Origin of the sequence: Streptomyces parvus, assembly GCF_014648875.1 — a bacterium.
In the GTDB taxonomy this organism is placed as follows: domain Bacteria; phylum Actinomycetota; class Actinomycetes; order Streptomycetales; family Streptomycetaceae; genus Streptomyces; species Streptomyces parvus.
Genome location: NZ_BMRY01000003.1, coordinates 569,601 through 762,975 on the forward strand (window position 1 = coordinate 569,601; position 193,375 = coordinate 762,975).

Annotated in this window: 153 protein-coding genes and 2 tRNA genes (1 of these 155 running past the window's edge); 99 read left to right on the plus strand and 56 right to left on the minus strand. The window is 71.3% G+C overall.

Features of this window, described 5'->3' with window-relative positions; translation table 11 throughout:
* Positions 1 to 793: the 3' portion of an MFS transporter gene (locus IE140_RS12925; RefSeq protein WP_189460381.1), read on the plus strand. Its footprint begins 482 nt before the window's first position; 793 of the gene's 1,275 nt are visible here — the last part of the coding sequence; its start codon lies beyond the left edge, outside the window; its stop codon occupies positions 791 to 793.
* Here the strand turns inward: IE140_RS12925 and IE140_RS12930 are convergent.
* The 3 genes from IE140_RS12930 to IE140_RS12940 all read right to left on the minus strand — a co-directional run bounded on the left by IE140_RS12930 (position 775) and on the right by IE140_RS12940 (position 3,821).
* Positions 775 to 2,430: a serine/threonine-protein kinase gene (locus IE140_RS12930; RefSeq protein WP_189460382.1), complete on the minus strand. Its 1,656-nt coding sequence runs from the start codon at positions 2,428 to 2,430 to the stop codon at positions 775 to 777. The genes IE140_RS12925 and IE140_RS12930 overlap by 19 nt on opposite strands.
* A 259-nt stretch (positions 2,431 to 2,689) precedes the next feature.
* Positions 2,690 to 3,187 (minus strand): MarR family winged helix-turn-helix transcriptional regulator, encoded by a 498-nt coding sequence (locus IE140_RS12935; protein WP_150197068.1) that lies wholly within the window; start codon positions 3,185 to 3,187, stop codon positions 2,690 to 2,692.
* On the minus strand, positions 3,180 to 3,821 hold the full coding sequence (locus IE140_RS12940; protein WP_093435665.1) for a DJ-1/PfpI family protein: 642 nt from the start codon (positions 3,819 to 3,821) through the stop codon (positions 3,180 to 3,182). The genes IE140_RS12935 and IE140_RS12940 overlap by 8 nt, the downstream gene beginning before the upstream one ends.
* 171 nt (positions 3,822 to 3,992) lie before the next feature.
* Here IE140_RS12940 and IE140_RS12945 point away from each other — a divergent pair, with 171 nt between their 5' ends.
* The 3 genes from IE140_RS12945 (at position 3,993) to IE140_RS12955 (ending at position 7,057) form a co-directional block, all read left to right on the plus strand.
* Positions 3,993 to 5,375, plus strand: a complete 1,383-nt coding sequence (locus IE140_RS12945; protein WP_032776817.1) for an aspartate aminotransferase family protein — start codon at positions 3,993 to 3,995, stop codon at positions 5,373 to 5,375.
* Between the two features lie 185 nt (positions 5,376 to 5,560).
* The gene (locus IE140_RS12950) at positions 5,561 to 6,346 is read left to right on the plus strand and encodes a GntR family transcriptional regulator (RefSeq protein ID WP_150197067.1); all 786 of its coding nucleotides are present in this window, start codon (positions 5,561 to 5,563) and stop codon (positions 6,344 to 6,346) included.
* Positions 6,347 to 6,406: 60 nt separating this feature from the next.
* Positions 6,407 to 7,057, plus strand: coding sequence for a putative DNA-mimic protein (locus tag IE140_RS12955; protein ID WP_150197066.1), 651 nt, complete (start codon positions 6,407 to 6,409; stop codon positions 7,055 to 7,057).
* Between the two features lie 112 nt (positions 7,058 to 7,169).
* Here IE140_RS12955 and IE140_RS12960 read toward each other — a convergent pair whose 3' ends face one another.
* On the minus strand, positions 7,170 to 8,009 hold the full coding sequence (locus tag IE140_RS12960; protein WP_189460384.1) for an SLATT domain-containing protein: 840 nt from the start codon (positions 8,007 to 8,009) through the stop codon (positions 7,170 to 7,172).
* Between the two features lie 299 nt (positions 8,010 to 8,308).
* On the opposite strand from IE140_RS12960, the gene IE140_RS12965 reads away from it, so the two are divergent.
* The 9 genes from IE140_RS12965 (at position 8,309) to IE140_RS13005 (ending at position 18,101) form a co-directional block, all read left to right on the plus strand.
* The gene (locus IE140_RS12965; RefSeq protein ID WP_003967515.1) at positions 8,309 to 8,653 is read left to right on the plus strand and encodes a YbaB/EbfC family nucleoid-associated protein; all 345 of its coding nucleotides are present in this window, start codon (positions 8,309 to 8,311) and stop codon (positions 8,651 to 8,653) included.
* A gap of 122 nt (positions 8,654 to 8,775) precedes the next feature.
* Entirely contained in the window at positions 8,776 to 9,375 is a 600-nt protein-coding gene (gene recR / locus IE140_RS12970; RefSeq protein WP_150197783.1) for a recombination mediator RecR, read from the plus strand.
* A 155-nt stretch (positions 9,376 to 9,530) separates the two neighbouring features.
* Entirely contained in the window at positions 9,531 to 10,190 is a 660-nt protein-coding gene (locus IE140_RS12975) for a DUF5063 domain-containing protein (protein ID WP_032767000.1), read from the plus strand.
* 95 nt (positions 10,191 to 10,285) lie between these two features.
* Entirely contained in the window at positions 10,286 to 10,810 is a 525-nt protein-coding gene (locus tag IE140_RS12980) for an SgcJ/EcaC family oxidoreductase (RefSeq protein WP_150197785.1), read from the plus strand.
* Between the two features lie 98 nt (positions 10,811 to 10,908).
* On the plus strand, positions 10,909 to 13,047 hold the full coding sequence (locus IE140_RS12985; protein WP_229826765.1) for a LamG domain-containing protein: 2,139 nt from the start codon (positions 10,909 to 10,911) through the stop codon (positions 13,045 to 13,047).
* Positions 13,048 to 13,292: 245 nt separating this feature from the next.
* Complete coding sequence (locus IE140_RS12990) at positions 13,293 to 14,564, plus strand: aspartate kinase (protein ID WP_006126378.1); 1,272 nt, start codon at positions 13,293 to 13,295, stop codon at positions 14,562 to 14,564.
* On the plus strand, positions 14,561 to 15,634 hold the full coding sequence (locus tag IE140_RS12995; protein ID WP_032776826.1) for an aspartate-semialdehyde dehydrogenase: 1,074 nt from the start codon (positions 14,561 to 14,563) through the stop codon (positions 15,632 to 15,634). Before IE140_RS12990 ends, IE140_RS12995 begins: the two co-directional genes overlap by 4 nt.
* A 359-nt stretch (positions 15,635 to 15,993) precedes the next feature.
* Positions 15,994 to 16,569, plus strand: coding sequence for a SigE family RNA polymerase sigma factor (locus IE140_RS13000; protein ID WP_032766995.1), 576 nt, complete (start codon positions 15,994 to 15,996; stop codon positions 16,567 to 16,569).
* Entirely contained in the window at positions 16,566 to 18,101 is a 1,536-nt protein-coding gene (locus tag IE140_RS13005) for a hypothetical protein (RefSeq protein WP_308438373.1), read from the plus strand. Before IE140_RS13000 ends, IE140_RS13005 begins: the two co-directional genes overlap by 4 nt.
* Here IE140_RS13005 and IE140_RS13010 read toward each other — a convergent pair.
* Both IE140_RS13010 and IE140_RS13015 read right to left on the minus strand, forming a co-directional pair.
* A complete protein-coding gene (locus IE140_RS13010; RefSeq protein ID WP_150196726.1) occupies positions 18,071 to 18,967 on the minus strand; it encodes an SURF1 family protein in 897 nt (298 codons plus the stop codon). The genes IE140_RS13005 and IE140_RS13010 overlap by 31 nt on opposite strands.
* A 62-nt stretch (positions 18,968 to 19,029) precedes the next feature.
* Entirely contained in the window at positions 19,030 to 20,841 is a 1,812-nt protein-coding gene (locus IE140_RS13015; RefSeq protein ID WP_150196727.1) for a S9 family peptidase, read from the minus strand.
* Between the two features lie 341 nt (positions 20,842 to 21,182).
* Here IE140_RS13015 and IE140_RS13020 point away from each other — a divergent pair, with 341 nt between their 5' ends.
* The 5 genes from IE140_RS13020 (at position 21,183) to IE140_RS13040 (ending at position 25,207) form a co-directional block, all read left to right on the plus strand.
* Positions 21,183 to 22,472, plus strand: a complete 1,290-nt coding sequence (locus IE140_RS13020) for a DUF7224 domain-containing protein (protein ID WP_150196743.1) — start codon at positions 21,183 to 21,185, stop codon at positions 22,470 to 22,472.
* Entirely contained in the window at positions 22,469 to 23,056 is a 588-nt protein-coding gene (locus IE140_RS13025) for a hypothetical protein (protein WP_150196728.1), read from the plus strand. The genes IE140_RS13020 and IE140_RS13025 overlap by 4 nt, the downstream gene beginning before the upstream one ends.
* Entirely contained in the window at positions 23,053 to 23,802 is a 750-nt protein-coding gene (locus IE140_RS13030; RefSeq protein WP_093435686.1) for an ATP-binding cassette domain-containing protein, read from the plus strand. The genes IE140_RS13025 and IE140_RS13030 overlap by 4 nt, the downstream gene beginning before the upstream one ends.
* A gap of 52 nt (positions 23,803 to 23,854) precedes the next feature.
* Positions 23,855 to 24,688, plus strand: a complete 834-nt coding sequence (locus tag IE140_RS13035) for a class I SAM-dependent methyltransferase (protein WP_150196729.1) — start codon at positions 23,855 to 23,857, stop codon at positions 24,686 to 24,688.
* A gap of 108 nt (positions 24,689 to 24,796) precedes the next feature.
* On the plus strand, positions 24,797 to 25,207 hold the full coding sequence (locus IE140_RS13040; protein WP_176741628.1) for a nuclear transport factor 2 family protein: 411 nt from the start codon (positions 24,797 to 24,799) through the stop codon (positions 25,205 to 25,207).
* Positions 25,208 to 25,257: 50 nt separating this feature from the next.
* Here the strand turns inward: IE140_RS13040 and IE140_RS13045 are convergent, their stop codons facing one another.
* Positions 25,258 to 26,064: an SGNH/GDSL hydrolase family protein gene (locus IE140_RS13045; RefSeq protein WP_150196730.1), complete on the minus strand. Its 807-nt coding sequence runs from the start codon at positions 26,062 to 26,064 to the stop codon at positions 25,258 to 25,260.
* Between the two features lie 422 nt (positions 26,065 to 26,486).
* On the opposite strand from IE140_RS13045, the gene IE140_RS13050 reads away from it, so the two are divergent.
* The 3 genes from IE140_RS13050 to IE140_RS13060 all read left to right on the plus strand — a co-directional run bounded on the left by IE140_RS13050 (position 26,487) and on the right by IE140_RS13060 (position 28,742).
* On the plus strand, positions 26,487 to 27,254 hold the full coding sequence (locus IE140_RS13050) for a DUF899 family protein (RefSeq protein WP_150196731.1): 768 nt from the start codon (positions 26,487 to 26,489) through the stop codon (positions 27,252 to 27,254).
* A gap of 46 nt (positions 27,255 to 27,300) precedes the next feature.
* Positions 27,301 to 27,867 (plus strand): GNAT family N-acetyltransferase, encoded by a 567-nt coding sequence (locus IE140_RS13055; RefSeq protein ID WP_150196732.1) that lies wholly within the window; start codon positions 27,301 to 27,303, stop codon positions 27,865 to 27,867.
* A gap of 305 nt (positions 27,868 to 28,172) precedes the next feature.
* On the plus strand, positions 28,173 to 28,742 hold the full coding sequence (locus IE140_RS13060; protein WP_150196733.1) for a hypothetical protein: 570 nt from the start codon (positions 28,173 to 28,175) through the stop codon (positions 28,740 to 28,742).
* Positions 28,743 to 28,756: 14 nt separating this feature from the next.
* Here the strand turns inward: IE140_RS13060 and IE140_RS13065 are convergent, their stop codons facing one another.
* The 3 genes from IE140_RS13065 to IE140_RS13075 are packed head-to-tail and all read right to left on the minus strand — an operon-like array spanning position 28,757 to position 30,649.
* Positions 28,757 to 29,167 carry an arsenate reductase ArsC gene (locus tag IE140_RS13065; RefSeq protein ID WP_150196734.1) on the minus strand — a complete coding sequence of 137 codons (411 nt, stop codon included), beginning with the start codon at positions 29,165 to 29,167 and terminating at the stop codon, positions 28,757 to 28,759.
* The gene (gene arsB, locus IE140_RS13070) at positions 29,160 to 30,269 is read right to left on the minus strand and encodes an ACR3 family arsenite efflux transporter (RefSeq protein ID WP_150196735.1); all 1,110 of its coding nucleotides are present in this window, start codon (positions 30,267 to 30,269) and stop codon (positions 29,160 to 29,162) included. The genes IE140_RS13065 and arsB overlap by 8 nt, the downstream gene beginning before the upstream one ends.
* Positions 30,266 to 30,649 (minus strand): ArsR/SmtB family transcription factor, encoded by a 384-nt coding sequence (locus tag IE140_RS13075; protein WP_150196736.1) that lies wholly within the window; start codon positions 30,647 to 30,649, stop codon positions 30,266 to 30,268. The genes arsB and IE140_RS13075 overlap by 4 nt, the downstream gene beginning before the upstream one ends.
* Before the next feature lie 90 nt (positions 30,650 to 30,739).
* Here IE140_RS13075 and arsM point away from each other — a divergent pair, with 90 nt between their 5' ends.
* Positions 30,740 to 31,510: an arsenite methyltransferase gene (arsM, locus tag IE140_RS13080; RefSeq protein WP_150196737.1), complete on the plus strand. Its 771-nt coding sequence runs from the start codon at positions 30,740 to 30,742 to the stop codon at positions 31,508 to 31,510.
* On the opposite strand, the gene IE140_RS13085 is transcribed toward arsM, so the two are convergent.
* The 9 genes from IE140_RS13085 to IE140_RS13125 form a co-directional block, all read right to left on the minus strand.
* Positions 31,481 to 32,053 (minus strand): O-methyltransferase, encoded by a 573-nt coding sequence (locus tag IE140_RS13085; protein ID WP_109179488.1) that lies wholly within the window; start codon positions 32,051 to 32,053, stop codon positions 31,481 to 31,483. The two genes, arsM and IE140_RS13085, sit on opposite strands and share 30 nt — an antisense overlap.
* Before the next feature lie 27 nt (positions 32,054 to 32,080).
* A complete protein-coding gene (locus IE140_RS13090; protein WP_150196738.1) occupies positions 32,081 to 32,317 on the minus strand; it encodes a hypothetical protein in 237 nt (78 codons plus the stop codon).
* A gap of 213 nt (positions 32,318 to 32,530) precedes the next feature.
* Positions 32,531 to 32,956, minus strand: coding sequence for a PIN domain-containing protein (locus IE140_RS13095; RefSeq protein WP_150196739.1), 426 nt, complete (start codon positions 32,954 to 32,956; stop codon positions 32,531 to 32,533).
* On the minus strand, positions 32,953 to 33,231 hold the full coding sequence (locus IE140_RS13100) for a ribbon-helix-helix domain-containing protein (protein ID WP_109197217.1): 279 nt from the start codon (positions 33,229 to 33,231) through the stop codon (positions 32,953 to 32,955). Before IE140_RS13100 ends, IE140_RS13095 begins: the two co-directional genes overlap by 4 nt.
* Before the next feature lie 64 nt (positions 33,232 to 33,295).
* Positions 33,296 to 34,189: a phosphorothioated DNA-binding restriction endonuclease gene (locus IE140_RS13105; RefSeq protein ID WP_150196740.1), complete on the minus strand. Its 894-nt coding sequence runs from the start codon at positions 34,187 to 34,189 to the stop codon at positions 33,296 to 33,298.
* A gap of 124 nt (positions 34,190 to 34,313) precedes the next feature.
* A complete protein-coding gene (locus tag IE140_RS13110; protein WP_150196741.1) occupies positions 34,314 to 36,986 on the minus strand; it encodes an ATP/GTP-binding protein in 2,673 nt (890 codons plus the stop codon).
* A gap of 278 nt (positions 36,987 to 37,264) precedes the next feature.
* Positions 37,265 to 37,338: transfer RNA gene (locus IE140_RS13115), tRNA-Pro, on the minus strand.
* Between the two features lie 28 nt (positions 37,339 to 37,366).
* The gene (locus tag IE140_RS13120; RefSeq protein WP_189460386.1) at positions 37,367 to 38,113 is read right to left on the minus strand and encodes a Pr6Pr family membrane protein; all 747 of its coding nucleotides are present in this window, start codon (positions 38,111 to 38,113) and stop codon (positions 37,367 to 37,369) included.
* 280 nt (positions 38,114 to 38,393) lie between these two features.
* On the minus strand, positions 38,394 to 39,332 hold the full coding sequence (locus IE140_RS13125) for a metallophosphoesterase (RefSeq protein WP_093444252.1): 939 nt from the start codon (positions 39,330 to 39,332) through the stop codon (positions 38,394 to 38,396).
* Positions 39,333 to 39,488: 156 nt separating this feature from the next.
* Here IE140_RS13125 and IE140_RS13130 point away from each other — a divergent pair, with 156 nt between their 5' ends.
* The gene (locus IE140_RS13130) at positions 39,489 to 39,953 is read left to right on the plus strand and encodes a GatB/YqeY domain-containing protein (protein WP_006126395.1); all 465 of its coding nucleotides are present in this window, start codon (positions 39,489 to 39,491) and stop codon (positions 39,951 to 39,953) included.
* A 92-nt stretch (positions 39,954 to 40,045) separates the two neighbouring features.
* Here the strand turns inward: IE140_RS13130 and IE140_RS13135 are convergent, their stop codons facing one another.
* Complete coding sequence (locus tag IE140_RS13135; RefSeq protein WP_150195629.1) at positions 40,046 to 42,304, minus strand: transglycosylase domain-containing protein; 2,259 nt, start codon at positions 42,302 to 42,304, stop codon at positions 40,046 to 40,048.
* Positions 42,305 to 42,886: 582 nt separating this feature from the next.
* Here IE140_RS13135 and IE140_RS13140 point away from each other — a divergent pair.
* On the plus strand, positions 42,887 to 43,237 hold the full coding sequence (locus IE140_RS13140; protein WP_176725914.1) for a WhiB family transcriptional regulator: 351 nt from the start codon (positions 42,887 to 42,889) through the stop codon (positions 43,235 to 43,237).
* A 58-nt stretch (positions 43,238 to 43,295) separates the two neighbouring features.
* Here the strand turns inward: IE140_RS13140 and bagB are convergent, their stop codons facing one another.
* Together bagB and bagA are read right to left on the minus strand one after the other, a co-directional pair.
* On the minus strand, positions 43,296 to 44,834 hold the full coding sequence (gene bagB / locus IE140_RS13145) for an ATPase BagB (RefSeq protein WP_229826767.1): 1,539 nt from the start codon (positions 44,832 to 44,834) through the stop codon (positions 43,296 to 43,298).
* Entirely contained in the window at positions 44,831 to 45,805 is a 975-nt protein-coding gene (gene bagA / locus IE140_RS13150; RefSeq protein ID WP_069740843.1) for an ATPase BagA, read from the minus strand. Before bagA ends, bagB begins: the two co-directional genes overlap by 4 nt.
* A 72-nt stretch (positions 45,806 to 45,877) precedes the next feature.
* On the opposite strand from bagA, the gene sp36 reads away from it, so the two are divergent.
* The 4 genes from sp36 (at position 45,878) to IE140_RS13170 (ending at position 48,444) form a co-directional block, all read left to right on the plus strand.
* Positions 45,878 to 46,036, plus strand: coding sequence for a Sp36 family protein (gene sp36 / locus IE140_RS13155; protein WP_003967454.1), 159 nt, complete (start codon positions 45,878 to 45,880; stop codon positions 46,034 to 46,036).
* Positions 46,036 to 46,506, plus strand: a complete 471-nt coding sequence (locus tag IE140_RS13160; protein WP_006126400.1) for a RidA family protein — start codon at positions 46,036 to 46,038, stop codon at positions 46,504 to 46,506. The genes sp36 and IE140_RS13160 overlap by 1 nt, the downstream gene beginning before the upstream one ends.
* Before the next feature lie 208 nt (positions 46,507 to 46,714).
* Positions 46,715 to 47,611 carry an NUDIX hydrolase gene (locus tag IE140_RS13165; protein ID WP_150195631.1) on the plus strand — a complete coding sequence of 299 codons (897 nt, stop codon included), beginning with the start codon at positions 46,715 to 46,717 and terminating at the stop codon, positions 47,609 to 47,611.
* A complete protein-coding gene (locus tag IE140_RS13170; protein WP_150195633.1) occupies positions 47,608 to 48,444 on the plus strand; it encodes an MBL fold metallo-hydrolase in 837 nt (278 codons plus the stop codon). Before IE140_RS13165 ends, IE140_RS13170 begins: the two co-directional genes overlap by 4 nt.
* A 121-nt stretch (positions 48,445 to 48,565) precedes the next feature.
* Here IE140_RS13170 and IE140_RS13175 read toward each other — a convergent pair whose 3' ends face one another.
* Positions 48,566 to 49,240: a Crp/Fnr family transcriptional regulator gene (locus IE140_RS13175; protein WP_003967450.1), complete on the minus strand. Its 675-nt coding sequence runs from the start codon at positions 49,238 to 49,240 to the stop codon at positions 48,566 to 48,568.
* Between the two features lie 450 nt (positions 49,241 to 49,690).
* Between IE140_RS13175 and nth the strand changes: the two genes are divergently transcribed.
* The 3 genes from nth (at position 49,691) to IE140_RS13190 (ending at position 52,827) form a co-directional block, all read left to right on the plus strand.
* Complete coding sequence (gene nth, locus IE140_RS13180) at positions 49,691 to 50,653, plus strand: endonuclease III (protein ID WP_229826768.1); 963 nt, start codon at positions 49,691 to 49,693, stop codon at positions 50,651 to 50,653.
* 115 nt (positions 50,654 to 50,768) lie between these two features.
* Positions 50,769 to 51,530: an NUDIX hydrolase gene (locus IE140_RS13185; protein ID WP_088577220.1), complete on the plus strand. Its 762-nt coding sequence runs from the start codon at positions 50,769 to 50,771 to the stop codon at positions 51,528 to 51,530.
* A gap of 91 nt (positions 51,531 to 51,621) precedes the next feature.
* Positions 51,622 to 52,827 (plus strand): MarP family serine protease, encoded by a 1,206-nt coding sequence (locus tag IE140_RS13190; protein ID WP_150195635.1) that lies wholly within the window; start codon positions 51,622 to 51,624, stop codon positions 52,825 to 52,827.
* An 89-nt stretch (positions 52,828 to 52,916) separates the two neighbouring features.
* Here the strand turns inward: IE140_RS13190 and IE140_RS35945 are convergent, their stop codons facing one another.
* The 5 genes from IE140_RS35945 to acs all read right to left on the minus strand — a co-directional run bounded on the left by IE140_RS35945 (position 52,917) and on the right by acs (position 58,490).
* Positions 52,917 to 53,120, minus strand: coding sequence for a hypothetical protein (locus IE140_RS35945; protein ID WP_109179498.1), 204 nt, complete (start codon positions 53,118 to 53,120; stop codon positions 52,917 to 52,919).
* A gap of 115 nt (positions 53,121 to 53,235) precedes the next feature.
* Positions 53,236 to 54,258 carry an alpha/beta fold hydrolase gene (locus tag IE140_RS13195; protein ID WP_150195637.1) on the minus strand — a complete coding sequence of 341 codons (1,023 nt, stop codon included), beginning with the start codon at positions 54,256 to 54,258 and terminating at the stop codon, positions 53,236 to 53,238.
* The gene (locus tag IE140_RS13200; RefSeq protein WP_109179500.1) at positions 54,255 to 54,794 is read right to left on the minus strand and encodes a phage holin family protein; all 540 of its coding nucleotides are present in this window, start codon (positions 54,792 to 54,794) and stop codon (positions 54,255 to 54,257) included. Before IE140_RS13200 ends, IE140_RS13195 begins: the two co-directional genes overlap by 4 nt.
* Positions 54,795 to 54,834: 40 nt before the next feature.
* A complete protein-coding gene (gene nhaA, locus IE140_RS13205; protein ID WP_150195639.1) occupies positions 54,835 to 56,247 on the minus strand; it encodes a Na+/H+ antiporter NhaA in 1,413 nt (470 codons plus the stop codon).
* 242 nt (positions 56,248 to 56,489) lie between these two features.
* Positions 56,490 to 58,490, minus strand: coding sequence for an acetate--CoA ligase (gene acs, locus IE140_RS13210; protein WP_093444260.1), 2,001 nt, complete (start codon positions 58,488 to 58,490; stop codon positions 56,490 to 56,492).
* Positions 58,491 to 58,908: 418 nt separating this feature from the next.
* Between acs and IE140_RS13215 the strand changes: the two genes are divergently transcribed.
* On the plus strand, positions 58,909 to 60,267 hold the full coding sequence (locus IE140_RS13215) for a polysaccharide deacetylase family protein (RefSeq protein ID WP_150195641.1): 1,359 nt from the start codon (positions 58,909 to 58,911) through the stop codon (positions 60,265 to 60,267).
* A 236-nt stretch (positions 60,268 to 60,503) separates the two neighbouring features.
* On the opposite strand, the gene IE140_RS13220 is transcribed toward IE140_RS13215, so the two are convergent.
* Entirely contained in the window at positions 60,504 to 61,499 is a 996-nt protein-coding gene (locus tag IE140_RS13220; RefSeq protein WP_150195643.1) for an ATP-binding protein, read from the minus strand.
* 102 nt (positions 61,500 to 61,601) lie between these two features.
* Between IE140_RS13220 and IE140_RS13225 the strand changes: the two genes are divergently transcribed.
* Positions 61,602 to 62,426 carry a Fic family protein gene (locus tag IE140_RS13225; protein ID WP_093444262.1) on the plus strand — a complete coding sequence of 275 codons (825 nt, stop codon included), beginning with the start codon at positions 61,602 to 61,604 and terminating at the stop codon, positions 62,424 to 62,426.
* 539 nt (positions 62,427 to 62,965) lie between these two features.
* On the opposite strand, the gene IE140_RS13230 is transcribed toward IE140_RS13225, so the two are convergent.
* A complete protein-coding gene (locus IE140_RS13230) occupies positions 62,966 to 63,811 on the minus strand; it encodes an HAD family hydrolase (protein WP_150195645.1) in 846 nt (281 codons plus the stop codon).
* A gap of 499 nt (positions 63,812 to 64,310) precedes the next feature.
* Between IE140_RS13230 and ssd the strand changes: the two genes are divergently transcribed.
* From ssd to IE140_RS13265, 7 genes are all read left to right on the plus strand, one after another.
* Positions 64,311 to 65,447 (plus strand): septum site-determining protein Ssd, encoded by a 1,137-nt coding sequence (ssd, locus tag IE140_RS13235; protein WP_093444263.1) that lies wholly within the window; start codon positions 64,311 to 64,313, stop codon positions 65,445 to 65,447.
* Positions 65,444 to 66,592, plus strand: coding sequence for a TadA family conjugal transfer-associated ATPase (locus IE140_RS13240; protein ID WP_093444264.1), 1,149 nt, complete (start codon positions 65,444 to 65,446; stop codon positions 66,590 to 66,592). Before ssd ends, IE140_RS13240 begins: the two co-directional genes overlap by 4 nt.
* 5 nt (positions 66,593 to 66,597) lie before the next feature.
* Complete coding sequence (locus tag IE140_RS13245) at positions 66,598 to 67,557, plus strand: type II secretion system F family protein (RefSeq protein WP_189460388.1); 960 nt, start codon at positions 66,598 to 66,600, stop codon at positions 67,555 to 67,557.
* 35 nt (positions 67,558 to 67,592) lie between these two features.
* On the plus strand, positions 67,593 to 68,396 hold the full coding sequence (locus IE140_RS13250) for a type II secretion system F family protein (RefSeq protein WP_167533506.1): 804 nt from the start codon (positions 67,593 to 67,595) through the stop codon (positions 68,394 to 68,396).
* Between the two features lie 154 nt (positions 68,397 to 68,550).
* On the plus strand, positions 68,551 to 68,817 hold the full coding sequence (locus IE140_RS13255; protein WP_093444267.1) for a DUF4244 domain-containing protein: 267 nt from the start codon (positions 68,551 to 68,553) through the stop codon (positions 68,815 to 68,817).
* 103 nt (positions 68,818 to 68,920) lie between these two features.
* Complete coding sequence (locus IE140_RS13260; RefSeq protein ID WP_229826770.1) at positions 68,921 to 69,325, plus strand: TadE family type IV pilus minor pilin; 405 nt, start codon at positions 68,921 to 68,923, stop codon at positions 69,323 to 69,325.
* Positions 69,322 to 69,930, plus strand: a complete 609-nt coding sequence (locus IE140_RS13265) for an Rv3654c family TadE-like protein (RefSeq protein WP_189460391.1) — start codon at positions 69,322 to 69,324, stop codon at positions 69,928 to 69,930. Before IE140_RS13260 ends, IE140_RS13265 begins: the two co-directional genes overlap by 4 nt.
* A 49-nt stretch (positions 69,931 to 69,979) precedes the next feature.
* On the opposite strand, the gene sftH is transcribed toward IE140_RS13265, so the two are convergent.
* Positions 69,980 to 72,460 carry a DEAD/DEAH box helicase gene (sftH, locus tag IE140_RS13270; RefSeq protein ID WP_150192934.1) on the minus strand — a complete coding sequence of 827 codons (2,481 nt, stop codon included), beginning with the start codon at positions 72,458 to 72,460 and terminating at the stop codon, positions 69,980 to 69,982.
* 79 nt (positions 72,461 to 72,539) lie between these two features.
* Here sftH and IE140_RS13275 point away from each other — a divergent pair, with 79 nt between their 5' ends.
* The 11 genes from IE140_RS13275 (at position 72,540) to IE140_RS13325 (ending at position 89,797) form a co-directional block, all read left to right on the plus strand.
* Complete coding sequence (locus IE140_RS13275) at positions 72,540 to 72,893, plus strand: STAS domain-containing protein (protein WP_003967428.1); 354 nt, start codon at positions 72,540 to 72,542, stop codon at positions 72,891 to 72,893.
* A 199-nt stretch (positions 72,894 to 73,092) separates the two neighbouring features.
* Positions 73,093 to 73,554: an ATP-binding protein gene (locus tag IE140_RS13280; RefSeq protein WP_150192933.1), complete on the plus strand. Its 462-nt coding sequence runs from the start codon at positions 73,093 to 73,095 to the stop codon at positions 73,552 to 73,554.
* A gap of 535 nt (positions 73,555 to 74,089) precedes the next feature.
* Complete coding sequence (locus IE140_RS13285; protein WP_100559557.1) at positions 74,090 to 76,519, plus strand: sodium-translocating pyrophosphatase; 2,430 nt, start codon at positions 74,090 to 74,092, stop codon at positions 76,517 to 76,519.
* 435 nt (positions 76,520 to 76,954) lie between these two features.
* Complete coding sequence (locus IE140_RS13290; RefSeq protein WP_093444270.1) at positions 76,955 to 77,662, plus strand: small secreted protein; 708 nt, start codon at positions 76,955 to 76,957, stop codon at positions 77,660 to 77,662.
* Positions 77,663 to 77,746: 84 nt separating this feature from the next.
* A complete protein-coding gene (locus IE140_RS13295; protein ID WP_150192932.1) occupies positions 77,747 to 79,282 on the plus strand; it encodes a DUF7059 domain-containing protein in 1,536 nt (511 codons plus the stop codon).
* A gap of 537 nt (positions 79,283 to 79,819) precedes the next feature.
* Entirely contained in the window at positions 79,820 to 80,017 is a 198-nt protein-coding gene (locus tag IE140_RS13300; RefSeq protein WP_093444272.1) for a hypothetical protein, read from the plus strand.
* 282 nt (positions 80,018 to 80,299) lie between these two features.
* Positions 80,300 to 83,209, plus strand: a complete 2,910-nt coding sequence (gene topA, locus IE140_RS13305) for a type I DNA topoisomerase (RefSeq protein WP_150192931.1) — start codon at positions 80,300 to 80,302, stop codon at positions 83,207 to 83,209.
* A gap of 170 nt (positions 83,210 to 83,379) precedes the next feature.
* Positions 83,380 to 86,622, plus strand: a complete 3,243-nt coding sequence (tmk, locus tag IE140_RS13310; protein ID WP_150192930.1) for a dTMP kinase — start codon at positions 83,380 to 83,382, stop codon at positions 86,620 to 86,622.
* A gap of 166 nt (positions 86,623 to 86,788) precedes the next feature.
* Positions 86,789 to 87,994, plus strand: a complete 1,206-nt coding sequence (locus IE140_RS13315) for a DNA polymerase III subunit delta' (protein ID WP_088576654.1) — start codon at positions 86,789 to 86,791, stop codon at positions 87,992 to 87,994.
* 91 nt (positions 87,995 to 88,085) lie between these two features.
* Positions 88,086 to 89,615 (plus strand): alpha/beta hydrolase, encoded by a 1,530-nt coding sequence (locus IE140_RS13320; protein WP_150192929.1) that lies wholly within the window; start codon positions 88,086 to 88,088, stop codon positions 89,613 to 89,615.
* Between the two features lie 108 nt (positions 89,616 to 89,723).
* Positions 89,724 to 89,797: transfer RNA gene (locus IE140_RS13325), tRNA-Thr, on the plus strand.
* 94 nt (positions 89,798 to 89,891) lie between these two features.
* Here IE140_RS13325 and IE140_RS13330 read toward each other — a convergent pair.
* Entirely contained in the window at positions 89,892 to 91,094 is a 1,203-nt protein-coding gene (locus IE140_RS13330; protein ID WP_150192928.1) for a tyrosine-type recombinase/integrase, read from the minus strand.
* A complete protein-coding gene (locus IE140_RS13335; protein WP_167533406.1) occupies positions 91,075 to 91,626 on the minus strand; it encodes a helix-turn-helix domain-containing protein in 552 nt (183 codons plus the stop codon). The genes IE140_RS13330 and IE140_RS13335 overlap by 20 nt, the downstream gene beginning before the upstream one ends.
* 118 nt (positions 91,627 to 91,744) lie before the next feature.
* Here IE140_RS13335 and IE140_RS13340 point away from each other — a divergent pair, with 118 nt between their 5' ends.
* The 10 genes from IE140_RS13340 to IE140_RS13385 all read left to right on the plus strand — a co-directional run bounded on the left by IE140_RS13340 (position 91,745) and on the right by IE140_RS13385 (position 98,341).
* A complete protein-coding gene (locus IE140_RS13340) occupies positions 91,745 to 91,948 on the plus strand; it encodes a helix-turn-helix domain-containing protein (protein WP_150192926.1) in 204 nt (67 codons plus the stop codon).
* A complete protein-coding gene (locus tag IE140_RS13345; RefSeq protein WP_167533405.1) occupies positions 91,945 to 92,247 on the plus strand; it encodes a hypothetical protein in 303 nt (100 codons plus the stop codon). Before IE140_RS13340 ends, IE140_RS13345 begins: the two co-directional genes overlap by 4 nt.
* The gene (locus IE140_RS13350) at positions 92,244 to 93,089 is read left to right on the plus strand and encodes a bifunctional DNA primase/polymerase (RefSeq protein ID WP_167533404.1); all 846 of its coding nucleotides are present in this window, start codon (positions 92,244 to 92,246) and stop codon (positions 93,087 to 93,089) included. The genes IE140_RS13345 and IE140_RS13350 overlap by 4 nt, the downstream gene beginning before the upstream one ends.
* Positions 93,086 to 94,909 (plus strand): AICE element replication initiation protein, encoded by a 1,824-nt coding sequence (locus IE140_RS13355; protein ID WP_208836315.1) that lies wholly within the window; start codon positions 93,086 to 93,088, stop codon positions 94,907 to 94,909. The genes IE140_RS13350 and IE140_RS13355 overlap by 4 nt, the downstream gene beginning before the upstream one ends.
* 692 nt (positions 94,910 to 95,601) lie before the next feature.
* Complete coding sequence (locus IE140_RS13360; protein WP_150192924.1) at positions 95,602 to 95,862, plus strand: hypothetical protein; 261 nt, start codon at positions 95,602 to 95,604, stop codon at positions 95,860 to 95,862.
* Positions 95,863 to 96,201, plus strand: a complete 339-nt coding sequence (locus tag IE140_RS13365; RefSeq protein WP_150192923.1) for a hypothetical protein — start codon at positions 95,863 to 95,865, stop codon at positions 96,199 to 96,201. It begins immediately after the preceding gene.
* A gap of 163 nt (positions 96,202 to 96,364) precedes the next feature.
* Positions 96,365 to 96,568 (plus strand): hypothetical protein, encoded by a 204-nt coding sequence (locus tag IE140_RS13370; RefSeq protein WP_150192922.1) that lies wholly within the window; start codon positions 96,365 to 96,367, stop codon positions 96,566 to 96,568.
* 11 nt (positions 96,569 to 96,579) lie between these two features.
* Positions 96,580 to 97,104: a DUF6879 family protein gene (locus tag IE140_RS13375; protein WP_229826771.1), complete on the plus strand. Its 525-nt coding sequence runs from the start codon at positions 96,580 to 96,582 to the stop codon at positions 97,102 to 97,104.
* Positions 97,101 to 97,943, plus strand: coding sequence for a helix-turn-helix domain-containing protein (locus tag IE140_RS13380; protein WP_150192920.1), 843 nt, complete (start codon positions 97,101 to 97,103; stop codon positions 97,941 to 97,943). The genes IE140_RS13375 and IE140_RS13380 overlap by 4 nt, the downstream gene beginning before the upstream one ends.
* 86 nt (positions 97,944 to 98,029) lie before the next feature.
* Entirely contained in the window at positions 98,030 to 98,341 is a 312-nt protein-coding gene (locus IE140_RS13385; RefSeq protein ID WP_150192919.1) for a hypothetical protein, read from the plus strand.
* 210 nt (positions 98,342 to 98,551) lie between these two features.
* Here IE140_RS13385 and IE140_RS13390 read toward each other — a convergent pair whose 3' ends face one another.
* The 15 genes from IE140_RS13390 to IE140_RS13455 all read right to left on the minus strand — a co-directional run bounded on the left by IE140_RS13390 (position 98,552) and on the right by IE140_RS13455 (position 108,301).
* Positions 98,552 to 100,678: an FtsK/SpoIIIE domain-containing protein gene (locus IE140_RS13390; RefSeq protein ID WP_229826772.1), complete on the minus strand. Its 2,127-nt coding sequence runs from the start codon at positions 100,676 to 100,678 to the stop codon at positions 98,552 to 98,554.
* An 83-nt stretch (positions 100,679 to 100,761) separates the two neighbouring features.
* The gene (locus IE140_RS13395; RefSeq protein ID WP_150192918.1) at positions 100,762 to 101,280 is read right to left on the minus strand and encodes an HNH endonuclease signature motif containing protein; all 519 of its coding nucleotides are present in this window, start codon (positions 101,278 to 101,280) and stop codon (positions 100,762 to 100,764) included.
* Positions 101,281 to 101,282: 2 nt separating this feature from the next.
* Positions 101,283 to 101,606 carry a hypothetical protein gene (locus tag IE140_RS13400; RefSeq protein WP_150192917.1) on the minus strand — a complete coding sequence of 108 codons (324 nt, stop codon included), beginning with the start codon at positions 101,604 to 101,606 and terminating at the stop codon, positions 101,283 to 101,285.
* Positions 101,607 to 101,628: 22 nt separating this feature from the next.
* The gene (locus IE140_RS13405; RefSeq protein ID WP_150192916.1) at positions 101,629 to 102,021 is read right to left on the minus strand and encodes a DUF3307 domain-containing protein; all 393 of its coding nucleotides are present in this window, start codon (positions 102,019 to 102,021) and stop codon (positions 101,629 to 101,631) included.
* Positions 102,022 to 102,097: 76 nt separating this feature from the next.
* Positions 102,098 to 102,409, minus strand: coding sequence for a hypothetical protein (locus IE140_RS13410; protein WP_150192915.1), 312 nt, complete (start codon positions 102,407 to 102,409; stop codon positions 102,098 to 102,100).
* Positions 102,406 to 103,257: a DUF2637 domain-containing protein gene (locus IE140_RS13415; protein WP_150192914.1), complete on the minus strand. Its 852-nt coding sequence runs from the start codon at positions 103,255 to 103,257 to the stop codon at positions 102,406 to 102,408. Before IE140_RS13415 ends, IE140_RS13410 begins: the two co-directional genes overlap by 4 nt.
* Complete coding sequence (locus tag IE140_RS13420; RefSeq protein WP_150192913.1) at positions 103,254 to 103,622, minus strand: DUF6907 domain-containing protein; 369 nt, start codon at positions 103,620 to 103,622, stop codon at positions 103,254 to 103,256. Before IE140_RS13420 ends, IE140_RS13415 begins: the two co-directional genes overlap by 4 nt.
* Positions 103,619 to 103,891, minus strand: a complete 273-nt coding sequence (locus tag IE140_RS13425; RefSeq protein ID WP_150192912.1) for a hypothetical protein — start codon at positions 103,889 to 103,891, stop codon at positions 103,619 to 103,621. The genes IE140_RS13420 and IE140_RS13425 overlap by 4 nt, the downstream gene beginning before the upstream one ends.
* Entirely contained in the window at positions 103,888 to 104,499 is a 612-nt protein-coding gene (locus IE140_RS13430; RefSeq protein ID WP_150192911.1) for a DUF6907 domain-containing protein, read from the minus strand. Before IE140_RS13430 ends, IE140_RS13425 begins: the two co-directional genes overlap by 4 nt.
* A 438-nt stretch (positions 104,500 to 104,937) precedes the next feature.
* Positions 104,938 to 105,312, minus strand: a complete 375-nt coding sequence (locus tag IE140_RS13435) for a hypothetical protein (RefSeq protein WP_150192910.1) — start codon at positions 105,310 to 105,312, stop codon at positions 104,938 to 104,940.
* Between the two features lie 19 nt (positions 105,313 to 105,331).
* A complete protein-coding gene (locus tag IE140_RS13440; protein WP_150192909.1) occupies positions 105,332 to 105,919 on the minus strand; it encodes a class IV adenylate cyclase in 588 nt (195 codons plus the stop codon).
* A gap of 10 nt (positions 105,920 to 105,929) precedes the next feature.
* Positions 105,930 to 106,187, minus strand: coding sequence for a hypothetical protein (locus tag IE140_RS35950; RefSeq protein ID WP_225683230.1), 258 nt, complete (start codon positions 106,185 to 106,187; stop codon positions 105,930 to 105,932).
* 123 nt (positions 106,188 to 106,310) lie between these two features.
* Positions 106,311 to 106,592 carry a class I SAM-dependent methyltransferase gene (locus IE140_RS35955; RefSeq protein WP_229826773.1) on the minus strand — a complete coding sequence of 94 codons (282 nt, stop codon included), beginning with the start codon at positions 106,590 to 106,592 and terminating at the stop codon, positions 106,311 to 106,313.
* Between the two features lie 108 nt (positions 106,593 to 106,700).
* Entirely contained in the window at positions 106,701 to 107,453 is a 753-nt protein-coding gene (locus tag IE140_RS13450; protein WP_229826774.1) for a radical SAM protein, read from the minus strand.
* A gap of 17 nt (positions 107,454 to 107,470) precedes the next feature.
* Positions 107,471 to 108,301: a hypothetical protein gene (locus IE140_RS13455; RefSeq protein WP_150192935.1), complete on the minus strand. Its 831-nt coding sequence runs from the start codon at positions 108,299 to 108,301 to the stop codon at positions 107,471 to 107,473.
* Positions 108,302 to 108,963: 662 nt separating this feature from the next.
* Between IE140_RS13455 and IE140_RS13460 the strand changes: the two genes are divergently transcribed.
* Positions 108,964 to 110,013, plus strand: coding sequence for a polyprenyl synthetase family protein (locus IE140_RS13460; protein ID WP_225683228.1), 1,050 nt, complete (start codon positions 108,964 to 108,966; stop codon positions 110,011 to 110,013).
* A 126-nt stretch (positions 110,014 to 110,139) separates the two neighbouring features.
* Positions 110,140 to 112,218 (plus strand): ABC1 kinase family protein, encoded by a 2,079-nt coding sequence (locus IE140_RS13465; protein WP_150192908.1) that lies wholly within the window; start codon positions 110,140 to 110,142, stop codon positions 112,216 to 112,218.
* A 26-nt stretch (positions 112,219 to 112,244) separates the two neighbouring features.
* Here IE140_RS13465 and IE140_RS13470 read toward each other — a convergent pair whose 3' ends face one another.
* Positions 112,245 to 113,465, minus strand: a complete 1,221-nt coding sequence (locus IE140_RS13470; RefSeq protein ID WP_093444278.1) for a cytochrome P450 family protein — start codon at positions 113,463 to 113,465, stop codon at positions 112,245 to 112,247.
* A gap of 269 nt (positions 113,466 to 113,734) precedes the next feature.
* Here IE140_RS13470 and IE140_RS13475 point away from each other — a divergent pair, with 269 nt between their 5' ends.
* The 3 genes from IE140_RS13475 (at position 113,735) to IE140_RS13485 (ending at position 117,505) form a co-directional block, all read left to right on the plus strand.
* Positions 113,735 to 114,487, plus strand: a complete 753-nt coding sequence (locus IE140_RS13475; RefSeq protein WP_204163197.1) for an ABC transporter ATP-binding protein — start codon at positions 113,735 to 113,737, stop codon at positions 114,485 to 114,487.
* On the plus strand, positions 114,487 to 117,027 hold the full coding sequence (locus tag IE140_RS13480) for an ABC transporter permease (protein WP_093444280.1): 2,541 nt from the start codon (positions 114,487 to 114,489) through the stop codon (positions 117,025 to 117,027). The genes IE140_RS13475 and IE140_RS13480 overlap by 1 nt, the downstream gene beginning before the upstream one ends.
* 223 nt (positions 117,028 to 117,250) lie before the next feature.
* Positions 117,251 to 117,505, plus strand: a complete 255-nt coding sequence (locus IE140_RS13485; RefSeq protein ID WP_032791501.1) for a LysR family transcriptional regulator — start codon at positions 117,251 to 117,253, stop codon at positions 117,503 to 117,505.
* Positions 117,506 to 117,546: 41 nt separating this feature from the next.
* Here IE140_RS13485 and IE140_RS13490 read toward each other — a convergent pair whose 3' ends face one another.
* Entirely contained in the window at positions 117,547 to 118,197 is a 651-nt protein-coding gene (locus IE140_RS13490; RefSeq protein ID WP_093444281.1) for a response regulator, read from the minus strand.
* 163 nt (positions 118,198 to 118,360) lie between these two features.
* Between IE140_RS13490 and IE140_RS13495 the strand changes: the two genes are divergently transcribed.
* From IE140_RS13495 to IE140_RS13525, 7 genes are all read left to right on the plus strand, one after another.
* On the plus strand, positions 118,361 to 122,362 hold the full coding sequence (locus IE140_RS13495) for a PA14 domain-containing protein (RefSeq protein WP_150192907.1): 4,002 nt from the start codon (positions 118,361 to 118,363) through the stop codon (positions 122,360 to 122,362).
* Positions 122,359 to 123,327 (plus strand): TauD/TfdA family dioxygenase, encoded by a 969-nt coding sequence (locus IE140_RS13500; RefSeq protein ID WP_093444282.1) that lies wholly within the window; start codon positions 122,359 to 122,361, stop codon positions 123,325 to 123,327. The genes IE140_RS13495 and IE140_RS13500 overlap by 4 nt, the downstream gene beginning before the upstream one ends.
* Before the next feature lie 2 nt (positions 123,328 to 123,329).
* Complete coding sequence (locus IE140_RS13505; RefSeq protein WP_093444283.1) at positions 123,330 to 124,550, plus strand: cytochrome P450; 1,221 nt, start codon at positions 123,330 to 123,332, stop codon at positions 124,548 to 124,550.
* Between the two features lie 323 nt (positions 124,551 to 124,873).
* Positions 124,874 to 131,101 (plus strand): non-ribosomal peptide synthetase, encoded by a 6,228-nt coding sequence (locus IE140_RS13510; RefSeq protein WP_229826781.1) that lies wholly within the window; start codon positions 124,874 to 124,876, stop codon positions 131,099 to 131,101.
* Positions 131,101 to 146,646, plus strand: coding sequence for a non-ribosomal peptide synthetase (locus IE140_RS13515; protein ID WP_150192905.1), 15,546 nt, complete (start codon positions 131,101 to 131,103; stop codon positions 146,644 to 146,646). Before IE140_RS13510 ends, IE140_RS13515 begins: the two co-directional genes overlap by 1 nt.
* Before the next feature lie 17 nt (positions 146,647 to 146,663).
* Positions 146,664 to 161,465 (plus strand): non-ribosomal peptide synthetase, encoded by a 14,802-nt coding sequence (locus IE140_RS13520; RefSeq protein WP_229826775.1) that lies wholly within the window; start codon positions 146,664 to 146,666, stop codon positions 161,463 to 161,465.
* A 204-nt stretch (positions 161,466 to 161,669) separates the two neighbouring features.
* Positions 161,670 to 162,770 (plus strand): DUF1156 domain-containing protein, encoded by a 1,101-nt coding sequence (locus IE140_RS13525; RefSeq protein WP_225683221.1) that lies wholly within the window; start codon positions 161,670 to 161,672, stop codon positions 162,768 to 162,770.
* Positions 162,771 to 162,845: 75 nt separating this feature from the next.
* Here the strand turns inward: IE140_RS13525 and IE140_RS13530 are convergent, their stop codons facing one another.
* The 4 genes from IE140_RS13530 to IE140_RS13545 form a co-directional block, all read right to left on the minus strand.
* The gene (locus IE140_RS13530) at positions 162,846 to 163,694 is read right to left on the minus strand and encodes an ABC transporter permease (protein WP_176741841.1); all 849 of its coding nucleotides are present in this window, start codon (positions 163,692 to 163,694) and stop codon (positions 162,846 to 162,848) included.
* Positions 163,695 to 163,703: 9 nt separating this feature from the next.
* Positions 163,704 to 164,636 carry an ATP-binding cassette domain-containing protein gene (locus tag IE140_RS13535; RefSeq protein WP_093444287.1) on the minus strand — a complete coding sequence of 311 codons (933 nt, stop codon included), beginning with the start codon at positions 164,634 to 164,636 and terminating at the stop codon, positions 163,704 to 163,706.
* Between the two features lie 91 nt (positions 164,637 to 164,727).
* Entirely contained in the window at positions 164,728 to 165,933 is a 1,206-nt protein-coding gene (locus IE140_RS13540; protein WP_150192903.1) for an acyltransferase family protein, read from the minus strand.
* 66 nt (positions 165,934 to 165,999) lie between these two features.
* Positions 166,000 to 167,193: a cytochrome P450 family protein gene (locus IE140_RS13545; protein WP_150192902.1), complete on the minus strand. Its 1,194-nt coding sequence runs from the start codon at positions 167,191 to 167,193 to the stop codon at positions 166,000 to 166,002.
* Positions 167,194 to 167,472: 279 nt separating this feature from the next.
* Between IE140_RS13545 and IE140_RS13550 the strand changes: the two genes are divergently transcribed.
* Both IE140_RS13550 and IE140_RS13555 read left to right on the plus strand, forming a co-directional pair.
* Positions 167,473 to 168,471, plus strand: coding sequence for a methyltransferase (locus IE140_RS13550; protein WP_150192901.1), 999 nt, complete (start codon positions 167,473 to 167,475; stop codon positions 168,469 to 168,471).
* Complete coding sequence (locus tag IE140_RS13555) at positions 168,468 to 169,637, plus strand: tryptophan 2,3-dioxygenase (protein ID WP_093444291.1); 1,170 nt, start codon at positions 168,468 to 168,470, stop codon at positions 169,635 to 169,637. The genes IE140_RS13550 and IE140_RS13555 overlap by 4 nt, the downstream gene beginning before the upstream one ends.
* Before the next feature lie 65 nt (positions 169,638 to 169,702).
* On the opposite strand, the gene IE140_RS13560 is transcribed toward IE140_RS13555, so the two are convergent.
* Positions 169,703 to 170,941 carry a sensor histidine kinase gene (locus IE140_RS13560; protein WP_150192900.1) on the minus strand — a complete coding sequence of 413 codons (1,239 nt, stop codon included), beginning with the start codon at positions 170,939 to 170,941 and terminating at the stop codon, positions 169,703 to 169,705.
* Between the two features lie 68 nt (positions 170,942 to 171,009).
* Here IE140_RS13560 and IE140_RS13565 point away from each other — a divergent pair, with 68 nt between their 5' ends.
* Positions 171,010 to 171,546, plus strand: a complete 537-nt coding sequence (locus tag IE140_RS13565) for a hypothetical protein (protein WP_225683218.1) — start codon at positions 171,010 to 171,012, stop codon at positions 171,544 to 171,546.
* A 16-nt stretch (positions 171,547 to 171,562) separates the two neighbouring features.
* On the opposite strand, the gene IE140_RS13570 is transcribed toward IE140_RS13565, so the two are convergent.
* Entirely contained in the window at positions 171,563 to 172,318 is a 756-nt protein-coding gene (locus IE140_RS13570; protein WP_093444293.1) for a thioesterase II family protein, read from the minus strand.
* A 360-nt stretch (positions 172,319 to 172,678) separates the two neighbouring features.
* On the opposite strand from IE140_RS13570, the gene IE140_RS13575 reads away from it, so the two are divergent.
* From IE140_RS13575 to IE140_RS13680, 23 genes are all read left to right on the plus strand, one after another.
* A complete protein-coding gene (locus IE140_RS13575; protein ID WP_007450254.1) occupies positions 172,679 to 172,897 on the plus strand; it encodes an MbtH family protein in 219 nt (72 codons plus the stop codon).
* Between the two features lie 25 nt (positions 172,898 to 172,922).
* Entirely contained in the window at positions 172,923 to 173,174 is a 252-nt protein-coding gene (locus IE140_RS13580; protein ID WP_093444294.1) for an acyl carrier protein, read from the plus strand.
* A 36-nt stretch (positions 173,175 to 173,210) separates the two neighbouring features.
* Entirely contained in the window at positions 173,211 to 174,461 is a 1,251-nt protein-coding gene (locus tag IE140_RS13585) for a beta-ketoacyl-[acyl-carrier-protein] synthase family protein (RefSeq protein WP_093444295.1), read from the plus strand.
* On the plus strand, positions 174,458 to 175,588 hold the full coding sequence (locus IE140_RS13590; protein ID WP_150192899.1) for a beta-ketoacyl-[acyl-carrier-protein] synthase family protein: 1,131 nt from the start codon (positions 174,458 to 174,460) through the stop codon (positions 175,586 to 175,588). The genes IE140_RS13585 and IE140_RS13590 overlap by 4 nt, the downstream gene beginning before the upstream one ends.
* Positions 175,585 to 176,490, plus strand: coding sequence for a beta-ketoacyl synthase N-terminal-like domain-containing protein (locus tag IE140_RS13595; protein ID WP_150192898.1), 906 nt, complete (start codon positions 175,585 to 175,587; stop codon positions 176,488 to 176,490). Before IE140_RS13590 ends, IE140_RS13595 begins: the two co-directional genes overlap by 4 nt.
* Positions 176,487 to 177,239 (plus strand): alpha/beta fold hydrolase, encoded by a 753-nt coding sequence (locus IE140_RS13600; RefSeq protein WP_093444298.1) that lies wholly within the window; start codon positions 176,487 to 176,489, stop codon positions 177,237 to 177,239. Before IE140_RS13595 ends, IE140_RS13600 begins: the two co-directional genes overlap by 4 nt.
* Before the next feature lie 23 nt (positions 177,240 to 177,262).
* The gene (locus IE140_RS13605; protein ID WP_093444299.1) at positions 177,263 to 178,273 is read left to right on the plus strand and encodes a hotdog family protein; all 1,011 of its coding nucleotides are present in this window, start codon (positions 177,263 to 177,265) and stop codon (positions 178,271 to 178,273) included.
* Positions 178,270 to 179,376, plus strand: a complete 1,107-nt coding sequence (locus tag IE140_RS13610) for a beta-ketoacyl synthase N-terminal-like domain-containing protein (protein ID WP_150192897.1) — start codon at positions 178,270 to 178,272, stop codon at positions 179,374 to 179,376. Before IE140_RS13605 ends, IE140_RS13610 begins: the two co-directional genes overlap by 4 nt.
* Positions 179,373 to 179,780, plus strand: coding sequence for a 3-hydroxyacyl-ACP dehydratase FabZ family protein (locus IE140_RS13615; RefSeq protein ID WP_093444301.1), 408 nt, complete (start codon positions 179,373 to 179,375; stop codon positions 179,778 to 179,780). Before IE140_RS13610 ends, IE140_RS13615 begins: the two co-directional genes overlap by 4 nt.
* Positions 179,777 to 180,307 (plus strand): 3-hydroxyacyl-ACP dehydratase FabZ family protein, encoded by a 531-nt coding sequence (locus IE140_RS13620; protein WP_093444302.1) that lies wholly within the window; start codon positions 179,777 to 179,779, stop codon positions 180,305 to 180,307. Before IE140_RS13615 ends, IE140_RS13620 begins: the two co-directional genes overlap by 4 nt.
* The gene (gene fabG, locus IE140_RS13625) at positions 180,304 to 181,047 is read left to right on the plus strand and encodes a 3-oxoacyl-ACP reductase FabG (protein WP_093444303.1); all 744 of its coding nucleotides are present in this window, start codon (positions 180,304 to 180,306) and stop codon (positions 181,045 to 181,047) included. Before IE140_RS13620 ends, fabG begins: the two co-directional genes overlap by 4 nt.
* Positions 181,044 to 181,718 carry a 2-hydroxychromene-2-carboxylate isomerase gene (locus tag IE140_RS13630; RefSeq protein WP_109179541.1) on the plus strand — a complete coding sequence of 225 codons (675 nt, stop codon included), beginning with the start codon at positions 181,044 to 181,046 and terminating at the stop codon, positions 181,716 to 181,718. The genes fabG and IE140_RS13630 overlap by 4 nt, the downstream gene beginning before the upstream one ends.
* 11 nt (positions 181,719 to 181,729) lie before the next feature.
* A complete protein-coding gene (locus IE140_RS13635; RefSeq protein WP_150192896.1) occupies positions 181,730 to 184,144 on the plus strand; it encodes a non-ribosomal peptide synthetase in 2,415 nt (804 codons plus the stop codon).
* Positions 184,145 to 184,155: 11 nt separating this feature from the next.
* Positions 184,156 to 185,148 carry a TauD/TfdA family dioxygenase gene (locus IE140_RS35960; RefSeq protein ID WP_150192895.1) on the plus strand — a complete coding sequence of 331 codons (993 nt, stop codon included), beginning with the start codon at positions 184,156 to 184,158 and terminating at the stop codon, positions 185,146 to 185,148.
* Between the two features lie 60 nt (positions 185,149 to 185,208).
* The gene (sbnB, locus tag IE140_RS13640; protein WP_093444307.1) at positions 185,209 to 186,252 is read left to right on the plus strand and encodes a 2,3-diaminopropionate biosynthesis protein SbnB; all 1,044 of its coding nucleotides are present in this window, start codon (positions 185,209 to 185,211) and stop codon (positions 186,250 to 186,252) included.
* 30 nt (positions 186,253 to 186,282) lie between these two features.
* Complete coding sequence (sbnA, locus tag IE140_RS13645) at positions 186,283 to 187,302, plus strand: 2,3-diaminopropionate biosynthesis protein SbnA (protein WP_093444308.1); 1,020 nt, start codon at positions 186,283 to 186,285, stop codon at positions 187,300 to 187,302.
* 43 nt (positions 187,303 to 187,345) lie between these two features.
* Entirely contained in the window at positions 187,346 to 188,950 is a 1,605-nt protein-coding gene (gene serA / locus IE140_RS13650; protein ID WP_150192894.1) for a phosphoglycerate dehydrogenase, read from the plus strand.
* Positions 188,947 to 189,471 (plus strand): YbaK/EbsC family protein, encoded by a 525-nt coding sequence (locus IE140_RS13655; RefSeq protein ID WP_093444310.1) that lies wholly within the window; start codon positions 188,947 to 188,949, stop codon positions 189,469 to 189,471. The genes serA and IE140_RS13655 overlap by 4 nt, the downstream gene beginning before the upstream one ends.
* A 409-nt stretch (positions 189,472 to 189,880) precedes the next feature.
* Complete coding sequence (locus IE140_RS13660; RefSeq protein WP_141720357.1) at positions 189,881 to 190,591, plus strand: helix-turn-helix domain-containing protein; 711 nt, start codon at positions 189,881 to 189,883, stop codon at positions 190,589 to 190,591.
* Between the two features lie 69 nt (positions 190,592 to 190,660).
* Positions 190,661 to 191,482, plus strand: coding sequence for a TrmB family transcriptional regulator sugar-binding domain-containing protein (locus tag IE140_RS35965; protein ID WP_225683214.1), 822 nt, complete (start codon positions 190,661 to 190,663; stop codon positions 191,480 to 191,482).
* 160 nt (positions 191,483 to 191,642) lie between these two features.
* Positions 191,643 to 192,395, plus strand: a complete 753-nt coding sequence (locus IE140_RS13670; protein WP_150192893.1) for a thioesterase II family protein — start codon at positions 191,643 to 191,645, stop codon at positions 192,393 to 192,395.
* A 23-nt stretch (positions 192,396 to 192,418) separates the two neighbouring features.
* Entirely contained in the window at positions 192,419 to 193,129 is a 711-nt protein-coding gene (locus tag IE140_RS13675; protein ID WP_162600244.1) for an IclR family transcriptional regulator, read from the plus strand.
* A gap of 17 nt (positions 193,130 to 193,146) precedes the next feature.
* The coding region (locus IE140_RS13680) for a carboxyl transferase domain-containing protein (RefSeq protein WP_280118010.1) at positions 193,147 to 193,375 on the plus strand (229 nt) is incomplete at its 3' end.

Sequence of the window (193,375 nt, forward strand, 5' to 3'; positions counted from 1 at the left end):
GGGTTCGACGGCGGTCCGCTTCCCGGTGGGCTGGCACCTGGCGGCGGTCGCGCTCGCCGTCGCGGCGGCCGGGGTGTGGACCGTACGGGCGGTGCCGGCCGGGACGGGGCGGGAGGAGCGGGACGCGGAGGGCGCCGGGGGCGCGGAGTCCCGTGACGGGGAGCGGGCCGGGGGCGGTGGGTGGCGGGCTCAGGTGGCCGTCTGGCGGGACCGGCGGCTGGTGCTGATCGGCCTGATCGTGCTGGCCATGGCCTTCGCGGAGGGCTCCGCCAACGACTGGCTGCCGCTGCTGATGGTGGACGGCCACGGGACGGGGGCGACGGCCGGTTCGCTGACGTTCATGCTGTTCGCCGTCGCGATGACGACGGGCCGGTTCACGGGCGGGCCGCTGCTGGTGCGGTACGGCCCGGCGGCCGTGGTCCGGGTCAGCGCGGTCGTGGCGGCGGCGGGTGTGGCGCTGGTGGTCTTCTCCTCGAGCGCGCTGCTCGCCGGGGCGGCGGTGGTGCTGTGGGGGCTCGGAGCCTCGCTCGGCTTTCCCGTCACGATCTCGGCGGCGGGGGAGGGCGTACGGGACGCCTCGGCCCGGGTCGCGGCCGTCTCGACGGCGGGGTACGCGGCGTTCCTGGTCGGACCGCCCTCGCTGGGCTTCCTGGCCGACCACGTGGGGCTGCGGAACGCGATGGTGGTGGTGCTCGTGCTGCTGGGCGGGGCGGCCCTGATCACGGGGGCGCTGCGGCGGCGGCCGGGCGCTCAGGCGGCTGAAGTTCCTTCCTCTCAGCCCGACTTGGTGTAGATCAGGCTCTCGCCCGTGCCGGTCGTGGTGCGGCGGAGGGTGCCGTCCGGGAGCAGGGTCAGCTCGGTGGGCTTGCCGGGGGAGCAGGAGGAGGCCGGGCGGCCGGAGGAGACCGTCGAGGGGCCGATGCGGACCGGGCCGTCCCCGGTGGGGCCGTCGGCGAGCGGGGCGCTGAACTCGCAGTGGTACGTGGAGCCGGAGGCGAGGGGGCCCTCGGCGGTGAGGGCGAGGACCTGGTCGCCGACGTCGCCCTGCCGGATGGTCAACGTGCGGGTGGAGGAGCCCTGTTCGCCGGGTATGGAACCGGACCAGGTGCCGAGGAACCCTTCGGGGACGGCTCCTTCACCGCTGCCCTGCTGCCCCTTGCCGCCGCTGCCCGCGTCGGCGGAGCCCGAGGGGCCGGGGGAGGCGGTCGTGCCCGGCCCGTCGCCCTTCATGAACGCGTACACCGATCCGCCGGCCCCTATCGCCACGACCACGGCGACGGCGATGAGCGCGACGGTGGCCCCGGCGGAGCGGCGTTCCCGGACGGGCGGGGGAGGCGTGGGCGCGAAGTGGGCCGGGGGTATGGGGGCGAGGGGCTGGGCGGGCTGCATGGGCTGTGCGGGCGGCTGGGGCGGTGGGGGCCACGGGGTGCTGGTCAGGGTGCGAGGCTGGTCCGAGGTCGCTGGTCCCGGGTCCGCCTCCTGCCTCTGCGGCTCCTCCGGGTCTTCGGCGTCGAGCAACCCCACCGCCTGGCGGCCGAGTTGGGCGAGGAGGGTGGCGGGCAGCCAGGGTTCGTCCGCGTCCGCCGCGTCCAGGCGGGCCAGGATCTCGTCGGTACCGGGGCGGGCCACCGGGTCCTTCGCCAGGCAGTCCCGGACGACGCCGGCCAGCTCCTCCGGGACCCCGCTCAGGTCCGGGTCCTCCTGGGCGATCCGGAACATCAGGGAGTGGACCCCGCCGCTCTCCGCCGTACCGAACGGCAGCCGGCCCGACGCGGCGTACGCGAGGACGGACCCGAGGCAGAACACGTCGCACGCGGTGGTCACGCGCTCGCCGCGCACCTGCTCCGGGGCCATGAACCCGGGCGAGCCGACGAGGACCCCGGTGCGGGTCAGATCGCCGTCGGCCACGGACTCCAGGGCGCGGGCGATGCCGAAGTCGATGACCCGGGGCCCGTCGATGGTCATCAGGACGTTGGAGGGCTTCAGGTCCCGGTGGATGAGCCCGGCCCCGTGGATGTGCTGGAGGGCGTGGGCGAGCCCGGATCCCAGGAACCGTACGGAACGGGCCGGCAGGGGCCCGTACGCCCCCGAGGCCGTGACCGGGGCGCCGGGGCGGCCCGAGACGACGCGCTGGAGGGAGGGCCCGGCGACGTAACCGGTGGCGACCCAGGGGACGGGGGCCTCGGTGTCGGAGTCCAGCACCGGGGCGGTCCACGCACCGCCGACCCGGTGCGCGGCGTGCACCTCCTGGCGGAAGCGGGCGCGGAACTCGGGGCGTTCGGCGAGCTCGCGGCGGACGAGCTTGAGGGCGACGGTGCGGCCGCGGTCGGAGCGGGCGAGGAAGACCTGGCCCATGCCGCCTTCGCCGAGCCGGCCGAGGAGCCGGTACGCGCCGATGCGGTGCGGGTCGTCGGGCCCGAGCTTGTCCATGGTGCGCTTCCTCCCCCGTGCGGCCCGCACGAGGATAACGCCGCGCGCCGCGCCCGCTTAAGCCCGCCTTTCCAGCCCGTCCGGCGTTTGAGGACGGAACCGTCGAGGTGTCGGGCCTCGGCCTGGACGTCCCGGGTGCTCCGGGGTGCCGCCCCGGCATGCGCGCCGTCCTCGTGGGATCAAGGGTTCCGTCCTCAATCGCCGGACGGGCTTGGAGTGCCCCGGTCCGCGGCCTGAAGGCCGGACGGGCTTGGAGTGCCTAAGCGCCGGGCGGGCTCGAAGTGCCCCGGTCCGCAGCCGTCAGGGCCTCCAGCGCCTCCGACAGGCGGGCCAGCGCGTCCAGCGTTTCCGCCAGGTTCTCCACCCCCAGCTCGCCCGCCAGTCGCGCCGCGAACTCCGCGTGGGGCGGGCCGATCCGGGACACCGCGTCGCGTCCCGCCTCCGTCGCCCGCAGCAGCTTCGCGCGGCGGTGGGCCGGGTTCTCCGTGTACTCCGCGAGCCCCCGCTCGACCAGCAGGTCCGCGATCCGCTGCACGCTCTGCCTCGTGATCCCCATCGTCCGGGCGATCCCCGCCACCGGCAGCGGCTCCACCAGCACCGCCCCCAGCACCTGCCACCGCGCCGCCGTGAGCCCGCCCGGCCGCGCCAACTCGTCGGCCACCGACAGGAACTGCCCGTTGAGGCGGAACACCGTCACCGCGGCCCGGCTCAGGAACTCCTGCTCGGACGGGGCGCGCCCCGCACTCTCGCTACTCACCCTGCAACACCTCGTACGCGCTCGCGTCCGAGTCGTGGAACAGCCGGTACCACGCGTCCAGCTTCTTCTCGTCGTACACCCCGAGCAGTGCGAACACCTCCCGCGCGAACGCCACCGGCTCCGTCGGGCCGGCCGTGATCAGCCGGCCTCCGGCACCCTCGCGCCCGGTCCCGTCCGCCCCGGGGTCCGTGACCGCGTCCACCTCCACGTACCGCTCGCCGCCCGCGTACCCCGTCGCCCCGAGGTAGAAGGAGACCGCGCTCGTGTGCGCCCGGTCGTCCAGCAGCCCTTCCCGGGCCAGCCCGGCCGTCGCCCCGCAGATCGCCGCGACCGGCACCCCCGCGTCCAGGAAGGTCCGGGCCGCCCGCGCGAACGGGGCCAGTGTGTCGCCCGTGTCCCAGGCGGCCGCGCCGGTCAGGATCAGCAACGCGCTGTCCTGCGCCCGCAGTTCGTCCAGCGTCAGATCGGGCTGGACGCGCAGGCCGCCCATCGTCGTCACCGGCTCCCGGGAGAGCCCCACGGTCCGCACGGTGTAGCCGTTCTGCGTGAGATGGGCGGTCGCGTACCCCGTCTCCCAGTCGGCGAAGGTGTCGTAAACGGCGAGATGCACGGTTGTGGCGCTGCTGCTGGTCATGATGACCTCCTCGGCTCGATGACAGAAGACTGTCATTTCGACAGTGTGCTGTCAATAGGAGGGTGTGGGGGAGAGGAGTGCAAGGAAGGCGACACCTTGCCGAACCATCCGCCCCAGGCCGTACAAGGTGGCCATGGAGGTCACCCCCCACCAGCACTTACGCTCGGCCGCATGACCCCTCATGCCCCTCATGCCCCGTACGCCGACCCCGCGGCCGGTGCGGCCGTGAAGGCCGCGGACCGCGCGCACGTGTTCCACTCCTGGTCCGCCCAGGGCCTCATCGACCCGCTCGCCGTCGCCGGCGCCGAGGGGTCCTACTTCTGGGACTACGACGGCAACCGCTACCTCGACTTCACCAGCGGGCTCGTCTACACCAACATCGGCTACCAGCACCCCACCGTGATCGCCGCGATCCAGGAGCAGGCGGGCAAGCTCGCCACCTTCGCGCCCGCGTTCGCCGTCGAGTCGCGCTCCGAGGCCGCACGCCTCATCGCCGAGCGCACCCCCGGTGACCTGGACAAGATCTTCTTCACCAACGGCGGGGCCGAGGCCGTCGAGAACGCCATCCGCATGGCCCGGCTGCACACCGGCCGTCCGAAGGTGCTCTCCGCCTACCGCTCGTACCACGGCGCCACCTCCACCGCGATCAACCTCACCGGGGACCCGCGCCGCTGGCCCTCCGACAACGGCTCGGCGGGCGTCGTCCGGTTCTGGGCGCCCTTCCTCTACCGCTCGCCGTTCTACGCGCAGACCGAGGCCGAGGAGTGCGCCCGCGCCCTCCAGCACCTGGAAGACACGATCGCCTTCGAGGGGCCGGCCACCGTCGCCGCGATCATCCTGGAGACGATCCCGGGCACGGCCGGCATCATGACCCCGCCGCCCGGCTACCTCGCCGGCGTCCGCGAGATCTGCGACCGGTACGGGATCGTCTTCGTGCTCGACGAGGTCATGGCCGGATTCGGCCGTACCGGCGCATGGTTCGCCGCCGACCACTTCGACGTCGTGCCGGACCTGCTGACCTTCGCCAAGGGCGTCAACTCCGGTTACGTGCCGCTCGGCGGCGTCGCCATCAGCGCCGAGATCGCCGCCACCTTCGAGACCCGCCCCTACCCCGGCGGCCTCACCTACTCCGGCCACCCGCTGGCCTGCGCCGCCGCCGTCGCCACCATCGGCGTGATGGAGGACGAGAAGGTCGTCGAGCACGCCGCCCGGATCGGCGAGACGATTCTCGGACCCGGGCTGCGCGAGCTCGCCGAACGCCACCCCTCGGTGGGCGAGGTGCGCGGCCTCGGAGCGTTCTGGGCACTGGACCTGGTCCGCGACCGCGAGACCCGCGAGCCGCTCGTCCCGTACAACGCCTCGGGCGAGGCCAACGCCCCGATGGCGGCCTTCGGCGCGGCGGCGAAGAAGCAGGGGCTGTGGCCGTTCATCAACATGAACCGGACCCACGCCGTCCCCGCCTGCAACGTCTCCGAGGCCGAGGCCAAGGAAGGGCTCGCGGCCCTGGACGTGGCGCTCTCCGTGGCCGACACGTACACGGTTCAGGGCGCGTAGAGCAGCAGCTCCTGCCGGCTCCGGTCCGTACGCGGAGTAACCGGACGATCCGATTCCGTACGCGGTCGACCCCGTACGTCTCCCCGCCGTGCCCGGAATCGGGCACGGCGGCGGCCCTGGCTTAAGGTGACCCGAACCATGACGGGTGCGCCGGGTACGCACGGGGACGGACGGAAGGGGTCGGCATGAGTCCGAGCGCAGGCGTGACACGCAGTACCCTGCGCCAGCAGATCGCCGACGCGCTGCGCGACGAGGTGCTCGCGGGGCGTCTGCCGCCGGGCCGGGAGTTCACCGTCAAGCAGATCGCCGAGCAGTACGGGGTCTCCGCGACGCCCGTCCGCGAGGCGCTCTTCGACCTCTCCGCGCAGGGGCTCCTCGCCTCCGACCAGCACCGGGGCTTCCAAGTACGGGAGTTCACCGTCGCCGACTACCGCGCGATGGCCGAGGCCCGGGCCCTGGTCGTCGAGGGCCTCTTCCGCAACCCCGCCGAACGGGTCGCCGTCCGGCCCGAGGGACTGGCCTCGATCCGCCGCCGGGCCGCGGAGGCGGTCCGCGCGGCGAAGGGCGGCGACCTCGACGTCCTGATCGGGTACGACCTGCGGTTCTGGCGGGAGCTGGGGCAGTTCGTCCTCAACCTGTACATCGCCGATTTCCTCACCCGGCTCCGCGTCCAGGCCTGGGTGTTCGCCGTGCACCGGCTGCGCCGCGACGGCATGGACGAGAACGTGCTGTGGTTCGGCCACGAGGAGCTGGTCGAGGCCATCGCCCGCGGCGACCGCGAGCAGGTCCACGCCGAGATGTGCTCCTACTACGCGCACGCGCTCGCCTGGGCGGACCGATTGGAGGCGCGGGAGGCGGAGGGGGACGGGGAGCAGAACGCGGAGGGGAACGCCGACGGGCCGGCGGGGCCCGGTTCCGCCGTGCCCCCGCAGTCCCCCCAGCCGCCGGAGTCGCCGGGGCACTGTGCGTGAGGTTCGCACCGCATTACGCTGTCCCGACGATCGCCGGAACCCTCCTGAGAGCGAGACTTCGTGGCCTGTGACCTGTGGCTGGTCCCCCTCGTCGACGTGCTGTGCCACAGCGCCGACAACCCCTTCGCCGAAGAGATCGCCGTCTACGACAAGGCGCTGAACGACGCCGGGCTGCCGCCCGTCCCCGTCTACGCCTACATGCCGGGCCTCACCGGGGACGTCGCCCCCGTGGCCGGTTTCGACTACGACGCCCTGCACTTCCTGCGCCGCGCCTATCTGCTCCAGCTGAGCGGGCTGGCCGTCACCCCGGTCGCCGGTCTCGACGGCGAGTACGAGCAGCTCCTGGAGATGTTCGAGCAGGGCGCGCAGCAGTCGCATCTGGTCTGGCACTACGACCACGCCGGGGCCTACGTCCCGGTGGACTTCCCGGCCCCGCTCTCCGACGACGACCTCCTGGCGGGCGGCGGCCCCCTCGGCTCCGCGCACGGGCTGCTGCGGGAGCTGGAGTTCGTGGCCCCGGCCATCGACATCGACCCGGCCAACCCGCCGGCCGCCCCGCAGCCCCCGTCGGGCCCCACGGCCCTGGAGGAACCGGCGCACCCGATGCCCTACGACGACAGCCCCTTCGCCCGCGAACGCCACGTCTGGCTGGGCCTCCACGCGGCAGCGACCCGCAGCCTGGCCCAGGGCTCAATGATCATCTTCAGCTGACCCGAACCCCACGGACCGGGGCGCCCGAATCCAGCCCGTCCGGCGATTGAGGACCGGGGGTCCGGGGGCGGCGCCCCCGAAGCGTCACCCGGCGCAGGCCCCCGGGAACACCTCACCGCGGCGGCGACTCCGGCGGCCGCTGCCGGGGCATGTTCGGCCGCGCCGCGACCGACGGCATCGAGAACCGCCCCGGCACCGCCCCCGACTCCCCCCGGCCACCCGCGCTCCCCGTCGCCAGCGCCTGCATCCCCATCGGCGCGGGTCCCGCCCGGAACTCCACCATCCAGTCCGCCGTCTCCGACCGCACCAGCTCCGTGACGTCCTCGGAGAACCTCCGCAGCACCCCCAGGCACCGCTCGGTCGCCTCGCTGGCCGTGCCCTCGGTCGGCCCGAGCATCTCCCGTACGCACTCCGAGGCCCAGTCGAACTGGAGCACCTGGAGCCGCCGCTGCACGGCCTGGGCCGTGGCCAGGTTCCTTATCCACCCTGAGGTGAGGCCGAAGTACCGGTCGCAGGCCATGCAGGCGGCCCCCAGCAGCAGCGACAGATAGCCCCAGCCCGCCGACCCGCTCAGCGCACCGGTCAGGTCGAGCAGCGGCAGGGCGGCCCCGGCGACCACCCCGGCGGCCGTGCCCATCCGCAGGGCCCGCGCGGCCCGGCGCTTCCAGACCCGGTCGTGCAGATACCAGTCCGCGGTGTCCAGGGCGCCCGTCTCGACCCAGCGGTAGAGCTCGTCGAGCCGCTCGGCCGGCTCGCCCCAGTCACCGAGAGGGAACGGGCGCCCGGTCAGATCGCGCCCGCCGGCACGCCACCCGGCACGGCCGCCGGAGCGCCCACCGGCGTGCCCCTCCACCGGGGCTCCCGTAGCGGAATGCTCAGCTCCGTTCTCACCGGATCCCGCATCGGACTCCTTGCGGGGCGGCCCCTCGGGCTGCATCTCCGGCTGACTCACCGGGGCACTCCTCTGCACTCTGACGGACGGGACGGACGCGTAGGGAGTAACTCTGCGTCACCGTGCATGCACGCTCGTGTGCCGAGGTGCATGCCCTTCCTACCGCCGAATGGTGGGCCGTGGGGTCGAAATCGCGGGATTCCCGCCTGGGCAGGGCCCCTGGTCAGGTATAGGAGCCCTCACGCCGGTTCCGAGATCTCACTCGAAAGAGTTGGTCCCCGGCGGGTGGAGCGCGGTGACCGGGGAGCACGTAGGCTCGGCTTACCGAAACATTTGTCGTCGAAATGCCAGGAGTGACCGTGATTCCCGGTGGTGGCCAGCCCAACATGCAGCAGTTGCTCCAGCAGGCCCAGAAGATGCAGCAGGATCTCGCCGCGGCCCAGGAGGAACTGGCCAGGACCGAGGTCGACGGACAGGCGGGCGGCGGTCTCGTGAAGGCCACGGTGACCGGCTCCGGCGAGCTGCGCGCCCTGGTGATCGACCCGAAGGCGGTGGACCCGGAGGACACCGAGACGCTGGCCGATCTCGTCGTCGCGGCCGTCCAGGCGGCCAACGAGAACGCGCAGGCGCTCCAGCAGGAGAAGCTCGGCCCGCTGGCGCAGGGACTGGGCGGCGGGGGCGGCATCCCGGGTCTGCCGTTCTGACCCGACCGGCCGCGGGGCCGTGAGGTTCCGGCGGCCCGTAGGTTCCGCGGGTCCTCCGGGGCCTACTGGTACCGACCCGTACCCACTACGGTACGGAGCAGGAAGCGAAGAAAGGCGTTCCGTTGTACGAAGGCGTTGTTCAGGACCTCATCGACGAACTGGGCAGGCTGCCCGGCGTCGGTCCCAAGAGCGCGCAGCGGATCGCCTTCCACGTCCTGCAGGCCGAGCCCACCGACGTACGCCGGCTCGCCCACGCCCTCCTGGAGGTCAAGGACAAGGTCCGGTTCTGCGAGGTGTGCGGCAATGTCGCGCAGCAGGAGCGGTGCGGGATCTGCCGGGACACGCGCCGCGATCCGAGCGTCATCTGCGTGGTCGAGGAGCCCAAGGACGTCGTGGCGATCGAGCGGACGCGTGAGTTCCGGGGCCGCTACCACGTGCTGGGCGGGGCGATCAGCCCGATCGAGGGCGTCGGCCCGGACGACCTGCGCATCCGCGAGCTGCTGGCCCGGCTCGCGGACGGCTCGATCACGGAGCTGATCCTCGCGACCGACCCCAATCTGGAGGGCGAGGCCACCGCGACGTACCTGGCGCGGATGGTCAAGCCGATGGGCCTCAAGGTGACCCGGCTGGCCAGCGGTCTGCCGGTCGGCGGCGACCTGGAGTACGCCGACGAGGTCACCCTGGGCCGTGCCTTCGAGGGGAGGCGGCTGCTGGATGTCTGACACCGGGACCGACACCGAGACCGGCACCGGCATTGACACCTCTGCCGGGTCCGCCGCCGTACGCCCCCGGATCAGCCCCCGGCCCGGGCCCGGGCCCTTGCACGTACAGCCGTCCGCTCCACCGTCTGTGACCGCGCCCACGGGAGGTCCCCTCGATGTCTGACGCCACGCTGAACTCCGTCACGCAGGACCCGGGCGACTTCGCCGTCCAGATCGCGGACCAGATCAAGACGTTCATCGTCGCGGTCGCCGAGGTGTCCAAGGTCGACGAGCCGGAAGAGGCCGTCCCGGTCCTGCTCCTCCAGGTCTCGCAGCTCCTGCTGGCGGGCGGCCGCCTCGGCGCGTACGAGGACGTCCTGCCCGACGAGCGGTACGAGCCGGACCTCGGCGCGGAGCCGGACGCGGACGGCCTGCGCGAGCGGTTCGCGGCGCTGCTGGAGCCGATCGACGTCTACTCCGAGGTCTTCGACCCGTACGAGCCCCGCAAGGCCCCGGTCCCGCACCGGATCTCCGACGACCTGGCCGACCTGGTCACCGACCTCGGCCACGGCCTCGCGCACTACGAGGCGGACCGCACCGCCGAGGCGCTGTGGTGGTGGCAGTTCTCGTACTTCTCCAACTGGGGCTCCACCGCCTCCGCCACCCTCCGCGCCCTCCAGTCCCTGGTCGCCCACATCCGCCTCGGCCAGCCCCTGGAGGAGCTGGACGGCCTGGACACCGACCAGGACCCGGGCGAGGAGAACCTCGCCGAGGAGGCGGGCCGCGTGATGCTCCAGGAGATCGCGGGACCGCTGGGGCTGCGGCCGGTGAAGTAGCGGGGCGCGACTTCTTGACCTCAATCGTGGTTGAGGGAACAGGCTCCAGGGTGAACGGCCGATCCGACGGCCGCCGCCCCGCGAGGAGATCCCCCATGAGCGCCACGACCTCCGCCGCCTCCACGCCCACCGTCACCGGCGTCCCCGCCCCGCAGGAGGACGTCGACGCCATCGTCGCGTTCGTCGCCGGTGTGCAGCACGCCCAGCAGAACACGCTGACCGACGCCTTCCTCGGCGTCTTCCGTGAGGACGCCATCTGGACCACGGCCCACGGCAAGCGGCTGACCGGTCTGCCGGAGATCAGTGCCTTCACCCGCAAGGTGCTGCCCCCGCAGGCGGATTCGCCGGTGACCGCCACGTACACCGTCGACCTCATCCTCTTCATCCGCCCCGACGTGGCCGCCGTGAAGATTCGCCAGCGGCCGGTGAGCCGCGCCGAAGGTGCGTACCTGGACGAGATCTTCCACGGCCAGGAGGACCCCGCCGAGCTCATGGCCGCCCACCCCGAGGCGGTCCCGGGCACGCCGACCTACGTGCTCGCCAAGGACGACGGGGTCTGGCGCATCGCGGCCGCTCAGAACACCCAGGTCTTCGACGTGGAGACGCTGTCGGCGGGCTGATCCCCGGATATCCGGGGGCGGTTGTCGCCCTCGGTTGTTAACCTCCCTCAGCTCTTGATCTCCGATCGTCAAGGGCCTGACAGGGGAGGGGAACGCGCATGACAGGGCGTGCAGGACGTACAGGACAGAGACAGGCGAGACGCGCGAGACGGGCGGCCGCCGCAGCGGTCATCGCCGCCGGGACGGTGCTGGCGACGCCGGGCGCCGTACTGGCGGCGGCCGGTGACGGACTGCCGAAGCAGCCGCTGACCGCCGATCTGGAGACGGGCGGCGCGGCGTGCGTCGCCGGCGACCAGCGGCCGTACGTGGGGACCGTTCCGCAGGTGACCGCGCGGCTGTACGGGCCCGGGGGCGGGCAGCCGGGTGAAGCGAACCGGGTCCGGGGCGAGTTCGAGGCGTGGTGGCAGGGCGAGGACGGCGCCGAGGAGCGCGTGTCCATGACCACCTCCACGATGAACGACACCGCCCCCTTCCGATGGCAGTTGCCGGACACCGTCCCCGACGAGACCGTCGTCTCCTGGCGGGTGCGGGCCGTCAACGACGCGGGGGCCTCCGCCTGGAGCAGCGAAGGGGCGGGCGCGCCCTGCGAGTTCGTGTACGACCGCACGCTGCCCGACGCCCCGGTCGTCACCTCCTCCGACTATCCGGACGACAACACCTGGACGCCCGGCGCCGGGGTCCGCGGCACGTTCCGGTTCACCGCGCGGGCCGAGGACGTCGTCGCCTTCGCCTACGAGTTCACGGGTGAGCCGCCGCGCACGGCCGACGTCCGGCCCGACGGTTCGGCCGAGATCAGCTTCGTGCCGAAGAAGTCCGGCGTCCAGGTCCTCTCCGTCCAGGCGCAGGACCGGGCGGGCAACCGCGGCCCGCGCACCAGCTACACCTTCCGGGTCGGGGAGGGGCCCGCCCCGGTGGCCCGGTGGAAGCTCGCCGACGCGGCGGGCTCCCGTTCGGCCGCCGCCGAGAACGGCTCCGCGGCCCGGGCCGGTGCGGGGGTCGCGTTCGGCGCGCCCGCGCCCTCCGGCACCCCGCTCACCGCCACCGCCTCGCTCGACGGAACGGGCCACGGCTTCCTGACCCCGGGCGCCCCGGTCGTCGCCGACACCGCGAAGGACTTCGCCGTGGGCGGCTGGGTCCGGCCGGCGCGCGTGGACGGCACCCGTACGGTCCTCTCGCAGGACGCGGGTACGGGGCGTGCCTTCACCCTGGGGCTGACGCAGGCCGGTTCCGCACCCGCCTGGTCGTTCGCCGTCGGCGGGGCGCGGGTCACGGGAGGACTGCCCGGGACCGGCGACTGGGCGTACGTACTCGGCCAGTACGACGCGGGGACCGGCACGGCCCGGCTGTACGTGAACGGCCGCGCGGTCGGCGAGGAGACGGCCGCCGTCCCCGTGGCGGGCGAGGGCGACTTCCAGATCGGCCGGGCGCGCGGGGCGCAGGGCTACCGCGACCGCTGGCAGGGCGAGATCGGTGACGTACGGGCGTACGACCGGATCGTCGTGCCGGACGAGCTCACCGCCCTCGCCACGCGTGCCGCGCAGCGGGTCGGCCACTGGGCGCTCGACACCGCTCCGGACGGCCTCGCCCCGGAGTCGGACGGCGGAGCGCCGCTGAAGCTGGGCGCCGGGGCCTCGGTCTTCCGCCTCGACGAGGACCCCTGCGACCCCTTGGACCCGGATTGCGTCCAGGACTGGCCGCTGGAGGGTGACGGGCACCTGCGCCTCGACGGGGTCTCGGGCCACGCGGCCACGGACGCCCCGGTGGTCGACACCTCGGACAGCTTCACCGTCAGCGCCCGCGTCCGGCTCACCGACGACGCCCCGGCGGCGCCGATGACGGCGATCTCCCAGGGCGGCGAGCACGGCGACGCCTTCAAGGTGCGCTTCGACCCGGAGAACTCCAGCTGGGACCTGGTGCTGGCGCACGCCGACGAGCCGGGCGCGCCGGAGACCGTGCTCCGCCGGGTCGAGTGGCCGGACGGGGACTCCGGGGCGGGTCACCGGGTCACCCTCACGTACGACGCCTCGGCGAACCAGGTGTCCTTCTACGTCGACGGGTGGAAGGAGGCTGAGGGGGGTACGGCCGCCTTCGACGCCGCCTGGAAGAGCACCGGCGGGCTCCAGCTCGGCCGCGGCCGCACCGCCGACGGCTGGGGCGAGCACCTGAAGGGCGTGGTGGACAGCGTGTACGCCTACGCGGGTGTGCTGTCCGAGACGCAGATCCAGCAGCTGCCGTAACGAGATCCGGCAGCTGCCGCAACCGGACGTGTCCCGGCTCGCGCTTTCCCCGCGGATCGTGTGGGCTGGGACACAAACGGGAGTGTGTGCGGTCCGGCTGGGCAACAGCCTCGTACGAGCAGTTCGGAGCGACACGCCGTACCGGGTGATGAGCGGGACATCTCACCATCTGGTAATGGACGGGTCGATTCCGGACTGCTCGTTAAACTGAGCCGACCGCAGTAATGACTGAGCGAGGAGCGCACGTGGGCCTTGTCGTGCAGAAGTACGGAGGCTCCTCCGTAGCCGATGCCGAGGGCATCAAGCGGGTCGCCAAGCGAGTCGTCGACGCCAAGAGGAACGGCAACCAGGTGGTTGTCGTGGTGTCCGCGATGGGCGACACGACGGACGAGTTGATAGATCTCGCCGAGCAGGTGTCTCCGATGCCTACCGGTCGGGAGTTCGACATGCTGCTGACCGCGGGTGAGCGGATCTCCATGGCCCTGCTGGCGATGGCGATCAAAAACCTGGGCCACGAGGCCCAGTCGTTCACGGGCAGCCAGGCCGGTGTCATCACCGACTCGGTCCACAACAAAGCGCGCATCATCGACGTCACGCCGGGCCGCATCCGGACCTCGATCGACGAGGGCAACATCGCCATCGTCGCCGGGTTCCAGGGGGTGAGCCAGGAGGGCAAGAACATCACCACCCTCGGCCGCGGCGGGTCGGACACGACCGCCGTCGCGCTGGCCGCCGCGCTGGACGCCGAGGTCTGTGAGATCTACACCGACGTCGACGGCGTCTTCACCGCGGACCCCCGGGTCGTGAAGAAGGCGAAGAAGATCGACTGGATCTCCTTCGAGGACATGCTGGAGCTGGCCGCGTCCGGCTCCAAGGTGCTGCTGCACCGCTGCGTCGAGTACGCACGCCGTTACAACATCCCGATCCACGTCCGCTCGTCCTTCTCCGGACTGCGCGGCACCTGGGTCAGCAACGAACCGCAAGGGGACCAGAAGGTGGAGCACGCGATCATCTCCGGAGTCGCCCACGACGTCTCGGAGGCCAAGGTCACCGTCGTCGGTGTCCCGGACAAGCCGGGCGAGGCGGCCGCGATCTTCCGTGCCATCGCGGACGCCGAGGTCAACATCGACATGGTGGTGCAGAACGTCTCCGCCGCGTCGACCGGCCTGACGGACATCTCCTTCACCCTGCCCAAGGCCGAGGGCCGCAAGGCCATCGACGCCCTGGAGCGGACCAAGGCCTCGATCGGCTTCGACTCGCTGCGCTACGACGACCAGATCGCCAAGATCTCTCTGGTCGGCGCGGGCATGAAGACCAACCCGGGGGTCACCGCCGGCTTCTTCGAGGCGCTGTCCGACGCGGGCGTCAACATCGAGCTGATCTCGACATCCGAGATCCGCATCTCGGTGGTCACCCGCGCCGACGACGTCAACGAGGCCGTGCGCGCCGTGCACACCGCCTTCGGGCTCGACAGCGACTCCGACGAGGCCGTCGTCTACGGAGGCACCGGCCGATGACGGAACACCGCCCTTCGCTCGCGGTCGTCGGAGCGACCGGGGCGATCGGCGGTGTCATGCTCCGGATCCTCTCGCAGCACGCGGACGTCTGGGGCGAGGTCAGACTCGTCGCCTCGCCGCGCTCGGCCGGCCGGAAGCTGGTCGTGCGCGGTGAGGAGAGCGAGGTGCTGGCCCTCACCGAGGACGTCTTCGACGGCGTGGACGTCGCCCTCTTCCTCGTGCCGGACGAGGTGTCCGCCCACTGGGCCCCGATCGCCGCCGCCAAGGGCGTCGTCGTCATCGACGACTCGGCGGCCTTCCGGCTCGACGACGACGTTCCGCTCGTCGTCCCCGAGATCAACTCCCATGCCGCCCGGCTCCGGCCGCGCGGCATCATCGCATCCCCGAACTGCACGACGCTGTCGCTGATCGTCGCGGTCGGCGCCCTGCACGCCGAGTTCGGGCTGCGCGAGCTCATCGTCTCCTCCTACCAGGCCGTCAGCGGTGCGGGCCGGGACGGCGTCGCCGCCCTGCGCGAACAGCTCGCCCTCGTCGCCGGTACGGAACTGGGCACCCAGCCCGGAGACGTACGCCGGGCCCTGGGCGACGGGGCCGCCACGGCCGACAGCCCGTTCGCCGCGCCCGTCGCCCTGAACGTCGTGCCGTGGGCCGGTACGGACGCCGGGGACGGCTGGTCCTCCGAGGAGATCGCCCTCCGCGAGGAGTGCCGCAAGGTGCTGGGCATGCCGGCCCTGAAGACCACCGCGACCTGTGTGTACGTCCCCGTCGTCACCACCCATTCGATGTCCGTCCACGCCCGCTTCGAGAACGAGGTCGCGGTCGGCAAGGCGCACGAGATCCTGGCGACCGCCCCCGGCGTGGTCCTGTTCGACAGCCCGGCCTCCGGGGACTTCCCCACCCCGTCCGACGTCGTCGGCACCGATCCCACCTGGGTGGGCCGCGTCCGGCGGTCCATGGACGACCCGCATGCCCTGGAAATGTTCCTTTGCGGGGACAATCTCCGAAAAGGTGCCGCTTTGAACGTGGCGCAGATCGCCGAATCCGTCGCCGCCGAATTCCCTCGGCGATGATCGAACCAGTTTTGTAGGATCTGTGAACGCCCTATGAGGAATTCGCTGGTCTGAACCTCTTGAGCTGGGACGTTGTCGTGGCGGACGATGATCTCCCGGCCCTCTGCAACCGCACCTCGGCCGGGTTGCGTCTATGCCGTCACTTTGTGCGTGGCCGGACGCCGTAACGGGGCATTTGGGGAAGAGTAGATACGTATGAGGGCATGTCGCACAGCGTCGAACGTGGCGCGGTCCGCGTACAACCCTGACGGGGGGCAGCGTGTCCAACAGGCGTGGCAGAGGTTCTCGACATCACAGTGGTGGGCCCGTTGCGAGGCGCTTCGGTGCGCCCGCTCCGGCGGCCCCGCGCGCCCGGCGGCATGCCGGTGATCGCGCCCATGCCCGCTGCGCGCCCGGCTTCGCTGCCCGCACAGCGCGGGGGTGCTGACGAGACGGTGGCAGCAGGAACCACGGTCGACCATCTCACCGAGACCTATCGCGCCCACTACCGCTCCCTGCTCGGCCTCGCGGCCCTGCTGCTGGACGACACCGCGTCCTGCGAGGACGTGGTGCAGGAGGCGTTCATCCGGGTGCACTCCGCGCGCAACCGGGTCCGTGAGCCCGAGAAGACCCTGGCCTACCTCCGGCAGACCGTCGTCAACCTCTCGCGCTCCGCGCTGCGCCGCCGCATCCTCGGGCTGAAGCTGCTCTCCAAGCCGATGCCGGACATGGCGAGCGCGGAGGAGGGCGCCTACGACCAGCTGGAGCGGGACGCGCTGATCAAGGCCATGAAGGGGCTCCAGCGACGCCAGCGCGAGGTGCTGGTGCTGCGCTACTTCGCGGACATGACGGAGGCCCAGGTCGCCGAGACACTGGGGGTCTCGCTGGGCTCGGTGAAGGCGTACGGTTCTCGGGGCATCGCGGCGCTGCGCGTGGTGATGGAGGCCCAGACATGAGCGGGCCGGATCACCGCCCGGGGCAGGGCCCCGAGCAGCACCCCGATGTCCCTGAGCACAGGCACGAGAACGACCCGACGGGAAACGGAATTGTGAACCACGGGCCGGAGAAGACTCCGCACACCGATCCGGACCGACCGCAGGGCGAGAACGCGGGCCCGGGAGAGAGCGGACCCCAGGAACCGGCGCCGCCCGCGAGCGCGGACAGCGAGTCCACCGAGGACCCCGACGAGCGGGACCCGGCGGCCGAGGCCCCGGTGAACCCGGGAGCCGAGGCCCCGGTGGACGGCGACGCGGACGCGGGTACGGGCAGCGGCGTGGACGCGGTCACGGACACCGGCGCGGATGCGCGTACGGACATCGGCGCGGATGCGCGTACGGAGACCGCCCCCACCGCCCCCGGTGCTGGCAAAGCCCCCGGTGACGGCCCCGGCGGCGACGGCCCCGGCGCGTCGTCCGACGACGACTTCCTCGCCACGCTGACCGACCTCTTCGCCGACGACCGACGCGCCCCCGCCGCCGACCGGCCCCGCGAGCTGGACGAAGTGGCCCTGCGCCGCATGCTGCACGGTGCGGTCCGCGACATCTCCCCCTCCGAGGGAACCCTCGACCATCTCCACCGCGCCGTCCCCGCCCGCCGGGCCCGGCGGCGGCAGGCCGTCGTCGGGGCGGCCGCGGCGGCCCTGCTGATCGGCACCGCCGTCCCCGCCTTCGTCCACGTCGCGACCTCGGACGGTTCCTCCACCGCCCGGCCCGCCATCGCCGGACACGGCGAGCAGGCCCAGGGCGGCAACGGGGAGGAGCCCGGCCCCGAGGAGCCGGGCCGGCGGACCGTGCAGCCCACCGAGCGCGAGAGCGAGGGCGGCAAGGGCGAGGCCGCCCCGGACCCCAGCCCCTCCCGGGGCGAGGGGAGCGACCGCGACGGGGCGGTGGCGGGCGAGAAGTCCGACTCCCCGAGGGTGGACTACGCCTCCCTGCCCGTCTGCGACCCCGGCCAGCTCGGCGTCGCGTCCGCGGGCACCGACGCGCCGGGGGCCGACGGCACGGTCTACGGCAGCTTCAGGATCGCCAACGTGTCCGGCACGGACTGCACGGTCAGCAGCAACGGCACCGTGGGCTTCACCGCCCTCGGTGCCGCCGACTCGCAGAAGATCGTCGTGGTCCAGCACGCCGCGGGCGACGCGGCCCCCGGTCTGCCCGACCCGTCCCAGGAGCCGGGCACGGTGCTGTTGAAGCCGGCCATGGCGTACGAGGTGCGGTTCGCCTGGGTGCCGACCGACACGTGTCCGACCGTGGGCCCCTCACCGACCCCGACCCCGTCGGCGGACGGTGCGGGAGGCTCGGTCGGCGAGGGCTCCGAGAACCAGTCCGGCATGGACCCGCAGTCGCTGTACGAGGACGGCGGGACCACCGCCGAGGGCAGTGTCGCCGTGACGCACACCCCGGAGTCGGGAGCGCCCACCGCGCAGACGGAGATTCCCAACGCCTGCTCGGGCACGATCTACCGGACGGGCGTGCTCGCCACGTCGTAGTCCGGCGAGGACGGGTCCTCGGAGGCGCCCTTCGCGGCGCCCTCCGGGCCTTCCTGGGTGTTCTCCGGGCCTTCCGGGGCGTCCTGCGAACCCGGTCCGGGTTCCTCCGGTACGAGACCGAGCGCGATGTCCCGCTCGGCCTCGGCCTCACGCCGCACCAGCCGGAACCACATGAAGAGCACGAACGCGGCGAAGACGAACCACTCGCCCGTGTAGCCGAGGTTCTGGAAGGCCTTCAGGTCGAGGCCGCTGCCCTCCGGGGCAGCCGCCGGCACGGGCTTCATCGCGCCGCCCGCCTCGGCCTCGGGAAGCGTCACCCAGGCGTCGTACACGTCGTAGGGGACGAGGTTCACGAGGGTCGCCGCGCTGATCATGCCGACCTGGCCCGAGGGGAGCCCGCCCCGGGCGTTCACGCCGTCGCTGCGGGTGTTCTCGGAGGCCTGGAGGTCGCCGACCACCGTGACCTCGCCCTTCGGCGCGGCGGGGACCCGGGCGTCGGTCGCGGACCCGGGCAGCCAGCCCCGTACGACCGGCAGGGCCTTGCCGGTGTCCGTGCGCAGCAGGTCCAGGACGTAGAAGCCCTGCCGGTCGTCCAGCGTGCGGCCAGGCACCAGGAACTGGTCGGCGTACGTGCCGGTGGCGGTGGCCGGGCGGCCGGACGTCACCTTGTCGACGGGCAGCAGCTCGTCCAGGGGTTTCGCGGCCCGGGTGCTCGGATCGGGGGCCTTCTCCGCCTGTTCGTGCGACTGCACACGGTCCTCGAAGCGGCCGAGCTGCCAGGTGCCCATGAACACGCAGAACGGGATGGCCAGCACGACGAAGAGGTTGATCCCCCACCACCGTGGGGTCAGCAGGAACCGGTACACCCCTCAAAGGTACGGTTCCCCGCCCCGGGTACCCGGGGCGGGGTCCGTAATTTATCCGGCCCTTACGCCCCTTGGACGGGACCGCCGCCCAGGTGCTTCAGGGCGAACTCCAGCTCCAGCCGCACCTGCTTGATCCGCTCCTCCACCACGAGCGAGCCGTGCCCGGCGTCGTAGCGGTAGACCTCGTGGACCGCGCCGCGCGCCGCCAGCCGGTCCACGTAGTTCTCCACCTGACGGATGGGGCAGCGCGGATCGTTGACGCCCGCCGAGATGTACACGGGGGCGCGCACCGCGTCGACGTACGTCAGCGGGGACGAGGCCTCGAAGCGCTCGGGAACCTCCTCCGGCGTACCGCCCAGCAGCGTGCGGTCCATCGCCTTCAGGGCCTCCATCTCGTCGTGGTACGCCGTGACGTAGTCCGCGACGGGGACGGCGGCCAGGCCCAGCGCCCAGGCGTCGGGCTGGGTGCCGAGGCCGAGCAGGGTCAGATAGCCGCCCCAGGACCCGCCCGCGAGGACCAGGCGCTCCGGGTCCGCGAGCCCGGACTTCACGGACCACTCCCGTACGGCCGCGATGTCCTCCAGCTCGATCAGGCCGACCCGGTGCTTCAGCGCGTCCGTCCAGGCGCGGCCGTATCCGGTGGAGCCGCGGTAGTTGACCCGTACGACGGCGAAGCCGTGGTCGACCCAGGCGGCGGGGCCGGAGGCGAAGGCGTCGCTGTCGTGCCAGGTGGGCCCGCCGTGGATCTCGAAGACGGTGGGGAAGGGGCCCTCGCCGGTGGCGGGCTTCTGGACGAGGGCGTGGATCCGGCCGCCCGGCCCCTCCACCCACGCGTCCTCGACGGCCACCGACGGCGGGGCCTTCGCGCCCGGCGGGTCCAGGACCACGGCACCGCTCGTCGACCGCACCACGGGCGGCTGCGCGGCCGAGGACCACAGGTACTCCACCGTCCCGTCCGGCCGGGCCGTGGCGCCCGAGACCGTCCCGGCGGGGGTCTCCACGCGCACGGGCGCGTCCGCCCCCGGCTCGTACCGCCACAGCTCGCTGCGGGCCTCGAATTCGTGCTCGACGAGCAGCGCGGAGCCGTCCGGATACCACTCGGCGCCCACATCGCCCGGCAGGTCGATCGGCAGCGGGGTCTCCGTGCCCGCGACCGGGTCCCAGATCATCGGCTCCCAGCGGCCCCGCCGCTGGTGTCCGACGAGGAGCCGGGTGTCCCCGGCGACGGGCGCGAAGCCCAGCACGCTGAGCCCCAGCTCCTTCGTGCCGCCCTCGGTGTCGTCCAGCTCGGCCACGGTCGAACCGTCCGGGCGCACCACGCGCAGGGCGGAGTGCATCGCGTCGCCGTGCTCGGTGTGCTCCAGGGCGATCAGCGTCCCGTCGCGGGAGAGGTCCCCGACGCCCGCGGACTCCCGGTGCCGGTAGATCTCCACGGGCTCGGCGCCCGGCGCCCGCACCAGGTGGACCGTCGTGCCGTCCTCGTCGGTCGAGCGGCCGATCACCGCCGAACCGTCCCGTCCGATGGCCAGGCCCGCCGGGTAGGAGGGCGCGAGGCCCGGCGCGGCCGGCTCGTCCTCGCCGCCGCCGAACGGCTGGCGCATCCACACCCCGAACTCGTCGCCGTCGGTGTCGCTGAACCACCAGACGGCCTCGCCGTCCGGCGTCAGCACCCCGTCGGTGGTCCCGTTGGGCCGGTCGGTCACCTGGCGCTGCCGCCCGCTCGCCCGGTCCCACGCGTAGAGCTCGTAGGTCCCGGTGGCGTTGGAAACGAACAGCGAGCGGTCGGGGGCGTCCTCGGCCCAGTCGGGCAGCGAGACACGGGGCGCACGGAACCGCTTCTCCCAGTCGGGCGCGGCTGCTGCATCAGTCGTCATGTCCCCATCCAACCCGATCGCCCGGCCTGCCCCGAACGGGATACGGAACGGGTGCGGGACGGGATACGGAACGGATACGGAACGGATGCGGGAACGGAAAGGGATACGGAAAGGGATGCGGAACGGGATCGGAACGGCCGTCGCCGGGGCCCGGTTCCTCTCATTTCGCTGACGGCGTGATGGATCAGAGCAAGGGCGGATGAACCGGGCATCCGTTGTCTCCCGGGGCCTCCGAACCCCGCCGGCCAGTGCTAATGTTCGGCGACTTTTCGGGTTTTCCGTTCGAGGGGGTCTCGGTGACCGGGAAGCCGAGGGAGGGGATTCCCGTGGCGGGAAGCCATATACGACTTTTCACCTCCCTCCGCACCCACCCGGCTGTGCCGGCCACGCCCTTCATCGGGGCCTTCTTCTTCTACGTCTTCCTGACCAGCACCCGGCGCATCGAGCAGCTCATCGACCTGCCCTGGGCCGCACAGGCCGCGTCCTACGCGGCGCACGCCCTCGTGCCGATGGCGGCGGCCGCCGCGGCCGGGCTCACCGCTGTGGAGGCCACCCGGCTCAAGGCGCTGGGCGCCTGGCAGCTGGGCTCGGTCCGGCCCACCTGGCGCATCGCGCTGCAACCCGTCCTCACCACGGTGGCCTGCCTCTCGACGCTGACCGCCGGAGTCATGGCCGGCGGCCTGTGGGTGGTCGGTGTCCTTCCCGACCTGTACACGCTCCAGCTCCTGGCCATCGTGGTGGTCCTGATCACCGCCCACGCGGTCATCGGGTTCGTCGTCGGCCGGCACCTCCATGCGCTGTACTCCGCGCCGCTGGTGGCGGTGGTGGTGTTCGTCGGCATCACCTTCCCGCTCGGCACGGACAAGTACTGGGCGCACCACGTCACCGGGGCGATCGACTGGGTGGGGTTCGGTGAGGCGTACTCGCCCGCCATGACCGTGGCGGCGATCCTGCCCACGGTCGGTCTGGCGCTCGCCTGCGTCGCACTGGCGCCCCTGCGCCGCGACCCGGTCCGCCACATCGCGCTCTCCCTCGTCCTGGCCGTCGGCGGCCTGCTCGGCGCCTACGGCATCACCGCCGACTGGCGCTCGATGCCGCCGACCGCCAAGGGGCTGGCCCCGGTCGTCTGCGAAGGGGCCGCGCCCGAGGTCTGCCTGCCGGAGGCCGGAGCCGATCACATCGGTGAGGTCCAGGACGAACTCCGGCGGATGACCGACCGGCTGGAGGCCCGGGGCATCGTCGCGCGGAAGCCCGAGCGGATCACCGACCTCTCCGTGGCGGATGTCCGGCGGATCGACACCGACGGAGCGGGCTGGACCCTCGCCCTGGCACCGGGCACCAAGGACCAGGTCCTCCGGGAGAACATCGCCATCTCCGTGGTCGGCACGCCCTGCGCGGAACCGGACTGGAACGTCCTGCACTTCAACACCCTCTGGGCGGCCCGGACGCTCGGGGTGGAGAGCCACTACATGACGTGGCTCTCACGGGAGACCCAGAAGTTCAGCCAGGGCCAGACCAGGGAACAGCTGCTGTCCGAGACGGCCTCGGTGGCCGAGCTGCCCCTGCCGGAACAGAAGAAGTGGTACGACCGGAAGCTCACATCCGCCTGCCCGGCCGGTGGCCGGTCATGACCTGGTGGCTCCGCCAGCGGGGTGCTTTCGGACTGCTGCCCGGTGCGCTGCTCGCCTTCGTCGTGGGCATCGGTTCGACGAGCGGGGTGTCCGTCGTCTTCCCCTCGTTCCTGGGGAACTTCGCGATGATGACGGAGCTCAGCACCTTCGTCGCCGTCGTCCCCGGCATCGCGCTGATCGCCTGCCTGGAGCGGCGGATGCCCCCGGTGGAACGCTCCGCCGTCCGGCGCGTCGACGCACGGGACATCGTTCTGGTGTCCGGCTTCGCGCTCCTGGTGTCCGTGGTGGCCGCGGGGATGTCCTTCGTGGGGTCGGACGCCCTGCTGGTGGCCGCGCGCAACAACCTTCTCTTCTGCGGACTGGCCCTGGCCGCCTGGCCCCTGCTGGGGCACCGCGCTCCACTGGTCCCCGTCTTCTGGCTGATCCAGTCGATGTTCCTCGGCGGCCGGAGCCGTGACGATCCCTACCCCTGGGTGATCGTCACCGAGGCGGCCGACGTCACCCACGCCGCCGTGGGGGCTCTCGCCGTCTTCCTGGCCGGGATTCTCGTCTTCATCTGCCTCGCACCAAGGACCGACCGATGAGCCTGCAACTGGACCGCGTCACGTTTCGCCACCGCCGCTGGGAACGCCCGGTGCTCTCCGGCTTCAGCTACGACGTCCCCGACGAGGGCCTGACGATCCTGCTCGGCCCCAACGGGGCGGGCAAGTCGACCACGATGTCCCTCCTGGCCGGCACGGTGGCACCCGGGGCGGGCAAGGTCCGGCTCAAGGGCTCCGGCCTCACCTCCGCCGCACGTGAGTACCGCCGCAACGTGGCGTGGCTGCCGCAGAAGGTGCCGACGTCACGGCAGCTGACCGCCCGTGAGTACGTGGCGTACGTGGCCTGGCTGAAGGGCGAGGACCGTACCGGGGCGTGGGAACGCGCGGGCACGGCCCTCGGACAGGTGGGCCTCGCCGAGGAGAGCGGCCGGAAGACGGCCAGACTCTCCGGCGGCCAGCTCCGCCGGGTCGGCATCGCCTGCGCCCTCGCCCACGACGCGCGGGTGATCCTCCTCGACGAGCCCACCGCCGGCCTCGACCCGCACCAGCGGACCGTGTTCCGTGACGTCCTGCGGAAGGTCACCGAACGGATCCCGGTGCTGATGTCCACCCACGACATCGCCGACCTGGCGGACGAGGCGAACACCGTCTCCCTCATGAACGGCGGCCGCATACTCCACCACGGAGCGACCGCGACCTTCCTGGAGCACGCACGGACCGACGCCGCCCCCGGCCGGCAGGCCGAGTCCGCCTACTCCGTCCTCATGGGGCTCGAGGGCGCCGAGTAGCCCGCGAATAACCACTCGCGCCCCCGCCAGGACCGTCGGTAGCTTCCCGGGCATGTACTCCCCGACTCCGGACGACTGGCACGAGACCAACCGCGCGCGCTGGGACGAACGCGTGCCGATCCACGTGGCGAGCGACTTCTACGAGCTGGACGCGTTCCTGGCGGGCAAGGACGTGCTGCGCGCCTTCGAGCTGGCCGAGGTCGGTGACGTCACCGGCAAGACCCTGCTGCACCTCCAGTGCCACTTCGGCCAGGACACCCTGTCCTGGGCCCGGCACGGCGCCGCGCAGGTCGTGGGCCTCGACTTCTCCGAGCCCGCCGTCGAGACCGCCCGGAGCCTGGCCGGTTCGCTGGGTCTCGGCCCGGACCGGGCGGCGTTCGTCGTGGCCGACGTGTACGACGCCCCGGCCGCCGTCCCCGACTCCGCGTACGACATCGTCTACACGGGCATCGGCGCGCTCGGCTGGCTGCCCGACATCGACCGCTGGGCCGAGACCGCGGCGTCACTGGTCGCGCCCGGCGGGTTCCTCTACCTGGCGGAGTTCCACCCGCTGACCGACTCGATGGACACGACCGGTTCGGTGGTCACCGACGACTACTTCAGCCGGGACGCCTGGGTCGACGAGACGCCGGGCACGTACGCCGACCTCGACGCGGCGACCGTGCACAACCGCAGCGTCGAGTGGCAGCACCCGGTGGGCCGGGTGGTGACGGCGCTCGCCGCGGCGGGGCTCCGGATCGAGTTCCTCCACGAGCACGATGTCTCGCTCGTCCAACGGTTCGACACGCTGGAGCGCCACGCGGACGGCCACTACCGCTTCGCGGCGGGCCGCCCGAGGATCCCGCTGATGTACTCGATCAAGGCGTCGCGCCCGGCGGAGCGGTAGAGACAACCGCAGGTGGGAGCGGCACCGCGGGGCTTCTCCGGCCGATTGTCAGTGGTGGGGCCCACACTCTTCTCCATGACCGACAAGAGCGGAAACAGCGTTACGGGGATGACGACGACGGCAGCGCTGCGCGGGGCGGTGGAGACGTACTGGGCGGCGGCCGAGGCGCGCGACTGGGGCGCGTTCGGGGCGACCCTCGCCGAGGACGTGGTGTACGAACTGCCGCAGACGCGCGAGCGGATCCGCGGCAAGGAGCGGTATCTCCGGTTCAACGAGGAGTATCCGGGCGACTGGCACGTCCGGGTCGAGCGGATCGTCGCCGACGCCGAGGGCCGGCAGGCCGCGGCCCGGACCGGGTTCACGGTGACGGGGGAGCAGGAGGGCGAGCCGGACGAGGAGTTGGACGCCATCCACTTCTTCACGTTCGACGAGGCGGGTCTGATCACCGGGGTGACCGACTTCTGGCCCGAGTCGTACGAGCCTCCGGCCGGCCGGGAGCACCTGGTCGAGCGCTACTGAGAACGGCGGTCCACCGGTCGCCCGGTGAACCGCCGTTTCCCCCTGAGGTCCTACACCGCCGAGCGGAAGGCGGGCAGGTAGCCGCCCGACTGCCCTGCGGCCTTGGGGTGGTAGGAGTTGTAGACCGGGAGGGTGACGCTGTGGAGCCAGGCGTCGCCCGAGCACAGCTCGTGTCCGGTGAACTCGTCCACCACGCTGGAGAAGGTGAACCCGGCGTCGGCGGACCGCTTGGCGATGACGTCGTTCAGCACGTTCGACGCGTTGTTGATCGCGGCCCGTTCGGCCTCGCTGAGCCCGGCGATGCAGCTGCCGGACAGCTGGTAGAAGCGGGGGTAGCCGAGGACCACGACCTGGGCCTGCGGGGCGCGGGCCCGGATGCCGTCGTAGAGCGAATCCAGGCTGCCGGGAAGAGTGCTGTTCATCTGCCCGACGGCCGCGTCCACGCCGGCGAGACAGGTGGCCTCGCTGCCGAGGACGCAGTCCTGCATGACGTCGGCGAACCCGACGTCATTGCCTCCGGCGGTGACGCTGACCAGCGACGTGGACGCGCTGAGCACGCCGAGCTGGCTGCTCGCCACGGACGAGGTCGTCGCCCCCGAGCAGGCGACGAAGTCGAACGAGGCGGGGGAGTTGGCCGCCTGCCACAGGTAGGGGTAGGCGGCGGTGCTGCGCCGGCAGTCGCCGCTGTCGGAGATGTAGCTTCCGGCGCCGACGCCCGAGGAGTAGGAGTCGCCGAGCGCGACATAGCCGCCTGCGGCGGCCGAGTCGGCCGCGGAGGCCGGACCGGCGACACCGATGGCCGCCACGGCGGCGATCGCGAGAGTGGAGAGAGATGCCCAAATTCTTCGTACTGACATGGCTGCCAGCCCTTCGAAGCGTGGGGGGATGTGGGGATGGGCAGTTTCTAGCAGCTCTCGGTACCCGTCGGTAATGGCCGTGCGAGAAGTCGTCTGATATGCCCGAATGATCGTTCGGTGGGTCGTGCTCCGCGCGTAGATAAACCTCAACTCGGTGACGGGGTAGCTAAGTTCGGGGGAATCCCGTGTGCCCCGGCGAACCCTCGTGAGACCGGTGAGTTCATCCGGACGGCTCAACGCCGGGCGCGTACGGGGGTGCTGAGGTTCAGCCTCCGGAGTACGGTCGGTCTCCGGGTAACCCGGCTCGCCGGGCGGGGAGCTGGATCGGCCCGGGCGCTCCTGGGAAACTCGCGTGCCCGCGGACGGAGCCGACCTCCGGCCGGCGGGGGGCGCGCGACGACGTACGACGACGGGACACGACCGTGACCGAGCACGACAGCAGCACGCCGGACCCCGACCGCGCACCGGCCCGGCCGCCGGTGGCCGACCGTGCCGCCTTCGAGGCCGAACTGGGCGCCTTGCGGCTCCGCGAGAAGGCACACACCAGAGAGGGCGACGCGATCGCGGCGGCCCGCCGCCGACTGCCGATGGTCGAGGTGGACGCCGGCCTCGAACTCACCGGCCCGGACGGCCCGGTGACCCTGCTCGACGCGTTCGAAGGACGCCGGCAGCTGATCGCGTACTACTTCATGTGGCACGACGGCCACGAGTCGGCCGACCAGTGCGAGGGCTGCACCTGGGTCACCAACCAGGTGCGGGAGCTGGAGTTCCTGCACTCCCGCGACATCACCTACGCGGTCTTCTGCCAGGGCCCGTACGAGGAGAGCCGTCGCTACCGGGACTTCATGGGCTGGGAGATGCCCTGGTACTCCGCACTCCCGTCGAACGACGAGCTGCTGACCGGACGCCAGGTCGGCAGCATGCACATCGTCTGCTACCTGCGCGAGGGCGACCGGGTCTACGAGACGTACTGGACGACGCTGCGCGGGGTGGAGGTGATGGACTACGACTACGCCCTGATGGACCTGACCGTGTACGGCCGCCAGGAACTCTGGGAGGACTCGCCCTCCGGCTGGCCGCAGACCATGGACGCGCCCCCGGAGCACCCCATGCGCACCAACGGCCGCCCGATTCCGCAGTGGTCGCGCATCGAGGCGGGCCGCTCGGACGACCTGACGCCCGGCTCCTGAAGAGGCGGCCTGCTGACGCCGGCTCACCTCGCCGTAGTCTCGTGCCATGCCCCCGGCCGATGACACGACGTACGAGATCCGCACCGCCACCCCCGAGGACACCGGGCTGGTCGAAGCGCTGGACGGTTCTTTCACCACGGCCACGGTCTTCCGGGTGGAGATGGCCGAGAACGGCTTCACTCTGCGGGAGACCTCGGTGGACCCGCCGCTGACCAAGGTGTTCCCGGAGGACGAGGACGACGATGAGGCCGAGGAGGACGGGGCGAAGGAGGGGAACCCCACCTTCCTTGCCGTAGCCCCCGACGGCTCCCTGGCAGGCTTCGTCTCGGTCACGTACGCACGGTGGAACCGCCGCCTCACGATCGAGGACATCGAGGTCGCCCCCGGGCACCGGGGCCGAGGCGTCGGCAGGGCGCTGATGTCCCGGGCGGAGGAGTTCGCCCGGGAGCGCGGCGCGGGCCACATCTGGCTGGAGGTCACCAACATCAACGCCCCCGCGATCCACGCGTACCGCCGGATGGGCTTCTCGCTCTGCGGCCTGGACACCTCGCTCTACGAGTTCACGGCCTCGGCGGGCGAGTACGCGCTCTACCTGAGCAAGCCCTGCCGCTGAGGCGGCCCTGCGCGGCCGGATGCGGGGCCTGCCGGGGCCTCTGCCAGGGTGCCCCTCTCGCACGCGCAACTCCCCCATTGGTCAAAGTTCAAGCATGTGATGTTGGCAAACCGAACCTCTGTGCATAGGTTGCACGGGGCAAGAACCACTTGCCGATCAATCAGCCGGGGGTGGGGACGGTGACGTTCATCCTGGAGGAATCCTCGGGTCCGGTCAGTGCGGCCCTCGGTCGGCGGAGGTCGGCCCCTTCCGCGCGCGTCGACAGAGGCTGACCCGGTATGCCACGGCAGCAGAAGCATCCGGCGGTGGACGCGGCCCTCGGCCGTCGTCGGACGCGCCTCGGCACTGCCTGGATCGTCGGCCTCCTGGCTCTGCCCTTTGCCGGGCTCGCCGTGTCGACGGTGGTCGGACTGCATCCCGGAGTGCTGCTCGTCGGCACCGGGTTGGCCGCTCTCGTCGGGTTCGTGCTGATCAGCGAGATGCCCACGGGCCGGAATCGAGGTCAGACCAGCGGCAGTCTGCTGACGGCACGGACCCCCACGGGCCTTCGTACCGTCGACCTGGCGCAGATCGAGAGTGTCCTGCTGCTGACGAGCTTTTCCCGAGGCGGAGTCTCGGACCGGATCGTTCTGGTACGTGACGGCAACGGCGTGCTGCTCGGGCTGAGAGAGCAGACCGACGTTCGGCGCGTACGTCGCGCACTGGACCGGAGAGCGCCGCAGGGTGGTCCGCCGCGTGTCAGCGGCGCCGCGGCCGCCTACCTGGGCATGACCCGCGACGGAACAGCCCGTCACACGGTGCTGAGCTGGCTGGCCACGGTGCTCGGTATCTGCTGCTACCTCAGCGCTGTCGCGGTGTTGGCCCGCGCGGTGTAGCGAGCGATCCGGCTCTACCGCGGGGCGATCCCGGCCAGCAGGGCCTCGACGCGCCGCCGGATCTCGTCGCGGATCGGACGGACGGCGTCGACACCCTTGCCCGCCGGATCGTCGAGCTGCCAGTCGAGGTACGTCCTGCCGGGGAAGACCGGGCAGGCGTCACCGCACCCCATGGTGATCACGTAGTCGGAGGCCTGGACGGCCTCGGCGGTGAGGACCCTGGGTGCGGCGGAGGCGATATCGATGCCGACTTCGGCCATGGCGGCGACGGCGGCCGGGTTGACCTGGTCGGCAGGCAGGGACCCGGCGGATTGCACGAGGACACGGTCACCGGCGAGATGGGCGAGGAATCCGGCGGCCATCTGGGAGCGCCCGGCGTTGTGGACGCAGACGAACAGGACCGAGGGCTTGGCGGTGTCAGACATGGGCGGGGCCTTCCGGGGCGGCGGCGGGTGACGCGGCAGAGGCGCCGGGGTCGGGGAAGAAGCGGCGGGCGGCGAGCGCCACGTACACGAGGCCGATGAGGACGGGCACCTCGATGAGGGGGCCGACGACTCCGGCGAGGGCCTGTCCGCTGGTGGCGCCGAAGGTGGCGATGGAGACCGCGATGGCCAACTCGAAGTTGTTGCCCGCGGCCGTGAACGCGAGCGTCGTCGCCTTCGGGTAACCCAGCCCGACAGCCTTGCCCAGAGCCATGGACCCGGCCCACATGAGCGCGAAGTACACCAGGAGCGGCAGCGCGATCCGGACGACGTCGAAGGGCCGGGAAGTGATGGCGTCACCCTGGAGGGCGAAGAGCACGACGATGGTGAAGAGCAGTCCGTACAGGGCGAACGGCCCGATGCGCGGGAGCAGTTTCGTCTCGTACCAGATGCGGCCTTTCGCTCTCTCGCCGAGCAGGCGGGTCAGAAAGCCGACGGCCAGCGGGACGCCGAGAAAGATCAGAACGCTGCGGGCGATCTCCCACACCGACACGTCCAGCACGGTCTGCTCCAGGCCGAGCCACCCCGGCAGTACGGACAGGTAGAACCAGCCGAGCAGGCCGAAGGCGAGGACCTGGAAGACGGAGTTGAGGGCGACCAGGACGGCGGCGGCCTCGCGGTCACCGCAGGCGAGGTCGTTCCAGATGATGACCATGGCGATGCAGCGGGCGAGCCCGACGATGATCAGGCCGGTGCGGAACTCCGGCAGGCCCGGCAGGAAGATCCAGGCCAGGGCGAACATCAGCGCCGGTCCGAGCACCCAGTTCAGCACCAGCGAGGGAACGAGGAGCCGGCGGTCGCCGGTGACGGTGCCCAGGCGGTCGTAGCGGACCTTGGCCAGCACCGGGTACATCATCACGAGCAGCCCGAGAGCGATCGGCAGCGAGACGCCGGTGACGGTGACCTTCGCCAGGGCGTCGCCGAGCCCGGGAACGAGCCGCCCCAGACCGAGACCGGCGGCCATGGCCACCAGGATCCACACCGCCAGGTAACGGTCCACGAAGGACAGCCGAGCCGCGACGGGAGCGGCGACGTGCCCCCTCAAGGCGAGCCCTCCGAGGCGGCGGGCTGTCCGGGCCGGGTGAGAACCCCGGCGAGCTTGTCGACGGTCCCCGGCAGCAGCCAGTAGTACACCCACGTGCCGCGCCGCTCGCAGTCGATGAGCCCGGCCTGCCGCAGCAGCTTGAGGTGGTGGGAGATGGTCGGCTGGGACAGATCGAACGCCGGGGTGAGATCACAGACACAGATCTCGCCACCTTCACGCGAAGCGATCATCGACAGCAGCCGCAGCCGCACGGGGTCGCCGAGCGCCTTGAACACCTTGGCCAGCTCGACGGCCTGCTCCTCGTCGAGAGGCGCGGCCAGCAGGGGGGGGCAGCAGCCGCTCTCGTCCTGGCCGAGCACGACCAGCTCTTGTTTCGACATACGTCTATGTTGACGAACTTCGATACAGGAAGCAAGCTTGCATAGAGGAACGTCAAAACAGCCGGTCCCCATCGCCCCGGAGGCATTGCCATGAGTGACCACTCCACCGACCTGCGCGAGACCGTGCGCGAGCGCTACGCCGCCGCTGCCGTCCAGGTCACCGAAGGCGGCACGGCCTGTTGCGGCCCGCAGCCCATCGAGGCCGACGCCACCTTCGGCTCGACCCTCTACGCCGCCGACGAACGCGACGCCCTCCCCGCCGAGGCCGTCGCCGCCTCCCTCGGCTGCGGCAACCCCACCGCGGTCGCCGACCTCCACGAAGGCGATCGGGTCCTCGACCTCGGCTCCGGGGGCGGCATCGACGTACTCCTCTCCGCCCGCCGCGTCGGCCCCACCGGCAAGGCGTACGGCCTGGACATGACCGAGGAGATGCTGGCCCTGGCCCTGGCCAACCAGAAGAAGGCGGGCGCCACGAACGTCGAGTTCCTCAAGGGCACCATCGAGGCGATCCCCCTCCCGGCGAACACCATCGACGTCGTCATCTCGAACTGCGTCATCAACCTGTCCACCGACAAGCCCGCGGTCTTCGCCGAGATGTTCCGCGTACTGGCCCCCGGCGGCCGCATCGGCATCTCCGACGTCGTGGCCGACGACCGGCTCACCCCTGACCAGCGGGCGGAGCGCGGAGACCACATGGGCTGCATCGCCGGCGCGCTGTCCTTCACCGAGTACCGCGAGGGACTGGCGGCCGCCGGCTTCACGGACATCGAACTCATCCCCACCCACGCGGTGGCCGACGGCATGCACTCGGCCACAGTCCGCGCCACGAAGCTAAGTGCGGCGCGCCGCGACAACCACTGAACTGGTAGGCGTTGTCAGCACTTCGGTGGCGTCCAGGGCGGGATGGGTGAGGTAGAAGAGCCGGAGCTCATCCACTTCACCCTCGAACCGAGGCGGCCAATGAGGCGACGGGGTGAAGTCGTCCAGAAGGAGAAGCCCGCCGGGGGCAAGCAGCTCAACGACCTTCTCGGGGTCGTCCCGCTTGCCTCCGCCGTCGCAGAAGAAGACATCGAAGGGGGCATGCCGCTCCAGCAGCCGCCAGTCCCCGGTAAGGACGCTGACCCGGTCGTCGCCCACGAACACCCCAGCAGCGCGCCGGGCCAGCTCCTCGTCACGCTCCACGGTGACGAGCCGGGCACCCGCCCCGAGCCCACTGTGCAGCCAGGCGGTACCCACGCCGGAGCCCGTGCCGCTCTCCGCAACGACTCCGCAGGGCTTCGAGGCGGCGGCCAGCGCGAGCAGCCTGCCCACCTCGGGAACGCAGCTCTTCTTGAACCCCGCCTCGGAGGCGACCTGCTCGGCAGCCACCACACGAGGCGGGACGGCACGCTCTGTCATGATCACGAACCCCCCTTGGACGTGCGCATGACGTTACCCGTCGACCGAATCGCCGGTGTCGGAGATCTGTCGCGCAAACCTCTCGACGACCTGCGGCACGACGCGTTGGGCATCCTCGGCCTGCAGAGCTTCAACGAGAGCCTGATGCACTTCGGCGTACGGCCGTCCGCCGTATGAGGCGCGGGTGCGATCAACCGCCCGCTCGACCTTGGCGAGGTACGCAGCAACGGCCGGCATGGACTTGTCGTACTCGCTCGGATCGGTGGTCATGTGCCCAGCCGATCAGCGTGGAGCAGTTGGGTCAAGGCCAGAACGCCTATGTGCCGCACCTGGTGTTTCAGCTGTCGGGGCGGCGGAATTCGAACCCACGACCTCTTCGTCCCGAGTGAGGATCGGTCAACTACCTTTCCGGCGCCCACCGGTGCCAGGAAGTCGAGTCGGCCACTCTCTTTGCCGTCCGCGGCTGGAGGGGCGCGGGTCGGGTCAGACCTTCTTGACGACCATCGTGTCCGGGACCAGCTTCTCCAGGTCGTCGACGTCCGAGGCGAAGACGGTGACCTGCCCCCTCTGCTGTCGCGCGATGACGGCGAGCACGGCATCGATCGCGTACTTGTGGCCGTGCAACTTGGCGTCGGTCAGAAGTCGACGCGCCTGACGAGCCTCGTCCTTCCCGATGTCGACGACCTGGAGCCGGGACAGTACCCAGTCCCAGCGCTGCTCGGTCGTTCTGCCGTCGTACGCCTCGACCGGTGTCATCGGGGACGTCACCACTTCGGCCTCCCCGCGTGCCGCGAGGTCGAGCCAGGCGATCATCTTCCGGTCGCCGCGTACCGCAAGGGACAGGGCTTCGCAGTCCAGTACGAAGACGCGGCGGGGTCGCTGTCCGTGCTCGGCGGCTCGCTTCTTCACGCAGCCTCTCCAGCGTGGTGCTTTCCGGCGGTTCGACGCTGCTCGTGTTCGGCGTCGAGTTCGTCCAGCTCGACGAGCGCTGCCGCATGCTCGTCCTCGGTGATGGGGCCGTGCTCTTCCTGTAGCCAGTCGACCAGTTCCAGGAGCCGGTCCCGATCACGCTTGAAACGCAGTGCCTCGGCGACATACGCCGACAAGCCCCGCTCTGCCGCGTCCGCGCGGATCTCGTCCAGGAGGTCCTCGGGAATCGTCACGGTTACCTTCTTCGTCGCCATACAAGAGACCACACTCCCGGTATCACGCTCCATACCAGCGGGTCACGTGACAGGCGCTCGGCGATCAGGCGGCCGGGGCGGGGCGTGGGCTGCCGTGGAAGACCTGGCTGGTGTGCCAGGAGCGGTGGACCGCCGCAACGGGACTGGCACCCGGTTGAGGTCCGATGAGCGGGCGGCCGACGAGCGCTATGACGTGCTCGCGGGCGGCGGGGCTGTGGCCGACGAAGCGTTGCGAGACCAGGATGCGGTGACTGTCACCGATGCCGAGGACACCCTTGTCGAAGAGCTTGTGGTGCAGTGAGCACAGGCACAGGCCGTTGTCGACGTCGTCAGGGCCGTCCAACGCCCACCAGCGCACATGCGCGGCCTCCAGCCCGACCGGCACCGCGCCGATCCTGCCGTCGTAGCCGCAGAAGGCGCACCGGTACTCGTATGCCGTCAGGACCTGCTCCCGCATCCGGGGATCCCGCCGCCCGCGCACGGCCGAGAACTGTCCGCTCCCGGTCGGCTCCAGCTCCAGACCGACGGCTTCACAGAGATCGCCGTGGAGCGAGGGAGGGAAGTTCAGGTCGAGCAGGACCCGTGCCATCCGGCCGAGCAACGACGGCTCGCGCCGTAGCGCCGCCCGTAGTTCCGGCGTCAGCCGCCCTGCGGCTCCGATCTCCCGCAGCTCCCGCACGCCACTGCCGGGGGTGCCCGGTCCGCGATCCGTGCGCACCTCCCACACGCCATCGCTCACCAGATGGTGGAACGGGTAGGCGGGCGTCGTTCTCTTGGGCGGACCGTACTCGGCCAGCAGCCGTCCGAGGTCGTCCTCCACCGCGCTGTACCGCAGTTCACCGTCGGCGTCCCGCTGGAAACACCCGAGTGCGTACAGGAACAGCAGCGGCTTGTGCGGAGCGCGGGTCCCGCTTCTGCTCCACTGCCTCAGCTTCGCGGCACGCTCCAGCCAGTCCATGACCGGCGATCGTAGTGGCGTTGGGGTGCGGTGGTTTCGAGGGGGCATGGGGAGCGGATCGGCTTCCTGATGGCGCCCGGACATCGTGGGGTCACCGGCTTCGTACGACGTTGCCTGTTGCGGCCTAACACGTCGTGCCGAGGCGACTGCGACGGGTCTGAACCAGGTGCCGCCATCGTTCGCGCGTCTGTCGTTCTCCGTTGATCCACCGAGCTTGTGCGGTGTGCTCGGGGAACGGAAGGCCGGCCATGAAGTACGCGATCTCGACGTAGTAGGCGTAGTCGCCGCTCTGCGTGAGTTCTCGCAGGCGGGTGATCGTGTCGACGAGGACGTCCTGGGCGTCGAGAACGGCGTGGTGGAAGCACAGGGCCAGTTGCAGTTTCGCCGCGGCGTAGGAAATACCGGAGACACCGATCTCGGCGAGCAGCGCGGCCGCCCGGTCGGGCACGTCCGCGGAGAAACCGGCGTCGCGTACGAGCGCGGCGATGCGAACGGTCATCTCGCTGGAGCGCAGGCTGAGGCGCGACAGCAGCTGGTCCACCAGCTCGAGTTCATCGTCGGCGCGGAGCGGGTCGGCGAAGGAGACGGCGAAGGCGAGATGCGCCTGGACCATGGCGGTCTCACCGACCGCACCGTGTTCTTCGGCCTCGCTCCTGGCCGCCAGGTAGGCGGCGGTCGCCCGCTCCATGTCCCCCTGCACCCACCACACGTCTCCCAGCACCCGATGATGCCGCCCCTCCCAGCCCAGCCTCCCTGCGGCCTCCACCGCCGTCGGGAAATCTCCGGAGAGTCGGCTCAGGTGTGCCAGGCCGCGTCGAGCGGCGGAAGCGAGCCGACCGTCGGCGGCAGCGACGCGCTGCATACCGCGCCGCGAATCATCGGTCAGGCCGAGGTCCCGCTGGGCCTTCGCCAGGTAGTACGTGGCCAGTTCAACCAGGTCATCCGGGAGCAGCCGCGATGCAAGGACGGCAGATAGTCGAACGACTGTGCGTTCACGGTGTTCATGCTGGCGCCGGGCGATGGCGCTGAGTGTTTCCACCAGGGCGTCCGCCGCAGTCTGCAGGCCGTCCGACGACCTGGCATCGGCTGCGGGAAGTGCCAGCGGTTCCCAGATGGAGTCCCCTACGTACTGGAACGCGGCATCGGTGAGCCAGCCGAGATCGAGACGGAAGTCCCGTGCAAGGAGCAGCCCTTGCTGGAGACAGCCGACCAGCACGGCGCGGTCGCGTCGCAGGTCCTGGCGCCACTGGGATTCCAGGGCAGGGAAGGCGCGCTGGGCCGCGCGCTGCCAGTCCTGGTCCGACCAGCGGTCGTCACTGCCGTCGTCCGCGTTGCGCACGGCGGCGCGGATCAAGTCGTGGACATGGAAGGGCCACACACCGGAGGAGGACTCCCGGATGAAGGGGCGCTCGGTCAGCCGTAGGGCGGGCGCATCGTGGCTCATACCGGCGACCTCGGTGGCCAGAGGAACAGAGAACGCGTCGAGCAGGCTGACCGAGCGGAGTACGTCGCGTTCCTCGGCGGTCAGGTCGCTGAGGGTACGGGCGATCAGCGCGGGGAAGTCGTGGTCGAAGTCGGTGACCTGTGGCTGCCTGCCGCCGCGTCGAAGTTCCAGGTAACGCATGACCGACAGGTCCAGGTGCAGGGGCAGCCCGTGGGAACGCTCGGCGATGATCCGGCGGACCGGTTCGTCGATCAGCGGCTGCCCGTCGCGGCTGAGCCTGCGGGCCAGATAGTCCTCGCAGTCTTCACGGGAGAAGTCGCCGATCAGGGTCTGGCGGCCGGATACACCTGACCCGCTGTGTGCTGCGTCGGAGACGAGGCCGGGCCAAGTGTTCGGCCCGGTCCAGTCGAGTTGCCCTTCCAGGCATGTCTCCGCCCACTGAAGGCGGTTGCGTCCGGTGACGACGAAGAACACGTTGGGCATCAGCCACACGATGCGCTGGAGCAGGCGCTCGAAGTCGCGGTGGGTGCGGTCGCCGGTGTCCTCGAAGGTGTCCAGCAGGATCACGGGTAGCGCGCTGTTGCCGGCCGTGAGTCGGGCCAGGTCCCAGGCAAGCAGGTGCGGGTAGAAGCTGAGGGCTTCCAGGTCGGGCTCGGCTTCCAGGAGGTCGGCCAGACGGGAGCAGCCGGCGAGGGCGCGCACGGACTGGCGCCGCTCGCGTAACGCCTTGATGAGCGCTCCGGCCCCGTGCCCGAGCGCACCCCCGACGGTGCCGGGCAGGAGCAGTGCTTGCGCCACGTCGCTGAGGGCCGACTGAATCTGCTGAGGCAGGGCGGCAGCGGCGCTGAAGCGGCTCAGCAGTCCGCCCCGGCGCAGGTAGTCCTCGATCGGGTCGCCCGGGTGGTTGTGCTCCCAGTAGCGGCGCAAGGCGAGGTCGAAGGCGGGCATCGGCCGCCCGAGCGCGGCGACGGCAAGACGGATGGTGAGGATGACACGCTCGAAGTCCATGCCCGCGGCGCGCGCGAGGTCGATGCGGACCGGCAGCGTCCGCATCTCGGGGTGGGTCGGTGATTCCCACTGCACGGGGCGGTGCCCGCTGCTGGCGAGCGACGCCTCGATCTTGCGGGAGAGCGTGGACTTGCCGATCCCGCCCACACCATGGAACACCAGGATGTTGCGGCGGGGAGCCTCCAGGTCCGCCACATCGAAGTCCGCACGGGTCACGTGCCGTATGTGCTCAGCGAGGCCGACGGTCACCGCTTGCCACTGGGCCTGCCGGTTCGTGAACGCCTCACTGGCGGCGATGCTCCGGTCGTTCGAGCTGAACAGCGTTCGAAGATCCCGCCCTGCCACCGCTCCCCCTGACAATCAACTGGAGCCAATCTATGCTCCCTTGAAGTCAGCCTGGCAAGCTCGCGTTCAGGCAGCGTGTGCAGGTCGCATCCGGCACGTTGCACTTCGGGGATGGCCTTGCCGCCGCGCCAACGGGCACACCCTCTGTAACACCCACGTGATCCCCTCCCCGGGCGCCCGGAAACTCTGGGACCTGGCGCGGGACTAACGATCACCAGAGATGCGGCAGGGGCCTGACCCGCGATGCGGATCAGGCCCCTGACCTGGTGTTTCAGCTGTCGGGGTGGCGGGATTTGAACCCACGACCTCTTCGTCCCGAACGAAGCGCGCTGCCAAGCTGCGCTACACCCCGATGTCCACCGGACTCCCGGCGACATCGATTACTTTAGCCCACCGGCGGCCGGAGGCGAAATCCGGTTTCTTCGGTGCCGGATCCACCCCGCCACGTTCGGCCGGAGGTGGTCCGCGGCGGTGATCAGCGTGGCCAGGGCGGTGAAGAGGAGGCCGAGGGCAAGGGCCTGGGTGAGGGTGCCCGTGTAGCCGTACGTGTCGACGTCGAGGAACGGGTACGGGTAGCGGGCCGGGGAGCCGGGGGCGAGCAGGGCTCCGCGGGTCAGGGTCAGGGCCAGGTAGGCCGCGGGGGCCGTCAGCCAGAGCGGGATGTGGGCCAGGCGCAGGGTCCGCGGCGCGGTCAGCAGGAGCCAGTCCGCGGCGACCGCCAAGGGGGTCACCGTGTGGAGCAGGGCGGTTGCTGCCAGGGGCCAGGCGGAGGAGGGCGCCGGGGCCTCCGTGTAGTTCACCAGCACCAGGTGGTGCATCAGGCCGGTGAGCGCCGCGAGCAGGAGCACCCCTCCCGTCAGGTACGGCGGGAGCGGCGGCGCGCCTCGCCAGGAACGTACCGCCGACCAGCCGAAGGCCACCGCGACCAGCAGGTTCGCCAGGACCGTGAAGTGGACCAGGGGTGGTGGGGTGGACCCGGTCGCCAGTGTGATGGCCGGACCCGCCGTCGCCGCACCGCACGCCAGGGCGCGCAGGGCCGTGGTCCAGGGGCGGCGGGCAGCGGCGGGGGCCGGGAGCACCTCTGCCGCCCGGGGGCGGGGGAGCAGGGCGGTCCGGGGCGCGGTCATGATTCGTACCGTAAGGGGGTGGGAAGACCCCCGCGATTCGTCGGCCGCCGTCCGCAGACACGCCGCGTCCGCGGCCCCGTGACGTGCGCAGCCCTCGCGTACGCGGCCCGTGACGTACCCGGCCCGTGACCTGCAGGGCCCGCCCCGTCCGCAGCCCGTGACATACCCGGCCCGTGACTACAGGGCCCACCGCGTCCGCAGCCCGTGACGTGCGCGGCCCTTCGCGTCCGCGGCCCGTCGCGTCCCTCTATCCGCGCCGCCCAGGCACCCCCGCGCTCCCTCAGGCCTTCGGCGCCAGCGTCAGCAGCGTCGCCTCGGGCGGGCAGGCGAAGCGGACCGGGGTGTAGCGGTTGGTGCCGCAGCCCGCGGAGACGTGGAGGTAGGCGCGCTGGTCGCCGACCGTGTGGCTCGACAGGCCCTTGACCCGGTCCGTGTCCAGGTCGCAGTTGGTTACCAGCGCCCCGTAGAACGGGATGCACAGCTGGCCGCCGTGCGTGTGGCCCGCGAGGATCAGGGGGTAGCCGTCGGCCGTGAAGGCGTCCAGGGAGCGCAGGTACGGGGCGTGGACGACGCCGATCGAGAGGTCGGCGCCGGACTCCGGGCCGCCCTGGACCTCGGCGTAACGGTCCCGCTTGATGTGCGGGTCGTCCAGGCCGGTGAACGCCAGCTCCATGCCCTCCAGCTTGAGCCGGCCCCGGGTGTTCGACAGGTCCAGCCAGCCCGCCTCGTCGAAGGCGTCGCGCATGGGCTCCCACGGATTGTGGACGACGCCGACCGCGGGCGCGTTGCCGTTGAGGCCGTGCTTGCCCTGGACCTTCTCCAGGAGGTAGCGGGCCGGGTTGCGGAGCTTGGGGCCGTAGTAGTCGTTGGAGCCGAAGACGTACACGCCCGGGAACTCCATCAGCGGGCCCAGCGCGTCCAGCAGCTCGGGCACCGCGTCCGGGTCGGAGAGGTTGTCGCCGGTGTTCACCACGAAGTCGGGGCGCAGGCCCGCCAGCGACTGGAGCCAGGCGCGCTTCTTGCGCTGACCGCACACCATGTGGATGTCGGAGACCTGAAGCACGCGCAACGGCCGCGCCCCGTGCGGGAGTACGGGAACGGTGATCCGTCGCAGGCGGAACGAGCGGGCCTCGAATCCGGCGGCGTAGGCCAGTCCGGCAGCGCCGACCGCCGCGCCGACTGCCGTGACTTTCAGGGGTACTCCGTAACGTGCGCGCATGCGCCCATCGTCGCAGAAGCGGAACGCCCGGAGAAAAGGCGAGAGGGAGGCGAGAGGGAGGCGAGAGGGAGGGCGAGGAGGAGGCGAGAGGAAGGGCGAGGGGAGGGGAGGGAAATCGGTGGGCGGTTCCCGCCCCGCACCTGTCACAATCACGGCATGACCACGCTCAAGTCCAAGCTCAAGGAAGACCTCCACACGGCCATGAAGGCGCGTGACGAGCTGACCTCGTCCACCCTTCGGCTCACCCTCACCGCGATCACGAAGGAAGAGGTCAGCGGCACGTCGGCGCGCGAGCTCTCCGACGACGAGGTGCAGAAGGTGATCGCCAAGGAGGCGAAGAAGCGCCGTGAGGCGGCCGAGGCCTTCGCCCAGGGCGGCCGGACCGAGCAGGCCGAGCGCGAGAAGGCGGAGGGCGAGCTGCTGGAGGGCTACCTGCCCAAGCAGCTCACCGACGACGAGCTGAACGTCATCGTGGCGTCCGCCGTCGAGGAGGCCAAGGCCGCCGGAGCCGAGGGGCCGCGCGCGATGGGCGCGGTCATGAAGATCGTCAACCCGAAGGTCGCCGGGCTCGCCGAGGGCGGCCGGGTCGCCGCCGCGGTGAAGAAGCTCCTCGCCGGCTGAACTGACGCCGAGGGAGCAGCAGGGCAAGGAAAAGGGGTGGGCGCCCGGTTCTCGACCGGGCGCCCACCCCTTTCACCAACAGCCCTGTACGGTCAGGGGCCCTCGTTGCCGCCGCCTCGGCCGCCGCTGCCCGGTCCGCCGATCACGCCCTCCGGGAGCTCGATTCCGGGGAACCGGTTGCCGTCGTCGCCGGGCTTGTCGTCGTCGTCACCGCGGTCACGGTCGCGGCCGCGGCCCCGGTCACGGTCGCCCTTCTCCTTGTCCTTGTCCTCCTTCTCCTTGCCGCGAGGCACGGGGACGGTGTTGAACCCGGGAGTTTCGGACGCGTCCAGCGCTCCGGTCATCGCGATGCGCCAGATCGGGCCGGGCAGACAGCCACCGCAGACCTTGTCGTAGTACTGGCCGCCGATGGTGACGTTGAACATCGAGCTCTTCTCGCCGATGTCGTCACCGACCCACACAGCGGTGGACAGGTTCGGCGTGTACCCGACGAACCAGGCGTCCTTGCGGTCGTTGGTCGTACCGGTCTTGCCCGCGTTGTCCCGGTCGCTGAGCCCGGCCTGCGTACCGGTGCCGTCCTCGACGACGCCCTTGAGCATCTGGTTGATCGTGTCCGCGGTCCGCTCGCTCATCGCGCGCGAGCAGGACGTCTTCGGCACGTCGAGCGACTTGCCCTGCGGGTCCTTGATGGACTCGATGGCGATCGGCGTGCAGTACGTGCCGCGGTTGGCGAACGCGGCGTAGGCGCCGGCCATGGAGAGCGGCGTGCTCACCTCACTGCCGAGGGTGATCGACGGGTTCTCGACGATCTTCTTGCCGTCACCGCGCTCGTAGCCGACCTTCTTGGCCATCTCGACGGTCTCGCAGAGGCCGGCCTTCTGCTCCAGCATCGCGAAGTAGGTGTTGATGGACTTGCCGAGCGCGCTCGTCATGTCCCAGGTGCCCTTCTCGGACTCCAGCTCGTTCTGGAGCTGCCAGGGGGCGTAGCCGGCCGGGGAGCCGGAGCAGTTGCGGAAGTCCTGCTCCTGGAGCGTCATCTTCCAGTCCGAGGAGAACGTCGTCGCCGGGCTGATGCCCTTCTCCAGCGCCGCCGCCGCGGTGAACGGCTTGAACGTGGAGCCGACCTGGAAGCCGTAGGTGCTGCCGCCCATCTTGTTGCTGACGGCGAGGTTCAGGACGGTCTCGTTCTGCTTCTGGTCGAGGCCGTACGGGCGGGACTGGCCCATCGAGAGGATCTTGCCGCTGCCCGGCTGGACCTGCACCACGGAGGCCGCGAACTTGTCGTCCTTGTTGACCTTCGCGGTGGCGGCCTCGTTGGCGGCCTGCTGGGCGCGCGGGTCGAGCGTGGTCCGGATGGTCAGACCGCCGAGGTTCCAGAGCTTGGCCCGGTCCTCGTCGGTCTTGCCGAAGGCCGGGTCGGTGAGGATCGTCTTGCGTACGTAGTCGCAGAAGAAGCCGGAGCCGCTGACGGCGGTGATGCAGCCGTTCTTCGGCCGGGACACCTTCAGCTTGATGGGCGTCTCCATGGCCTTGTCGGCCTCGGCCTGCGAGATGGCCTTGACCGCGGCCATCCGCGCCAGCACGGTGTTGCGGCGCTTGGTCGCTTCCTCCGTGTCGTTGACCGGGTCGTAGCGGCTCGGGGACTGGACGATGCCGGCGAGCAGCGCGGCCTCCTCCAGCTTGAGGTCCTTGGCGTGCTTGGAGAAGTAGCGCTGGGACGCGGCCTCGATGCCGTACGCCTGCTGCCCGAAGAACGTGATGTTGAGGTAGTTCTCCAGGATCTTCTTCTTGCCGAGCTCCTCCTCGACCTGGATCGCGTACTTCAGCTCGCGGACCTTGCGGCCGAGCGTCTGCTGCGTGGCCTGGGCGACCTTCTCCGGGTCGTCGCCCGCCTCCTCGACGAAGACGTTCTTCACGTACTGCTGGGTGAGGGTCGACGCGCCCTGCGCGGTCCCGCCCGCCTGCACGTTGCGGTTCATCGCGCGCAGGATGCCCTTGAGGTCGACCGCGCCGTGCTCGTAGAAGCGGGAGTCCTCGATCGCGATGATCGCGTCCTGCATGTACGGCGAGATGTCCTTGAGCGGAACGACCGTGCGGTCGCGGGAGTACACCGTGGCGATGGTGCCGCCGTCGCGGTCCTGGATCGTGGTCCGCTGACTGAGCGGTGGCGTCTTGAGGTTGGAGGGGATCTCGTCGAACCCTTCGACCGTCCCCTTGGCGGCGAGCCCCAGCGCTCCGGCTGCGGGCAGCGCGATGCCTGCCAGGACAGCTCCGGAGAGCGCGGCGACACCGACGAACTTGGCGGCCTGCTGAGTCGTGGTGAGACCGCCGCCCGAGCGCTTCTTTGGCATAGGGGGCAGCCTAATCCGTAGTGATGAACGTGTCGCAGGAGCAGGGGGCTCTCGGAGCGTTCCCGTACCAGACCGTGACATCCGGGCGGAGAATCGGGCCGGGCGGAGACACGGCACACCGTCACGGCGCGGGCACGCGGACGCGGAGGGCCTACGTTCCCATTCGCCGGACAGACGGGCAGGCGTTGGCCTAAGCTGCTCTCAACTGTCACAGCAGTCCGGTTCCGTATCAAGCCCCCTGTCGCCCCATGCGCATCTTCTGGTCATTCTTCGTCCGGTCGATGTGCCACCGCACCGCCCTTCCCGCATCCATCGAGGCGCTCCCGAAATCGCCCCGTATGTCGCGAGAAGTCCGTTGCGACTTGAGTGCACTGTCCCCTTTTCATGGTGATGGTCGCGTATGTCCTCGGCTCACTCCCCTGGGTGATCTGCCGCATACGCATAGTCCGTTCGGACCATTCAAGATTGGGCCCGAAGGGGGTGTTGTGCTGTCCCCACCTTCCGTAACGTCCTCAACTGGCAGCGGTGAATATGCCGCTACCGCCGTGGGGGAGCCTCGATTCGGGAGAGGACGGCGCCGGCATGGGCTGGGTAACCGACTGGAGTGCGCAGGCAGCCTGCCGCACTACCGATCCGGATGAACTGTTCGTACAAGGGGCAGCGCAGAACAGAGCCAAGGCGGTGTGCACCGGATGTCCGGTGCGGACCGAGTGCCTGGCCGATGCGCTCGACAATCGCGTCGAATTCGGCGTGTGGGGCGGAATGACGGAGCGGGAGCGCCGCGCACTGCTGCGCCGCCGACCGACCGTCACGTCCTGGCGCCGACTGCTGGAGACCGCACGCAGCGAGTACGAGCGGTCCACCGGCATCCTGCCAGGAGTCATCGGGCTGGACGACGAGGAGCTGCAGGAGACGTACGCCGCGGTGGGATAGCGCTCCGGGTACGCCACGGTGGGACAACGCTCCGACCGCGCCGCCCGGCGCGTCGGCTCTACGCCGCTCCGGCAGGGGCCGGGGTGGAACCGTCCGCCAGCCGGTCGCCGATGGCCCGGAGGCCGTCCAGGTCGTGTACGTCGCCGGGGAGCGCCTCCACGGCCGTCACCGGCACCTCCGGGTGGAGCACGGTGAAGCGCTCGCGCGTGCGGTTCTCGCGGGCGACGACCTGCATGCGCTCGGCGTGCAGGCGCAGGAGACCCGCCGTCAGTTCCTCGATGCTGATGACGTCGGTCGCGTCGGTGTCCGACGCTCCGGTCACGTCGGCCATGTCCATCGCATGGGCGGCGTCGACGGTGTCGCCCTCAGGGGCGGTCGCGGCATGCGCGATGTTCTCGTGGGGCGGCTCGTTCTCCGTCGTGTCCTGGTGCTCGGCTGAAGTCTGCGGGCCGGCCGCCTGCCCGGCCTCGGGGGAGAGGAGCGGCTCGGTCGTTCCGGAAGCGGTGACCGCAGGGTCGGGGGCTACCCGGTCACCAAAGCCAGCTTTCCCGGCCCTCTGATCCACAATGCGGGCGTCGTCAAGATTTTCTGCGGCGGTCAGCGCCTGCTCCGCGGAGAGTCGCGAGGCCTCGCTGCCGTGCACGCGATTGAGGACCAGACCGGCCAGGGGCATGTCCTCGGCGGCCAGCCGTTCCACGAAGTAGGCGGCCTCGCGCAGGGCGTCCTGCTCCGGCGTCGCGACGACGAGGAAGGCCGTGCCGGGCGCCTGGAGCAGCTTGTACGTGGCGTCCGCGCGGCTGCGGAAACCGCCGAACATGGTGTCCATCGCGGCGACGAACGTCTGGACGTCCCGCAGGAACTGGCCGCCGAGCAGCTTCCCCAGCGTGCCGCTCATCATCGACATGCCGACGTTGAGGAACTTCATCCCGGCCCGGCCGCCCACCTTCGCGGGCGCCATCAGCAGCCGGATGAACTTCCCGTCGAGGAACGACCCGAGCCGCTTCGGCGCGTCCAGGAAGTCCAGCGCGGAGCGCGAGGGAGGGGTGTCGACGATGATCAGGTCCCACTCGTCGCGCGCCCGCAGCTGCCCGAGCTTCTCCATCGCCATGTACTCCTGCGTACCGGCGAACCCGGCCGACAGGGACTGGTAGAAGGGGTTCTCCAGGATGGCCTTCGCCCGTTCGGCGTCGGCGTGCGCCTCGACGGTCTCGTCGAAGGTCCGCTTCATGTCGAGCATCATGGCGTGCAGTTCGCCGTCGCCGTCGATGCCGTCGACCCGGCGGGGCACGTTGTCCAACTGGTCGATGCCCATGGACTGGGCGAGCCGGCGGGCCGGGTCGATGGTGAGGACGACGACCTTGCGGCCGCGCTCGGCCGCCCGTACGCCGAGGGCCGCGGCGGTCGTGGTCTTGCCGACGCCGCCGGAGCCGCAGCAGACGACGATCCGGATGCCGGGGTCGTCCAGCAGCGCGTCGGTGTCCAGTCCGGCTCCGGTGGCCGCGTCCGGCCCGTCTTCGGTGCTCGCGTCCGGCCCGTCTTCGGCTGCCGTGCCCGTGCCCGTGTCCCTGTCCGTACCCGTGTCCGTACCCGCGCTCATGCGTCCCCCTCTTCCCCCGCGCCCTGCTTACGGAGCTCCGTGGCCAGGTCGTGCAGCGCGGCGAGGTCCACCCCGTCGCCCATCAGCGGCAGCTCCGCCGTCGGCAGGCCGAGGCCGGCCAGCACCGCGCGCTGCTCCCGCTCCAGGCCGACCCGCTCCGCGTGCTCGGCCGCCTGCGCGACCAGGGGACGTACGAGGGCGGCGGAACCGGTCACTCCGGCCCGGGTCAGCGCCTTGGCGATCTCCTTGCGGCGGCCGCCCGCCGCGGTGCGCAGGGCGTCCTCGTCCAGCAGATGCGGGCGGACCATGTTCACGAAGACGCTGCCCACGGGCAGTTCGGCGGCGCGCAGCTCGGCGATGCCGTCCGCGGTCTCCTGGACCGGCATCTCCTCCAGGAGGGTCACCAGGTGGACCGCGGTCTGCGGGGACTTCAGAACCCGCATCACCGCCTGGGCCTGGTTGTGTATCGGGCCGATCTTCGCCAGCCCGGCCACCTCGTCGTTCACGTTCAGGAACCGGGTGATCCGGCCGGTCGGCGGGGCGTCCATGATCACGTGGTCGTAGACGAACCGGCCCTGCTTGTCCTTGCGGCGCACGGCCTCGCACGCCTTGCCGGTCAGCAGGACGTCCCGCACGCCCGGCGCGATGGTGGTGGCGAAGTCGATCGCGCCGAGCTTCTTCAGGGCGCGGCCGGCGCTGCCGAGCTTGTAGAACATCTGGAGGTAGTCGAGGAGGGCGCGTTCGGCGTCGATCGCCAGCGCGTACACCTCGCCGCCGCCCGGCGCGACGGCGATCTTGCGCTCCTCGTAGGGCAGCGCGTCGGAACCGAAGAGCTGGGCGATGCCCTGCCTGCCCTCGACCTCGACGAGGAGGGTGCGCCTGCCCTCGGTCGCGAGGGCGAGCGCGAGGGCGGCGGCGACCGTGGTCTTACCGGTACCGCCCTTGCCGCTGACGACCTGGAACCTGCTCACGTATTCGAGCCTAACCAGTCCTGCCCCGGCCTACGCACGGGACCGTACGTGCCAGGCGTTACAGTCGGGCCCATGACCAAGTGGGAATACGCGACCGTGCCCCTTCTCGTGCACGCGACGAAGCAGATTCTGGACACCTGGGGCGAGGACGGCTGGGAGCTGGTCCAGGTCGTTCCCGGCCCGAACAACCCCGAGCAGCTCGTGGCCTACCTGAAGCGGGAGAAGGCGTAGTGGCGGGCGCCGTCGAGTCGCGCCTCGCCGAGCTGGGGCTGACCCTGCCCGCCGTCGTGCCGCCGCTGGCCTCGTACCAGCCGGCCGTGCAGTCCGGGGTGTACGTGTACACCTCGGGCCAGCTGCCGATGGTGGACGGCAAGCTCGCCGTCACCGGCAAGGTCGGTGCCGAGGTCACGCCGGACGAGGCGAAGGAGCTCGCGAAGACCTGCGCGCTCAACGCGCTCGCCGCCGTGAAGTCGGTCGCCGGTGACCTGGACCGGATCAAACGCGTCGTGAAGGTCGTCGGCTTCGTCGCCTCGGCCTCCGACTTCACCGGCCAGCCCGCCGTGATCAACGGCGCCAGCGAACTGCTGGGCGCGGTCCTCGGCGACAAGGGCGTGCACGCCCGCAGCGCCGTGGGCGTCGCCGTGCTGCCGCTGGACGCCCCGGTCGAGGTCGAGGTCCAGGTGGAGCTCGTCGAGGCCTGAGGCCCCTGCCCGTACGTTCCTCGTACTTCTCGTACGTCCCCGATCCCGCCCGGTCCCCGCGACCGGGCGGGATCGCGTGTGTACGGGGGCCGTGAGCGGTCGGATCGTGTGTGTACGGGGCATGGCCGGCGTGTACGGGGCATGTCGGGTCGCCGTGATGATCAGGGAGCCCCTCGAACATCGGCGCGGTTCCGGATAGCCTCCGGCCATGTCCCAAGGTCAGTGGTACCCCCCGGAATGGCCCGACCGGATCCGGGCCCTCGCCGCCGGTGAGCTGACGGCCGTGACGCCCCGGAGGGCCGCCACGGTGATGCTGCTCCGCGATCCCGGGCCGCAGGCCCCGACCCCCGGGCCCGTCGTGCACATGCTGCGCCGCCGTACGTCGATGGCGTTCGCCGGAGGCGCGTACGCCTATCCGGGCGGCGGAGTCGATCCGCGCGACGACGACCGGCTGATCGGGTGGGCCGGGCCCCCGTTGGAGCACTGGGCCGGCAGGCTCGGCGTGGCGACGGTCACCGAGGCGCAGGCCGTCGTCTGCGCGGCGGTGCGCGAGACGTTCGAGGAGGCGGGCGTCCTGCTCGCCGGGCCGACCGCCACGACCGTGGTCGGCGACACGACCGGGGACGACTGGGAGGCCGACCGGGAGGCGCTGGTCGCCCGGGACCTGTCGTTCGCGGAGTTCCTGGACCGGCGCGGCCTGGTGCTGCGCTCGGACCTGCTGGGGGCCTGGGCGCGCTGGATCACCCCGGAGTTCGAACCGCGCCGCTACGACACCTGGTTCTTCGTTGCGGCGCTCCCCGAGGGGCAGCGCACCCGGGACGTCTCCACGGAGGCCGACCGTACGGTGTGGATCGCCCCGGCGGGGGCCGCCCGCCGCTACGACGCGGGCGAGCTGCTGATGATGCCGCCCACCGTGACCACCCTGCGGGCCCTCGCGCCGTACAGGACGGCCGCGGAGGCCCTGGAGGCCGCAGACGTGCAGGACATGACCCCGGTCCTCGCGCAGGCCCGGCTGGAGGGCGACGAGCTGGTGCTGACCTGGCCGGGACACGACGAGTTCACCAAACACGTGCCCGCGGCGGGCGGGGGAGGCGGTGCCGCATGACCGACGCAACCGCCCTCCCCGGACAGCCGCGCGGAGCCGTCGTCTCCGGGCCCGCGACCGCTCGTGCGGTCAACGTCCTCGCGCCCAACCCGTCCGCGATGACGCTCGACGGGACGAACACCTGGATCGTGGCCGAGCCGGACTCGGACCTCGCCGTCGTCATCGATCCCGGGCCGCTCGACGACGTACACCTGCGGGCCGTGATCGACGCGGTGGAGCACGCCGGGCGGCGCGTGGGCCTCACGCTGCTCACCCACGGTCACCCCGACCACGCGGAGGGAGCGGGCCGGTTCGCCGAGCTGACGGGGACGAAGGTACGGGCCCTGGACGCGGCGCTGCGGCTGGGCGACGAGGGGCTCGGGGCGGGCGACGTGATCACCACCGGCGGCCTGGAGCTGCGCGTGGTGCCGACGCCGGGGCACACCGCGGACTCGCTCTCGTTCCATCTCCCCGCCGACCGGGCGGTGCTGACGGGCGACACGATCCTCGGCCGCGGTACGACGGTGGTCGCGCATCCGGACGGACGGCTCGGCGACTACCTGGACTCGCTGCGGCGGCTGCGGTCGCTGACGGTGGACGACGGCGTCCACACGGTGCTGCCGGGGCACGGGCCGGTGCTGGAGGACGCGCAGGGGGCGGTGGAGTTCTACCTGGCCCACCGCGCGCACCGGCTCGCCCAGGTGGAGACGGCGGTGGAGGCCGGGCACCGTACGCCGTCGGACGTGGTGGCGGCCGTGTACGCCGACGTGGACCGCTCCCTGTGGCCGGCCGCCGAGCTGTCCGTGCGGGCGCAGTTGGAATACCTGACCGAGCACGGGCTGATCCAGGGCTGAGCCCCGGATCAGCGTCTGGCCCCGGGTCAGCGTCAGGGGCCGGATCGGCGTCAGGGCCCCGGATCAGTGCCGGGGCCCCGATCGGCGTCGGGGCGTCGGCAGGGCACCCCGTGGGCTCGGCTCAGCGCGAGCGCTTCGCCAGCCGCTCGACGTCCAGCAGGATGACCGCGCGGGCCTCCAGGCGCAGCCAGCCGCGGCCCGCGAAGTCCGCGAGGGCCTTGTTGACCGTCTCGCGGGAGGCGCCGACCAGCTGGGCCAGCTCCTCCTGGGTGAGGTCGTGCACGACGTGGATGCCTTCCTCGGACTGGACGCCGAAGCGGCGCGACAGGTCCAGGAGGGCGCGGGCGACCCGGCCCGGCACATCGGAGAAGACCAGGTCGGACATCTGGTCGTTGGTCTTGCGCAGCCGTCGGGCGACCGCGCGCAGCAGCGCGGTGGCCACCTCGGGCCGGGCGTTCAGCCAGGGCTGCAGGTCGCCGTGGCCGAGGCCGAGGAGCTTGACCTCGGTCAGTGCGGAGGCGGTCGCCGTACGCGGGCCCGGGTCGAAGAGCGACAGCTCTCCGATCAGCTCGCCGGGGCCGAGCACGGCCAGCATGTTCTCGCGCCCGTCGGGCGAGGTGCGGTGGAGCTTCACCTTGCCCTCGGTGACCACGTACAGGCGGTCACCCTGGTCGCCCTCATGGAACAGCGCGTCTCCGCGCGCGAGGGTCACCTCACTCATCGAGGCGCGGAGCTCCGCGGCCTGCTCGTCATCGAGCGCCGCGAAAAGCGGGGCGCGCCGCAGAACGTCGTCCACGAGTTCTCTCCTTGTCGGCCTGTCCAGGGAACCGTGGTCCCCATCATGCCGGACGGTAAAACAGTGCGATCAATCACAAACCAGTTTGACGCACGGGCGTGCCGGACCCTACGGCAGGGGGCCGATCGGGGGCGGATATGCCGTGGCAAGGGTGGTTGTCGGTGCCTGGCCCTAGGCTGGCCGGGTGTCCGGATCGCCGGGGAGAGCGCAGGCCAAGGGGGCTGACGGGGTGGTGAAGGGCGACGATTCCGCTGTGGGCGAACAGCCCCGGCTGCGCCCGAAGAATGCCGCGAATGGCTCCCTCGGAGACGCGCACGGCGCCCCCGGAGGGCCGGGGGAAGACGTTCGGGAAGCGGGAAGTCGGCCAGGAGGTCCGCAGTGTCATCGTCAACGCCCGGGAAATCCGGCAGGACGGCCAGAACCGGGGAGCCCGGCACAACTGGAAAGAACGTGAAGGCGGCCAAGGAAGGCACCAAGGCCAAGGCAGGCACCAAGGCCAAGGAAGGCACCAAGGCCACCAAGGCCAAGGCGGCCACCGACGCCAAGGCAGGCACGGAGTCCAAAGCGGCCACCGAGTCCAAAGCGGCGGCCACCACGGCCAAGGGCGCCACCACGGCCAAAGCGGCGGCCCCGCGCAAGGCGCCGAAGGCCGAGTCCCATCTCGCGATGGTCCGCCGGGCGCGCCGGATCAACCGCGAGCTCGCCGAGACCTACCCGTACGCCCATCCCGAGCTGGACTTCCGCAACCCCTTCGAGCTCCTCGTGGCCACGGTCCTCTCCGCCCAGACCACCGACCTGAGGGTCAACCAGACGACGCCCGCGCTCTTCGCCGCGTACCCCACGCCCGAGGACATGGCGGCGGCGGTGCCGGAGGAGATGGAGGAGATCATCCGGCCGACCGGGTTCTTCCGGGCGAAGACGAAGTCGCTGCTCGGCCTCTCGGCGGCCCTCCGGGACGAGTTCGGCGGCGAGGTCCCGGGACGTCTGGAGGACCTCGTCAAGCTGCCCGGCGTCGGCCGCAAGACCGCCAACGTCGTTCTGGGCAACGCTTTCGGAGTCCCGGGAATCACGGTCGACACGCACTTCGGCCGCCTGGTGAGGCGCTGGAAGTGGACGGACGAGGAGGACCCGGTGAAGGTCGAGGCGGTCGTCGCCGGGATCTTCCCCAAGAGCGAGTGGACGATGCTCTCGCACCGCGTCGTGTTCCACGGCCGCCGGATCTGCCACGCCCGCAAACCGGCCTGCGGGGCCTGCCCCATCGCCCCGCTCTGCCCGTCGTACGGGGAGGGCGAGACCGATCCGGAGAAGGCCGGGAAGCTCCTGAAGTACGAGATGGGCGGCTATCCGGGGCAGCGGCTCAGCCCGCCCGCCGACTACCCGGGCAAGCCCGCGCCCGCGCTGGGTGCCGGATAAACCCCCAGGCCTTTCGATTGCTCAGGTTCACCCTCAGGGCGGATTCATTCCCCAGGACGGAACGGCTCGGAACGAAATGGCCGACGACACGCGTTGTGAATCGACGGGGGTGCCCATGACGCACACGCATACACACAGCACGGCGCAGGCTGGGAACGGCCCCGCCGGGAGCCCGCCGGGCCACGGACCCGTCAGTCGTGTTCCCGGCATGGCCGTCGACATCACCACCGACGGCCTGCCCGCCTGGCTCGACCCCGTCGCCGACGCCGCGCGCAGTGTCCGGCCGCAGCAGCTCAGCCGTTTCCTGCCGCCCGAGAGCGGGGCGGGCCGGCAGTCCGCCGTCCTGATCCTGTTCGGCGAGGGGGAGCGCGGACCCGAGCTGCTGCTCATGGAGCGTGCCGGGACCCTGCGCTCCCACGCCGGGCAGCCGTCCTTCCCCGGGGGCGCGCTGGATCCGGAGGACGGCGACCAGGCCACCACCGGGCCGTTGCGGGCGGCGCTGCGCGAGGCCGAGGAGGAGACCGGGCTCGACCCCCGCGGCGTACAGCTGTTCGGCGTGCTGCCCCGGCTCTACATCCCGGTCAGCAGCTTCGTCGTGACGCCCGTGCTCGGCTGGTGGCGGGCGCCCAGCCCGGTCGGGGTGGTCGATCCAGGCGAGACGGCCCGGGTCTTCACGGTCCCCGTGGCGGATCTCACGGATCCCGCCAACCGGGCCACCGCCGTGCACCCGAGCGGGCACGCCGGCCCGGCATTCCTGGTCGAATCGGCCCTGGTCTGGGGTTTCACGGCGGGAGTGATCGACCGGATTGTGCACTACGCCGGATGGGAACGCCCCTGGGACAGGACCAGACAGGTGCCGCTCGACTGGCGCGCATGACACGCTGGCTGTTCTGCTGCGCTGTTCCGGGCCCGGCCCGGACCCCGTCACCACCGACGGGCCAGGTGACGAAACTGCGAGGCTACAGACGGTGAACGTGCTGGACATCCTGCTGCTGCTGGCTGCCGTGTGGTTCGCGGTCATCGGCTATCGCCAGGGCTTCGTCGTCGGCATCCTGTCGGTGATCGGTTTCCTCGGGGGCGGCCTCGTCGCCGTCTACCTGCTGCCGGTCATCTGGGACCGGGTGACCGAGGACGCCGAGGTCTCCACGGCGGTCGCCATCGGCGCGGTCGTCGTGGTGATCATCTGCGCCTCGATCGGCCAGGCCTTCACCACCCACCTGGGCAACAAACTCCGCCGGTACATCACCTGGTCGCCCGCGCGCGCCCTGGACGCCACCGGCGGCGCGCTGGTCAACGTGGTGGCCATGCTGCTGGTGGCCTGGATGATCGGCCTGCTGCTGGCGGGCACCTCGCTGCCGACCCTCGGCAAGGAGGTCCGCAACTCCTCGGTGCTGCTCGGCGTCGACCGGGTGATGCCGGACCAGGCGCCCACCTGGTTCCAGGACTTCTCCTCCGTCCTCGCGCAGAACGGTTTCCCGCAGGTCTTCAGCCCGTTCGCGAACGAGCCGATCACCGAGGTCAAGGCCCCGGACCCGGCCCTGGTGGGCAGCCCGGTGGCCGCCCGCGCCAAGAAGTCGATCGTCAAGGTCGTGGGGACGGCCCCGAGCTGCGGCAAGGTCCTCGAAGGGACCGGGTTCGTCTTCTCCGAGCGCCGGGTCATGACCAACGCGCACGTGGTCGGCGGCGTGGACGAGCCCACCGTCCAGATCGGCGGCGAGGGCCGGCTGTACGACGCGAAGGTCGTCCTCTACGACTGGCAGCGCGACATCGCGGTCCTGGACGTTCCCGACCTCAAGGTCAGGCCGCTGCAGTTCACCGGCCCGGACGACGACGCGGAGACCGGCGACAGCGCGATCGTCGCGGGCTTCCCCGAGAACGGCGCGTACGACGTGCGCTCGGCCCGCGTCCGTGCCCGCATCAACGCGGACGGCCCGGACATCTACCACCGGGGCACGGTGCGCCGCGATGTGTACTCGCTCTTCGCGACGGTGCGCCAGGGCAACTCGGGCGGACCGCTGCTCACTCCGGACGGAAAGGTGTACGGAGTGGTGTTCGCCAAGTCGCTCGACGACCCGGACACCGGCTACGCGCTGACGGCGGACGAGATCCGCGAGGACATCGAGATCGGCCGCACCGCCAACCAGCAGGTCGACAGCCAGGGCTGCGCCCTCTGAAGGTTGTTGCAGAACACCTTCGGGGCCCGCAGCCGGTCCGGACGGACCCCCGGGAAGCTCTTTGAGCCCCGGGGGTCCTTTGGTGAGGGTCAGTTACGGGGGTGTCGGAGCCGTGCCGAGACCCAGCGGGCCCGACGGCGGAGGATGCGGGAAATCCCGAGACGGGAACGGCGAAGGTCATGCACGTGGTGCACCCGGCCCCGAGGGCCGCTCCCCTCATGAGTGCTCACACCGGTCGAGACGGCGGAGCGGCGGTTGCGTGCTTCGTCGGTGAAGTCGTGCGTCCAGCCCATACCCCGACGTCTGCCCGTGACCCAAGGTCGGTAATCGTGTGCGAGTCAGCCAATTGGCCTATGCGGCAGGCAATTGGCTGTTCGTCGGACACCTGTGCCAGGGAGAGGCCGGCGGCTACCGGTCCGGCTCGGGGTCCTTGAGCCAGTTGATGAGTTCGGTGGAGAAGCCGATCGGATCCTCCTCGTGCGGGAAGTGCCCGACACCGTCGAAAAGTCGCCACCGGTAGGGCGCCTCGACGTACTGGCCGGACCCGGCCGAACTGCGGGTGCGGACCGCCGGATCGAGCGACCCGTGCAGGTGCAGCGTGGGCACCCGGACCGGGCGCTTCATCCGCCGGTTGAACTGGATCCCGTCGGGGCGCGCCATCGACCGCACCATCCAGCGGTACGGCTCGATCGAGCAGTGCGCGGTGGAGGGGATGCTCATGGCCCGCCGGTAGACGTCCAGGGTCTCCTCGTCGGGGAACTCCGGGGTGCGGGGGCCCGCCCAGTCCTGGATGAGGTCCCCCACCAGGGCGGCGTCGTCCGCGAGGAGCTGACGCTCTGGCAGCCATGGGCGCTGGAAGCCCCAGACGTACGAACCGGCCCGCGACTGGGCGAAGTCGGACAGCATCGAGGAGCGCCAGCGGCGCGGGTGCGGCATCGAGGAGACGACGAGCCGACGGACCAGCTTGGGCCGCATCACGGCGGCCGTCCAGGCGAGGTAGCCGCCGAGGTCGTGGCCGACCAGGGCCGCGTCGGGCTCACCGAGGGAGCGGATCACGCCGGTGACGTCGAGGGCCAGGTTGGCGGGGTCGTAACCACGCGGCGTACGGTCGCTTCCGCCCACCCCGCGCAGGTCCATCGCGACCGCCCGGAACCCGGCGTCGGCCAGCGCGGTCATCTGGTGGCGCCAGGTCCACCAGAACTGCGGGAAGCCGTGCAGCAGGAGCACGAGTGGCCCGTCGCCCAGCTCGGCGATGTGGAAGCGCGCACCGTTGGCCGCCACGTCGCGGTGGGTCCAGGGGCCGTCGATCCGCACCGGCCCGCCGGCCGCGGTCCGGCCCGGGGAGCCCGTGGCCGGGCCGGACGGGGAGGCCGGGCCCTCCGGGTCTCCGGGACCCGTCGGACCGAATGCGCTGGAATCGGGAACGGTCATGTGGACGAGCGTGCCACAGACCCGGCCTTGTCCCGACCGGAGCCGCCTTCGACGTCCTTCTTCGCCAGCGAGCTGCCGGAGACGGCGGAGCGCTCGATGATCGCGGCCGCCTCGACCGAGGGGCGCGGATGCGGCTTGGCCTTCTGCAGGACGGCGGCGGTCTGCTTGGCGGAGGCGATGGACTTCTCCGGCGGCTTGATCTTCTTGAACTTCCGCAGACCGATGAACGCGATCAGCGCGGCCAGGAGGATGAAGGCGCCGGCCACGATCAGGAAGGACCACGCCAGGCCCAGGCCCAGGTTGTGGATCCCGTAGGCAGCGGCGAAGCTCAGCATCGGCATCGTGAACAGCAGCAGCACGCCCGCGGCGATGAACGCGGCGCTGCCGATCGCCCCGCGCTTGACGTCCTGCCGCACCTCCGCCTTGGCGAGGGCGATCTCGTCGTGCACCAGCGCGGACATCTCGGCCGTCGCCGAGGCGACCAGCTGCCCGATGCTGCGGTCCGTGCTGCCCGCGTAGTTGCCGGGGTCGCTCATCCCTGACTCCCTCTCCGTCTTCGACACATCCGATGTCAGATCATGCCGGACTGTTCGGCTTGTCGCTCGCTGCCCCCGCCCGCTCTTCGGCGAGCCGGCGGTGTTCGGCCGCCTTGCGCTCAAGGATGGCGGCCATCCGCAGGTGATACTCCGGATCATCCTGCTCGTAGACATCCGGTACCCCGGATTCGTCCTCGTCCAGCTCCTCGGCCTCGTACAGCTCCTTGTACTTGCGCACGCGGAGCTTGAGGAGCACGCAGGCGATCAGGGCGGCGATCAGCGATCCGATCAGGACGGCGGCCTTGATCTCGTTGACCATCTCCGGGTCGCCCTCGAACGCCAGCTCGCCGATGAGGAGCGAGACCGTGAACCCGATGCCGGCGAGTGAGGCGAGGGCGAGGACGTCTGCCCAGGCCAGGTCCTTGTTCAGCTCCGCCTTGGTGAAGCGGGCGGCGAGATAGGTGCCACCGAAGATGCCGACGGTCTTGCCGACGACGAGGCCCAGGACCACACCGAGCGTCTCGGGCCGGGTGAAGACGCCCGCCAGAGCCTCGCCGTTCACCGAGACCCCGGCCGAGAACAGGGCGAACAGCGGGACGGCGATTCCGGCCGACAGCGGGCGGACCAAGTGTTCGATGTGCTCGCCGGGGGAGTGGTTCTCGCCCTCGCGGCGGCTGCAGCGCAGCATCAGGCCCATGGCGACACCGGCGATGGTGGCGTGGACGCCGCTGTTGTACATCAGGCCCCAGATGACCAGGGCGAGCGGGACGTAGACGTACCAGCCCCGGACCTCGAAGCGCAGGAGGAGGTGGAAGACGACGAGGCCGAGGACGGCCCCGCCGAGGGCCAGGAAGTTCAGGTCCGAGGTGAAGAACACCGCGATGATCATGATCGCGAAGAGGTCGTCGACGACGGCCAGGGTCAGCAGGAACGCGCGCAGCGCGGACGGCAGCGAGGTGCCGATGACCGCGAGGACGGCGAGCGCGAAGGCGATGTCGGTGGCTGTGGGGACCGCCCAGCCGTCCGTCGAGCCGCCGCCGATGACGGTGGTGAGGAAGTAGACGAGGGCGGGCACGGCCATACCGCACAGGGCCGCCACCACCGGGAGGGCCGCGGCCTTCGGATCGCGCAGTTCGCCCGCGACCAGTTCGCGCTTGAGCTCGACACCGGCGACGAAGAAGAAGACCGCGAGCAGTCCGTCCGCCGCCCAGTGCGCCACGGAGAGGTCCAGGCCGAGGGCGCCGGGACCGAAGTGGAAGCCGCTGACCTCCTTGTACGAGCCGCCGAAGGTGTTGGCCCAGACGAGTGCGGCGACCGCCGCCACGAGGAGCAGCACACCGCCGACGGTCTCGGTACGGAGGGCCTCCGCCACGTAGTTCCGCTCGGGGAGCGAGAGCCTGCCGAGCAGAGAACGCTGGGGCGGCGTGGGAGTGGGCGGAGTGGGCGGTGCCACGAGAGAAACCTCCGGGTCGGGGCGGTGTACGGGCATGACTGATCGCTTGCCGACCAGACTTCCCGGCGCCCCTGTAGAGATGTTCTCTGAAGTTGTCCGAATGTGTTGTTGTGGAGCGCCCACCCTACCTGGGGTGTGCGGAGCGCGATCGTACGAGGTGATCGTCGCACTGCACGCGCGATGGGCACCCGACGCGTCGCCGGGTGCCCATCGGAGCCGTACGCCTGAAGGGTCTGCTGTGGTCAGTCCTCGTCGGACGAGGAGGACGGCAGCTGGGTGGTGATCAGGTCCATCACCGAGGAGTCGGTCAGCGTCGTGACGTCGCCCAGTTCTCGGTTCTCGGCGACATCGCGCAGAAGCCGGCGCATGATCTTGCCGGACCGGGTCTTCGGCAGCTCGGCGACCGGCAGCACCCGCTTGGGCTTGGCGATCGGGCCGAGCGTCGCCCCGACATGGTTGCGCAGGTCCGCGACCAGCTCGTCGGAGGCGGTCGCCGTACCGCGCAGGATCACGAACGCCACGATGGCCTGGCCGGTCGTCTCGTCGGCCGCGCCGACCACGGCGGCCTCGGCGACCGACGGGTGGGAGACGAGGGCGGACTCGACCTCGGTGGTCGAGATGTTGTGCCCGGAGACGAGCATGACGTCGTCGACCCGGCCGAGCAGCCAGACGTCGCCGTCCTCGTCCTTCTTCGCCCCGTCGCCCGCGAAGTACTTGCCCTCGAAGCGCGACCAGTAGGTGTCGATGAAGCGCTGGTCGTCGCCCCAGATGGTGCGGAGCATCGAGGGCCACGGCTCGGTGAGGACGAGGTAGCCGCCCCCGCCGTTCGGTACCTCGTTGGCCTCGTCGTCCACGACGGTGGCGGAGATGCCCGGCAGCGCGCGCTGGGCGCTTCCCGGTTTCGTCTCGGTCACACCGGGCAGCGGCGAGATCATCATCGCGCCGGTCTCGGTCTGCCACCAGGTGTCCACGATGGGGCACTTGTCGGCGCCGATGTTCTTCCGGTACCACATCCACGCCTCGGGGTTGATCGGCTCACCGACCGAACCGAGGACGCGGAGCGAGGACAGGTCGAACTTCGCGGGGATGTCGTCGCCCCACTTCATGAACGTACGGATCGCCGTCGGGGCGGTGTAGAGGATCGTGACGCCGTACTTCTGCACGATCTCCCAGAACCGGCCCTGGTGCGGGGTGTCCGGGGTGCCCTCGTACATGACCTGGGTCGCGCCGTTGGCCAGCGGCCCGTAGACGATGTACGAGTGGCCGGTCACCCAGCCGATGTCGGCGGTGCACCAGTAGACGTCGGACTCCGGCTTGAGGTCGAAGACGGCGTGGTGCGTGTACGAGGCCTGGGTGAGGTAGCCGCCGGAGGTGTGCAGGATGCCCTTCGGCTTACCCGTGGTGCCCGAGGTGTAGAGGATGAAGAGCGGCTGCTCCGCGTCGAAGGCCTCGGGGGTGTGCTCGGCGGACTGCCGGGCGGTGATCTCGTGCCACCAGACGTCGCGGCCCTCGGTCCAGGCGGTGTCCTGGCCGGTGCGGCGGACGACGAGCACGTGCTCGACGGTGTCGAACCGGGAGACGGCGTCGTCGACGGCGGGCTTCAGCGCGGAGGGCTTGCCGCGGCGGTAGCCGCCGTCGGCCGTGATGACGACCTTGGCGTCCGCGTCCTTGATACGGGCGGCGATGGCGTCGGCCGAGAAGCCGCCGAAGACCACGGAGTGCGCGGCGCCGATGCGGGCACAGGCCAGCATCGCGACGGCGGCCTCGGGGATCATCGGCAGATAGACGGCGACCCGGTCGCCCTTGCCGACACCCAGCTCGGTGAGCGCGTTGGCGGCCCGGGATACCTCGTCCTTCAGCTCCGCGTAGGTGATGGCCCGGCTGTCGCCCGGCTCGCCCTCGAAGTGGATGGCGACCCGGTCGCCGTTGCCGGCCTCGACGTGGCGGTCCACGCAGTTGTACGCGACGTTCAGCTTGCCGTCCGCGAACCACTTGGCGAAGGGCGGGTTGCTCCAGTCGAGGGTCTCGGTCGGCTCGGTGGCCCACGTCAGGCGGCGGGCCTGCTCGGCCCAGAAGCCCAGCCGGTCCGCCGCGGCCTGCTCGTACGCCTCTGCGGTGACGTTGGCGTTGGCGGCCAGCTCGGCAGGCGGAGCGAACTTCCGCTCTTCCCGAAGCAGGTTGGCCAGGCTCTCGTTGCTCACGACTTCTCCCAGTCCCAGGGTGTCCGTTGTGTCCCGGGGCATAGCTCATCAGGCGCGAGGCCGGGTGACAAGAGCCTGCCGGGAATTGGTTTAGACCTGTGTTCTCGTGTATGGGGCCATGATCCCGCTCCGCGTTCGAGAGCCGCCGAACGACGCGTGGCGTGCGACATTTCCGGCCATCCGAACGGGGTCATCTGATGGCACGGGCCTTGGGTCCGTCCGGTTCAGGCGGGGCGGCGTTCGGGCTATTTGGTAACTCCTATCGGTGAATAAGAATCTTTTCATTCGGTATGTCGCTCTTGTCGGTGTGGGGCTGCGTGCGATTTTGGCCGCGCCGTCGTCGGAATTTCGCCACGCTTCGACGCACTTCGACGCACTTCAGCTCACTTTGAAGCGTTTCGACGGCGCGTTTCGACGGCGCACTCCGACGCAAACGACCTGCAAGGAAGAGGGTGGGCGGATGATGGCCGCCACGAAGAGGATCGCCATGGGCGTCATGTCCACGGCCCTGGTCGCCGTTCTCGCGGGCTGTTCCGGCTCTGTAACCGGTACTGGCGCCGGGGCCGGAGGGTCGGCGTCCGGAGGTGCGGAGGCCGACGCGGAGAAGGGGGCCCACGGCGCCAAGGAGAATCCGCCGGCCAACGCCCCGAAGAACGCGGTCAAGCTCATCGGGGACGGGTCCACCGCCTTCACCGGGGTCCAGCCGAACATGCCGGCCGTCGAGCGCCTCGCTCCCGGCGAGAAGCCTCCCCAGTTCGTGGTGTTCTCCTGGGACGGTGCCGGGGAGGACAGCCAGAAGCTCTTCTCGCACTTCCGCGGTGTGGCCAAGAAGTACAACGCGAGGATGACGTACTTCCTGAGCGGTGTGTACCTGCTGCCGGAGGAGAAGAAGGACCTCTACAACCCGCCCCAGCACGCGCCGGGCCGCTCCGACATCGGCTTCAACGACACCGAGGGGATCCGCGACACCCTGGCCGAGGTCCGTGCCGCCTGGAAGGACGGCAACGAGATCGGTACCCACTTCAACGGCCACTTCTGCGGCGCGGACGGCGGCGTCGGGACCTGGTCCGTCGATGAGTGGAAGAGCGAAATCAGCCAGGCGAAAGCTTTCGTCAAGGGTTGGAAGACCAACGCCCCGGAGCTGAAGGGCGAGGCCCCGCTCCCCTTCGACTACGACAAGGAACTGATCGGCGCGCGCACCCCCTGCCTCGAAGGCAAGGAGAACATGGTCGCCGCCGCCCGGAACATGGGCTTCCGATACGACTCCAGCGGCGTCGGCAACCAGGTCTGGCCCCAGAAGAAGGGCGGGGTCTGGGACATTCCGCTCCAGCTCGTCCCGATGCCCGGCCGCGCCTTCGAGACCCTCTCGATGGACTACAACTTCATGGTCAACCAGTCCGGGACGACCACCCAGGGGGACCCGTCCCAGCACGAGTACTGGGGGAACCAGATGCGGGACGGGCTGCTCCAGGCCTTCGACCGCTCGTACATGGGCAACCGGGCGCCTCTGATCATCGGCAACCACTTCGAGTCCTGGAACGGCGGCACCTATATGCGTGCCATCGAGGAGACCATCGCGAACGTGTGCACCAAGGAAGGTGTGCGCTGCGTGTCCTTCCGGCAGCTCGTCGACTGGCTGGACGCCCAGGACCCGAAGACGCTGGCCAAGCTCACGACGCTCGGCGTCGGCGAGGCCCCCAAGGCGGGCTGGTCGTCCTACCTCGGCGACAAGCCGGGCGCCGCGCAGCCCGCAGAGAAGTCCGCAGAGAAGTCCGCGGAGAAGCCTGCGGAGAAGTCCGCGGAGAAGCCTGCCGAGTAGCCTGCGGGCACCGACGCGGGTGAGCCTCCAGCCGGGGCGACTGCTTGACCTCGGCTTTCCGCGGCCGTCCCGTCGCATCACCGCATCACCGCATCGCCGCGTCACCGCGTCACCGCGTCGTTCGCCGGCCACCCCGGGGGGGCCGGCGAACGACGTCCGGGGGCCGGTGATCCCGCCCCGGCTCCCGTCCGTACCGCTTCAGGCGGTTGCCACGACGCCCGCCCCGCTGTACCGCTTCAGGCGGGTGCTGCGATGCCCGCCCCGGCGTGCCGTTCGTCGAGCACGAAGGCCGGGTCGACCTGGGCGGCCAGGTCGGCGCCGGTCTTCTCGTTGCCCCAGCTCTCCGCGTTCTTCAGGTGGAAGTGCACCATCTGGCGCGTGTAGCGCTCCCAGTCGCGGAGCCCGTAGGAGTCCTCGGCGGTGTCCTGGAGCGTCTGCAGGGCCATCCGGTTGTCGGCCTCCAGCAGCTCGAACCTGGACGGCCGCCCCTTCTCCATCGCCCGGACCCAGTCGGAGTGACCGACCCCGATCAGCAGGTCGTCGCCGACCTCCGCGCGCAGGAACTCCAGGTCGTCCTGGTTCTGCACCTTGTTCCCGACGACCTTCAGGGCGACGCCGAAGTCGCGCGCGTACTCCTTGTACTGGCGGTACACCGACACCCCCTTACGGGTCGGCTCCGCGACCAGGAACGTCATGTCGAACCGGGTGAACATGCCCGAGGCGAACGAGTCCGAGCCCGCCGTCATGTCGACCACGACGTACTCGTCGGGGCCGTCGACCAGGTGGTTGAGGCAGAGCTCCACCGCCCCCACCTTGGAGTGGTAGCAGGCGACGCCGAGATCGGACTCCGTGAAGGGGCCCGTCGCCATCAGCCGGATGTCCCCGTCGTCGAGCCGCACCGTACGCGCACAGGCGTCGAAGATCGGGTTGTCCTCGCGGACCCGGAGCAGCCGGGAACCCTCGCCGGGCGGAGTCGTCTTGATCATCGTTTCGGCGGAAGCGATACGGGGGTTGGTGCCCCGCAGATAGTCCTTGATGAGGGGGAGGTGAGCGCCCATGGCGGGCAGCACGGCGGCCTCCGCGTCATCCAGACCGAGGGCTGCCCCCAGGTGCTGGTTGATATCGGCGTCCACGGCGATGACGTGGGCTTCGTTGGCGGCGAGGTGGCGGATGAAGAGCGAGGACAGCGTGGTCTTGCCGCTGCCGCCCTTCCCGACGAAAGCGATCTTCATGTTCACCTAGGGTAGTGGGTCGATTGCTTTGCGCTGTCATCGTTCGTGAAGATGGCCACTTGAGGGTGGTCCGGGAGAGGCGGGCGCGTAGCCTCGCTACTTATGAGTACGACTGCCTCAGACCCGCTTGCCGCGCTCGGTTCCCTGCCCGGCGTGCCCGAAGCCGTGGACTCCGTGCGCAAGGCCGTCGACCGGGTCTACGGTCACCGCGTCATGCGGCGCCGCAGCAATGAGGTCACGGCCGAAGCCGCACTGCGGGGCTCTCGTGGTTCGGCCGCGCTGGCCGGTGCCGACTGGAACCTCGAAGAGGTCCGTCGGCGCACCGACTTCAGCGGAGAGGACGAGGCGCGCACCGTCGGTGCGGCGCTACGGCTCACCGCGGAAGCGGGGCAACTCCTTTCCATCTGGCGCCAGTCGCCGCTGCGGGTGCTGGCCCGGTTGCATCTGGTGGCAGCCGGCGGGGCGACCCCCGACGACGCGGTGGGGCGCCCCCGGCTGGCGGGCGAGGCCGTCGACGAGCCGCTGATCGAGGCGCCGGTTCCCGGGGCCGAGGAAGTCGCCGGACGACTCGAAGGGCTCTCGCGGCTGATCATCGCGGGCGGTAGTGCCCCCGCCCTGGTCACGGCGGCCGTGGTGCACGGTGAACTGCTGGCGCTGCGCCCGTTCGGCTCGCACAACGGCCTGGTGGCCCGGACGGCCGAGCGCATCGTGCTGATCGGCAGCGGGCTGGACCCGAAGTCGATCTGCCCGGCCGAGGTGGGGCACGCGGAACAGGGCCGGGCGGCCTATGTAGCGGCGTTCGAGGGCTACACGGCCGGAACCCCCGAGGGCATGGCCGCCTGGATCACCCATTGCGGGCGCTCGATCGAGCTGGGCGTACGCGAGTCGACCGCGGTGTGCGAGGCACTCCAGCGGGGCGCCGCCTGAGGTTCCGGCGACAGCCCGGTGGGAGGAGGCGTCCCGGGTCGAGGGTGATGGCTCGGTCGTGGATGGTGGTCCGGTGCGGGGGAGGTCCCTCGGGCCTGGAGTGATGGTGCGGCCCGGGACGGTGGCCGGATGCGAGGGCGGCAGACCAGCCCGACGGGGGGATGGTGCGGGGGCGGCCTGGAAGCGATGGCCCGGTGCAAAGGGTTGCGGCGGTACCGGAGTGCGGTACCGCCGCTGGCACGTCGGCCCAGTTACCAAGCGTCCTCGTAAATTGCCCATCAGGTCGGGTGCTTTGCCCGTCACCTGGTGCGGCTGGCCCGTATTCGACGGGTCGACGTCGCGTGGGTGCTCGGCTTTCGTGCGCGGTCCGTGGGGCCGTCCTGCGTACAACAGGTCATCCTCGCGGATGTCCTTGGTCTCGCGGGCCGTTATGTCCTTTGTACTCCAGGACCAGAGGAACGGAAACCCCTGGACCCGCTTCTTTACTTTTGGGTTCAATCAAGGGCGAATCGGGCGGGTGTTTCCGGCTGGGGCATGCTTCACCCGGGCAGGGCGGCGCCGGTGGTGCGGCGGCGGCTGGCGTACCAGACCAGCCCGGCGGTGACGGCCGCCGCGCCGACTGCGGCCGCCGCCACGAGGGCGGGGCGCGGCGGCATCGAGAAGGCGGGCAGGCGCTGCTTGAGTCGGACCGGGCGGTTGAAGACGAGAATCGGCCACTCGCGAAGGGTCGCTTCGCGGCGCAGCGCGCGGTCGGGGTTGACCGCGTGCGGGTGGCCGACCGACTCCAGCATGGGTACGTCGGTCGCCGAGTCGCTGTAGGCGTAGCAGCGCGAAAGGTCGTACCCCTCCGAGACTGCGAGCGCCCTCACGGCTTCGGCCTTGGTGGGGCCGTAGGCGTAGTACTCGATCTCTCCCGTGAAGCAGCCGTCGTCGCCGACGACCATGCGCGTTGCGACGACCCGGTCGGCACCGAGCAGTTCGCCGATGGGTTCGACGACTTCGGCACCGGAGGTCGAGACGATGACCACGTCGCGTCCTGCCGTGTGGTGTTCCTCGATGAGGGTGGCGGCCTCGTCGTAGATGATCGGGTCGATCAGGTCGTGCAGGGTCTCGGCGACGATCTCCTTGACCTGCTGGACGTTCCACCCCTTGCAGAGGGCGGAGAGGTATTCGCGCATCCGCTCCATCTGGTCGTGATCGGCGCCCCCGGCGAGGAACACGAACTGTGTGTACGCGGTGCGCAGTACGGCGCGGCGGTTGATCAGTCCGCCTTGGTAGAAGGACTTGCTGAAGGTCAGCGTCGAAGACTTCGCAATGACCGTCTTGTCCAGGTCAAAGAAGGCTGCTGTGCGCGGCGAGAAGCAGTTTTCCACAACGCTGAGCATAGGGGCCCACCATTCGGCGTAAACTCCGGCGCGTGGGTTTGCCTGAGAAGGGCCTCGGGTACACCATGGAAGTCACGGATCGTTCGCGACCGTGCTAACCCGGTCCGACTCCTCCCCCCCCGAGTCGGCCGTGGGGACGACCCCCGCTCTCCCCCCCGGCGGGGGTCGTCGCATGTCCGGACGCGTTTTAGGGGTGGAAGCCACCTTATGTCTCCCATCTGGCCGTCGTCGGCCTGATCGTGTGAGCCGGCCTTCTTGCGACTCGTCTCGTCACAGTGTGTAGCCAAGGGGCTGCACTCCGGAAGTCGCTGGTATGGGTGACGAAGTTATTCACAACCCGGGGGTTGTCCACAGTTTTTCGTCAAGATCCACATGTTTTTCCGTGGTGCTGCACGTTGATTCCACCCGCGAAGTCCGCGGGTGCCGGAATCGCGCATCTCGGAACGCCCGAGAACACCGCGAACCGCACTGAAGGGGCAGTGAGAAGGGGGCGGAGATCGTGGCTGGATCCCTCGCAGGAGAAGAGGCGGCGGTCGTCGGCGGGCGGCGCGGAGGCCCGCTGATCGTGACGGAGGACGTGGAGCTGCTCGACGACCTGCTGCGGCTGTGCGCGGCGGCCGGCGCCGAGCCGGAGGTCCATCACGGGCCGCCCGGGCGTCGGGGCAGCTGGGAGCGGGCTCCGATGGTGCTGGTGGGCGACGACGCCGCCGCGCGATGCCGGGGCGCCGAACGGAGGAAGGGGGTGATGCTGGTCGGCCGGGACCAGGACGACCCGGACGTATGGCGGCGGGCGGTGGAGATCGGAGCCGAGTACGTGCTGCGGCTGCCCGACTCCGAGGGCTGGCTCGTCGACCAGATCGCCAACGCCGCCGAGGGCGTGGGACGGCCCGCGCTCACGGTCGGCGTGCTGGGCGGCCGGGGCGGCTCCGGCGCATCGACGCTGGCCTGTGCCCTTGCCGTAAGTGCGGCGAGGTCCGGCCGGCGGACGATGCTGATCGACGCCGACCCGCTGGGAGGCGGCATCGACGTCCTGCTCGGCGGCGAACGGGCCGAGGGCCTGCGGTGGCCGGATTTCGCGCAGTCGAAGGGGCGGCTCGGGGGCGGAGCCCTGGAGGACTCGCTGCCCGCGCTCCACGGGCTGCGGGTGCTGAGCTGGGGACGCGACGACGAGGTGGTGATCCCGCCGCAGGCGATGCGGGCGGTGCTCGCTGCCGCGCGCCGGCTCGGTGGAGTGGTGGTCGTGGACCTTCCGCGCCGGGTCGACGAAGGAGTCGCCGAAGCCCTGGCCCAACTCGATCTCGGGCTGCTCGTGGTGCCGGGCGAACTGCGCGCGGTGGCGGCGGCCAAGCGCGTCGCGTCCACGGCGGGAATGGTGCTGGACGACCTGCGCGTGGTGCCCCGGGGCCCGTATGCGTCAGGGCTGGACGGGCGCTGGGTCGCCCGGGCCATCGGCCTTCCGCTCGTGGGCGAACTTCCCTGGGAATCAGGCCTTCTGGACTCCCAGGACGACGGCACCCCGCCCGGCGGCAACGCCCGGAGCTCGTTGGCCCGGTTCTGCGCGGCCTTCTGGGACCAGGCGGCGGCTGCCGGGGACACGAGCCCCGTGACCGGCCCGCCCGGGGGAGGAACGGCATGACGGACGAACTGCTCGACGCCGTGCGTCAGCGGCTGGCACGCAGCGGTGCCGCTCCCACACCGGCCGGAGTGGCCGCCGCCCTGCGGGCCCAGGGGCGCCTGCTGGGCGATGCCGAGGTGCTCGGAGCAGCAGCGGAGTTGCGCGGTGAACTCGTCGGCACGGGCGTGCTGGAGCCGTTGCTCGCGGATCCGGAGGTGACCGATGTGCTGGTGTCCGCACCGGACCGGGTGTGGGTGGACCGGGGCGGCGGGCTCCAACTGACGGGCGTCACCTTCCCGGACGCGGCGGCTGTCCGCAGGCTTGCCCAGCGTCTCGCGGCGGTGGCCGGCAGGCGGCTGGACGACGCACGGCCCTGGGTGGACGCACGACTGCCCGACGGCACACGGATGCACGCGGTACTGCCCCCGGTGGCCGTCGCCTCGACCTGCCTCTCCTTGCGCGTGGTACGGCCGCGGGCCTTCTCGCTCGCGGAGTTGGTGGACGCGGGCACGGTGCCGCCGGGCGGCGACCGGATCCTGAGGGCTCTCGTGGAAGCCCGGATCTCCTATGTGATCAGCGGGGGCACCGGAGCGGGCAAGACGACGCTTCTCTCCAGCCTGCTGGGCGCGGTCGGAGCGAACGAGCGGATCGTGCTCGCCGAGGACTCCGCCGAGCTCCGACCGGACCATCCGCATGTGGTCCGCCTGGAGTCCCGCCCGGCCAATCAGGAGGGCGCGGGCCGCGTGACCTTGCGCGATCTGGTGCGGCAGGCGCTGCGCATGCGGCCCGACCGGCTGGTGGTCGGCGAGGTTCGAGGCGCCGAGGTCACCCAACTACTGGCCGCCTTGAACACCGGACACGAGGGAGGCTGCGGCACCGTTCACGCGAACGCCGCCGAGCATGTCCCCGCCCGACTGGAGGCCCTGGGCACCGCGGCCGGCCTCGACCGGGTCGCCCTGCACAGCCAGTTGGCGGCCGCGCTCTCTGTGGTCGTCCATCTCGTACGGGATCGCGCGGGGCGACGGCGGGTCGCCGAGGTGCACGTCCTGGAGCGGGATGCCGCGGGGCTCGTCTTCACGGTCCCGGCCCTGAGCTGGGGTGCCGGTGGATTTGTTCCGGAGCGGGGCTGGGAACGGCTGCGGTCGCTGATCGGCGGTGCGCTGTGACGGCGATGGCGACGGTTACCGCGACGACAGCGGCGGCGACTGCGACGACAGCGGTGACCTCGGCGTACGCGGCCCACGCGGTGGCTCTCTGCGCGGGATCGGCGGTGTGGCTCGCGATGATGCGGGACCCGGGCGTGCGGCGGGCGCGGGTGCTGTTCGTGGACGCTCCACCCGAGCCGCGTCGGCCGTGGGGCTGGTGGTCACGTCTGATCGAGGCCTGGGGGCGCGTGACAGAGACGGCCCGGGTGCGTCGGGAGTGGTGGTGCGTCCCGGGCGCGGTCCTGCTCGCGCTGCTGGGGAGTTCGGTGCTGCCGCTGGTCGCGGGAGTCGTTGCGGTCCCGTTGGTTCGCCGATGGCTGCGGAGGCGGACCGGAGCGCGGGAGGCGGAGAGAGGCGCGATCGCGGTCGAGGCACTGTGCGCAGCCGTGGTCGGGGAGTTACGGGCCGGACGTGAACCGGGACAGGCGTTGTCGGCCGCGCTGCGAGAAGGCCTCGCGGAGGACGGACCTGCGGCGCCGACCGCCTCCGGCAGCAGGCTGGGAGAAGCGGAGGCCGCGGTGCTGGCGGCGGCACGGTTCGGCGGCGATGTGCCGGCCGCGTTGCGGCAGGCGGCGGAGGGCCCGGGGATGGGCGGCCTGTCCGGGATGGCCGCGTGCTGGCGGGTGGCCGTGGACGGCGGGGCGGGCCTGGCGGCCGGGCTGGAGCGCCTGGAGGCCGCGCTGCGGGAGGACCGGCGGAGACGTGAGGAGTTGCGCGCCCAGTTGGCCGGGGCGTGGTCGACGGTCGTGGTCCTGGCGCTGCTCCCCGTCGCGGGTCTGGGGCTGGGCGCGGCCCTCGGCGCGGAGCCCTTGCGCGTACTGCTGCACACCCCGGGCGGTCTGGCCTGTCTGGCGGTGGGCTCGTTCCTGGAGGCGGCCGGGCTGTGCTGGGCCCGCCGAATCGTGCGGGGAGGGGAGGCGGTGTGAACGTGGTGGGCGGAGAAGTTCTCCACAGCCTGGGGATGTCGGCGGCGGTGCTGGGGGCGGCGGTGCAGGTGGCAGCCGTGATCGCTGCCCGATGTCGGAAGCGAGCGGTTCGCGGGCGAGGTGCGCAGCTCATGGGGGCGGACGCGGCCCCACGGTCCGGCAGGCGGGGCCGACTGGTCGAGCGGCTCCGGTCGAGCGGTGATCGGAGCCGTTCCGAGGCCGTGCGGCGGTGGGCGGCTCCGGGCGGGGCCTGGCTGACCGGATGGATCCTGGTCGGCGGCCTGCTGGGCTGCGCGGTCGGGGCAGCCGCGGCGTACGGGGCGTGGCTTTGGCAGCGAACCCGGCCCCGTGGGCGTCCCGGTCACAGCCCTTCGGAGCGTGCCGTGATCGCCGGGCAACTCCCTCTGGCCGCGGATCTGCTGGCCGCCTGTGTCGCGGTCGGGGCCGGCCCCCGGGAGGCGGCCGAGGAGGTGGGCCGATCCATCGGTGGCCCGGTCGGGGACCGGCTCGCCCGAACCGCCGTCGAGATCCGCCTCGGCGGCGAACCTGCCGATTCGTGGGGCCGGTTCGGGGAGATACCGGGCGCAGGCCCGCTGGCCCGCTGTCTGTACCGGGCAGGTTCGACGGGAGCCCCGGCGGCGGATCCCATTGCCAGGCTTGCCGCATCGATACGCGCCGAGCGAGCCGCCGGCGCGGTGGCGCGGGCGCAACGGGCCGGAGTGTTGATCACCGCGCCGGTCGGCCTCTGCTTCCTCCCCGCCTTCCTGGCGGTCGGGGTGGCGCCGGTGATCATCGGCCTGGCCGGCGACCTGCTCACGGCCGGCGGACCGGGCCGGTGAGGCCGTGCACGGTCCGTGGCCGACGGTTGCCGACGGCTGTCGGCAGATGCCGACGAATGCCGACCGGTCGTTCTGCCGGTCATTCAATTTCGCTGTCAGTCAAGGGTGTTCCGTTCGGGCGCCCGCTCGTCATCGATGTTCATCGGGGGATGAAATGGAAACGAAGTTCTGGGACCGGGCCGCCGGCGCTCTGCGCGGGGGACGGCTGTTCACGGGGGCGCCGGCTCGGCGGGCGAAGTGGTCCGCGTGGTGGGCGGGTCGGCTCGGCCGGTCCGATCGGGGGATGACCACCTCCGAGTACGCGGTGGGAACGATCGCGGCGTGTGCCTTCGCGGCGGTGCTCTACAAGGTGGTGAACAGCGGGCCGGTGCTGTCGGCGCTGCAGTCACTGGTCGAGGACGCGCTCGATGCGAAGTTCTGAGATCAGGTCGGGGCCCGGCCTGGTGACCCGGTTCGGGGCGCGGGGCGGGTGCCTTTCCCGGTGCCTCGACCGGTGTCTCTGTCGGTGCCTCGACCGGGGCCGCGTGCGGCGGTTGCGCCGGGGCCTGGACACGGGCGGAGACGGGGGCGGTGGCCGGGTCGGCGATCGGGGCGCGGTGACCGCGGAAGCGGCTGTGGCGATCCCGGTGCTGGTGGCGTTCGTCTTGGCCCTGCTCTGGGCGTTGATGGCCGCGGCGGACCAGATCCGGTGCGTGGACGCGGCGCGGGTGGGGGCTCGGGCCGCGGCCCGTACGGAGCCGGAGGCGGCGGTGGTCGACGCCGCGCGTGACGCGGCGCCGCAGGGGGCCCGGGTCGAGATGGGCCGGGAGGGAGACATGTGGCGCGTCCGGGTGGAGGCGCCGACCCGGGGGCCGGGTGTGCTGGCCCTGACGTTGAGCGCCGAGGCGGCTGCCTTGGCGGAGGACACGGTGGGAGGTGTCGAGCCATGAGGGCGGGGAGGGCCCGGGGCTGGGGATGGGGCGTGCTGAGCCGGGGCCGGAGCTGGGGGTCGGGGGGTGGCGCTGACCGCGGCGTGGCGACCGTGTGGGCGGCTGTCACCGTGGCCGTCCTGTGCACAGTGTTCGCCGTGGTGCTCGCGCTGGGACAGGCCGTGGCTTCCCGCCACCGCGCGGGCGGGGCCGCGGACCTGGCGGCTCTCGCGGCTGCGGACCGGGCGTTGGAGGGGGCGGGGGCCGCGTGCGAGGCGGCTCGGAGAGTGGCCCTGGCGCAGGACGCCGTGGTCGTTCGCTGCGCGGTGGAGGGGGAGGTCGCCGATGTGACCGTCCGCTCGGGATTCGGGCCCTACCTGCCCACCGTCCGGGCCCGGGCCGGCCCTCCGGCCGGTCCATCGGGCAGGGCTCCGACCGATGCCCCGGCCCGGTCTCCGGCAGATCCCTCCGGCGATGCTCCGGCAGAGCTCCCCGGCGATGTTCCGGCAGAACCGCGTGGCGGGCATCGGGCTGATCCCTTGGCCGGGGTTCCGAGCGATGACCCGGTCCGGTCTCCGGCAGGTTCCCCGGTCGGGGCCGCGGGTGAGCCGCGTGCAGGGCCCTGACGTTCTGGCAGCGGCGGTCGGGGTGTCCGTCGGGTTCCGCCTCGTCGGTTCAGTCCTCCGGAGTGGCCGGTTCCTCCGGTTCCGCGGGGGCGGCTTCGAGGAGTTCGGTGAGCAGCCGTACGGCTCCGCGCTTGTGCAGGGGCTCGTTGCCGTTGCCGCACTTGGGGGACTGGATGCAGGAGGGGCAGCCCGCCTCGCACTCGCAGGAGGCGATGGCCTCCCGGGTCGCCGTCAGCCAGGCACGGGCGGTGCGGAAGGCCCGCTCGGCGAATCCGGCTCCGCCGGGGTGACCGTCGTACACGAAGACCGTCGGCAGGAGGGTGTCCGGGTGCAGCGGTACGGAGACGCCGCCGATGTCCCAGCGGTCGCAGGTGGCGAAGAGGGGAAGGAGCCCGATCGAGGCGTGTTCGGCGGCGTGCAGGGCGCCGCCGAGGATTTCCGGGTTGATGCGGGCGGCGTCGAGTTGGTCCTCGGTGACCGTCCACCAGACGGCGCGGGTGCGCAGCGTGCGGGGCGGCAGGTCGAGCTTGGTCTCGCCCAGGACCTCCCCGGTGATCAGTTTGCGGCGGAGGAAGGAGACGACCTGATTGGTGACCTCGACGGAGCCGTAGCAGAGCCGCCCCTGGCCCCAGGGGATCTCGGTGTCGGTCTCCAGGACCGTGATGGCGGTGGTGTCGCGGGCGACCGTCGAATACGGCGGTTCGGCCTGCTCGACGAGGGCCACGGAGTCCTCCAGGTCCAGTTTCCGGACCAGATGGGTCCGGCCCTGGTGGAGGTGGACGGCTCCCTCGTGGACGGCCGTGTGCGCGGCGGCCGCGTCGACGGTGCCCAGCAGCCGGCCGGTGCCCTCCTCGACGATCTGGACGGGGCGACCGCCTCCGCCTCGGATGTCGGCGAGGTCGGCGGCCCGTTCGCGGCGGGTCCAGTGCCAGCCCGATGCCCGTCTGCGCAGCAGTTTCGCCGCCTCCAGTTGCGGCAGCAGTTCGGGCACGGCGGGGCCGAAGAGGGCGATGTCCGCTTCGGTGAGGGGGAGTTCGGCGGCTGCGGCGCAGAGGTGGGGGGCCAGGACGTAGGGGTTGTCCGGGTCCAGCACCGTCGACTCGACGGGCTGCCGGAACAGCGCCTCCGGGTGGTGCACCAGGTAGGTGTCCAGCGGGTCGTCCCGGGCCACGAGGACGGCCAGGGCGCCCTGCCCCGAGCGGCCGGCGCGGCCCGCCTGCTGCCAGAGGGAGGCCCGCGTGCCCGGGTAACCGCAGATGACCACCGAGTCGAGGCCGGAGACGTCGATGCCGAGTTCCAGGGCGGTGGTGGCCGCCAGACCGAGCAGTTCGCCGGAGTGCAGCGCCCGCTCCAGGGCCCGGCGTTCCTCGGGAAGGTAGCCCCCGCGATAGGCGGCGACCCGCTGCGGCAGTGAGCGGTCGACCTCCGCGAGGCGTTCCTTGGCGATCACCGAGATCAGTTCCGCGCCGCGCCGGGAGCGTACGAAGGCGACCGAGCGGACGCCCTGGAGGGTCAGGTCGGTGAGCAGGTCGGCTGTCTCGGCCGTCGCGGTACGGCGTACGGGGGCGCCCTTCTCGCCGTGCAGGTCGGTCAGCGGGGGCTCCCACAGGGCGAAGACCAGCTCGCCGCGCGGGGAGGCGTCGTCGGACACCTCGACGACCGGCAGGCCCGTCAGGCGTCCGGCTGCGACCGCGGGGTCCGCCGCCGTGGCCGAGGCGAGCAGGAACACCGGATCGGCCCCGTAACGGGCACACAGGCGGCGCAGACGGCGCAGGACCTGGGCGACATGGGAGCCGAAGACGCCCCGGTAGGTGTGGCACTCGTCGATCACGACGAACCGCAGGGCGCGCAGGAACGAGGACCAGCGGGGGTGGGAGGGCAGGATGCCGCGGTGCAGCATGTCGGGGTTGGTCAGGACGTAGTTGGCGTACTGCCGTACCCACTCGCGTTCCTCGACCGGGGTGTCGCCGTCGTAGACCGCGGGCCTGACGGCGTTGCCGAGCGGGGCGGCGAGCGCCTTCACGGAGCGACGCTGGTCGGCTGCCAGAGCCTTGGTGGGGGCGAGGTACAGGGCGGTGGTCCCGCGGCCGTTGGGGGCCTCGGAACCGTCCAGGAGGGTGCTGAGGACCGGCGCGAGGTACGCGAGGGACTTCCCGGAGGCCGTGCCGGTGGCGATCACGACCGATTCGCCGTCCAGAGCGTGCTCGGCCGCGGCCGCCTGATGTGCCCACGGATGGCCGATCCCGGCCCCTTCGATCGCCGAGATCACTTCTGGCCGCACACGATCCGGCCAGATGGCATGGGTTCCCGATCTCGGGGGCAGGTGCTCCGTATGAGTGATGCGCGCGGCCCGGCCCGCCCCTGCGGCGAGCCGGTCGAGGATCATGGCGGGAGAGGGGCGCGAGCCCCTGCTCTCGGCTGGTCGTCCGGGACGGTGATTCTTGGCCATCGGCACCGAGTGTGTCACTGGCGTGACGGACAATGGTCCCAAGGCGTCGTGCATGCCTGCTGGTAAGTGATTGAATGCCATCGCGGCTGGCGATCCGTCCCCTGGCCTCCGTCGGGGAGACCGAGGGGCGACCGCTCGATAGCAAGGTGCTGGAGGATCCGTGGACCTGTCCCTGTCGACTCGCAACGTTTCCGGGCCTGGTGGCGACCGTACGGTCGTCGAGGTCGGTGGCGAGATTGATGTGTATACCGCGCCCAAGCTGCGCGAGCAGTTGGTCGAGTTGGTGAATGACGGCAGCTACCACTTGGTTGTCGACATGGAAGGCGTCGACTTCCTCGACTCCACCGGCCTCGGCGTGCTCGTGGGCGGCCTGAAGCGTGTCCGGGCCCATGAGGGCTCGCTGCGCCTGGTCTGCAACCAGGAGCGCATTCTCAAGATCTTCCGGATCACGGGTCTGACCAAGGTGTTCCCGATTCACACCACGGTCGACGAGGCTGTCGCCGCCACCGACTGAGGTCGGGGCAGGCCGGCCCCCGGGCCGGTCGGCAGGCAGTGAACAGGCCGGCAGCGGCAGCGCATGGGCCGCGACGGGCAGGCGGTCGACCCTCGGGTCGGCTGTCGGCTTTGTCGGCTTCCGGAGGAGGAGAGCAGGGGTGCCGGGCGACACGCCCGGGGCCCCTGAGGCGTACGCCCGAACGTTCGAGGGGGATGGCATGGCCACCGTTGAACTCCGCTTCAGCGCCCAGCCTGAACATGTCAGGACGGCCCGCCTGGTGGCGGCCGCCGTGGCGCGCCGGGCCGGCGTGGACGAGGCGGTGCTCGACGAGGTCAGGCTCGCCGTCGGTGAGGCGTGCAGCCGCGCGGTCGGGCTGCATCGCAGTCACGGCATCACCGCGCCGGTCAGCGTCGCGCTGACCGAGGAGGAGAAGGCGTTCTCCATCGAGGTCGGGGACAGCGTTCCCGGCCACGGCGCCGATCCGGCCGAGTCCGGGGCGGGCGACGCCTCCGGAGCCGGCCCGGCGCGGGCCGACTCCGAGGCCGACGGTGAGGGCGAGGACGAGATGGGCCTCGCGGTCATCAGTGGCCTCGTCGACGACGTGGAGGTCCGTTCCGGTGCGGGTGGCGGAGTGATCCGCATGAGCTGGCCGACGGCCGACGCCACGGTACGGCCCTGAGGCCCTTCAAGGCCGCCGTTGTACGACCCTGAGGCTGCGGTCCGGGTACGACCCTGAGGCTGTGGTCCGGGTACGACCCTGAGGCTGCGGTCCGGCGTTTGGGCCACGAGCCCGGCTCTGAGGCTGCGGCCCGGGCCTGAGGCTGCCGTGCGCCGCCCCTGAAGCCTGCAGTCCGGCCCCACGGCCCGACCGCGGTCCGGCCGTGGGGCCGGCGCGCTCATGTCTGTGGCTGCGGACGCCGGTGCCCGCACCCACATCGGTGCGGTTGGCGTGATGTTTCGGTTTTCCAGGCCCTGCTGAGCAGGGCCTTTTTCGTCGAGGGTCCGTCGAGGGATTCGTCCAGGGATTCGTCCAGGGTCCGTTGAGGGTTTCCCGGTAATGCGTCTGCCGCATTACTGCATTCGAGCAGAATCACTCCGCTGATCTTTCGGCGTTGGGGGGAGAGCGATCAATTCTCTTCCCGCCCACTGTTTTGATCAGGTTCCGCTCCCTACAATCCGTCCACGACTTGAGCGCTGAGCGTCAAGGAGGACGTATGGCGGAGTTCTTCACCACCCCAATGGCAGTACTGACGCAAGAATCCGCACTTTCCGACCGATCCGCTTCCCTCGCGGCGGCGGTACTCACCGACGGCAACCGGCTGATCGTCATCGTCGTGGCGGTCGTCGCCGTCGCCGCGCTGATCGTCGCCCAGCTGCTCGTACGCCAGGTCCTGGCGGCCGGCGAGGGCACCGAACGGATGAAGGAGATCGCCGCGGCGGTCCAGGAGGGTGCGAACGCCTATCTGGCCCGGCAACTGCGCACGGTGGGTGTCTTCTCCGTCGTCGTGTTCTTCCTGCTGTTCCTGTTGCCGGCCGACAACTGGTCGCAGCGCGCGGGGCGTTCCCTCTTCTTCCTGGTGGGTGCGCTTTTCTCCGCGGCGACCGGATACATCGGCATGCGGCTCGCCGTCCGGAGCAATGTGCGGGTGGCCGCAGCCGCGCGGGAGGCGACTCCGGCGGAAGGCGAACCGGAAAAGGATCTCACCTCCGTCTCGCACAAAGCGATGAAGATCGCTTTCCGTACCGGTGGTGTGGTCGGAATGATCACGGTGGGACTCGGACTGCTCGGGGCCTCCTGTGTGGTGCTCGTCTATGCCGCCGACGCGCCCAAGGTGCTGGAGGGGTTCGGCCTCGGTGCGGCGCTCATCGCCATGTTCATGAGGGTCGGGGGCGGGATCTTCACCAAGGCCGCGGACGTGGGCGCCGACCTGGTGGGCAAGGTGGAGCAAGGCATCCCGGAGGACGATCCGCGTAACGCCGCCACCATCGCCGACAACGTGGGCGACAACGTCGGTGACTGCGCGGGCATGGCCGCCGACCTCTTCGAGTCGTACGCCGTGACGCTCGTCGCCGCGCTGATCCTCGGTACGGCCGCGTTCGGGGACTCCGGGCTCGCCTTCCCCCTGATGGTCCCGGCGATCGGTGTCGTCACCGCGATGATCGGGATCTTCGCCGTAGCACCGCGCCGGGCCGACCGCAGCGGCATGACCGCGATCAACCGCGGCTTCTTCATCTCCGCGCTGATCTCGCTCGGCCTCGTGGCCGTGGCCGCCTTCGCCTATCTGCCGTCCTCGTACGCCGATCTTGACGGGGTCACCGACGGGGCGATCACCGCGCACGGCGGCGATCCGCGGGTCTTCGCGCTGGTCGCGGTGGCCATCGGGATCGTCCTGGCCGCGCTCATCCAACAGCTCACCGGCTACTTCACCGAGACCAACCGCCGCCCCGTCCGGGACATCGGGAAGTCCTCGCTGACCGGCCCGGCCACCGTGGTGCTCGCGGGCATCTCCATCGGTCTGGAGTCGGCCGTCTACACCGCGCTGCTGATCGGCCTCGGCGTCTACGGGGCGTTCCTGCTGGGCGGTACGTCGATCATGCTGGCACTCTTCGCTGTCGCGCTCGCCGGAACGGGGCTCCTCACCACGGTGGGCGTCATCGTGGCCATGGACACCTTCGGCCCGGTCTCCGACAACGCCCAGGGCATCGCGGAGATGTCCGGCGACGTCACGGGGGCCGGCGCCCAGGTCCTCACCGACCTGGACGCGGTCGGCAACACGACCAAGGCCATCACCAAGGGCATCGCCATCGCCACGGCCGTGCTCGCGGCGGCCGCCCTCTTCGGGTCCTACCGCGACGCCATCGCCACGGCGGTCGACGACGTCGGTGCCGGGGCGGGCGAGCTCGGGCTGAGCCTGGACATCTCGCAGCCCAACAACCTCGTCGGCCTGATCCTGGGCGCGGCGGTCGTCTTCCTGTTCTCCGGGCTCGCCATCAATGCGGTGTCCCGGTCCGCCGGATCCGTGGTCTACGAGGTCAGGCGGCAGTTCCGCGAGCGCCCCGGGATCATGGACTACTCGGAGAAGCCGCAGTACGGGCGCGTCGTCGACATCTGCACCCGCGACGCACTCCGTGAACTGGCCACGCCCGGGCTCCTCGCGGTACTGGCACCGATCGCGGTCGGCTTCACCCTCGGCGTCGGCGCGCTCGGCTCCTACCTCGCCGGCGCGATCGGCGCCGGAACGCTGATGGCCGTGTTCCTCGCCAACTCCGGCGGTGCCTGGGACAACGCCAAGAAGCTCGTCGAGGACGGCCACCACGGCGGCAAGGGCAGCGAGGCCCATGCCGCGACCGTCATCGGCGACACGGTCGGCGACCCGTTCAAGGACACGGCGGGCCCGGCGATCAACCCGCTCCTCAAGGTGATGAACCTGGTCGCCCTGCTCATCGCCCCGGCGATCGTGCAGTTCAGTTACGGCGCGGACGCGAACCCCTGGGTGCGGGCGCTGGTGGCCGTCGTCGCCATCGGGATCATCGTCGCCGCGGTGTACGTCTCCAAGCGGCGGGGCATCGCCGTGGGCGACGACGACGCTTCGGAGGACGGCGGTTCCTCCGTCCCGGCGCCTGATCCGGCAGCGGCTCCGTGACCCGTCGGCAGGTAATCGGGGAGGGCCGGGGGCCGGTGCCGGCCTCGTTGCCAGGAGACGTGTGACAGCGAGGTGACGTGCGATCAAGAGGTGGGTGGGTGGCTCGTGCTGACGGGCCGTCCACCCACCCCTACTTCCGGGGCTCCCCGCCTTCCTCTCCCGGGCTGCTCTCGTCCGTCCACCTTCCTCTCCTTCCTCTCCTTTCTCTCCTTCTGCTTCGGCGTGCGGGTTCTTTCCCGCTGGACACCGCCAACGCGGAATCCTTCATTCGGATGAGTGACCGGTCACGCGTGCGGTTCTCTTCATGAGTGGCATCTCCCTCATTTCCCTTGATGCAAATGGCTTCAAAAGGGTGCATAAAGGATGACCGGCACCCGGCTGTCGTCCCCTCGCCGTGTAAGTTCCGGGCCGAGAGCCTTGGAAGGGACCGATCCGGTGAACAAGAAGCTTGCAGCCGCACTGTCCGGCGGTGCGGTACTCGTGCTGACTCTGTCGGGCTGCAGCGACGACAGCGACAACAAGGTCAACGACTGGGCCAAGAAGGTCTGCGACCAGGTTCAGCCGCAACTCCAGAAGATCAACAACGCCAACGCGTCGATCCTCGAGAAGACCGGGGACAACAACACGCCCGCCGACGTCCAGAAGGCAGACTCGGTCGCTTTCCAGGAGATGTCCGAGGCGTACAAGGCGCTGGGCACGGCTGTGGACTCCGCCGGCCCGCCCCCCGTCGACGGCGGTGAGGCCACGCAGAAGGCGGCGGTGAAGGAGCTCAACGCCTCCTCCAAGGCATACGCCGACCTCAAGACCCAGGTCGACGAGCTCGACACCAAGGAGCAGAGCAAGTTCGCCGACGGGCTGAAGACCATCGCCGACGAGCTGAACAAGATCAGCACCGGTGGCGACCAGGCGCTGAGGAAGCTCCAGTCCGGTGAAGTCGGTGCCGCGATGTCGAAGCAGGAGGGCTGCCAGAAGCAGACCGCTTCCACCGGGCCCTCCGGTTCCGGGGCCGCCGACGCCGGAGACGACGCGTCCCCGGAGGGCTCGGCCCCCGACAAGAAGGAGTCCGGGGACAAGGAGTCCGAGGACAAGGACTCCTCGGACAAGGAACCGGCTGAGAAGGAATCCTCGGAGAAGAAGTCCTGAGCGCTGTTCTCCCGCTGACGGCCCGGACACCCGGTGGGTGTCCGGGCCGCTGCCGTTGTCGGTGGGACCGGACACAATGGGAGGGTGAGTAAGAGCAGCCTTCCCGCACCCGACCACTCCGCCGCCCTCCGTGAGGCCCTGCTCGCCGCGGACTTCACCGCGGACGGGCTCCTCGAACGCCTCGGCGCGCCCGCCTACGCCGCCCTCGCGCGCAGCGAGACCGTCCCCGCCCTGCGGGCCACCCGGGGCGACACTCCGCTCGACACGCTGGTGCGGCTGTTCCTCTTGCAGCGCCCCGTCACCGAGGAGCGGGCCCGTGAAGCCCTTCCGCTGGACGAGTGCGTCGTGGACGGCTGGGTGACCCGCGAAGGCGGTGCGGACGGAGAGATCCGTGCGTGCGTCGACGTACGGCCGTACGGGGGGCCGGACGGCGAGGACTGGTTCATCGTGTCCGACCTCGGCTGCGCGGTCGGCGGCGCGGGCGGGATCGGCTCGCGCGAGGAGGGCGTCGTCCTCGGCGTCGGCGGAGCCTCCACCACTCTCGCCGGGATCACCGTGCGTACGCCGGTCGCCTCGGCGCTCGACCTCGGTACGGGCTCCGGCATCCAGGCGCTGCACGCCGCCCAGCACGCGACCCGGGTCACCGCCACCGACCTCAACCCCCGTGCGCTGGAGTTCACCCGGCTCACCCTCGCCCTGTCCGGCGCCGCCCCCGCCGACCTGCGCGAGGGGTCCCTCTTCGAGCCCGTGGGCTCCGACTCGTTCGACCTGATCGTCTCCAACCCGCCCTTCGTCATCTCGCCCGGCGCCCGCCTCACCTACCGGGACGGCGGCATGGGCGGCGACGACCTGTGCCGCACGCTGGTGCAGCAGGCGGGCGACCATCTGAACGAGGGGGGATACGCCCAGTTCCTCGCCAACTGGCAGCACGTGGAGGGCGAGGAGTGGCAGGACCGGCTGCGCTCCTGGGTGCCGTACGGCTGCGACGCCTGGATCGTCCAGCGCGAGGTCCAGGACGTCACGCAGTACGCCGAGCTGTGGCTGCGGGACAGCGGCGACCACCGCAGCGATCCCGCCGAGTACGACGAGCGGTACGAGGCGTGGCTCGACGAGTTCGAGGCCCGGGGTACGACGTCCGTCGGATTCGGCTGGATCACCCTGCGCAAGTCCTCCGCCGCGGCGGCCGGGAACCCCTCGATCGTCGTCGAGGAGTGGCCGCACGCGGTGCAGCAGCCGCTGGGCCGGGCGGTGGAGGAGCACTTCGCCCGCCAGGACTACCTCCGCGACCAGGACGACGCGGCGCTGCTCGCCGGGCACTTCACCCTTGCCGCCGAGGTCGTCCAGGAGCAGGTCGGGCTGCCGGGCGCGGAGGACCCCGAGCATGTGGTGCTGCGTCAGCACCGGGGCATGATGCGGGCGACCAAGGTCGATGCGGTGGCCGCAGGGTTCGCGGGCGTTTGCGACGGGTCGCTGCCCGCCGGGCGGATCCTGGATGCCATCGCGCAGTTGATGGCGGAGGACCCGGTGCTCCTGCGCGACCGGACACCGCAGGCGATCCGGCTGCTGGTCGAGGAGGGCTTCCTGGAGCCGGCGTCCGGCGTCGCGGCGCGGGGGGAGTGAGCCGGACGCGCCGGAGGGGCGGGAGCGGGGCGCCCCGGACACCCGGGTGCTCGCTGCCCTGAACACCCGGGTGCCGGTTCTCCCGGTCGCCCGGGGCCCTTCGCCCCGGGCACCCGGATGCCGGGTGTTCGCTGCCCGGGCACCTCAAGGTCGGGTGCCCAACCCCCCGGAGGTGCACGCAGCCCCCGGCTGCCCCGAGCGCCTTCCGGTACCGGGACGTCGCGATCGTCGTTCCGAGCGCGCTGTCCTTATTAACCAGTGTGTTCGTGTCCACGTCCCCTCGCGGCGCGCCCGGTCCGCGCATTCCGGTCACGGATACCCCGGGCCCCGGCCCTACCCCGGCCCGTACCGCCGAAGGAGTTCCGCCGGTCGGCGGGGGAGTGCTGTTCACCCGGGGTTCGTGTGGGCGACGCCCCGGGGTGACAACCTCCCCGTGCCGGGCCGCCGAGGTCCGGCTCCGACGGGCCGGGCCGGTCCGTCCCGGGCGGCTCCCCGACGAGTCGTGCGACGGGTCACACGACGGTCTAGGGGTACGACATGGAGAGCGCCACCGCAGTCTTCGCCGGTACGGCCCTGTCACTGTTCGGCGCCGCCCTCCTGATCTGGACAGGGGCGCGAGCCCTGCACCGCGCGCCGGTGGCGCACGGTGTGAGCCCGGTCGCCTCCACCGCACTCACGACGCTCTTCGGCGTAGTTTTCCTCGGCCTCGGTGTGTGGGTCTTCACGCACGTCTGATCCCCGCTCCCGGCCGGGCGGCGCCCGGGTCGACAGGTCCCCCGCCGGGACACCGCGGCCGTCTCCGAAAAGCCGCAGGCCGAGGCCCCGCGTGACGCGGACCCGGCGGTCCGGGCGGCAGGAATGGCGGAAGTCGGGTTACCGTTCGAGTGGCCGTTGCGGGCTTTTGCCGTTTGACACGGGGGCGGGTTGTACCGTCACACTCCGCAGCGACAGCACCGCGGGCAGCGTCATGACGCCGCCCGGATGCCCACCGAGTGTCGACCGGAGAGAAGAGCGAAGTTGTCCCCGACCAGCGAGACCGCACAGGGCGGCCGCCGACTCGTCATCGTCGAGTCGCCTGCCAAGGCGAAGACGATCAAGGGCTATCTCGGCCCCGGATACGTCGTCGAGGCGAGCGTCGGGCACATCCGCGACCTCCCGAACGGCGCGGCCGAGGTCCCGGACGAGTACACCGGCGAGGTCCGCCGCCTCGGCGTGGACGTCGAGCACGACTTCCAGCCCATCTACGTCGTCAACGCGGACAAGAAGGCCCAGGTCAGGAAGCTGAAGCAGCTGCTGGCCGAGTCCGACGAACTCTTCCTCGCCACCGATGAGGACCGCGAGGGCGAAGCCATCGCGTGGCACCTCCAGGAAGTCCTGCGGCCCAAGGTCCCGGTCCACCGGATGGTCTTCCACGAGATCACCAAGGACGCGATCCGGGCCGCCGTCGCCAACCCGCGCGAGCTCAACCAGCGCATGGTCGACGCCCAGGAGACCCGCCGTATCCTCGACCGCCTCTACGGCTACGAGGTCTCGCCGGTCCTGTGGAAGAAGGTCATGCCGAAGCTCTCGGCGGGCCGCGTCCAGTCCGTCGCCACCCGCCTCGTCGTCGAGCGGGAGCGCGAGCGCATCGCCTTCCGCTCCGCCGAGTACTGGGACCTCACCGGAAAGTTCGCCACCGGCCGCACCGGCGACGCCTCCGACCCCTCGAACCTCACCGCCCGCCTCAGCGCGGTCGACGGCCGCCGCATCGCCCAGGGCCGCGACTTCGGCCCCGACGGGCAGCTCAAGGCCGGCTCCGCCCAGACCCTGCACCTGGACGAGGCGAACGCCCGCGCGCTCGCCGCCGCGCTCGCCGACTCCGCCTTCACGGTCCGGTCCGTCGAGTCGAAGCCGTACCGCCGCTCCCCGTACGCCCCCTTCCGGACCACGACCCTCCAGCAGGAGGCGAGCCGCAAGCTGGGCTTCGGTGCGAAGGCGACCATGCAGGTGGCGCAGAAGCTGTACGAGAACGGCTTCATCACCTATATGCGTACGGACTCCACGACCCTGTCCGACACCGCGGTGTCCGCGGCCCGGGCGCAGGTCACGCAGTTGTACGGGGCGAACTACCTCCCCGAGAAGCCGCGTACGTACGCCGGCAAGGTCAAGAACGCGCAGGAGGCGCACGAGGCGATCCGCCCCTCCGGCGACCGCTTCCGCACCCCCGCCGAGACCGGGCTCACCGGCGACCAGTTCCGGCTCTACGAGCTGATCTGGAAGCGGACCGTCGCCTCCCAGATGAAGGACGCGACCGGTAACTCGGTCACCGTCAAGATCGGCGGCCGGGCGAGCGACGGCCGGGACGCCGAGTTCTCCGCGTCCGGCAAGACGATCACCTTCCACGGCTTCATGAAGGCGTACGTCGAGGGCGCCGACGACCCGAACGCCGAGCTGGACGACCGCGAGCGCCGGCTGCCGCAGGTCGCCGAGGGCGACGCGCTGACCGCCGACGAGATCACCGTCGACGGGCACGCCACCAAGCCCCCGGCCCGCTACACCGAGGCCTCGCTGGTCAAGGAGCTGGAAGAGCGCGAGATCGGCCGCCCCTCCACGTACGCCTCGATCATCGGGACGATCCTGGACCGCGGTTACGTCTTCAAGAAGGGCACCGCGCTCGTCCCGTCCTTCCTGTCCTTCGCCGTGGTCAACCTGCTGGAGAAGCACTTCGGCCGGCTCGTCGACTACGACTTCACCGCCCGGATGGAGGACGACCTCGACCGCATCGCACGGGGCGAGGCCAAGTCCGTACCGTGGCTGAAGCGCTTCTACTTCGGAACGACCGGTTCCGGTGACGACCCGGCCGGTGCGGGTGCCGCGTCCGACGCGGGCAACGGCGACGGCGACCACCTCGGCGGTCTGAAGGAGCTGGTCACCGACCTCGGCGCGATCGACGCCCGGGAGATCTCCTCCTTCCCCGTCGGCAACGACATCAAGCTCCGCGTCGGCCGCTACGGCCCGTACATCGAGCGGGGCGAGAAGGACGCCGAGGGCCACCAGCGCGCCGACGTGCCCGACGACCTTGCCCCCGACGAGCTGACCGTCGAACTGGCCGAGGAACTGCTGGCCAAGCCCAGCGGCGACTTCGAGCTGGGCGCCGACCCGGTGTCCGGCAACCAGATCATCGCCAAGGACGGGCGCTACGGTCCGTACGTCACCGAGGTGCTGCCCGAGGGGACGCCGAAGACCGGCAAGAACGCGGTGAAGCCGCGGACCGCCTCGCTCTTCAAGACCATGTCCCTGGACACGGTCACCCTCGCCGACGCCCTCAAGCTGATGTCGCTGCCGCGCGTCGTCGGCGAGGACGCCGAGGGCGTCGAGATCACCGCGCAGAACGGCCGGTACGGCCCGTATCTGAAGAAGGGCACCGACTCCCGGTCGCTGACCTCCGAGGACCAGCTCTTCGACATCACCCTCGAAGAGGCCCTCGCGATCTACGCCCAGCCCAAGCAGCGCGGCCGGGCCGCCGCCAAGCCCCCGCTGAAGGAGCTCGGCACCGACCCGGTCAGCGAGCGGCCCGTGGTGGTCAAGGACGGCCGTTTCGGCGCGTACGTCACCGACGGCGAGACCAACGCGACGCTGCGGACCGGAGACAGCGTCGAGGAGATCACGCCCGAGCGCGGCTACGAACTGCTCGCCGAGAAGCGCGCCAAGGGGCCGGCCAAGAAGAAGACGGCCAAGAAGGCCCCCGCGAAGAAGGCGACGGCCAAGAAGACGGCCGCGAAGAAGACGACGGCCACGAAGACCACGGCCGCCAAGAAGACCGCGGCGAAGAAGACGACGACGGCCAAGAAGGCGACGACGGCCAAGAAGGCGACGGCCACGAAGACCGCTGCCAAGAAGACGACGGCCACGAAGACGGCCTCGTCCTCCGCCCCGTCGGACGACTGACCTCCGTATCCCGTCCGTATCGCGCACCGCCGCCCGACGCCCCGATCCTCGTGACCCCGGCGCCGGGCGGCGGTGCGTTCGGGGCCGGTGGGGCCCTGGCCGGAAGTTGTCTGCGTCCATATGTTCGGACGGGCCGACAGCCACCGCACCGCTGCCGATAGGCTGGGCGGATGACGCGAGCCGAGCAGCCAACGGTCGTGAGCCCCACCTCCGACACACTTGCCGCAGACTCACGCGAGCGCGCCGTACGGGCCCTGCTGCGCATTCCTCCGCTGAAGCGGTTGTGGAGCGCCCAGCTCGTCGGCGGTATCGGCGATGCACTCGCCCTTCTCGTGCTGGTGCTGCTGTCGCTGCAAGCGGCGGTCCTTGAGGGCTCATTCGGCACCGGATACCGCGGGGCGGCCTTCGCCGTCGCCGCCGTCTTCGGTGCCCGGATCCTTTCCACCCTGTTCTTCGGAGCCGTACTCCTGGGACCCCTGACGTCCCTCACGGGGCCCGGCGGAAAGCTGGACCGGCGATGGCTGATGATCGGGGTGGACGGGCTGCGCCTGGCGCTCCTGGTCGTCGCCCCGCTGTGGATCGACTGGACGCCCGACAAGGCGCTCATGATGATCCTCATCACCGTCTTCGTGACCGGCGCCGGTGAGCGCCTGTGGGCCGTGGCCAAGGACAGCGCCGCCCCGGCGCTGCTGCCCGGCCCGCCCCTCGAAGGCGCCGCCGTACGCCCCCTGCCCGATCACCTCGACGCCCTGCGCCGGCTGTCGCTGCGGACGAACTTCCTCGCCGTGCCCGCCGCCGCGGTGGTCCTGCTGGCCGCCACGCTGGTCGGCAACCTCCTCGGCTCGGGCCTGGAGTGGTTCTCCTTCCACCAGGCGGCCCTGGGGTCCTACGTCGCGGCGGGGCTCTTCTCCGCCTCCATCTCCACCCTGTACTTCCTGGAGTTCCCCGCCGACCGGACGCCCCGGCCGCGCTCCCCGCTGGAGGGCCTGCGCCGCCCCGCCACCGGCACCGGCCCCGACAAGGGCCGCACCGGCGCCGTCCCCCTGCTGGTCGCGGTCTGCGCCTCCGTCGCCGGAGCCGTCGCCGCCGCAGCGGCCGTCTCGGTCCTGCACGCCTACGACCTGGGCGGCGGTCCTGCCACCTTCGCGCTGCTGATTCTCGGACTGACCGGCGGCACCGCCCTCGGCATCCGTACCGCACGCCACGTACTGCCGACCCTGTCGCGCCGCCGCCTGCTGGCGCTGGCCGTCATGGTCACCGGCCTCGCGCTCCTCGCGCTCGGCCTGGTTCCGGACACCGCGACCGGGATCGCCATCGCCCTGCTCGCCGGTTACGCCGCCGGGGTCGCCGCGAACACCGGGCACACCCTGATCGACCAGGAGACCGAGGCGTTCCGGCAGGCCCGGACCACCGAGCACCTCCAGGCCGTCGTCCGGGTGCTCGTCGCGCTCGGCGCGGTCGCCGGACCGCTGCTGGCCGCCGCGATCGGGCGGCACCGCCTGGTCGCCGGTGACTTCGTCTTCGCCCACGGCGGGGCCGCCTTCACCCTGATGCTGCTCGGCGCGCTGCTGCTGCCCGTCGCCGCCTTCGTCCTCGCCAAGACGGACGACCGGGCGGGCGTGCCGCTGCGACGGGACCTGCGCGAGGCGCTGCGCGGCGACGAACCCGCCGTCGGGCCCGCGGCCACCGGCTTCTTCCTCGCCCTGGAGGGCGGCGACGGAGCGGGCAAGTCCACCCAGGTCGAGGCGCTCGCCGACTGGATCCGGTCCAAGGGCCACGAGGTCGTCGTCACCCGCGAGCCCGGGGCCACCCCCATCGGCAAGCGGCTGCGCTCGATCCTGCTCGACGTGTCCTCCGCCGGCCTCTCCAACCGCGCCGAGGCCCTGCTGTACGCCGCCGACCGCGCCGAGCACGTCGACTCCGTCGTCCGCCCGGCGCTGGAGCGCGGCGCGATCGTCATCTCCGACCGCTACATCGACTCGTCCGTGGCCTACCAGGGCGCGGGCCGGGACCTGGCCCCGACCGAGATCGCCCGGATCTCGCGGTGGGCGACGAGCGGGCTCGTACCGCATCTGACGGTGCTGCTGGACGTCGACCCGGCGACCGCGCGGGAACGGTTCACGGAGGCGCCGGACCGGCTGGAGTCGGAGCCGGCGGAGTTCCACGAGCGGGTGCGGTCCGGGTTCCTGACCCTGGCCGCGGCCGACCCGACCCGCTATCTGGTGGTGGACGCCGGCCAGGAGCCGGAGTCGATCACCACGGTCGTACGCCACCGGCTCGACCAGCTCCTCCCGCTCTCCGAGGCCGAGATCGAGGCCATCGAGGAGGCCCGGCGCAAGGCCGAGGAGGAGGCGCGGCGCAAGGCGGAGGAAGAGGCCGCCCGCAAGGCCGAGGAGGAGCGCCTGGAGAAGGAGCGCCAGGAGCAGCTCGCCCGGCTGCGCGCCGAGGAGGAGGAGCGCAAGCAGCGCGAGCTGGAGGAGGCCCGCCGCCGCGAGGCCGAACGCCAGGCGGAGGAGGCCCGCCGCCGCGCCGAGGAGGACCGGCTCCGGCTGGAGGCCGAGGAGCGGGCCCGGGCGGCCGAGCAGGAGCGGCTGCGCCTGAAGGCCGAGGAGGAGGCCCGGCAGCGCCAGGAGGCCGAGGCGCTGCGGCTGGAGAAGCAGCGCAAGGCCGAAGAGGCCCTGCTGCGCGCCGAGGAGGCCCGCCGCCGGGCGGAGGCCGAGGCGGCCGCCCGTACGGAGGCGGCGCGTGCCGAGGCCGAGCGCGCGGAGGCGGAGCGGGCGTCGCGTTCCCGTACGGATTCCCGTACGGAGACGTCCTCGCGCTCCGAGGGCGCGTCGGGGCCGACGGTGCCGGAGAACGAGATCACGGTGCCCACGCCGATCGTGAACCCGAACGAGATCACGCAGCCGGTTCCGGCGGCGCGACCGGAGGACGAGGGTCCTTCCGGATCCGGTGCCGCAGGTTCCGGCCGCTCGGGCTCGGGCTCGGGCTCGGGTTCCGGTTCGGGTCCTGGGGACGACGAGACGGCGATGCTGCCGCGTTACACGGACCAGCGGTCGACGGGGTCCGCCGGCCAGGCGGGTTCTCGGCAGGCCCGGGACGCCGACGAGACGGCCGTGCTCCCGCCGGTACGGGACGACCAGCCGTCCGACCGGGTGCCCCGGGGCTTCTTCCGGGACGAGAGCCCGGCGCCCTCGCCCGCGGAGAGCGAGAACGAGCGCACCCGGGAACTGCCGCAGGTCGAGGACCCCAACGCCCCGGCCCCGGACCGGCGGCAGCGGGGCCGCAAGCGCCCCCGCCCGGACTGGGCGGAGGAGACCCCGCTGGACGATCTGCCGACCCTGGCGGACGAGCTGCTCGGCGGGCAGGACGACGACGGCCACGGGGGCCGGGGGCGCCGCCCGCGCGGCTGACGCGCCCGGCGCGACGCCTCAGCGACGTACCGGCCCGTCCGTCCCTCCGGGGGCGGGCGGGCCGGACTGTCAGTGGCGTCCTCCACAATGGAGAGCGACCAACGGAGAGCGACGACGCACCGCGGTTCGCGGGCCGTGCACGACACCACCGGAAGGGCGGTGACCCATGACCGTGTGGGACGACCTGGTCGGACAGGACCGAGTGCGGGAACAGCTCGCCGCTGCCGCCCGGGACGCCGATGCGCTGGTCACCGCCGTGTCCGACGGTAAGCCGCTGGACCAGGGCTCGAAGATGACGCACGCCTGGCTGTTCACCGGACCGCCCGGTTCCGGCCGGTCCACGGCGGCGCGGGCGTTCGCCGCCGCGCTCCAGTGCACGAGCCCGGACCGGGCGCTGGGCGGAGCCCCCGGCTGCGGCTTCTGCGACGGCTGCCACACGAGCCTGGTCGGTACGCACGCCGACGTCGAGGTCATCCGCACGGACCTCCTCTCCATCGGTGTGAAGGAGACCCGGGACCTGGTCAGGCGCGCCCAGCTCTCCCCGGCGGTCGGGCGGTGGCAGGTCATCGTCATGGAGGACGCCGACCGCCTCACCGAGGGTGCGGGCAACGTCCTGCTGAAGGCCGTCGAGGAGCCCGCGCCGCGCACGGTCTGGATGCTGTGCGCCCCCTCGCTCGAAGACGTCCTGCCCACGATCCGTTCCCGCTGCCGGCACCTCACCCTGAGCACCCCGCCGGTGGAGGCCGTGGCCGACGTCCTGATCCGCCGCGACGGCATCGACCCCGAGCGGGCGCACAACGCGGCGCGCGCCACCCAGGGGCACATCGGGCGGGCCCGCCGTCTCGCCACGGACGAGCGGGCGCGGGCGCGGCGGGCGGCGGTGCTGAAGGTTCCGCTGCGGGTCGCCGATGTGGGCGGCTGCCTCAAGGCGGCCCAGGAGCTGATCGACACGGCCACGGACGACGCCAAGCAGCTGGCGGAGGAGGTCGACGCCAAGGAGACCGAGGACCTCAAGGCGGCGCTCGGCGCGGTGGCCGGCGGCCGGATGCCGCGCGGTACGGCGGGGGCGATGAAGGAGCTGGAGGACAAGCAGAAGCGCCGCAAGACGCGTACGCAGCGCGACAGCCTGGACCTGGCGCTGACCGAGCTGACCGGGTTCTACCGCGATGTGCTGGCGCTCCAGCTCGGTTCGAAGCTGGCCATCGCCAATGTCGACGTGCAGGACTCCCTCGACCGGATCGCCGAGTCCTCGACGCCCGCGCAGACCCTGCGCAGGATCGAGTCGGTGATCGCCTGCCGGGAGGCGATGGACCGGAATGTGGCGCCGCTGCTCGCGGTGGAGGCGATGACGATGGCGCTGCGGGCGGGCTGAGGCCTCCCGGTATCTGTTCAGCTGCGGGACCCTGTTCACCCGAATGAGCAGGGAATCGTACGACTCGTCACCCGGCGGATACGCTCCCTGAATGGATACCAGGCGCCTGCTCCGCACCTTCGCCATCGGGATCGGCACTGCCGGCCTGCTCATCTCCGGCTGCAGCGGCAGCGGCTCGTCACCGAACGCCTCGGCCACCGGGACCGCTGCCCCCGAGGGGCTGTCGACGTACTACACGCAGAAGCTGAGCTGGCGCGACTGCGGGGTGGAGGGGTTCGAGTGCACGACGATGAAGGCGCCGAGGGACTACGACCAGCCGGACGACGGGGACATCGAGCTCGCCGTCTCCCGTAAGAAGGCCACCGGCCCCGGTAAGCGGATCGGTTCCCTCCTGGTGAACCCGGGCGGCCCCGGCGGCTCCGCGATCGGCTACCTCCAGGGGTACGCGGCCCTCGGGTATTCCGCCCCGGTGCGGGCCCGCTACGACATGGTGGCGATCGATCCGCGCGGCGTGGCCCGCAGCGAGCCCGTCGAGTGCCTCACGGGCAAGGAGATGGACGCCTACACCCAGGTCGACCAGACACCGGACGACGACGCGGAGGTCCGGAAGCTCACCGCCGCCTTCGAGAAGTTCGCGGCGGGCTGCGAGAAGCGGTCCGGCGAGATCCTGCCGTACGTCTCGACCGTCGACACGGCCCGCGACATGGACGTCCTGCGCGCGCTGCTCGGCGACGAGAAGCTGCACTACGTCGGGGCGTCGTACGGCACCTTCCTGGGTGCCACCTACGCGGACCTCTTCCCGCAGCGGGCGGGCCGCCTGGTCCTGGACGGCGCGATGGACCCGTCCCTGAAGGCGATCGACATGAACCGGGACCAGACGGCGGGCTTCGAGGGGGCCTTCCAGTCCTTCGCCGCGGACTGTGTGAAGCAGCCGGACTGCCCGCTCGGCACCACGAACACCGCCGACGCCGCAACGGCCCTCAAGCAGCTCTTCACGGACCTGGACGCGAAGCCGATCCCGACCGGCGACGACCGCGAGCTGACCGAGTCCCTGGCCACGACCGGGGTGATCGCCGCGATGTACGACGAGGCGGCCTGGCCGCAGCTCCGCGAGGCGCTGGAGGGCGCGCAGCGCAGCGACGGCTCCGGCCTCCTCTCGCTGGCCGACAGCTACTACGAGCGCGGGCCGAACGGGAAGTACGCGAACCTGATGTTCGCCAACGCCGCCGTGAACTGCCTCGACCTGCCGTCCGCCTTCGACGGCCCCGACGCGGTCGAGAAGGCGGTCCCGGACTTCGAGAAGGCCTCCCCGGTCTTCGGCCGCGGCTTCGCCTGGGCCTCCCTGAACTGCGCGTACTGGCCGACGAAGGCCACCGGCACCCCGCACCGCACCGAGGCGAAGGGCGCCGCCCCGATCGTCGTCGTCGGCACCACCCGCGACCCGGCCACCCCGTACAAGTGGTCCGAGGCCCTCGCGGAGCAGCTCTCCTCCGGCACCCTGCTCACGTACGAGGGCGACGGCCACACCGCGTACGGCCGGGGCAGCGACTGCATCGACACGGCGATCAACACGTACCTCCTGGAGGGCACCCCGCCCACCGACGGCAAGAAGTGCACTTGACCCACGCTGACCAGGACAAACGCCTCCGGGGGTGCCGTGTGCGAAGCACCCCCGGAAACTGTGTAGACTTGGCCCCGCCGCTGATCGCACCATAGTGCGACAGGGCGCGCCGCCTTAGCTCAGTTGGCCAGAGCAACGCACTCGTAATGCGTAGGTCTCGGGTTCGAATCCCGAAGGCGGCTCAGCTAGGAAACCGCAGATCAGATGCGGTACGCGACTGGCCCCCGGCAAGATCACCGCCGGGGGCCAGTACGCATTTTGTACGTGCTGCTGTGCCTAGGTGCCGACCGCGACCGGCGCATCCTTCATCGCCAGTGCGACAAGCCGCCCTGCGTCGAGGGCATCCGCGACCTCGTCGAGCCGGTCCGGGAACAGGTGCCCGTAGATGTTCAGCGTCATCGACGCGTCCTTGTGGCCCAGCATCAGCTGGATGACCTTCACGTCGGCGCCGGCCGCGATGGCGAGCGACGCCGCGGTGTGCCGGAGCTTGTGCGGGGTGATGCCCATGCCGCCCAGCCCGGCCTCCTTCACCGCCGGGTCGAAGACCCGGTTGCGGAAGTTGTTGTAGCGCAGTGGCCCGCCCTCCGGGGCCGTGAACAGCAGATCCTGCTGACCCTTGCCGTGGGCCAGGGTGCCGAGCTCGTCGGCGAACGACCGGGGGATCGGCACGCTGCGCTTTTCGTGGTTCTTCACCGGGCCCAGCTCCAGCACCCCGCCGACGTCGGTGAAGTTCTGGACGATCCGGATCCGCCGCTTCGGCACCAGCAGCCGGCCCGCCTTGATGGCCGACGCTTCCGCCCACCGGATACCGCTGTACCCCAGCGTGAGGATCATCAGCCGGTACTCGCCCGCCGCGAGGGCCAGGCGCTCCAGCTGGTCGTAGGTGAGGTAGACGTGCTCGTCCTCGTCGTCCGGCCGGGGGAGTTCGTGGTCGTGGCAGGGGCTGGAGCTGATCCGCTTCGAGAACACGGCGTGCTTCATCACCATCGACAGCACCCGGTACGCCTTGATGATCCGGGCGGCCCCGAGGAGCTTCCCCGACTTGCCGGGCTTCGTCTCCAGCTCGGTCAGCCACGCGGAGACGTCCTCCCACTGGATCGCCCCGACCTGCCAGTCACCCCACTTCGGGATGACGTAGTTGTCGAGGAGATCCCGGTAGTCCCGTCGGGTGGTCCGGCCGATCTTCCGCTTCGAGGTGAACCACTCCTCGGCCACCAGCTTCGTCGCGGCCTTCCCCGACTTCGGGTCGCGGTAGCTGCCCTTGTCGAGGCGGGCCGTGATGGCGTGCATCTCGGCTTCCGCCTGCGGCAGCTTCAGGAACGTCGCAGCCTTGCCCTTGCCGTCCGGCCCGTACCAGCGGACACGCCACCGCCCCGGCGGCTTCCGCTTGCTGCCGGCGCGCTTCGCCTCCTGCCATCCCTCCATGGCCGCCCGGTAGTCGGCGTGGTTCTCGCGATCCTCAATCCACACTCGGGCCATCGGTGCCTCCTTCCGGCTCGACAAGGCCCTGCTTGCGCAGCCACTCGTCCATAGGGAAACCGGATTCGCGCAGCCAGGCGTTCACCATGGCAGCGTCGCGACCCACGGGGCCCAGCCACTGGGGCAGGCCGTACAGCTGAAACTCAAGAAACTCCGTCCGCTCCCTGCCGGGAGTCAGCCGGAACGGACGTTGCCCCTGCGCCCACTTCCATGCGTCGGAAGCATCCGTGGTGCCACCGCCCGTGACTTCGACAGAGTCCGTACCCCTCTCGGTAAACGGCAGGAGGAGCGCGGCTGGCGAGACGCCCAGGACTGTGGCAAGAGCCGCCAGGTCCCCGACATCAACCCGGCGCTCCGCTCGCTCCACCTTGGCTACGGCGGACGCCGCGATGGGACGGCCTGCCTGCTCAAGCCGGCTGGCGAGTTCATACGTCGACCAGCTGCGGGCCTCACGGATTCGGCGCACGTTGCTGGCGACGTGCTTTCCGGTGGGGTCGGTGATCTTCGTGGCTGCACGGGGCTTCGAGGTCATGCCCGAGAGCTTACGGCTCGTTGGAGTCCCCAAGAGCTTCGGATGGTCTGTTACTGTCACTGACATGGCCCGATTATCGCTTACGGCGAGTCGGTAATCAACTCACGCGAGGTGGGAAGTGACTGACGCACTGCTGAGCCCCCGGCAAGTGGGAGAGACGTACGGCTTCACCGCGGGGACCTTGGCCAACTGGCGTTGGGCCGGGACCGGCCCCGACTACATCAAGACCAGTCCCGGCAAGGGAGGCCGCATCAGGTACAAGCGCAGCGCCGTCGAGAAGTGGCTGAACGAGCGCACTGTGAGCGGAGGCGCGGCGGCATGAGCGCAAAGAGAAACGCCCCGGGGGCAACCGGGGCGCTCAGAGACCAACTGGACGGCGGGTCGGCTACCACCGTAGCGCGTGCCTCTGTCATCGCGCACTGCCGTGCCTACGCGGCCCGCGGCTGCTTCGGCCGCTACTGGGTGCTCGTCATCGACACCTGCCCCCACTGCGCCGAACGGCACACCCACGGCGGCGGCCCCGGGCGCCGCCCCTCCTTCGGGCACCGCCTCGCACACTGCGGAGGCAGTCCCGCCGGCCGCGGCTACTGGCTGGAGCCCACCACCGAGGAGGCAGCGTGACACCCCTCGAAGGAGCCCTCTGGCTCATCCGCCGCGGGTTCCCCGTCTTCCCCGCGGACCACCCCGGGACCGAGCAGTGCAGCGGGATCGGCCGCGGCCACGACCCGGCGACCTGCACCGACCGGGGCAAGCACCCGTGCGTCCCCTTCACCCGCGCCCACACCCTCGACGAGGACCAGGCGCACAGCAGCATCGGCGCGCGGCTCCGCAACGTCGGTATCGCCGTGGGTGCCTGCTCGGGCCCGAACGGGGCGCGGCTCCTCGTCGTCGACAGCGACCGGCCGAACGCCATCGAGGACGCGGCGGCAGCGTTCGGCTACCGGCACACACCCACGATGCGCGTCACCACCGCCAAGGGACACCACGACTACTACTGGGCGCCCGCCAGCACCCAGCTCGGTAACGGACTTGGGGCCCTGCGGGGCAAGTTCGACGGCGACGTGCGCAGCGGCAACGGGTACGTCATCGGCCCCGGGTCCGTCCACGCGACCGGCGTCGTCTACGAACTCGTCGACCCCGAGCAGCCCCCCATGGAGCTTCCCGCGTGGCTGCTCGCCGCGCTCCAGACCACCCCGGCCCGCGCGGCGGACGCGGCAGCCACCGGTCCCGCGCCCAAGGCGGAAGGGCGACTCACCCCCCTGGTGCGGTTCGTCCTTGAGTCGGCGGACGGAGAGCGGAACAACCGCCTCTACTGGGCCGCCTGCCGCGCGTTCGACCAGCGCGCAGACGACGGCCCGGCGGTCGCCAGTGCACTGCTCGCCGCGGCCTCCCACATCGGGCTCCCTGAAGGGGAAGCCCGCCAGACCATCACTTCCGCCTACCGAGCAAGGGCCACCCGATGACCGACGACACCACCGCGCAGGCGCGCGCGATCCTGGAACAGAACGGCATCGAGGAGCCCGAGGAGAAGCAAGGCCGGGGCCCGTCGCAGGCCGCGCAGCTCGTTGCCATCGCGCGCAAGCGGTACGACCTGTTCATGTCCGAGGACGGGCGCCCCTACGGCGTGAAAACCGACGGGGCGAACATCGCCCTCCCGCTCCGCGGAAAGGCCGGCCTGCGCTCCCAGCTCTCCCGGATCTACAACGACGAGCACGGCGGGGCCGTCGCCTCACAGTCCGCGCTCGCCGACGCGATGACCGTCCTCGAAGGCGTCGCCCAGGCCGCCGACCCCCGCGTGCCGCACGTCCGGGTGGCACGCCACGGGGACGGAGTCGTTGTCGACCTCGGCGACGCGGACGGCCGATGCGTCGTCATCACCCCCGATGGGTGGGACCGTTCGGCCCGCTCGCCGGTGCTCTTCCGCCGCTCGGGCGCCATGAAGCCCCTTCCCGCACCCCTGCGGGACGGTGACGGTCTGGCCAAGCTCCGCGACCTGCTCAACACCGACGAGGAAGGGTTCCGGCTCCTCGTCGCCTGGCTGGTCGCCTGCTTCATCCCCGACCTGCCGCACCCCATCCTCACGTTCCGCGGCGAGCAGGGCACCGGCAAGTCCTACTCGGCGAAGATGGTCATCGGCATCATCGACCCGTCCGGCGCCCCGAAGCGCACCGCGCCGCGCGACATCAAGTCCTGGGCGACGCAGGCGTTCAACTCCTGGGCCCTGTGCCTCGACAACGTGTCCGTCATCCCCGACTGGCTGTCCGACGCGTTGTGTCGCGCGGTCACCGGGGACGGCATCGTCGACCGGGCCCTGTACACCGACGACGACGTCGTCGTGCTGGAGTTCCGCCGGGTCCTGGCCATGACCACCATCGACGCCGGGGCGCTCGCCGGGGACCTTGCCGAACGGCTGCTCACCATCGAGCTCCACCTGATTCCGGACCACAAGCGGCGTGAGGAAGCCGAGATGGACGCGGCCTACGCCGAAGCCCATCCGTCCATCTTGGCGTCCCTGTTCGACCTCCTCGCCCAGGTGCTCAAGGTGCTGCCCGACGTAGTCCTGACCGAGCGCCCGCGCATGGCCGACTTCGCCCGCGTCCTGGCCGCAGTCGACAAGGTCCAGGGCTGGAACACCCTCGGTTCGTACAAGGCGAGCGCTCGCGACGCCGTCACGGACGTCCTCGACGGCGAGCCGTTCGCGCAGGCCGTGGTGGCGCTCGTCGACCGCGCAGGCGCTGACGGCCTCGTCCTCACAGCGTCGGAGCTGCTGGAGCGCGTTCCCACCCCGGACAAGCTGCCGAAGAAGTGGCCGAAGGACTCAACCCGCGCTGGCGGGCAGCTCAAGCGCCTCGCCCCAGCGCTCCGGACCGTCGGTATCGAGGTCGACGACAGCAAGCGCGGCCCGAAGCCGCTCCGGCAGCGCCTGTACCGACTCACGGCAACAGCAGAGAGAAGGTACGAAACAGCGTCCCCAGCGGCCACCAACACCTCGGATAGTGCCCTGACCAGCGGAAACAGGGGGGTCGCTACAGGGGGGCCGCTAGCGACCCCCCACCCTGCCGGGGGGGCGCTGGGGGGCGCTGAGGGGGCCGCTGAACTCTTCTCAGCGACCCCCCACAACACCACCCCTGACCTGCACCTTTCCTCGCCGGTGGACGCTGGGACGCTGGGGGACGCTGAAATGCAGCCTCTCTCTAGTCAGCCCGTGTGCCTCGCGTGCGAACACCCCATGGACCCGGTACTCACCGCAGCCGGTGACACCCGCCACCCCGGATGCGAGTAGGACCATGCCCAGGACACCCACCCCGCAGCACCGTTTGCACTGCCCCGCCTGCCGCACCATCCGAACCGTGAGGCAGGTCGGCACCGGCACCGTCAACAGCCGCCGGTGCCTCCTCGTCCAGTGCACCGACAAGGCGTGCGAACTCACCTGGGCCAGCCCGTCCACTACCCGGGGGACGACCACCCGCACGGCACCGGTCAGGCCCGCGTGAGCACGCCTCAGAGACCGCACAAAGCCGCAGGTCAGGCAGCCCGCGCCCCTCCTTCTTTGGAGAGGCGGCTCCCCAGCCCCGCGCCCAGCTTTTGTTTTTCTCTCCCCAGCCAAATGGCACCGAACGATCTTGAAATGAGGAGGTGGTCTGAGGTGGCGCAGAAGCCGAATGTCGCGTGCGCTGGGGGCTGCGGCCGCCTGCTGTGGAGTGGCAGGGGGTCTCTCCCGGCCGGGCGGCGGATGTGCCGGGCGTGCCGGCGCGAGCGGGCGGCGAAGGGGGTGGAGCGGATCTGTCCTGGCTGTGGGCAGCTGTACGCGGCAGTTGCCTACCAGGGGACGGGGAAGCTGCGCGTCGTCTGCTCGGATGCCTGCCGGAGGGTGCGGCTCGGCCGGGGCGGCGCTGAGGTGCCCGGAACGTGATGTGCGCCCCACGGCAACGGCGGTGGGGAACGTGGGAACAACACCAGGAAAGAGAGATCGAGATGACGAAGTTCGTGAAGCGTCCGACGGAGCACGACGGGGATCCGCTGGCGTGGCTCGCGGCGGGGGCTGGCATGGATCTGGACACGGTCCGGTCGCTGGCGAAGGGCGGCAACCTTGCCCCTGCGGTGCTGCGGTACCAGCGGAGGAAGGACGAGGAGCAGCGCGTGGGCGGGGCGAAGCCCGACCAGCAGCAGCCCGGAACGAAGCCGCTCACCTCGCAGCAGCGACAGGTTGAGCTGCTTCGCAGGAGGGTGCTGTAGATGAGCCTGGACGATGGTGCGCGTTGGCGGGCCCACTTGGCGGCTTGCGAGCGCTGGCAGGACGAGCGGCTTGCTGCGTGTCAGGCCGGCGCGGATCAGGCAGAGGCGGAGTTGCGGCGGCGGCCGCACTATCCGGTGATCCGTGGGGCGGACAGCGTGAGTCCGGGCGCCCTGTCCTCCGCTCGCATGCAGGGTTGGCGGCGCGGGGGTGCGGAGTTCGAACGGCGGACGGCGCGCCCTGCATTCGACGGGAACCGCAAGGCGGTGGCGCTGCTGTACGTCTCTGAACAGGAGGAGGGGGCGAGCATCGACGTCGGCGGGGCGCACAGTGCTGCCTGACTTGACCCATGCGAAGAACGCTCGGTCTCTCACTGCGAGGGGCTGGGCGTTCTTCGCGTAACGGCACAGTCGGCGGGGTGTCGCTGCAATCTCGCGCAACTGCCGTCCACGGCCTGGCGGTGGCCTGCATGCTGGGTTTCCCCGACGGGAAGGGAGCGCCAGCATGACGCTCAGGTTCATCGGCACCACCTCCGAGGACGGCAACTGCCCGACGCTCTACGAAGTCGTCGAGACCGGTGACATCGTGGTCCAGGGCGACCAGCTCACCAACCCCGAAGACCTCGCCCAGCTCCGCAACGTCGGCCCCCATGAGACGTCCGTCGTTATCCCCCGCGCCCTGTTGACCCGCTTCGCCCCCAAGGAGTAGCTGTGCCCCTGGTGCCCTTCGAGGAGATCACCCACCTGTTCGCCGAGTTCGAGCACACCGCGTTCCGCCTGGAGACCCGCCGCGGGTACGCCACGGACCGGGCAGGGGAACGGTTCCAGGCGTTCATGCGCGGCATCGACCCGCAGCCGGCCCCGGGCAGTCCGTGGAACACGAACGTGCGGGAAAAGGCCGCGCAGGGTGCCCATTTCTCCCGCGTCCGGATCGTCGACGACCCGCCCACGGACGGGCAGCGGTTCCTCATGGCAGCCGCGTCGAGCAACGTTGCGGCTGGCGAGGACATCCGGGTTCTCAGCCGGTACGTAGCCGAGTCCGCGGGCCTACCCGACTTCGACTTCTGGCTGTTCGACTCACGTCTCGTCGCCCGGTTCCACATCGACGAGACGGACACCACGGTTGGCGTCGAGGTCACTGAAGATCCGGCGGAAGTGCTCGCCGCGTGCCGGGCCAGGGATACCGCCTGGCCGCTTGCTACGCCCTCGGCCACCGTGTGGGCGCAGGTACGTTCGTCGGCGTGAGCACCGACTTCCAGAGCGGGCGGGAGGCCCTCGGTGCGCGGCTGAACGAGCTGCGCACCGGGGCTGGACTCAACGGCCGTGACTTCGCCCAGCTGCTCGGATGGCAGCCTTCGAAGGTGTCCCGGCTCCAGAACGGCCGGCAGACCGCCACCCCCGAAGACCTCCAGGCGTGGGCGGCGGCTTGCGGGCGTCCCGACACCGCCGCGGATCTCCTCGGTCGGCTGCGGGTGCTGGAGTCCCGGCAACGCCACTGGCGTAAGCAGCTCGCCGCGGGCCACTCGCCGGTGCAGGACCGGTACGTCGTCGAGTACCGGCAGACCACGGTGTTGCGGGGCTATGAGGCGACGGTGATCCCCGGCCTGTTCCAGACCCCGGACTACGCCCGGCATCTGCTGATGGCCCGTGCCGAACTGTTGCAGACGCCCCGGGACACCGAAGCTGCGGTTGCGTCGAGGATGCGCCGCCAAGAGGTGCTGTATGCGGCGGGGAAGCTGTTCCGGGTCCTCGTGTGGGAAGGGGCTCTGCACGCTCTGGTGTGCCCCCGGGACGTCATGGCCGGGCAGTTGGACCGGCTGGTCGGGCTGATCGGGATGAGTACCGTCGAGTTCGGCATCGTGCCGCTCGGGGCCCCGATGCGCCTCACCCCGAAACACGGGTTCTGGATCTTCGACGAATCCCGCGTCGTCGTCGAGACGATCAACACCGAGTTGTCGTTCGACACTGTCGACGACCTCGACCTCTACCAGCGGACGTGGGACGGGCTGAACGAGTCGGCCGCCTACGGGGCAAGGGCACACCGCATCATCGCCCGCGCCCGGCACCTGATTGCCCCGTCCTGAGCAATCCGCCCCAACACCGGTGGGGGCCGCGCAATCTTGCGCAACCGCCAGGACCACCACGCGCGGCGGCCCCTACGGTCCAGGCCATGACCACACCATCGAGCACAGAAGCGCCCGCGCCGTTCGGCTGGTGCCACTGGCACAAAGGCCCATCGGGGACCGCCGTCATGGTCGACATCGTCGAGCAGAACTCGGGCCCCGGGGCGGCCCTGTACGCGTGCGCCCCGTGCCGGGAGCAGCGCGGCCTGACCCCGGTTGCCGAGCAGGCCCACGAGGTGGCCTACCGGGACTACCTGCTGCACACCACGGACTGTCCCGGGTGCAGCCGTCTTGGACGGTGCGACGTCGGCGGCCGGCTCCGCGACATCTACCAGAAGGCCCTGGACGCCGCGCCCTGACCGCATGACGAAGGCCCCCAGGCGGCAACCTGGGGGCCTTCCTTGTGTGGGGGCTCGGTCCCCCTGTACCGGCGTTACCTTGCAGGTCGGGGCCCGCTACCCGCCCCATGACCGGGGTAGAGGGCCCCCGCTACTTCCGGGCCCCGCAAGTAGGCGCCGGGGGCGCGGGGTGAACACGTGGCCGCGGGGGGCGGGTACAGGGATCCCCCTCTACCCGAGGAGGATTTCCGGGGGGACGGCGCCTTCGATGTCGCGTCGCTGGTATCCGGCGAGCGTGGTGCCGCTGATCTTCACTTGCTTGCTCGTCCGCTTCACGCCGGCGGCTTCGAGTTCGGCGGCCAGGCGCTCGCCGTTGAAGTCGCCGTACACGTCTTCGTCGAGGTTCACGAGCCCGGCGATGAGGTCGGTGGTGAACATCCGCGGGCTGTGCCGCATCACCTCCAGGACGTCGGAGAGGATCGGCGCCAGCGTGAGCCCGGCGGCGTCGGCTGCTGCGGTGACGTCTCCGGCGGCGTCTCCGGTGAGCTGGTCGGCGGCCTGGCGGAGGGTGCGCCCGGTGGCGCAGAGCTTGGTGAACTCGACTCCGTCGAGGTAGTCGGCCCGCACGGTGACGTAAGAGGCAGGCCCGGTGACCAGCACCCCCGTACCGACGTGGTCCTCGGACAGGACGGACGCGTCGGCCCCCTGGGCGGCCTTGCCCTTGCCGAGAACCATGTCGGAAGACGCCTTGTCGACGACCTGCGTGGAGTACCGCAGGGTGATGATCTCCCGCAGCTTCGTCGGCACGGACTCGGCGTCCGGGCGCTGGGAGGCGAAGTTGGACACGAACCCGGCGGCGGGGCCGCGGCGGGCGATGCGGCACAGGTCGTTGATGACCTGGTCGCGGTCGTCCTTCTCCATCGCGGTGAAGTATTCCTGCAGCTCGTCGATGGTGACGAAGATGACCGGCAGGTTCTTCAGCTTCACGATTTCGGGGGTCAGCTTGCCCTCGGGGCACAGGGAGGTCGGGAGTTCGCGGAGGATCGCGAAGCGGCGTTCCATCTCGATGAGGAGCTCGGCGAGCATCGCCTTGAGCGCCTCGATGGCGTCGTCCTCGGCGCCCATGACGAGGCGGTGGGCGACGGCCCGCATGGGCATCCAGTCGGCGCCGCCCTTGCCGTCGGCGACGTAGTGCCGCACGTAGGCGTCCAGGAGCCCGGCCGCGGTCATGAGGCGCTGGGTGAACGTCTTGCCGCGGCGGGGCAGGCCGCCGAAGAACATCGACTGCCACATGACCGGGACTTCGATGCGGTTGCCGCGGGCGTCCTGCCCGAACGGGATCGGGTCCCAGATCGAGAACGTCTCGGCTTTGGCCAGCGGCGACGGGTTCGGCGCCCCGAGGTAGGGGTCGTCGTCGGCGACCCACATGGACACCCGGCCGGCGTTGCCGCCCTTCGCCGCGCGGACGCGGGACATGATGACCTGAATTTCGTCGACCCCGAGTTCCTGGGCGATGACCTCCCGCTTCGCGAGGACGTCGGACGCGGTCTTCCCGCCGCCCCTCGGCAGGTCGAAAATCACAGCCCAGCCGCGGCCGTCACGAACCGGGCCCATCGTGCACGTAACCCGGGGGCCTTCCTCGTCGCCCCGGCCGCTTTTCAGGAGGCCAGCGGCACGGAGGGCGTCGTTGAGCTGCTGCGCGGACATGTCGACCCGCAGCGGCGGCGCCCCCTGGTCGAGGAGCACGGTGTCCTTGCCCCGGCCGAGGTGGGCGAGCGGGGTGACGACCGCTGCGGCGACCCCGGCCTGCACCATCGGGTCGGCGAGCATGATGCCGATGGTGGCTGCGGCGACCGCGGTGGCGGCGGCCCCGAACCGCCACCTGCGCGTGCGGGTGCGGATGCCGTGAGCGAGCTGGAGCCGGGCGGCCAGCTCCACGTCCTCGGGCTTGGCCTTCGACTGGGCGCGCAGCGCCTTGACCACCGCGCTGTGGTCCTGGGCGGACAGGGTCGGCCACATGCCGACGGTGGCCCGGTAGAACCCGCGGGCGGCCAGCAGCAGGGTCTTGACCAGGTACTTCGGGGTTCGGATGCCGTGGTAGCGGGCCTGCCACCAGGTGAGGCGGGCGAACGCGGCGACGTTGGCGCGGATCGAGGCGGCGGACCGGGCCCACACGGGCAGGACCGGCACGTCGGGGACGGTCAGCCAGTCGGCCAGGGGGTTGTCGGGGCGGTCGACGGCTTCGACGGTGTCGGGCTTGTCGACGGGGGCCGGCGGGGTGTCGAGGGTCTCGGGCGGGATGGGGTGGAGCTTGGTGAGGGTGTGCCCGTTGAGGGGGCGGGTGTCGACGTCCGTCATGATGTGGGTCTCCTGCTGGTCTGGTGGCTGGTCAGGGGCACGGGGCGGCCGGTGATCTTTGGCGGATGACGGCCGCCCCGTGGTTAGCGAGGGTCTCGCTGGGCTGCTCGGCGTCCACGCCTTCTCGCGTTGATCGCCTCACGGTTCGCCGCCCAACGCTCTCGGCGCTGCGCGTTGTGCTCCTCGCGGCGCTTCTGCTCGCGGGCCGCATCGCAGGTACGACACTCGCGTGAACCGTTCGCGCGGATTCGGGTGTTCGTGGCGTCGTAGACATGGCCAGCCGGGCAGGCGGCCTTGGCGAGATTCGCAGCTGGCGTGGTCTCGCCACGAAGGACGTTCTCTCTAGCCGTCACCGGCTCAAGGTGATTCGGATTCACGCAGCTCCGAACCCTGCACAGGTGGTCCAGCTGGAGCCCTTCAGGGATTGCGCCAACGAGGACGGTAAAGGCGAACCGGTGAGCCAGAACAGAACGGCCCTGGAAGTAGAACTGCCCGTACCCGTTCCCAATCTGGCCCGCGGTCCAGAGCAGGCATCCGCTGGCGTCGACCATGACCTTCGACCAGAAGCGGCGCATGTCCTTCTCGCGCGCGTCGGTCTGCATGGTCACTGGTTCTCGGCCCGGTTCACGGCCCGCTCGGAGCGCTTGAGCTGCTGCTCGGCTTCCCGCAGGGCCTGCCGGGCGGCGGCCTTGTCCTCGCGGGACGCGGTGCGCACCTTGGCCTTGGCCTGGGCGACGGCCTGCCGGTCGGTCTCCCGCACGGTGTGCAGGGCGTTCAGCTCTCGGCGGCCGCGCTCGGCGGCGGACTGGTCGATGGCCTGGATCTTGCGCTCAACGGCGGGGTCGACGCAGTCGGCGAGGGCCTGGCGGAAGCCCTTCCGGAACAGCTTTCCGCGCTGGCGGGACTCGGCCCGGGTGTACGAGTACATGGGGTGTCCTCTCGGGTGAATGTCAGGCTGCGAGGTACAGGGCGGCGACGGTGAGCGCCAGGATGTGCGCGGTCTGGTCGACATGGGCGGCACCGCCGCGCTCTGCCCATTCCTGCTGGTGGGCGAGCTTCATCCAGCGGACGACGAGCCGTCGGCGGTCGATGGCGGCGTGCGTCGCGCCGATCCAGAGAACTGCGGCAGTGCTCGGCAGCAGGCCAGCGGATTCATCGAGGACGGCTGCAGCGACGGCGAGAGCGAGCGAACAGAACGCGACGTGCGTCCCGGCGTGTGCCAGGTTCGCTCGCCATCCGACCGCGCCGGACGCGGCCTTGTGGCCAGCCTGGTGGTCCGTCTGGAACGGGTAGTCGGCAAGAAGATGCGCGAGGTAGAGCAGGACGAACAGGGTGGGGAACATGGGCTGTCCTCTCGTTCGGGTCCGGGCTTTCCGGTCCGCCGCCCGCCCGGTGCGAGACCGGGCGGACAGCCGCCCGTCAGCGGCCCCGCTGGACGTCCTGCCACACGGACCGCAGGACGAGGACGCACACGGTCAGGGCCACCGCGCTGATCGCCACGGCGACGGCGGACAGGGCGAACGCGATCAGGAAGACGGACCCGCCGATCCCGATGCCAATCCACTTAGCCGCGGACCTTGCCGGGCGGACCGCCGGCGGCGCCGGGTACGCACTGGGTGCGCCCCCCTGGGCGAGCTGCTGCGCCTGGAGGACCGCGAGGATCAGGGCGACCTGCTCACTGTTCGCCTGCGCGTCGACCGCGTCCCGGGCGGCCTTCTCAAGGTCGCTCATGACGCACCCCCGGCGGTGACGAGCGCCAGCTGACCGGAGGTCGGCTGCGCCTTCTGCTCGTCGTCCAGGCGGGCGAACACCTTCTTCACGTACGACACGCTGCGGGTGGCCTGCCGGGCCGTTTCCGCCACCGGGGTGCCCGTCACCCAGCCCGCCCGGATGATCGTCGCGGCCGCTTCCGTCGGCAACCGTTCCTCCGGGCTGGTGGTCACCTCGTCGTCCGGATCGGGGGTGGGAACGGTCAGGGTGAACACCCGGCGGTCACCGCAGATGACCAGCGGATTCACCACCGGGGCGGGCGGCGCCTGCTCGATGGCGACCGGGGCGGTGGCGGTCACCTCGTCCGGGGTGACCGTGGCCACCTCGGCGCGGTGCACGGCCGGTGCGGCGACGTCGTCCGGGGTGACCCCCTCGTCGGTGTCCTCGTCCCCGGTGAGCGCCTGGTGCACCTGCCGCATGAGTGCCCCAAACGCCAGCAGGGCGGCGGTGGGCGGCACCGCGGCCACCACGTAGTCGAGGAGCGGCACCGCCCCGGCGTCGCGGGCACCGGCGACCCCGGCGACGTTCAGGACGATCGAGCCGACCGAGCCGACCGCGGTGAGCGCGATCGCCCACCCGTCGACCTTCCGGGCCAACGCGGCCCGCAGCATCATCAGTTCACCGGCGACGATGAACAGGTCCAGGGTGGCCGGCCACGCCCAGGCGCGTTCCTTGGCCTGCCCGAGACCGTGCGCCAACGCGACCTCGGCCAGGTGCGCGTACGACAGCCAGAACGCGGCCCCGGTCAGCGCGATGATGACGAGCCCGGCCGCGATGGCCAGAGCACGGGAGGGATCGAAGCGGCTCATCGGCCGGCCTCCCCGGTCCGCAGGACGGACAGCTGACGGGCCAGGCGGCGCAGCGTCCCCGCGTAGTCGACGAGCAGCGCGGCCAGCTCGTCCAGCTCGCCCGGGGTGAGGGTGCTCGCCAGGTAGCCCATGGCGACGTACACGCCGGTGTTCCGGTCGGCGCCCGTCGCGAACGGGTCCTGGACGAGCTCGGCGGTGGCAACCTCGTGCCCGTAGAACTCGGCGCGGTGCTGCGGCCCGCGGTGCCCGGTGTCCCGCAGAGCCTCGGGCTCCTGGTCGTGGCTGTCGACGCACCAGGACGGTTCGGGCATCGTGACGGGCCCGTGGTCGGTGGTGTGCACCGTAACGGTGCGGTCGGCGGTCATCGGCCGGCCTCCGTGTCCGTGCAGTGGCGGTACCCAGTGGCGGGGTATTCGGTCAGCCGCTGGCGGAGGTGGTCGGCGTTCCACCCGTAGTCGTCCGGGTTCTCGGCGAGGGCGGCGCGGGCGGTGGTGACGGCGAGGGCGGCCCGGCGGTCCAGGACGGCGCGGTAGGCCTCGGTGTCGCCGATGGTGGCGGGGTGCGGGAGGTCGATGGCGTCGAGGACCGCAGCAAGGAGTGCGCGGAGCCCGTCGGTGGTGGGCTGGGTGCTCATCGGGCCACCCCCGTACGGCCGGCCGCCGACCGGATCGCGGCCATCTTGGCGCGCACCGCGCGCAGCCGGTCCAGGTGCACGGCCATGTCCTCGATCAGCTCGTCGACCTGGTCGATGTCGAGCTCGGGCCAGTCCCCGTTGCCGACGAACGCCAGCTCGACGGGGGAGTCTCCGAGCTGGGAGAGGCGGAAGGCCATGACGTCGAAGCCGTACGCGCCGTGCATGGCGATCTGGGGTCCGTGGTGGAAGTGCTCGCGCGGGTCGGCATGGTCGCCCGGGTCGGCGGTGCACCACAGGTGCCCGTCCGGGCAGAGCGGGTGAGCGGCGGCGCGGAGACCGTCGGCGACGTGGGCAACGAACACGGCCCGGTCCATCTTCGCTGCCGTCTCCGGCATCTCGGCCGCAATCCGGTCGGCGACCTGCTCAGCCAGCAGCGCGTATGTCGGGGCGGCGGCCACGATCTCGATGACGGGGTTGCCCTCGGCGTCGCACGGCGCACCGGCGCCGAAGGCGGCCCGGAGCGCGGGCTCCAGCGGATCGACGGCGGGCACCGGCTGGGGGGTGCGCTGCTGCGGCATGGCGGGGAGGGTGGGTACGGTAGTGCGCATGGTTCAGCTCCCTGTTGGAGAGGGATTTGGACCTAGGCCCTTCCTGGTGGTTGCACACCGGGTTGGGCCGTTCCGCGTTTTACGGTAGGTCGCGAGTCCATACTAGGGTGGTCTGAGTCGAAAAGCAACTCACTCGCGAGGATGGGTTGGCTCCGCTCCAGTACGTACGACGTACACATGAGGCAGTGATAATCGGGCATAGGTCATGAGACGCGATGAGAGCAAACTCGCAGGTCAGGGCCCTGCCGGGCGGATTCCGCAGGTCCGGGCGGGGGGCTGATAGACCTCGTAATGCGTAGGTCTCGGGTTCGAATCCCGAAGGCGGCTCAGAAGAACCCCAGGTCACATAGCCCGTGACCTGGGGTTTTCTGTTGCTCGGGGCATGGCAGGACACATGGTGGGAGTACCGTGGTTCGCCTACGTGACCGGGGCGGGGGCTTAACTACGGCGGAAGAGCCTGCTCTGGCCCCGATGCTTGCCGGTTCTCCTGCCGGAGGCCGACCGCCCCACCTTGGCGGAATCGATCGGCCGGCTGGAGCCGGCCGGGCGGTTCTCGTTGAAGAAGGATTGCCAGACCCGTTCCTGCAGCGCGCCGATGCAGGCGCCGCACGCGTACATCGGGGCCTGGGCCCCGGCGACTCTGGCGGGGCCGATCCACAGGACGGGCGTCCACCGCTGCCCGCAGTAGAGCCAGCAGGGTCCGTCGACCCACTCGTTGCCGTCGTCGGTGGCTGCCGGTGAGGGCAGTCCTCCTCGGGCGAACTCGGCGATCCCGGGGATCGCCCTGTGCTGTAGGACGACTTCCGTCAGCATCGCTCGTCTCCCTCCGCGATCAACGGTCCTGGGCCGTGGGAGAAGCGTCCTTCTGCTTCTCGGTTTCGGAGAACAAGAGCGTGGGTTCGGCGAGGATGTCGCGCCCGGCTTCGCTCTTGTAGATCTCGTCGACGCTGCCGAACCGGGCCTCGGAGTAGTCGAGGTCCAGCAGCGCGGCGGCCTGGCGTACCGATGCCTCGTCGGGTCCTTCGATTTCCAGGAAGGTGGGGAGGTCGGGCCAGGTGTCGAAGTCGAAGGCGACCTCGCCCAGGCGCCATTCCTCGCGGTAGTTCTCCTGGTACCGGACCTCGGTGAGGCCTGCCCGGCGCAGGATGTCGGCCATGGCGTGCAGGTCGGTGACCTCGGTCTCGATCTCCTTGGTGCCGTCGATCGTCGTTGCGTCGGTGACCTGCTTGAGCGTGAGCGTCGAGCGGGTGCCCTCGTCCCGCAGACGGATCCAGGCTCCACCGTCGAGGGAGTCGTTCTCGAAGATCTTGCGGGTGAGGAGCGTGCGGGGGAATGCCTGGACCGCATTGAGGGCGCTCAATTTGTTCTGGAGGTCGGCGACGTCGACGGCCAGGAACTTCGCCTCGTATTCGTGCTTCATGGGGTCTCTCTTAGAAGTGGTCGGTGAGGGTGGATGTCCGGGCCGCGAGCAGGAGGCCCATGCGGTGGGTGTGGTCGTGCAACTGGCCGACGTGGGCGTGTTCCGTGAACTCGGTGGTGCGCAGGGTGAGCAGGACCTCCCAGTCGCCGATGAAGTGGGCGTGAAGGCGTTCCGGGGAGGTGTAGTGCTCGATCATGTGGTGGCGTCTTTCGACGGGCATCATGAACTCCGCGCCGAACATGCCGCCTGGGCGGACCAGGCGCTGCATGCGGTCGACGAACTCGCCGAGCGGGCGGTGGTGGTTGGCACTGTAGTGCCACGAGCAGCTCGTCCAGACCGCGTCGCACTGCAGGCCCAGGGGCTCGCCGTCCAGGAAGTCGTCCTCAACGACCTATACGCGTTCGTGGAGTTCTTCGAGCTTCAGCCGATCGATCAGTCCCAGCGCGTGGGCCTGGCTGTCACCCGGGAGGTGGACGTGGCCCCCGTGGAGGGCGACATCGTCGCGTTCGATGGCGACGACGCGGTAGCCGGCGGCGGCGAGGGGCAGGACGAACTTGCCGTCGCTCGCGCCGACCACCGCGACGGTGGCGTCAGGGGCGACGCGTTCCCGCAGCGTGGCGAGGAACTGCGGGAAGAACGTGAGGGTGTGCTCCCACAGGCTCTGCGTCTGCATGGGGGTGCGCTCCTTGCGTCTCGGTATCCATGATCACTCGGAGGGCCTCGTCGGGGCTGTGCCCCGTGGTGTCGACGCGATGCATCGCGAACGATGCGTAGGCGTCCGTCACTCGCACCAGAAGGCGTGCGCGTTCTTCCCCACGGCTTTGCAGGACATGGTCAGCGCACCGCGCGGGTCGACCTCAATGCGGTCGATTTCGCGAGGACCATCGGATGGGGCACACACCTGCGGGGCACCGTCCTCGGAGAGGTCCTCGTCGACGATCACCTCCCATGGCAGATCGGCTGACGCCAGCTCGTCCCGGAGTCGGCCGTAGGCGGAAGGGGAGGTGACCAGCAGCTCGGGATGATCGGCGGCGTTGCCGACCGGCCGCAGGTGGTGGAGCTTGAGCTGCCGCACCCCGAGTTCCGCCAAGGCCCTTCCGAGGGGCAGGACTTCGGCGATGTTCCGCGAGGTGACGGTCATGGTCGCCCCGGTCGGAACACCGAGATCCCGAGCAAACCGGAGCGCTTCCAGGGCGCTCTGGTAGCTGCCCTGCTTTCGGATGCCGTCGTTGGTCGACCCGACGCCCTCCAGCGAAACCCTGAGCAGGTCCAGGTAGGGGGCGATTTCGGTCAGGCTGCTCTCGATCCGGCACCCGTTGGTGCAGATCTCGACGCGCAGGCCCAGTTCCTCCTTGGCGTGGTGGACGACTTGCGTGAGGTCCCGGTGGACGAACGGTTCTCCGCCGAGCAGGGTCACGGCCTCGGTGCCGTACTCGTCCCGCATCAGGGTGAGGAGATCCGCGGCTTCGTCGATGGTGAAGGCGTCGGTGTACTGGAGCCGCTTGCCGTGGAAGCGGGGGCTACGAGGGTCCACAGGCCATGTACGGCAACCTAGTGAAGTCCCTCGACCTGGTCCTTGGCCCACCACAGGAACGCGGCGGCGTGCTGCTGGTTGGCGAAGCCCTGGCCGACGAGGTCATTCAGCAGGTCGTTGCTCCAGAGGATGAGCCGGCCGAGGGTCCAGTTCACCGACTCGGGTGCCGGCAGTTCCAGTCCGTAGACCCTTCGCGCGATCTCGCGCTTGCCGCCCGCCTCCGTCGTGTACTTGAGGATCGTCAGGAACCGGTCGGGGTACATCACGCAGAGAACCCTCGTGAGAAGGGCCTCCTTGAAACCGGTCATGGCGAACGTCTTGGTGCCGTCCAGCAGGTGCTGGAGCCGGTCTTCGAGCGGCACGTCGTCGGGGCCGTACAGCAGGTACTCGATCGTCTCGCGGGTCGCCTCCCCGGCCGCGGCGTCGCCCATGTCGTTCCACGCGGAGTTGAAGGTGGCCTGGTTGCCGGGGCGGGCCCCGAGCTCGGAGTTGGCGAAGTCCTTGAGGACTCTGGGGTCGCACGCCCACAGTCCCTCGGGGGAAAAGATCTGCTGGTACTTCGACCAGTAGGCCGCCACGTCGGGGTCGAAGTCCGGTTTGACCGCGAGGTACTGCTCCTTCAGCCGGGCCACGCGCTCCAACTGCCCGGGATCGACGTCTCCGGGTTTCGGGAAACGGGCCTTGAGGTCGCCGATGGTGCGGAGCGGGTTCCTCTGCGGAACGGTGGGCTCCCTGTGCTCCCATTCGTAGCCGCACCGGTGCTTCACGAGCCGACGTCCGCCGTCCAGCGTGCGGATCACCTCGATGTCCTCGTCGTCGCTGCACAGTGGACACATAACCAACGCCATGGCTACCCCCGTTCCAACAGTGCTCGTGCCCGCTCGGAGCCGATGCACTTGTCCATCCAAGGGCTGCATTCTTGCACCCGGCAAAGGTGGGCGGATGTGGGGCCATCCGGCGAGACTGCCGCAGCCTCCGACGCAGTGGAGGACCGTCCGCCGGTTCGGTTCCGCTGTGGCGGCGACCAACAGGTCGGGCAGGGACAGAGCGCGGTGGGAGCAGGCGTTGAGAGCATGGCGCTGGATCTCGAGAGCGCGAATGAGGACGTCGTCGTCGGTGCGGAGGTAGTCGAAGGCGTGCAGCCGGGTGCTGATCCGCGTTGCTTCCGAGCTGTCGCGTGCAGGGTGGATCATCTCGAACTCGGTGGGCCGGCTGGTCCCGAGGATGCGCATGGCCTCGACAACCATGTCTTCGTCGAATCCCGAAGTCGGCGCAGTAGGACCAGCTCGGACCCCCTCCGAGCTGGTCCTACTGGATTCCTGGGCCGGCCTCGGGCCGCGGGCGGTCCCGGGTGGCTGAAGGTCTTCTGTTGCGATGGCAGGAAGGTGCCAACTCTTCCCTTCCGGCAGTCGGCCTGTCCTATGGTTTCGCTGGCCGGGGGGCTGTGCAGTGACGGGCGACTTCTCGCTTCCGAGCTGCCGGCGCACACAATGTTGTGGGGGAGTTTCTGATGCGATCGCACCGGAGCGCATTGGCTGCGCCCACGACGGACCGGGCCACAGGGACGCTGCTCGCTCAGCTGGAGATCGATGACGGTGAGCTGACGGCGCGGCTGGCCGACGGGCTCGAAGCGGCGGAGAAGGGGCTCCAGGACACCGCGGCCACCGCTGCGGACCCCCGGATCGCGGAGCTGACCGGGCATCTGGCCGCGTTCGGGGGCAAGCGGCTGCGGCCGCTCCTGGTGCTGCTGGGGGCGGAGTTCGGGGAGCCGTGGCGCGCGGGGGTGACCGAGGCCGCCGTCATCGCCGAGCTGGTCCATGTCTCCTCGCTCTACCACGACGATGTGATGGATGCCGCCACCACCCGGCACGGGGTGCCCAGCGCCAACGCCCGCTGGGGGGAGCGGTCCGCCGTCTTCGGCGGGGACTGGCTGCTGGCCCGCGCCGCGAAGCTCTCGGCGGCGCTCGGAGCCGAAACGATCCGGCTCAATGCGGAGGCGGCAGGGCGGTTGGTCACCGGGCAGCTCCGGGAACTCATGGGGCCGGCTCCGGGGGAGGACCCCGTCGACCACTACTTCCAGGTGCTCAACGGGAAGACGGCCGCGCTGTTCTCCCTGGCCCTGGCCATCGGCGCCCATCAGGCGGGCGCCCCCACCGCTTCGATCCAGGCGCTCGACGAGTACGGGAGACAGCTCGGCCTCGCCTTCCAGATAGCCGACGACCTGCTCGACCTCACCGCGCCGGTCGACTGGACCGGCAAGGAACGCGGGAAGGACCTGGCCACCGGAGTGGCCAGTCTCCCGGTCCTCCTCGCCCGCGCCGACGAGAGCGCGGACGGCGCCGAACTGCGGGAGATCCTGCTCGCCGGGCCGTTGACCGACACAGCGGTACGCCAACGAGCCCTGGAGCTCTTCCGGACCTCGCCGGCCCTCGCCACCACCGAGGACATGATGCACCGGCGGCTGGCCCGGGCGCGGGCCGCGATCCAGGGTCTCGCGCCGCACCCGGCGCACCAGGCCCTCCACGCGCTCTGCGCGTTCATGGCGGCGAGAACGGCGTAGGCCCGCGACTCGCGCGTGCCCCACGGCGGTCCCCGGCGGCCGTGCCCCCCACGGTGGCTCCTGGCCGCCGCACCGCAACCTCGACGCCTACCGCGCAGCTCATACGCTGACCGAAGGAACCGCTCCATGCAGGCTCTGGCCGCCGACAGCGTCGGCGACGTTCCCTTTGCTGTGTTCATCGTTCTGGCCGCGGCGGTCTCCCTCGGTGTGATCGTCTTCGCCGTCTCCACCGCCTCGCGCCGGCTGCTGGGCATCCGGGTCGGCCCCATGAGAGCCATGACGTCCGGCCTGGTCGGCCTGGCCGTTTTCATCCTCTTCGACCAGGTGGTGCGGGACGAGGAGAGTCTCAGAGCGCTCTCGACGGTTCAGGTGGCGCTGTCGCTGCTGGGCGCGATGGCCACCCTCGTGGTGGTCGAGGTCTTCGTCCCGTACGGCAGTTGGGCGCGGCCTCTCCAGATCGTGCGGACGCTGGGGCGCAGGCTCCGCCGTACGCGCCGCTACATCCAGATCAGCCGCATCTTCATGCGCCACGGGCTGGGGCGCTACCTGCGCGACCGGAGCAGCATGGACCGCGCTTTCGAGGCGAACGAGGCCGGTCGGCAGTCGGCCAGGGCGCTGCGACTCGCGCTGGAGGACTGCGGGGGCGCGCTGATCAAGCTGGGCCAGGTCCTGTCCACCCGGAGCGATCTGCTGCCCCCGCACTTCATCGACGAGCTGAGCCGGCTTCAGTCGAATGTTCCCCCGGCGCCGTGGCCCGAGGTGGCGGCGGTGCTCCACAAGGAGCTCGGCAAGCCGGTCGAGGAGGTCTTCGACTGGATCGAGCACGTGCCGCTCGCCGCCGCCTCGATCGCGCAGGTGCACCGGGCCCGGCTGCGCGGCGGGCCCAGCGTGGTCGTCAAGGTCCAGCGGCCGGGGATACGCGAGAGCATCGAGCGCGATCTCGACATCGTGCTCGCCATCACGCGCAGCCTCCAGGACCGGGCCAGGTCGGTGCACGCCCTCGGGCTGCGGGACCTGGGCGACGGCTTCTCCGTGTCCGTGCGCGAGGAGCTGGACTTCCGGATCGAGGCGCGCAACTCCTCGGCGGTGGCGGAGGCCTGCGACGGGTACGCGCCGGATGCGACGGTGCGCATCCCCCGGGTCCACTACGAGTTCACCTCGTCCCGCCTCCTGGTCCAGGAGTGGCTGGAGGGTGTCACGCTCGACCGCGCGGGGAAGGTGGCCGACGAGAAGGGGTGGGACCGGCACGCCCTGGCCCGTACCGCGCTGGGCGCCGTGCTGGACCAGATCCTCCGGTACGGCGTCTTCCACGCCGATCCCCATCCGGGCAACATGCTGCTGCTCGACGACGGGCGGCTCGGGCTGCTCGACTTCGGTTCGGTGGGCAGGATCGACCCGTCGGCGCGGCTCGCCATCCAGGAAGTGCTGGTCGCCATCGATCGGGGCGATCCCGCAGCCATGCACGACGCGTTGATCGACCTGCTGGGTACCCGGGCCACCTCGCGCGACGGCATCATGCCCGACTCGCTGCTCCTGGAACGGGCGTTGGGCAGGTTCATGGCCCAGCACCTCGGGGCCGGCGGTCAGCCCGACGCCGAGATGTTCACCGCCCTGTTCCGCATGCTGACCCGCTTCGACCTGGCAGTGCCCCCGGAGGTCGCCGCGGTCTTCCGGGCGATCGCCACGATCGAGGGCACCCTGGAGCGGCTCGCGCCGGGCTTCAACATCCTGGATGAATCACGGGCGTTCGCCGCCGATCTGCTCACCGACCGGCTGCATTTCGGCTCCCGGCGGAAGGCGGCGGGCGGGAAGACCGGCTTCGCCGGCTTCGACGTGCCGTCGCTGGCCCGGGAAGCGGCCCAGGAGGCGATGGCGATCCTGCCGATGCTGCGGAGGCTGCCGCGGCGGGCCGAGCGCATCAGCGCCTCGCTGGAGGAGGGGCGGCTCGCGGTGCGCGTGCGCGTCCTGGCCGACGAGCGGGAACAGCGCTTCGTCGCCGGCCTCGTCCACCAGGTGGTGATCAGCCTGCTCGCCGCCTGCACCGGGGTGATGGGCGTCATGCTGGTCGTGTTCGGAACCGGCAAGGGACCACGCGTCACCCCGCAGCTGGAGCTGTTCCCGCTGCTCGGCTACCACGCCCTCGTGGTGAGCGCCATCCTCACGCTCCGGGCGCTCTACACGGCGATGCGCAGATCCGTCCGGTGACCGGGACGGGTGCGGGACTCCACGGCTCACCGCAGCCTGACCGGAAGCTCCTTCAACGGGCGTACGACCACGTTCTGTTCGTACCGCAGTTCGGAGGGTGCGACGGCCAGCGAGACGGCGGGGAAGCGTTCGAAGAGCCGCCGGGAGCCGATCTCGGTGATGACCTTCGCCAGATGGGCGCCCGAGCAGTAGTGGATGCCGAAGCCGAAGCTGAGGTGGGCCGGCTTGTGCCGGTCGAGATCCAGCCGGTCCGGGTGGTCGGGGAACTGGTCCGTGTCGCGGTTGGTCGACATCACGCTGATGACGACGACCTCACCGGCGGGGACGGTCACCCCGCCGATCTCGACCGGTTCGGTGGTGACCCGCTGTAGCGCGTTGCTGATCGGGCCGACGTACCGGATGAGTTCGTCCATCGACTTGCCCCAGCGGCCGGGCTCCGCCAGCAGCTGGGACCGCTCCGCCGGATGGGTGAGAAGGGCGGCCATGACCCCGCCGAGCAGGCTGGCGGTGGTGTCGTTGCCGCCGGTCATCAGCGCGAAGCCGGTGGACAGGATCTCGGTGCCGGTCAGCCGGCGTTCCGGGTCGGCGTGGATGAGCGCGGAGAGGAGGTCGTCGCCCGGCTCCCGGCCCTTGCGTTCGATGAGCTCGGACATGTACGTCGACAGCTCCTGGATGCTGCGGTCCAGAACCCCGGAGCCGTCCGTGGGGGAGTACGTGCGCAGGGCGGCCGACCAGCGCAGGAAGTCGGGCCAGGCGTCGGCGGGTACGCCCATCAGCTCGGCGATCGTGATGACGGGCAGCGGGTCGGCGTAACCGGCGATCAGATCGGGGCGGGGGTGTGCCGCCAGCCGGTCCAGCAGCTCGTCGGCGATCTCCTCGACGCGCGGCCGCAGCGCTTCGGCCCTGCGCGGGGTGAAGGCGAAGCTGATCGCCCGGCGCAGCGGTGTGTGGCGCGGCGGCTCCAGATTGGCGAGGTGGTTCGCCTCCTCCGGTGGAGGGGTCATCGGCCGTCCGGTCCGCTTCGACATCAGCTCGTAGTGCACATGGATGTCGCGGCTCAGCCGGGGGTCGGCGAGCGCGTCCTTCGCGTCGTCGTACCGGGTCACCACCCAGACACGGTCCCCGCCCGGCATGGACAGCTCGCGTACGGGGCTCTCGCGCCGCACGTACTCCAGGATCGGATAGGGGTCCTGCGTGAAGTCGTTGGTGAGCATCCAGTACTTGGAGAGTGTCCGCGTGCCTGCCATGTCCGTCCTCCGGGCTGTGGGCGGGGTTGTCGGCCCGTCGTCGGGACGGTAGGTGAGCTCGCCCTTTCGGCGCATGCCTGGTTCCAAGAGTTCGAAGCGCGGGCGCGCGGGGGCGGCGTGCCCCGGATGCTCTCTGCCGAACGGTAGATGTGACGGGGCACTGCCCGCTCCTAGGCTTCGAGCGATCGCCGGGCATGGTGCACAGTGCTCCGGATCTCGACAGCCCGTGACACAGCCCGTTGGGGAGAGTGAACCGCGTGAGCGCGACGATGACGACGGAGCGGCAAGTAGCCGCTCGAGCCGTGAAAGTGGAGAAGTTGTACGGCGAGGGGGAGGCGCAGGTAGCCGCCCTCCGCGGGGTGGACATAGAGATCGTCCGGGGTGAGTTCACCGCCATCATGGGGCCCTCGGGCTCCGGCAAGTCCACGCTGATGCACTGTCTGGCCGGCCTGGACGTGGTCACATCGGGCGAGGTCTTCGTCGGTGACCAGCAGGTGAGCGGCATGTCCGAGAAGAACCTCACCCAGCTCCGCCGGAGCCAGATCGGCTTCATCTTCCAGCAGTTCAACCTGCTGCCGACGCTGACGGCGGAGGAGAACATCCTGCTGCCGCTGGCGATCGCCGGCCGCAAGCCCTCCAAGGACTGGTTCGACCGGGTCATCGACACCGTGGGTCTGGCCGAGCGGCTGAACCACCGGCCGACCGAGCTGTCCGGCGGTCAGCAGCAGCGTGTGGCGTGCGCACGCGCTCTCGTGTCCCAGCCGGACGTCATCTTCGCGGACGAGCCCACCGGGAACCTGGACTCCACGTCGGGTACGGATGTGCTCAAGTTCCTGCGGGACTCGGTCCGTTCGCTGGGACAGACGATCGTCATGGTCACGCACGACCCGAGCGCGGCGGCGTACGCGGACCGGGTGGTGTTCCTCGCCGACGGCCGGATCGTCAACGAGCTCAGGGACCCGACGGCGGACACCGTGCTGGACGCGATGCGGAAGCTCGATGGCCGCGAGCGGGTGGCGTGATGCTGAAGGCGACGCTGAAGAGCCTGCTCTCGCGCAAGCTGCGGCTCATCCTCTCGGGTCTGGCCGTGGTGCTGGCCGTGATGTTCGTGTCCGGGTCCATGGTCATCCGGGACACGCTCGGCCGGTCCATCGACGCGCAGTTCGCCGGAGCCTATGACGACACCGATCTCCAGGCGTCGCTCAAGCCGAAGGTGGACGCGGACGTCGGCGACTCCGAGGTCGTCCCCGTGACCGACGCGGCTGCCGTCGAGCGGGTCTCCAAGGTCTCCGGTGTCGAGCGCGCCCGCGGGGTCGTCCAGGCCGAGGGCGCCCGTGTCCTGGGCAAGGACGGCAAGCTGGTGCCGAGCACCGGCGGTCCGCGGTACGGCGAGAGCTGGCGCGGGGAGAGCGATCTGATCGCCCTGCGTTCCGGCCACGAGCCGCGTACGGAATCGGAAGTGGCGATCAACGCCGGACTGGCCGAGAAGGCCGGCTTCAAGGTCGGCGACCGGATCCAGGTGCTGACCACCGAGCCGCAGAAGACCTTCACCGTGGCCGGCGTGTTCGGTTACTCGGGCGACCGGGACGCCATCGGCGGCGAGCAGACGGTGGCGTTCACCGAGCCGGTGGCCCAGGAGCTGATGACGGGTACGCCGGGAGGATTCACCGGCATCACCGTCGACACGGCCTCGGGCGCGTCGGTCGCCGCGGTGAAGACCGCGATCGGCAAGGAACTGGGCGACACCTTCCGGGTCGCGACCGGGGAGGAGCTCTCCAAGAAGGCGTCCGACAAGTCGCGTGGCGTCCTCGATCTGATGAGCCAGCTGCTGCTGGGATTCGCCGCGGTCGCGGTGCTCGTCGGTGTCTTCCTCATCGTCAACACCTTCTCGATCATCATCGCGCAGCGCATGCGGGAACTCGCCCTGCTGCGGGCGCTGGGGGCCAGCCCCCGCCAGGTGATCGGTTCGGTGCTCCTGGAGTCCTTCGTGGTCGGCCTCGTCGCCTCGGCGATCGGGCTGGCGGCCGGTGTCGGGATCGGCGCGCTCGGCGCGAGCATGCTGGCCGGCAGTACTGACGGTCTCAAGGTGGCGCCGCTGGGCGTGCCGGCGAGCGCCGTGATCACCGCTTTCGCGGTCGGCATCCTGGTGACCATGTTCTCCGCGCTCTTCCCGGCGCTGAAGGCGGCGAAGGTCGCCCCGATCTCGGTCATCCGCGCGGCCGTCAACCCGGAGGGCAAGCACCGCAAGCAGACCTGGACCGGTGGGATCCTGTTCGGGCTCGGCATCCTCATGCTGGCGCTGGGCCTCTTCGGATCCAGCGGCATCGCACTGATCCTGACCGGTGTGCTCTTCACCTTCGTCGGGGTCGCGCTCCTCACCCCGCTGTTCAGCCGCCCCACGGTCTGGGCGCTGGGCGCCCTGTTCGCCCGGTCGCTGCCCGGGCAGCTGGGCCGGCGCAACTCGGCGCGCAATCCGCGGCGTACCGCGGTGACCGCCTCGGCGATGATGATCGGCGTCGCGCTGGTCACCGCGATCAGCACGGTGGCCGTCTCGTCGGAGAACAGTGTCACCGACGAGCTCTCCCGCGACCTCAAGGCCCAGCTCGTGGCCATGGGCGAGGGCGGTTCGGCGGCCTCCGCGACCATCGACCCGGCCGCGCTGACCGCCGTCGGCGAGGTGAGCGGCGTCAAGAACGTCGCCGCCGCGATGCTCGACTCGGGCAAGGTCGGCAAGGAGGCCGCGGGCGTCGCCTCCTGGCAGGACTGGGGGAAGGCGCGGGAAGTCCTGGGCCTGAAGGGCGACAAGGGGAACATCGACTCGCCGGGCGACGGCGAGGTCGTGATGAACACCGCCACCGCGAAGAGCCACGACCTCAAGACCGGTGACAAGGTCGTCGTCCAGCTCCAGCGCGGCGAGCCGCACACCTACGTGCTGGCGGGAACCTTCAAGGACTCGAACCTGGCCAACAGCGTGGTCGTCCCGTGGGCCGACGCGCAGACCGGATTCCGCAACAAGCTGCCTTCGCAGGCCTTCTTCCAGCTGGAGGACGGCGCCAAGACGGCCGCGGTGCAGTCGGAGATCGAGGGGCTCCTCAAGGACAGCCCCGAGGTGTCGGTGCAGACCAAGTCCGATGTCATCGGGCAGTTCAGCCAGGGGTTCGCGATGATGCTCACGGTGGTCCAGGCCCTGCTGGGCGTGGCCATGCTGATCGCGGTGCTGGGCATCATCAACACCCTGGCCCTCTCGATCCTGGAGCGGACGAAGGAGATGGGCGCGCTGCGGGCCATCGGCCTCAGCCGCGGCCAGACGGTCCGTATGATCATGACGGAGTCAGTGGTGATCTCACTGTTCGGCGCGGTGCTCGGCATCGCGGTCGGCGGGCTGCTCGGACTGGCCGTGGCCCATGCCATGAAGGACCAGGGTGTCAGCCAGCTGTCACTGCCCTGGACGCAGATGATCGCCTATCTGATCGGCGCGATGGTCGTCGGCGTCATCGCCTCGCTGGCTCCGGCCCGCCGTGGCGCCCGTCTGAACGTGCTGAGGGCTATCGGGCACGAATAGGAGAAATCTTCTCGACCACAGGCCGAATGATGTCCCTCGGGGAAGGTGCCCGAGGGACCTTCGGCATGCCTGAAACAGCCGAATCGCGCCGATTGCAGCTTCCTGCATCCCCCATTGCCTACCCACTTTGACTGCGTTGATATGGAGGCGAATTCATTGGTGCCGGCGCCTGGCGTCGGAACGCGGTGAGCCGGCTTGCGGCTCGCCGGAGACAGGGGGACAGATGCACGAGCGGGAGTTCCGGGCTTTTGTATCCATAGCGGAGATCGGCCGCATGGATCAGGCTGCGAAGGTACTGGGGTATTCGCAGCCGGCCGTCAGCTACCAGATCAAGTGCCTGGAGCAGATGCTGGGTACGAAGCTCTTCACCCGGGACTCCACAGGGGCGCGGCTCACCAGGGAGGGGCGCATGATCCTCCCGTCCGCCCGTGCCGTGCTTGCCCTCATCGACAGCATGAAGGGCGTCTGCGCGGCCTGACGGAGGGGGCTCCGGGCCGGTGGTCCGGCCCGGAGCCCAGGTCAGTCGGGCCGGATGTTCTCCCAGACCCAGGCCGCGATGCCGACACGGTTACGGACGTCGAGTTTGCGCTGGATGTTGGCGACATGGGTCTTGGCGGTGCCGGAGGAGATGAACAACTCCGCTCCGATCTCCGCGTTGGTGAGGCCCTTGGCGACGAGCCGGGCGATTTCGATCTCACGCTCGGTGAGAGCCTCGGCCGGCTGCTTGCCCCGGTTCTGGTCCCGTCCCTGAAGGTGTTTCAGCAGTTTCACGGTCACCGACGGGCTGATCATCGTGTCGCCCGCCATCGCGGCGCGGACCGCCTCCACGAGCAGGGCGGGCCCCGACCGCTTCAGCAGGAATCCGCAGGCGCCGTGACGCAGGGCGGCATGGACGTACTCGTCCAGGTCGAAAGTGGTCACGACGATGACGCGGACCGGGTTCTCCACCTGGGGTCCGGCGAGCAGACGGGTGACCTCCAGGCCGTCCATCCGCGGCATACGGATATCCGCCAGGACGACGTCGGGACGTAGCTTCGCGGCCAGTTCGACGGCCTGCAATCCGTCGACGGCCTCACCGACAACCTCCATGTCCGGTTGGGAGTCGAGGATCAGCCGGAATCCGACTCGGACTGATTCCTGGTCGTCTGCGAGAAGTATGCGGGTGGTCACAATCAATACCGTAGCCGCCGGTGGCACTGCGTAGCCACCGGATCGCGTATTCAAAGATTCTCTGCGGGCTATGGGCCGGATACCGCTGTTCGGCAGTATCGCGACAGATACCTCTCGACCGCCGTACGCGGTGCGTTTTCCTACGAGGAGTGGTGGGGTGGGCATGGCTCACAGCAGAAGGCTCGGAGCGGCCGTGGCGAGCGGGGCGGCAGTCTCCCTCGCAATCGCGCTGCTCGGCTCCGAGACGCCGGTGTCGGCGCGGGAGGGAGGTGCGCACGATGTGGCTCTGCTGCCGGCCGTGTCCGGGTCCCCGGTCCAGGCGGCCTGGCCCGACGGCGTGTTCGGCGCGGCGCCGAAGGCCTCAGGCGGTCCCGCGGCGCGGGCAGCCGGGCCCCGGGACGGGGCGGTCCTGACGGACACGCGTCCCGAGCTGGCCGTCGAACGGACCAAGGGCGCCCGGGCGTACGAGTTCGTGATCGGCACGGGCGCGGACCCGCGCACCGGCCAGGTGACCTCCTCCGGGTGGATCTCGCAGCCCCGCTGGAAGGTGCCCGCCGGTCTGCTGAAGGACGCCGGGGAGTACCGGTGGACCGTGCGGGTCCGGCACCACGACGGCCGTGCCGGCGCCGACGCCCCGGCCAGGTCCTTCACCGTCGACCAGCGCCTCGTCGGCGCGGAGGCGGGCCCCTCGCCGACGGACACCCTCGGCCCCGTGACGGTCAACCTCGCCACCGGCAATGTGAGCGCCTCCGTCAACACCGCGCAGGTCCCCACCGGCGCGGGCCAGCTCGGCGCCACCTTCAGTTACAACTCGCAGGCCGTGGCCGACTCCGGCCTGACCGGCTCGTACTTCCCGGGTGACTCGGCGACCGGAATCGGCGCCGAGGAGCGTCCCGCCGCCGTGCGCACCGACGCCCGGATCGGCTTCCGCTGGGGTGCCGAGGCCCCCTACCCGGAGGCCGACGCGGACTCCCCCTTCCGCGTGCGCTGGACCGGAAAGCTGCGGGTGCCGGACCACGGAAGGTACCGGCTGGGCGGCGCGCACGACGGCGGGCTGCGGATCTGGCTCGACGGAAAGCTGGTGCTGGACGACTGGGACGGTACCGCCGCCACGGGCGCCGGCGCGTCCTACGGCAAGGCGCTCACGCTCCGTGCCGGGCGTACGCATGACCTCAAGGTCGAGTACCGGCGTACCGACGCCGGCGGAGAGGTCGGACTCTGGGCCCGCCGGGGCGGCCGTGCCGTCGCCGTGCCGGCCTCGTGGCTCTCGCCGTCCGGCTCCGTGCTGCCCCCGGGCTGGACCGTGACGCCCGCCGCCGAGGGCGGGGCGACCGCCGGTGCGGCCAACTCCGTCCAGGGCCCCGGGTCCGCCGCGGCCGCTCCCGGAGCCGAGGCCGACCGCGGCCAGGAGGGCGCGCCCGCGACCGGGAGCGCTGCGCCGGACACCGCCGGGATGCGTGCCGCCAAGGGCGGGAGCAAGGACAAGGACAAGGGCAAGGACGAACAGGTCCCCGAGTCCGGTCCGGACGCCCAGACCGGTCTGATCAAAGCGGCCGAGGAGCAGGGGCTGACCTTCTCCTACGCGGGCAGCGCCGAGTGCGCGGACAAGGCGGCACCGGCCGGCTTCGTCTGCGCGGTCGCGGTGCCGGGCGCCGGGACGACGCAACTGCACTACCGCGAGGGCAAGCTGACCCGGTTCGAGAACCCGGGAGCGGAGAAGACCGACCTGGGATTCAGCGCCGACCACCGGCTGACGGCGGTACGCACCCCGCTGATGATGGACTGGATCGCCGTGGACCCCGCCCGGCGGGACTCGAAGGCGGCCCAGTACCGCGTCGACTACTCCCGGGGCGGCCAGTTCCCGAAGAGTGTCACGGGCCCCGAGCCCACCGGATTCGCCACCGGTGACCCCAGGAGCCCGCGGCACGCGTACACCTTCCGCACGGGCGGCGCCGATGTGCGGGTCGCCGGGGTGGACACCCCGCGCCGCACCACGCACGACGCCTCCGGCCGGCTGCTGACCGACACCGACGCGACCGGGCGCACCGTGCGCACGGCGTGGACGCCCGCGGACCAGGTCGCGTCGCGCACCGACGCGGCGGGGCTCGTGACGACCACGGTGTACGACGAGAACACCGGGCAGCCCTCGGGGACGTACGGGCCGGGGCCGGCCAAGTGCTTCGGTCCCGACCTGACCCCGGTGAGCCCGGCGCCCGCCGGCTGTGCGCGGATCCCGGCCGAGACGACGACCCTCGGGCCCACGGGCATCACCACCGTCCGCGCCGACAGCGACGGGGTTCCCGAGCGGGTCGTGGAGAACCGCTTCAACGCGATGGGCATCCCGGACACCACCGTCGTGGACCCCAAGGGCCTGGCCCTGGCGACCACCATGGAGTTCGACGAGACCTTCCGGCCCGTCGCGCAGAAGCTGCCGAGCGGCGCCAAGCGGACGTACGAGTTCCATGGCCCGGACGAGCGGGTCGACAACCCCTGCACGCCCGAGAACGACCCGGCTCCCCAGCGCGGCCTGCCCAAGTCCGTGAGCTCCGCCGTTCCGGGCGCCGGAAAGACGCCGCGGGCGGAGAAGTTCGTCTTCAACGCCAGGGGACTGCCCGCCGCCGTCAACTTCGGCGGGGGTGACTGGACCTGTGTCACCTACGACGACCGCGGCCGCATCTCCAAGATGTTCATCCCCGGCAACGATGCGCTGGCCGAGCGCACGGTCGTCTACGACCTCGCGATCGGCGGCGACCCCCTCCTCGGCGGCTCGACCGAGCCGGACCACACCGTGCGGATCCGCACGGACCTGCTGGGCCGCGCGATCGAGTTCACCGACACCTACGGCACCCGCACCGAGACGTTCTTCGACCGGGCGGGCCGGCCGGTGACCGAGAAGGTGACGCCGCCGAACCACCGCGACGCGGCGCAGATCAAGCGGACGCGCTACGACGCCGCGGGCCGGGTGCTCTCCGTCGAACTGGACGGCAGGAGCCTGGCGAGGACGGAGTACGACGCGGGCGGCCGGCTCGCCGGTGTGCGGTACGGCAACGCGACCCGGCTGACCGTCGGGCGTGACGAGGCCGGCCGGATCGTGGCGAAGAACTGGCTGCTGGCCGACGGCCGGAAGGTCGCGGCCGAGGTCACCCGGTCCCGCTCCGGCACGATCGTGGACGAGTCCGTGGCGGGCGAGGAAGGCCGTACGGACGGGCCGGACTTCCGCTACGACGGGGCCGGACGCCTCGTGGAGGCCTGGCTGAAGGGACACCGGTACGGCTACGACTTCACCTCGGCGGCCCCCGCCGACTGCCCGGAGGGCACCCGTTCCAACGCGGGCCTGAACTCCAACCGGGTCCGTCTGACCGACCGTACGGCCGAGGGAACGACCGAGACCGGCTACTGCTACGACGACGCCGACCGGCTGATCGCCACCACCGGGGACAACCCGGTGACCGGCTTCAGCTACGCCGAGAACGGTCACCTGACCGGCTACGGGCCCGAGGACGCCAGGACGACGCAGCGGTCGGACGCCGGTGAGCGCTACCTCGGCGGCGGCACGAGCGGTCCGGGCGCGGTGGACGTCACGTACACGGAGGACACCGTCGACCACCAGGTGGGCCGCAAGGTCACCGGTGCGGGCGCGGAGGAACACCTCTACGGAAACACCTCGATGGACGACGCGGACCTCGACCTGGTCCTGCGGACGGACAAGCGGGTGCTGTCCCGGATCGTGGCGCTGCCCGGCGGTGTGGTCCTCGGCACGAAGGACGCCGCGTACAGCGGCAAGGAGACCTGGAGCCACCCGACGGTGCGCGGGGACATCTTCCTCGTGACGGGTGACAACGGCCGGCAGGCCGGCGGGATCTACCGCTACACCCCGTTCGGCGAACCGCTGGACGCGAAGGGCGCGGTGGACCGCGACCACGTGCCCGACAACATGCCCGGTGACTTCGACCACGGGTGGCTGGGCCAGTACCAGGTGCTCACCGAGCACTCCGGCGCGCAGTACGTGACCGTGCTGGACACCCGGGTGTTCAACCTGGCCTTCGGCAGGTTCTCCGCCCCCGTGGGCGACGGCCCCTTCCTCAACGGCTACGAGTACGCGGCCGGTGACCCGGTCAACCACACGAGCATCAACGGATTCGACCTCGAGGTGGAGACAGAATGATCAAGACGCCCTTTACCGACGCCGAGGCCGAAGTCCTCGAGCACAACGGAACCCGGCTCGTGCGCGTCCGCCCTCGGCACGACGGGGACCACCGCGCCTGGTTCACGGCCAACACCGAAGCCTTCCGCTCGGCGATGTACGAGCACGCGGCGGTGATGGTGAAGGACTGCGGGATCGTCGAACAGAGCGAACTGGCCGTCCTCGCCGAGGAGATCGGCGGCAGCACCCTCGAGTACAACGAGCGCTCGACGCCCCGCAGCCGGGTCACCGGCAAGGTGTACACCTCGACGGAGTACCCGGCCGACCAGAGCATTCCGCAGCACAACGAGAGCGCGTACTCGGAGAACTGGCCGCACAACGTCTTCTTCTTCTGCGCCCTCGCGGCGCGCACCGGCGGAGAGACCCCGGTGGCCGACAGCGGCGCCGTGCTCGACCGGCTGCCGGCCGGTCTCGTCCGGCGGTTCGAGGAGAAGGGCGTCGTGTACACCCGCACCTACCGCACCGGCATGGGGCTGTCCTGGCAGGAGGGGTTCCAGACCGACGACAAGGGTTACGTGGAGAGCTACTGCGCCGACCACAACATCCAGACGGACTGGGACGGCGACCTGCTGCGCACGCGGCAGAAGCGCCAGGCGGTGACCGTGCACCCGGTCACCGGCCGGAAGGTGTGGTTCAACCAGGCCCACCTGTTCCATGTGAACGCGCTGCCCGAGGACGTACGCGAAGGCCTGCTCGAGATCTGCGGCGAGGACGGACTGCCGCGCAACGCCTACTACGGCGACGGCACCCCCATCACCGCGGACGAGCTGGCCACCATCCTCGGCGTCTACGACGAGACGACCCTCGCCGAGACCTGGGGCACCGGGGACCTGCTCGGGATCGACAACATCCTCACCTCGCACGGCCGCCGCCCCTTCACCGGGGACCGCAAGGTACTGGTGGCCATGACGCAGCGCGAGGCATAGCCATGGCCGTGGCCACGCAGCCGCCGGGGAACGTGGATCTCAGCGACCCGCAGACCTTCCTGGACCATGATCTGGTGCCGATGTGGCAGCGGTTCAGGCGGGAGAGTCCCGTCCACTGGCATGCCGTCGAGGGCTGGAAGGTGCCCGGTTTCTGGGTGCTCTCCCGCTACGACGACGTCATGTCCGTCTACCGGGACAACAAGAGGTTCACCTCGGAGCGGGGCAACGTCCTCGCCACCCTCCTGGAGGGCGGCGACTCGGCGGCGGGCAAGATGCTGGCGGTCACCGACGGCCGACGCCACCGCGAGCTGCGCAATCTGCTGCTGAAGGCCTTCGCGCCCCGGGTGCTGGAGCGTGTGGTCGAGGGGGTGCGGCGCCGGGCCGACCGGCTGGTGCGCCAGGGGCTCGAACGCGGGGACTGCGACTTCGCGCAGGACATCGCGGAACACATCCCCATGGCCACCATCGCCGATCTGCTGGGGGTCCCCGCGTCCGACCGGGACTATCTGCTCTCGCTGACCAAACAGGCGCTCAGCGCGGAGGAGGCCGGCCAGTCGGGCGACGAGGCCCTCGTCGCCCGGCAGGAGCTCCTCCTCTACTTCGCCGATCTGGCGGAGGACCGCCGCGAGAACCCGGAGAGCGACGTGGTGAGCGTGCTCGCCACGGCCACGATCGACGGCGAACCGCTCACCGAGCAGGAGATCGTCTTCAACTGCTACAGCGTGATCATCGGCGGCGACGAGACCAGCCGGCTTTCGATGATCGGCGGGATGCACGAGCTGATGGAGCATCCCGGGCAGTGGCGGCGGCTGAGCTCCGGAGAGGTCTCCGTGGACAGCGCGGTGGAGGAGGTGCTGCGCTGGGTGACGCCGGCCATGCACTTCGGCCGCCGGGCCCTGACGGACGTGGAGATCGGCGGTACGACGATCCGGGCCGATGACGTCGTCACCCTGTGGAACACCTCGGCCAACCACGACGAGGAGATCTTCGACGACCCCGGCACATTCGACCTCGGCAGGACACCCAACAAGCATGTGTCCTTCGGCTACGGACCCCATTTCTGCCTCGGCGCCTATCTGGGCCGGGCGGAGATCCACGCCATGCTGACCGCCCTGCGGACCCATGTGTCAGAGGCGGCGCCCACCGGGCCCGCCAAACCCATCCACTCCAATTTCCTGCGCGGGTACAGCAGTCTGCCCGTCTCCATGCGTCCGCACCGGTAGGACCGTCCCCCGCTTCTGCCGGTGTGAACGAACGAGTGCCCCGACCTCCCCTTGGTCGGGGCACTCCATTCTTGCGCCGCCGTCTAGACCGTCGCGCCCGCGTTGACCAGGGCAATGCACATCTTTCGATATGACGATCTCGGCGGATCGAAGTTTTTCATGCGCCCATGGAGACGCAGGCCCGCGTTCGTACTGTTGATCCGGTCGCCTACAGGTACTTTCTGTGCGATTTCACGGATCCCGCAGTGTCTATTCAATCGGAGTGAATGGAAATGGCCGATCAGAACGGACTCCCATTGCCGCTGACGGCCGCACAGTCAGGAATGTGGCTGGCGCAGCAGATCAATCCGGAAAACCCGATGTACAGCATCGCGGAGTGCGTCGAGATCGCGGGGGAGATCGACCCCGCCCGTTTCGAGGCCGCGCTGCGCCGTACGGTCGCCGAGGCCGAGACGCTGCGGATCCGTTTCACACCCGGTGCCGATGGGCCCGTCCAGAGCGTCGTACCCGAGCTGGACTGGTCGCTGCACACCGTCGACGTCAGCGGGGACCCGGACCCGGCCGCCGCCGCCGAGGCGTGGATGCTCGCCCGGGTGCGGACGCCGGTCGACCTCGCCGACGGCCCGCTCTTCACCTTCGGGCTGCTCAAGCTCGCGGACGACCGCCACACCTGGTTCAGCCGCGTCCACCACACGATCGTCGACGGCTACAGCTGGTCCCTGATCGTCTCCCGGGTCGCCGCCGTCTACTCGGCGCTGGTGGCGGGCGAGGAGCCGAAGCCCGATCCTTTCGGCTCCGTCCGGGACCTGGTGGACGCGGACGCCGCCTACCGGGCGTCCGAACAGTTCACCGCGGACCGGGACTTCTGGTCCCGGCGCCTGGCGGGACTGTCCGAACCGGCATCGCTCGCGCCCCGCCCCACCGGGGTCCCCACCGATCACGTCCGGCACGCCGGCGAGGTCTCCGCCGACCGTGCCGACGCCCTGCGGTCCTTCGCCCGCGAGACCGGCGTCAGCTGGCCGGCCGTCGTCGTGGCGGGCATCGCCGCCTACCTCCACCGGGTGACGGGCGCGCCGGACGTCGTCCTCGGGCTGGCGGTGGCCGCCCGCTCCGGCAGCGCCGCCGCACGCACCCCCGGCATGGTCTCCAACGCCCTCCCGCTCCGGCTGACTCCGCAGGCCGACGCCACCGTGGCGGGCTTCGTGCGCGCGGTGAGCGACGAGCTGCACGAGGTGCTGCGGCACCAGCGCTACCGCTACGAGGACATCCACCGCGACCTCGGCATGGTCGGCGACCGCAAGCGTCTGTGGGGCCCCGAGGTCAACCTCATCATGTACGGGACGCGGCTCGCGTTCGCCGGGCGGCCCGCGACGGTACGCGGCTTCTCGATCGGCCCCGAGGAGGACCTCTCCCTCGTGGTCGACAACCGCGCGGACGGCGACGGCTTCCTCCTCGACTTCCACGCCAACGCCGACCTCTACACCGCGGACGGCCTCGCCGGGCACCGAGAGGCGCTGGCGGACTTCCTCGGCGCGCTGGCCACCGCGGCGCCCGAAGCCCGGCTGGACACGGTCGCCCTGCGGGCCCCCGACGGCTGGACCCCGCCCGCGCAGCCCGCCTCCGGGGCCGCCGAAGCGCAGACCGAGGCGCCCGCCGCCTACCGCGCCCCCGGCACGCCGCGAGAGGAGCAGGTCTGCGCGCTGATCGCCGACGTGCTCAAGGTCGACGACGTCGGCGCGGACGACAACTTCTTCACGCTGGGCGGCCATTCGCTCTCCGCGATCCGGCTGCTGAGCCTGGTCCGCGAGACCTTCGGCGTCGAACTCTCCATCCGTACGGTCTTCGAGGCGCCGACCGCCGCGGGGATAGCCGCGCACATCGAGGGAGCCGACGGCCGCCGCCGCGCCCTGGAGCCCGCGAAGCGACCCGCCGAACTTCCCCTCTCCCTCACCCAGCAGCGGCTCTGGCTGGTCAACCGGCTCCACGAGCCGAGCGGCGCCTACAACATGGGCCTCGCGCTGCGCCTCACCGGACAGCTGGACCGGGCCGCGCTCGCCGAGGCGCTGCGTGACGTCATGACCCGGCACGAGACGCTGCGCACCCGTTTCCCCGAGACGGACGGCAGGCCCCGTCAGCAGATCCTCACTCCGGAGGAGGCGGCCGGTCTGGTCGTGCTCACCGAGCAGCCGGTCACGGCCGACGAGCTGGACTCCCGGGTGGCGGCGGTGGTGGCCGAGGGCTTCGACCTGACGACCGAGCTCTCGGTCCGCCCCCGCCTGCTCGTGCTCGGGCCGCGGGACCACGTGCTGCTGGTCGTGCTGCACCACATCGTCGCCGACGGCCTCTCCCTGGCCCCCCTCGCGCGCGACCTGGGCCAGGCCTACACCGCCCGCACGCAGGGGCGGCCGCCCGCCTTCGCCCCGATGCCGGTGCAGTACGCCGACTACACGCTGTGGCAGCAGTCGGTCCTCGGCCGGGAGCAGGAGCCGGGCAGCCCCCTGGCCCGCCAGCTCGACCACTGGAAGGAGGCGTTGGCGGGACTTCCCGAAGAACTCGAACTGCCGACGGACCGGCCGCGCCCGAGCGAGCTGAGCCAGCGCGGCGACATCGTCCGCTTCGAGATCGACGCGGACCTGCACCGCCGTCTGACCGAACTCGGACAGTCCAACCGGGCCAGCCTCTTCATGGTGCTCCAGAGCGCCGTCGCCGTCCTGCTCCATCTGCACGGCGCCGGCACCGACATCCCCCTGGGAAGCGCCGTGGCCGGCCGTGGCGACGCCCGGCTGGACGGGCTCGTCGGATGCTTCGTGAACACCGTGGTCTTCCGCAACGACGTGTCGGGCAACCCGACCGTCCGTGAACTCCTGGCCCGTGCGCGGGAGATGTCGCTGGCCGCCCACGCCCACCAGGACGTGCCCTTCGAGCGGCTGGTCGAGGCGCTCAACCCGGAACGGTCGCTGGCCAGGAACCCGCTGTTCCAGGTCATGATGGACGTACAGACCCCCGCCGAGTCCACGCTGGAGCTGCCCGGCCTGGAGACCACTCCGCAGGAGGTCACCCCGGGCGTCACCAAGATCGACCTGCTCTTCGGCCTGGACGAGCGCTCGACCGGCCAGGAGAGCGCGGCGGGCATCGCGGGCAGGCTGGAGTTCAGCACCGACCTCTTCGACCGCGCCACCGTCGAGCTGATGGCCGCGCGCCTGGTGCGCCTGCTGGAGTCGTTCGTCGCCGACCCCGGGCAGCGGCTCGACCGCATCGGCCTGCTGACCCCGGCCGAACACGACCTGGTGACCAACGGGTTCAACCGTGCCCCGGTGATCGAACCGGCCCTCCTGCTTCCCCGGATGTTCGAGGCCCAGGTCGAGCGCACCCCGGGGGCGACCGCCCTGATCGAGGGCGATCTGACGCTGACGTACGGCGAACTCGACGTCCGCGCCAACCGGCTGGCCCATGCGCTGATCGCGGCCGGCGCCGGTCCCGAGCAGCGGGTCGCCGTCGTGCTGCCGCGCTCGGCGAACCTCGTGGTGGCGCTGCTCGCGGTGCTCAAGGCCGGTGCGGCCTACGTGCCCGTGGATCCCGAATACCCGGCGGACCGGATCGCGTTCATGCTGGAGGACGCCGAGCCGTCGCTCGTGATCGCCGACGCGGCGACCCGGGGCGTGGTGCCCGGCGCCCTCCCGGTGCTGGACGTGGCGGCCGACCGGTACGCCCCGGCCACGGCACCGCTGGACGGGGACCGGATGTCCCCGCTGCGGGCCGGCCACCCCGCCTACGTCATCTACACCTCGGGCTCCACCGGCCGCCCCAAGGGCGTGGTCGTGACCCACCGGTCCGTCGCCGTCTACCTGGAGTACGCGCGGCAGAACTACCCGTCGGTCGCCGACAGCGCGCTGCTGCACTCGCCGGTCTCCTTCGACCTGACCGTGACCGCGCTCTACGCGCCCCTCGTCTCCGGCGGCCACGTGCGCGTCGCCTCCCTCGAAGGGCCCGGCACCGGCGCGCCCCGCCCCGCGTTCCTCAAGGCGACCCCCTCGCACCTGGCGCTGCTCGGCATCCTGCCCGAGGAGTTCTCGCCCAGCGGCGAACTGGTGGTGGGCGGCGAGATGCTGATCGGCGAGGTCGTCGAGGAGTGGCGCCGCAGGCAGCCCGGGGTCACCGTCGTCAACGAGTACGGTCCGACCGAGGCGACCGTGGGCTGTGTCGAATACCGGCTGGGCCCGGACGACGCGGTGGACAGCGGGCCCGTGCCGATCGGCCGGCCGATGTGGAACTCCCGGATACACGTCCTGGACCAGGCGCTGCGCCCGGTTCCGCCCGGGGTCGCCGGCGAACTGTACATCGGCGGCGGGCAGCTGGCCCGCGGCTACCTGGGCCGCGCGGGACTCACCGCCGAGCGTTTCGTCGCGGACCCCTACGGCGATGCCGGCGCCCGCATGTACCGCACGGGCGACGTGGGCCGCTGGCGGGCGGACGGGGAACTGGAGTACCTCGGCCGCCTCGACGACCAGGTCAAACTGCACGGCTTCCGGATCGAGCTCGGCGAGGTCGAGGCCGTGCTCGCCCAGCACCCCCGGGTGGCGCGCGCCGCGGCCATGGTCCGCGAGGACGTGCCGGGCCACCGGCAGCTGGTCGGATACGCCGTGCCCCGGGACGGGGAGAGCGTCGACGGGGCCGAGGTGGCCGCGTTCGCGGCGGGCCCGCTGCCCGCCTACATGGTGCCGTCCGCGGTCGTCGTCGTGGAAAGCCTGCCGCTCACCCCCAACGGCAAACTCGATCGCAGGGCGCTGCCCGCGCCCGCGTTCGAGGCCGAGGAGAGCGTCGCGCCGCGCACCGCGCTGGAGGAGACGCTCGCGGGCCTCTTCGCCGAGGTGCTGGGGCGTGACTCCGTCGGCCTGGACGACAGCTTCTTCGGGCTCGGCGGGGACAGCATCGTCTCCATCCAGCTGGTGGCCCGTGCGCGGCGGCTCGGCCTGGCGCTCTCGCCCAAGGACGTGTTCGAGCTGAAGACCGTCGCCGCGCTGGCGGCGGCGGTCGCCGAGGCGGCCCCGGAGCCCAGCGCCGGCCCCGACGGGGGTACCGGCCCCCTCCCGGCCACGCCGATCATGCGGTGGCTGGAGGACCGGGGCGGTCCCGTCGACTCCTTCCACCAGTCCGTCCTGGTCCGGACGCCGCCCGAGCTCGGTGAACGCGAGCTGGCCGTCGCCCTCCAGACCCTGCTGGACCACCACGACGCGCTGCGGATGCGCCTGGACCGTCAAGGGCCCGGCGGCCGCTGGGCCTACGAGATCCCGGAGCGCGGCAGCGTACGGGCCCAGAAGCTGATCCGCCGGGCCGACATCGCCGGACTGACCGGCGACGCGCTCCACGCGGCCGTCAGGTCGCAGGCCCGCGAGGCCTGGAAGCGGCTGGACCCGGAAGCCGGGGTCATGGTCCAGGCGGTCTGGTTCGACGCCGGACCGCAGGAGACGGGCCGGCTCCTGATCGCCGCGCACCACCTGGTCGTGGACGGGGTCTCCTGGCAGATCCTGCTGCCCGACCTGCGCACCGCCTGGGAGTCGGCGGCCGTCGGGAAGGACCCCGAACCGGAGCCGGTGGGCACCTCGTTGAAGAGCTGGGCCGAACTGCTGGAGCGGCGCGCCGCCGCCCCGGCCGACGGCGAGGCCGCCCGCTGGGCCGAGGCGCTCCGGCTGCCCGCCCCCGCTCTGGCCGACCAGCCGCTGAACCCGCGTACGGACACCGCCGTGGGAGCCCGCAAGTTCACCCAGGTGCTGCCCGCCGACCGCACCGAACGGCTGCTGGCCCAGGTGCCCGAGGTGCTCAACGCGAGCGTCCACGAGGCGCTGCTCACCGCCCTGGCGCTGGCGGCCGACAACTGGCGCCGCCGCCGCGGCCACGCACCGGGCGACGGAGTCCTGATCGACGTGGAGGGCCACGGCCGCCAGGACATCGCCGAGGGGGTGGACCTGTCGCGCACGGTGGGCTGGTTCACCACCATCCACCCGGTCCGCCTCGATCCCGGGGTCCGGGACTGGCAGGAGCTCTGGGAGGCGGGCCCCGAGGCGGGCAAGGCGCTCCGCACGGTCAAGGAGCAGGTGCGGGCCGTGCCCGACGGCGGCATCGGCTACGGGCTGCTGCGGCATCTGAACCCGGAGACCGGGGCCCGGCTGGCCGGGCTCGCCCAGGCCCCGATGCTCTTCAACTACCTGGGACGCGAGGCCTCTTCCACCGACGTGTGGGGTCCCGCGCCCGAGACCGAGGCGGTCCGCGCCGAGAGCGCGGATCTGCCGCTCTCCCATCTGCTGGAGATCAACGCCGTGGTCCGGGACCACGTGGACGGCCCGCAGCTCGTCGCCGAGTGGACCTGGCCGGCCCGGGTGCTGTCGGTCGCGGACGTACGGGAGCTCGCGGAGGACTGGTTCCGCGCACTGCGTGTCCTGACCGACCACGCCGAACAGCCCGGCACCGGCGGCTACGCGCCGTCCGACCTGGCACTGGTCGACCTTTCCCAAGACGAGATCGACGGCCTCGAAGCCGAGTGGAGGACGCTGTGATGACGAAGTCGGGCCCCGAGGACATTCTTCCGCTGTCCCCGCTCCAGGAAGGCCTGCTCTTCCACGCGCTGTACGACGAGACCGGCAGCGACGTCTACACCGTGCAGGTGGTGCTCGACCTCGGCGGCCGGCTCGACGAGGACGTCCTGCGCGCCACCGCCGAGGCGCTGCTGCGCCGCCACGCCAACCTGCGCGTCGGCTTCCTGCACCCCAAGCAGAGCCGGCCCGTGCAGGTCGTCGCCCGGGAGGTCGAACTCCCCTGGGAGCGGACCGACCTGCGCGCGCTGGGCGAGGAGGAGCGCGCGGCCGAGCTGGACCGTATCCAGGCCGCGGAGAAGGCCCACCGCTTCGACCTGGCGCGCCCCCCGCTGATGCGCTACCGGCTGGTGCGGCTCGCCGACGACGCGTACCGCCTGCTGTGCACCTTCCACCACATCCTGCTCGACGGCTGGTCGACCTCGGTGCTGCTCGGCGAACTCTTCGAGCTGTACGGGAAGGGCGCGGACGTCACCAGCCTCCCGCCGGTCACACCGTTCCGCGAGCACCTGGCCCATCTGGCACGGCGGGACAGCGCGGCCGCCGAGGAGGCGTGGCGGCAGGCGCTGGCCGGTATCGAGTCGCCGACCCGGCTCGTGCGCTCCGACCCGGCGCGGGCGGTCGTGCACCCCGAGCAGCTGGCCATCGAGCTGTCCGCCGGGGACACCGCGGCCCTTTCGGCGCGGCTGCGCGCCAACGACCTGACCTTCAGCAGCGCCGTGCACGGCTCCTGGGGCCTGTTGCTGTCCGTGCTGACCGGCAGTGAGGACGTCGTCTTCGGCACGGTCGTCTCCGGCCGCCCGCCCGAGACGCCGGGCGTCGAGCGCATGGTCGGCATGCTGATCAACAGCCTGCCCGTCCGCGTACGTCTGCACGGCGGCGACTCGCTGGTGTCGGTGCTGGGGCGGCTCCAGAGCGAGCACCTGGAGATGATGCCCCACCAGTACACCGGGATGCGGGACATCCACCGGCTGTCCGGGCACGCCGAACTCTTCGACACCTACGTGGCGTTCGAGAACTTCCCCTTCGATCTCCAGAGCCTGCGGGACCTCGCCGGCGATCTGACCATCGACGGCTTCGACGTACTGGACGCCAACCACTACCCGCTGTGCCTGGTGTCGCACGTCTACGAGGGCAGCCTGCGGCTGGTCCTCAACTACCGGCCCGACCTGTTCGAGCGGGAGCAGGTGGAGGTCATCGGCGGCCGTCTGGTGCGGCTGCTCCAGGCGCTGATCGAGGACCCGGGGCGGGCGGTGTCCTCCCTCGACCTGCTGACCGGGAGCGAGCGGGCCGAGCTGGCCGCCGCGGCCGACGGCACCGTACGGCGGGAGACGTTCCCCGAGCTGTTCGCCGCGCAGGTCGCGCGGACCCCCGACGCGGTGGCCGTGGAGTCCGACGACGTGTCGTTGACCTACGCCGAACTGGACGCCCGTGCGGAGAGGCTGGCGGCCCGGCTCGCCGGCCTCGGCGTGGGGCCCGAGCAGGTCGTGGCCCTCGTGCTGGGGCGGTCGGTGGAGTCGGTCGTCGGCTCGCTCGCGGTGATGCGGGCGGGCGCGGCCTATCTGCCGGTGGACCCGGACTACCCGGCCGAACGCATCGGATTCGTGTTCTCCGACGCCCGCCCCGCCGCGGTCCTCACCACCGCCGCCCACGCCGCCGTGGTGCCCGGGAGCGAGGGCATGTCCGTACTCGTGCTCGACGGCGACGGCGACGGCGACGGCGACCACGAGGGCGAGACGCCGGCCGCCGCGGCGCCCGCGGGCCCCGCGTCCGTGGACAGCCCCGCCTACGTGATCTACACCTCCGGTTCCACCGGTGTGCCCAAGGGCGTCGTGGTGACGCACTCCGGGCTGGCCGCGTTCGCCGCGACCGAGCGGGACCGGTTCGCCGTGACGGAGTCGAGCCGGATCCTGCAGTTCTCCTCGCCGAGCTTCGACGCGTCGGTGCTGGAGCTGTGCATGACCCTGACCGCCGGGGCCGCGCTGGTGGTTCCCGGACCGGCGCCGCTGGCGGGTGAGCCGCTGGCCGAGGTGATCGCGGACCGCCGGGTCACCCACGCGCTGATCCCGCCCGCCGCCCTCGCGAGCGTGCCGGTGAGGGGGCTCGACGGGTTCTCGTGCCTGATCGTGGGCGGCGACGCGTGCTCGGCCGAGCTGGTCGAGCGGTGGGCCCCCGGGCGCCGCATGGTCAACGCCTACGGCCCCACCGAGTCCACGGTCGCCGTGTCGATCAGTGCCCCGCTGGAGCCGGCCGGCGGCGTGCCGCCCATCGGCACGCCGGTGCTCGGCACCCGCGCCTACGTTCTGGACGGATCGCTGCGCCTGGTCGCCCCCGGGGTGCCGGGTGAGCTGTATGTGGCGGGCCCCGGACTGGCGCGCGGCTATCTCCGGCGTGCCGCACTGACCTCGGAGCGGTTCGTCGCCGACCCGTTCGGCGCGCCGGGGGAGCGGATGTACCGGACCGGCGACGTCGTGCGCCGGCTGGACAACGGCGAGCTGGAGTTCGTCGGCCGCGCCGACGCCCAGGTCAAGGTGCGCGGCTTCCGGATCGAGCTGGGCGAGGTCGAGAGCGCCCTGGTCCGCGACGAGGGGGTGGACCAGGCGGCCGTGGTGGTGCACGAGGCCCAGCCCGGTGTGAAGCAGCTCGTCGCCTACGTCGTCCCCGCGGGCCCGGGTACGGTCCGGCCGCAGGCGCTTCGGGAGTCGGTCGCCGAACGGCTGCCCGACCACATGGTCCCGGCGCTCGTCGTCGAGCTGGACGCGCTGCCGCTGATGGTCAACGGCAAGCTGGACCGCAAGGCCCTTCCCGCTCCCGTGTTCGCCGTGAAGGAGGGGCGTGCCCCGGCCAACCCGCGCGAGGAGCTGCTGTGCACCCTCTTCGCCGAGGTCCTCGGGGTGCCGGAGGTCGGGGTCGACCAGAGCTTCTTCGAGCTCGGCGGCGACAGCATCGGCTCCATCCAGCTGATCAGCCGCGCCCGTAAGGCCGGCCTGCGCTTCAGCCCGCGCGACGTCTTCACCCACCGGACCGTCGAGGCGCTCGCCGCCGCTGCCAAGGAGGCGGCCGCCCCCGCCCGTCGCGCGCCCTCCGACGGGGTCGGCGGTGTCCCGCTGACCCCGATCATCCACTGGTTCAGCGAACACGGCGGCGACGTCACCCACTTCAACCAGTCGATGCCGCTGCCGACACCCGCCGGACTCGACTCGGCCCGGGTCGCCTCGGTGCTCCAGACCTTCCTCGACCACCACGACGCGCTGCGGCTCCGGCTGACCCGTATCGAGGACATCGGGGAATGGACCCTGGAGGTCACCCCGCGCGGCACCGTGCCCGCCGAGGACTGCCTCCACCGGGTGGACGTCCAGGGCGTCGGCGCGGACGAACTCGCGGCCGTCCACCGCCGGGAGGCCGCCGCCGCACAGGCGAGGCTCGCCCCGGAGTCCGGCCGCATGGTCCAGGCCGTCTGGTTCGACGCCGGATCCGACCGGCCCGGCCGGCTGCTGCTGGTCATCCACCACCTGTCGGTCGACGGCGTCTCCTGGCGCATCCTGCTGCCCGAGGTCGCGGCGGCCCTGGAGGCCGCCGCCGAGGGAGCGCCGTTCACCCCCGAGCCGGTCGGCACGTCCTTCCGCCGGTGGGCCCAGCAGCTGACCGCGGCGGCCGGCGAACCGGACCGGATCCGCGAACTGCCGCTGTGGCGCGACATCCTGTCCGCACCGGATCCGCTGCTCACCGAACGCCCGCTCGACCAGGAACGCGACACCCTCGCCTCCGCCGGGCACCTGACCCTGCGCCTGCCGGCCGAGGTGACGGAACCGCTGCTGGGCCGGGTGCCCGCGGCCTTCAACGCGCAGATCAACGACGTGCTGCTCACCGCGCTCGCCGTCGCCGTCGCCGACTGGCGGCGCCGTCAGGGCCGCGGCGACGGCTCCTCCGTCCTGGTCGGCCTGGAGGGCCACGGCCGCGAGGAGATCGCCGAGGGCTCCGACCTGTCCCGTACCGTCGGCTGGTTCACCAGCCTGTATCCCGTACGTCTCGACCCCGGCGAGGCGCCCGCCGCCGAGCTCCTCAAGGGCGGCCCCGCCCTCACGTCCGCTCTCAAGGCGGTCAAGGAACAGCTGCGCGCCATCCCGGACAACGGGATCGGCTACGGGCTGCTGCGCCACCTCAACCCGCGTACCGCCGTGACCCTCGCCAAGTTCGCCGAGCCGCAGATCGGGTTCAACTACCTCGGCCGCATCGGCGGCGACGACACCGAGGACGCCGGTCTGGGCGGCGGCGCCGACCCGACGACCCCGCTGCCGTACACGCTGGTCGTCAACGCGGTCACCGAGACCCACAACGACACGCCCCGGCTCTCCGTGACCTGGTCCTGGCCGGGCGAACTGCTGGCCGATGCCGATGTCCAGGAGCTGGCGCAGGCGTGGTTCACGGCGCTGGAGGCGCTGGTCGCGCTCGCGGACCGGCCCGACGGCGGGGGCGGACTCGTCCCCTCCGATCTGCCGCTCGTGCCGCTCCCCCAGGCGGAGATCGACCGGCTGGAGCAGGCGCAGCCGCGGCTGGCCGACGTCCTGCCGCTCTCCCCGTTGCAGGAGGGGCTGCTCTTCCACACCGAGTACGACCAGCGGGCCGAGGACGTCTACATCACCCGGCTCGCCGTGGACATCCGCGGTGACCTGGACACCGGTGCGCTCCGAGCCGCGGTGGCCGGACTGCTGCGCCGGCACGACAGCCTGCGTGCCGCGTTCCGTCACACGAGCGAGGGAACGCCCGTACAGCTCATCCCCGGCGAGGTCCGACTCCCGTGGTACCAGGCCGACTTGAGTGAACTGGACGAGGAGGAGCAGCGCACCCGGCTGGAGGCACTGCTGGTGCAGGAGAGGGCGCGCCGCTTCGACCCCCAGCAGCCCCCGCTGCTGCGCTTCACGCTGATACGTCTCGGCGCGGACAGCCACCGGCTGCTGGTCGCCGCCCACCATCTCCTGCTGGACGGCTGGTCGGCGCCGGTGCTCGCCGGTGAGCTCTTCGCCCTCTACGGCACGGCGGGCGACGACTCCGCGCTGCCGCCCGTCGTTCCGTACAAGGAGTATCTGAGCTGGCTGGCCGCGCAGGACGGATCGGCGGCCCGGGACGCCTGGCGTGAGGCGCTGGCCGGTATCGAGGAGCCGACCCTGGTCGCCCCCGCCGCCGGGGAGGCCGGGCCGAACCTGCCGGGCCGGATCGTCGACGAGCTGCCGGCCGAGCTGACCGCCGCCCTCACCGCCGTGGCCCGTACCCACGACCTCACCATGAACGCGGTGGTGCAGGGCGCCTGGGGGATCGTCCTCGCCGGGCTGACCGGCCGCGACGACGTGCTGTTCGGGGAGACGGTCTCGGGCCGTCCGCCGGAGCTCCCGGGCGTCGAGTCGATGGTCGGGCTGTTCAGCAACACCGTGCCCGTACGGGTGCGGATCGTCCCGGACCGCTCGGTCGTCGACACCCTCCGCACGGTCCAGGACCAGCGGGTGGGGCTCCTCGCGCACCACTACATCGGTCTGGCCGAACTCCAGCAGATCGCGGGCCTGAACACGCTGTTCGACACCGCGGTGGTCTTCGAGAACTTCCCGGCGGGCCCCGGGGACCAGACCCTCGTGCACGGCCTCGCCCTGACCGACGTGGACACCAAGGGCGACAACCACTACCCGCTGGGCATGGTGGTGATGCAGGACGACGAGCGGATGACCCTCAACTGGTACTACCGCACCGACCTGCTCGACCCACGCCTCGTCCAGGCCGCCACCTCGCGGCTGCGCCGGGTACTGGAGACCGTCGCCGCCGCGCCGCAGACGCCCCTGGGCCGGCTCGACCTGCTGGGCGAGGAGGAGAACTCGCGGCTGGAGGCCGACGTCAGCGGCCCCGAACTCCCCGCGACCCGGGCCGTCGTGCCCGAGCTGTTCCAGGCCCAGGCCGGGCGGACGCCCGACGCCGTGGCGCTGGCGCACGGTGACACCGAGCTGACCTACGCCGAGCTGAACCGGCGGGCCAACCGGCTGGCGCACACCCTGATCGCCCGGGGCGCGGGCCCCGAGCGGCTGGTCGCGATCGCCATGGGGCGCTCGGCCGACCTCGTCGTCACCCTGCTGGCCGTCCTCAAGTCCGGCGCGGCCTACCTGCCCGTCGACCCCGCCCTGCCGCAGGAGCGCATCCGGCACCTGCTCGACGACGCTTCGGTGCAGCTGCTGGTGACGACCCGTGAGGTGGGCGCCGCCCTGCCGGCCACGGACGTCGCCCTGCTGGTGACCGACGACGCTGACACGGCGGCGGAGACCGCGCGGCGGAGCGACGACGACCCCGTCGACGGGGACCGCACGGCACCGCTGTCGCCGGAGAACCCGGCGTACGTCATCTACACCTCCGGTTCCACCGGTCGCCCCAAGGGCGTCGTGGTCACGCACCGTTCGGTCGTCGACTACCTCGGCTGGACCCGGCTCTCCTACCCGGGCGCCGCGGGCGTCGCGATGCTCCACTCGCCGGTCTCCTTCGACCTGACCGTCACCGCCCTGTTCACCCCGCTGACACTCGGCGGCACCGTCATCGTCGCGGACCTGGAGGAGGACGACAGGCTCTCGGGCAGGCTCGCCCGGACCCCCTGCACCTTCATGAAGGCGACGCCCAGCCATCTGCCGCTGCTCGGCGCGCTGCCCGCCGCCTACTCGCCGGACACCGAGCTGCTGCTGGGCGGGGAGGCGCTGTTCGGCGAGGCGCTGACCGACTGGCGCGCACGCCACCCGGACGCGACCGTCTGGAACGTCTACGGGCCGACCGAGGCCACGGTCAACGTCACCGAGTACCGCGTCGGACCCGGCGTGGACCTCTCGGCGGGACCGGTCCCCATGGGGCGGCCCCAGGGCAACGTCCGGGCCTATGTCCTGGACGCGCTGCTGCGGCCCGCGCCGGCCGGGGTGCCGGGCGAGCTGTACGTCGCCGGGCCGTGCCTGGCCCGGGGCTACCTCGGCAGGGCCGCCCTGACCTCCGAGCGTTTCGTCGCCGACCCCTACGGACCGGCCGGCGGGCGGATGTACCGCACGGGCGACGTGGTCCGCCGGCAGGCGGACGGGAACCTCGTGTTCGTCGGCCGCGCCGACGACCAGGTGAAGGTGCGCGGCCACCGGATCGAGCTCGGCGAGGTGGCGGCCGCCGTGGCCGCCGTTCCCGACGTGGCCTCGCAGGCGGTCGTCGTGCGCGCCGGCCGGACGGACGGCGACCGCCTGGTCGCGTACGTCACCGCGGCCGACGGAGCCGCGCTCAGCGGCCCGGCGGTGCGGGACCGGCTGGCCCTGGTGCTGCCCGAGTACATGGTGCCGGAGGCCGTCGTCGTCCTCGCGGAGCTGCCGCTGACCCCGAACGGCAAGCTGGACCGCAAGGCCCTGCCGGAGCCGGAGTTCACCGTGGCGGCCGCCGTCCGCGCCCCGCGCACCCCGCAGGAGGAGATCCTGTGCGGCCTGTTCGCCCAGGCGCTCGACGTGCCCGGGATCGGCGTCGACGACGACTTCTTCCAGCTCGGCGGCAACTCGCTGAGCGCGGTGCGGCTGCTCAGCCGGGTCCGTTCGGCCTTCGGCACGGACGTCGACGTACGAGCGGTCTTCGAGGCCCCGACCCCCGCGCGGCTGGCCGCCGTGCTGGGCACGGGCGGTTCCGCCCGGCCCGAGCCGACGGCGGGCCCGCGTCCGGCGGAGATCCCGCTGTCCTTCGCCCAGCTCCGCCTGTGGTTCCTCGACCGGCTGGAGGAGGGGCCCGGCGGAACGTACAACGTGCCCATCGCCATCCGGCTCAGCGGCGCCCTCGACCGGGACGCGCTGCGCGCCGCCGTGGGCGACGTCGTGGCACGCCACGAGGTGCTGCGCACCGTCTACCCGGACACCGGGGGCAAGCCGCGCCAGCAGGTTCTGGAGCCCGCCGACGCGACCGTGCCGATGGAGTCCGTCCGGACGACGGAGACCGAGCTCGCCGGGGCTCTGCGCGCCGGCGCCCGCCGGGGCTTCGACCTGTCCCGCGAGATCCCGCTCGCCGCGACGCTGTTCGCGCTGTCGGACACGGAGCACGTGCTGCTCCTCACCGTGCACCACATCGCGACCGACGGCTGGTCGAACGCCCCGCTCGCCCGCGATCTGTCGAACGCGTACGTGGCCCGACAGGCCGGCCGTGCCCCGGAGTTCGCTCCGCTTCCCGTGCAGTACGCGGACTACACCCTCTGGCAGCGGGAGCTCCTCGGCGACGAGGCGGACCCGGACAGTGTGGCCGCGCGCCAGCTGGCCTTCTGGAAGGAGACCCTCGAAGGGTCTCCCGCCGAGCTGACGCTGCCTCTCGACCGGCCCCGGCCGGCCGAGATGTCCGCCGAGGGCGGCACCGTCGAGTTCGGTGTCGACGCCGAACTCCACGCCGCCCTCGCCGTCCTCGCGAGGACCCACCAGGTCAGCCTCTTCATGGTGGCGCAGGCGGCGCTCGCGGCGCTGCTGACCCGGCTCGGCTCCGGCACCGACATCCCCGTCGGGACCGCCACCGCGGGCCGCGGTGACGAGGCGCTCTCGGAACTGGTCGGATTCTTCGTCAACACGCTGGTCCTGCGCACCGACACCTCGGGCGACCCGGCCTTCACCGAACTGCTCGCCCGGGTCAGGAGGGCGGACCTGGCGGCCTACGCCCACCAGGACATCCCCTTCGACCGGGTCGCCGACGCGCTCAGCCCCGTACGGTCCACGGCCTTCACCCCGCTGTTCCAGGTGTTCCTCGCCTTCCAGAACCACGCGGCCCCACGACTGGAGCTGCCCGGTCTCACGGTGAGCCCCTCGGACATCGAACTGACCGCCGCCAAGACCGACCTGGGCGTGGAGCTGACGGAGACCTTCGCCGAGGACGGCGCACCCGGCGGTCTGCGCGGCCAGGTCAGCTACCGCACCGACGTGTTCGACCGGAGCACCGTCGAGACGGTCGTGGCCCGCTTCGTCGCCCTGCTCGACGCCGTCGCCGCCGACCCGGGGCGTCCGCTCAGCCGGATCGACCTGCTGTCCGGACCCGAACTGCACCGGGTCCTGGAGGAGTGGAACGACACGGCCCGCGAGGTCGAGCCGGCGCCGTTCCCCGCGCTCTTCGAGGCCCAGGTGGCCGCTCACCCCGACCGGGTCGCGGTCATCGCAGGCGACACCCGGCTGACGTACGCCGAGCTCAACGCGCGCGCCAACCGGTGGGCGCACCACTTCATCGGCCGGGGCGTCGGCCCCGAGCAGCGGGTGGCCGTCGCCGTACCGCGGTCGCTGGACTGGCTCGCGGCGACCCTGGGCGTCCTCAAGGCGGGCGCCACCTACCTGCCCGTCGACCCCGGCTATCCGGCGAGCCGGATCGCCTTCATCGCCGAGGACTCCGCCCCCGTGCTGGTCCTCACCACCGAGGACGCGGAGATCCGGGCGGCCCTGCCCGCCGGGACGGAGGTGCGAGCCGTCGACGCGCCGGACGTCCGCGCCGAGGTGGACGCGGCCCCGGACACCGATCCCGGCGACACGGACCGTACGGCTCCGCTCAGGGCGGGCCACCCGGCGTACGTGATCTACACCTCGGGTTCCACCGGCCGGCCCAAGGGCGTCGTGGTCACCCACCACGGCATCGCCGGCATGGCGGGCGCGCACGCGGAGAACTTCGACATCGACGACGACAGCCGGGTGCTCCAGGCGGTCTCGCCGAGCTTCGACGTCTCGATGGCCGACCTCTCCATGACCCTCCTCAGCGGGGCGACCCTGGTGCTGCCGGAAGGCAACCAGCAGCCCGCGGGCGGCGAACTGGCCGCACTCGTGGACCGGCACGAGGTCACCCACCTCCAGATCACCGCCGGCGTGCTGGCCACGCTGCCCCGGGCCGAGCTGCCCACGCTGCGCACGCTCGCGGTCGGCGGCGAGGCGTGCCCGCCGGACCAGGTGGCCCGGTGGTCGCCGGGGCGCCGTCTGCTCAACGTGTACGGGCCGAGCGAGACCACCGTGTGCGCCACCATGAGCCGGCCCCAGTCCGGCGCGGTACGCCCGCCCATCGGACTGCCGGTGTGGAACACCGCGGTGTACGTGCTCGACGACTTCCTGAAGCCGGTGCCCGTCGGGGTGGCCGGGGAGCTGTACATCGCCGGCGCCGGTCTGGCCCGCGGCTATCTGGGCCGTGCCGCGCTGACCTCGGAGCGCTTCGTGGCGCATCCGTTCGGCGCGCCGGGCGAGCGGTTCTACCGGACCGGAGATGTCGTACGCCGGCTGGAGGACGGCCAGCTGGAGTTCGTCGGCCGCGCCGACGACCAGGTGAAGATCCGTGGATTCCGGATCGAGCTCGGCGAGATCGAGGCCGCGCTCATCACCCACCCGGACGTGGCCCACGCCGCGGTCACGGCGCACACCGACGGGTCCGGGCGCACCCGCCTCGCGGCCTGCGTGGTGGCGGGGGGCGCGAAGGAGCTGCCCGCCCGGACGCTCAGCGGCCACCTGGCGGAGCGGCTGCCCGAACACATGGTGCCCACCGCCTACACGACGCTGGCCGAACTGCCGCTGAACGCCAACGGCAAGGTCGACCGCAAGGCCCTGCCGGAGCCCGACTTCGGGGTCCGGCCGGACGGGCGCGGACCGCGCGACCCCAAGGAGACGCTGCTCTGCGAACTCGTCCGCGTGCTGCTCGGCGTCGAGCACGTGGGCATCGACGACAGCTTCTTCGAGCTGGGCGGCGACAGCATCGTCTCCATCCAGCTGGTGAGCCGGGCGCGCGAGGAGGGACTCGAGTTCACCGCGGCCGACGTCCTGCGCCACCGCACGATCGAGGAGCTGGCCGCCGCGGCGGTCACCATCGGCGAGGCGGACGGAGAACCCGCCGCCCTCGACGCGGGGACGGGCGAGGTCCTGCTCACCCCGGCCGTGCACGCGCTGCGCGAGCGCGGCGGCCCGGTCGGCCGGTCGGTCGCCACCGCGCTGCTGAGGCTGCCGGCCGTCGGCGACCCCACCACCCCGCACACCGTGCTCCAGACGCTCGTCGACCACCACGACGCCCTGCGGCTGAAGCTCACCCGCCGGGCCGGGAACCACGTGTGGGCCCTGGAGGTACGGCCTCGGGGCGAGGTGCGCGCCGAGTCACTGCTCACCCGGGTCGAAGTGCCGGACAGCGACCCGGCCACGTTCGCCGCGCTGCTGCCGGAGCACGAGGGCACCGCCGTCGCGTCCGTCGCACCGGAAGAGGGCGTGGTGTTCCGGGCCGTCTGGTTCGACGGCGGCCCGACCGGGGAGCACCACCTGCTCCTGGCCGCGCACACCCTGGCCGCCGACACCGCCTCCTGGCACATTCTCACGTCGGACCTGCACACGGCGTGGGAGGCCGTGACCGCGGGAGCGGCCCCGAGGCTGCCCCGGGTGACCACGAGCTACCGGGAGTGGGCCGAGGGCCGCGCGGCCGCCGCCGCCGCTCCGGAGCTCATCGACGAACTCGACGCGTGGACACGGATGCTCGGGGCGGACACCGCCCCGCTCACCGGCCGGCCGCTGGATCCGCGACGCGACACCACGGGCGCCGTACGCGACATGGAACTGGCCTTCTCCACGGCGGAGTCCCGGGAGCTGCTGACGGAGGTGCCGGAGCGCTTCTCCACCGGCACCGAGGAGGTGCTGCTCGGGGCGTTCGCGGCCGCCGTGGAACAGTGGCGCGCGGAACGGGGCCTGGACACCGGGAAGGGTGTACTGGTCGGCCTGGAGGCGGACGGCCGGACCGGGGCCCACCCCGGAGCGGACCTGTCGCGCACCCTGGGCCGGTTCACGTCCGTCCACCCGGTGCGCATCGGTCACGCCGACTCGGCCGACGACGGGCAGGACGGCCAGGTCTCCGCGGGCGCCCTGCTGAAGCGGGTCAAGGAGCAGTTGGCGGACGTACCCGGCGACGGCCTCGGCCACGGGCTGCTGCGCCACCTCAACCCGCAGACGGCGCCGCTCTTCGCGGGCCTGCCCACCCCGCAGGTCCGGGTCCGCCACCGGGGCGCCTTCGCCGCGCCGCTCGCCGACGGCTCCGTGCCGCTCGGCGCGGCGAGCGCGGTCCGGGCGGTCGAGACCGAGGACCCGGACATGCCGGTGACGTACGCCCTCGACATCGACACATGGGTGACCGAGGAGCCGGACGGTCCCTGCCTGCACGCCCGTTGGACCTGGCCAGACACGGTGTTCGCCGATGCGGACGTACCGGAGCTGGCACGGAGCTGGCAGCGGGCGGTCCGGGAGATCGCCGCCGACGCGAGCCCGGCCGGTGGCGGGCACACCCCGTCGGACTTCCCCCTGGTCCGGCTCGACCAGCGGGAGATCGAGCTGCTGGAGAGCGGTGGGCGGGGACTCGACGACGTGCTCCCGCTGGCGCCGCTCCAGGAGGGGCTGCTCTTCCACTCCCTGTACGACCAGAGCGAACGCGACGTCTACACCGTCCAGTTCGGCCTCGACCTGGAGGGCGACCCGAAGACCTCGGTGCTGCGCGACGCGGTCCAGGCCCTGCTGGAGCGTCACGAGAACCTGCGGGCCGGATTCGCCTACGAGGGCCTGTCCCAGCCGGTGCAGTTCGTGCCCGCCGTTACCGAGATCCCCTGGACCGAGACCGATCTCAGCACGATGGACGCCGCGGAGCGCGGCGCCGAGGTGGACCGTCTGATGCGGGCCGCCCGGGCCGAGCGGTTCGACGTCACCCGGCCTCCGCTGCTGCGCTGCGCCCTGCTCAGGCTCGGCGCGGGCCGCGCACGGCTGGTGCTCACCCTGCACCACCTCCTGCTGGACGGCTGGTCCACGCCGATCCTCCTGGACGAGCTGATGCGGCTCTACGCCTCCGGGGGCGACCCCGCGGGCCTGCCCGAGGTCAGCCCGTACCGCACCTACCTGCGGTGGGTCGCCGGACAGGACCGGGAGTCCTCCGAGCGGGCGTGGGGCCAGGTGCTGGACGCGACGGTGCGGCCCACCCTGCTGGCGCCCGCCGATCCGGACCGCGCCCCGGTCGCCACCGAGAAGGTCTCCGCCACCTTCGAGGGCGACCTGGTCACCGGGCTGACCGCGTTCGCCGGCCGGCACGGCATGACGATGAGCACCGTCGTCCAGGGCGCCTGGGGGCTGCTGCTCGGCAGGCTCACGGGACGCGACGACGTCGTCTTCGGAGCCACCGTGTCCGGCAGGCCGCCGGAGGTGCCCGGGATCGAGCGGATGGTCGGCCTGTTCATCAACACCGTCCCGGTCCGCGTCGGCCGAAGCGCCGACGAGCCGGTGGAGGACATGCTGGTACGGCTGCGGGACCAGCAGGTCGACCTGATGGCCCACCAGCACGTGGGGCTGGTGGACCTGCAGCGGATGGCCGGACAGGGCGAACTGTTCGACACCCTGCTGGTGTTCCAGAACATCCCGGCCGACGGTGCGGGCTTCGGCGGCGACGCCGACCAGGTGCGCGCCGTGGACCTGGAGATGAACGACGCCACCCACTACCCGCTCACCCTGGACGCGGGACTCTCCGGCGACCAGCTGCACTGCCGGCTGGGCTACCGCCCCGACCTGTTCACCGTGGAGCAGACCGAGATCGTCCTGCGGGGGCTGCGCGAGGTGCTGGAGGCCATCGCCGCCGGCCCGGAGCGCCGCATCGGCCGGCCGGCCGATGACCCGCTGGCCCGCTGGTGGGACGGCGTACGGGCGGAGCTGGAACAGCGGGTCGGGCACGGTGCCCCGGAGACCGCCGAGGACGGGGCACAGGCCTCGGACGGGGAGCGGGCCCTCGCCGACCGGGAGGCCGTCCTGGCCGGGCTGTTCGCCGAGGTGCTGGGCAGCGAACGGGTCGGTCTCGACGACGACTTCTTCGAGCTGGGCGGCGACAGCATCGTCTCCATCCAGCTGGCGGGCCGGGCCCGCAAGGCCGGTCTGCTGGTCAGCCTGCGCGATGTGTTCAAGCACCGGACGGTCCGGGCTCTGGCGAGGGTCGCCCGCGCCGAGGAGGACCTGCCCGGAGCCGAGAGCCCCGAGGACGCCGTGGGCGAGCTGGCGCTCACCCCGGTCATGCTCGACCTGTACGAACGGGGCGGACCGACGGACGCCGTGCACCAGGCGGCCCTCCTCCAGATGCCGGCCGACTGCGACGAGGAGCGGCTCGCGGCGACCCTGCAGGCGGTCCTGGACCACCACGACATGCTGCGTGCGCGCATCGTCGACGAGCCGTCGGGGCGACGCCTCGACATCGCGCCCCGGGGCGCCGTCCGCGCGGCCGGGCTGATCAGCCGGGCCGACATCTCCGAGGTGGCCCAGGCCGATCTGATCGGGGTGGTCGCCGACGCGCAGACCCGGGTGCAGACCCAGCTCTCGCCGGCCGACGGCGACCTGGTGCGGGCGGTCTGGTTCGACGCCGGACCGCGGCGACCGGGGCGGCTGCTGCTCCTCGTGCACCACCTGGCCGTCGACGGGGTCTCCTGGCGGGTCCTCCAGGAGGACCTGAAGTCCGCCTGGCAGTCGGTGGCTGCCGGTGAGGAGCCGCGGCCCGCGCCGGTGGGGACGTCGTTCCGGCGGTGGTCGGGGCTGCTCGCCGAGCAGGCGACGTCACCGGCTCGCACCGGTGAGGCCGAGCTGTGGCACTCCGTGCTCGCCACTCCGGACCCGTTGCTCGGCACCCGGCCGCTCGACCCCCGCCGCGATGTGGCGGACTCGGCACGGCAGTTGACGCTGTCCCTGCCGCACGCGGTGGCGGAGCCGCTCCTCGGGCGCGTGCCCGCGGTCTTCAACGCCGCTGTCGACGAGGTCCTGTTGACCGCGCTCGCCCTGGCCGTCGGCCGCTGGCGGTCGGAGCGCGGGCTCGGCGAGGGCACCGCTGTGCTGGTGGGCCTGGAGGGCCACGGCCGTGAGGAGATCGTGGACGGGACGGATCTGTCCCGCACGGTCGGCTGGTTCACGAGCCTCTACCCCGTCGCCGTCGACCCCGGGGCGCTGCCCGAGGGCGAGGCGTGGCCGGGCGGCCCGGCTCTGGGCGACGCGCTGAAGCGGGTCAAGGAGCAGCTGCGGGCGATCCCGGACAAGGGGATCGGCTACGGCCTGCTGCGGCATCTGAACCCGGACACCGGACCGGACCTCGCACGCCGTCCGGAGCCCCAGCTCGGCTTCAACTACCTGGGCCGGTTCGACGCCGCCGACGCGGAGGCGGCCGTGGCCGAGGACTGGGCGGCCCCGCCGGAGGCCACCGAGACCCTGGGCAGCGGGGGCGACGGCGCCAGGCCGCTGCCCCACGCGCTCGGCCTGAGCACCGTGGCCCAGGACGGCCCCGACGGGGTCCGGCTGGTAGCCATCTGGTCCTGGCCGGGCGAGCTGTTCGAGGAGCCGGAGGTCCAGGAGCTGGCCGATCTCTGGTTCCGGACCCTGTCGGCCCTGGCCGAGTACGCGGAGCGGCCCGAGGCCGGTGGCCTCACCCCCTCCGACCTGTCCCTTCTGGACTTCTCGCAGGACGAGCTCGATGAATTCGAAAGTGATCTGAGCTGATGGAAGGAAACAGCAAAGTGACAAAGCCGGGGTTCATCGACATCTGGCCGCTGTCGCCGCTTCAGAAGGGCATGCTCTTCCACGCCCTGTACGAGGAGCAGGGTGCGGATGTGTACGTCATCCAGATGGCGTTGGACCTGCGGCGCGCCCTGGACGTGCCGGGGCTGAGGCGGGCCGTGACCGGGGTGCTCGCCCGTCACGACAATCTCCGCGCCTCCTTCCGCAACCGGAAGTCCGGCCAGCCGGTCCAGGCGATCCTGCGCGAGGCGGACCCGGACTGGTCCGAGACCGACATCAGCCATCTGACCGGCGACGAGCGGGCGGCCGAGCTGGGGCGTCTCCTGGAGGAGGACCGCGGCCGCCGGTTCGACCTGACCCGGCCGCCGCTGAGGTTCTCGTTGATCCGGCTCGGCGAGGAGGAGTACCGGTTCGTCTTCACCGCGCACCACATCCTGCTGGACGGCTGGTCCATGCCGCTGGTGCTCGGCGAGCTGATGACCCTGTACAACAACGGCGGTGACACCTCGGCGCTGACGCCGGTCGTCCCGTACAAGGGCTACCTCGGCTGGCTCGCGGAGCAGGACCGGGACGAGGCCGAGCGTGCCTGGAAGCGGGCGCTGGCGGGGACCGGCGGGCCGACGCTGATCGCCCCGCCCGGCTCCACCGCGGGCCCGGCCCTGCCCGAGACCCTGATCGAGCAGGTCCCCGGCGAGCTGTCGGCGGCGCTGGTGGAGCGGGCCCGCTCCCTCGGACTGACGCTCAACAGCGTCGTCCAGACGGCGTGGGGCATGGTGCTCGGCGGACTGACCGGCCGGGACGACGTGGTGTTCGGCGAGACCGTCTCGGGCCGTCCGCCCGAGCTGGCCGGCTCCGAGAAGATGGTCGGTCTGTTCATCAACACCCTGCCGGTGCGGTTGACGATCGACCGTTCGCTCCCGTTCGGCGACCTCGTGCGCCGGCTCCAGGACCAGCAGGCGGAGCTGATCGCCCACAAGCACCTGGGCCTGGCCGAGATCCAGCAGCTCGTGGGCGGCGGGCCGCTGTTCGACGCGATCACGATCTTCGCCAACTACCCGATCGACACCGATGCGCTGCAGTCGTCCGCCGACGACATCGGGGCGGTGGCCGCGACGACCGTGGACGCCACGCACTACGCGCTCAATCTGGAGGGGACGGTCCGGGGCGACCGGATGACGGTCCGGCTGGACCACCGGCCCGATCTCTTCCCGGTGGGGGCCGGACGCGAGATCCTCGACCGGCTCCTGCGGCTGCTGGCCGCCTTCGCCGAGAACCCGGACCGGCCCGCGGGCGAGGTGCCGCTCTTCACGGCCGAGGACCGCGAGCGCCTGCTGCCGTCCCCGGCCTCCGCCGTGACTCCGGCCGCGGCGGAGGCCGTACCGTCGGCGGCCGCCGCGGATCCGGCTGCGTCCGGTGAACCGCGCGACGAGCACGAGGCGTTGCTGTGCCGGCTGTTCGCCGAGGTGCTCGGCACCGAACGGGTCTCGGTCCACGACAGCTTCTTCGAGCTGGGCGGCGACAGCATCAGCTCGATCCAGCTGGCGCACCGGGCCCGGAAGGAAGGCGTCGCGCTGAGCCTGCGCGAGATCTTCGAGCACCGGACCGTCGCCCGCCTCGCCACGCTCGGGGGCGTCGCGCAGCCCGCGCCGGTGGTCGCGGACGACGGCACCGGCCCTCTGACGCTCACCCCGATCATGCACTGGCAGCAGAGCCTGGGCGGTCCCGTCGACGCCTTCAACCAGACCATGACGGTGCCGGTCCCGGCCGGGCTGGACGAGACGAAGGTGCGGGCCGCCGTGCAGGCCCTGCTCGACCACCACGACGCGTTGCGCATGCGGCTGGACCGCGGTCCGGACGGCGGCTGGGCGCTGGAGATCGCCGAACGCGGCGCCGTCCCGGCCGAGGACTGCGTCCGCCGGGCCGAGGCGGCCGACGGGGCGGCGGCCGAGGCGCAGGTGCGCGCGGCCATGGAGCGCCTCGCCCCCGGGGACGGCCGGATGGTCCAGGCCGTCTGGTTCGACGCCGGTCCGCGGCAGGAGGGCCGGATCGCCCTGGTGGTCCACCACCTGGCCGTCGACGGTGTGTCCTGGCGCATCCTGCTGCCGGACCTCCAGGCGGCTCTCGCCGCGCTGTCGGCCGGCGACGAGGTGAAGCTGGAGCCGGCGGGGACATCACTGCGGCGGTGGTCGGAGGCGCTGGGACGCGAGGCCCTGTCCGAGCGCCGGACCGAGGAGCTGGAGCTGTGGCGTTCGGTGCTCCGGACGCCCGATCCGCTGCTGACGGAACGCCCCCTGGACTCCTCCCGCGATGTGGTCGGCGTCGCACGCCAGCTGACGATGTCGCTGCCGGCCGAGGTGACCGACGAGTTGCTGGGCCGGGTGCCGGCGCGGTTCAACGCCGGTCCGGACGAGGCGATGCTGACCGCGCTGGCCATGGCGGTCGCCCGCTGGCGCCGGGAGCGGGGGCGCGGCGAGGACTCCGCGCTGCTGGTGGGCCTGGAGGGCCACGGCCGTGAGGAGTTCCTCGACGACATCGACCTGACGCGTACGGTCGGCTGGTTCACGAGCCTGTACCCGGTGGCGGTGGATCCGGGAACCGACGGGCCCGAGCTGTGGTCCGGCGGCCCGGCTCTGGGGGCCGCGTTCAAGGCGGTCAAGGAGCAGCTGCGGGCGATCCCGGACAAGGGCATCGGTTACGGCATGCTGCGCCACCTCAACCCCGCCACGGGCCCGGAACTCGCGGAGCACGCGGAGCCGCAGGTCGGCTTCAACTACCTGGGCCGGATGGGCGGGGCGGACACCGAGGAGGCCGCGGACACCGCCGCCGGCGCGGTGCGCGTACGCGATCTCACCGGGGCGGGCGACGCGGCGATGCCGCTGGCGTACGCCCTGGAGCTCAACGCGGCAGCCGTGGACTACCCGGAGGGGCCGCGGCTCGTCGCGTCCTGGACCTGGTCCGGCGAACTGCTCGGCGAGGACGAGGTCGAGCGGGTCGCCCGGTACTGGTTCGAGGCGCTGGAGGCGCTGGCCGTCCATGCCGCCCGTTCGGACGCCGGCGGTCTCACCCCGTCCGACCTGCCGCTGGTGAACGTGGACCAGGCCGGGATCGACCGGATCGAGTCCGGGGCCGGGACCGCGGGCGTGGTGGACATCCTGCCGCTCTCGCCCCTCCAGAAGGGCCTGCACTTCCACGGCCTGTTCGACGACGCGGCCTCGGATGTCTACACGATCCAGACGATCCTCGAACTCCACGGCGAGGTCGAGGCGTCCGCACTGCACGCGGCGGCCCGGAGCCTGCTGGCCCGCCACGACAACCTGCGCGCGTACTTCGTCGAGGGCGAGGCCGGTCCCGCGCTCCAGGTGGTGCCGCGCGACGCCGGGCTCCCCTGGGCCGAGGAGGACCTCGGCCACCTGGACTCGGACGACGCCGCCGCCCGCTTGCGGTCCCTGCTCGCTGCCGACAGGGCGGAACGTTTCGATCTCGCCGAGCCCCCGCTGCTCCGCTGCATGCTGGTCCGGCTGGGGGAGGGGCAGCACCGCTTCGTCCTGACGGTTCACCACATCGTGCTGGACGGCTGGTCGATGCCGCTGCTCGTCAAGGAGCTCTTCGAGCTCTACGGGCTCCACCGGAACGGTGACGACCACCGTGCGCTCCGTCCCGTCACGCCGTACCGGGACTATCTCGGCTGGCTGGCCGACCAGGACCGTACGGCCTCCGAGGAGGCCTGGCGACGGGCGTTGGACGGCATCGAGGAGGTCACCATCCTCGCCCCGGACGCCACGGGCAGCGCGCCGGCGGTTCCCGAGCGCTGGAGCGTGGAGGTCCCGGAGGAACTGGTCGCGGCAGCACGGCAGCACGGCGTGACGGTCAACACCCTGGTACAGGGCGCGTGGGGGCTGACGCTCTGTGCCCTGACGGGCCGCGACGACGTCGTGTTCGGCAACACCGTCTCCGGCCGCCCGCCGGAGCTCGGCGACGTGGAGAACATGATCGGCCTGTTCATCAACACCCTGCCCGTCAGGCTGACCATCGCACCGGACCTCTCGCTGGCCGGGCTCCTCCAGCGTCTCCAGGAGCAGCAGACGGCGCTCATGGCGCACCAGTACCTGGGCCTCGCCGACGTGCAGCGGCTGGCCGGGACCGGTGAGCTGTTCGACACCCTGGTGGTCTTCGAGAACTATCCGGTGGAGGCCGAGCCGCTGCGCCGGGCCGCGCAGGAACTGGGCGTGGTCGACGCCGAGGTCCGCGACGCGGTCCACTACCCGCTGGCGCTGCTGGCGACCCAGCGCGGGGACCGGATGACGGTGGACTGGTCCTACCGTCCGGATCTGCTGGAGCCGAGTGAGGTCCGCACGATCTCCGAGCGCTTCCTGAGCGTGCTGAGGGCGTTCGCGGAAGACGCGTCGCGGCCGGTGGCCGGACTCGACCTGCTCACCGGAGCCGAGCGGCAGCGTGTGCTCGTGGAATGGAACGACACCGCCGCCGAGGCCCCGGACCGGTCGGTGACCGAAGCGTTCGAGGCCCAGGTGGCCACGAGGCCGACGGCGACCGCCCTCATCGATGAGGACGAGGAGCTGTCGTACGCGGAGCTCAACGCACGCGCGAACCGGATGGCCCACTGGCTGCTGGAGCGGGGTGCCGGGCCCGAGCGGTTCGTGGCCGTGAAGCTGCCGCGTTCGGCCGGCCTGCTCGTGGCGCTGCTCGCCGTGCTCAAGACGGGAGCGGCCTATGTGCCGGTCGACCCCACGCTCCCGGCCGACCGGATCGCCTACCAGCTCCAGGACGCCGACCCGGTCCTGATACTGACCGAGCAGGAGGCGGCAGGCGCGGAGCTGGACGCGTACCCGGCCACCGACCCGAAACTGCCGAGGCTCGCGGCTCAGGCGGCGTACGTCATCTACACCTCGGGTTCCACCGGACGGCCCAAGGGCGTCGTGGTGCCCTCGGGCGCGATGGCCAACCTGCTGGAGGCCGTCCAGGAGCATGTGCGGCTGACCCCCGCGGACCGGCTGGCCGCTGTGGCCACGGTCGGTTTCGACATCGCGGTCATGGAGCTCTACCTTCCGCTGCTCAGCGGCGCGGCCGTGGTGCTCGCGGGGCCGGACACGGTGAAGGACCCCGAGGAGCTGGCCGGTCTCATCGCGCGGACCGGCGCGACCGTGATGGAGGCCCCGCCGAGCCTGTGGCACGTACTGGAAGGTGCCGTGCCGCACGCTCTGCGCGGTCTGCGCAAGGTCACCGCGGGCGAGGCCCTGACGGCCGACCTCGCCCAGCGCCTGTGTGCGCTGGGAGGCACCCTGACGAACCTGTACGGCCCCACCGAGACGACGGTCTACTCGACCGGCACCGACATCGACGGTACCCACGTCACGATCGGCGGCCCCCTCGCCAACACCCGGGTCCACGTCCTGGACGCGGCCCTGCGACCGGTCCTGCCGGGCGTGGCCGGCGAGTTGTACATCGCGGGTGCCGGACTGGCCCGCGGCTACCATCGCCGCCCCGCCCTGTCGGCGGAGCGGTTCGTGGCCGATCCGTACGGGCCCGCGGGTTCCCGTATGTACCGTACGGGCGATCTGGTGCGCTGGACGGAGGACGGGCGGCTGAGCTACCTCGGCCGCACCGACTTCCAAGTCAAACTGCGCGGCTTCCGCATCGAACTCGGCGAGATCGAGGAGGCCTTGAACGCTCACGTCGACGTCGGCCGCGCGGTCGTGAGCGTCCGGGAGGACCGCCCCGGTGACAAGCGCCTGGTCGCCCACCTGACACCGGCCCGGGGACGTTCGGCGGACCCGGCCGTGTTGCGCGCGCACCTGGGCGACGCGCTGCCGGCCTACATGGTGCCGTCGGCGTACGTCGTGCTGGAACAGCTGCCGCTGACCCCCAACGGCAAGGTGGACCGCAAGGCCCTGCCCGCCCCCGAGACCGCGGGGGCCGTCGGCGGCCGAGCCGCGCGCACGGATGCCGAGGAGGCGCTCGCCGGACTGTTCGCCGAGTTGCTCGGTGTGGAGCGGGTCGGGATCGACGACAGCTTCTTCGAGCTCGGCGGCGACAGCATTCTGACCATCCAACTGGTCACTCGTGCGCGCAAGGCCGGATTCACGTTCAGCCCGCGCGATGTGTTCGCGTACAAGACAGTGGAGGCCCTCGTGGCAGCAGTGGACGCAGCGGAGGAACCGGCGGCCCGGCCCGCGACCGGGACGGCCGACGGCGTCGGTGACGTACCGGTGACTCCGATCATCGACTGGCTGCGTGAACTGGGCGGCTCCGTGGACCAGTTCAACCAGACCATGTCACTGCCCGCCCCTGCGGGACTGACCGGGGAACTGGTGACGGAGGCCGTTCAGGCCGTCCTGGATCACCACGATGCCCTGCGGATGACCCTGACCCGGATCGGCGGGAACATCGCCTGGTCGCTGGAGACCGCCCCGCCCGGCGCCGTCCGCGCCGAGGACTGCCTGCGCCGGGTCGATCTCGACGTACTGGTGCGGGCCGGAGCGTCCGAGGCCGATCTGGACGAGGAGGGAGCGCGGGCGACGGCGGAGGAACAGGCGCTGCTGGACCCCGACTCCGGAAAGATGCTCCGGTTCATCTGGTTCGACATGGGCCCGGACGCCCCGGGGCAGCTGACGGTGATCGCCCACCACCTGGTGGTCGACGGAGTGTCCTGGCGCATCCTCATACCGGACTTCCAGGCGGCTTTCGCCGCCCTGCTCAAGGGCCATCCGATCGAGCTGGAACCGGTCGGCACCTCCTTCAGGCGCTGGGCCCAGCATCTGAACGCAGCCGCCGCGGAGCCCGCGCGGCTCCAGGAGCTGGCACTGTGGAGCGAGGCTCTCGCCGTCGAGGACACGCAGCTCGCCGACCGTCCGCTGGACCCGGCCCAGGACACGGTCGGCACGGCGTCGGTGCTCAGCGTCAGCCTTCCGCCGGCGGTGACGGAACCACTGCTCGGCCGGGTACCGGCCGCCTTCAAGGCGGGGATCAACGACGTGCTGCTGACGGCGCTCGCCATCGCCGTGCGTGACTGGCGCGGGCGGCAGGGCCGCGGCGACGCCCCGTCCGTCCTCGTCGACCTGGAGGGCCACGGCCGCGAGGAGATCATCGACGGTGTCGACCTGTCGCGCACGGTCGGCTGGTTCACCAGCAAGTATCCGGTGCTGCTCGACCCGGGCGAGCTGCCCGCCGACGAGCTGTTCGGCGGCGGGCCCGCTGTCGGCACCGCGCTCAAGCGGATCAAGGAACAGCTGCGCGCCATTCCTGACAATGGCATCGGCTACGGGCTGCTGCGCCATCTCAACCCGCAGACCGCCCGGGTCCTGGCCAGGTACCCGGAGCCGCAGATCGGCTTCAACTACCTGGGCAGGCTCGGCGCCGCCGAGCCGTCGGAGGACCCCACCCGCGCCACCGTGCAGGACCTTTCGGGCGTCGCCGAGACAGCGATGGTCCTGCCGCACCTCCTGGACATCAACGCCCGTACCGTCACGCGCCCGGACGGCCACTGGCTGGCCGTCTCCTGGACCTGGCCCAAGGCGCTGTTCCCCGAGGAGGCGATCCACGACCTGTCCCAGGCCTGGTTCACGGCGCTGGAGTCGCTGGTCGCCCATGTCGAGGGCGTGCCCGAGGCGGTTCTCAGCCCCTCGGACCTTCCGCTGGTGAACGTCACCCAGGACGAGATCGAGACGCTGGAAGCCGCTCACCCCGGGCTCCAGGACGTGCTGCCGCTCGCGCCCCTCCAGGAGGGCCTGCTGTTCCACGCCTTGTACGACGAGGGCGGTCCGGACGTCTACAACCTTCAGACCGTCCTGGACCTTCGGGGCGAACTGGACTCGGCGGCCCTCCAGGACGCCGCCCGTGCGGTGCTCGGCCGTCACGACATCCTGCGTGCGGCCTTCCGCCCCGGAGCTTCCGGTCAGTCGCTCCAGGTCATTCCGCGCGACCTCCGCCTCCCGTGGACCGAAGTCGATCTGAGCGGGTTCGCACCGTCGGACCGGGAGGCCGCGCTCGACCGGCTGCTCGCCGACGACGTCGCCCACCGGTTCGACGTCACCCGGCCGCCCCTGCTGCGCTTCACCCTGGTCCGGCTGGGCGAGGAGGAGCACCGGCTGCTCTTCACGCACCACCACATCCTGCTCGACGGCTGGTCGGCCCCGCTCGTGATGGGTGAGCTCTTCGAGCTCTACGGGCGCCGCGGGGACGTCTCCGCGCTGCCCGCGGTGGTGCCGTACCGCGACTACCTGGGATGGCTGGCCGGGCAGGACCGCGCGGCCGCCGAGGAGGCCTGGCGTACGGTCCTGGACGGACTGGACGAGCCGACGCTGATCACCCCCTCGGACACGGGCCGCAACCCCGTGCGGTCCGCGTCCTGGGAGGTGGGGCTCTCGCCGGAGACCACCGCGGCCCTCACCGCCCAAGCCCGCCGCCACGGGCTGACGCGGAACACCGTGGTGCAGGGCGCGTGGGCGCTGCTGCTCGGCGGGATCACCGGCCGGGACGACGTCGTGTTCGGCGAGACCGTGAGCGGCCGGCCGGCCGAACTGCCGGGCGTGGAGTCCATGGTCGGCCTGTTCATCAACACCCTGCCCGTGCGCGTCCGGATCGAGCAGGGGGACAGTCTGCTGAGCCTGCTGGACCGGTTGCAGAACCAGCAGCTCGACCTGTTGCCGCACAAGTACGTGGGCCTCGCCGACATCCAGCGCCTCGCCGGTTTCCGTGAACTCTTCGACACCGCGACCGTCTTCGAGAACTTCCCGGTGGACGCGAAGGGTCTCCAGGAGTCCTCGCAGGGGCTCGGCGTCGTCGACGCGCGGCTGGAGGAGGCCACCCACTTCGCGCTCGGCCTGTCCACCGCGGACAACGCGCACTCGCTCGGTCTGAACGTCACCTACCGGCCCGACCTCTTCACCGAGGCCGACGCGCGGGAGTTCGGCGACCGGCTGGTACGCATCCTGTCGGCCTTCGCGGACGACCCCGAGCAGCGGATCGGAGGCATCGGCGTCCTCTCCGCCGACGAGCACCACCGGGTGCTGGTGGAGTGGAACGAGACCGGGCACGAGGCGGCGGCCGCGACCTTCCCCGCCCTGTTCGAGGCGGCTGTCGCCGCATGGCCGCAGCGCACCGCCGTGATCGCGGACGACCGGCAGCTGACATACGCCGAACTCGACGAGCAGGCCAACCGCTGGGCGAATCTGCTGATCGGACGCGGTGCCGGCCCGGAGGACCGGGTCGTCGTCGCCGTACCCCGGTCCCCGCTGTGGCTCGCGGTCACCCTGGGCGTCCTCAAGGCGGGCGCGGTCTATGTGCCCGTGGACCCGGACGGCCCCGCCGAACGCCTCGCCCACCTGCTGGAGGACGTGCACCCGACCCTGGTGCTGGCCACCGAGGGCGGCGCGGAACTCCCCCTGTCGCCCGGCACGGCCGCGCCCCTGCCGGTGGACTCCGCGCAGACGGTGGCGGCGCTGGCCCGGGCGGCCGCCACCGCCCCCCGTGACGCGGACCGGGTGCGTCCGCTCGCCCCCGCCAACGCCGCGTACGCCATCTACACCTCGGGTACCACCGGCCGTCCCAAGGGCGTCGTCGTCACCCATGCCGGCTTCGCCGATCTGGCGGCCTCGCACGCCGGGAACCTGGCCGTCGAACCGGATTCCCGGGTGCTCCAGCTGATCGCGCCCAGCTTCGACGTGTCGGTGGCGGACCTGTCGATGACCCTGCTGAGCGGAGCGGCTCTCGTTCTGCCGGACGGCAACGGTCAGCCCGTCGGTGACGAGCTGACCGCGTTGATCCAGCGGAGCGCCGCCACCCATCTCCAGCTCGCGGCGGGCACGCTGGGCACCCTGCCGCCCGACGCCCTGCCGAGTCTGCGGACCCTGGTGACCGGGGGCGAGCCGTGCTCGCCGGAGCAGATCGCGCTCTGGTCCGCGGGCCGCCGGATGATCAACGCGTACGGGCCGACCGAGACCATGGTGTGCGCCACGATGAGCAGCCCGCTGTCGGGCGCCGTCCAGCCGCCCATCGGCCGGCCGCTGCGCAACCGTCAGGTGTACGTGCTCGACGGGCATCTGCGGCTCGTGCCGCCGGGCGTGCCCGGGGAGCTGTACATCGCCGGCGCCGGGCTCGCCCGCGGTTATCTGGACCGGGCCGCGCTGACGTCGGAGCGGTTCGTCGCCAACCCCTTCGGTCCGCCGGGCGGGCGCTTCTACCGGACCGGTGACGTCGTGCGCTGGACCGCCGACGGCGAGCTGGAGTACGTCGGCCGGACCGACGGCCAGGTGAAGATCCGCGGCTACCGCGTCGAGCTCGGCGAGATCGAGGCCGTCATCGGCGCGCGTGCCGACGTCGAGCAGGTCGTGGTGCAGGCCAGGGACAGCGCGCACGCCGGCCGCAGGCTCGTCGCCTATGTGGTGCCCGCGGCGGGGTGCCGCTTCGACGGACAGGCCGTCCGCGACGCCGTCGCGGCGCAGCTGCCCGAGTACATGGTCCCGGCCGCGGTCATGGAGCTGTCCGCGATACCGCTGACAGGTCCCGGCAAGATCGACCACCGGGCCCTGCCGGAACCCGTGTTCCCCGGTGCGTCCGAGGGCCGGGCCCCGCGCGACGAGCGGGAGGAGACGCTCAGCGCCCTGTTCGGCGAAGTGCTCGGTCTCCCGCCGGTCGGCATCGACCACAGCTTCTTCGACCTCGGCGGGCACTCCCTGCTCGCCACGCGGCTGGTCAACCGGGTCCGTTCCGCCTTCGCGGTGGAGCTTCCGGTGCGGGCCGTCTTCGACGCGCCGACCGTCGCGACCCTGGCCGAGCGCATCGAAGGATCCGCCGCGGCCCGGCCGGCGCTGGGGCCGGTCGAGCGGCCGGACGAGATCCCGCTGTCCTACGCACAGCGCCGCCTGTGGTTCATGGACCGTACGGGCAACGGCGACGGGCGCTACAACATCCTGCTGTCGGTGAGGCTGCTGGGCGACCTGGACACCGGTGCGCTGCGGTCGGCGCTGGCGGACGTGGTGGCCCGGCACGAGAGTCTGCGTACCGTCTTCCCGGCCGACGAGGGCGTGCCCCGTCAGCGGATTCTCGCCCCGGCGGAGGCGGCCGTGCCGCTGACCGTCGAGGAGGCGGGCCCGGACGGACTGGACGCGGCCCTGGCGGCCGCCGCCGCCAAGGGCTTCGACCTCGCGGCCGAACTGCCGCTGCGCGGCCACCTGTGGCAGCTCGCCGGACGCGAGCACGTCCTGCTGCTGGTCCTCCACCACATCGCGAGCGACGGCTCCTCGATGGCTCCGCTCGCGCGGGACCTGGGCGCCGCGTACGAGGCCCGGGTCGCGGGCAGGACTCCCGAGTTCGCGCCGCTGCCCGTGCAGTACGCCGACTACACGCTCTGGCAGCGGGCGGGGCTCGGTGACGAGGGGGACTCGGACAGCGCCATCTCCCGGCAGCTCGCGTACTGGCGTTCGGCCCTGGCGGAGCTGCCGGAGGAGCTGAGCCTGCCGTACGACCGTGCGCGTTCGGCCGAGTCGGGCAACCGCAGCGGGGAGGTCGCGCTGCCGCTGACCGTCGAACAGGTCGACGCCGTCGTGAGTTTCGCCCGGACGTCGGGCGCCAGCCTCTTCATGGTCGTCCAGGCGGCGGTGTCCGCCCTGCTGCACCGGCTCGGCGCGGGGACGGACATCCCGCTGGGTTCGGTGGTGGCCGGACGGACCGACGAAGCGCTCGACCAGCTCGTGGGCTTCTTCGTCAACACGCTCGTGCTGCGTACGGACATCTCCGGGGACCCGGACTTCGCGGAGCTGGTGCGGCGGGTCCGGGCCGGCAACCTGGAGGCGTACGGCAACCAGGAAGTGCCCTTCGAGCGGGTGGTCGAGGAGCTGGCCCCGGTGCGGGTGGTGAACCGCAACCCGCTCTTCCAGACCGCCGTCAGCTACCAGAACAACGAGGAGGCGACGCTGGAGCTGCCGCGCCTCACCCTGGCGCCCCAGCCCCTCGGCTCGGACGTCGCCAAGTTCGACCTCTCGTTCAACTTCGAGGAGGAGCGCGGCGCCGACGGTGCCGTCACCGGTCTCGGCGGCGTCATCGAGTACAACAGCGCCCTGTTCGACGCCGCCACCGTGCGGTCCTTCGCGGACCGGCTGGTGCGGCTGCTCACCGAGGCGGTGCTCCACCCCGACCGGCCTCTCAGCCACTACGAGGTGATGTCGCCGGCCGAGCGGAAGCTGTTGCTGGAGGAGGTCAACGACACCTTCCGGGAGGTGCCCGAGGGGACGATCGCCGACCTGTTCGAGGCCCAGGCCGTCCGGACCCCGGAGGCCGTCGCGATCGTCGGGAACGGCACGGCACTGAGCTACGCGGCCCTCGACGCCCGCGCCAACCGCCTCGCGAACCATCTCATCGCGACCGGCGTCCGGCCGGGATCCGCCGTCGCCGTCCTCCAGGAGCGGTCGGTCGACCTGGTGGTCTCCCTGCTGGCCGTGGCCAAGACGGGCGCGGCGTACGTACCGCTGGACTCCCGCTACCCGGCGCCGCGACTGGAGCTGATCGTCGAGGAGACCGGGTGCCACACCCTGCTCACCGACCGGGCCGGCACCGCGACGGAGTTCCGCCACGGGGCGCGGACGGTGGTGGTCGACGAGGACCCCGCCATCCCGTCGGCGGACGCGAGCCTTCCGGACGTGCGGCGGCGCGCGGACGAACTGGCGCTGATCATCTACACCTCCGGCTCCACCGGAGCGCCCAAGGGGATCGGCGTCACCCACCGCGACGTGGTGGCCATGGCGAACGACGAGCACTGGCGGACCGGGCACGAGAGGCTGCTGGTCCACTCGCCGCAGGCCTTCGACGCCCTGTCGTACGAACTCTGGGCCGGCCTGCTGGGCGGCAACCAGCTGGTGGTCGCCCCGCCCGGGCGGCTGGACGCCGAGGTGCTGCGGGGCCTGGTGGCCGAACACGGTCTGACCGCCATGTTCCTGACCACCGCCCTCTTCAACCTCCTGGCGGAGGAGGAGCCGGAGTCCTTCACGGGCATGAGCACAGTCCTCACGGGCGGCGAACAGGTGTCGCCCACCGCGATCCAGCGGGTCCTGGACGCCTGCCCGGAGACCGAGGTGGCGCACGTCTACGGCCCGACCGAGACCACGACGTACGCCACGCGGTACGGGATGCGCTCGCCGTACCGCGTGGGCCGGACCGTGCCGATCGGCAGGCCGCTGGACAACATGCGCGCCTACGTGTTCGACGACCGGCTGCGGCCCGTACCGCCGCAGGTCGCCGGTGAGCTCTACATCGCCGGTACCGGAGTGACCCGGGGTTATGTGGGCAGGCCCGGACTGACGTCCGAGCGGTTCGTCGCGGATCCCTACGGGCCGCCCGGCAGCCGGATGTACCGGACGGGGGACGTGGCCCGCTGGGACACCTCGGGACAGCTCGAATTCGTCGGCAGGGCCGACCAGCAGGTGAAGATCCGCGGTCTGCGGATCGAACTCGGAGAGATCGAGGCCGCGCTGGACGCGCAGCCGGAGGTCGCCCAGGCCGTGGTGGTGGTTCGCGAGGAGGAGAGCGGCGGCAGGCATCTGGTCGCCTATGTGGTGCCGGCCGCCGAGACCGGGTCGCTCGACACCGCTGTCCTGAAGAAGGCGGTCACGGCGAATCTGCCCGACTACATGGCGCCCACCGCCTTCGTCGTCCTCGACGCCCTGCCGCTCAACACCAACGGAAAGGTGGACCGCAAGGCGCTGCCCGCACCCGAGCTGAGGACGCAGGCCGGTGGCCGGGGGCCGCGCAACCCGAAGGAGGAGCTGCTGTGCCAGATCTTCGCCGAGGTGCTCAAGCTGGCGCGGGTCGGCATCGACGACAGCTTCTTCGAACTGGGCGGTGACAGCATCGTCTCCATCCAGCTGACCAGCCGGATCAGGTCGGTCTTCGGTATCGAGCTGTCCAACCAGAGCATCTTCCAGGCGCCCACCGTGGCCGGTCTCGCGGAGCTGATCGGCGTCGGGTCCAAGGAGCAGGGCGCCGGCTTCGAGGTCATGCTGCCGCTGCGCGCCGGGGGAGAGCGGCCCCCGATCTTCTGCCTGCACCCGGTGGGCGGCGTGGGCTGGATGTACACCGGGCTGATGCGGCACCTGCACCGCGACTACCCGCTCTACGCCGTCCAGGCCAGGGGCCTCGCCGAGGAGGAGCCGCTGCCGGAGACGGTCCCGGAGATGGCGGCCGACTACCTGGCCCGGATCCGGGAGGTCCAGCCGTCCGGCCCGTACCACCTGCTGGGCTGGTCGATGGGCGCGCTGCTGGCCCAGGAGATCGCCGTACAGCTCCAGCGGCAGGGGGAGGAGGTCGCCCTCCTGGTCAACCTCGACCAGCCCCCCATGACCGAGGAGATGGTCGGTGGCGGATTCGTCGCCGCCGACGACCAGAAGGTCCTCGCCGCGCTGCTCGACTTCGTCGGCCGGGACCCGGGCATGTTCGGCGACGGGCCGCTCGACCACGCCGAGGTGATGAAGGTGCTGCGGGAGGAGGGCAGCGCGCTCGCGACCTTCGACGAGCGCCAGATCCTGCGCATCGGCGAGGTGACCAACAACAACTGGAGTCTCTCGGTCGGCTATGTGCCTCCGGTGTACGACGGTGACCTGCTGCTCATCGCGGCCACCGAATCGGAGGACCCTGCGTACGGGGTCGAGCACACGGTGGAGAAGATCGCGCCGCACATCGGCGGCCGGGTCGAGGTGGCCCGGATCGGCTGCGAGCACCGGCAGCTGCTGCAGCCGGGGCCGGTGGCTGAGATCGCCCGGGTGCTGCGCGAGAAGCTGCGCGCACTGGAGGCCTGATACCGGCCCCCGGAGTCCCTACGGAGCCCTGACCGGGACGGTGGCTCCCGGACCGCTTCGGCGGTCCGGGAGCCACCGCCGTTGTGACCGGAACCGCTCCCGGGCTCTACCGATCGGCAGATGCGGCGGAGGGGGCAGGCCCGGGATTCTTGGACAGACGTCAACAGACGCCGCATTTGCGGGGTGAGGAAGAGGAAGTCCGCCATGGCGAAATCGGCCAGCGAAGAGCGAATCCGGGAGCACCACACCCATCCGGCGACCCGCGGCTCCTGGTGGGCGAGATGGCCGGAGTGGTCCACCTACCTGGCGGTGCTGTGGTCGGTCCTCTACGGGCTCGCCGGGCTCTACTGGGCGATGGGCGGCGATGGCTATCCCTTCGAGAAGACGATCGAGGACCGCTCCTCGGTGTCGATCCTGGAACCCAGCCGGGCCGAGGTCGTCGCCCCGCTGATCGTGCTGTTCTGCGCCGTGGGTGTGGTGGCCGGCGTCCTGATGCTGCGGAACCGGGCCATCGGGCGGTCCCGCAAGGCGGTCCTGGCGGTCGGCTGGGTCACGGCCTGTGTGCTGGCCTTCCTGATCCCCGACTACTCGCTGCTGGGCCTGCTCGCGTTCTCGCCCGTCCTGGTGGTGTTCATCTTCACCGGGGTGCCGGGACAGCAGGACCTGGGCGACATCGTCTACTGGCACCGCGGGAACCTGATCATCGTCTTCATCGGCGGACTGCTGTGGGCGGCGGCGACGATCGCGTACCAGCGGCGCAGCAGCAACCAGTGCGAGCACTGCGGGCGGGGCGCGAAGGCCGCCGGGGCGTGGACCGAGCCGGCGGCGGCGCTGCGGTGGGGCCGCTGGGCCGTGTGGGTGTCGGTGCTGTCGACCCTCCCCTATGACATCACCCGTCTTGCCTGGTACTTCGGCTGGCCGCTCGGGATCCCGGACGATTTCCTCAAGGACATGGAGGAGACGCCCGGCATGATGGAGATGGGGCTGGCGCTGGCCATCGTGTCCACGCTGGGAAGCCTGCTGTCGCACGGGCTGGTGAGCCGCTGGGGCGAGGTGTGGCCGCGCTGGGTCTGGTTCAAGAAGGGCAAGAGGATCCACCCGGCCACCGCGATCGTGCCCGCCTCGATCGTCGCCGTGGTGCTCATCCCGGGCGGGCTGATGAACTTCCGCGCGGTCGAGGCCGACGAGTGGGGGGCCGCGGGGCCGGGCATCTTCTGGGTGCTGTGGGGAGTGGCGCTGGGTGCCGCGACCTTCTCCTACTACCTGCGGCGCCGCAGCCAGTGCAAGTACTGCCACGAGGGATGACGCGGCGCCGCTGAGACAGAACCGCGTGTGGGCCCGGAACCGACTGGTTCCGGGCCCACACGCGGTTGCGGGGGTTCAGGCGGACCGGCGGAAGCTCCTGATCGCCAGGGGCGCGGTGATGGCCACGATCACCGCGCAGATGCCGAGCGGAGCCAGCAAGGTGCCGGCGTCGACCTCACCCATGCTCAGGTCGCGCGCGGCCGTGATGGCCTGCGACATCGGGTTGACGGAGGCGAACGTCCGCAGCCAGCCCGGCAGGCCCTCGACCGGGACGAAGGCGTTCGAGGCGAACAGCAGCACCAGGTTGAGGATGCCTCCGATCGGCTGGAGCGCTTCCGGGCGGCGCAGCCATGCGGACATGGCCATGAAGACCCAGCCCAGCGACCAGCTCAGGGCCATGGCGATCGCCAGGCATCCGGCCGCGCCCAGGAACCCGCCGGCCGGGTCGAACCCGAAGACGAGGGCGCCGGCCACCAGCAGCGCCAGCATGTTGACGCCGGCGAGCGCGGTGTCGGCGATGCTGCGGCCGACCAGCACGGACCCGGTGTGGATGGGCATGGACCGGAACCGGGCGATGATCCCGTTGTTCATCTCGGTGGTCAGCGCGACACCCGACTTGAGGCCCGCGCTCACCGCGCTGGTGACGAGGAAGGCGGGCAGCAGGAAGTCGATGTAGCTGACGCCGGGCGGGAAGGCGGAGGTCTGCGAGACGCTCTTGAACACCTGGCTGAACACGGTCAGCATCAGGATGGGTTCCAGTACGCCGGGCAGGACCATGGCGGGATCCCGCAGTACCCGCAGGGACCGGCCGGACAGCACGGAGATCTGCCGCAGGATGCCCGACCCCTGATAGCGCGGCGCGGCGGGCCCGGGTTCATCGATTGCCGGGCGGCCTTCGGCCGCCTGTTCGGTGACGGTGCTCATCGGACTTCCCTACCTAACAGCGCTGGAGTGGTTCAGGGCCATGTACACGTCGTCGAGCGTCGGTTCCGCGTAGGCGAGCCCGGCGATGTCGGCGCCCGCCTCGTCGGTGGCCCGTACGACCGTGGCGATCTCCGTGGAGTCGTGTACGGGCACGATGAGCACCAGGCCGTCCTCGTCGTCGGGCGCGGGGTCGAGCCCGGACCGGCGCAGGACCTCGGTGGTGCGGAGCACGGCCTCGTCGGTGCGCAGGGTGACGCTCACATTCCGTGACCCCGCGCGGCCCTTGAGCTCCTCGGCGGTGCCCGAGGCGACGATCCGGCCCTTGGCGAGCACGGTGATCGAGTCGGCGAGGTAGTCCGCCTCGTCGAGGTACTGGGTGGTCAGGAGAACGGTCGCACCGTCCTTGACCAGCCGCTCGACCACCTGCCAGAGGCCGCGCCTGGCCACCGGGTCGAGCCCGGTGGTCGGCTCGTCCAGGAAGAGCACGTCCGGCCGCCCGACCAGGCTGGCCGCCAGGTCGAGCCGCCGGCGCATGCCACCGGAGTAGGTCTTCGCGCGCCTGCGGGCGGCGTCGCTCAGCTGGAAGATCTCCAGCAGTTCGTCGGCGCGGGCGGCCGCCTCGGCCCGCCCGGCGCCCAGCAGCCGGGCGATGAGGATCAGGTTGTCCCGGCCGGAGAGCGTTTCGTCGACGGCCGCGTACTGGCCCGTCAGCCCGATGCGACGGCGGACCTCCACGCCGTCGCCGACCACATCGAACCCGGCCACCCGTGCGCGGCCCCGGGACGGCCGCAGCAGGGTGCTCAGTATGTTGACGAGTGTCGTCTTACCGGCCCCGTTGTGGCCGAGGAGCCCGAGAACGGACCCCTTCTGCACACTCAGGCTCACATCGTCCAGCGCTGCCACCGACCCGAAGGTCTTGCTGAGACCGGCGACTTCAATCACTGCATCCACATGCTTGTCCTTCGTTCGGCCGTCCTTCACAAGGGGGTCCGCACAATCGAACAGCAAGGAGGCGAGGAGTAGCGCGCCAGTGTCAATTCTTCAAATCGGCCGTCGGCTCCAGTGCCGGTCCGTCAGCAGGCCCGTCCGCAGGTCCGGGCCGCTGCGCCCCTACCGGGGTTCTGGGACGGGACTTGCCGATACGGCGCGAGACCGGGCGCTCGAAGCCGTGGCACAGGATCCAGGCCACGGCGATGGACAGGACATAAGTGAGGGCGATCATGCCGAGCGCCTGGAGCAGCGGCCAGGTGCGCTCAGCCCTGCCGATCGGCCCGAAGATGATCACGAGGGTGTGGGTCAGGTAGAAGGCGAAGGCCAGTTCGCCCAGCCGGACCATGGTCCGGCGCTGGAAGAAGGTGCGCTCTCCCGCGATGTCGGCGGCCGCCGCGGAGGTCACGATGAGCGCGAGCGGGATCGTGGTGGGCAGCACCAGGCCGAAGGTGCCCGGCAGCCACAGGCTGCACAGGTAGCCGGGCACGACCGTCAGGAGCGCCGCCCAGAGGGGGATCCGTATCCACTGGCCGGTCTGCAGGATCCGGGCCATGACGATGCCCAGGACGAAGTCCAGCATGCGGGTGGCCGGATGGTTGAAGACCGCCCACTGCTGGTCCCAGGACGCGTTGATGAACGGGGTCTCGGGCGCGGCGGAGACCACCAGATGGGCGACGACCGCGACCGCGACGATTCCCGCCACCACGGATCCCGCCGACAGCCAGAGCCACCGCGCGGGAATCCTGCGGATCACCCGGTACAGCAGGGGGAACGACAGATAGAAGAGCAGCTCGACGCTGAGCGACCAACTGGGCCCGTTGACACCCCAGAAGACGACCTCGTCCGACGTCCACGCCTGGACCAGGAAGAGCGACGGCAGGGTGTTGCCCCACGTCGGATCCATGCCGCGCTCGGTCAGCAGGAGCACCGCGACCAGGCACACCAGGATGTGGGAGGGGAAGATCCTCGCCAGCCGGCGGCGCCAGAAGCTCGTCGGGCGGTCGTCCTCGCGGGCCGTCCAGGCCAGGATGAATCCGCTCAGCATGAAGAAGAAGCCGACGCTGACGAACCCGATCTTCCCGAAGTACTCGTTGAGGTTCTCGTTGAGCGCCTGATCGGTGAAGACGCCGACCTGGATGATGTGCAGGACGAACACGGCCGTGGACGAGACGCACCGCATGCCGACGAGGGAGGGCAGAAGCGATCTGCCGCGCTGTGGGCTCTGCTCCGTGTGACGCGGGGAGGACATGGGGAGAAACCGTTCTCGTGAGGGGACAGGGGGGAAGCGAAAGCGAAATGGGGGAACCGCCCGGCCTCAGTTGCCGGGGGTCCAGCGCACGGGCAGCCGGCGCACACCGCGGATGAGCATTCCGGAGACCCAGGGAAGCTCCGCCGGATCGGCGTCGAGCTCCAGATTCGGACAGCGCTCCAGCAGTGCGCGGATGGCGATCTGCGCCTCCATCCGGGCGAGCGGCGCACCCATGCAGTAGTGGATGCCGTGCCCGAAGGCCAGATGTCCGCGGGGGTCCCGCCGGATATCGAACTCGGCGGGCGCGTCGAACCGTTCGGGGTCGCGATTGGCCGAGTTCAGTCCTACGAGCACGTACGCGTGACGCGGAATGACCACGCCGCCGATCTCCACCGGCTCGGTCGTGATCCGGTCCGTCGCGGTCTCGACGGCGCCGTCGAAACGGAGCATCTCCTCGACAGCGTTGTCAAGAAGCGACGGATCGGCCCGGAGGGCGGCCATCTGGGCCGGGTTGTCGAGCAGCGCGCGGACACCGTTGGAGATCAGGTTGATCGTCGTCTCGTGGCCGGCGATGAGCAGGAGGAAGCACATGCCGAGGAGTTCGTCGTCCGAGAGCCGGTCGTCCTCGTCGGTCATGCCCACCAACCCGCTCAGCAGGTCGTCGCCCGGGTTCACGCGCTTGTCCTCGGCCAGCTTCACCAGGTAGGTCGCGACGTTCTGCGCCGCGACCGCCTCGGCCATGGGGCTGGTGGGGGTCATCAGCTCCGTGGACCAGGCGTGGAAGGTGTCGACGTCCTCGGTCGGCACCCCGAGCAGCTGGAAGATCACCGTGATCGGCAGCGGCAAGGCGAGCGCCTTGACGAGGTCGGCCCGGTGGTCGGGGGCCGCCAGCATGGCGTCGAGCAGTTCACCGGTGACCCGCTCGATACCGGGTCGCAGCGCCTCGATCCGGCGCCCGGTGAATTCACGGACCACGAGTTTACGCAGCCGGGTGTGGCGGGGTGGGTCGCTCTGGAGCATATTGCTGAAGGATCCGGCGCCGGGCTCCTCCCCGAGCAGCATCGGAAGCGGCTGCTTGCTCAGCCGGGCGTCCATGAGTGCCTCGCGTGCCTCCTGATATCCGACGATCAGCCAGACCTCCTGCCCGTCAGGAGTTCTGACTTTGTGTACGGGGCCGCGCGCCCGCAGCTCTTCGTAGACCGGGTACGGATCGATCGTGAATTCTGAACCGTCAGCGCCCAGATCGATTAATTCAGTCATGAATGGCAACTTTTTCTGTCGGACTGCAAATGGACTGCAAGAACCCTAAGCATCTCTATCCGGCCCGGACGTGCGCGCATTGATTTTTTCGAATTAACTTCGGCGAATTGGCTGAATATATCGATCGAGTTGAGCAAACTTGTCTATCGAAATCTTCGCTACAGCCTTCTGCGACCAGGCCCGGCACGGCCATGCTGGCCTCGTTCGCCGCTCAGGCATGCGCATATCGGACCGTGCAGCACTGATGGCTGGGCGTCTGAAAGCTACCGAGGGGAACCGATGCCTTCCAGCAGTCTCGACCGAGCCATGTTCGGGTTGTTCTCGACACATGCTCTGCATCTGGCCGACAAGCACGGTGTCTTCGCCCGGCTGCTGGCCGAAGGCCCGGCCACCCCGGCGTCCGTCGCCGCCGCCCGGGGGATCGACGAGGAGACCCTGGAGCGGCTTCTGCTGGTCCTGGCGTCGGTGTCGGTGGTCGAACGGGGCGCCGACGGCACGTACCGCGTCGCGGAGGGGCTCGGCCCCTTCCTCGACACCGAAAGCCCCCGCTACATCGGCGACTTCGTGCGTCACCTGGTCACGAACACGACGGGGCAGCTGGACCGGCTCGACGACTACCTGACACGCGGCAAGGCCGTCGCGGACGCGGGCCGGCCGACGCCGTTCGACACGATCTACCGGGACGAGCAGGCCACCCGCGAGTTCCTCGACGCCATGTGGAACCTGAGCTTCGGGGTGTCCGAGGAACTGGTACGGCTCGCCGGACTCGACGACGTCCGGCAACTGGTGGACGTGGGCGGTGCCAGCGGCGCGTTCGCGGTGGCGGCACTGACCCGGTACCCGGAACTGAACGTCACGGTCTTCGATCTCCCGGAGGTCGGCCCCTTCCTGGAGCAGACCCGGGGGGAGCAGGGTCTCGACGACCGCCTCGCCTTCGCCGGCGGCGACTTCTTCCGCGACCCGCTGCCCGCGGCGGACTGTCTCTCCTTCGGCTACATCCTCTCCGACTGGGACGACAAGACCTGCGTCGATCTGCTCCGCAAGGCGTACGACGCCTGCGCCGACGGAGGCCGAGTCCTGCTGATGGAGCGTCTCTTCGACGAGGACGGCGGCCCGTTGGCGACGGCGGTGATGAACCTCTCCATGCATGTGGAGACCGAGGGACGGCACCGCACGGCGGCCGAGTACGAGGGACTGCTGCGGGAAGCCGGCTTCGCGGACTGCTCCGTGCACCGCTCCACCTGGGACAAGCACCTGGTCGTCGGGAGGAAGGCATGACCACGGCGCCGGCCCTCGCCACGGAACGCTTTCTGACCGCCCAGCAGCGGGAGATCGCGCGGTTGCAGCGGATGCGCGGTCGCGCCTGCCTGGAGCCCGCGGAGGCGGACGCCCTCGCGAGCCTGCACGACTCCCTCCCCCTCGATCCGGCCGGCGCCGACGAGGCCACCGCGCTGCTGACCCGGTCGGTCAGCCGCGAGCTGGAGATACCCGAGTACTACCGCTACACCTGCCTGCACGTCTACGGCTGGTTCCTCGACTTCTTCCCCGACGACCCCGTCGCCGGGGCGCTGCTGGCTCTGCACACCACCCTGACCGATCTGCTGGAGGTGGAGCGCGCGGCGTGGGTGGCGGGTACGGAGCCGGAGTGCGGCGACGAGCGGATCAAGCGCCTGGACCACGCGACCGTGGCCGTCCGCGCCACCGTCGTCAACCATCTCCTCCAGGTCCGGATCGGGGACCTCGTCGACCGGGCCGCGGCCGATCCGGAGCTGGCCCGCCGCACCGCGCTGCTGGCCGAGTGCACCCGGTTCCCGCGCTCCGACCGGCACGAGGAGAACGTCTTCCTGCGCGCGGTCCAGTGCTGCGAGACCCTGTTCTTCCTGATCCGCCGGCTCTCGGTGGAGACGACCGCGAACAAGGACGAGTTCCCGGCGCGGGCCGCCGCCCGGCTGGAGCTCGCCGTCGTCTGCGCCGGTCTGCTCAACGACGTCTTCGGCGTGCTGCGGACCATGACCCCGGAAGGCTTCATGACCTTCCGGGACTTCACCGGTGCCGCCAGCGCCGTCCAGTCGCTGAACTACCACACGATGGAGATCTCGGTCTACGGGTACGACCCGCGCAAGGCCGAGGTGTTCAAGGCCGTGGACCACCTGGAAGTGCTCAACGACGACCGAGTCCGAGCCCACCGTCCGTTGTCGGCCTCCCTCGCCGACACGGCCGACCCGCGGCTCCGCAAGGGCTGGGCCGAGCTGGACAGGGCGCTGGCCAAATGGCGCGGCGGGCACTACCGGTTCGCCCGGACCTACCTTCCCTCGGACACGCCCGCCTCCGGCGGCACCGACGGGGCGGCCTATGTGAAGCGGTTCGTCAAGAAGGACGCCTGCGTGGCCGGCGCCGACCCCTTCGGCGGACTACCGCTCCTCTCCGGCTTCCTCTACCGATGAGAGGACCGGACGTACCGACGGGACGGCCGGGCCTACCCGCGGGACGGCCGGGCGCTCATCACCTCTCACGCCCGCGCCGTTGTCCCGTGCAGCGGCAGGGTCGCCAGGACCCGCCAGCCGTCGTCGCCGTAGGGGCCCGCGGTGAACTCCCCGCCCAGCACGGCGACCCGCTCGGTGAGGGCCAGCAGACCCGTACCCCCGCCGGACCGGTTCCCGCCGAAGCCGGCGGGGCCGATGGCCTGTGCGCTGTTGCTGACCTCGACGACCAGGGCCCGTTCCCGGCCGTCGTCGGCGATGCGCACCGAGACGCGTACCGCCGTCGTGGACGCCGCGTGCCTCCGTACGTTGGTGAGCGCCTCCACCACCGTCCGGTGCGCGGTCTCCGCCACCTCCCGGGGCACCTCCGCGATCGCCTCGTCGGTGAGCGCGCACTCGTAGCCGACCTCGGTGTAGCCGGAGGTCGTGAACCGCTGCACCAGGTCGGCGATGTCACGCACCCCGTACGGAGCGGAACGCACGTCCCCCGCACCCGCGGACGAGCCGTCCGCACCGGAGGTGTTGAGCATCGAGACGGTGCGGTCGAGCGAGGCCAGCGCCTGGAGCCCGGCGGCCTCGATGCGTTCGAGGAGCGGCAGCACCTGTTCGTGCCGGCCGGCGCCGCCCACCACCTGCGCGGCCTGGGCGAGCACGACGATCCCCGAGACGTCGTGCGCCACGAAGTCGTGCAGATCGGCGGCGAGTTGGGTGCGCTGCGCCTTGCGTGCCTCGTGCACCGAGCGCGTACGCCGCGAGTCCAGCGACCTCAGATAGCCGCCGACCACGGCCGCGCCCCCGCCGACCAGCATGAACATCGCGCTCTGCCCGAGCGTCTGCGCGACGGTCGGTGGGATCTCGAGACGCAGCAGTACGGTCGACTCGCTGAGGGCCAGCGCGCCGCCCAGCGGCAACGCCCGGCGGGGCGGCTCGAAGCGCACGACCATGAAGATCATGAACAACGACACGGTGATCTCGACCAGGGCCATCAGCCCGGCGTGCCCCTCCGACCTGGAGGGGCGCCCGATCAGGGTGCCGAGCGCGGTGACCACGGCGACCGTGGCCGCCGCCGGGGCGAGCACCGGCCGCGCCTTCGGCCACCAGCCCAGCACCGTGAAGGTGACCACGACCGTCACGGCCATCGGTACGACGGTCTTCCAGCCCGCCTCGGTCCAGGTGAACACGGCCGCGAGCAGGGCGAGTACGGACACGCCCGTGCACGCGGCCCGGGCAACCCCGGCAGGCAGGCCGCGATGTGGATTCAGGAGCATTTCCCGGAGTGTAATCAGCCGTGTGCCGCCGCGTGCGGTCCGCCCGCTGACGGATCGGAGATCATGAGATGAGCACGGGTGAACGGACCGCCATGGACCGCCTTCTGCCCCACTGGCACTTCAGGGAGGTGCACAGCCTGGCGGTCCCGGCGGACCAGGAGACGGTGATGTCCGCCGTCTACGAGGCCGTCTGGTCGGAAGCACCGATCGCACGCGCCCTGATGGCGGTGACGGGCGCGGACGTGTCGGCCGAACGGCGCATCGTCACCGACTCGCTGAGCGCCATGGGCGATGTCATCCCCTCCGGCGGCGACGAGTTCCTCTTCGCCGGTATCCAGGCGCTGGACGACATTCCCCGGCCGGAGGGGACCACCGCCGAGCTGGTGGAGCGGTGCACGGACCCCGGGATCGTCAAGGTCGGGATGAACGTCCGGTTCGCCGGGGGAGTGCTCAGCACGGAGACCCGGGTGCTGGCCACGGACGAACGGACCCGCCGCAGGTTCCGCCCCTACTGGCTGTTCATCCGGTTCGGGAGCGGTCTCACCCGGCAGTCCATGCTGCGCGCGATCCGCGGACGGGCCCTGCGGCAGGCGGCCGCGGGCTGACGGGACCGCTCGTTCTTCAGCCGCTCCGGACGGTGTGCAGCGCGGTCAGCCGCTCGGGCAGCCGCGCCCACACCTCCGGGGTGTAGAAGTGCCCGCCCGGCAGCCGGTCGACTGCGAACGGCCCCTTGGCCAGGGGGCGCCAGCTCTCCGCGGCCCGGGCGTCGACCACGTCCCCCTCGCCGTAGAGGACCTGCATCGGCGCGGCCACCGTCGCGCCCTCCGGGTGCCGGTAGGTGTCGACGACCCGCAGATCGGCACGGAAGACATCCACGGCCATCTGCCGCAGCTCCGGCTCGGCGAGCACCGCCGACGACGCCTGGCCGACCCCGCCCATCCAGTTCAGCAGCTCCTCGTCGCTGTCGCCCGAGGACGGTGAGATCCCGCGTGTTTCGGCCACCTGGGCCGGGGAGGCGGCCGCCGACACGATCAGGGCGCTCGGCGGCCGGTCGCCGTCGGCGCTCCTCTCCAGTCGGCGGGCGAGATCGAAGGCGACCCAGGCGCCCATGCTGTGCCCCGCCAGGAGGTAGGGCCTCTCGCCGAGGGAGCGCACGGCCGCCAGCGCGTCCCGCATGAGCTCCTCCCAGTCGGCGGCGAAGGGGACGGTGAACCGCCCTTCCCGTCCGGGATAGCAGTACAGCGCCAACTCCACGTCCGGTGGCAGCGCTTCGGCCCAGGAGCGGAAGGCTGCAGTGCCCCCGCCGGCGAAGCTGACGCACAGCAGGGTCCGTCCGGCGCGCGGACGGGGCAGGGGACGGAACAGTGACGCCGGCATCAGGACTCCCTGCGAGGGCGGTGGAGGGGGCAGTTGGACCGTATCCGCCGCCGGGGGCCCGGGACGCCGGGCCCCGAGAATTTCTTGATGACCGGAAGTGGCCCTGGGTGGCGGCCTGTGCGACGTAGGTGACCGAAGTCGGCCGGGAACGGCCCACGAGTGCGACGAATGTCCCTTTCCTGCCCGATGTCGGCGGCAGGGAGGGGATGGCCGAAAGTCTGGCAACTCCTTATTCAATATTTCTCATTGGAATCTCTCAAACGCGCACGGAGATCACTCGCCGAGGTCTCTTGCCGCAGCGAATCCCCGGTGCTTAAGGTCGAGCCGAATTGGGCGAGAGTGCCAGGAAGGGGAGACTCGATGGCGAATCCATTCGAGGATGACAACGCCGATTACTTCGTGCTGGTGAACGAAGAGGGGCAGTATTCGATCTGGCCCGCTTTTGCCGAGGTTCCGGCGGGCTGGAACGTGGCGCACGGCGCGGCCGGGCGGCAGGAATGCCTCGACCACGTCAACGAGCACTGGGTCGACATGCGCCCCCGCAGCCTCGTGGCCGCGATGGCCGCCGACGCTTCCTGACAAGACAACCGACTGAGGAGAGAGCATGCCGACCATCACCGACGAGCGCCGCGCCACCATCAGAGAAATCATCTGCGACATTCTCGAACTCGAGGACGACGAGGTGACCGACACCAGTCTCTTTATCGATGACCACGGTGCCGACTCGCTCCGTGCGATCGAAATCCTCGCCTCCCTGGAGAAGGAGTTCGGCATCACCATCGAGCAGTCCGAACTGAGCGAGATGGTCAACCTCGAGCGTGTGTACAAGGTCGTGGCCGAGGCCCCCGGCCGCTGATCGGCCCCCCAGCCCGCGACTGACATGGGAGACGTGATGTCCTCAACGCGCCCCGGCGCCGAATCGGGAAGACGCCGGGTAGTCCTCACCGGCTTCGGAGTCATCTCCAGTATTGGAATCGGAGCAGCCGAGTTCACCGAGAGCCTCAGGAAGGGCCGAAGCGGCGTCAGCCCGATCTCGGTGTTCGATGTCGAAGGCTTCGCCCACGGCAACGGGTGCGAGGTCAAGGGATTCGAACCGGAGCAGTGGATCACCCGCACTCCCGTGCAGGAGCTGGGGCGGGCCAGCCGGTTCGCCGTCGCGGCGGCCCGGATGGCCGTGCAGGACGCCGGCCTGGACCCCGAAGTACTCGCCGGCCAACGGGGACTCGTCTCCGTCGGCACCACGGACGGCGAGTCCTTCGAACTGGACCAGCTGGTCGCTGCCGAGCTCGCCGACGGCCCGGAGAACATGGATCCGGAGATCGTTCGGCGGGTTTCGGCGGCCAGGCTGTCCACCACCATCGCCCAGGAGCTCGGGCTCAGCGACATCGAGGCCCCGACCATCGCGACCGCCTGCTCCGCGGGCAACTACGCGATCGGCTACGGCTTCGACGCGGTGAGTTCGGGCGAGGTCGACTTCGCCCTGTGCGGCGGCGCCGACGCCATGTGCCGCAAGACGTTCACCGGCTTCTACCGGCTGGGCACCATCGCGCCCGAGTTCTGCCAGCCCTTCGACGCCGACCGCAAGGGCATCCTCACCGGTGAGGGCGCCGGAGTGCTGGTCCTGGAGAGCCTGGAATCGGCCCTCGCCCGCAACGCCGTCATCTACGCCGAGGTGCTCGGGTACGGCCTCAACTGCGATGCGTACCACCAGGTCGCGCCGAAGGGCGACAGCGTGGCCGAGTGCATGAGGATCGCCCTGGAGAACGCCGGCGTGAAGCCGCAGGAGGTCGACCTGATCTCCGCGCACGGCACCGGGACCAAGGCCAACGACATCACCGAGGCCGGTGCGATCCGCGAGGTCTTCGCGGAGGACACCCCCCGGACCATCTCGTTGAAGTCGATGCTGGGCCACACCATGGGCGCCGCCAGCGCGCTGGGCGCCATCGCCTGCGGTCTGGCCATCACCCACGGCTTCATCCCGCCGACGATCAACCACCGCCGGACCGATCCGGAGTGCGACATCGACTGCGTACCCAACGAGGCCGTCGAAGCGGATCTGCGGATCGTGCAGAACAACGGTCTCGCGTTCGGCGGCAACAACTCGATCGTGATCCTCGGCAAGTACGAGGGCAGTGCCGCATGACCTACCCCATCACCGGCGCCGGTGCCGTCGCCAGTATCGGCGGCGACCTCGACGAGGTCTTCCGTTCCCTGTGCGAGGGCCGCAGCGGACTCGCGCCGCTGCGGGCCTTCGACCGGGCGCAGTTCAACGCGCAGCAGCTGTTCGAGATCGACGACCGGCCCGCCGAGGGGCTCGACGAGCCGGGCCGGGCCACCCGCTTCCTGCTCGAAGCCGTACGGCAGGCCGCGGCGGACGCGGGGCTGCCCGAGGACCTGGCCGGCATACCGGTGCTGGTCGGCACCGGCCTGCGCGAGCTGCGCTCCCTGGAGCTGTGGTGGCGCGACGGCGTCCCCTTCGGGGCCGATGAGCTGCACTTCGAGAACGCGCTGCGCAGCCGGTTCGGCGCCGTCGACACCCACACCTTCGCCGGCGCCTGTTCGGCCTCGCTGTACGCCCTGGCCCTCGCCTGGGACCTCCTGGAGCAGGGCGAGGCCGAGACCGTGATCGTGGCCGGCTGCGACGTGGTCACCGAGAGCATGTTCGGGCAGGCCGACCGCGTCCAGTTCGACCCGCCCTCGTCGGTACGCCCCTTCGACACGGGGCGGCAGGGCACCATCCTCGGTGAGGGAGCCGCCGCCGTCGTGCTCGGCCGTGTTCCGGCCGAGGGCCGCCGGCCGCGCGGCTGGCTGCGCTCCGTCGCCGTCAACTGCGACGCCCACCACCAGACCGCGCCCGACGCGGCGGGCGTCCGGGCAGCCGTCCGGCAGGCCCAGGACCGGGCGGCGGTCACCCCGGAGGAGATCGACCTCGTGCTCCTGCACGCCACCGGCACGCCGCTCAACGACCGGACGGAAGCCACGGTGACCGCCGAGGTGTTCGCCGAGGCCCGTCCGGCGCTGACCGGGGTGAAATCCCTGACCGGCCACACATCCGGCTCGGCGGGCCTGCTCAGCCTGATCGTCGCCCTGCGCTCCCTGGAGACGGGCATCGTGCCTCCCATCGCCGGGCTCACCGACCCGCTTTCGGAGGGCGCCGGGCTGAACCTGGTGTCCGGCGGCCCGCTGACCGGGCCGCTGCGCACGGCCCAGGTCAACAGTTTCGGCTTCGGCGGCGTGAACGCCGTCGCGATCGTGGCGGGGGCGGCATGAATCCCGTGGCCATGACCGGCCTCTCGGTGGCCCTCCCCGGCGTGGACCGGCCGCGGGGACTGCTGGAACCGGTGGCGCCCGACCCCGCACCGGTCGACCCCGCCGTACTGATCGGCAAGAAGGGCCTGCGCTACAAGGACCGGGCGACCCGGATCGGACTGCATCTGGCCTTCGCCGCGCTCACCGACGCCGGGCTGCTCGACGACGGGCGGCTCCGCGCGCCCGGCGACCGGATCGGCGTGGTCGTCAGCTCCAACCTGGGCAACGCCGACACGGTGTGCCGGGCCGTCGAAACCATCGCGAAGGAGACCACCTCCGGGCTCAGCCCGATGGACACCCCCAACGCCTCCAGCAACATCATCGCGTCCGAGACGGCCATCAGGTTCGGGCTGCGGGGCCCCAACCTGACGGTGTGCAACGGTGCGGGCTCGGGGCTGGACGCGGTGCGCTGGGCCGGGCTGATGGTCCGCTCCGGCCGGGTCGACCACATGGTGGTCGTCGGCGTCGAACCCGACAACCCGGTGACCCGGCGGCTCGTCGGCGGACCGGTGGCCGACGGGGGAGCGGCGCTGGTGCTCAGCCGGTCCGGTGAGACCGGTCCGGTACGTCCGGCCAAGGCGCTGCTCGCCGCCGGGACCCGTACCGCCCCGTCCGGCACGGCACCCCGGCGCCCGGCCGGGACGACCCCGGGCACCGCGCTCCGGCTCACCGACGAGCCGGACCACGTACCGCCCGGAGAGCCGTCGCTGGACCTCGCCGGCTGGGGCGAACTCTCCGGCGCCCTGGGCGTCGTGCAGTGCGTCGCGGCCGCCGCGTGGTTCGCCGCAGGCGGTGCCGGTACGGCCCACGCCGTGGCGGGCGGGGCGGGCGTGACACTCCTCGCACCGGGGCACGCCTCATGAAGAACGTGGTGCTCCTGCACGGCCTCGGCAACAACGAGGCGGTCTGGTCCTCGCTGGCCGGACACTGGCGATCCGACATCGAGGTCCACGCGCCCCGGCTGCCCTGGCACGGCGGAGGCATCTCCGGCTGGCGCTACGAGACCGACTCGGCGGCCCTGGTGGAGGACGTCCTTGCCGCCGTCCCCCACGGCGCCGACCTGGTCGTCGCCCACTCCTTCAGCTCGGTCCTGCTGCTGGAACTGCTCAGCCGCCGGGCGGCCGCCGGCGACCCGCTGGACCTGCCCGCCGTCGTCCTGGTCAACCCCTTCTACCGCGAGAGCGCGGAGGCCTTCGACTGGGACATGATCGAGCCGACGCTCCACGACTTCCCCCGCACCATGGCGGAGTCGATCCGGCTGCAGACCGGCGACCGAGCCATCGGCCCGGAGCTGAGGGCGGACATGGCGCGCCGGCTGTGCGAATGGATCGGCCCCTACGGATGGCTGCGGTTCTTCGACACCTATCTGCGCACACCGCTCTTCCGCGTCGACCTGGTCGAGACCCGCTGTCTGGTCGTCGGAGGCGCGGACGACCTGTCCGCACCCGCATCCGAGGCGGCGCTGCTGGCCCGCCGGCTGCCCGCCGCCGAAGCGCTGATCGTGCCGGGCGGGCACTTCCCGATGCTCGAACGGCCGGGCTGGTTCGCCGGCACCGTGCACGAATTTCTCGACCGAACTCCGGACCGGGTCGCTCCGGCCGCCGGCATCTGAATCCTCATACGAAGGAGTCCGTGATGGGCCCGACGCCCGATCCCACTGTGGCGGCGCTGCTGGACACCTCGAGCACGGTGCGTCTGCGCCCGCTGTTCGAAGGCAACAACATCAGCTACGCCATCGGCTTCAAGCAGATCAACTACCTCGCCGAAGCCGCGGTGCTGCACCACTTCCGGGCCGCCGGCCTGCCCGTCGGGGAGCTCTACCAGCGCTTCGGCCTCGGCTTCGACCTCGTGGACCTCCGTTCGCGGCTGGGCGCGCTGCTGGCCGTCGACGACGAGGTGGAGGCGGTCGTCACGCCCGTCACCAAGGACGGCGAGGACCGGCTCGGCTTCACCGTCGGCCTGTTCGTCGAACGGGACGGCAAGCGGGTCAAGTGCGCCGGCTCGACCGTCCGGGTCGCCCTGCGTGTCGACAGCCACATCGCGGCGAGCGAACCGCTGCCGGCCGGCCTCGCCCGGTTCACCACCGAGCGGCTGGGCGTCGGCGAGCAGACGAAGACCGAGGTCGTCCCCGAGCCGTACGGCAGCCTCTCGCGCGGCCGCGGCACCACCGGGCCCGACCCCGTCCTCACCGAACTCATCGGCGAGGACAACGCGTTCGGCTGGCGCTACCGGATCCCGTACTTCTACTGCCACTTCAACGAGCGCATGCAGATGTCCGGCTTCCTGCGGGTGATGGAGGAGGTGGAGGACCTCTTCCTGGCCGACCGCGGACTGGCGATCAAGGAGGTCCTCGACACCCGGGGCTGGATCCCCGTCGTGACCCAGTCGCGGATCGAGCTGCTGGACGAGTCGCTGATGGAGGAGGAGCTGTACACGGTCTACACCGTCGAGAACGTCTTCAAGAGCCTCCTCTACACCTGCCGCATGGACTGCTACGTGCTCCGCGGCGACCAGCTGGTGAAGACCGCCACGGGCACGATCACCCACGGCTACCTCCAGGAGACCCGGCCCAACGTGTGGGAGATGGCGACGCTGGACGACGCGGCCGTCGCCGCGCTCAGCACGCCCCGGAAGGTCTCGGCATGAGTACGGCGCTCCAGAACCGCCGCCCGGTGATCACCGGATGGTCCGCGGTCTCCCCCCACGGCATCGGCGCCGAAGCGCTGGTCGACGGGTTGCGCGCACAGAGGTCCACCGGCGCGCCGCTGGACACCGGGCGATGGCGGGTCCCGGCCGGCCGGGCCCACCTCGTGCCCGGCTTCGAGACCCGGGAGGTGCTGGGCAAGAAGGGCACCCGGTCCATGGACCGGGTCACCGGCCTCGCCGTCAGCGCCGTCGGCGGGCTCCTGCGCCAGCCCGGTTCCGTACGGGAGACGGAGACCGGTGACCGTGCCGCCCTGGTGCTGGCCACGACCACGGGCAGCGCGGCGAGCATGATGGACTTCACCCGCAGCTCGCTGGAGGGCGCACGCCCCTACGACGTCGACCCCGCCGTCATGCCCAACGCGGTGATGAACTGCGCGGCCGGGCAGTGCGCGATCTGGTTCGGCATCAAGGGGCCCAACACCACGCTCGCCGGTGGCCGCGCGGCCGGCCTGCTGTCGGTCAACTACGCCACCCGGCTGCTCGCCTCGGGTCGCGCCGACACCGTGCTGTGCGGCGCCGCCGAGGAGTTCTCGGCCGCCCGGTACTGGCTGGAGCGGCACAGCCGCGGAGCCGAGGCCCCCGACGTCCCGCTCGGCGAGGGCGCGGCCGTGCTGCTCATCCAGCCGGCCGGGAGCATCGGCCAGGAGCGGCCCGCGCTGGCCGAGATCCTCGCGGTGCGTTCCCGGGTCGCCGTCGGCAACCAGGCACGGGGCGCGCTGGAAGCCTGTGTACGGGCGGCGCTCGACGCCTCGGACGTGCGGCCCGAAGAGGTCTGGGCGGCCGTGCCCGGCGAAGCGCCCGGCCGCCTCGGCCAGGTGGAGCGCGATGTGCTGACGGAGCTCTGCGGCTCCGAGGCGACGACGCGGGTCCCGGCCGTCAGCCGGCTCGGCGACGTCTCCTCCGCCTCGGCGTCCTTCCAGATCGCCATGCTCCTGGCCACCGCGGACGCCCGGCCCGAGTCCGCCGGGCGGATCGCCCTGGTGACGTCCGCGGACCGCGACGGCTCGCTGGTCTGCGCCGTACTGAGGCTGGTGGGCGCATGACACCGACCACCACCGGCCGTCCGGCCGGCCCCGTCACCACCGGCATCGAGGTGCTGGACCGCGACGAGGACGGCCGCGTGACGGCCGCCCGGGCCGGCATCGCGGCGACGGAGCCCGTCTTCGCGGGCCACTACCCCCACTTCGCGATCTTTCCCGGGGTCTGCGTGCTGGAGTGCGTGCACCGGGCCGCCACCGACGGGGACGGCGCACCTGCCCCCGCCGACCTGGCCGCCGTCGAGTCGGCCCGGTTCTCCGGAGCCGTGCTCCCCGGCGACACCCTGGACATCACGCTGCGCTGGCGGCGCACTGAGCACGGTCTGCGCTGCGACGCCACCACCGCCACCGGGCGCGGGAAGTCGGCCACCGTCCGACTGCGCTACCGGACCCTGGGAGGCGCGTCATGAGCGCGGCCGTACAGGCGGTCTTCGACGCGCCGCCGCTGCCCCGGGTCACCGACCTCCTGCCGCACCGCTACCCGATGCTGCTGGTGGACCGCGTCGAGGAACTGGTGCGCGGAACGAGCATCCGCGCGGTCAAGGCCATCACCCTCAACGAGCCCTGGTACGAGGGCCTGGCGGCCGACGCCCCGCTCGACTATCCGCCGGCCCTGCTCATCGAGTCCTGGGGACAGTCCGCGGGACTGCTGGCCTCGGCGACCGCCCCGGCCCCCGACGGCCAGGTCATGCTCTTCGGCTCGGTGGCCGACGCGCAGTTCCATCTGCCGGTCCTGCCCGGCGATGTGATCGAGCACCGGGTCCGGGTGTCCCGCTCCCTGGGCGACTCCGTGATCTTCGAGGGGTCCAGCCACCGGGGCGCGGACACGGTGATGACCGTGTCCCGGATGGTCATGGCGTTCCGGCCCGGCGAAGTGCTCACAACCGATGAACCCGTCCGCCCGCCCGCCGGACGAGACAGAGAGGCGACCGCATGACCGACAACAGGCCCGTGGCCCTGGTCAGTGGAGGATCACGAGGCATCGGACGTGCCGTGGTGCTGAAACTGGCGGCCGACGGATACGACGTCAGCTTCTGCTACCACTCCCAGCAGGAGGCGGCGGACATCCTCGCCAAGGAGGCCGAGGCGCTGGGCGCCGACACCCTGCACCGCCGGGTGGACGTGAGCGACGCCGGAGCCGTGACCGAGTGGGTGCGTGAGACGGAGAAGGAACTCGGGCCGATCGCGGTCGCGGTCCCCTCGGCGGGCGTCATCCGCGACAAGGCCATGGTCCTGATGTCCGACGACGACTGGCGTACGGTCCTCTCCACCAACCTCGACGGCTCCTTCAACGTCTGCCGCGCGGTCGCGTTCGGCATGATGAAGCGCCGCGCCGGAAGCCTGGTCAACATCTCCTCCGTGGCCGGGGTCTACGGCAACGCCACCCAGACCAACTACGCGGCGTCCAAGGCGGGGATCATCGGCTTCTCCCGGTCCCTGGCCAAGGAGGTCGGCCGCTACGGCATCCGCGTCAACGTGGTCGCGCCCGGCTTCGTCGACACCGACATGGTCGCGGCCGTGTCGGAGCGGGCCCGGGACGAGGCACTGGCCGGGGTCTCCCTGGGGCGCATGGGCACCCCCGAGGAGGTCGCCGAACTCGTCGCCTTCCTGGCCGGGGACCGGGCGAGCTACATCACCGGGTCCGTCTTCCAGATCGACGGCGGTATATCCCTGTGAGCCGCCGGAAGAAGCATCCCCGCTGGTACTTCTCGCTCCGCAGCCCGTACTCGTGGTTCGCCTACCGCGACCTGGCCGAGCGCTACCCCGACGTCCTCGACACCATCGAGTGGATCCCGTACTGGGAGCCGGACGAGGAGTCGACCCGGCTGCTCGCCGAAGCCGGAGTCACGCTGCCGGTCATGCCGATGCACCGGGCCAAGAACTTCTACATCCTGCGTGACGCCCGCCGCTGGGCCCACGCCCGCGGCTGGACGGTGACCTGGCCGGTGGACCGGGCCCCGCACTGGGAGGTCTCCCACCTGGCCTACCTGGCCGCCGCGGAGGCCGGCCGGGGCAAGGAGTTCGTGGCGCTGGCCTACCGGGCCCGCTGGAACGAGGGGCGGGACCTGGCGGAACGGCAGACCATCGCCGACATCGCCGAGGAACTGGGACTCGACCCGGCCGTCGCCGACTCGGTGCATGACGCGGAGCTGCGGGCCAAGGGCGTGGAGTGCCTGGTCTCCGCCTATCACGACGACGCCTTCGGCGTGCCGTTCTTCGTGAACGGACGCGAGGGGTTCTGGGGCGCCGAACGGGTCTCGGCATTCGTCGCGGCCGTACGCGGCGACGCCTGGGACGGCGAGACCGACGCGCCGTTCCCCGTGCCCGCGACCGCGAAGCCCGCCTGACTGGAGGAACGATGACCATCACTGGAGCTCCCGAGCGGCTGATCCCGCGCTGGGCACGGCCGCAGGCCGCCGCACCGGCGGGCACGGCCGAGCTGTCCCGCGTCCTCCCGGTCCGGCTGGCCGCGCGGATCCGGCTGCTCGGGCGGCGTTCGGCCACCGGATGGGAGACGGCCCTCCTCGCCGCCCACACCGTGGTGCTGTCCGCGCTCAGCGGCGAACGCGCCCTGGTGACCGGGTACGTACCGCCCCGGGCGGACGGCACCGCCCCCGAAGCCCCGCGGGCCCGCTCGCTGGAGGTGGACACCGAGTCCTGGCGGGAGCTGCTGACGGCTTCTCACCGCAGCGCGGACCGGCCGGTCGAAGGCGCCTTCGAGACCGTGCTGGACCTCGGCGACCCGGAAGGCGCGCACCCCGCCCCGGAAGATCCCGCCGTGGTGCTGACCACCGCGCTTCGGTACGGGAACGAGGGCCCTGCGCTCCTCCTGCGCTACCGCACCGACGTCCTGGACACCGAGGCCGCATCGAGGATCGCCGGCTACTACCACGCCGCGCTCGACCAGCTGGTGTCCGAACCGGACGCTCCCAGCCGCCGTCGCGGGCTGCTGGGCGAGGCCGAACTGCGCCATCAGCTCGACGGTCTCGCGGGTCCGGCCGTCGAGCTGCCCGACCGCCGGTTCCACGAGCTGTTCGAGGAGCAGGTGGCGGCACGCCCCACCGAGACCGCCGCGAGCCACGCCGGCAAGGACTGGACGTACGGCGAACTCAACGCGTACGCCAACCGGATCGCGCACGCGCTGCTCGCCCGCGACCTCGGTCATGAGGCGGTGGTGGCCGTGGTCACCGAACGCAACCTGGACTGGCTGGCCTCGGTCATCGCCGTCTTCAAGGCGGGCGCGGCCTACCTGCCGATCGAACCGCACGCCCCCGCCGACCGCATGGCCAGGACACTCACCCGCAGTGGCTGCCGGCTCGTGCTCACCGAGGACGGCGGCCCCGGGCACCTCCAGGAGGCGGCCGGGCCCGGGCTGGAACTGCTGACGGTCACCGCCGCGTACGGCGAGGGCCGCCCCGACCACGATCCGGCCGTGCCGGTCGGGCCCGACCAGCTCGCCTACCTGTACTTCACCTCGGGCTCCACCGGCGAACCCAAGGGCGCGATGTGCGAGCACGCCGGATTCGTCAACCACCTGTACGCCAAGATCGAGGACCAGGGCATCGCCGAGGGACAGGTGGTGGCGCAGACCGCGCCGCAGTCCTTCGACATCTCGCTGTGGCAACTGGTCGCCGCGCTGGTCGTGGGCGGACGCACGCTGATCGTCGAGCAGGACGCGATCCTCGACGTCGACCGGTACCTCGACACGATCGAGCAGGGCGAGGTCGCGGTCCTCCAGGCGGTTCCCTCGTATCTGGAGGTCGTGCTCGCGCGGCTGGACGAGCGCCCCCGGGAACTGCCCGCGCTGCGGTGCGTGTCCGTCACGGGGGAGGCACTCAAGAAGGAACTCACCGTCCGGTGGTTCGCGCGCTTCCCCCACATCGGCCTGATGAACGCCTATGGGCTCACCGAGACGTCGGACGACACCAACCACGAGGTGATGACGGACGTCCCGGAGCGGGACTCGGTCCCGCTGGGCGCCCCGGTGCGCAATGTGACCGTCTACGTCGTGGACGAGAACCTGCGGCCCGTGCCGCTCGGCGCGCCGGGGGAGATCGCCTTCTCCGGAGTGTGCGTCGGACGCGGATACGTCAACGACCCGGAGCGGACCGCCCTGGCCTTCGGCGACGACCCCCACCGCCCGGGCAGCCGGCTGTACCGCTCCGGCGACTTCGGGCGCTGGCTCCCGGAGGGCAAGCTCGAATTCCTGGGCAGGCGGGACGCCCAGGTCAAGATCCGCGGATTCCGCATCGAGATCGGCGAGATCGAGAACCAGCTGCTCAGGCTGCCCGGCGTGCGCGACGGTGCCGTCGTGGTCGTGGAGAGCGCCGACGAGGGGCGCCATCTGGTCGGCTTCCAGGCGGGCTCGTCCGAGCCCGTCGAGGTGCTGCGCGAGGGGCTCCGGCGGACGCTACCGGAGTACATGGTGCCGCGCCGCATCGCCCGGCTGGACGCGCTGCCCCTCACTCCCAACGGCAAGACCGACAAGCGGGCACTCACCGTGCTGGCCGCCGGTCTCGGCGGCCCGGACGGCGAGCGGGAGGAGCCCCGTACCGACACCGAGCGGCGTCTCGCCGAGGCGTGGGCGTCGGTACTGCGCGTGCCCGTCGACACGATCGGGCGCGGCGACAGCTTCTTCGAGCAGGGCGGCACGTCGCTCTCGGCGGTGCAGCTGATCGTGCGGATGGAGCGCGCGTTCACCTTGCGCGATGTGCTTCAGAACCCCGGGCTCGCCGAGCTCGCGGGACTTGTGGACGCCAGGACGACGAACTGAGGACGCGCACCATGGTTGTGACATCGCAGACGACACAGGCGGAGCCGTTCGAGGTGGCGAGGACCGACGGCCGCCCGGCCGTGCTCACCCTCGACGGCCCGGCCCCGGCCGATCCCGTCGCCTGGGCCGCGGGGAACCGCGACGCCGTGCGCGCCGCCGTGGCCGAACACGGGGCGCTGCTGGTTCGGGGTCTGGACCTGCGCGACGCGCAGAGCGTCGGCAGGGTGAGCCGGGAGCTCGTGGACCACGTGATGACGGAGCGCGAGGGCTTCGCGACGAGGGAGGTGTGGGCGGACGGCGTGTACTCCTCGTCGGAGTGGCCGGCCGACCAGCCGATGTGCATGCACCACGAGCTGAGCTATGCGCGTCAGGTCCCCGCCACGCTGCTCTTCGCCTGCCTCGCCGCACCCGAGTCGGGCGGCGCGACGGGCGTGGCCGACTCCCACGAGGTGCTGGAGGCACTGCCCCCGAGCCTGGTGGACCGGTTCGAGCGGGAGGGCTGGCTGCTCGACCGCAACTACACCGACACGGTCGGGGTCGGGCTGGCGGAGTCCTTCGGCGACGGCACCCGCGCCGGGGTCGAGGCGTACTGCGCGACCCGCGGTATCGAGCTGACCTGGGAGGCCAACGGCGACCTCCGCTCCGGACAGAAGGCGCCCGCCGTCCTGTGCCACCCGGTCTCCGGCCGTCGCGGCTGGTTCAACCAGATCGCCTTCCTCAACGAGTGGACGCTCGACCCGGTCATCCGGGAGTACCTGAAGTTCGAGTTCGGTGACAACGGACTGCCGTTCAACACCCGTTACGGCTCCGGCGCGTCCCTCGACGAGGACACCGTCACGACGATCAACGCCGTCTACGACAAGCACACGCTGCGTGAGCCCTGGCGGGAGGGCGATCTGATGATCGTGGACAACTTCCGGATGGCCCACAGCCGGGAGGCCTACGAGGGGACCCGCCGGATCGCGGTCGTCCTCGGAGACCCGGTCACGGTCCCGTCGTTCTGACGCGAAGCGTCCGCCCGGCCCGCACCCCTACGCACACCACACATCTGGATGGAGCCAGCCATGCCCCCTCAGCCCGTTGTTCCCCCGTTCTCCGTCATCACCGGCGCGCAGGTGGCCGACGTCCTCACCGGCAACGAGAAGCAGATCGTCGACCTGGTCGAGGAGGTGTATCGGCTGCACGGCCGGGGCGACTCCGTGAACCCGCCCTCCTACTTCCTGCGCTTCCCCGACCGGCCGTCCTCCCGCATCATCGCCCTGCCCGCAGCGGTGGGAGGTGAGCAGGCCACCGACGGCCTGAAGTGGATCTCCAGCTTCCCGGAGAACGTGGCGGCGGGGATCCCCCGTGCCTCCGCGGTCCTGATCCTCAACGACCACACGACGGGTTACCCCTTCGCCTGCCTGGAGAGCTCCATCATCAGCGCGTCCAGGACCGCCGCCTCGGCGGTCCTCGCCGCTGACCGGCTGAGCCCGCAGGGCCGCCCCCGCCGGATCGGCTTCATCGGGACCGGGCTCATCGCGCGCTACATCCACCAGTACCTGGAGGCCACCGACTGGGAGTTCGACCGGCTCGGCATCCACGACCTGTCCGCCGAGCACGCCGAGGGGTTCGCCGGCTATCTCCGCGGCCGCCCCGGCGACGCGCCCGTGGTGGTCCACGGCACCGCCGAGGAGCTGATCCGGGAGAGCGACCTGGTGGTGTTCGCCACCGTCGCCGGCGCGCCGCACGTGCACAACCCGGCCTGGTTCGGACACAACCCGCTGGTCCTCAACGTGTCCCTGCGGGACCTGGCCCCCGAGATCCTGCTGGCGTCCGCGAACTTCCTGGACGACGTGGAGCACTGCCTCAAGGCCGACACCTCCCCGCATCTGACCGAACAGCTCATGGGCAGCCGCAAGTTCATCGACGGCACCCTCTACGACGTCCTGGAGGGAACCGTCGAGGTCCCCACGGACCGGCCGGTCGTCTTCTCCCCCTTCGGCCTCGGCGTCCTGGACATCGCTCTCGGCCGGTATGTCCACGACCGGCTGAAGGACGCGGGCGGGCTCGGCGTCATCGACGGGTTCTTCCACGATCTCGACCGCTACGGACGCACCAGCGCCTAGCGAGCACCCCCAACGAATCGCGGTGATGAAGTGCCGGTGATATCCGCCCCGTACGAGATCAACGTCGACGACCTCTTCGTCGATCTCGAGCCCGTTTTCGATGTTCCGCTCTACCTCAAGTGCGAGGGCCTGAACCTCGCAGGTTCCATCAAGATGAAGGCCGCACTGGAGATGGTGCTCGCCGCCGAACGCGCCGGGACCCTCACACAGGGTTCGGTCCTGGTCGAGTCGTCGTCCGGCAACCTCGGCGTCGCGCTCAGCATGATCGCCGCCCACCGGGGATACGGGTTCCTGTGCGTGACGGACTCCCGGTGCAATCCGGCGAGCCGCCGGCTCATGGAGTCGCTCGGCGCGCAGGTCCACATCATCTCGCGCCCCGACAAGGAGCGCGGGCTGCTGGGCGCCCGCATCGACTACGTACAGCGGTTGTGCCAGTACGACCCCCGGTACGTGTGGCTCAACCAGTACGTGAACCCGCACAACTGGCTCGCGCACTACCGGAGCACGGGGCCGTCCATCGCCCTCCAGTTCCCGGACATCGACGTGCTGTTCGTCGGGGCCGGCACCACCGGCACCCTGATGGGCTGCGCGCGCTACTTCCGCGAGCGGGAGCGGCCGGTGACCATCGTGGCCGTCGACAGCGTGGGGTCGGTGACCTTCGGCGGCCCCGCGCTTCCCCGGCACATCCCCGGTCTCGGCGCGGGCGTCAGACCGGCGCTGCTGGACACGTCCCTGGTCGACGACGTGGTGATGGTGCCGGAGCAGGACACGCTCGACAGCTGCCACGCCATGGCCCGGCAGGGCTTCCTGTTCGGCGGTTCCACCGGGACCGTCGTCAGCGGCGCACTGCGCTGGCTCGCCGCCCGGCCGCGCGACGAACGGCTCACCGCCGTGGCGCTCTCCCCCGACCTCGGGGACCGCTACCTCGACTCGGTGTACGACCCGGAGTGGACGGAACGGCACTTCGGGGCGCCCGGGACCTGGGACGAGCCGGTGACCGCCCCGACCCCGCCGGCCGACGAGCCGCAACTGGTCACCAGCGCCGGCTGACCCCCTTCCCCCTCCGCGGCCCGGTCACGTTAGGAGACCTGCTGTGCCCAAGCCAGTTGTACTGATCGCCGAGGAACTTTCGCCGGCCACCCTCGACGCGCTCGGATCGGACTTCGAGATCCGGCGCTGTACGGGATCCGACCGGGACGCCCTGCTGGAGGCCCTGCCGGCGGCGGACGCCGTGCTGGTGCGCAGTGCCACCCGGCTGGACGCGGAGGCCATCGCGGCCGGAGCCCGGCTGAAGGTGATCGGCCGGGCCGGGGTGGGGCTGGACAACGTGGACGTCTCCGCCGCCTCCCGAGCGGGCGTCATGGTCGTCAACGCCCCCACCTCCAACATCGTCAGCGCCGCCGAGCTCACCGTCGGACTGCTGCTGGCCGTCGCCAGGAACATCCCGCAGGCCGACGCGGCGCTCCGGAAAGGCCAGTGGCAGCGCAGCCGGTTCACCGGCGTCGAGCTCGCGGACAAGGTGCTCGGCATCGTCGGCCTGGGCCGCATCGGATCGCTGGTGGCCCGCCGGATGGCCGCCTTCGACATGCGGGTGATCGCCTACGACCCGTATGTGCCGCCCGCGTACGCCACCCAGACCGGCGTAAGGATCGTGGGGCTCGACGAACTCCTCGCGGAGTCCGACTTCCTCACCGTGCATCTGCCCAAGACCCTGGAGACCGAGGGGCTGATCGGCTTCGACGCGCTGCACCGGGTCAAGCCGGGCGTGCGCATCGTCAACGCGGCCCGTGGCGGGATCGTGGACGAGGCCGAGCTGTACGCCGCCCTCAAGGAAGGACGGGTGGCCGCAGCCGGCGTGGACGTCTTCACCACCGAACCGTGCACGGAGTCAGCGCTGTTCGAGCTGGAGAACGTGGTCGTCACGCCGCACCTGGGCGCGGGCACCGCGGAGGCGCAGGAGCGCGCCGGCGTGGCGGTGGCCGAGTCCGTACGGCAGGCGCTGGCCGGCCGGTTCGTCCCCGAGGCGGTGAACGTCCGGCTGGGCACGGTGGACGACGAACTCGCCCCGTGGCTGCTGCTGGCCGAACGGCTGGGGCGGCTCTTCACGGCGACCGCTGGAAGCCTCCCCGAACTGCTCCGGGTGCGGGTGGGCGGGGAGATCGGCCGCCATGACGTCGCGGCCCTGGAGCTGGGAGCGCTCAAGGGCGCGCTCGGGTCCGTCGTCGAAGGCGGCATCTCGTACGTCAACGCGCCCCTGATCGCCCAGGAACGCGGTCTGGCGACCGAGCTGCAGACCGGCCAGGACCACCCCGAGCACCGCAGCCTTCTCTCGGTGCACGGGGTCCTGCCCAGCGGCGAGGAGGTGTGGGTGTCCGGCACGCTGACCGGACTCCAGCGCCGGGAACGGCTCGTGGACGTCTGCGGGTTCGAGGTGGATCTTCCGCTGGAGGGCGATGTGGCGTTCCTCCGCGCCCCCGACCGCCCCGGGGTGATCGGCGCCGTGGGCGAGGTGCTGGGCAAGGCGGGGCAGGACGTCGCCGGGGTGCAGGTCGCCCGCGCCGCGGACCGGGCGGAGATCCTGGCCGCGGTGCACACGGCGGGACCCGTCGCGCAGTCCGTGCTGGACGACACGGCGGCCCGGATCGACGCGACGCGCAGCTGGTCGCTGGAGAAGAGTGAGCGGACGGCGGCGAGATGACCACCCACGACCGGTTGATGGACCTGCTGGAGCAGGGCCGCGCGCGCTTCCGGATCATCGACCATCCCCCGGAGGGGCGGACGGAGCCGGCCAGCCTGCTGCGCCGGCACGATCTTTCCCAGGCCGCCAAGTGCCTCGTGGTCCGCGTGGCGTTGGGGCGGCGGGCGCGGCGCTACGTGCTCGCGGTGGTGCCGGGCGACCGGCGCCTGGACCTGGACGGCCTCAACCGGCTCTACGCCGGGACGGAGTCTTCCTTCGCGACCCGCGAGATCGCCGAACGGCTGGCGGGGAGCGTCAGCGGATCCGTCGTACCGTTCGCCCTCCATCCCGATCTCGACCTGGTGGTCGATCCGGATCTGCTCGTGCACAAGGAGATCTTCTTCAACGCCGCCCGGCTGGACCGGTCCGTGGCCCTGGCCACGGAGGATTATGTGGATCTGGCCGCACCTCGTGTCGAAGTTATTGCACAGAGGTCCTTGACGGGAGCGGGCACGGTCTCCCGAGGCGCCGAGATAAGTTAGGAATTAACTACTCCGATTCCTTGGCCTGCCCCGGCAGAAGAACGTTGGGTACATAGATGTTTGACGGTTGTCGGCCCGCGAACTAGGGTCGCGACGGTGATCCCGCTAAGGCCGGTGACACCGGAGGGTAGGATCCTCAGCTATTGATCTGAGCGTCAATAAACGGGGATGCTAAGGCACTTCGTGTCAGTACGGGTTCGCCTGGATTCAATCCATCGGTCGATCACACTTTGTACGACTAGGTTCGAGGTGCGGCAGGCGGAGTCGGCGCCGCACCTCAGCACAGGGGGAGGGGGCTGACTTGTTGGCCATGTCCACGAGCGACGCGCGGGAAACCTTAGTGACGCAGGGGAGACCCAGCACGCCGGAACGGGGGACGCAGGAGCCGGCAGACGGTGTGGAAGGGGCGTTGCTGCACGCACGCGCCCTGATCGACCTGATGGTGACACTCCACCGTCAGACGCCCAGAAGCGATTCCCTGGTCATCCTGCCCGACCATGAGGCGGCGGTGGCGAACGCGGTCGACGTGCTGCTCGACCGGGCTCGGCACAGCGTCAATCTGACCCTGCCGGGCAGCATCGAGCAGGCGCGATTCGGCGCACCGGTGCTCACCCGCCGCACGGGCCGCCAGGAGCGGGTCGTCCGCCTGCTGTGCACTCCGCGCGGACTGAACGCGCAGCTCACCCGCGCCGCGAAGAAGGGCACCGGGCGCCTCGAGACCAGGGTCACCCACAGCACCCTGGAGGAAGTCCTGATCGCCGACGGGCAGTTCGCCCTGGTCAGGGCCGAACTCCAGACGGACGGCGCCTGTGTGCTGATCGTCCAGGACCCCGCCGTCGCCCGGACCCTGGACCTGCTCTTCGCCGGCGTCTGGGGCGGCGCCGTCCCCCCGGCCGAGCACCTCAGGGTGAACGAGCGGCTGAGCTCGGACGTGGCACGGCGCATCCTGGACCGGCTGCGTGACGGAACGACCGACGCCGTCGGTGCACGCGAGATCGATGTGTCCCTGCGGACTTACCGGCGGCATGTTGCGGACATCATGCGCGAATTGGGGGCCAATTCAAGATTTCAGGCCGGAATGCGCGCGGTGGAGCTGGGGCTGCTGACCCCCGAGGACTGAGCCCCGGCCGGGACTCCCACGGGGCGGCAGGCCTGCCCGAATCATTTGTTTTCCGAGATCACGTACGGGGTGAGTACTGTGCCGGAATCGGCATCTGCGGTCCGGGGCCAGAATGATGACAGACACGAAGAGCCTGGCGGGCGCCCCGGCACCTCGGACGAGTTCGGGCAGGCTCTCAGGCAGGTCAGTGCGCTCATCGACACCACTGTCGACAGACACCGTGACCGGCAGTACGGAAATTCCCTGGTCAATACTGTCGGCGAGAGCGAGGACGCGATCGGCCTGGCCTGCGAGCTGATAGCCGGCACCGAGGAGCGCGTCGACCTCATCATCGCCTCCGAATCCGCGTCCGCCGGCTCGCTGCTCACCGCCATGACCGAACTGCTGGAGGCGCGCGGCGGAGACGTGGCGGTACGCCTGCTCTGCACTCCGGCGAAACTCGACGCGCGACTGGTACGGGAGTACGCGGCGCGGCGCCGCTGGATCGAGGTCCGGGTGGCGCGGATCCCGCTCTTCATCGCGGTCGTCGCCGACGGCCGGGAAGCCCTGGTGATCGCGGACTCGATGGTGGGCCGCAAAGCCTCCCTCATCAGGTCCGAAGGCGTCGTGGCCCCCCTGCTCACCCTCTTCGACGGCGTGTGGCGCAATTCGGTGGCGGTCGCCGACCAGCTCGACTTCGGGGACGCCGCCCGCACCGAGACGGCCCGGCGCATACTCGAGCAGCTGAGGTCGGGCAACACCGACGAGGCGTCCGCGCGGGACCTGTCCATGTCGGTCCGCACCTATCGCCGCTACACCGCGGAGATCATGTCCTTGCTGGGAGCGACCTCACGCTTCCAGGCAGGGGTGCGTATTGCGGAGCTGGGACTGCTCCCCGCCAATCCCCGCTGAATATCGCAGGGGGAAGCCGTTATCGAATATTTCGCATCGACGGCATCTTCCTGTAGCTCCCGTTGCTGTTGCACGAAAGGCGCGGCTAAAAAGGTCGGGGGAAGGCGATTCCCTTGGGATGCTGGACGGTTGGTTCGCCGTTGACGCGAGGTGTGGAGAGATGACAGTCGGTATCGACACCCGGTGGTTCCGTAGATATGGCGCGAGCGCCGTACCGCGCAGACGCGTGCTGATCATGCCGCATGCCGGTGGTTCGGCGAGTTTCTTCCACAGCTGGGGAAGGGCTTTCGGCGACGACACGGAGGTTCTGGTCGCCTGTTATCCCGGCCGGCACGACCGCTTCGCCGAGCCGTGCATCGACACCATGGACGTGCTGGCGGACGAGCTGACCGAGGCGCTGCTGCCTTTCACGGACCTGCCGTTGACGCTCTTCGGACACAGCATGGGGGGGTCGCTGGGCTACGAGACGGCGCTGCGGCTCGAACACCGCCACGCCGTCCGCCCCGAGGCGCTGCACGTGTCGAGCCGCAAGCCACCGCACAAGCTCACCCCCAGGCGGCTGCACCTCGAGGGCGACGAGGCTCTGATCGCCGAGGTCCGCAGGCTCGGCGGCACCGACGACACCCTCCTGGACGACCCCGACCTGCGGGAGATGCTGCTCCCCGCCATCCGCGCCGACTTCACGATCGTGGGCACCTACGGCCCGCGCGGCGCCGACCCGGTCGGCTGCCCCGTCTACGCGTACATCGGAGACCAGGACCCGTCCATCACCCGCGACGACATGGCGGCGTGGGCGGACGTCGGGCCGGCCGGGTTCGCTCTGCGCGTGCTGCCCGGCGGCCACTTCTACCTGGTCCAGGAGCGGGACGAGCTGATCCGCTCCGTCTCGGAACGTCTGGCCGGGACCCGATGACCACCTCCCTGTCCCCGTACCACCTGGGACACGACAGCGGCGTCGGCGTGCTCGACAAGGCCTCGCTCCTGCTGAGCGTGCTGGAGACGGGACCCGCCTCGCTGGGCCGTATCGTCGCGACCACCGGTCTGACCCGGCCGACGGCACACCGGCTGGCCATGGCGCTGGAGCATCTGCGCCTGCTCACCCGGGACACCCGGGGCCGGTTCGTGCTCGGCCCGAGGCTGGGCGAGATGGCGGTGGAGGCGCACGGGGACTGGATGCTGTCCTCGGCGGCCGTGATCCTGCCCGAACTCCGGGACCGGGTCAGGGCCGACGTCCGGCTGTTCCGCCGCCACGGCGACCGGCAGGTCTGTCTGGCCGGCGCCGAGGCGTCCACCGATCCGGCGCAGCGGATCGCCACCGGGGCGGCGTTTCCCTTGACCGCGGGCTCCGTGGCGCAGGTACTGCTCGCCTGGGAGGAACCGGTCCAGCTGTACGAGGCGCTCAGGACGGCCCGGTTCTCCGCGGCGACGCTCGCCGGCGTACGCCGCAGGGGCTGGGCGCAGAGCGTCGGCGAGTGGGGGGCGGGTACCGCCACCGTGACCGCTCCCGTGCGCGGCCCGAGCGGTCAAGTGGTCGCCGCCCTCTCGCTGTCCGGCCCGGTGGGCCGGTTCTCACGCGAGCCGGGCCGGGAGTACGGAACCGTGGTGCTGGACGCGGCCATCCAGCTGAGCGCCGGGCCGAACGCGTGAAGGCGGGGGAGTGACTGATGGAGTCGAACACCGTGACCCCGCACGACCGGGCGGAAGAACTCCGCAGCAAACGGCGGGAGGCCGAGAGCGGCAGCCTTCGGGCGACCGAGGCGCAGCACGCCAAGGGGAAGCTGACGGCCCGGGAGCGGATCGAGCTGCTGCTGGACGCGGGTTCGTTCAAGGAGGTCGAGCAGCTGCGCCGGCACCGGGCGACCGGGTTCGGTCTGGAGGCCAAGAAGCCTTACA

Bases quoted from the DNA above. Each gene is read 5' to 3' on its own strand.
- IE140_RS12930 (WP_189460382.1), bottom strand. From the start codon at position 2,430: ATGGACAAGCTCGGGCCCGACGACCCGCACCGCATCGGCGCGTACCGG.
- IE140_RS12940 (WP_093435665.1), bottom strand. From the start codon at position 3,821: ATGACCAGCAGCAGCGCCACAACCGTGCATCTCGCCGTTTACGACACC.
- IE140_RS12945 (WP_032776817.1), top strand. From the start codon at position 3,993: ATGACCCCTCATGCCCCTCATGCCCCGTACGCCGACCCCGCGGCCGGT.
- IE140_RS12950 (WP_150197067.1), top strand. From the start codon at position 5,561: ATGAGTCCGAGCGCAGGCGTGACACGCAGTACCCTGCGCCAGCAGATC.
- IE140_RS12975 (WP_032767000.1), top strand. From the start codon at position 9,531: ATGTCTGACGCCACGCTGAACTCCGTCACGCAGGACCCGGGCGACTTC.
- IE140_RS12980 (WP_150197785.1), top strand. From the start codon at position 10,286: ATGAGCGCCACGACCTCCGCCGCCTCCACGCCCACCGTCACCGGCGTC.
- IE140_RS12985 (WP_229826765.1), top strand. From the start codon at position 10,909: ATGACAGGGCGTGCAGGACGTACAGGACAGAGACAGGCGAGACGCGCG.
- IE140_RS12995 (WP_032776826.1), top strand. From the start codon at position 14,561: ATGACGGAACACCGCCCTTCGCTCGCGGTCGTCGGAGCGACCGGGGCG.
- IE140_RS13000 (WP_032766995.1), top strand. From the start codon at position 15,994: ATGCCGGTGATCGCGCCCATGCCCGCTGCGCGCCCGGCTTCGCTGCCC.
- IE140_RS13005 (WP_308438373.1), top strand. From the start codon at position 16,566: ATGAGCGGGCCGGATCACCGCCCGGGGCAGGGCCCCGAGCAGCACCCC.
- IE140_RS13015 (WP_150196727.1), bottom strand. From the start codon at position 20,841: ATGACGACTGATGCAGCAGCCGCGCCCGACTGGGAGAAGCGGTTCCGT.
- IE140_RS13025 (WP_150196728.1), top strand. From the start codon at position 22,469: ATGACCTGGTGGCTCCGCCAGCGGGGTGCTTTCGGACTGCTGCCCGGT.
- IE140_RS13030 (WP_093435686.1), top strand. From the start codon at position 23,053: ATGAGCCTGCAACTGGACCGCGTCACGTTTCGCCACCGCCGCTGGGAA.
- IE140_RS13035 (WP_150196729.1), top strand. From the start codon at position 23,855: ATGTACTCCCCGACTCCGGACGACTGGCACGAGACCAACCGCGCGCGC.
- IE140_RS13040 (WP_176741628.1), top strand. From the start codon at position 24,797: ATGACGACGACGGCAGCGCTGCGCGGGGCGGTGGAGACGTACTGGGCG.
- IE140_RS13045 (WP_150196730.1), bottom strand. From the start codon at position 26,064: ATGTCAGTACGAAGAATTTGGGCATCTCTCTCCACTCTCGCGATCGCC.
- IE140_RS13055 (WP_150196732.1), top strand. From the start codon at position 27,301: ATGCCCCCGGCCGATGACACGACGTACGAGATCCGCACCGCCACCCCC.
- IE140_RS13065 (WP_150196734.1), bottom strand. From the start codon at position 29,167: ATGTCTGACACCGCCAAGCCCTCGGTCCTGTTCGTCTGCGTCCACAAC.
- IE140_RS13075 (WP_150196736.1), bottom strand. From the start codon at position 30,649: ATGTCGAAACAAGAGCTGGTCGTGCTCGGCCAGGACGAGAGCGGCTGC.
- arsM (WP_150196737.1), top strand. From the start codon at position 30,740: ATGAGTGACCACTCCACCGACCTGCGCGAGACCGTGCGCGAGCGCTAC.
- IE140_RS13090 (WP_150196738.1), bottom strand. From the start codon at position 32,317: ATGACCACCGATCCGAGCGAGTACGACAAGTCCATGCCGGCCGTTGCT.
- IE140_RS13100 (WP_109197217.1), bottom strand. From the start codon at position 33,231: ATGGCGACGAAGAAGGTAACCGTGACGATTCCCGAGGACCTCCTGGAC.
- IE140_RS13105 (WP_150196740.1), bottom strand. From the start codon at position 34,189: ATGGACTGGCTGGAGCGTGCCGCGAAGCTGAGGCAGTGGAGCAGAAGC.
- IE140_RS13120 (WP_189460386.1), bottom strand. From the start codon at position 38,113: ATGACCGCGCCCCGGACCGCCCTGCTCCCCCGCCCCCGGGCGGCAGAG.
- IE140_RS13125 (WP_093444252.1), bottom strand. From the start codon at position 39,332: ATGCGCGCACGTTACGGAGTACCCCTGAAAGTCACGGCAGTCGGCGCG.
- IE140_RS13130 (WP_006126395.1), top strand. From the start codon at position 39,489: ATGACCACGCTCAAGTCCAAGCTCAAGGAAGACCTCCACACGGCCATG.
- IE140_RS13135 (WP_150195629.1), bottom strand. From the start codon at position 42,304: ATGCCAAAGAAGCGCTCGGGCGGCGGTCTCACCACGACTCAGCAGGCC.
- IE140_RS13140 (WP_176725914.1), top strand. From the start codon at position 42,887: ATGGGCTGGGTAACCGACTGGAGTGCGCAGGCAGCCTGCCGCACTACC.
- bagB (WP_229826767.1), bottom strand. From the start codon at position 44,834: ATGAGCGCGGGTACGGACACGGGTACGGACAGGGACACGGGCACGGGC.
- sp36 (WP_003967454.1), top strand. From the start codon at position 45,878: ATGACCAAGTGGGAATACGCGACCGTGCCCCTTCTCGTGCACGCGACG.
- IE140_RS13165 (WP_150195631.1), top strand. From the start codon at position 46,715: ATGTCCCAAGGTCAGTGGTACCCCCCGGAATGGCCCGACCGGATCCGG.
- IE140_RS13170 (WP_150195633.1), top strand. From the start codon at position 47,608: ATGACCGACGCAACCGCCCTCCCCGGACAGCCGCGCGGAGCCGTCGTC.
- IE140_RS13185 (WP_088577220.1), top strand. From the start codon at position 50,769: ATGACGCACACGCATACACACAGCACGGCGCAGGCTGGGAACGGCCCC.
- IE140_RS35945 (WP_109179498.1), bottom strand. From the start codon at position 53,120: ATGGGCTGGACGCACGACTTCACCGACGAAGCACGCAACCGCCGCTCC.
- IE140_RS13195 (WP_150195637.1), bottom strand. From the start codon at position 54,258: ATGACCGTTCCCGATTCCAGCGCATTCGGTCCGACGGGTCCCGGAGAC.
- IE140_RS13200 (WP_109179500.1), bottom strand. From the start codon at position 54,794: ATGAGCGACCCCGGCAACTACGCGGGCAGCACGGACCGCAGCATCGGG.
- acs (WP_093444260.1), bottom strand. From the start codon at position 58,490: ATGCCCCGGGACACAACGGACACCCTGGGACTGGGAGAAGTCGTGAGC.
- IE140_RS13215 (WP_150195641.1), top strand. From the start codon at position 58,909: ATGATGGCCGCCACGAAGAGGATCGCCATGGGCGTCATGTCCACGGCC.
- IE140_RS13220 (WP_150195643.1), bottom strand. From the start codon at position 61,499: ATGAAGATCGCTTTCGTCGGGAAGGGCGGCAGCGGCAAGACCACGCTG.
- IE140_RS13225 (WP_093444262.1), top strand. From the start codon at position 61,602: ATGAGTACGACTGCCTCAGACCCGCTTGCCGCGCTCGGTTCCCTGCCC.
- IE140_RS13230 (WP_150195645.1), bottom strand. From the start codon at position 63,811: ATGCTCAGCGTTGTGGAAAACTGCTTCTCGCCGCGCACAGCAGCCTTC.
- IE140_RS13240 (WP_093444264.1), top strand. From the start codon at position 65,444: ATGACGGACGAACTGCTCGACGCCGTGCGTCAGCGGCTGGCACGCAGC.
- IE140_RS13245 (WP_189460388.1), top strand. From the start codon at position 66,598: ATGGCGACGGTTACCGCGACGACAGCGGCGGCGACTGCGACGACAGCG.
- IE140_RS13250 (WP_167533506.1), top strand. From the start codon at position 67,593: ATGTCGGCGGCGGTGCTGGGGGCGGCGGTGCAGGTGGCAGCCGTGATC.
- IE140_RS13255 (WP_093444267.1), top strand. From the start codon at position 68,551: ATGGAAACGAAGTTCTGGGACCGGGCCGCCGGCGCTCTGCGCGGGGGA.
- IE140_RS13265 (WP_189460391.1), top strand. From the start codon at position 69,322: ATGAGGGCGGGGAGGGCCCGGGGCTGGGGATGGGGCGTGCTGAGCCGG.
- sftH (WP_150192934.1), bottom strand. From the start codon at position 72,460: ATGGCATTCAATCACTTACCAGCAGGCATGCACGACGCCTTGGGACCA.
- IE140_RS13280 (WP_150192933.1), top strand. From the start codon at position 73,093: ATGGCCACCGTTGAACTCCGCTTCAGCGCCCAGCCTGAACATGTCAGG.
- IE140_RS13285 (WP_100559557.1), top strand. From the start codon at position 74,090: ATGGCGGAGTTCTTCACCACCCCAATGGCAGTACTGACGCAAGAATCC.
- IE140_RS13300 (WP_093444272.1), top strand. From the start codon at position 79,820: ATGGAGAGCGCCACCGCAGTCTTCGCCGGTACGGCCCTGTCACTGTTC.
- tmk (WP_150192930.1), top strand. From the start codon at position 83,380: ATGACGCGAGCCGAGCAGCCAACGGTCGTGAGCCCCACCTCCGACACA.
- IE140_RS13315 (WP_088576654.1), top strand. From the start codon at position 86,789: ATGACCGTGTGGGACGACCTGGTCGGACAGGACCGAGTGCGGGAACAG.
- IE140_RS13320 (WP_150192929.1), top strand. From the start codon at position 88,086: ATGGATACCAGGCGCCTGCTCCGCACCTTCGCCATCGGGATCGGCACT.
- IE140_RS13330 (WP_150192928.1), bottom strand. From the start codon at position 91,094: ATGGCCCGAGTGTGGATTGAGGATCGCGAGAACCACGCCGACTACCGG.
- IE140_RS13335 (WP_167533406.1), bottom strand. From the start codon at position 91,626: ATGACCTCGAAGCCCCGTGCAGCCACGAAGATCACCGACCCCACCGGA.
- IE140_RS13345 (WP_167533405.1), top strand. From the start codon at position 91,945: ATGAGCGCAAAGAGAAACGCCCCGGGGGCAACCGGGGCGCTCAGAGAC.
- IE140_RS13355 (WP_208836315.1), top strand. From the start codon at position 93,086: ATGACCGACGACACCACCGCGCAGGCGCGCGCGATCCTGGAACAGAAC.
- IE140_RS13360 (WP_150192924.1), top strand. From the start codon at position 95,602: ATGACGAAGTTCGTGAAGCGTCCGACGGAGCACGACGGGGATCCGCTG.
- IE140_RS13365 (WP_150192923.1), top strand. From the start codon at position 95,863: ATGAGCCTGGACGATGGTGCGCGTTGGCGGGCCCACTTGGCGGCTTGC.
- IE140_RS13370 (WP_150192922.1), top strand. From the start codon at position 96,365: ATGACGCTCAGGTTCATCGGCACCACCTCCGAGGACGGCAACTGCCCG.
- IE140_RS13385 (WP_150192919.1), top strand. From the start codon at position 98,030: ATGACCACACCATCGAGCACAGAAGCGCCCGCGCCGTTCGGCTGGTGC.
- IE140_RS13390 (WP_229826772.1), bottom strand. From the start codon at position 100,678: ATGACGGACGTCGACACCCGCCCCCTCAACGGGCACACCCTCACCAAG.
- IE140_RS13395 (WP_150192918.1), bottom strand. From the start codon at position 101,280: ATGCAGACCGACGCGCGCGAGAAGGACATGCGCCGCTTCTGGTCGAAG.
- IE140_RS13400 (WP_150192917.1), bottom strand. From the start codon at position 101,606: ATGTACTCGTACACCCGGGCCGAGTCCCGCCAGCGCGGAAAGCTGTTC.
- IE140_RS13405 (WP_150192916.1), bottom strand. From the start codon at position 102,021: ATGTTCCCCACCCTGTTCGTCCTGCTCTACCTCGCGCATCTTCTTGCC.
- IE140_RS13410 (WP_150192915.1), bottom strand. From the start codon at position 102,409: ATGAGCGACCTTGAGAAGGCCGCCCGGGACGCGGTCGACGCGCAGGCG.
- IE140_RS13415 (WP_150192914.1), bottom strand. From the start codon at position 103,257: ATGAGCCGCTTCGATCCCTCCCGTGCTCTGGCCATCGCGGCCGGGCTC.
- IE140_RS13420 (WP_150192913.1), bottom strand. From the start codon at position 103,622: ATGACCGCCGACCGCACCGTTACGGTGCACACCACCGACCACGGGCCC.
- IE140_RS13425 (WP_150192912.1), bottom strand. From the start codon at position 103,891: ATGAGCACCCAGCCCACCACCGACGGGCTCCGCGCACTCCTTGCTGCG.
- IE140_RS13430 (WP_150192911.1), bottom strand. From the start codon at position 104,499: ATGCGCACTACCGTACCCACCCTCCCCGCCATGCCGCAGCAGCGCACC.
- IE140_RS13435 (WP_150192910.1), bottom strand. From the start codon at position 105,312: ATGCTGACGGAAGTCGTCCTACAGCACAGGGCGATCCCCGGGATCGCC.
- IE140_RS13440 (WP_150192909.1), bottom strand. From the start codon at position 105,919: ATGAAGCACGAATACGAGGCGAAGTTCCTGGCCGTCGACGTCGCCGAC.
- IE140_RS35950 (WP_225683230.1), bottom strand. From the start codon at position 106,187: ATGCAGCGCCTGGTCCGCCCAGGCGGCATGTTCGGCGCGGAGTTCATG.
- IE140_RS35955 (WP_229826773.1), bottom strand. From the start codon at position 106,592: ATGCAGACGCAGAGCCTGTGGGAGCACACCCTCACGTTCTTCCCGCAG.
- IE140_RS13455 (WP_150192935.1), bottom strand. From the start codon at position 108,301: ATGGCGTTGGTTATGTGTCCACTGTGCAGCGACGACGAGGACATCGAG.
- IE140_RS13460 (WP_225683228.1), top strand. From the start codon at position 108,964: ATGCGATCGCACCGGAGCGCATTGGCTGCGCCCACGACGGACCGGGCC.
- IE140_RS13465 (WP_150192908.1), top strand. From the start codon at position 110,140: ATGCAGGCTCTGGCCGCCGACAGCGTCGGCGACGTTCCCTTTGCTGTG.
- IE140_RS13470 (WP_093444278.1), bottom strand. From the start codon at position 113,465: ATGGCAGGCACGCGGACACTCTCCAAGTACTGGATGCTCACCAACGAC.
- IE140_RS13475 (WP_204163197.1), top strand. From the start codon at position 113,735: ATGACGACGGAGCGGCAAGTAGCCGCTCGAGCCGTGAAAGTGGAGAAG.
- IE140_RS13480 (WP_093444280.1), top strand. From the start codon at position 114,487: ATGCTGAAGGCGACGCTGAAGAGCCTGCTCTCGCGCAAGCTGCGGCTC.
- IE140_RS13485 (WP_032791501.1), top strand. From the start codon at position 117,251: ATGCACGAGCGGGAGTTCCGGGCTTTTGTATCCATAGCGGAGATCGGC.
- IE140_RS13495 (WP_150192907.1), top strand. From the start codon at position 118,361: ATGGCTCACAGCAGAAGGCTCGGAGCGGCCGTGGCGAGCGGGGCGGCA.
- IE140_RS13500 (WP_093444282.1), top strand. From the start codon at position 122,359: ATGATCAAGACGCCCTTTACCGACGCCGAGGCCGAAGTCCTCGAGCAC.
- IE140_RS13505 (WP_093444283.1), top strand. From the start codon at position 123,330: ATGGCCGTGGCCACGCAGCCGCCGGGGAACGTGGATCTCAGCGACCCG.
- IE140_RS13510 (WP_229826781.1), top strand. From the start codon at position 124,874: ATGTGGCTGGCGCAGCAGATCAATCCGGAAAACCCGATGTACAGCATC.
- IE140_RS13515 (WP_150192905.1), top strand. From the start codon at position 131,101: ATGACGAAGTCGGGCCCCGAGGACATTCTTCCGCTGTCCCCGCTCCAG.
- IE140_RS13525 (WP_225683221.1), top strand. From the start codon at position 161,670: ATGGCGAAATCGGCCAGCGAAGAGCGAATCCGGGAGCACCACACCCAT.
- IE140_RS13530 (WP_176741841.1), bottom strand. From the start codon at position 163,694: ATGAGCACCGTCACCGAACAGGCGGCCGAAGGCCGCCCGGCAATCGAT.
- IE140_RS13540 (WP_150192903.1), bottom strand. From the start codon at position 165,933: ATGTCCTCCCCGCGTCACACGGAGCAGAGCCCACAGCGCGGCAGATCG.
- IE140_RS13545 (WP_150192902.1), bottom strand. From the start codon at position 167,193: ATGACTGAATTAATCGATCTGGGCGCTGACGGTTCAGAATTCACGATC.
- IE140_RS13550 (WP_150192901.1), top strand. From the start codon at position 167,473: ATGCCTTCCAGCAGTCTCGACCGAGCCATGTTCGGGTTGTTCTCGACA.
- IE140_RS13555 (WP_093444291.1), top strand. From the start codon at position 168,468: ATGACCACGGCGCCGGCCCTCGCCACGGAACGCTTTCTGACCGCCCAG.
- IE140_RS13560 (WP_150192900.1), bottom strand. From the start codon at position 170,941: ATGCTCCTGAATCCACATCGCGGCCTGCCTGCCGGGGTTGCCCGGGCC.
- IE140_RS13565 (WP_225683218.1), top strand. From the start codon at position 171,010: ATGAGCACGGGTGAACGGACCGCCATGGACCGCCTTCTGCCCCACTGG.
- IE140_RS13570 (WP_093444293.1), bottom strand. From the start codon at position 172,318: ATGCCGGCGTCACTGTTCCGTCCCCTGCCCCGTCCGCGCGCCGGACGG.
- IE140_RS13575 (WP_007450254.1), top strand. From the start codon at position 172,679: ATGGCGAATCCATTCGAGGATGACAACGCCGATTACTTCGTGCTGGTG.
- IE140_RS13580 (WP_093444294.1), top strand. From the start codon at position 172,923: ATGCCGACCATCACCGACGAGCGCCGCGCCACCATCAGAGAAATCATC.
- IE140_RS13585 (WP_093444295.1), top strand. From the start codon at position 173,211: ATGTCCTCAACGCGCCCCGGCGCCGAATCGGGAAGACGCCGGGTAGTC.
- IE140_RS13590 (WP_150192899.1), top strand. From the start codon at position 174,458: ATGACCTACCCCATCACCGGCGCCGGTGCCGTCGCCAGTATCGGCGGC.
- IE140_RS13595 (WP_150192898.1), top strand. From the start codon at position 175,585: ATGAATCCCGTGGCCATGACCGGCCTCTCGGTGGCCCTCCCCGGCGTG.
- IE140_RS13600 (WP_093444298.1), top strand. From the start codon at position 176,487: ATGAAGAACGTGGTGCTCCTGCACGGCCTCGGCAACAACGAGGCGGTC.
- IE140_RS13605 (WP_093444299.1), top strand. From the start codon at position 177,263: ATGGGCCCGACGCCCGATCCCACTGTGGCGGCGCTGCTGGACACCTCG.
- IE140_RS13610 (WP_150192897.1), top strand. From the start codon at position 178,270: ATGAGTACGGCGCTCCAGAACCGCCGCCCGGTGATCACCGGATGGTCC.
- IE140_RS13615 (WP_093444301.1), top strand. From the start codon at position 179,373: ATGACACCGACCACCACCGGCCGTCCGGCCGGCCCCGTCACCACCGGC.
- IE140_RS13620 (WP_093444302.1), top strand. From the start codon at position 179,777: ATGAGCGCGGCCGTACAGGCGGTCTTCGACGCGCCGCCGCTGCCCCGG.
- fabG (WP_093444303.1), top strand. From the start codon at position 180,304: ATGACCGACAACAGGCCCGTGGCCCTGGTCAGTGGAGGATCACGAGGC.
- IE140_RS13635 (WP_150192896.1), top strand. From the start codon at position 181,730: ATGACCATCACTGGAGCTCCCGAGCGGCTGATCCCGCGCTGGGCACGG.
- IE140_RS35960 (WP_150192895.1), top strand. From the start codon at position 184,156: ATGGTTGTGACATCGCAGACGACACAGGCGGAGCCGTTCGAGGTGGCG.
- sbnB (WP_093444307.1), top strand. From the start codon at position 185,209: ATGCCCCCTCAGCCCGTTGTTCCCCCGTTCTCCGTCATCACCGGCGCG.
- IE140_RS13655 (WP_093444310.1), top strand. From the start codon at position 188,947: ATGACCACCCACGACCGGTTGATGGACCTGCTGGAGCAGGGCCGCGCG.
- IE140_RS13670 (WP_150192893.1), top strand. From the start codon at position 191,643: ATGACAGTCGGTATCGACACCCGGTGGTTCCGTAGATATGGCGCGAGC.